General features: G+C 66.8%; 206 protein-coding genes, 1 tRNA gene, 1 pseudogene and 1 riboswitch (2 of these 209 running past the window's edge). Of the genes and pseudogenes, 81 read left to right on the top strand and 127 right to left on the bottom strand.

The window, feature by feature from the left end; translation table 11 throughout:
- The 8 genes from prfB to AC3B6A_RS06545 all read right to left on the bottom strand — a co-directional run.
- A protein-coding gene (gene prfB / locus AC3B6A_RS06580; RefSeq protein ID WP_488401489.1) for a peptide chain release factor 2 occupies positions 1-651 on the bottom strand; the annotation gives its coding sequence in 2 pieces (ribosomal slippage) (positions 1-578 and positions 580-651; 1,095 coding nt in all) (it extends 445 nt beyond the left edge of the window).
- Between the two features lie 118 nt (positions 652-769).
- Complete coding sequence (locus tag AC3B6A_RS06575) at positions 770-1,792, bottom strand: diguanylate cyclase domain-containing protein (RefSeq protein ID WP_488401488.1); 1,023 nt, start codon at positions 1,790-1,792, stop codon at positions 770-772.
- Positions 1,789-2,808 (bottom strand): chemotaxis response regulator protein-glutamate methylesterase, encoded by a 1,020-nt coding sequence (locus AC3B6A_RS06570; protein WP_488401487.1) that lies wholly within the window; start codon positions 2,806-2,808, stop codon positions 1,789-1,791. Before AC3B6A_RS06570 ends, AC3B6A_RS06575 begins: the two co-directional genes overlap by 4 nt.
- Positions 2,805-5,030, bottom strand: a complete 2,226-nt coding sequence (locus AC3B6A_RS06565) for a hybrid sensor histidine kinase/response regulator (RefSeq protein WP_488401486.1) — start codon at positions 5,028-5,030, stop codon at positions 2,805-2,807. Before AC3B6A_RS06565 ends, AC3B6A_RS06570 begins: the two co-directional genes overlap by 4 nt.
- On the bottom strand, positions 5,027-5,713 hold the full coding sequence (locus tag AC3B6A_RS06560; RefSeq protein WP_488401485.1) for a chemotaxis protein CheW: 687 nt from the start codon (positions 5,711-5,713) through the stop codon (positions 5,027-5,029). Before AC3B6A_RS06560 ends, AC3B6A_RS06565 begins: the two co-directional genes overlap by 4 nt.
- Positions 5,706-6,935, bottom strand: a complete 1,230-nt coding sequence (locus AC3B6A_RS06555) for a CheR family methyltransferase (protein ID WP_488401484.1) — start codon at positions 6,933-6,935, stop codon at positions 5,706-5,708. Before AC3B6A_RS06555 ends, AC3B6A_RS06560 begins: the two co-directional genes overlap by 8 nt.
- Positions 6,932-7,441 carry a chemotaxis protein CheW gene (locus tag AC3B6A_RS06550; protein WP_488401483.1) on the bottom strand — a complete coding sequence of 170 codons (510 nt, stop codon included), beginning with the start codon at positions 7,439-7,441 and terminating at the stop codon, positions 6,932-6,934. The genes AC3B6A_RS06555 and AC3B6A_RS06550 overlap by 4 nt, the downstream gene beginning before the upstream one ends.
- Positions 7,416-9,035: a methyl-accepting chemotaxis protein gene (locus AC3B6A_RS06545; RefSeq protein ID WP_488401482.1), complete on the bottom strand. Its 1,620-nt coding sequence runs from the start codon at positions 9,033-9,035 to the stop codon at positions 7,416-7,418. Before AC3B6A_RS06545 ends, AC3B6A_RS06550 begins: the two co-directional genes overlap by 26 nt.
- 192 nt (positions 9,036-9,227) lie before the next feature.
- Here AC3B6A_RS06545 and AC3B6A_RS06540 point away from each other — a divergent pair, with 192 nt between their 5' ends.
- Both AC3B6A_RS06540 and AC3B6A_RS06535 read left to right on the top strand, forming a co-directional pair.
- A complete protein-coding gene (locus AC3B6A_RS06540; protein WP_488401481.1) occupies positions 9,228-9,665 on the top strand; it encodes a YqaA family protein in 438 nt (145 codons plus the stop codon).
- A 92-nt stretch (positions 9,666-9,757) separates the two neighbouring features.
- Positions 9,758-10,144: a hypothetical protein gene (locus AC3B6A_RS06535; RefSeq protein ID WP_488401480.1), complete on the top strand. Its 387-nt coding sequence runs from the start codon at positions 9,758-9,760 to the stop codon at positions 10,142-10,144.
- 587 nt (positions 10,145-10,731) lie between these two features.
- On the opposite strand, the gene AC3B6A_RS06530 is transcribed toward AC3B6A_RS06535, so the two are convergent.
- The 4 genes from AC3B6A_RS06530 to AC3B6A_RS06515 form a co-directional block, all read right to left on the bottom strand.
- On the bottom strand, positions 10,732-11,016 hold the full coding sequence (locus tag AC3B6A_RS06530) for a hypothetical protein (RefSeq protein WP_488401479.1): 285 nt from the start codon (positions 11,014-11,016) through the stop codon (positions 10,732-10,734).
- A 180-nt stretch (positions 11,017-11,196) separates the two neighbouring features.
- A complete protein-coding gene (locus AC3B6A_RS06525; protein ID WP_488401478.1) occupies positions 11,197-12,579 on the bottom strand; it encodes an amino acid permease in 1,383 nt (460 codons plus the stop codon).
- 314 nt (positions 12,580-12,893) lie between these two features.
- The gene (locus AC3B6A_RS06520) at positions 12,894-13,592 is read right to left on the bottom strand and encodes a class I SAM-dependent methyltransferase (RefSeq protein ID WP_488401477.1); all 699 of its coding nucleotides are present in this window, start codon (positions 13,590-13,592) and stop codon (positions 12,894-12,896) included.
- Positions 13,593-13,886: 294 nt separating this feature from the next.
- Complete coding sequence (locus tag AC3B6A_RS06515) at positions 13,887-14,132, bottom strand: hypothetical protein (protein ID WP_488401476.1); 246 nt, start codon at positions 14,130-14,132, stop codon at positions 13,887-13,889.
- A 282-nt stretch (positions 14,133-14,414) separates the two neighbouring features.
- Here AC3B6A_RS06515 and AC3B6A_RS06510 point away from each other — a divergent pair, with 282 nt between their 5' ends.
- Positions 14,415-17,531, top strand: a complete 3,117-nt coding sequence (locus AC3B6A_RS06510) for a transglycosylase domain-containing protein (protein WP_488401475.1) — start codon at positions 14,415-14,417, stop codon at positions 17,529-17,531.
- 279 nt (positions 17,532-17,810) lie between these two features.
- Here AC3B6A_RS06510 and AC3B6A_RS06505 read toward each other — a convergent pair whose 3' ends face one another.
- The 3 genes from AC3B6A_RS06505 to AC3B6A_RS06495 are packed head-to-tail and all read right to left on the bottom strand — an operon-like array spanning position 17,811 to position 19,027.
- Positions 17,811-18,032, bottom strand: a complete 222-nt coding sequence (locus tag AC3B6A_RS06505) for a VF530 family protein (protein ID WP_488401474.1) — start codon at positions 18,030-18,032, stop codon at positions 17,811-17,813.
- Positions 18,033-18,080: 48 nt separating this feature from the next.
- Complete coding sequence (locus AC3B6A_RS06500; protein ID WP_488401473.1) at positions 18,081-18,389, bottom strand: DMT family transporter; 309 nt, start codon at positions 18,387-18,389, stop codon at positions 18,081-18,083.
- Positions 18,389-19,027: an FMN-dependent NADH-azoreductase gene (locus AC3B6A_RS06495; RefSeq protein ID WP_488401472.1), complete on the bottom strand. Its 639-nt coding sequence runs from the start codon at positions 19,025-19,027 to the stop codon at positions 18,389-18,391. The genes AC3B6A_RS06500 and AC3B6A_RS06495 overlap by 1 nt, the downstream gene beginning before the upstream one ends.
- A gap of 139 nt (positions 19,028-19,166) precedes the next feature.
- Here AC3B6A_RS06495 and AC3B6A_RS06490 point away from each other — a divergent pair, with 139 nt between their 5' ends.
- Together AC3B6A_RS06490 and AC3B6A_RS06485 are read left to right on the top strand one after the other, a co-directional pair.
- Positions 19,167-20,087: a LysR substrate-binding domain-containing protein gene (locus tag AC3B6A_RS06490; protein WP_488401471.1), complete on the top strand. Its 921-nt coding sequence runs from the start codon at positions 19,167-19,169 to the stop codon at positions 20,085-20,087.
- Positions 20,088-20,287: 200 nt separating this feature from the next.
- The gene (locus AC3B6A_RS06485) at positions 20,288-21,478 is read left to right on the top strand and encodes a sugar transporter (RefSeq protein ID WP_488401470.1); all 1,191 of its coding nucleotides are present in this window, start codon (positions 20,288-20,290) and stop codon (positions 21,476-21,478) included.
- Between the two features lie 171 nt (positions 21,479-21,649).
- Here AC3B6A_RS06485 and putP read toward each other — a convergent pair whose 3' ends face one another.
- Entirely contained in the window at positions 21,650-23,167 is a 1,518-nt protein-coding gene (putP, locus tag AC3B6A_RS06480; RefSeq protein WP_488401469.1) for a sodium/proline symporter PutP, read from the bottom strand.
- Positions 23,168-23,938: 771 nt separating this feature from the next.
- Entirely contained in the window at positions 23,939-24,688 is a 750-nt protein-coding gene (locus AC3B6A_RS06475; protein ID WP_488401468.1) for a helix-turn-helix domain-containing protein, read from the bottom strand.
- A gap of 282 nt (positions 24,689-24,970) precedes the next feature.
- Here AC3B6A_RS06475 and lon point away from each other — a divergent pair, with 282 nt between their 5' ends.
- The 7 genes from lon to cmoB all read left to right on the top strand — a co-directional run bounded on the left by lon (position 24,971) and on the right by cmoB (position 32,859).
- Complete coding sequence (gene lon, locus AC3B6A_RS06470) at positions 24,971-27,370, top strand: endopeptidase La (protein ID WP_488401467.1); 2,400 nt, start codon at positions 24,971-24,973, stop codon at positions 27,368-27,370.
- Positions 27,371-28,456: 1,086 nt separating this feature from the next.
- Positions 28,457-28,852 carry a protease inhibitor I42 family protein gene (locus AC3B6A_RS06465; protein ID WP_488401466.1) on the top strand — a complete coding sequence of 132 codons (396 nt, stop codon included), beginning with the start codon at positions 28,457-28,459 and terminating at the stop codon, positions 28,850-28,852.
- 104 nt (positions 28,853-28,956) lie between these two features.
- Complete coding sequence (locus AC3B6A_RS06460) at positions 28,957-29,631, top strand: lysoplasmalogenase (RefSeq protein WP_488401465.1); 675 nt, start codon at positions 28,957-28,959, stop codon at positions 29,629-29,631.
- Position 29,632: 1 nt separating this feature from the next.
- Complete coding sequence (locus tag AC3B6A_RS06455; protein WP_488401464.1) at positions 29,633-30,382, top strand: substrate-binding periplasmic protein; 750 nt, start codon at positions 29,633-29,635, stop codon at positions 30,380-30,382.
- A gap of 85 nt (positions 30,383-30,467) precedes the next feature.
- On the top strand, positions 30,468-31,040 hold the full coding sequence (locus AC3B6A_RS06450) for a hypothetical protein (protein ID WP_488401463.1): 573 nt from the start codon (positions 30,468-30,470) through the stop codon (positions 31,038-31,040).
- Between the two features lie 113 nt (positions 31,041-31,153).
- Entirely contained in the window at positions 31,154-31,894 is a 741-nt protein-coding gene (cmoA, locus tag AC3B6A_RS06445) for a carboxy-S-adenosyl-L-methionine synthase CmoA (protein WP_488401462.1), read from the top strand.
- Positions 31,891-32,859: a tRNA 5-methoxyuridine(34)/uridine 5-oxyacetic acid(34) synthase CmoB gene (gene cmoB, locus AC3B6A_RS06440; RefSeq protein ID WP_488401461.1), complete on the top strand. Its 969-nt coding sequence runs from the start codon at positions 31,891-31,893 to the stop codon at positions 32,857-32,859. The genes cmoA and cmoB overlap by 4 nt, the downstream gene beginning before the upstream one ends.
- Positions 32,860-32,957: 98 nt before the next feature.
- On the opposite strand, the gene pdxJ is transcribed toward cmoB, so the two are convergent.
- The 12 genes from pdxJ to rpoE form a co-directional block, all read right to left on the bottom strand.
- Positions 32,958-33,701 (bottom strand): pyridoxine 5'-phosphate synthase, encoded by a 744-nt coding sequence (gene pdxJ / locus AC3B6A_RS06435; protein ID WP_488401460.1) that lies wholly within the window; start codon positions 33,699-33,701, stop codon positions 32,958-32,960.
- Positions 33,694-34,398: a DNA repair protein RecO gene (gene recO / locus AC3B6A_RS06430; protein WP_488401459.1), complete on the bottom strand. Its 705-nt coding sequence runs from the start codon at positions 34,396-34,398 to the stop codon at positions 33,694-33,696. The genes pdxJ and recO overlap by 8 nt, the downstream gene beginning before the upstream one ends.
- An 87-nt stretch (positions 34,399-34,485) precedes the next feature.
- Positions 34,486-35,394 (bottom strand): GTPase Era, encoded by a 909-nt coding sequence (gene era / locus AC3B6A_RS06425; RefSeq protein WP_488401458.1) that lies wholly within the window; start codon positions 35,392-35,394, stop codon positions 34,486-34,488.
- Complete coding sequence (gene rnc, locus AC3B6A_RS06420; RefSeq protein WP_488401457.1) at positions 35,387-36,076, bottom strand: ribonuclease III; 690 nt, start codon at positions 36,074-36,076, stop codon at positions 35,387-35,389. The genes era and rnc overlap by 8 nt, the downstream gene beginning before the upstream one ends.
- Positions 36,073-36,450 carry a DUF4845 domain-containing protein gene (locus AC3B6A_RS06415; protein WP_488401456.1) on the bottom strand — a complete coding sequence of 126 codons (378 nt, stop codon included), beginning with the start codon at positions 36,448-36,450 and terminating at the stop codon, positions 36,073-36,075. The genes rnc and AC3B6A_RS06415 overlap by 4 nt, the downstream gene beginning before the upstream one ends.
- A 144-nt stretch (positions 36,451-36,594) precedes the next feature.
- Positions 36,595-37,449, bottom strand: coding sequence for a signal peptidase I (lepB, locus tag AC3B6A_RS06410; RefSeq protein ID WP_488401455.1), 855 nt, complete (start codon positions 37,447-37,449; stop codon positions 36,595-36,597).
- A gap of 5 nt (positions 37,450-37,454) precedes the next feature.
- Complete coding sequence (gene lepA, locus AC3B6A_RS06405) at positions 37,455-39,254, bottom strand: translation elongation factor 4 (RefSeq protein WP_488401454.1); 1,800 nt, start codon at positions 39,252-39,254, stop codon at positions 37,455-37,457.
- Between the two features lie 149 nt (positions 39,255-39,403).
- Positions 39,404-40,828, bottom strand: a complete 1,425-nt coding sequence (locus tag AC3B6A_RS06400) for a DegQ family serine endoprotease (protein WP_488401453.1) — start codon at positions 40,826-40,828, stop codon at positions 39,404-39,406.
- A gap of 40 nt (positions 40,829-40,868) precedes the next feature.
- Positions 40,869-41,324 carry a SoxR reducing system RseC family protein gene (locus AC3B6A_RS06395; protein WP_488401452.1) on the bottom strand — a complete coding sequence of 152 codons (456 nt, stop codon included), beginning with the start codon at positions 41,322-41,324 and terminating at the stop codon, positions 40,869-40,871.
- Complete coding sequence (locus tag AC3B6A_RS06390) at positions 41,321-42,265, bottom strand: MucB/RseB family sigma factor regulatory protein (protein WP_488401451.1); 945 nt, start codon at positions 42,263-42,265, stop codon at positions 41,321-41,323. The genes AC3B6A_RS06395 and AC3B6A_RS06390 overlap by 4 nt, the downstream gene beginning before the upstream one ends.
- 20 nt (positions 42,266-42,285) lie before the next feature.
- Positions 42,286-42,873: a sigma-E factor negative regulatory protein gene (locus AC3B6A_RS06385; protein WP_488401450.1), complete on the bottom strand. Its 588-nt coding sequence runs from the start codon at positions 42,871-42,873 to the stop codon at positions 42,286-42,288.
- 31 nt (positions 42,874-42,904) lie between these two features.
- Positions 42,905-43,489, bottom strand: coding sequence for an RNA polymerase sigma factor RpoE/AlgU (rpoE, locus tag AC3B6A_RS06380; protein WP_488401449.1), 585 nt, complete (start codon positions 43,487-43,489; stop codon positions 42,905-42,907).
- Positions 43,490-43,948: 459 nt separating this feature from the next.
- On the opposite strand from rpoE, the gene nadB reads away from it, so the two are divergent.
- Complete coding sequence (nadB, locus tag AC3B6A_RS06375) at positions 43,949-45,565, top strand: L-aspartate oxidase (RefSeq protein WP_488401448.1); 1,617 nt, start codon at positions 43,949-43,951, stop codon at positions 45,563-45,565.
- On the opposite strand, the gene AC3B6A_RS06370 is transcribed toward nadB, so the two are convergent.
- A complete protein-coding gene (locus AC3B6A_RS06370) occupies positions 45,534-45,986 on the bottom strand; it encodes a protein YgfX (protein ID WP_488401447.1) in 453 nt (150 codons plus the stop codon). The genes nadB and AC3B6A_RS06370 overlap by 32 nt on opposite strands.
- The gene (locus AC3B6A_RS06365; RefSeq protein ID WP_488401446.1) at positions 45,970-46,224 is read right to left on the bottom strand and encodes an FAD assembly factor SdhE; all 255 of its coding nucleotides are present in this window, start codon (positions 46,222-46,224) and stop codon (positions 45,970-45,972) included. The genes AC3B6A_RS06370 and AC3B6A_RS06365 overlap by 17 nt, the downstream gene beginning before the upstream one ends.
- Before the next feature lie 157 nt (positions 46,225-46,381).
- On the opposite strand from AC3B6A_RS06365, the gene ygfZ reads away from it, so the two are divergent.
- A complete protein-coding gene (gene ygfZ, locus AC3B6A_RS06360) occupies positions 46,382-47,323 on the top strand; it encodes a CAF17-like 4Fe-4S cluster assembly/insertion protein YgfZ (protein ID WP_488401445.1) in 942 nt (313 codons plus the stop codon).
- A gap of 185 nt (positions 47,324-47,508) precedes the next feature.
- Entirely contained in the window at positions 47,509-48,345 is an 837-nt protein-coding gene (locus AC3B6A_RS06355) for an HDOD domain-containing protein (RefSeq protein ID WP_488401444.1), read from the top strand.
- 107 nt (positions 48,346-48,452) lie between these two features.
- Here the strand turns inward: AC3B6A_RS06355 and tctE are convergent, their stop codons facing one another.
- Both tctE and tctD read right to left on the bottom strand, forming a co-directional pair.
- Positions 48,453-49,862: a two-component system sensor histidine kinase TctE gene (gene tctE, locus AC3B6A_RS06350; RefSeq protein WP_488401443.1), complete on the bottom strand. Its 1,410-nt coding sequence runs from the start codon at positions 49,860-49,862 to the stop codon at positions 48,453-48,455.
- Positions 49,855-50,526, bottom strand: a complete 672-nt coding sequence (gene tctD / locus AC3B6A_RS06345; RefSeq protein WP_488401442.1) for a two-component system response regulator TctD — start codon at positions 50,524-50,526, stop codon at positions 49,855-49,857. The genes tctE and tctD overlap by 8 nt, the downstream gene beginning before the upstream one ends.
- 215 nt (positions 50,527-50,741) lie before the next feature.
- Between tctD and AC3B6A_RS06340 the strand changes: the two genes are divergently transcribed.
- Genes AC3B6A_RS06340 through AC3B6A_RS06320 form a run of 5 tightly spaced genes read left to right on the top strand, consistent with a single transcriptional unit; the run spans position 50,742 to position 56,123 of the window.
- On the top strand, positions 50,742-52,031 hold the full coding sequence (locus tag AC3B6A_RS06340; protein ID WP_488401441.1) for an OprD family porin: 1,290 nt from the start codon (positions 50,742-50,744) through the stop codon (positions 52,029-52,031).
- Positions 52,032-52,059: 28 nt separating this feature from the next.
- Positions 52,060-53,037: a Bug family tripartite tricarboxylate transporter substrate binding protein gene (locus tag AC3B6A_RS06335; protein WP_488401440.1), complete on the top strand. Its 978-nt coding sequence runs from the start codon at positions 52,060-52,062 to the stop codon at positions 53,035-53,037.
- A 54-nt stretch (positions 53,038-53,091) separates the two neighbouring features.
- Positions 53,092-53,559, top strand: a complete 468-nt coding sequence (locus AC3B6A_RS06330; protein WP_488401439.1) for a tripartite tricarboxylate transporter TctB family protein — start codon at positions 53,092-53,094, stop codon at positions 53,557-53,559.
- Between the two features lie 10 nt (positions 53,560-53,569).
- Positions 53,570-55,087, top strand: coding sequence for a tripartite tricarboxylate transporter permease (locus AC3B6A_RS06325; protein ID WP_488401438.1), 1,518 nt, complete (start codon positions 53,570-53,572; stop codon positions 55,085-55,087).
- The gene (locus AC3B6A_RS06320) at positions 55,080-56,123 is read left to right on the top strand and encodes an AbrB family protein (RefSeq protein WP_488401437.1); all 1,044 of its coding nucleotides are present in this window, start codon (positions 55,080-55,082) and stop codon (positions 56,121-56,123) included. Before AC3B6A_RS06325 ends, AC3B6A_RS06320 begins: the two co-directional genes overlap by 8 nt.
- Before the next feature lie 76 nt (positions 56,124-56,199).
- Here AC3B6A_RS06320 and ung read toward each other — a convergent pair whose 3' ends face one another.
- A complete protein-coding gene (gene ung / locus AC3B6A_RS06315; RefSeq protein WP_488401436.1) occupies positions 56,200-56,892 on the bottom strand; it encodes a uracil-DNA glycosylase in 693 nt (230 codons plus the stop codon).
- Positions 56,893-57,132: 240 nt separating this feature from the next.
- Between ung and AC3B6A_RS06310 the strand changes: the two genes are divergently transcribed.
- A complete protein-coding gene (locus AC3B6A_RS06310; RefSeq protein ID WP_488401435.1) occupies positions 57,133-58,380 on the top strand; it encodes an ABC transporter substrate-binding protein in 1,248 nt (415 codons plus the stop codon).
- 6 nt (positions 58,381-58,386) lie between these two features.
- On the opposite strand, the gene AC3B6A_RS06305 is transcribed toward AC3B6A_RS06310, so the two are convergent.
- On the bottom strand, positions 58,387-59,265 hold the full coding sequence (locus AC3B6A_RS06305) for an AraC family transcriptional regulator (RefSeq protein ID WP_488401434.1): 879 nt from the start codon (positions 59,263-59,265) through the stop codon (positions 58,387-58,389).
- 148 nt (positions 59,266-59,413) lie between these two features.
- On the opposite strand from AC3B6A_RS06305, the gene AC3B6A_RS06300 reads away from it, so the two are divergent.
- The 6 genes from AC3B6A_RS06300 (at position 59,414) to AC3B6A_RS06275 (ending at position 65,074) form a co-directional block, all read left to right on the top strand.
- Positions 59,414-60,577 carry an isobutyryl-CoA dehydrogenase gene (locus AC3B6A_RS06300; RefSeq protein ID WP_488401433.1) on the top strand — a complete coding sequence of 388 codons (1,164 nt, stop codon included), beginning with the start codon at positions 59,414-59,416 and terminating at the stop codon, positions 60,575-60,577.
- A 224-nt stretch (positions 60,578-60,801) separates the two neighbouring features.
- Complete coding sequence (locus AC3B6A_RS06295; RefSeq protein ID WP_488401432.1) at positions 60,802-61,620, top strand: enoyl-CoA hydratase; 819 nt, start codon at positions 60,802-60,804, stop codon at positions 61,618-61,620.
- A 10-nt stretch (positions 61,621-61,630) separates the two neighbouring features.
- Entirely contained in the window at positions 61,631-62,734 is a 1,104-nt protein-coding gene (dspII, locus tag AC3B6A_RS06290; protein WP_488401431.1) for an enoyl-CoA hydratase/isomerase DspII, read from the top strand.
- A gap of 137 nt (positions 62,735-62,871) precedes the next feature.
- Positions 62,872-63,756, top strand: a complete 885-nt coding sequence (gene mmsB, locus AC3B6A_RS06285; RefSeq protein WP_488401430.1) for a 3-hydroxyisobutyrate dehydrogenase — start codon at positions 62,872-62,874, stop codon at positions 63,754-63,756.
- A 70-nt stretch (positions 63,757-63,826) separates the two neighbouring features.
- On the top strand, positions 63,827-64,459 hold the full coding sequence (locus AC3B6A_RS06280) for a potassium channel family protein (RefSeq protein WP_488401429.1): 633 nt from the start codon (positions 63,827-63,829) through the stop codon (positions 64,457-64,459).
- A 282-nt stretch (positions 64,460-64,741) separates the two neighbouring features.
- Positions 64,742-65,074 (top strand): tryptophan synthase subunit beta, encoded by a 333-nt coding sequence (locus AC3B6A_RS06275; protein ID WP_488401428.1) that lies wholly within the window; start codon positions 64,742-64,744, stop codon positions 65,072-65,074.
- Positions 65,075-65,765: 691 nt separating this feature from the next.
- Here AC3B6A_RS06275 and lapD read toward each other — a convergent pair.
- The 3 genes from lapD to sdsA1 all read right to left on the bottom strand — a co-directional run bounded on the left by lapD (position 65,766) and on the right by sdsA1 (position 70,539).
- Positions 65,766-67,709, bottom strand: coding sequence for a cyclic di-GMP receptor LapD (gene lapD, locus AC3B6A_RS06270; RefSeq protein ID WP_488401427.1), 1,944 nt, complete (start codon positions 67,707-67,709; stop codon positions 65,766-65,768).
- 15 nt (positions 67,710-67,724) lie between these two features.
- Positions 67,725-68,375: a cysteine protease LapG gene (gene lapG, locus AC3B6A_RS06265; RefSeq protein WP_488403531.1), complete on the bottom strand. Its 651-nt coding sequence runs from the start codon at positions 68,373-68,375 to the stop codon at positions 67,725-67,727.
- A gap of 190 nt (positions 68,376-68,565) precedes the next feature.
- Positions 68,566-70,539, bottom strand: a complete 1,974-nt coding sequence (gene sdsA1, locus AC3B6A_RS06260) for a linear primary-alkylsulfatase SdsA1 (RefSeq protein ID WP_488401426.1) — start codon at positions 70,537-70,539, stop codon at positions 68,566-68,568.
- Positions 70,540-70,644: 105 nt separating this feature from the next.
- Between sdsA1 and AC3B6A_RS06255 the strand changes: the two genes are divergently transcribed.
- Positions 70,645-71,556: a LysR family transcriptional regulator gene (locus AC3B6A_RS06255; protein WP_488401425.1), complete on the top strand. Its 912-nt coding sequence runs from the start codon at positions 70,645-70,647 to the stop codon at positions 71,554-71,556.
- A gap of 10 nt (positions 71,557-71,566) precedes the next feature.
- Here the strand turns inward: AC3B6A_RS06255 and AC3B6A_RS06250 are convergent, their stop codons facing one another.
- Complete coding sequence (locus AC3B6A_RS06250; protein ID WP_488401424.1) at positions 71,567-71,749, bottom strand: hypothetical protein; 183 nt, start codon at positions 71,747-71,749, stop codon at positions 71,567-71,569.
- Positions 71,750-71,871: 122 nt separating this feature from the next.
- Entirely contained in the window at positions 71,872-72,126 is a 255-nt protein-coding gene (locus tag AC3B6A_RS06245; protein WP_488401423.1) for a DUF1145 domain-containing protein, read from the bottom strand.
- 1,170 nt (positions 72,127-73,296) lie between these two features.
- Here AC3B6A_RS06245 and AC3B6A_RS06240 point away from each other — a divergent pair.
- The 6 genes from AC3B6A_RS06240 (at position 73,297) to AC3B6A_RS06215 (ending at position 78,495) form a co-directional block, all read left to right on the top strand.
- Positions 73,297-74,373 (top strand): DUF2157 domain-containing protein, encoded by a 1,077-nt coding sequence (locus AC3B6A_RS06240; protein ID WP_488401422.1) that lies wholly within the window; start codon positions 73,297-73,299, stop codon positions 74,371-74,373.
- The gene (locus AC3B6A_RS06235) at positions 74,370-75,215 is read left to right on the top strand and encodes a DUF4824 family protein (RefSeq protein ID WP_488401421.1); all 846 of its coding nucleotides are present in this window, start codon (positions 74,370-74,372) and stop codon (positions 75,213-75,215) included. Before AC3B6A_RS06240 ends, AC3B6A_RS06235 begins: the two co-directional genes overlap by 4 nt.
- Before the next feature lie 91 nt (positions 75,216-75,306).
- Positions 75,307-75,525, top strand: coding sequence for a cysteine-rich CWC family protein (locus AC3B6A_RS06230; RefSeq protein WP_488401420.1), 219 nt, complete (start codon positions 75,307-75,309; stop codon positions 75,523-75,525).
- On the top strand, positions 75,525-76,220 hold the full coding sequence (locus AC3B6A_RS06225; protein WP_488401419.1) for a pseudouridine synthase: 696 nt from the start codon (positions 75,525-75,527) through the stop codon (positions 76,218-76,220). The genes AC3B6A_RS06230 and AC3B6A_RS06225 overlap by 1 nt, the downstream gene beginning before the upstream one ends.
- 192 nt (positions 76,221-76,412) lie before the next feature.
- A complete protein-coding gene (locus AC3B6A_RS06220) occupies positions 76,413-77,465 on the top strand; it encodes a L,D-transpeptidase (protein WP_488401418.1) in 1,053 nt (350 codons plus the stop codon).
- A gap of 283 nt (positions 77,466-77,748) precedes the next feature.
- The gene (locus AC3B6A_RS06215; RefSeq protein WP_488401417.1) at positions 77,749-78,495 is read left to right on the top strand and encodes a murein L,D-transpeptidase catalytic domain family protein; all 747 of its coding nucleotides are present in this window, start codon (positions 77,749-77,751) and stop codon (positions 78,493-78,495) included.
- Between the two features lie 103 nt (positions 78,496-78,598).
- Here the strand turns inward: AC3B6A_RS06215 and AC3B6A_RS06210 are convergent, their stop codons facing one another.
- On the bottom strand, positions 78,599-81,472 hold the full coding sequence (locus AC3B6A_RS06210) for an HD domain-containing phosphohydrolase (RefSeq protein WP_488401416.1): 2,874 nt from the start codon (positions 81,470-81,472) through the stop codon (positions 78,599-78,601).
- A gap of 2 nt (positions 81,473-81,474) precedes the next feature.
- Positions 81,475-82,305 carry a substrate-binding periplasmic protein gene (locus AC3B6A_RS06205; RefSeq protein WP_488401415.1) on the bottom strand — a complete coding sequence of 277 codons (831 nt, stop codon included), beginning with the start codon at positions 82,303-82,305 and terminating at the stop codon, positions 81,475-81,477.
- 500 nt (positions 82,306-82,805) lie between these two features.
- On the opposite strand from AC3B6A_RS06205, the gene AC3B6A_RS06200 reads away from it, so the two are divergent.
- Positions 82,806-83,699 (top strand): alpha/beta fold hydrolase, encoded by an 894-nt coding sequence (locus tag AC3B6A_RS06200; RefSeq protein WP_488401414.1) that lies wholly within the window; start codon positions 82,806-82,808, stop codon positions 83,697-83,699.
- Positions 83,700-83,850: 151 nt separating this feature from the next.
- Positions 83,851-83,924: transfer RNA gene (locus AC3B6A_RS06195), tRNA-Gly, on the top strand.
- A gap of 94 nt (positions 83,925-84,018) precedes the next feature.
- On the opposite strand, the gene AC3B6A_RS06190 is transcribed toward AC3B6A_RS06195, so the two are convergent.
- The 13 genes and pseudogenes from AC3B6A_RS06190 to AC3B6A_RS06130 form a co-directional block, all read right to left on the bottom strand.
- The gene (locus AC3B6A_RS06190) at positions 84,019-84,303 is read right to left on the bottom strand and encodes a DUF3892 domain-containing protein (protein WP_488401413.1); all 285 of its coding nucleotides are present in this window, start codon (positions 84,301-84,303) and stop codon (positions 84,019-84,021) included.
- Between the two features lie 98 nt (positions 84,304-84,401).
- Entirely contained in the window at positions 84,402-85,406 is a 1,005-nt protein-coding gene (locus AC3B6A_RS06185; RefSeq protein WP_488401412.1) for a phage integrase, read from the bottom strand.
- On the bottom strand, positions 85,406-86,701 hold the full coding sequence (locus AC3B6A_RS06180; protein ID WP_488401411.1) for a phage replication initiation factor: 1,296 nt from the start codon (positions 86,699-86,701) through the stop codon (positions 85,406-85,408). The genes AC3B6A_RS06185 and AC3B6A_RS06180 overlap by 1 nt, the downstream gene beginning before the upstream one ends.
- Positions 86,702-86,842: 141 nt before the next feature.
- A complete protein-coding gene (locus tag AC3B6A_RS06175) occupies positions 86,843-88,042 on the bottom strand; it encodes a zonular occludens toxin domain-containing protein (protein WP_488401410.1) in 1,200 nt (399 codons plus the stop codon).
- A 12-nt stretch (positions 88,043-88,054) separates the two neighbouring features.
- Positions 88,055-88,381 carry a DUF2523 domain-containing protein gene (locus AC3B6A_RS06170; RefSeq protein ID WP_488401409.1) on the bottom strand — a complete coding sequence of 109 codons (327 nt, stop codon included), beginning with the start codon at positions 88,379-88,381 and terminating at the stop codon, positions 88,055-88,057.
- A complete protein-coding gene (locus AC3B6A_RS06165; protein WP_488401408.1) occupies positions 88,381-89,841 on the bottom strand; it encodes a virulence factor TspB C-terminal domain-related protein in 1,461 nt (486 codons plus the stop codon). Before AC3B6A_RS06165 ends, AC3B6A_RS06170 begins: the two co-directional genes overlap by 1 nt.
- A 145-nt stretch (positions 89,842-89,986) precedes the next feature.
- Entirely contained in the window at positions 89,987-90,217 is a 231-nt protein-coding gene (locus tag AC3B6A_RS06160) for a major capsid protein (RefSeq protein WP_488401407.1), read from the bottom strand.
- Between the two features lie 14 nt (positions 90,218-90,231).
- Positions 90,232-90,444: a hypothetical protein gene (locus AC3B6A_RS06155; RefSeq protein ID WP_488401406.1), complete on the bottom strand. Its 213-nt coding sequence runs from the start codon at positions 90,442-90,444 to the stop codon at positions 90,232-90,234.
- Between the two features lie 16 nt (positions 90,445-90,460).
- Positions 90,461-90,883 (bottom strand): DNA-binding protein, encoded by a 423-nt coding sequence (locus AC3B6A_RS06150; protein ID WP_488401405.1) that lies wholly within the window; start codon positions 90,881-90,883, stop codon positions 90,461-90,463.
- Between the two features lie 230 nt (positions 90,884-91,113).
- Entirely contained in the window at positions 91,114-91,344 is a 231-nt protein-coding gene (locus tag AC3B6A_RS06145; RefSeq protein WP_488401404.1) for a hypothetical protein, read from the bottom strand.
- 3 nt (positions 91,345-91,347) lie between these two features.
- A complete protein-coding gene (gene pflM / locus AC3B6A_RS06140; protein WP_488403529.1) occupies positions 91,348-91,680 on the bottom strand; it encodes a lysogeny maintenance protein PflM in 333 nt (110 codons plus the stop codon).
- Positions 91,681-91,750: 70 nt separating this feature from the next.
- Positions 91,751-91,795: pseudogene (locus AC3B6A_RS06135) on the bottom strand (hypothetical protein); the annotation flags it as partial.
- A 29-nt stretch (positions 91,796-91,824) separates the two neighbouring features.
- The gene (locus AC3B6A_RS06130; RefSeq protein ID WP_488401403.1) at positions 91,825-92,040 is read right to left on the bottom strand and encodes a DNA-binding protein; all 216 of its coding nucleotides are present in this window, start codon (positions 92,038-92,040) and stop codon (positions 91,825-91,827) included.
- Positions 92,041-92,176: 136 nt separating this feature from the next.
- Between AC3B6A_RS06130 and AC3B6A_RS06125 the strand changes: the two genes are divergently transcribed.
- From AC3B6A_RS06125 to AC3B6A_RS06090, 8 genes are all read left to right on the top strand, one after another.
- A complete protein-coding gene (locus tag AC3B6A_RS06125) occupies positions 92,177-92,443 on the top strand; it encodes a helix-turn-helix domain-containing protein (RefSeq protein WP_488401402.1) in 267 nt (88 codons plus the stop codon).
- Between the two features lie 237 nt (positions 92,444-92,680).
- Positions 92,681-93,121: a hypothetical protein gene (locus tag AC3B6A_RS06120; RefSeq protein WP_488403759.1), complete on the top strand. Its 441-nt coding sequence runs from the start codon at positions 92,681-92,683 to the stop codon at positions 93,119-93,121.
- A complete protein-coding gene (locus tag AC3B6A_RS06115; RefSeq protein ID WP_488401401.1) occupies positions 93,006-93,458 on the top strand; it encodes a YuaM family protein in 453 nt (150 codons plus the stop codon). Before AC3B6A_RS06120 ends, AC3B6A_RS06115 begins: the two co-directional genes overlap by 116 nt.
- An 89-nt stretch (positions 93,459-93,547) precedes the next feature.
- Positions 93,548-93,763 carry a hypothetical protein gene (locus AC3B6A_RS06110; RefSeq protein ID WP_488401400.1) on the top strand — a complete coding sequence of 72 codons (216 nt, stop codon included), beginning with the start codon at positions 93,548-93,550 and terminating at the stop codon, positions 93,761-93,763.
- Between the two features lie 227 nt (positions 93,764-93,990).
- Entirely contained in the window at positions 93,991-94,290 is a 300-nt protein-coding gene (locus AC3B6A_RS06105) for a type II toxin-antitoxin system MqsR family toxin (protein ID WP_488401399.1), read from the top strand.
- 2 nt (positions 94,291-94,292) lie between these two features.
- The gene (locus tag AC3B6A_RS06100) at positions 94,293-94,703 is read left to right on the top strand and encodes a type II TA system antitoxin MqsA family protein (RefSeq protein ID WP_488401398.1); all 411 of its coding nucleotides are present in this window, start codon (positions 94,293-94,295) and stop codon (positions 94,701-94,703) included.
- A gap of 201 nt (positions 94,704-94,904) precedes the next feature.
- Positions 94,905-95,603: a hypothetical protein gene (locus AC3B6A_RS06095; RefSeq protein WP_488401397.1), complete on the top strand. Its 699-nt coding sequence runs from the start codon at positions 94,905-94,907 to the stop codon at positions 95,601-95,603.
- A gap of 12 nt (positions 95,604-95,615) precedes the next feature.
- On the top strand, positions 95,616-96,479 hold the full coding sequence (locus tag AC3B6A_RS06090) for a hypothetical protein (RefSeq protein ID WP_488401396.1): 864 nt from the start codon (positions 95,616-95,618) through the stop codon (positions 96,477-96,479).
- 272 nt (positions 96,480-96,751) lie between these two features.
- Here the strand turns inward: AC3B6A_RS06090 and AC3B6A_RS06085 are convergent, their stop codons facing one another.
- From AC3B6A_RS06085 to AC3B6A_RS06035, 11 genes are all read right to left on the bottom strand, one after another.
- Positions 96,752-97,483 carry a hypothetical protein gene (locus AC3B6A_RS06085; protein ID WP_488401395.1) on the bottom strand — a complete coding sequence of 244 codons (732 nt, stop codon included), beginning with the start codon at positions 97,481-97,483 and terminating at the stop codon, positions 96,752-96,754.
- Between the two features lie 637 nt (positions 97,484-98,120).
- Positions 98,121-100,571 (bottom strand): beta strand repeat-containing protein, encoded by a 2,451-nt coding sequence (locus tag AC3B6A_RS06080; protein WP_488401394.1) that lies wholly within the window; start codon positions 100,569-100,571, stop codon positions 98,121-98,123.
- A gap of 887 nt (positions 100,572-101,458) precedes the next feature.
- Positions 101,459-102,448 carry a zinc-dependent alcohol dehydrogenase family protein gene (locus tag AC3B6A_RS06075; protein ID WP_488401393.1) on the bottom strand — a complete coding sequence of 330 codons (990 nt, stop codon included), beginning with the start codon at positions 102,446-102,448 and terminating at the stop codon, positions 101,459-101,461.
- Positions 102,449-102,749: 301 nt separating this feature from the next.
- On the bottom strand, positions 102,750-103,691 hold the full coding sequence (locus tag AC3B6A_RS06070) for a tetratricopeptide repeat protein (RefSeq protein WP_488401392.1): 942 nt from the start codon (positions 103,689-103,691) through the stop codon (positions 102,750-102,752).
- A gap of 2 nt (positions 103,692-103,693) precedes the next feature.
- Positions 103,694-104,566 (bottom strand): tetratricopeptide repeat protein, encoded by an 873-nt coding sequence (locus AC3B6A_RS06065; protein WP_488401391.1) that lies wholly within the window; start codon positions 104,564-104,566, stop codon positions 103,694-103,696.
- Positions 104,547-106,715: a phospholipase D-like domain-containing protein gene (locus tag AC3B6A_RS06060; RefSeq protein WP_488401390.1), complete on the bottom strand. Its 2,169-nt coding sequence runs from the start codon at positions 106,713-106,715 to the stop codon at positions 104,547-104,549. The genes AC3B6A_RS06065 and AC3B6A_RS06060 overlap by 20 nt, the downstream gene beginning before the upstream one ends.
- Positions 106,716-106,727: 12 nt before the next feature.
- The gene (locus AC3B6A_RS06055) at positions 106,728-109,070 is read right to left on the bottom strand and encodes a type VI secretion system Vgr family protein (protein WP_488401389.1); all 2,343 of its coding nucleotides are present in this window, start codon (positions 109,068-109,070) and stop codon (positions 106,728-106,730) included.
- 131 nt (positions 109,071-109,201) lie between these two features.
- Positions 109,202-109,720, bottom strand: coding sequence for an Hcp family type VI secretion system effector (locus AC3B6A_RS06050; protein WP_015475543.1), 519 nt, complete (start codon positions 109,718-109,720; stop codon positions 109,202-109,204).
- 449 nt (positions 109,721-110,169) lie between these two features.
- Complete coding sequence (locus AC3B6A_RS06045; RefSeq protein ID WP_488401388.1) at positions 110,170-112,452, bottom strand: hybrid sensor histidine kinase/response regulator; 2,283 nt, start codon at positions 112,450-112,452, stop codon at positions 110,170-110,172.
- A gap of 316 nt (positions 112,453-112,768) precedes the next feature.
- Complete coding sequence (locus AC3B6A_RS06040) at positions 112,769-119,653, bottom strand: YDG domain-containing protein (RefSeq protein ID WP_488401387.1); 6,885 nt, start codon at positions 119,651-119,653, stop codon at positions 112,769-112,771.
- A gap of 40 nt (positions 119,654-119,693) precedes the next feature.
- Positions 119,694-121,469 carry a ShlB/FhaC/HecB family hemolysin secretion/activation protein gene (locus AC3B6A_RS06035; RefSeq protein ID WP_488401386.1) on the bottom strand — a complete coding sequence of 592 codons (1,776 nt, stop codon included), beginning with the start codon at positions 121,467-121,469 and terminating at the stop codon, positions 119,694-119,696.
- 71 nt (positions 121,470-121,540) lie between these two features.
- Here AC3B6A_RS06035 and AC3B6A_RS06030 point away from each other — a divergent pair, with 71 nt between their 5' ends.
- Positions 121,541-121,702, top strand: coding sequence for a hypothetical protein (locus AC3B6A_RS06030; protein WP_488401385.1), 162 nt, complete (start codon positions 121,541-121,543; stop codon positions 121,700-121,702).
- 14 nt (positions 121,703-121,716) lie between these two features.
- Here AC3B6A_RS06030 and AC3B6A_RS06025 read toward each other — a convergent pair whose 3' ends face one another.
- Positions 121,717-122,499, bottom strand: coding sequence for a response regulator (locus tag AC3B6A_RS06025; protein WP_488401384.1), 783 nt, complete (start codon positions 122,497-122,499; stop codon positions 121,717-121,719).
- A gap of 363 nt (positions 122,500-122,862) precedes the next feature.
- Complete coding sequence (gene csiR, locus AC3B6A_RS06020) at positions 122,863-123,564, bottom strand: DNA-binding transcriptional regulator CsiR (protein WP_488401383.1); 702 nt, start codon at positions 123,562-123,564, stop codon at positions 122,863-122,865.
- Positions 123,565-123,758: 194 nt separating this feature from the next.
- Between csiR and glaH the strand changes: the two genes are divergently transcribed.
- The 6 genes from glaH to AC3B6A_RS05990 all read left to right on the top strand — a co-directional run bounded on the left by glaH (position 123,759) and on the right by AC3B6A_RS05990 (position 131,175).
- On the top strand, positions 123,759-124,736 hold the full coding sequence (glaH, locus tag AC3B6A_RS06015) for a glutarate dioxygenase GlaH (protein ID WP_488401382.1): 978 nt from the start codon (positions 123,759-123,761) through the stop codon (positions 124,734-124,736).
- Positions 124,737-124,856: 120 nt separating this feature from the next.
- Positions 124,857-126,110, top strand: a complete 1,254-nt coding sequence (gene lhgD, locus AC3B6A_RS06010; RefSeq protein ID WP_488401381.1) for an L-2-hydroxyglutarate dehydrogenase — start codon at positions 124,857-124,859, stop codon at positions 126,108-126,110.
- Positions 126,111-126,141: 31 nt separating this feature from the next.
- Positions 126,142-127,590, top strand: coding sequence for an NADP-dependent succinate-semialdehyde dehydrogenase (gene gabD / locus AC3B6A_RS06005; RefSeq protein ID WP_488401380.1), 1,449 nt, complete (start codon positions 126,142-126,144; stop codon positions 127,588-127,590).
- A gap of 38 nt (positions 127,591-127,628) precedes the next feature.
- Positions 127,629-128,903, top strand: coding sequence for a 4-aminobutyrate--2-oxoglutarate transaminase (gabT, locus tag AC3B6A_RS06000; protein ID WP_488401379.1), 1,275 nt, complete (start codon positions 127,629-127,631; stop codon positions 128,901-128,903).
- Between the two features lie 117 nt (positions 128,904-129,020).
- Entirely contained in the window at positions 129,021-130,409 is a 1,389-nt protein-coding gene (gene gabP / locus AC3B6A_RS05995; RefSeq protein WP_488401378.1) for a GABA permease, read from the top strand.
- A gap of 325 nt (positions 130,410-130,734) precedes the next feature.
- Complete coding sequence (locus tag AC3B6A_RS05990; protein WP_488401377.1) at positions 130,735-131,175, top strand: GNAT family N-acetyltransferase; 441 nt, start codon at positions 130,735-130,737, stop codon at positions 131,173-131,175.
- A 48-nt stretch (positions 131,176-131,223) separates the two neighbouring features.
- Here the strand turns inward: AC3B6A_RS05990 and AC3B6A_RS05985 are convergent, their stop codons facing one another.
- The 7 genes from AC3B6A_RS05985 to AC3B6A_RS05955 all read right to left on the bottom strand — a co-directional run bounded on the left by AC3B6A_RS05985 (position 131,224) and on the right by AC3B6A_RS05955 (position 143,821).
- Positions 131,224-132,411 (bottom strand): beta-barrel domain-containing protein, encoded by a 1,188-nt coding sequence (locus tag AC3B6A_RS05985; RefSeq protein WP_488401376.1) that lies wholly within the window; start codon positions 132,409-132,411, stop codon positions 131,224-131,226.
- On the bottom strand, positions 132,401-134,563 hold the full coding sequence (locus tag AC3B6A_RS05980) for a type I secretion system permease/ATPase (protein WP_488401375.1): 2,163 nt from the start codon (positions 134,561-134,563) through the stop codon (positions 132,401-132,403). Before AC3B6A_RS05980 ends, AC3B6A_RS05985 begins: the two co-directional genes overlap by 11 nt.
- On the bottom strand, positions 134,553-135,830 hold the full coding sequence (locus tag AC3B6A_RS05975) for a TolC family protein (RefSeq protein ID WP_488401374.1): 1,278 nt from the start codon (positions 135,828-135,830) through the stop codon (positions 134,553-134,555). Before AC3B6A_RS05975 ends, AC3B6A_RS05980 begins: the two co-directional genes overlap by 11 nt.
- Positions 135,830-141,994, bottom strand: coding sequence for an Ig-like domain-containing protein (locus AC3B6A_RS05970; protein WP_488401373.1), 6,165 nt, complete (start codon positions 141,992-141,994; stop codon positions 135,830-135,832). The genes AC3B6A_RS05975 and AC3B6A_RS05970 overlap by 1 nt, the downstream gene beginning before the upstream one ends.
- Positions 141,995-142,607: 613 nt before the next feature.
- Positions 142,608-142,955 carry a type II toxin-antitoxin system RelE/ParE family toxin gene (locus tag AC3B6A_RS05965; protein WP_488401372.1) on the bottom strand — a complete coding sequence of 116 codons (348 nt, stop codon included), beginning with the start codon at positions 142,953-142,955 and terminating at the stop codon, positions 142,608-142,610.
- A 9-nt stretch (positions 142,956-142,964) separates the two neighbouring features.
- Positions 142,965-143,216: a type II toxin-antitoxin system Phd/YefM family antitoxin gene (locus tag AC3B6A_RS05960; protein ID WP_488401371.1), complete on the bottom strand. Its 252-nt coding sequence runs from the start codon at positions 143,214-143,216 to the stop codon at positions 142,965-142,967.
- A gap of 101 nt (positions 143,217-143,317) precedes the next feature.
- The gene (locus AC3B6A_RS05955) at positions 143,318-143,821 is read right to left on the bottom strand and encodes a BRO-N domain-containing protein (protein ID WP_488401370.1); all 504 of its coding nucleotides are present in this window, start codon (positions 143,819-143,821) and stop codon (positions 143,318-143,320) included.
- 190 nt (positions 143,822-144,011) lie between these two features.
- Here AC3B6A_RS05955 and AC3B6A_RS05950 point away from each other — a divergent pair, with 190 nt between their 5' ends.
- The gene (locus tag AC3B6A_RS05950; RefSeq protein ID WP_488401369.1) at positions 144,012-144,212 is read left to right on the top strand and encodes a DNA-binding protein; all 201 of its coding nucleotides are present in this window, start codon (positions 144,012-144,014) and stop codon (positions 144,210-144,212) included.
- 12 nt (positions 144,213-144,224) lie between these two features.
- Positions 144,225-144,527 (top strand): addiction module antidote protein, encoded by a 303-nt coding sequence (locus tag AC3B6A_RS05945; protein WP_488401368.1) that lies wholly within the window; start codon positions 144,225-144,227, stop codon positions 144,525-144,527.
- Positions 144,528-144,583: 56 nt separating this feature from the next.
- Here AC3B6A_RS05945 and AC3B6A_RS05940 read toward each other — a convergent pair whose 3' ends face one another.
- Positions 144,584-145,801: a cytochrome c biogenesis protein DipZ gene (locus AC3B6A_RS05940; RefSeq protein ID WP_488401367.1), complete on the bottom strand. Its 1,218-nt coding sequence runs from the start codon at positions 145,799-145,801 to the stop codon at positions 144,584-144,586.
- Positions 145,802-145,879: 78 nt separating this feature from the next.
- The gene (locus tag AC3B6A_RS05935; protein WP_488401366.1) at positions 145,880-146,152 is read right to left on the bottom strand and encodes a DUF2790 domain-containing protein; all 273 of its coding nucleotides are present in this window, start codon (positions 146,150-146,152) and stop codon (positions 145,880-145,882) included.
- 224 nt (positions 146,153-146,376) lie between these two features.
- On the opposite strand from AC3B6A_RS05935, the gene AC3B6A_RS05930 reads away from it, so the two are divergent.
- The 4 genes from AC3B6A_RS05930 to AC3B6A_RS05915 all read left to right on the top strand — a co-directional run bounded on the left by AC3B6A_RS05930 (position 146,377) and on the right by AC3B6A_RS05915 (position 149,779).
- Entirely contained in the window at positions 146,377-147,117 is a 741-nt protein-coding gene (locus AC3B6A_RS05930) for a response regulator (protein ID WP_488401365.1), read from the top strand.
- Complete coding sequence (locus tag AC3B6A_RS05925; RefSeq protein ID WP_488401364.1) at positions 147,114-148,424, top strand: sensor histidine kinase; 1,311 nt, start codon at positions 147,114-147,116, stop codon at positions 148,422-148,424. The genes AC3B6A_RS05930 and AC3B6A_RS05925 overlap by 4 nt, the downstream gene beginning before the upstream one ends.
- A gap of 125 nt (positions 148,425-148,549) precedes the next feature.
- Positions 148,550-149,194, top strand: a complete 645-nt coding sequence (locus tag AC3B6A_RS05920; protein WP_488401363.1) for a hypothetical protein — start codon at positions 148,550-148,552, stop codon at positions 149,192-149,194.
- A 69-nt stretch (positions 149,195-149,263) separates the two neighbouring features.
- Positions 149,264-149,779: an HvfX family Cu-binding RiPP maturation protein gene (locus tag AC3B6A_RS05915; protein ID WP_488401362.1), complete on the top strand. Its 516-nt coding sequence runs from the start codon at positions 149,264-149,266 to the stop codon at positions 149,777-149,779.
- Between the two features lie 868 nt (positions 149,780-150,647).
- Here the strand turns inward: AC3B6A_RS05915 and AC3B6A_RS05910 are convergent.
- The 5 genes from AC3B6A_RS05910 to AC3B6A_RS05890 all read right to left on the bottom strand — a co-directional run bounded on the left by AC3B6A_RS05910 (position 150,648) and on the right by AC3B6A_RS05890 (position 154,092).
- Entirely contained in the window at positions 150,648-151,070 is a 423-nt protein-coding gene (locus tag AC3B6A_RS05910) for an organic hydroperoxide resistance protein (RefSeq protein WP_488401361.1), read from the bottom strand.
- 12 nt (positions 151,071-151,082) lie between these two features.
- Positions 151,083-151,841, bottom strand: coding sequence for an HvfC family RiPP maturation protein (locus AC3B6A_RS05905; RefSeq protein ID WP_488401360.1), 759 nt, complete (start codon positions 151,839-151,841; stop codon positions 151,083-151,085).
- The gene (locus AC3B6A_RS05900) at positions 151,834-152,685 is read right to left on the bottom strand and encodes an HvfB family MNIO-type RiPP peptide maturase (RefSeq protein ID WP_488401359.1); all 852 of its coding nucleotides are present in this window, start codon (positions 152,683-152,685) and stop codon (positions 151,834-151,836) included. Before AC3B6A_RS05900 ends, AC3B6A_RS05905 begins: the two co-directional genes overlap by 8 nt.
- Positions 152,686-152,742: 57 nt before the next feature.
- The gene (locus tag AC3B6A_RS05895; RefSeq protein ID WP_488401358.1) at positions 152,743-153,213 is read right to left on the bottom strand and encodes an HvfA family oxazolone/thioamide-modified RiPP metallophore; all 471 of its coding nucleotides are present in this window, start codon (positions 153,211-153,213) and stop codon (positions 152,743-152,745) included.
- A 501-nt stretch (positions 153,214-153,714) separates the two neighbouring features.
- Positions 153,715-154,092 (bottom strand): RidA family protein, encoded by a 378-nt coding sequence (locus tag AC3B6A_RS05890; protein WP_488401357.1) that lies wholly within the window; start codon positions 154,090-154,092, stop codon positions 153,715-153,717.
- A 433-nt stretch (positions 154,093-154,525) separates the two neighbouring features.
- Here AC3B6A_RS05890 and AC3B6A_RS05885 point away from each other — a divergent pair, with 433 nt between their 5' ends.
- The 5 genes from AC3B6A_RS05885 (at position 154,526) to AC3B6A_RS05865 (ending at position 160,630) form a co-directional block, all read left to right on the top strand.
- Entirely contained in the window at positions 154,526-155,848 is a 1,323-nt protein-coding gene (locus tag AC3B6A_RS05885) for an OprD family porin (protein ID WP_488401356.1), read from the top strand.
- A 369-nt stretch (positions 155,849-156,217) separates the two neighbouring features.
- The gene (locus tag AC3B6A_RS05880) at positions 156,218-156,562 is read left to right on the top strand and encodes a hypothetical protein (RefSeq protein ID WP_488401355.1); all 345 of its coding nucleotides are present in this window, start codon (positions 156,218-156,220) and stop codon (positions 156,560-156,562) included.
- 193 nt (positions 156,563-156,755) lie between these two features.
- Positions 156,756-158,408 carry a sensor domain-containing diguanylate cyclase gene (locus AC3B6A_RS05875; RefSeq protein WP_488401354.1) on the top strand — a complete coding sequence of 551 codons (1,653 nt, stop codon included), beginning with the start codon at positions 156,756-156,758 and terminating at the stop codon, positions 158,406-158,408.
- A 372-nt stretch (positions 158,409-158,780) separates the two neighbouring features.
- Positions 158,781-159,584: a gamma-glutamyl-gamma-aminobutyrate hydrolase family protein gene (locus AC3B6A_RS05870; protein ID WP_488401353.1), complete on the top strand. Its 804-nt coding sequence runs from the start codon at positions 158,781-158,783 to the stop codon at positions 159,582-159,584.
- A gap of 272 nt (positions 159,585-159,856) precedes the next feature.
- Positions 159,857-160,630: an SDR family NAD(P)-dependent oxidoreductase gene (locus tag AC3B6A_RS05865; protein WP_488401352.1), complete on the top strand. Its 774-nt coding sequence runs from the start codon at positions 159,857-159,859 to the stop codon at positions 160,628-160,630.
- An 8-nt stretch (positions 160,631-160,638) separates the two neighbouring features.
- On the opposite strand, the gene chrA is transcribed toward AC3B6A_RS05865, so the two are convergent.
- From chrA to AC3B6A_RS05845, 4 genes are all read right to left on the bottom strand, one after another.
- Entirely contained in the window at positions 160,639-161,847 is a 1,209-nt protein-coding gene (gene chrA / locus AC3B6A_RS05860; RefSeq protein ID WP_488401351.1) for a chromate efflux transporter, read from the bottom strand.
- Between the two features lie 109 nt (positions 161,848-161,956).
- On the bottom strand, positions 161,957-162,916 hold the full coding sequence (locus tag AC3B6A_RS05855) for an HlyD family secretion protein (protein WP_488401350.1): 960 nt from the start codon (positions 162,914-162,916) through the stop codon (positions 161,957-161,959).
- 2 nt (positions 162,917-162,918) lie between these two features.
- On the bottom strand, positions 162,919-163,281 hold the full coding sequence (locus tag AC3B6A_RS05850; protein WP_488401349.1) for a DUF3302 domain-containing protein: 363 nt from the start codon (positions 163,279-163,281) through the stop codon (positions 162,919-162,921).
- A gap of 411 nt (positions 163,282-163,692) precedes the next feature.
- Positions 163,693-164,961, bottom strand: a complete 1,269-nt coding sequence (locus AC3B6A_RS05845; protein WP_488401348.1) for an RNA polymerase sigma factor — start codon at positions 164,959-164,961, stop codon at positions 163,693-163,695.
- Positions 164,962-165,236: 275 nt separating this feature from the next.
- Here AC3B6A_RS05845 and AC3B6A_RS05840 point away from each other — a divergent pair, with 275 nt between their 5' ends.
- Genes AC3B6A_RS05840 through AC3B6A_RS05825 form a run of 4 tightly spaced genes read left to right on the top strand, consistent with a single transcriptional unit; the run spans position 165,237 to position 167,329 of the window.
- Entirely contained in the window at positions 165,237-165,866 is a 630-nt protein-coding gene (locus AC3B6A_RS05840; RefSeq protein WP_488401347.1) for a DUF4388 domain-containing protein, read from the top strand.
- Between the two features lie 8 nt (positions 165,867-165,874).
- The gene (locus AC3B6A_RS05835; RefSeq protein WP_488401346.1) at positions 165,875-166,375 is read left to right on the top strand and encodes a GTP-binding protein; all 501 of its coding nucleotides are present in this window, start codon (positions 165,875-165,877) and stop codon (positions 166,373-166,375) included.
- Positions 166,376-166,411: 36 nt separating this feature from the next.
- Positions 166,412-166,780 carry a roadblock/LC7 domain-containing protein gene (locus AC3B6A_RS05830; RefSeq protein ID WP_488401345.1) on the top strand — a complete coding sequence of 123 codons (369 nt, stop codon included), beginning with the start codon at positions 166,412-166,414 and terminating at the stop codon, positions 166,778-166,780.
- 12 nt (positions 166,781-166,792) lie between these two features.
- Complete coding sequence (locus AC3B6A_RS05825; RefSeq protein WP_488401344.1) at positions 166,793-167,329, top strand: protoglobin domain-containing protein; 537 nt, start codon at positions 166,793-166,795, stop codon at positions 167,327-167,329.
- A 90-nt stretch (positions 167,330-167,419) separates the two neighbouring features.
- Here AC3B6A_RS05825 and AC3B6A_RS05820 read toward each other — a convergent pair whose 3' ends face one another.
- The 13 genes from AC3B6A_RS05820 to recC form a co-directional block, all read right to left on the bottom strand.
- Positions 167,420-167,860 carry a YybH family protein gene (locus AC3B6A_RS05820; RefSeq protein WP_488401343.1) on the bottom strand — a complete coding sequence of 147 codons (441 nt, stop codon included), beginning with the start codon at positions 167,858-167,860 and terminating at the stop codon, positions 167,420-167,422.
- A gap of 17 nt (positions 167,861-167,877) precedes the next feature.
- Positions 167,878-168,660, bottom strand: coding sequence for a DUF899 domain-containing protein (locus tag AC3B6A_RS05815; RefSeq protein ID WP_488401342.1), 783 nt, complete (start codon positions 168,658-168,660; stop codon positions 167,878-167,880).
- Positions 168,657-168,809 carry a hypothetical protein gene (locus tag AC3B6A_RS05810; RefSeq protein WP_488401341.1) on the bottom strand — a complete coding sequence of 51 codons (153 nt, stop codon included), beginning with the start codon at positions 168,807-168,809 and terminating at the stop codon, positions 168,657-168,659. Before AC3B6A_RS05810 ends, AC3B6A_RS05815 begins: the two co-directional genes overlap by 4 nt.
- Before the next feature lie 34 nt (positions 168,810-168,843).
- Positions 168,844-169,374: an SRPBCC family protein gene (locus tag AC3B6A_RS05805; RefSeq protein ID WP_488401340.1), complete on the bottom strand. Its 531-nt coding sequence runs from the start codon at positions 169,372-169,374 to the stop codon at positions 168,844-168,846.
- A 27-nt stretch (positions 169,375-169,401) separates the two neighbouring features.
- On the bottom strand, positions 169,402-169,770 hold the full coding sequence (locus tag AC3B6A_RS05800; RefSeq protein WP_488401339.1) for a YciI family protein: 369 nt from the start codon (positions 169,768-169,770) through the stop codon (positions 169,402-169,404).
- Between the two features lie 187 nt (positions 169,771-169,957).
- Positions 169,958-170,962: a fimbrial protein gene (locus tag AC3B6A_RS05795; RefSeq protein WP_488401338.1), complete on the bottom strand. Its 1,005-nt coding sequence runs from the start codon at positions 170,960-170,962 to the stop codon at positions 169,958-169,960.
- A gap of 17 nt (positions 170,963-170,979) precedes the next feature.
- The gene (locus AC3B6A_RS05790) at positions 170,980-173,559 is read right to left on the bottom strand and encodes a fimbria/pilus outer membrane usher protein (protein WP_488401337.1); all 2,580 of its coding nucleotides are present in this window, start codon (positions 173,557-173,559) and stop codon (positions 170,980-170,982) included.
- 58 nt (positions 173,560-173,617) lie between these two features.
- The gene (locus tag AC3B6A_RS05785; protein WP_488401336.1) at positions 173,618-174,349 is read right to left on the bottom strand and encodes a fimbrial biogenesis chaperone; all 732 of its coding nucleotides are present in this window, start codon (positions 174,347-174,349) and stop codon (positions 173,618-173,620) included.
- A 47-nt stretch (positions 174,350-174,396) separates the two neighbouring features.
- A complete protein-coding gene (locus tag AC3B6A_RS05780) occupies positions 174,397-174,933 on the bottom strand; it encodes a fimbrial protein (RefSeq protein ID WP_488401335.1) in 537 nt (178 codons plus the stop codon).
- A gap of 665 nt (positions 174,934-175,598) precedes the next feature.
- Positions 175,599-176,252, bottom strand: coding sequence for a response regulator (locus AC3B6A_RS05775; RefSeq protein ID WP_488401334.1), 654 nt, complete (start codon positions 176,250-176,252; stop codon positions 175,599-175,601).
- 292 nt (positions 176,253-176,544) lie between these two features.
- Positions 176,545-178,581, bottom strand: coding sequence for an exodeoxyribonuclease V subunit alpha (recD, locus tag AC3B6A_RS05770; protein WP_488401333.1), 2,037 nt, complete (start codon positions 178,579-178,581; stop codon positions 176,545-176,547).
- Positions 178,578-182,300: an exodeoxyribonuclease V subunit beta gene (recB, locus tag AC3B6A_RS05765; protein ID WP_488401332.1), complete on the bottom strand. Its 3,723-nt coding sequence runs from the start codon at positions 182,298-182,300 to the stop codon at positions 178,578-178,580. Before recB ends, recD begins: the two co-directional genes overlap by 4 nt.
- On the bottom strand, positions 182,297-185,764 hold the full coding sequence (recC, locus tag AC3B6A_RS05760; RefSeq protein ID WP_488401331.1) for an exodeoxyribonuclease V subunit gamma: 3,468 nt from the start codon (positions 185,762-185,764) through the stop codon (positions 182,297-182,299). Before recC ends, recB begins: the two co-directional genes overlap by 4 nt.
- A 251-nt stretch (positions 185,765-186,015) precedes the next feature.
- Here recC and ppk2 point away from each other — a divergent pair, with 251 nt between their 5' ends.
- Entirely contained in the window at positions 186,016-186,834 is an 819-nt protein-coding gene (gene ppk2 / locus AC3B6A_RS05755; RefSeq protein ID WP_488401330.1) for a polyphosphate kinase 2, read from the top strand.
- A gap of 48 nt (positions 186,835-186,882) precedes the next feature.
- Here ppk2 and AC3B6A_RS05750 read toward each other — a convergent pair whose 3' ends face one another.
- A complete protein-coding gene (locus AC3B6A_RS05750) occupies positions 186,883-187,764 on the bottom strand; it encodes a LysR substrate-binding domain-containing protein (protein WP_488401329.1) in 882 nt (293 codons plus the stop codon).
- A 127-nt stretch (positions 187,765-187,891) separates the two neighbouring features.
- Here AC3B6A_RS05750 and AC3B6A_RS05745 point away from each other — a divergent pair, with 127 nt between their 5' ends.
- Complete coding sequence (locus tag AC3B6A_RS05745) at positions 187,892-188,494, top strand: glutathione S-transferase family protein (RefSeq protein ID WP_488401328.1); 603 nt, start codon at positions 187,892-187,894, stop codon at positions 188,492-188,494.
- Here the strand turns inward: AC3B6A_RS05745 and AC3B6A_RS05740 are convergent, their stop codons facing one another.
- Entirely contained in the window at positions 188,495-189,697 is a 1,203-nt protein-coding gene (locus AC3B6A_RS05740) for an MFS transporter (RefSeq protein WP_488401327.1), read from the bottom strand.
- A 170-nt stretch (positions 189,698-189,867) separates the two neighbouring features.
- Between AC3B6A_RS05740 and AC3B6A_RS05735 the strand changes: the two genes are divergently transcribed.
- Positions 189,868-190,098 carry a DUF2789 domain-containing protein gene (locus tag AC3B6A_RS05735; protein WP_488401326.1) on the top strand — a complete coding sequence of 77 codons (231 nt, stop codon included), beginning with the start codon at positions 189,868-189,870 and terminating at the stop codon, positions 190,096-190,098.
- Positions 190,099-190,121: 23 nt separating this feature from the next.
- Here AC3B6A_RS05735 and AC3B6A_RS05730 read toward each other — a convergent pair whose 3' ends face one another.
- Positions 190,122-190,397: a metal/formaldehyde-sensitive transcriptional repressor gene (locus AC3B6A_RS05730; RefSeq protein WP_488401325.1), complete on the bottom strand. Its 276-nt coding sequence runs from the start codon at positions 190,395-190,397 to the stop codon at positions 190,122-190,124.
- Positions 190,398-190,457: 60 nt separating this feature from the next.
- Between AC3B6A_RS05730 and dmeF the strand changes: the two genes are divergently transcribed.
- The 3 genes from dmeF (at position 190,458) to AC3B6A_RS05715 (ending at position 192,644) form a co-directional block, all read left to right on the top strand.
- Positions 190,458-191,417 carry a CDF family Co(II)/Ni(II) efflux transporter DmeF gene (gene dmeF / locus AC3B6A_RS05725; RefSeq protein WP_488401324.1) on the top strand — a complete coding sequence of 320 codons (960 nt, stop codon included), beginning with the start codon at positions 190,458-190,460 and terminating at the stop codon, positions 191,415-191,417.
- 84 nt (positions 191,418-191,501) lie between these two features.
- Entirely contained in the window at positions 191,502-192,431 is a 930-nt protein-coding gene (locus AC3B6A_RS05720) for a pseudouridine synthase (protein WP_488401323.1), read from the top strand.
- A gap of 78 nt (positions 192,432-192,509) precedes the next feature.
- Complete coding sequence (locus AC3B6A_RS05715; protein ID WP_015475931.1) at positions 192,510-192,644, top strand: hypothetical protein; 135 nt, start codon at positions 192,510-192,512, stop codon at positions 192,642-192,644.
- Positions 192,645-192,953: 309 nt separating this feature from the next.
- On the opposite strand, the gene AC3B6A_RS05710 is transcribed toward AC3B6A_RS05715, so the two are convergent.
- On the bottom strand, positions 192,954-193,259 hold the full coding sequence (locus AC3B6A_RS05710; protein ID WP_488401322.1) for a PsiF family protein: 306 nt from the start codon (positions 193,257-193,259) through the stop codon (positions 192,954-192,956).
- Between the two features lie 357 nt (positions 193,260-193,616).
- Between AC3B6A_RS05710 and AC3B6A_RS05705 the strand changes: the two genes are divergently transcribed.
- Both AC3B6A_RS05705 and AC3B6A_RS05700 read left to right on the top strand, forming a co-directional pair.
- Positions 193,617-193,838: a hypothetical protein gene (locus AC3B6A_RS05705; protein ID WP_488401321.1), complete on the top strand. Its 222-nt coding sequence runs from the start codon at positions 193,617-193,619 to the stop codon at positions 193,836-193,838.
- A gap of 291 nt (positions 193,839-194,129) precedes the next feature.
- The gene (locus AC3B6A_RS05700) at positions 194,130-195,599 is read left to right on the top strand and encodes an inorganic phosphate transporter (RefSeq protein ID WP_488401320.1); all 1,470 of its coding nucleotides are present in this window, start codon (positions 194,130-194,132) and stop codon (positions 195,597-195,599) included.
- A gap of 63 nt (positions 195,600-195,662) precedes the next feature.
- Here AC3B6A_RS05700 and AC3B6A_RS05695 read toward each other — a convergent pair whose 3' ends face one another.
- Together AC3B6A_RS05695 and AC3B6A_RS05690 are read right to left on the bottom strand one after the other, a co-directional pair.
- Entirely contained in the window at positions 195,663-198,443 is a 2,781-nt protein-coding gene (locus AC3B6A_RS05695) for a PAS domain-containing sensor histidine kinase (protein ID WP_488401319.1), read from the bottom strand.
- A gap of 8 nt (positions 198,444-198,451) precedes the next feature.
- Positions 198,452-198,919 carry a TadE/TadG family type IV pilus assembly protein gene (locus AC3B6A_RS05690; protein ID WP_488401318.1) on the bottom strand — a complete coding sequence of 156 codons (468 nt, stop codon included), beginning with the start codon at positions 198,917-198,919 and terminating at the stop codon, positions 198,452-198,454.
- A 210-nt stretch (positions 198,920-199,129) separates the two neighbouring features.
- On the opposite strand from AC3B6A_RS05690, the gene AC3B6A_RS05685 reads away from it, so the two are divergent.
- Entirely contained in the window at positions 199,130-199,609 is a 480-nt protein-coding gene (locus AC3B6A_RS05685; protein WP_488401317.1) for a prepilin peptidase, read from the top strand.
- A 148-nt stretch (positions 199,610-199,757) separates the two neighbouring features.
- Positions 199,758-200,582 carry a response regulator transcription factor gene (locus AC3B6A_RS05680; protein WP_488401316.1) on the top strand — a complete coding sequence of 275 codons (825 nt, stop codon included), beginning with the start codon at positions 199,758-199,760 and terminating at the stop codon, positions 200,580-200,582.
- Positions 200,583-200,597: 15 nt separating this feature from the next.
- On the opposite strand, the gene AC3B6A_RS05675 is transcribed toward AC3B6A_RS05680, so the two are convergent.
- The 9 genes from AC3B6A_RS05675 to cpaB all read right to left on the bottom strand — a co-directional run bounded on the left by AC3B6A_RS05675 (position 200,598) and on the right by cpaB (position 209,857).
- Positions 200,598-202,310 carry a pilus assembly protein TadG-related protein gene (locus AC3B6A_RS05675; RefSeq protein WP_488401315.1) on the bottom strand — a complete coding sequence of 571 codons (1,713 nt, stop codon included), beginning with the start codon at positions 202,308-202,310 and terminating at the stop codon, positions 200,598-200,600.
- Between the two features lie 18 nt (positions 202,311-202,328).
- Positions 202,329-202,610, bottom strand: a complete 282-nt coding sequence (locus AC3B6A_RS05670) for a DUF3613 domain-containing protein (protein ID WP_488401314.1) — start codon at positions 202,608-202,610, stop codon at positions 202,329-202,331.
- 20 nt (positions 202,611-202,630) lie between these two features.
- The gene (locus tag AC3B6A_RS05665; RefSeq protein ID WP_488401313.1) at positions 202,631-203,401 is read right to left on the bottom strand and encodes a tetratricopeptide repeat protein; all 771 of its coding nucleotides are present in this window, start codon (positions 203,399-203,401) and stop codon (positions 202,631-202,633) included.
- Positions 203,398-204,306 (bottom strand): type II secretion system F family protein, encoded by a 909-nt coding sequence (locus AC3B6A_RS05660; protein ID WP_488401312.1) that lies wholly within the window; start codon positions 204,304-204,306, stop codon positions 203,398-203,400. Before AC3B6A_RS05660 ends, AC3B6A_RS05665 begins: the two co-directional genes overlap by 4 nt.
- 10 nt (positions 204,307-204,316) lie before the next feature.
- Positions 204,317-205,207, bottom strand: coding sequence for a type II secretion system F family protein (locus AC3B6A_RS05655; protein ID WP_488401311.1), 891 nt, complete (start codon positions 205,205-205,207; stop codon positions 204,317-204,319).
- Positions 205,204-206,448: a type 4b pilus Flp biogenesis ATPase TadA gene (tadA, locus tag AC3B6A_RS05650; protein ID WP_488401310.1), complete on the bottom strand. Its 1,245-nt coding sequence runs from the start codon at positions 206,446-206,448 to the stop codon at positions 205,204-205,206. The genes AC3B6A_RS05655 and tadA overlap by 4 nt, the downstream gene beginning before the upstream one ends.
- Positions 206,445-207,629 (bottom strand): type 4b pilus Flp biogenesis protein TadZ, encoded by a 1,185-nt coding sequence (gene tadZ, locus AC3B6A_RS05645; protein ID WP_488401309.1) that lies wholly within the window; start codon positions 207,627-207,629, stop codon positions 206,445-206,447. The genes tadA and tadZ overlap by 4 nt, the downstream gene beginning before the upstream one ends.
- A gap of 65 nt (positions 207,630-207,694) precedes the next feature.
- Positions 207,695-208,927 carry a type II and III secretion system protein family protein gene (locus AC3B6A_RS05640; RefSeq protein WP_488401308.1) on the bottom strand — a complete coding sequence of 411 codons (1,233 nt, stop codon included), beginning with the start codon at positions 208,925-208,927 and terminating at the stop codon, positions 207,695-207,697.
- Positions 208,928-208,942: 15 nt separating this feature from the next.
- A complete protein-coding gene (cpaB, locus tag AC3B6A_RS05635) occupies positions 208,943-209,857 on the bottom strand; it encodes a Flp pilus assembly protein CpaB (protein WP_488401307.1) in 915 nt (304 codons plus the stop codon).
- 373 nt (positions 209,858-210,230) lie between these two features.
- Between cpaB and AC3B6A_RS05630 the strand changes: the two genes are divergently transcribed.
- The 3 genes from AC3B6A_RS05630 (at position 210,231) to AC3B6A_RS05620 (ending at position 214,770) form a co-directional block, all read left to right on the top strand.
- Positions 210,231-210,437: a Flp family type IVb pilin gene (locus AC3B6A_RS05630; protein WP_488403527.1), complete on the top strand. Its 207-nt coding sequence runs from the start codon at positions 210,231-210,233 to the stop codon at positions 210,435-210,437.
- Positions 210,438-210,591: 154 nt separating this feature from the next.
- A complete protein-coding gene (locus AC3B6A_RS05625; protein ID WP_488401306.1) occupies positions 210,592-212,487 on the top strand; it encodes a methyl-accepting chemotaxis protein in 1,896 nt (631 codons plus the stop codon).
- Between the two features lie 393 nt (positions 212,488-212,880).
- Positions 212,881-214,770, top strand: coding sequence for a methyl-accepting chemotaxis protein (locus tag AC3B6A_RS05620; protein WP_488401305.1), 1,890 nt, complete (start codon positions 212,881-212,883; stop codon positions 214,768-214,770).
- A 189-nt stretch (positions 214,771-214,959) separates the two neighbouring features.
- Here the strand turns inward: AC3B6A_RS05620 and AC3B6A_RS05615 are convergent, their stop codons facing one another.
- The 7 genes from AC3B6A_RS05615 to AC3B6A_RS05585 form a co-directional block, all read right to left on the bottom strand.
- On the bottom strand, positions 214,960-216,447 hold the full coding sequence (locus AC3B6A_RS05615) for a helicase HerA-like domain-containing protein (protein ID WP_488401304.1): 1,488 nt from the start codon (positions 216,445-216,447) through the stop codon (positions 214,960-214,962).
- Positions 216,448-216,530: 83 nt separating this feature from the next.
- Positions 216,531-217,724 (bottom strand): nicotinate phosphoribosyltransferase, encoded by a 1,194-nt coding sequence (pncB, locus tag AC3B6A_RS05610; RefSeq protein ID WP_488401303.1) that lies wholly within the window; start codon positions 217,722-217,724, stop codon positions 216,531-216,533.
- A gap of 90 nt (positions 217,725-217,814) precedes the next feature.
- Positions 217,815-218,048: a hypothetical protein gene (locus tag AC3B6A_RS05605; RefSeq protein WP_488401302.1), complete on the bottom strand. Its 234-nt coding sequence runs from the start codon at positions 218,046-218,048 to the stop codon at positions 217,815-217,817.
- Positions 218,045-218,749 carry a lipopolysaccharide kinase InaA family protein gene (locus tag AC3B6A_RS05600; protein WP_488401301.1) on the bottom strand — a complete coding sequence of 235 codons (705 nt, stop codon included), beginning with the start codon at positions 218,747-218,749 and terminating at the stop codon, positions 218,045-218,047. Before AC3B6A_RS05600 ends, AC3B6A_RS05605 begins: the two co-directional genes overlap by 4 nt.
- Before the next feature lie 2 nt (positions 218,750-218,751).
- Positions 218,752-219,423, bottom strand: a complete 672-nt coding sequence (locus tag AC3B6A_RS05595) for a class I SAM-dependent methyltransferase (RefSeq protein ID WP_488403525.1) — start codon at positions 219,421-219,423, stop codon at positions 218,752-218,754.
- Positions 219,424-219,505: 82 nt separating this feature from the next.
- Positions 219,506-220,780 (bottom strand): sensor histidine kinase, encoded by a 1,275-nt coding sequence (locus AC3B6A_RS05590; protein WP_488401300.1) that lies wholly within the window; start codon positions 220,778-220,780, stop codon positions 219,506-219,508.
- On the bottom strand, positions 220,770-221,453 hold the full coding sequence (locus tag AC3B6A_RS05585; RefSeq protein WP_488401299.1) for a response regulator transcription factor: 684 nt from the start codon (positions 221,451-221,453) through the stop codon (positions 220,770-220,772). The genes AC3B6A_RS05590 and AC3B6A_RS05585 overlap by 11 nt, the downstream gene beginning before the upstream one ends.
- Positions 221,454-221,632: 179 nt before the next feature.
- Between AC3B6A_RS05585 and AC3B6A_RS05580 the strand changes: the two genes are divergently transcribed.
- Positions 221,633-222,382, top strand: coding sequence for a phosphatase PAP2 family protein (locus AC3B6A_RS05580; RefSeq protein ID WP_488401298.1), 750 nt, complete (start codon positions 221,633-221,635; stop codon positions 222,380-222,382).
- Between the two features lie 7 nt (positions 222,383-222,389).
- Here the strand turns inward: AC3B6A_RS05580 and AC3B6A_RS05575 are convergent, their stop codons facing one another.
- The 6 genes from AC3B6A_RS05575 to AC3B6A_RS05550 all read right to left on the bottom strand — a co-directional run bounded on the left by AC3B6A_RS05575 (position 222,390) and on the right by AC3B6A_RS05550 (position 226,863).
- Positions 222,390-222,710 (bottom strand): putative PII-like signaling protein, encoded by a 321-nt coding sequence (locus tag AC3B6A_RS05575; protein WP_488401297.1) that lies wholly within the window; start codon positions 222,708-222,710, stop codon positions 222,390-222,392.
- 40 nt (positions 222,711-222,750) lie between these two features.
- Positions 222,751-223,134 carry a fluoride efflux transporter CrcB gene (crcB, locus tag AC3B6A_RS05570; protein ID WP_488401296.1) on the bottom strand — a complete coding sequence of 128 codons (384 nt, stop codon included), beginning with the start codon at positions 223,132-223,134 and terminating at the stop codon, positions 222,751-222,753.
- 66 nt (positions 223,135-223,200) lie between these two features.
- Positions 223,201-223,263: riboswitch (Fluoride riboswitch) on the bottom strand.
- 73 nt (positions 223,264-223,336) lie between these two features.
- Complete coding sequence (gene groL, locus AC3B6A_RS05565) at positions 223,337-224,986, bottom strand: chaperonin GroEL (RefSeq protein ID WP_488401295.1); 1,650 nt, start codon at positions 224,984-224,986, stop codon at positions 223,337-223,339.
- Between the two features lie 49 nt (positions 224,987-225,035).
- Complete coding sequence (locus AC3B6A_RS05560; RefSeq protein WP_009617968.1) at positions 225,036-225,329, bottom strand: co-chaperone GroES; 294 nt, start codon at positions 225,327-225,329, stop codon at positions 225,036-225,038.
- 240 nt (positions 225,330-225,569) lie between these two features.
- A complete protein-coding gene (locus AC3B6A_RS05555) occupies positions 225,570-226,037 on the bottom strand; it encodes an FxsA family protein (protein WP_488401294.1) in 468 nt (155 codons plus the stop codon).
- Positions 226,038-226,125: 88 nt separating this feature from the next.
- Positions 226,126-226,863 carry a HugZ family pyridoxamine 5'-phosphate oxidase gene (locus AC3B6A_RS05550; RefSeq protein WP_488401293.1) on the bottom strand — a complete coding sequence of 246 codons (738 nt, stop codon included), beginning with the start codon at positions 226,861-226,863 and terminating at the stop codon, positions 226,126-226,128.
- A gap of 106 nt (positions 226,864-226,969) precedes the next feature.
- On the opposite strand from AC3B6A_RS05550, the gene AC3B6A_RS05545 reads away from it, so the two are divergent.
- On the top strand, positions 226,970-227,386 hold the 5' portion of the coding sequence (locus AC3B6A_RS05545; RefSeq protein ID WP_488401292.1) for an SDR family oxidoreductase. Its footprint extends 342 nt past the window's final position; 417 of the gene's 759 nt are visible here — the first part of the coding sequence; its start codon is at positions 226,970-226,972; the stop codon falls past the right edge of the window.

Below are 227,386 nucleotides of genomic sequence, written 5' to 3'. Positions count from 1 at the left end.
GTGAACGAGGTGTGGCGACGGTTGCCGGAGTCGAACGGGCTCTTGCGCACCAGGCGGTGCACGCCGATCTCGGTGCGCAGCCAGCCGAAGGCGTATTCGCCCTTGATGTGCACGGTGGCGCCCTTGATGCCGGCGACTTCACCCTCGGACAGTTCGACGATCTCGGCGCTGAAGCCGTGCTTGTCGGCCCAGCGCAGGTACATGCGCAGCAGCATGTTGGCCCAGTCCTGGGCCTCGGTGCCGCCGGAGCCGGCCTGGATGTCCAGGTAGGCGTTGTTCGGGTCCATCTCGCCGCTGAACATGCGGCGGAACTCCAGCTTCTCGAGGATCTCGCGCAGGCGGCCGACTTCGCTGGCGACGTCGTTGACGGCGCTCTCGTCGTTCTCCTCGACCGCCATGTCCAGCAGGTCGCGCGAATCGGCCAGGCCGCCGGTGAGCTCGTCGAGGGTCTCGACGATCTGCGCCAGGGTGGCGCGCTCGCGGCCCAGGTTCTGGGCGTATTCGGGCTTGTTCCAGACCGCCGGGTCTTCCAGCTCGCGGTTTACTTCGATCAGACGATCATGTTTCAGATCGTAGTCAAAGATACCCCCGAATGGACTGGGTACGGTCGGAGAGGTCCTTGATGCTGTTGAGGATCGGTTGGATTTCCATGGCGGGCATCTCTCACGGGTAAAGGGCATCGAAAAGCCGGCAAGTATACCCTGACCGAGCGATTTTTCGTCAGCCGATTTCGCCTGGCGACGAAGCGTCGCCAGGCGCCGGCCGGGCCTCAGGCGCCCGCCGGATCGGCGATCGAGACCTGGTTGCGGCCGCCGTTCTTGGCGTTGTAGAGCGCCTGGTCGGCCAGCTCGATCAACTGCCGGCAAGGCTCGCCGACCTGCGGCGTCAGCGTCGCCACGCCGATGCTGACGGTCAGCGACGAGCCGGGCTGCGGCAGTTCGTGGGCTATCCCCAGGTCCTGCACCGAGCGCCGCAGTTTCTCCGCCAGCAGGCGCGCGCCGCCCGGCGAGGTGCCCGGCAGCACCAGGGCGAACTCCTCGCCGCCGTAGCGCGCCGGCAGGTCGGAGGGACGGCTGCAGCTGGCGCGGATCGCCGCCGCCACCTGGCGCAGCGCCTCGTCGCCCTGCACGTGGCCGAAGGTGTCGTTGTAGGACTTGAAGTGATCCACGTCGATCAACAGGATCGACAGCTGGCTCTGCTCGCGCTGGGCGCGGCGCCACTCCAGCTCCAGGTGCTCGTCGAGGTGGCGGCGATTGGACAGCCCGGTCAGGCCGTCGGAGTTCATCAGCCGCTGCAGCACCAGGTTGGTCTCCAGCAGCTGCTGCTGGCTTTCGCGCAGGGCGCGGTAGGCCTCGTCACGCTGCTGCAGCGCGAGGTAGGAGCGCGAGTGGTAGCGCACCCGCGCCACCAGCTCGATGGCGTCGGGCAGCTTGACCAGGTAGTCGTTGGCGCCGGCGGCGAACGCCGCGCTCTTCACCGTCGCATCCTCGCGGGTGGAGAGGACGATGATCGGGATGTCGCGGGTCGCCACGTGGGTCCGGTAGTCGCGCACCAGCGCCAGGCCGTCGGCGCCGGGCATCACCAGGTCCTGGATGATCACCGTCGGCTTGATCTGGATCGCCAGGGAGATCGCCTGCTGCGGGTCGGAGCAGAAATGGAAGTCGATGCTGGGGTCTTCCGCGAGGGCGCGGCGCACGGCTTCGCCGATCATCGGCTGGTCGTCGACCAACAGCACCATCACGGCGTATTCGCCTGGAATGCTCACGGGGTACTTACTCTGTGTCGGGTTCATGAAAGCTCCTGGCCGCAGACCTCGGCGAGACGCCGGGCGATGTCGCCCAGCGGGCGTATCTCCACGGCGGCGCCGATCGCCGCCGCGGCCTTGGGCATGCCGTAGACGGCACTGCTGCCCTGGTCCTGGGCCAGGGTCAGGAAGCCACGCTCGCGCATGCGCTTGAGTCCTTCGGCGCCGTCGCGGCCCATGCCGGTGAGCAGCACGCCGACGGCGTCGCCGCTCCAGTTCTCCGCCACGCTGTCGAAGAACACGTCGATGGACGGACGGTAGATATGGCTGCTCGGCTCGGCGGTGTAGGCCAGCTCGCCGCTCTTGAGCAGGCGGATATGGTGATTGGTGCCGGCCAGCAGCACGCAGCCGGGCTGCGGCGGCTCGCCCTGGCTGGCCAGGCGCACCGGGATGCGCGCCTGGGTCGAGAGCCACTCGGCCATGCCGGCGGCGAAGACTTCATCGACGTGCTGCACCACCACGATGGCCGCGGGGAAATTCGCCGGCAGCTTGCCGAACAGCTCGGCCAGCGCCGCCGGGCCGCCGGCCGAGGAGCCGATGGCGACCAGCCGGCGCGCGCCGCCGCCCTTGCGCAGCGGCGCCACCTCGGTGGCCGGGCGGCTGTCGCGCGGGGCGTTGAGCCAGGCCAGGTTCTGCAATTTGCGCAACAGCGGACGCGCGGCTTCGACCGGGTCGCCGCTGCCGATGGCCGGGGTGTTCACCGCATCCACCGCGCCATGCCCCATGGCGTCGAACACCCGGCTCAGGTTCTGCTCCAGGTCGGAGGTGACCACGATGATCGCGCAGGGGCTGCGGGCCATGATCCGGCGGGTCGCCTCGACGCCGTCCATCACCGGCATCAGCAGGTCCATCAGCACCACGTCGGGCTTCTGCGCGGCGCACATCTCGATGGCCTCCGCGCCGTTGCCGGCGACCCAGATCACCCGGTGCGCCGGCTCCAGGGCCAGCGCGCGGCGCATCGCCTCCACCGCCAGGGGCATGTCGTTGACTATCCCTATCCTCATCCCTGCGCCTCTCCGATCAAATCGGCCACCGCGTCCAGCAGAGCTTCGTCATGGAAACTGGCCTTGGCCAGATAATAGTCGGCGCCGGCGTCGAGGCCGCGCCGGCGGTCCTCTTCGCGGTCCTTGTAGGACACCACCAGCACCGGCAGCGATTGCAGGCGGTTGTCGCGGCGGATCAGGGTGACCAGCTCGATGCCGTCCATGCGCGGCATGTCGATGTCGGTGACGACCAGGTCGAACGGCTCCGAACGCAGCGCGTTCCAGCCGTCCATGCCGTCCACCGCCACCGCGACGTCGTAGCCCCGGCCCAGCAGCAGCTTGCGCTCCAGCTCGCGCACGGTGAGCGAGTCGTCCACCACCAGCACGCGCTTGCGCTGCGCGCCGCTCGGCCGGCCGCTGGAGTCGATGCGTTCCAGGCGGCCGGTGGCCAGCAGCTTCTCCACCGAGCGCAGCATGTCCTCGACGTCGAGGATCAGCACCGGCGTGCCGTCGTCCAGCAGGGCCCCGGCGGAAACGTCCTGCACCTTGCCCAGGCGCGGATCGAGCGGCAGCACCACCAGGGTCCGCTCGCCGATGAAGCGCTCCACCGCCACGCCATAGGCCGTGTCGCGCTCGCGGATCACCACCACGGCGATCTCCCCGTCGCCGGCGCCGCCCTCGGGGCGTTGCAGCAGCTGGCTGGCGGCGACCAGGCCGACGTGCCGGCCCTCGTGCCAGAACTGCTGGCGGCCTTCGAGCTGGACGATCTCGTCCGGCGCCAGGCGGCGCATGCGCTCGATGTGCGCCAGCGGGAAGGCGTAGGCCTCGCCGCCGATGGTGACCACCAGGCTGCGCACCACCGAGAGGGTCAGCGGCACCTCCAGGTGGAAGCGCGCGCCCTGCCCGCCCGCCTGCTCCATGCGGATGCCGCCGCGCAGCTGGCGCACCATGTGCTGCACGGCGTCCAGGCCGACGCCACGGCCGGAGACCTCGGTGACCTGCTCGCGCAGGCTGAAGCCGGGCAGGAACAGGAAGCTCAGCAGCTCGTCCTCGGTCAGCCGCGCCACCGTCTCCTCGGTGGACAGGCGGCGGCGCACGATGGCGCTGCGCAGGCAATCGAGATCGACCCCGGCGCCGTCGTCGCGCAGCTCCAGCAGCAGCATCCCGGCATGCTGGCGGACCAGCAGCTGGATGCCGCCCTCCTCCGGCTTGCCGGCCTGCCGGCGTGCCTCGGGCGACTCGATGCCGTGGTCGACGGCATTGCGCAGCAGGTGGGTGAGCGGCGCTTCGAGCTTTTCCAGCACCTCGCGGTCGACCTGGGTGGACGCGCCCTGCACTTCCAGGCGCACACTCTTGCCCAGCGCGCGGCCGAGGTCGCGGACCATCCGCGCCTGCCCGCCGAGCACGTCGGAGAAAGGCCGCATGCGGCAGGCCAGCGCGGTGTCGTAGAGCGACTGGGCGCGCTGGCCGGCCTTGAAGCTGAATTCGTCGAGCTCGGCGATCTGCTCGCCGAGCAACTGCTGGCACTCGCCGACCAGCCGCCGCGCGTCGGCCAGGTAGGCCTGGGCCTCGGGGTCGAGACTGGCACCGCCGGCGGCATCGCGGGCGCCGTCGAGCACGCGGCTGGCGCTGGCCTGCACGCGCTTCAGGCGTTGCAGCGCGTCAAGCAGCGGCTTCAGGCGCTGGGACTCCACCAGCGCCTTGCTGGAATAGTCAAGCAGTTGGTTGAGGCGCTCGGCGGTGACCCGCAGGACCCGCTCGCCGCCCTCGTCGGCGTCGCTGGAGCGCGGGCGCGGCGCCGGCTCGACGCTGGTTTCGGGCGGGGCCGGCGGCGCCGGCGGGGCCTGATCGCCGAGCAGCGCCTGCAGGCGCTCCACCAGCGCCGGGACCGCCTGCCGGGCCTGCTCGGCGCGCCCGGCCTGGGCATCGGCGATGTGCAGCAGGACGTCGGTGCCGGCCAGCAGCGCGTCGATGTGCTCCGGCGCCAGCAGCAGCCGGCCTTCCTGGGCGCCGACCAGGCAGTCCTCCATCACGTGGGCGACCTGCACGCCGGCGTCCAGCCCGACGATCCGCGCCGCGCCCTTGAGCGAATGGGCCGCGCGCATGCAGGCTTCCAGCTGGTCGGCCAGCGCCGGGTTGCGCTCCAGCGCCAGCAGGCCCTGGTTGAGCACCTGGGTCTGGGCCTCCGCCTCCAGGCGGAACAGCTCCAGCATCGAGGCGTCCTTCATCTGTTCCGGGGTCATGCGAGGCTCCGGGTGGCGGCGTCCAGCAACGCCTCGGGGTCGAGCAGGCGGACGCTGCGCCCACGCCACGGCAACACGCCGTGGGTGAAACGATCGCCGGCCGCCGGCGCCTGCCCGGAGGCGGCGACCACGGCGGCGCCGTCCAGCACATGGATGCCGTCCACCTCGTCCACCGGCGACAGCACCGGGCCGGCGACGGCTTCGAGGATCAGCATGCGCGGCACCACGCGCCGGCCGTCGCCGGCGCCGCTGCCGCGCGCCAGGCCGAGCAGCTCGCCCAGCGAGACACAGGCCACCAGCGTGCCGCGCACATTGGCCACGCCCAGCAGCGCCGGCGAGCGCTGGTGCGGCAGGGAATGCACCGCGCACTCGGAGGCGACTTCCGCCAGGGCGCGGGTCGGCAGCCCCAGCCACTCGTCGCCGAGGCGGAAGATCAGGTAGGCGCGGCCGTCCTCGGGCGCCTTCTGTTCGGCCACCGGCGCCAGCGCGGGGGATTCGTCGCCCAGCGCATAGCGGTCCAGCAGGCGGATCGCCGCCGCCGCATGGACCGGGCAGTTGCGGCAATGGATGTGCTCGGCGAGGCGCGGGCAGGACTTGTCGCCGCGCACGCCGATGCGGTTCCAGCAGTCGTCCACCGGCTCGGCGCGGGCGTCCAGTTGCAGTGCGTAATCGTGCTCAGGCATCGCGCTTCACTCCTCGCGCGGCGCGCTCCTGCAGGCGCCGGGCTCCCTCCGCATCGCCCCGGGCGGCGAGCAGCGCGGCCAGGTGCAGGAGGCTTTCCTGATGATCGGGTTGCAGGTACAGCGCCTTGCGGTAATAGCCCTGCGCCTGCGCTTCCTGGCCCTGGGCATCGCTGAGCAGCCCCAGCCAGTAGAAGGCCTCGGCGGAAGGGCCCTGCTCGGCGAGCAGCGCTTCGCAACGCTGGCGCGCCTCGGCGGTGCGGCCGGAATCGGCCATGCGGGCGATGTCCTCCAGGCTGGCGCCGGCGGGCGCGGGGCGCGGGGCTTGTGGTTTCAGGTGGAACGGACGGACCGGCGCGACGGCGGGTCTGGGCGGCATCCGCGCCGGCCGGGGCGCTGGCGCGGCGAACGCCGGGCGCGCCGCCGGCGCCTGGCCGCCCAGCGCGAAGGCGAACGACTGCGCCACGTCCAGCGCCCGCAAGCCCTGGCGCGACAGCAGGCTGGCCTCGGCGGGGCCGATGAACAGCACGCCGTCCTCGCGCGCCAGGCGGCGCAGCACGTCGACCACCCGCTCCTGGGTCGCGCGGTCGAAATAGATCAGCAGGTTGCGGCAGAACACATAGTCATAGGGCGCCTCGTCGGCCAGCAGCGCCGGCGCCAGCAGGTTGCCCTCGCGGAAGCGCACCTTCGCCCGCACCGTGCGGCTGATCTGCAGGTCGCCGTCCTCGCCGGTGAAATGCCGGTCGCGGAACCCCAGGTCCTCGCCACGGAAGGAGTTGCGCCCGTAACGGCCCTCCTCCGCGCGTTCCAGCACCGCGCGGCTGACATCCAGCGCGTCGACCTGGAAGGCCGCGGGCGCCAGCCCGGCATCGAGCAGCGCCATGACCATCGAATAGGGCTCCTCGCCCGACGAGCACGGCAGGCTGAGCAGGCGCAGCGGACGCGCCCCGGCCAGTTCCTGGGCGCGGCGGCCGGCCAGCTGGGCCAGCGCGGCGAACGACTGCGGGTAGCGGAAGAACCAGGTTTCCGGAACGATCACCGCCTCGATCAGCGCCTGCACCTCTTCGGCGGACGCCTGCAGGCGCTCCCAGTAGCGCTCGGCGTCGCCCCCGGCGACCTTGGCGCTGCGCTGGCGCACGGCGCGGCCGATCACCGCCTCGCCGACCGACTCGGCATCCAGGCCGATGCGCTGCTTGAGCAACTGGGCGATGCGCGGATCGTTCATGCCGCGCTCCCCGCGCCCTGCAGCAGGCGCTCGCGCACCTCGTCGGTCAGCAGCTGATCGACCCGCACGCGCTGCAGCAGCCCCTGCTCGTCCTCCAGCACCGGGCCGAGGTAGCGGGCGCTGCCGTTGTCCAGCTCATAGTCGCGGAACGCCGCCGGATCGCGGCGCAGGGTGTGGGTGGCCTGTTCGAGGATCAGCCCCAGGTTCTGCCCGGGCGCCTCGGCGCTCGTCCGGTAGCGCACCAGCACCAGGCGCGTGCTGGTGCGCCGCGGCGCGCTGCGGCCGCAGGCGAGCTGGCCGAGGTCGAGCACCGGCAGCAGCTCGCCACGATGGGCGTACAGCCCGGCGACCCAGGCCGGCGCCTCGGGCAGGCGCTTGAGCGCCGGCAGCGGCAGCACTTCGAGGACGTCGTGCACGTCCAGCGCGTAGCGGTCGGCGCCGAGGCGGAACTGCAGGTAGAGCCTGCCCGCCGACGCGGCCTCAGACCTTGAAGCGGGAGACGCCATTGCGCAGTCCGTTGGCCACCAGGTTCAGTTCATCGATGGCGAAGCTGGCCTGGCGCAGCGACTCCACGGTCTGCCCGGTGGCCTCGCCCAGCTGCGCCAGCGCCTGGTTGATCTGCTCGGCGCCGGTGGCCTGGGCCTGCATGCCTTCGTTGACCATCTGCACGCGCGGCGCCAGCGCCTGCACCTGCTGGATGATCTGCGAAAGCTGCTCGCCGACCTGGCCGACCTCGGAGATGCCGCGGCGCACTTCCTCGGAGAACTTGTCCATGCCCATCACCCCGGCGGACACGGCGGACTGGATCTCGCGCACCATCTGCTCGATGTCGTAGGTGGCCACGGCGGTCTGGTCGGCCAGGCGGCGCACCTCGGTGGCCACCACGGCGAAGCCGCGGCCGTACTCGCCGGCCTTCTCCGCCTCGATGGCGGCGTTGAGCGAGAGCAGGTTGGTCTGGTCGGCCACCTTGACGATGGTGGTGACCACCTGGTTGATGTTGCCGGCGCGCTCGTTGAGGATCGCCAGCTTCGCGTTGACCAGCTCGGCGGCGCCCATCACGTGGTGCATGGTCTCTTCCATGCGCGCCAGGCCCAGCTGGCCGGAGCCGGCCAGGGTGGAGGTCTGCTCGGCGGCCGAGGACACCTCGGTCATGGTGCGCACCAGGTCGCGCGACGTCGCGGCGATCTCCCGCGAGGTGGCGCCGATCTCGGTGGTGGTGGCGGCCGTCTCGGTGGCGGTGGCCTGCTGCTGCTTGGAGGTGGCGGCGATCTCGGTGACCGAGGTGGTGACCTGGATCGCCGTGCGCTGCGCCTGCGCCACCAGCGCCTTGAGCTCCTCGGCCATGCCGTTGAAGCCGGTTTCGATCACGCCGAACTCGTCGTTGCGCTCCAGCGCCAGGCGCGTGGTCAGGTCGCCGCCGCCCATCGCGCCCAGCCCGTGCACGACCTGGCGCACCGGCGAGGTGATGGCGCGCATCAGCAGGAGCCCGCAGACCCCCGCCACGACGATGGCCAGCAGCAGCGACGCCAGCATGATGAGCTTGGCCCGCTGCACTTCGGTGACGATGTCGGCGGCCGCCGTATCGGCGATCTGCTTGTTCAGGTCGATCAGCTCGTTGAGCGTCTTGCGTCCGGCGTCCCAGGCCGGGTCCAGGCCCTCCAGCAGCAGCTTACGCGCCGCTTCACGGTCCTTGCCGTACTGCTCCAGCACCTGCGCCAGCTGCGCGTCGTAGGCCTTCGCCTCCTGCTTGAAGCGCTCCAGCAGCTGGCGGTCGCGATCCTCATGGACAGTCGCCTCGTACCTGGCGATGCGTTCCTGCAGCGCCTCATGGCTGGCGTGGAGGCTCTGGCGGTCCGCCACATCGAGCGGCTTGTCGTCGTTCAAGCCGACCAGCATCTGCAGCATCAGGAAGCTGTCGGTCCAGGCCGAGCGCATGGTGGTCAGGGCGTAGGTGCCCGGCATGGCGTCGAGGCTGACCCGCTCCGTGCTGTCTTCCACGTCCAGCAGGCGGATGTAGGAAATCACCACCATCAGCAGCATGATCGCGATGACCACGGCAAAGCTGGCCAGGATGCGTTGGCGTAAAGTCCAGTTCTTCACAGGATTCCCCAGAGATGATCGAGACGTGCCGAGGAACAGGCATTCGGGAAAGCTTAGGCCCGCGAATGAAAATTCCTACAAGGTCATCAGCACAATTGGACATATAGTATCCGGACACACCAAGAACCCGCCTCTTTATTCCAAAATTCCAGCACGCCTCGTTCCTCCCTCGAAGGTCGCCGAACTCCGCCCATGCCCGCCCTCGCCCTGGCCGCCCACGCCGGCCTGTTCCTCTCGGCCTTCGGCGCCGCCACCCTGCTGCCCCTGCAATCGGAAGCCGTGCTGGTGGGCCTGCTGCTGGGCGGGCAGTACCCGCTCTGGTCGCTGCTGCTGGCGGCGAGTGTGGGCAATGTGCTCGGCTCGCTGGTCAACTGGGTGCTGGGACGCGGCATCGAGCGCTGGCACGACCGGCGCTGGTTCCCGCTCAAGGCGCAGACGCTGGAAAAGGCCCAGGCGCGCTACCGGCGCCTTGGCTGCTGGTCGCTGCTGCTGAGCTGGGCGCCCGTGATCGGCGACCCGCTGACGCTGATCGCCGGCGTGATGCGCGAGCCGCTGTGGCGCTTCCTGGTGCTGGTGACGCTGGCCAAGACCGGGCGCTACGCCGTGCTGGCCTGGCTGACGCTGGGCTGAGCGGCGGGCTGGAGCGTTTTGTCGTCCGTGCAGGGAATTTTTCCTACACTGGCGTATCCAAAGGCCATCATGGAACGCCACGGGGTGGATAGATGAACGTGTTGAAACTGTCGGCGGTGCTGGCCGCCACCGCGCTGCTGAGCGCTTGCGGCGGCAACCAGGCCAAGGTCTGCGGGTCGGATGACGTGAAGAACCAGTTGGTGAAGATCTTCCTCAGCGGCCCGCTCTCCAGCCAGGCCGACGCGCTGGCCAAGGCCGAGCTGAAAGACGTGGCGATCATCGAGAAGGACCCGGACAGCGGCGTCATGGAGTGCGTCGGCACGCTGTCGGTGCCGGTGGTCGGCCAGGTGGCGTCCGGCACCCTGCGATACCGCATCGCCCCGGCGGCCAAGTCGGACCACGACTACCTGCTGCTGCTCGCCGACGGCGACATGGCCAATGCCTTCGCCAAGCGCATCGAGGGCATGATCCCGCGCTGATCGTTGCGGCGAACGTGAAAAAACCGGCTATCTAAGGCCGGTTTTTTCGTTTGGGGGGTTCGCCGGGGCGAGCAGACAAAGCCTCAGCCGCGGCTCGTCCCGTCACACCGAGGCGTTGCGGTACACGGAAGAAGAGCATCGCGGAGAAGCTCCGCTCCTACGAGAGCAGGATTGGCGCGGAGGAAGACGCTCTGCTTTTGCTCTTGATGACTTCCAGAGAAACCTCCGCGCGCACCGGAGCGCCCCTTCAGGAGGCCGAGTGGAATCGGAGTTTCAGGGGTTGAGCGGCATGGATGCCGCGAGAGCCGCGATGGGCCAGGGATGGCCCTTCGCGGCGGGCCCCTGAAACTTCGATGGAGCGAGGGAACCCCGGCGAAGCCGGGGCCGGATGCAGGGGCACAGACCTTTGCCTACTTTGGGTCGTTTGCCAAAGTAGGTCGCCCGAGGGGGCGAAACAAGAAGTCCCAGCAAACGCCGAGGCGGCGCAGAAACACCGAACAAGACGGTGGATAACGCTTCGCGTTATCCACCCTACGAAGAGCAAAAGCATCGGGAACAAGGGCTCTGCCAAAGACAAGGCAGTAGTCTCAGAACCCTTCCAGATCGATCAACTCACCCTCGAAACGAATCCAGCCACCCTCCTCGTTCGCCTCACCGCCCTGGATCTCGCCGTAATAGGACAACCCGTTATCCAGCGTCACGCAAACGTGAGTCGGCTCATCCGGCGCATCCAGCTGCCCCTTGAAGCGCAACTCGATCACCCCCTCCTCGGGCGCGCTGAGGCTCAGCGTGACGCGTGCGTTGTCCACCGCTTCGGCCTCGCGGCCCCGGTGCTCGGCGCTGACGGTCACGGTGGCGATTTCCTGTTTCATGCTCGAAGGCTCTCCAGAAGGCTCCGGCGCCACGCGCGCCGGACAATGCGCCAAGGATACCGCGCCACGGCGCCGCAACGCCGGTTTTCGCACCGGGCACCCCTCGTCCACCCACGGCCCGATGGCCGCCTAAAAGAAAAGGGCCTCCGAAGAGGCCCTTTCCATTCACTCAACCGTCACTCAGGCACGGCTGGGAGCAGCGCCCTGCTCGCCTTTCGGCGCCAGGTTCAGCGCGTAGTACAGCACGGTCAGCAGCACCAGGAAGGCCGGGCCGATGTACAGCGCGATGCGGGTGTCCTCGAAGAACGCCATCAGCACCACCACCAGCACCAGGAAGGCCATCGCCAGGTAGGAGCTGACCGGGTACAGCCACATCCGGAACTGCAGCTTGCCGGCTTCGGCGGCGGAGAGGCCGCGGCGGAACTTCATCTGCGCCAGCAGGATCATCGCCCAGGTCCAGATCGCACCGAAGGTGGCGATGGAGGTTACCCAGGTGAATACCTTCTCAGGCACCAGGTAGTTCAGCAGCACGCCCAGCAGCAGCGCGGCGATGGACAGCAGCAGCGCATTGCGCGGCACGCCGCCCTTGGAGGTCTTGGCGAACACGGCCGGGGCCTGGCCATGCTGGGCGAGGCTGTAGAGCATGCGGCCGGTGCTGAAGATGCCGCCGTTGCAGGACGACAGCGCGGCGGTGATCACCACGAAGTTGATGAGGCCGGCGGCGGTCTTGATGCCCATGCGCTCGAAGGTCATCACGAAGGGGCTGCCCTGGGTGCCGATCTCGTTCCACGGGTAGATCGACATGATCACGAACAGCGCGCCGACGTAGAACAGCACGATGCGCCAGAACACCGAGTTGATCGCGCCCGGGATGGTCTTCTGCGGGTTCTTCGCTTCGCCGGCGGTGAGGCCGATCATTTCCACGCCCAGGTAGGCGAACATCACCATCTGCAGCGACATCAGCACGCCGGTGATGCCGTGGGGCATGAAGCCGCCATTGGTCCAGATGTTGGAAATGCCGGTGGCGATGCCGCCGTTGCCCAGGCCGAAGACGATCATGCCGGCGCCGACCAGGATCATGGCGACGATGGTGACGATCTTGATCAGGGCGAACCAGAATTCGAACTCACCGAAGGCGCGTACCGCCACCAGGTTCACGGTGCCCATGCTCGCCAGCGCCGCCAGCGCCCAGATCCAGCGCGGCACGTCGGGGAACCAGATGCCCATGTAGATGGCCACCGCGGTGATCTCTGCAACGCAGGTCACCAGCCAGAGGAACCAGTAGTTCCAGCCGGTCAGGTAGCCGGCCAGTGGGCCGAGGTAGTCCTGCGCGTAGCGGGCGAAGGAGCCGGCCACGGGATTGTGCACGGCCATCTCGCCGAGGGCGCGCATGATCACGAGGATGGCGAGACCGCCGATGATGTAGGAGAGCATGATGGCCGGGCCGGCCATCTGGATGGCCTTGGCGGAGCCGAGGAACAGACCGACGCCGATGCAGGCGCCGAGGGCCATGAGACGGATGTGCCGCTCGTTGAGATCCCGCTGGAGATCATGGGACGACATGGTGATGCAACCTCATTTTGTTCTTGGGGAATATCAGCTGCGGACTCGAAGTGCAGTCGGGATGCGGAAAGGCCGGAAAAAAGCTTCGCCACCGAGCCGGTCGGCACGGAGGGCGGAGGTATCTGGCGATTCCAGGACGGCACACCGGAAGAGGCTGCCCGCTCTTGTGAAGCGGACGTGGGCATTGCGGGAGGACCACGGCTGAGGTCGTCGCCGAATTTACACAAGTCCGCGGGAGACGTCTGCCCCATTCAGGTGCAATTTGACCAAAGGCGTAGGGGCGATTCGTCGTGTCAGCGGCCTTCGCCCCGGGATCAGGCGCAACCCGGTGCTACCCGATCGTCCAGCGGTTGCACGTCCAGCAGCAGCGAGCAGGGCCTGGCGGCCTCGGGGTGGCGTGGCTCGCGCAACCGCCGCACGCTCCAGCCGCTGGCGGCGAGCAGCGCCAACCAGGACTCCAGGGTGCGGAAGAACCAGGGCATCGGCGCACTGAATGCCTCGCCGAACGCGGCGAAGGTCTCCAGCCGCCAGCCATCGGCGTAGGGCCCGTCGCCACAGGCGGACCAGGGGTGCACGGTCTGGATCAGCAGGCGGCCGCCGGGTTCGAGGCGCTCGCGCAGCGCCCGCAGCAGCGGCCCGGGGGCTTCGTCGAGCAGGGCGAAGTTGCACACCAGGGCATCGAAGCGACCCAGGGATTCGCCCGCGGCGACCAGGCCGGCGTAGTCCATCACCTCGAAGCGCCCACCTCCCGCCTGGCGTGCAGCCTCGACCAGCGGTGCGGAAGCGTCGACACCGACGCACTGGCTGCCCCGCTGCGCCAGTGCCCGGCACAGCCAGCCTTCGCCGCAGCCGATGTCCAGCACGCGGCGCGCCGGTCCCTCCGCGACGGCCTGGATGATCGCCGCGTCGGTCACCAGGCGCCGGCTCTCGATGCGCTGCTCGCGCACCGCGCGGGTCCAGGCATCGGCGTTGACCTGCCAGCTGTGGCGGATGCGCTCTGCCCTGTCGCTCATGAAATCCTCCTGCGAAGCCCGCCGTGCGCACGATGGAGCAGGCCGTACACAGCTCCGTGAAACCCGCGGCCCAGCCACTGCGGGGGGCCTGTTCATGAGATTTGCCGGGCAGCCGGGGCGCCAGTCCGTTCGCGAGCAAGCTCGCTCCTACAGGTATGTCCCAGCGCGCTTTTCGTAGGAGCGAGCTTGCTCGCGAACCGCCCAGCCCCGGAAACACGGACGGAGCCCCCCTCGATCCCGCAAAAGCACTTCATGCCGGCCTGAAAGCAACTCCCTACGGCCGCGCAACAACGGTCACTGCGTCTTCCACGCCTTCGGCACCGCCAGCCCCTTGGGCGGCGGGGTCTGCGGCAGCGCCTCGCGGCAGCCGGCGTCGCGGAACGGCCCGCCGATCTTCTGCCAGCCCTCGCCCGGCGAGGTCTGCTGGCAGGTATAGCTGCCGTCCACCTTGCTCTGCCACCTGTAGAACGGCATGGGCGCGGCGAAGGCGCTCAGCGAGGCCAGCAGCAGGGGTACGACGGGCAGAAATAACGAACGCATGGCCGGGAAGTCCTGTCCAATCAGTCAGGGATCTGTCGAGGGTCGGGTGCCGCTGCGCCTGGGCGCCAGCCGGCCCGCCTATTGCACCTGCTGGCCGTCGGCAAATCAATCCGTCAGGCGCGAAACGCTGTTTCGCGGCGCGCAGATTTTCCGCCGCCGACTACGCTGGAAATTAGGAAGGCCCCTGTCACGGGGCTTTCGCGGCGTCGGGAGGGGCGCCGGTCGTCACGAGGGCGGAGTCCGCTTACCTAGGCTGTTGTCTGAGCATGGGCAGGTCGTGAAATGGGTAGTTCGAAGCATTCCGGTACGCATTGCGCAGATCAACCGGGTCGCTCGGAGCCCGGTATTTCCCCGACGAAAGTCCACCATCATCGGTTCCTGCTGCTGTTCCTCTTCCTGCTGCCGCTGCTGGCCGCCATCGGCGCCGCGCTGCTCTACGAGGCGCGCACTTCCAAGCTGCAGGCGCGCGAGCTGGCGCGCTACGCCGGCGAGCTGACCTGGCAACTGGCGCAGGGCCCCAGCAGCGACGTGGTGTACCCGCAGAGCGGCCCGTTCGACCGCCGCCTGGGCTACCTGCAACTGCCGGTCTTCCTCGACCGCCTGCACCAGCGCAACTTCATCACCCTGAGCCAGACGCGCTTCTCCGCACCGCTGATGCAGTACGCCAGCCACGGCCTGTTCCCGCCCTATCCCGAGAAGTCCCAGGCCGGCGTGGACATCGCCGACTGCCGCGGCCTGCCGATCTACGCCTTCCGCTATCCGCAGCGGCTGTACGCCAATTTCGAGAGCATTTCCCCGCTGATCGTGCAGAGCCTGCTGTTCATCGAGAACCGCGACCTGCTGGACAGCCAGCGCCCGTACCTGAACCCGGCCATCGACTGGAGCCGCTTCACCCAGGCCTCGCTGGCGCAGGTGGGCAAGCTGGTCGGCATGGGCAACCACGCCCCCGGCGGCAGCACCCTGGCCACGCAGATCGAGAAGTACCGGCATTCCGAGGACGGCCGCACCAACTCCATCACCGACAAGCTGCGGCAGATGGCCTCGGCCAGCGTGCGCACCTACCAGGGCGGCGCGGAGAACCTGCCGGCGCGGCGCAACGTGGTGCTCACCTACCTCAACTCGGTGCCGCTCTCGGCGCAGCCGGGCTACGGCGAGGTCAGCGGCCTGCCGGACGGCCTGTGGGTCTGGTACGGCGCCGACTACCAGCAGGTCAACCAGCTGCTCAGCGCGCCGCCGGCCAGCGGCGTCTCGCTGCTCGGACAGGCCAAGGCGCTGCGCCAGGTGATCTCGCTGATGATCGCCCACCGCCGGCCGTCCTGGTACCTGGCGCGCGGCCGCGACCAGCTGTCCGCGCTGACCGACAGCTACCTGCGCCTGCTGGGCCAGGCCGGCGTCATCGGCGCCCCGCTGCGCGACGCGGCGCTGAACCAGCGACTGGTGTTCCGCGACCCGCGCAACGAGCCGACCATCACCCCGCTGGAGAACAACAAGGGCGTGACCCTGGCGCGCACCCGCCTGGCCGGGATGCTCGACGTGCCGCTGTACGACCTGGACCGCTTCGACCTGTCCTTCACCACCACCCTGCAGCACGAGCTGCAGGAACAGGTCACCGCCTACCTGCGGCACCTCTCCGAGCCGGAATTCGCCGCGCAGATCGGGCTGTTCGGCGAACACCTGCTGTCCGAGGACAAGACCCGCGACGTGCGCTACAGCTTCACCCTGTTCGAGCGCACCGCCAGCGGCAACCGCGTGCGCGTGCAGACCGACAACACCGAGCAGCCGTTCGACATCAACGAAGGCAGCAAGCTGGAACTGGGCTCCACCGCCAAGCTGCGGGTGCTTTCCACCTACCTGGAGACCATCGCCGAGCTGCACCGGCAATACGCGGCGCTGCCGGCCGCCGAGCTGAAGAAGGTGCCGGTGGAGCCGATCGACTTCATCAGCCGCTGGGCCATCGACTACCTGATCGCCAGCAAGGACCGCAACCTGCCGGACATGCTCGGCGCGGCCATGCAGCGCAAGTATTCCGCCAGCCCCTACGAGGCGTTCTTCACCGGCGGCGGCATCCACACCTTCAGCAACTTCCGCAAGGAGGACAACGGCCGCATCCCCACCGTCCAGGACGCCCTGCGCGAATCGATCAACCTGCCCTTCGTGCGCCTGCTGCGCGACCTGGTGCGGCACGACATGTACGCCAACGAAGGCAGCAAGGTCGCGGTGCTGGCCGACGACAAGGACCCGCGCCGGCGGGACTACCTCGACCGCTTCGTCGACAAGGAAAGCCAGGTCTACCTGCTGCGCTTCTGGCAGAAATACAAGGGCAAGGCCGCCGACGAGCGACTCGACACCTTCCTCGACGGCCTGCGCGCCTGGCCGGTGCGGCTGGCGGCGATCCACCGCTACCTGCAGCCGCAGGCGGACCTGCCGACCTTCGCCGCCTTCCTCCAGGAGCGCCTGAAGAAAGGCAAGTACGTCGGCGAGAAACTGACCGACAAGCGCATCGCCGACCTCTACACGCGCTACGGCCCGGGCGCCTTCGACCTCAACGACCAGGGCTACGTGGCCCGCGTGCACCCGCTGGAACTCTGGCTGCTCGGCTACCTGCAGCGGCAGCCGGCGGCCAGCTTCAACGACGCGGTGGCGGCCAGCGTGGACGAACGCAAGCTGGTCTACGGCTGGCTGTTCAAGTCGCGGCACAAGTACGCGCGCGACAAGCGCATCCGCATCATGCTGGAAGTGGAAGCCTTCCTCGACCTGCACGAGCAGTGGAAGCGCCTGGGCTATCCCTTCGACCACCTGGTGCCGTCGCTGGCCACCGCGCTGGGCAGCTCCGGCGACCGCCCTGCGGCCCTGGCCGAGCTGATGGGGATCATCCTCAACGACGGCGTGCGCCTGCCGACCCTGCGCATCGACAACCTGCGCTTCGCCGCCAACACGCCGTACGAGGCCAGCCTCGGCCCGCAATCGAACACCGGCCGCCAGGTGATGACCTCGGAAGTGGCCCAGGCCCTGCGCACCGCGCTGTCCCAGGTGGTGGACGCCGGCACCGCGCGGCGCCTGTCCGGCAGCTTCAAGCTGGCCGACGGCAGCGCGCTGGTGATGGGCGGCAAGACCGGCACCGGCGACAACCGCATCGAGAGCGTGACCCGCAGCGGCTGGGTGAAGAGCTCCAAGGCGATGAACCGCACCGCGACCTTCGTGTTCTACCTCGGCCCGCGCCACTTCGGCACCCTCACCGCCTACGTGGCCGGCAGCGAGTCGGACAACTTCAAGTTCACCTCGGCGCTGCCGGTGCAGGTGCTCAAGGGCATGGCGCCGATGCTGGCGAGCTACCTGGAACCGGGGATCAGCACGGGGTGCCAGGAGCCGATCGACAATCTGCGGGTGAGCTGGCGATAGTTGTCGCGCCAGGCTGAAGCCTGTAGGAGCGAGCTTGCTCGCGAACCCGCCTGGCACAGCGGCATCAGGCTGTTCGCGAGCAAGCTCGCTCCTACGAAATGCTCGAGTTCGCCGGTAGGCTCCATCCGCGCCGCACCCTCAGCTTGGGGAGAGGGGAAACGCTCCAGCAGCCAACGCCTCCCTGAACCTGTAGGAGCGGATCTTATCCGCGATCCGGCCGGCAGGCCGGCCCCAGCCGGTCATTCGCGGACAAGGTCCGCTCCTACGAAAAGCGCGCCGTTACTTGCCCTGCAGCATCTTCACGTACAGCCCCTCCACCTGCTCCCGCGCCCAGGGCGTGCGGCGCAGGAAGGTGAGGCTGGACTTGATGCTCGGGTCGTTCTTGAAGCAGCGGATGTCGATGCGCTTGGCCAGCCCGTCCCAGCCGTACCGCGCAACCAGCTGGTTGAGGATGGCTTCCAGGGTCACGCCGTGCAGCGGGTTCTTCGGTTTGTCGGTCATGGTCCGGCTTCAACAGGTGGGAATCCGCGGCACCTTAACACCAAGCCGTCAGGCCCGCAGCCCGGCCACGCCGGCGATGATCAGCGCCACCGACAGCAGCTTGGCCAGCGTCAGCGCCTCGCCCAGCAGCAGGAAGCCGAAGAACACCGTGCCCAGGGTGCCGATCGCCGTCCACACCGGGTAGGCGATGCTCACCGGCAACTGGCGCATCGCCAGGGTCAGGAAGAAGATGCCGCAGAACACCGCGACGACCGTCAGCACCGTAGGCAGCGGCCGGGTGAAGCCCTCGGCGTACTTCATCGACACGGCGAACATCACCTCGAACACCGCCGCCACCATCAGCATCGCCCAGGCCATCACGCCCTCACCCACTCGCTTTCGGCGAGATCGGCCAGTTCCCGCTCGGCCTGCTGGCAGGACGCCCTGAAAGCGTCGGGATTGCCCTCCTCGCCTTCGGCGGCGATCACCCGTACGTCCTCGATGCCGAGGAACCCGAGCGCCACGCGCAGCCAAGTGTCGGCGTGGTTCATCGACTCCAGCGGCCCGCCCGGCCCCATGCCGGCGCCGCCACGGCTGGTGACGATCAGCGCCCTGCGCCCCTTGAGCAGCGGTTCGTACTCGGCCTCGCCGCCGTTCAGATGCAGGTCGAAGGTGCGGCCGAGCCGGACGACCTGGTCGACCCAGGCCTTCAGGCCGCTGGGCACGCTGAAGTTGTACATGGGCGTGGAGATCACCAGCAGGTCATGGCCGAGCAGTTCGTCCACCAACTGGTCGCTGAGCGCCAGGTCCGCCTGCATGGTCAGCGGGCGATTGTCCGGTTGCGGGTAGAAGGCCGCCGCGATGAAGGCCTCGTTGACGTGCGGCAGGCTGGCGCGGCCGACCTCGCGGCGGGTGACCTCGGCCTGTGACAGCGCGGCGAGAAAACCCTCCGCCAGGCGCCGGGAATGAGAGCGCTCGGCACGCGGACTGGCATGAATGGCAAGAATCCTGCTCATCTGTGATTCCTCGGTGGGTATACACTTCAGGGGTCTCGAATCGGCCCCTGCCTTGCCGCCAAAGCTATTTTCCGCGCGCCTTGCGGACAACTGAGGGAAACTCCACCGAGATGAATCCAGCTCACCCATGGAGAGCCGCATGTTCGCCAACCTGCCCCTTCCCGCCCTGCGCACCTTCGAATCCGCCGCGCGCCAGCTGAGTTTCAAGGCCGCCGCCCAGGAACTGGCGGTGACGCCCACGGCGGTGTCCCACCAGGTCCGCGCGCTGGAAGACTGGCTCGGCCTGCCGCTGTTCGAGCGCCTGCCGCGCCAGGTACGCCTGACCGAGGCCGGCGAGCGGCTGTTCCGCAGCCTGCACGGCGCGCTGCTGGAGGTGTCGCAATCGGTGGACAGCCTGCGCCCGCAGCGCAGCGCCGGCAGCCTGACGCTCTCCACCACGCCGGCCTTCGCCGCGCTCTGGCTGGTGCCGCGCCTGGGGCGCTTCTACGCGCGCCACCCGCACATCCGCCTGCGCCTGGACAGCCAGTGCGAGCTGCTCGACCTGCAGCAGGACGCCAGCGTCGACCTGGCGATCCGCTACGGCTTCGGCGACTACCCGCGCATGCACAGCCAGTTCCTCCTCGACGAGCGCTTCGCGGTGTACGGCGCGCCCGCGCGGGTGGCCACTGCCGACGTGGAGGTGCCGGAGATGATCAGCGTGCGCTGGTACAACTCCGAGCTCTACGAGCGCGGCTGGAAGGCCTGGTGCGCGGCGGCCGGCGAGGAATGCCTGCTCAGCCGCGCCGTGCAGCGCGAATACGAGGAGGAGTTCTACGCGCTGCAGGCGGCCATCGCCGGCCAGGGGCTGGTGCTGGCCAGCTCGCTGCTGGTCTCCGAAAGCGTGGAGAAGGGCCTGCTGGTGCCCTACCGCCCCGAGATCAACGTCCCCGGCGCCCGCTACACCGCGCTCTGCGTGCCGGGCCGCGAGCGCCATCCGCCGGTGCGTGCGTTCCTCGACTGGCTGGCCGAGGAAGCAGCCCAGGCCAGCGACCCGCTGATCGACAGTGCCGCCCGAGGCTGATCGCCACACTTGCCGCTGCGCCCGCGCACACCGGCATTCACCGTGCGCGACACGGCGGCCGTGGGTAGAATGCCGCCTGCCGCTTCCCCCATACCTATAACGATTCCTCTTCGCCCGCCCGCGCTCCGGCCCATCGGCCCGGGGCCCATCGCGCGTGGCCGGGGGACTCGGCCTGAGCCCCACTCCACCTCAGGATTCCCATGAACACCGCGCAACCCACCCGCAGCGGCAGCTGGCTGAGCGTCATCGCCCTGGCCCTGGCCGCCTTCATCTTCAACACCACCGAGTTCGTCCCGGTGGGCCTGCTCAGCGACATCGGCGCAAGCTTCGACATGCGCCCGGAACAGACCGGGCTGATGCTCACCCTCTACGCCTGGGTGGTCTCGCTCACCTCGCTGCCGCTGATGCTGCTGACCCGCAACATGGAGCGCCGCCGCCTGCTGGTGGTGATCTTCTGCCTGTTCATCGGCAGCCACCTGCTGTCGGGCGTCGCCTGGAGCTTCAGCGTGCTGATGCTCAGCCGCTTCGGCATCGCCTTCGCCCACGCGGTGTTCTGGTCGATCACCGCTTCGCTTGCGGTGCGCGTGGCGCCGCCGGGGCAGCAGGCGAAAGCCCTCGGGCTGCTCGCCACCGGGACTATCCTGGCCATGGTGCTGGGCATTCCGCTGGGCCGCGTGCTGGGCGAGGCGCTGGGCTGGCGCGCGACCTTCCTCGCCATCGCCGGCGTTTCGGTGGTGGTGGTGCTCTGGCTGGCGCGCTCGCTGCCGCTGCTGCCGAGCCAGAACTCCGGCTCCCTGCGCAGCCTGCCGCTGCTGCTGCGCCGCCCGGCGCTGGTGTCGATGTACGTGCTCACCGTGCTGGTGATCACCGCGCAGTTCACCGCCTACAGCTACATCGAGCCGTTCGCGCGGGAAATCGCCGCGCTGGACAGCCGGAAGACCACCCTGCTGCTCCTGCTGTTCGGCGGCGCCGGGCTGTTCGGCTCGATCCTCTTCAGCCGCTACAGCGAACGCTTCCCGCGCGCCTTCCCGTGCGCGGCCATCGCCGTGCTCGGCAGTTGCCTGCTGCTGCTCCTGCCGCTGGCGCATGCGCCCATCGCCCTGCTCGGCCTGAGCCTGTTCTGGGGCGCGGCGATCCTCTGCTTCGGCCTGGCGCTGCAGGCCAAGGTGCTGCAACTGGCGCACGACGCCACGGACGTGGCGATGGCGATGTTCTCCGGCCTGTACAACGTCGGCATCGGCGGCGGCGCCCTGCTCGGCAGCCGCGTGGCGGCGGGCATGGGCCTGGAATGGATCGGCTACGTCGGCGGCGCGCTGGCGGTGGCCGGCCTGCTGCTGTGCCTGTTCGCCTGCTGGCGGTATGCGGCGGCGCTGAGCGGCGGGCACGCCTAGATCAGTCGCCGGAAGGCGGACCGGCTCTTGTAGGATCGGACCTTGTCCGCGATAAACCGCGTCACCGGGCGAATCGCGGACAAGGTCCGATCCTACAAAAAACCATTGCGCCGGACATGAAAAAAGGCCGCGTCCCTTTCGGGAGAGCGGCCTTTTTCATTCAGCGCAGGATCAGCGGCTGGTCGCCGCGGAGCCCGCCGGCTGAGTAGCTTCGGCGTATTCCGCCTCGGCTTCCTCGAAGCGCTGGATCATCGCCTTCGACGGGGCGGCGCCCATCAGGCTGAACACCACGATGGACAGGCTGGAGAGGATGAAGCCCGGGATGATCTCGTACAGGCCGAGCCAGCCGAACTGCTTCCAGACGATCACGGTGACCGCGCCGACGATGATGCCGGCCAGCGCGCCGTTGCGGGTCATGCCCTTCCACAGCACGGAGAACAGCACCAGCGGGCCGAAGGCGGCGCCGAAGCCGGCCCAGGCGTAGGACACCAGGCCCAGTACGCGGTTTTCCGGGTTGGCGGCCAGGGCGATGGCGATCAGTGCCACCAGCAGCACCATGGCGCGGCCGACCCAGACCAGTTCCAGCTGGCTGGCGTTCTTGCGCAGGAAGGCCTTGTAGAAGTCTTCGGTCAGCGCCGAGGAGCACACCAGCAGCTGGCAGCTCAGGGTGCTCATCACCGCGGCGAGGATGGCGGACAGCAGCACGCCGGCGACCCACGGGTTGAACAGGATCTTCGCCAGTTCGATGAACACCCGCTCGGGGTTCTCGGTCACGGCGCCGGCCAGCTCCGGGTGCGCCTGGAAGTAGGCGATGCCGAAGAAGCCCACGGCGACCGCGCCGCCCAGGCAGAGGATCATCCAGGTCATGGAGATGCGGCGCGCGGCCGGGATCGACTTGACCGAATCGGCGGCCATGAAGCGCGCCAGGATGTGCGGCTGGCCGAAGTAGCCCAGGCCCCAGGCCATCAGCGAAATCACGCCGACGAAGGACGCGCCCTTGAGCATGTCGAAGTTGGCCGCGTCCTTCAGCTCGATGGCGGCGAAGGTCGGCTCCACGCCACCGGTGGCGAACAGCACGATGATCGGGGTGAGGATCAGCGCGAAGATCATCAGCGAGGCCTGCACGGTGTCGGTCCAGCTCACCGCCAGGAAGCCACCGACGAAGGTGTAGGCGATGGTGGCGGCGGCGCCGGCCCACAGCGCGGTCTCGTAGGACAGGCCGAAGGTGCTTTCGAACAGGCGGGCGCCGGCGACGATGCCGGAGGCGCAGTAGATGGTGAAGAACACCAGGATCACCAGCGCGGAGATCACCCGCAGGATGCGGCTGTTGTCCTCGAAGCGGGTGCTGAAGTAGTCCGGCAGCGTCAGGGCGTTGCCGTTGTGCTCGGTGTGCACGCGCAGGCGGCCGGCGACGAACAGCCAGTTCAGGTAGGCACCGGCGATCAGGCCGATGGCGATCCAGCTTTCCGAGATGCCCGACAGGTAGATGGCGCCCGGCAGGCCCATCAGCAGCCAGCCGCTCATGTCCGAGGCGCCGGCCGACAGCGCGGTGACGAAGCTGCCGAGGCTGCGGCCACCGAGGATGTAGTCGGAGAAGTTGTTGGTGGAACGGTAGGCGGCGAGTCCGATCAGGACCATGGCCGCGATGTAGATCACGAAGGTGATCAGGGTTGGCGTGTTGACGCTCATGGGGACTCCCCTACAGCTTGTTTTTATCCAGGCTCGCGGGGTATCGCGGGCCCTTGACTGGCAGCCGGCGCGGTTGGCGTCGACCGTTAAGCGCTTGCCCTCCAGCAAGCCGGGTTGCGCGTGGCGCCAGGTGGCACCGAACCGCTACGCATCCCGTCGCAGGCCCGCCGTCGTCCTTGCCGGCGCACTCCTGCGGCCGCCATCTCACCACGGCGACCTTCAGCCCGCCCTCGCCGGTGGGCGAAGTGCGGGCCGTTCTACCGGGCAGGGCCCGGAGATCCGTCAGGCGCCGGGAACGGCGCCCATACTCCAATGACGCCCCGCGACGCAGGGCTTGCGGCGGCGCCCGGCGGAGCCTGTGCTCACGCGCGCATCGAGAAGCGGCAAGGGGTGGCCGGCGCGCGAGGGCGCGGATTGTACAGAAAGTGGGGGAAGCGAACGCGCCACTGGTCCGGGGGCGGACGGCGCGAAACCACGGGCGGGCGCTGCGGGCCGGGCCGTGGAGGGTGTGGCGCGGCCAGGTGCAGGCACGCCAGGGGCGAAGACAGAACCGGTGATGGGCATGCTGCCCCTCCCGCGTATCGAGCTGGATGTTGTTCTTGGTCTGACCGGGTTGCACCTTTTACTACCAGCAACGCGGTGGGCGGACTCTATGGGTTGCACCCAGCGGATTTCTTGCTGAAAGCTCTGGAGTTCTTGCAAAAGACTCCGGCACTGGCGGGTCGACAGCTGACCGTTCGATCAGCAATGCAGGGCCGCAGGCTAACGGAATCAGCGGCGGCGCAGGCTGCCCGGGGTCAATCCCAAGTAGCGGCGCATGGCGGTGGTCAGCGCACTCTGGCTGGAAAAACCGCACTCCCCGGCCACGCCCACCAGCGGCAGGTGGGTTTCCCGCAGCAGGCGCGCCGCGTGGTCCAGGCGCTGGCGCAGCAGGTACTGGTGCGGCGTGAGGCCGACGCGGTCCTTGAACTGCGCGTGGAAGTGGCTGGGACTCAGGCAGGCGACCTGCGCCAGCTCGGCCACGCTGATGCGGCGGGCAAGGTGCTCGGCGATGTAAAGGTCCAGCCGCTCCAGGTCCAGCGGCCCATTGCGCGGCGCCGCCACCTCGCCGAACAGGCGCAGGTGCAGCGCGCGCAGCAGCACGCCGCCCAGGGCACGGGCCAGCAGCGGATCGTTGCCGTAGCGGGCAGTCTCGGCGCCGGCATAGCTGAGCAGGTTCTGGAAGTCCGCATCCAGGGTCGGGTAGCGCGGCGCCTCGAACAGCCGCGCCAGCAGTTCGCGGTCCTGCTCGGCGGCGCCGGCTTCGTCGAGATCGACGATCAGCATGTGGTTGTCGCCCAGGCCGGCGAATTCATGCGCGAAATCCCCCGGCACCAGGCAGGCGCGCATCCGGCAGACCTCGCCGCCCCGGCCGTCGACCTCGAACTCCGCGCGGCCACTGAGCGACATCACCAGTTGGTGATGATCGTGGGCGTGCTGATGGGGCTGGTCTGACAGACGAGCGAGACGGGTTTCGAACATGGCGCAATCTGATCAAATTTTGCACATGTTACGTGAGTTGCACCTGCCTGCCCAGATTCGTCTCGTCGGGTTGCACCTGGCCGGTGCAACACCGCTTCCTCGGCGAAACCGGGACGGCCTTCGGCGCGATGTCCAGCCGCCCGTTCGGGCGGCCGCGCCCGCTGATCCGGCCCCGGGCAATCTCCTGCAACATCCACTCAAGGCATCCACTCGAAATATGGGATTGAAACCCCGCGTCGGTTTCCCCATCTAGACTGTCATGTTCAATCAGTCAGGTGCCTCATGAGCGACCACGACGAGATTCACGATATCCACAGCGCCGAAGAGGTCAGCAACACCGGGCTGGTGTTGCCGGGGCAGAGCCTGCCGACCACGGTCTATGTCATTCCGATCCACAACCGCCCGTTCTTCCCGGCGCAGGTGCTGCCGGTGATCGTCAACGAGGAACCGTGGGCGGAAACCCTCGAGCTGGTGGCCAAGACCGAACACCACAGCCTGGCGCTGTTCTTCATGGACAACCCGCCGGACGACCCGCGCCACTTCGATCCCAACAGCCTGCCCGAGCACGGCACCCTGGTGCGCGTGCACCACGCCAGCCGCGAGGGCGGCAGGCTGCAGTTCGTCGCCCAGGGCCTGTCGCGGGTGCGCATCCGCGGCTGGATCAAGCGCCATCGCCCGCCCTTCCTGGTGGAAGTGGAATACCCGCACACCCCCAGCGACCCGAGCGACGAGGTGAAGGCCTACGGCATGGCCCTGATCAACGCGATCAAGGAACTGCTGCCGCTCAACCCGCTGTACAGCGAAGAGCTGAAGAACTACCTGAACCGCTTCAACCCCAACGACCCGTCGCCGCTCACCGACTTCGCCGCCGCGCTCACCACGGCCCCTGGCACTGAGCTGCAGGAAGTGCTGGACACCGTGCCGATCCTCAAGCGCATGGAGAAGGTGCTGCCGCTGCTGCGCAAGGAAGTGGAGGTCGCGCGCCTGCAGAAAGAGCTGTCCGCCGAGGTGAACCGCAAGATCGGCGAGCGCCAGCGCGAGTTCTTCCTCAAGGAGCAGCTGAAGATCATCCAGCAGGAGCTGGGCATCACCAAGGACGACAAGAGCGCCGATTCCGACGAATTCCGCGCCCGCCTGGACGGCAAGGTCCTCCCCGAGCAGGCCAGGAAGCGCATCGACGAAGAGCTGAACAAGCTGTCGATCCTGGAAACCGGCTCGCCCGAATACGCCGTCACCCGCAACTACCTGGACTGGGCCACCTCGGTGCCCTGGGGCCTGCTGGGCACCGACAAGCTCGACCTGAAGCACGCGCGCAAGGTGCTCGACAAGTACCACGCCGGGCTGGACGACGTGAAGGACCGCATCCTCGAATTCCTCGCGGTGGGCGCCTTCAAGGGCGAGATCGCCGGCTCCATCGTGCTGCTGGTGGGCCCGCCCGGCGTGGGCAAGACCAGCATCGGCAAGTCCATCGCCGAGAGCCTGGGACGGCCGTTCTACCGCTTCAGCGTCGGCGGCATGCGCGACGAGGCGGAGATCAAGGGCCACCGCCGCACCTACATCGGCGCCTTGCCGGGCAAGCTGGTGCAGGCGCTCAAGGACGTGCAGGTGATGAACCCGGTGATCATGCTCGACGAGATCGACAAGCTCGGCAGCAGCTACCAGGGCGACCCGGCCTCGGCGCTGCTGGAGACGCTCGATCCGGAGCAGAACGTCGAGTTCCTCGACCATTACCTGGACCTGCGCCTGGACCTGTCCAAGGTGCTGTTCGTCTGCACCGCCAACACCCTGGACTCGATCCCCGGCCCGCTGCTCGACCGCATGGAGGTGATCCGCCTGTCCGGCTACATCGCCGAGGAGAAGCTGGCCATCGCCAAGCGCCACCTGTGGCCCAAGCAGCTGGAGAAGGCCGGCGTGCCGAAGAGCCGCCTGTCGATCAACGACGCCGCCCTGCGCGCGGTGATCGAGGGCTACGCCCGCGAAGCCGGCGTGCGCCAGCTGGAGAAACAGCTCGGCAAGCTGGTGCGCAAGTCGGTGGTGAAGCTGCTGGAAGACCCGCAGGCGACGGTGAAGATCGGCGCCAAGGACCTGGAGGACTACCTCGGCATGCCGGTGTTCCGCACCGAGCAGCTGCTCTCCGGCATCGGCGTGATCACCGGCCTGGCCTGGACCAGCATGGGCGGCGCCACCCTGCCGATCGAGGCGACGCGCATCCATACGCTCAACCGCGGCTTCAAGCTCACCGGGCAGCTCGGCGATGTGATGAAGGAATCGGCGGAGATCGCCTACAGCTACATCAGCTCGCACCTGAAGCAGTACGGCGGCGATGCCGGCTTCTTCGATCAGGCCTTCGTCCACCTGCACGTGCCCGAGGGCGCCACGCCCAAGGACGGCCCCAGCGCCGGCGTGACCATGGCCAGCGCCCTGCTGTCCCTGGCGCGCAACCAGGCGCCGAAGAAGGGCGTGGCCATGACCGGCGAGCTGACCCTCACCGGCCAGGTCCTGCCGATTGGCGGCGTGCGCGAGAAGGTCATCGCCGCGCGCCGGCAGAAGATCTTCGAGCTGATCCTGCCGGAAGCCAACCGCGGCGACTTCGAGGAGTTGCCGGAGTACCTCAAGGAAGACATCACGGTGCACTTCGCCAGGCGTTATGGCGATGTGGCGAAGGTGCTGTTCCCGGGCTGATCGGCCTGAGTGTTCCCGCGGGAGAAACGGTGATGCATGGCACTTGTCCGCGATGGCCGGCATCCCCGGCCGTCGCGGATGAGATTGCTCAAACTGCGAATCCTCTCCCGTAGGAGCGGACTCCGTCCGCGATGCTTTTGCTTTCCGTAGGTGGATAACGCTAAGCGTTATCCACCGTTCTTTGTGATCGGTGTTTCTGCGCCGCTTCGGCGTGCGTTGAGAGATTTGGTTTCGCCCTCCCGGGCGAGTCCCTTTTGGCGTCCCAAAAGGAACCAAAAGGACTCGTCCCGACATCCGGGTCTTCGCTTCGCTCAGACTGCCCTCCTTCCGGCATTGCTCCGAGGGTCGGCTTGCAAGGGCCGTCCCTGGCCCTTCAAGCCTCTCGCGGCATCCATGCCGCTCGCCCCTCTGCGCAATACCTCCACTCGGCCTCCTGACGGGACCCTGCGCGCGCCTGCGATTTCGGTGTGACAGACAGAGCCAGGGCTGAAGGATCGCTCTTCGTAGGATGGTGTGGAGCGTAGCGATACCCATCGACAATCTGCGCCGAGATGCTTTTCGTAGGAGCGGACCTTGTCCGCGAAGCTCTTGAGCGGAGCTGATCGCGGACAAGGTCCGCTCCTACACGAGCAAATCCGGGGCGCGCTGTGCTTTGGGCTTTGGCTCTTGAAGACTTCCAGAGAAATATCCGCACGCACCGGAGCGCCCCTTCAGGAGGCCGAGTGGAATCGGAGTTTCAGGGGTCGAGCGGCATGGATGCCGCGAGAGCGTTGTCGGGCCAGGGATGGCCCGTCAACGCGGGCCCCTGAAACTCCGATGGAGCGAGGGAACCCCGGCGAAGCCGGGGCCGGATGATGGGGCACAGACCTTTGCCCACTTTGGGTCGTTTGCCAAAGTGGGTCGCCCGAGGGGGCGAAACAAAAAGTCCCAGCACACGCCGAAGCGGCGCAGAAACACCCAATCCCGAAAGACAAAAAGCATCGCGGACAAAGTCCGCTCCTACGGCGGGCAACCACCCCACGGTCTTCCCTCGTCGTCCGATTGCGATATCCTGCGGCCAGTCTGGTCCCCACCCCAGGAGTCGTCATGCCGTCGTACCGCCTGTTGCTCCCCCTCTCCCTCGCCCTGCTCGCCGGCTGCGCCGGGCAGCCCAAACCCGTGGTCACCCTGGAAGACGCCAGCGACTGCAGCCCCCTGAAGCTGCACGAAGGCCAGGAACTGGTGCTGATCCTGCCGAGCAACCCCACCACCGGCTTCCGCTGGGAAATGCGCAACGCCGCCAACGGCCTGCTGCGCGCCCTCGGCCCCGAGGTCTACAGCAACCCGGAAGACGCCGGCCTGGTCGGCAGCGCTGGCGAATCCACCTGGCGCTTCCGCGTCAGCGGCGCTGGCGAAGACAAGCTGGAACTGGCCTACCGCCGCCCCTGGGAAGCGGAAGTGGCACCGGCGCAGACCTTCGTCTGCCCCATTTCCGTGAAGTAAGGCGTCGGCCCGGCGCCATAAGCCGCTCGCCCTGACGCCCTCGGCCTGTGGCGGCGTGGCGCGCTGCGGCACAGTGGCCGCACACTTTCACGGGAGGGAACCCCATGCGCTGGGCACTTGTGGCACTCATCGGCGGCATCGCCTACCTGCTCGCCGTCACCTTCGACCTGCCGCCCTTGCGCATGCTGTGCAAGCCGCTGCCGGTCCTCGCGCTGCTGTTCTGGGTGCTGGGTACGCCGGCCGACGCCTATCGGCGCTGGATCGCGGCGGGCCTGGTGCTGTCGATGCTCGGCGACATCCTGCTGGAATGGCCGGTCAACGCCTTCGTCCCCGGGCTCGCCACCTTCCTGCTGGCGCACCTGGCCTATCTGCTGGCCTACCTCGGCGATACCCGCCGCCTGGCCCCGGCGGGTTTGCTGTTCGCCGCCCTGCTGGGTGGCGGCCTGTTCGCCCTGCTCCACAGCCGCGGCCTGGGGCCGCTGCTGCTGCCGATCGCGCTCTACAGCCTGACCATCAGCTGCATGCTCTGGCGCGCCCTCGCCCGCCTGGGCTGCGCCGACCTGCCGGCCGCCAGTCGCAACCTCGCCGCCGTCGGCGCCCTGCTGTTCGTCGGCTCCGACGCGATGATCGGCATCAACCGGTTCGTCGGCGCCTTCGACGGTGCCTCCTACGCCATCATGCTCACCTACTGGCTCGGACAGTTCGGTATCGCCGCCTCGGTCACAAGCCGTCATCTGGCTCTGCCATACTCAGCGGGACAATCCACTCCGCGAGTCTGACATGCTGCGTTTTGCTGTGCCGGCTCTACTCCTGTGTACCGCGCTGATCGCCACCGCCGAGCCGCTGCGCCTGGCGGGGGACGACTGGTGCCCCTACCTCTGCCCGGACAACCCGGACAAACCCGGCTACCTGCTCGAAGCCCTGGCCCACCTCCTCGGCCAGCCTCCGGCCTTCGAGTCCCTGCCCTGGCCACGCGCCCTGCAAATGGCGCGCGAGGGCCTGGTGGACGGCGTGATCGGCGCCTATCCGGAGGAAACGCAAAGCCTGGCGATCGGCCGCGAACCCATCGGCTGGGTGACGATGCGCTTCTACACCCGCGCCGACAGCCAGTGGCAATTCCAGGGGCCGGCATCGCTGGACGACCAGTCCATCGGCCTCGCCCAGGGCTACTCCTACGGCCCGCAGTTGGATGCCTGGCGCGACAACCACCTGGACGATCACGAACAGGTGCAGGTGCTCAGCGGCGAACGGGTGCTGGAGCGCAACATCCAGAAGCTGCTGCTCGGCCGCATCAGCGTGCTGCTTGAGGACAGCCAGATCGTCGAGCACTATCTGCGTCGCCACCGCCTGTCCGAACAGGTTCGCGCCGCCGGACAGCTTGCCGATAAACGTCCCATGTACGTCGCCCTCAACCCCCGCCTGGAATCGGTGAAGGAGCGCCTGGCCGAGCTCGACGACGGCCTGCGCGAATTCCGCCGGAACGACCAGTGGAGGCCGCTGATGGAGGGATACGGAGTCGCTGTGGAATAGGCTTGCGAGGGCGTGAGAAAAGTCCGGCACAGCGCGTGGTCATCGGCTATAGATCAATTACAAGAGACGTGACAAGGGGAGCTCCATGCGTGCAGTAGTTCGCTCGATGATGTTGCTGGGAGCGTGCCTGATGCTCTCTGCCTGTGGCAGCCTGCTGCCCAGCGAACGTGCGGAAGTGCAATCACCTTTTCTGGATTACCAGGATGCACAGAGCCGCTTCAATCAGGTCGAGACGGGCAAGACCACCCGCTCGCAGCTCTATGCGCTGGGCTTCGACCCGTTGTCCCAGGGCAACGCCAAGATGCTCTCGTTCATCGATGTGCGCCTGCTGTTCGTGCAGCCCAACATTCCCATCGATTACCTGCCTGACGGCCTGATCACCTGCCTGCAGGCCAAGGACCGCTGCGTCGGCTATGCCTTCGACTTCAGCAAGACCGACAGCCAGCGGGTGGGCAGCTTCTGGGCGGACATCTTCAACTTCCGCAAGCGCCGCGAGGTCCAGGGCTGGTCGTTCCGCCCGGTGTTCGTGCTGATCGACGACGTGGTGGTGCACAAGACCAGCAACGGCGAGCCGAACATCCGCCGCCGGGAAGACAAGAAGAACCCGCTCGGCCCGCTGCAGGGCGCCGGCGAATACTTCTCCGACCAGCTCAAGTGACCCTCGTCCGCTAACGGTTGGGCACACCCCGCGCCTCGGCTACAATGCGCGCCCCGGCAAACCGGGCGCGCCGCGCCCGGTTGCCTGTTCAGCGTAACGAGGCCCCATCCAGCGTGAGCGAATCCGACCGCATCTTCGCCCAGCCGCAATCCCAGGTTCCCGACTTCACCTTCAACGAGGACGTGGTGCGCGTCTTCCCGGACATGATCAAGCGATCGGTGCCGGGCTACCCCACCATCGTCGAGAACATCGGCGTGCTCGGCGCGCGCTTCGCCGCCCCGAACAGCGTGCTCTACGACCTCGGCTGCTCCCTCGGCGCGGTGACCCAGGCGCTGCGCCGCCACGTGAAGACCGAAGGCTGCCGCGTGATCGGCGTGGACAATTCCGGGCCGATGATCGAGCGCTGTGGCGAATACCTGCGCGCCCAGGACGCCATGTACCAGGAACTGCTGCCGGTCGAGCTGATCGAGGCGGACATCCTCACCCTGGACCTCAAGCCCTGCTCGCTGATCGCGATGAACTTCACCCTGCAGTTCATCGCCCCCGAACAACGCCTGGAACTGCTTACCCGCCTGCGCCGCAGCCTGCTGCCGGGCGGCGCGCTGATCCTCTCAGAGAAACTGCGCTTCGCCGACGAGCAGGAGCACGAACTGCTCAGCGACCTGCACATCCACTTCAAGCGCGCCAATGGCTACAGCGAGCTGGAAATCGCCCAGAAACGCACCGCCATCGAGAACGTGATGCGCCCCGACACCCTGGAAACCCACCGCGAACGCCTGCTCGCCGCCGGCTTCTCCAAGGTCGTGCCCTGGTTCCAGTGCCTCAACTTCGCCTCCCTGATTGCCCTGCCATGATCGACCGCTTCGACCTCGACCGCCTCAGCCTTGAACTGGCCGGCACGCCCCTGCAGACCTGGGCCGAATCCCTCCCCGCGCAACTGGCCGCCAAGGTCGAGGATGGCCACGGCGACCTGGAGCGCTGGCTGGCGGCGGTGGATCGCCTGCCGGAGCTGACCGCGACGGCAGCGGAGCTGCGTGAGCACTTCACCCTGGAAGGCGCCTGCGACGAAGCTACCCGCGACCAGCTGAAACTGGCCCTGCAAGGGCTGATCCCGTGGCGCAAGGGGCCGTTCCACCTGTTTGGCGTGCACATCGACACCGAATGGCGCTCGGACTGGAAGTGGCAGCGGGTTGCCCCGCACATCGACCTGGCGGGCAAGCGCGTGCTCGATGTCGGCTGCGGCAACGGCTACTACCAGTGGCGCATGCTCGGCGCCGGCGCGCGCAGCGTAGTGGGGGTCGACCCGAACTGGCTGTTCTTCTGCCAGTTCCTCGCCATGAAGCGCTACCTGCCGGACCTGCCGGCCTGGCACCTGCCCTTCGCCCTGGAAGACCTGCCGGAGAAGCTGGAAGGCTTCGACACGGTGTTCTCCATGGGTGTGCTCTACCACCGCCGCTCGCCCATCGACCACCTGCTGGCGCTCAAGGACTGCCTGCGCCGTGGCGGTGAGCTGGTGCTGGAAACCCTGGTGGTGGACGGCGACGTGAACACCGTGCTGGTGCCCGAGGATCGCTATGCGCAGATGCGCAACGTGTGGTTCCTGCCGTCGGTGCCGGCGCTGGAGCTCTGGCTGCGCCGTGCGGGCTTCACCGACGTGCGCAGCGTCGATATCAGCCGCACCTCGGTGGAGGAGCAGCGCTCGACGGAGTGGATGCGCTACCAGTCGCTGCCAGACTTCCTCGATCCGGACAACCACAGCCGCACCATCGAAGGCCTGCCGGCGCCGCTGCGCGCCACGCTGGTGGCGCGCAAGCCTTAGGTTACGCCGGGTTCGCGAGCAAGCTCGCTCCTACGAAGAGCGACACCACGGTGACCGACTGACGTGTAAGAGCGAGCTTGCTCGCGAACCTCGGCGAATCAGCGATTCGCCGCCGCCACGATCAGCGCCTTCATCTCCGCCACGGCCTGCTTGAAGCCGACGAACAGCGCATGGGCGACGATCGCGTGGCCGATGTTCAGCTCGTTGATCCCGGCAATCGCCGCCACCGGCTCGGCGTTGTGATAGTGCAGGCCGTGGCCGGCGTTGACGATCAGCCCGTGGGACAGGCCGAACTCCACGCCATCGCGGATGCGCGCCAGCTCATGGGCGGCCTCAGCGGGGTTGTGGGCGTCGGCGTAGCGGCCGGTATGCAGCTCGACGGCCGGCGCGCCAATACGCGCGGAGGCTTCGATCTGGCGCGGCTCCGGGTCGATGAACAGCGACACCTCGCAGCCGGCGGCGGACAGGCGCTGCACCGCCGCGCGAATGCGCGCTTCCTGGCCGGCGACGTCCAGGCCGCCTTCGGTGGTCAGTTCCTGGCGGGTTTCCGGCACCAGGCAAACATGGGGCGGGCGGATGATCTCGGCGAAGGCCATCATCTCTTCGGTGACGCCCATCTCGAAGTTCATGCGGGTCTGCAGCACTTCGGCGAGCACGCGCACGTCGCGGTCCTGGATGTGCCGGCGGTCTTCGCGCAGGTGCACGGTGATGCCGTCGGCGCCGGCTTCCTCGGCGTCCAGCGCGGCTTTCACCGGATCGGGATAACGGGTGCCGCGGGCCTGGCGCAGCGTGGCGATGTGGTCGATGTTCACACCCAGCAGGATACGGTTGGCTTCAGTCACGGGAGTTGTCCTTGCGATTCATGAATAGCTCGCGGCTGACCAGAGGTCGACCGCCGAGATGGGGTGCCAGGGCCTGGCGCATCAGGCGCTTGGCCGCCGCCAGGGCGCCGGGGGCGCTCCAGTCCGCTTCGGCCATGGCCAGCAGGTCGGCGCCATGGAACAGCCCCGGCTGCAGGCTGCCGACCGGTTCCAGGCCGGAGTCCGGCAGCAGACGGTAGAGGCCGTCGGGCGCCACCGGTTGGCCGACGATATCGCTGTCCAAGGAAAAACCATAGCCCAGCTCGTCCAGCAGTCGCCATTCGAAGGAGCGCAGCAGCGGCTCCAGCGGGCTGCCCGCCGCCAGCAGCGGCAAGGTCGCCTGGTAATGCTCGAACAGCGCGGGATGCGGGTCTTCCGCCGGCAGCAGACGGATCAGCAGTTCGTTCAGGTACAGGCCGCTGAACAGCGCTTCGCCGCTCAGCAGGTTGGGAATGCCGTTGGCCTCCAGGCGCGCCACGTTCTTCAGCTCGCTGCGCCCACGGAACTCGGCCTCCAGCGGCACGAAAGGCCGCGCCAGCGCGCCGGCCTTGCCCCGTGCGCCGCGCAGCACGGCGCGCAGCCGGCCCTGCGGCGTGAGGAAATCCACCAGCGCGCTGGTTTCCTTGTAGGCGCGGCTGTGCAGGACGAAGGCGGCTTGGGCGGGAGAAGCGAGGCTCATGGCGCTGCGCCTGGAATCGGGTTCGGGAAGCGGGCGCATTCGGGCGCCCGGGGTGCGCCCCGCGAATGGCTCGCGGGGCGTCGCGCGTCAGAGGTCGCCGTAGCCCAGCGAACGCAGCGCGCGCTCGTCGTCGGACCAGCCGCCCTTCACTTTCACCCAGAGGTTGAGCATGACCTTGGAGTCGAACAGCACTTCCATGTCCTTGCGGGCGTTCTGGCCGATGCTTTTGATGCGCTCGCCCTTCTCGCCGATGATGATCTTCTTCTGGCCGTCGCGTTCCACCAGGATCAGCGCGTGGATGTGCAGGATCGGGCCGTCCTGCTTGAATTCCTCGATCTCCACGGTGACCTGGTACGGCAGCTCGGCGCCGAGCTGGCGCATGATCTTCTCGCGCACCAGTTCGGCGGCGAGGAAGCGGCTGCTGCGGTCGGTGATCTGGTCTTCGGGGAAGAAGTGCTCGTTCTCGGGCAGGCGCTCGGCGACCAGGCCTTCGAGAATGTCCAGGTTCTGTCCGTGCTGGGCGGAGATCGGCACCACTTCAGCCTGCGGCAGCTGTTCGGCCAGCCATTGCAGGTGCGGCAGCAGCTCGGCCTTGTCTTCCATGCGGTCGACCTTGTTCACCGCCAGGATGATCGGGCAGCTCACGTGCTTCACCTTGTCGAAGACCATCTGGTCCTCTTCGGTCCAGCGGGTGCGGTCGACGACGAAGATCACCACGTCGACGTCCTTCAGCGCGGCGCTGGCCGAACGGTTCATGTAGCGGTTGAGCGCCTTGTCGTTGTCCTTGTGCAGGCCGGGGGTATCGACGTACACCGCCTGCACATAGCCCTCGGTCTTGATGCCCAGCAGGGTGTGGCGGGTGGTCTGCGGCTTGCGCGAGGTAATGGCCAGCTTCTGCCCGAGGACATGGTTGAGCAGGGTCGACTTGCCGACGTTGGGGCGGCCGACGATGGCCACATAGCCGCAACGGCTGGTTTCGTGCTGGTGTTCAGTCATGGCCATTCTCCACGCCCAGGGCCGCCAGCGCGGCGGCGGCGGCCACCTGCTCGGCGATGCGACGACTGCCGCCGTGGCCATGGGTCTTGTCGTTCAGCAGGGCAACCTCGCACTCGACGAAGAAGGTGCGGCAATGCGGCTCGCCCTGGATATCCACCACGTCGTAACGCGGCAACTCGCACCCGCGCGATTGCAGGAACTCCTGCAGGCGGGTCTTGGGGTCCTTGTTGGTATCCACCGGGGTCAGCTCGCGCAGCTGCGGGCCGAGCCAGGCCATGATCCGCTCGCGGGCGGAGTCCATGCCGGTATCCAGGTAGATGGCGCCGATCAGTGCCTCCATGGCGTCGGCCAGGATCGACTCGCGGCGGAAACCGCCGCTCTTCAGCTCGCCGGAGCCCAGACGCAGGTAGTCGCCCAGTTCGAAGCCCCGGGCCAGCAGGGCCAGGGTCTCGCCCTTCACCAGGCGCGCGCGCAGGCGCGACAGCTGTCCCTCGCGGGCCTGGGGAAAGTGGCTGAACAGGGCTTCGCCGATGACGAAGTTGAGGATGGCGTCGCCGAGGAACTCCAAGCGCTCATTGTTGCGCCCAGCGAAACTGCGATGGGTCAGCGCCAGGACCATCAGGTCCTGGTCGCGGAAGGTATAGCCAAGCTTGCGCTCGAGTCGATCCAGACTGTTATTCACGGCATTCGTACACGGAATTCTTTGTCGAAGCGGACCACCAGGTCGATGTTCTGCACCAGCGGCTCGCGTTTTTCGTATTTCAGGTGGGCGCGGAACTCGTTGTTCTCGAGCTTCACGTCCAGCGCGTCTTCCAGCTTGAGGTCGCGGATACTGTTGATCATCAGCGCCTTGTCCACGTAAGAGTAGAACTCCGGAACGCTGCGGACCTCCGCGGCCTTGTCGGTTTCCACCGAGGTAATGGCCTTCTCGATGGAGTAGTAGTCCAGGTAGTGCGGAATGATCTTGAACGCCGCGCTGGCCAGGAACGCCACCACGGCGAGTACCACCAGCCAGCTCAGCAGGGACAGGCCCTTCTGCGAACGCGCGTACTTCATATCGACCTCATGTCGGTATCGTTCTTGTTGTCCGCCAAACGCGGCGGGTCCAAGTGCAAGCGGGGCTGCCCCGCTCCCCGCGTGCAGCCCCGCCCGGGTTTCTAGCATCGTTCGCCGCCCGCGGGCTTCGAACGCCTCACAACTTTAGTGGATCACACCCACCCGTGAGAAATTCGGCAGGTTGCGCTGCTTCGGTTCCGGCCAGCTCATCCACACCGCGAAGGCCTTGCCGACGATGTTGCGGTCCGGAACCATGCCCAGCAGCGCCTTCGGGATCTTCGGGTCGCTCCAGTAGCGGCTGTCGTTGGAGTTGTCGCGGTTGTCGCCCATCATGAAGTAATGCTCGGCCGGCACTGTCCACTGCCTGCCCGGCTCGATGCGGTAACGGGTCATCTCCTCGCGGATCAGGTGTTCCACCGAGCCCAGCTTCTCCTTGTACAGCGTCACGCTGCCCAGGCTGCCCGGCTCCTCGCCCACCAGCGTCTCGGCGACCGGCTCGTCGTTGATGTACAGGTGCTTGTCGCTGGTATAGCGGATGGTGTCGCCGGGAACGCCGATCACCCGCTTGATGTAGTTGATGTTCGGATCGCTGGGATAGCGGAACACCATGACGTCGCCACGCTGCGGATCGCCCACCGGGATCACCTTGGTGTCCAGCACCGGCAGGCGGATGCCGTAGGCGAACTTGTTGACCAGGATGAAGTCGCCCACTTCCAGGGTCGGCTTCATCGAACCGGACGGGATCTGGAACGGCTCGACGAGGAAGGAACGCAGCACCAGCACGATGAACAGTACGGGGAAGAACGACTTGCCATACTCGACCAGCACCGGTTCCTTGTTCAGTTTTTCCAGCACTTCCGGATCAGGCTCGCTGACCGTGCCCTCATAGGCGGAAATGGCTGCCCGGCGGCGCGGTGCGAACAGCACCAGGTCCACCAGGGCGAGAACGCCGCACACAGCGACGGCAATCACCAGCAACAGCGGGAAATTCAGGGTCATAGGGTTCAACTGTCCACTTTGAGCACGGCGAGGAAGGCTTCCTGGGGAATCTCCACGCTACCGACCTGCTTCATCCTTTTCTTACCGGCCTTCTGCTTTTCCAGCAGCTTGCGTTTACGGCTCACGTCACCGCCGTAGCACTTGGCCAGCACGTTCTTCCTGAGCGCCTTGACCGTCGAGCGGGCGATGATCTGCCCACCGATGGCCGCTTGAATCGCGACGTCGAACATCTGCCGCGGAATCAGTTCCTTCATCTTCTCCACCAACTGACGCCCCTTGTAGGGAGCGTTGTCGCGGTGGACGATCAGGGCGAGGGCGTCGACCTTCTCGCCGTTGATCAGCACGTCGAGACGGACCAGGTTGGCCGGCTCGAAGCGATCGAAGCTGTAATCCAGCGAAGCATAGCCGCGGCTGGTGGACTTCAGGCGGTCGAAGAAGTCCAGCACCACTTCGTTCATCGGCAGATCGTAGATCACCTGGACCTGGCCGCTGAGGAAGTGCATGTCGCGCTGTACGCCACGCTTTTCGATACACAGGGTAATGACGTTGCCCAGGTGCTCCTGAGGCACAAGGATGGTGGCACGGCAGATCGGCTCGCGCATCTCGTCGATGGACGAAAGATCGGGCAGCTTGGACGGGTTGTCGACATAGAGGATGTCGCCGTTCTTCTGCACGATCTCGTAGATCACCGTCGGCGCGGTGGTGATCAGGTCCAGGTCGTACTCGCGCTCCAGGCGCTCCTGGATGATCTCCATGTGCAGCATGCCGAGGAAGCCGATGCGGAAGCCGAAGCCCAGGGCCTCGGAGCTTTCCGGCTCGAACTGCAGCGCGGCGTCGTTCAGGGTCAGCTTCTGCAGGGCCTCGCGGAAGTCCTCGAAGTCGTCGGAGCTGACCGGGAACAGGCCGGCGTAGACCTGCGGCTTGATGCGCTGGAAGCCCGGCAGCACGTCCACGTCGGGGGTGTTGGAGAGGGTCAGGGTATCGCCCACCGGCGCGCCGTGGATGTCCTTGATGCCGGCGATGATGAAGCCCACTTCGCCGGCCTTGAGGTCGGCCATTTCGGTGTGTTTCGGGGTGAAGACGCCGACGCTGTCCACCTGGTGGAGCTTGCCGGTGGACTTCACCAGGATCTTGTCGCCCTTCCTGACACGGCCGTGCTTGACGCGCACCAGCGAGACCACGCCCAGGTAGTTGTCGAACCAGGAATCGATGATCAGCGCCTGCAGCGGCGCGTCGATCTCGCCTTCGGGCGCCGGGATGGAGCCGACCAGGCGCTCCAGCACGTCTTCCACGCCCATTCCGCTCTTGGCCGAGCAGGCCACGGCGTCGGTGGCGTCGATGCCGATGATGCTTTCGATCTCGTCCTTCACGCGGTCCGGATCGGCCTGCGGCAGGTCCATCTTGTTCAGCACCGGCATGACTTCCAGGCCCTGCTCGATGGCGGTGTAGCAGTTGGCCACCGATTGCGCCTCAACGCCCTGGCCGGCATCCACCACCAGCAGCGCGCCTTCGCAGGCGGCCAGCGAGCGGCTGACTTCGTAGGTGAAGTCGACGTGGCCGGGGGTGTCGATGAAGTTCAGCTGGTAGGTCTTACCGTCCTTCGCCTTGTAGTGCAGGGTGACGCTGTGCGCCTTGATGGTGATGCCGCGCTCGCGCTCCAGGTCCATGGAGTCGAGGACCTGCGCCTCCATCTCGCGATCGGACAGGCCGCCGCAGATCTGGATGAAGCGGTCAGCCAGCGTCGACTTGCCATGGTCGATGTGGGCGATGATGGAGAAATTGCGGATATGACTCAGGTCACTCACGGCTGAACACACTCGGAAGGCTGAAGGCGGCAATCCGCCGAAAAATAGCCGGGAAGTTTACCTGACTGCAGACCCGTACGCCACGCCGCACCGGACGGTCAGGCATGAAAAAGGGCGGTCGAAACCGCCCTTTTCCTGCTGCCCGAGCCTTACTCGGTCAGTTTGAACGTGATGAAGCTCGCACGTCCCTGACGCAGCACGCGCATGGAGATGGAGCGATCCTTCGGCAATTCCTTGGCGATCTCGCTGAAGGCCTTGGAAGAATCCACCGCGCGGTTGTTCAGGTGCGTGATCACATCGCCCGGACGCAGGCCGACCGACGCAGCCGGACCACCCTGGACTTCCTTGATCACCACGCCGCCCTTGATGTCCAGCGACTTGCGTTGCTCGCTGGTCAGCTCGGCGACGGTCACACCCAGGCGGTTGCTGCTGCGCTCGGCGCCCTTGCCTTCGACGGAGGCGATTTCCTCGTCTTCGTCCGGCAGGTTGCCGATGGGCATGTTCAGCGTCTTGCGGTTGCCGTCACGGATGATTTCCATGGTCGCCTTGTCGCCCGGCTTCATACCGCCCACCAGATGCGGCAGATCGGCCGACTGGATGATGGCCTGGCCGTTCAGGCTGAGGATCACATCGCCCACCTGCAGGCCGCCCTTGGCCGCCGGGCCGTCTTCGACCAGCTGCGCCACCAGGGCGCCGGACGGCTTGTCCAGCCCGAAGGATTCGGCCAGATCCTTGTTCACTTCCTGGATCACCACGCCCAGCCAGCCGCGACTGACCTTGCCGCCCGCCTTCAACTGATCGGCGACGTTCATCGCCACATCGATCGGAATCGCGAAGGAAAGGCCCATGAAACCGCCGGAGCGGGTGAAGATCTGCGAGTTGATCCCGACCACCTCACCCTGCAGGTTCAACAGCGGACCACCGGAGTTGCCCGGGTTGATCGCCACGTCGGTCTGGATGAACGGCACGTAGTTCTCGTTCGGCAGGCTGCGGCCCTTGGCGCTGACGATACCGGCGGTCACCGAGTGGTCGAAGCCGAACGGCGAACCGATGGCCAGCACCCACTCGCCGACCTTCAGCTTGTCGGAAACGCCCATCTTGAGGGTCGGCAGGTTCTTGGCGTCGATCTTCAGCACCGCGACGTCGCTGCGCGGATCGGCACCGATCAGCTTGGCCTTGTGCTCGCTGCGGTCGGACAGACGCACTAGAATCTCGTCGGCATCGGCCACCACGTGGTTGTTGGTCAGGATGTAGCCATCATCGGAAATGATGAAGCCCGAACCCAGGGACTGCGCCTCGCGCTGCTGCCCGCGGGGCGGCTGGCCCTGCTGGCCACGGGGGATGCTGCGCTCGAAGAATTCGCGCAGGCCCGGCGGCAGGCCCTCCAGGTCCGGAATGCCCATCTGGGCGTTCGAGCGGTCCGGGAGTTTCTGGGTGGTACTGATATTGACGACTGCCGGCGACGCCTTTTCGACCAGCGGCGTGAAGTCCGGTAGTTCGGCGCGCGCGGTGACCGACAGGCTCAAGGCCAGCAGGGTCACCAGCGCAGCCATGCTGCGTTTCAGGGTTTGCATTGACTTACAGCTCCCATGATGTTGATTGGGAAAGACATTATTAAACCGGGCCGAGCGGCCCACCGACCAGCGCACGCAGCACAACCGGTTGCATCGCCGGATCATTCGAATGACGTCGCGCCTGGCGACGCACGAACAGCCAGGCCAGCAGGAATCCCGCCAGCCCGGCCGCCATGACCAGAGGCTCCCCGAGACCGATTCGCGCCGCCAGAAGCGCCAGCGCGAACAGCCCAAGCAAAGGGGAAAGATAGAAGAGTAGAACACTCTTCAGGAGAAGGTCCTCGCCCACGCCCAGCACGACTTCGTCGCCAGGCGCCAGCTTCAGCGAAGACAGGGCGCGCACACGGCCACGCCCCTTAACGACGCCCAGCCGCCCCAGGAGACCCTGGGCGCAGCCGGCGTTCATGGAACATCCCGAGCAGGTAGAAAGGTGCAGCGTTTCAACCCAGACCGCTCCAGGCTCGATCGCTACCACCCTCCCCCGCTCTTCGATCACTCTGACCGGGCTCCCGCTGGCCGCATGGACAGCGCCACCCGCTCAGCCGTACCGCTGGGTATCTCGCCCACGACGGTCACCATGGTGCCGCCATCGTCACTGGCGTAACGCCGGGACACGACCGTCGTCGGCCCCAACTGGGTTCGCGCATCATCCACCTTCGCCCCGTGCAGCGGTTCGAGGAACACCGAGAAACGCGCCAGGCCGTCGCCGTAGGCCAGGCAGAGCACCTGGTCATCCGACACCGGGCTGCGCTGCTGCCGGGCACTGTTGAGGGTGAACCCCGGCGGAACCCACTCCGAATGCCAGCCGGGATTGACGCCGGCACCCTTGACTTCCCTGACCGGCTGGCAGGCCGCCGTCGGCTGCAGCGCGGCGGCGTCAGGGGCCGTCAGGTCGATGCGGGTGAACTGCAGCCGCTCGATGATCTGCCCCTTGTCGTTGAGCAGCAGGGACTTGAGCGACAGACCGGTTTCCTTGTCCAGATGGAGCTCGAAACCGTAGCGGTGCTGGTCGCGCGGCACCACCGCCAGCACCACGGCCGGGCGATCGGCGACGCGCGATTCGCCGACCACGCGAATGTCGTACCAGGACGAAAGCTCCCGGGGATTCAGCCGGCGCGCCGGCCAGAGCTCGCCCCTCGCCATCTGCCCGGCCATGCCGCCGCCCACGCACTGGGTGGCGCCATCGACCCGCAGGACCTCCTGGCGCGGCCCGTCGGCCTGCACCAGGCGCTCGCGCACCGAACCATCGGCATCGACCCGGTGCCAGATGTCATGCGTCGAGAAGGTGCCGCTGCGCTCGTAGACGAACGTGCCCTGGAAATTCTGTTGCCGGTCTGCGTCAGAGAGACGTTTGATCCAGTCCAACGCATCGGCGGCCTGCAGTGGCAATGCCAGCAGACCGCCCAGGATGAACAGCAGTGCTGTAGTCGCGCGCATGTCGCCCCTTGAGATCGCAGTCAGCGGCTTTCCAGACTTGCCGCACGAGCGTAAGGCAGGGCGCTGTCGCCGCTCACCTCGGACTGTTGCGCATGTTGACGCAGGTAACCCGGAAGACGCTGCTCGTGCCAGGTGGTCTGCCCGTTCCGGGCATTGGTGATCACCTGCGGCGCCTCGTCCTGGGTGTAGCCCGCCAGTACCGCCGGCCCCTGCACTTGCGGCAGGGCGATCTGCTGCTGGGTGGAGGAGGCCTGTTGGGCCAGGCCGTTGGCGACGCCCTCGTCCTGATGGTACAGGCGAACGCCCGCCAGCACGGCCAGGGTCACCGAGGCGGCCACCGCCAGGCGGCCGATGTTGCGCCACGGATTGCGCTCGCTGGGCGCTGGCACGGCTTCATCGGCCAGGGCCGAGGATACGGCGGCGGCGATATCCAGCTTTGGCATCGCCGGCTCCCGGTGCATCACGGCACGGGCCAGTTGATAACGGGACCAGGTGGCCCGCAATTCGGCGTCCTCGCCGCAGGCTGCAAGCACTCGCCGCAGCTCAAGCTCATCCGCCTCGTTATCCATGACAGCGGACAGCGACTCCTGCAGGGCTTCACGACTCATAGCGGTACCTCTCTTGGCTGTTGCCGCTGTATCAGGCTTCTTCATGCAACAAAGGCTGCAAAGCTTTGTCGATCGCTTCCCGCGCACGGAATATCCGTGAGCGGACCGTTCCCACCGGACACTGCATCACGGTGGCGATATCTTCGTAACTCAGGCCTTCGAACTCACGCAGGGTCAAGGCCGTGCGCAGATCCTCCGGCAGCTGCTGAATGGTGCGATGGACTGTTTCCTCGATTTCATCCCGCAGCATGGCTCTTTCCGGCGACTCGATGTCCTTCAGGGCATGGTCGCCCTCGAAGAATTCCGCGTCTTCCGCCGTGACATCGCTGTCCGGCGGACGCCGACCGCGCGCCACCAGGTGGTTCTTCGCGGTGTTGATGGCGATACGGTACAGCCAAGTATAAAAGGCACTATCGCCTCGGAAGTTGCCCAAGGCGCGATACGCCTTGATGAACGCTTCCTGTGCAACATCCTGGGCTTCCTGGGCGTCGTGCACGAAGCGCACGATCAGCCCGAGAATCTTGTGCTGGTACTTTAGTACCAACAAATCGAAAGCCCGCTTGTCTCCGCGCTGTACCCGTTCAACCAGTTGCTGATCCTGTTCCTGGGTTAGCATGAATGCTCCTCTACGGACCCGGAGGAGCTTCGAGCACCCTGGTGAATCGTCCTGCCAAGATAGACTCGGGACCTCTGCAAAAGTTCTCCCCTCCAAGCATGCGCCGCGCATTTTTTTCACATTTGCGGCAACCGGCCCCGGACATCCGTCCGAAACCCGTCGAATTCAACTGTATCGGGCGAAACACCCGCACTCGCTCCGCGCGGGCCAGGCCTGCGCGAAAGCGACTTAAGGTATTCCGTGTTGGAACCGGAACGACTAAAAAAGTTCCGGCGATTTGCCACGATCCGTCACCCTTGATGCAACGCCAGCGCACCTGGCTTCACGGCATGAGCGGGAATCCGCGGAATCCGCCCTGCGACTGCCGCGCACTCCAGGCGCCTGCGATGTCATCGGTTCGCCAGTATTGTGCCGTGGCACCCTTCTATATACTAGGGCGCCTTTTTGGTGGAGCCGGATATGAGTCAGCACTTCCAGCATGATGTATTGGTGATCGGCAGCGGGGCCGCCGGCCTGACGCTCGCCCTGACTCTGCCCGCGCACCTGCGCATCGCCGTCCTGAGCAAGGGCGAACTGTCCCAGGGTTCCACCTTCTGGGCCCAGGGCGGGGTCGCCGCCGTGCTCGACGACACCGACACCGTCGAGTCCCACGTCGAGGACACCCTGGTCGCCGGCGCCGGCCTGTGCCGCGAAGACGCCGTGAAGTTCACCGTCGAGCATAGCCGCGAAGCCATCCAGTGGCTGATCGAACAGGGCGTGCCCTTCACCCGCGACCACGAGCCGGGGCGCGAGGACGGCGGGTTCGAGTTCCACCTGACCCGCGAAGGCGGCCACAGCCACCGCCGCATCATCCACGCCGCCGACGCCACCGGCGCGGCCATCTTCAATACCCTGCTGGAGCAGGCGCGCCAGCGGCCGAACATCGAACTGCTGCCGCAGCGGGTCGCTGTCGACCTGATCACCGAGCGCAAGCTCGGCATGCAGGGCCAGCGCTGCCTGGGCGCCTACGTGCTGGATCGCGGCACCGGCGAGGTCGACACCTTCGGCGCCCGCTTCACCGTGCTCGCCTCCGGCGGCGCCAGCAAGGTCTACCTCTATACCAGCAACCCGGACGGCAACTCCGGCGACGGCATCGCCATGGCCTGGCGCGCCGGCTGCCGGGTCGGCAACCTGGAATTCAACCAGTTCCACCCGACCTGCCTGTACCACCCGCAGGCCAAGAGTTTCCTGATCACCGAAGCCCTGCGCGGCGAAGGCGCGCTGCTGCGCCTGCCCAGCGGCGAGCGGTTCATGCAGCGCTTCCACCCGCTCGCCGAGCTGGCGCCGCGCGACGTCGTGGCCCGTGCCATCGACCACGAGATGAAGCGCCTGGGCATCGACTTCGTCTACCTGGACATCAGCCACAAACCGGCCGAGTTCGTCCGCGAGCACTTCCCCACGGTCTACGAGCGCTGCCTGGACTTCGGCATCGACATCACCCGCGAGCCGATCCCGGTGGTGCCGGCGGCGCACTACACCTGCGGCGGCGTGCTCGTCGACCAGCACGGCCATACCGACGTGCCGAACCTCTACGCCATCGGCGAGACCACCTTCACCGGCCTGCACGGCGCCAACCGCATGGCGAGCAATTCCCTGCTGGAATGCTTCGTCTACGCCCGCTCGGCCGCCGCCGACATCGTCGGCAAGCTCGCCCGCGCGCCCGCCCCCGCCGGCCTGCCGAGCTGGGACGCGAGCCAGGTGACCGATTCGGACGAAGACGTGATCATCGCGCACAACTGGGACGAGCTGCGGCGCTTCATGTGGGACTACGTCGGCATCGTGCGCACCAACAAGCGCCTGGCCCGCGCGCAGCACCGCGTGCGCCTGCTGCTGGACGAGATCGACGAGTTCTACAGCAACTACAAGGTCAGCCGCGACCTGATCGAACTGCGCAATCTGGCGCAGGTGGCCGAGCTGATCATCAACTCCGCCATGCAGCGCCACGAGAGCCGTGGCCTGCACTACACCCTGGACTACCCGGACCTGCTGCCCGAGGCCCGCGACACTATCCTGGCGCCGCCCACCTATTGCGGCTGAAGCGCAGCCTCACCCGCAGGCGCCGGTGGATTTCCGGCGCCAGGGCGTCGGCCGGCACGCAGGCGCTGCGCGTCAGCCACTGACCGGGACGGCGGAAACGCAGCACGACCAGCGCCGGCAGCGCCAGGCTGTCCGGCGCCAGCTGCACCGGCTGCCAGCCATCGCGCTCGCGCCACAACTGCCAGCCCGCCGCGTCGTGGCGCAGGCCGCGCACGGCGGAGGCGCCGCGCAGCAGTACCTGGCGCGGCAGAACACACCACGCGTGCAGCGCACAGGCCAGCAGGCCGAGCCAGCTCAGGGAAGCGGGAATGGCAGCGAGGAACAGCGCCAGGACGGCGAGCGACTGCGCGCCGAGATAGGCCGCCAGCAGCCGGTTGGACGGTCGCCAGCGGCATTCGAAGGGATCACTTCGGCTGGACACGGTCCAGGATCATGCGAACGATGCGGCGCAGGTCGGCGTCGTCCGGCTCGCCGCGCTGCATGAACCAGCCGAACATGTCCTGATCCTCGCACTCCAGCAGCTTGCGGAAGCGCGCCTGATCGTCCGCCGGCAGGCCCGGGTAGACCTCCTGCACGAAAGGCACCAGCAGGACGTCCAGCTCCAGCATGCCGCGGCGGCTGTGCCAGAAAAGGCGTTTGAGTTCGGTTTCGTCGGTCATCTGCGGGTCCTCGGCAATACATCGGATCGCTCGCGCCACCAGTGGCCGGCGTGAGCCGAGCGGCATTATACGCATGCGGCCCGGCTCCCGGCACCCGCTGACAAGCCTCGGTCCCGGCTCTATCATGAGGTCCCTAACTTTCTTCCGGCGAATCACCATGACCGCCTCCGCTTTCCTCACCGTTCTCGACCACGAAGGGATCCTTGCCGTACGCGGAGTGGATGCCGCGAAATTCCTCCAGGGCCAGTTGACCTGCAACCTCGGCTACCTGAACGACGAAACCTCCAGCCTCGGCGCGCGCTGCACCCCCAAGGGGCGCATGACCTCCAGCTTCCGCATCCTCGCCGAAGCCGACGGCTACCTGCTGGCGATGGCCGGCGACCTGCTCGAAAGCCAGCTCGCCGACCTCAAGAAGTACGCCGTGTTCTCCAAGGCCAGCCTGTCGGACGACAGCGCCCAGTGGGTGCGCTTCGGCCTCAGCGGCGCCGATGCGCTGCTCGCCGGGCTGGGCCTGGCGCTGGACGGCCGGGCCGACCAGGTGGCGCGCCACGACGGCCTGATCGCCATCGCCCTCGGGCACGGCCGCACTGAGCTCTGGGTGCCGGCGCCGCGCGCTGCCGAGCTTGGCGAGCGCCTGGGCGCGCAACTGGCCCGCGGCGAGCTCAACGACTGGCTGCTCGGCCAGGTCCGCGCCGGCGTCGGCCAGGTGTTCGGCGCCACCCGCGAGCTGTTCATCCCGCAGATGATCAACCTGCAGGCCGTCGGCGGCGTGAGCTTCAAGAAGGGCTGCTACACCGGCCAGGAAATCGTCGCGCGCATGCAGTACCTCGGCCGCCTCAAGCGCCACCTGCACCGCCTGGCGCTGGACGGCGCCGAGCTGCCGGAGCCGGGCCGCGAGCTGTTTTCGCCGGTGCACAACAGCAGCGTCGGCGAAGTGGTGCTGGCCGCCCGCGCGGCGGACGGCGTCGAGCTGCTCGCCGTGCTGCAGGACGACGCCGTCGCCGATGGCCAGGTGCGCCTGGGCGAGGCCGACGGCCAGCCGCTGCGCCTGCTGGACCTGCCCTACAGCCTGGACAAGGACCGCGAGATCCAGCGCTGAATCCCCCGCCAAAGACCTGCGCCGGATGATGCCCCGTCCGGCGCAGGGCACCGCGCGAGGAAACGATTTGGTGATCCCCATAACCGACGCATGACGCGGCACCGTGCACAATGCGGCCCGTTCCCACGGGTTGCGCGGCAACACGACTCACCAAGAAGCGACATCAGACCCAAACAGGAAGTGCCATGAGCAAGCTTGCCGACAAAGTACAACAGGAACTGCTTCGAGCCATCGAGAACGATGAACTGGTACTGCCGACGCTGCCGGAAGTCGCCCTGCGCGTGCGCGAGGCGGCGGAAGACCCGGACATCAGCATCCAGGCACTGAGCAAGGTGATCGGCAACGACGCCGCGCTGACCGCGCGCATCATCAAGGTGGTGAACAGCCCGCTGCTGCGCACCAACAAGGAAATCACCGACCTGCAGATGGCGATCAGCCGCCTGGGCATCAACTACACCTGCAACCTGGCCACGGGTCTGGCCATGGAGCAGATGTTCCAGGCCACCTCCGACGTGGTCGACCGCAAGATGCGCGAAGTCTGGAACAAGAGCACCGAGATCGCCGGCATCTGCCACGCCCTGTGCCGCCACTACACCCGCCTGATGCCGGACCAGGCCACCCTCGCCGGCCTGGTGCACCAGATCGGCGTGCTGCCGATCCTCACCTACGCCGAGGAGCACAGCGAGCTGCTGGCCGACTCCATCAGCCTCAACCACGTGATCGAGCGCATCCACCCGGTCATCGGCGACCGCATCCTCAAGGCCTGGGAATTCCCGGCGCCGATCGCCGCGGTGCCGGGCCAGCACCTGGACTTCAGCCGTGATTCCGCCAAGGTCGACTACGTGGACATCGTCCAGGTCGCCACCCTGCAGAGCTACCTGGGCAGCCAGCACCCGTACACCGAACTGGACTGGAGCCGGATCCCGGCCTTCGCCAAGCTCGGCCTGGACCCCAATGCCGATCTCAAGGAAGACGAAGACCTCTCGGCGGCCATGGAAGCAGCGATGAGCATGCTGCAGTAACGAGCCGGCGTTCGCTCCTGCGAGGTCATGATTGGCTTTTCGCAGGCAGTTCCTGGAGTCCACGAGCCCCGAAACCCGCCCTCGCCGGCGGGTTTCGCGTGTCTGGCTCAAAGGCTTTCCACCGGGAAGCTCACCCGCACCAGCAACCCGCCCAGTTCGCCCTGCGCCAGCTCGATCCGGGCACGGTGCGCGCTGCAGATCTCGCCGACGATGGCCAACCCCAGGCCGGTGCCCTGCTGGCGGCGGCGGTAGAAGCGGCGGAACACCTTGTCGCGCTCCTCCAGCGGAATCCCCGGCCCGTCGTCCTCCACCTCGAGGCAGGCCGGCGACAGCACGCGGATGATCACGTTGCCGTCCGCCGGAGCATGGACGATGGCGTTGTCCAGCAGATTGCTGAGCAGCTCACTGAGCAGCATGGGATCGCCCTTCACCCACACCGGATCGTCCGCCTCCAGCGCCAGCGCCACACCGCGCGCATGGGCCAGCGGCGCCAGCGCCAGGCCCAGCTCCCGCGCCAGCTGGCCGAGCTCGACCGCCTCGCCCGCCCCTTCGGCGATGGCGCGCGCGCCGCTTTCGACGCGCGCCAGGGACAGCAGCTGATTCGCCAGCCCGGTCACCCGGTCGGTGTTCTGCACGGCATCCACCAGGGTCGCCCGCCATTGCTGCGGGTCCTGCTCGCGCAGGCCCAGTTCCAGCCGCGCCTTGAGCGCCGCCAACGGCGTGCGCAGTTCGTGCGAGGCCTCGGCGATGAATTGCGACTGCCGGTCGAACAGTCCGCGCAGGCGCACGGTGAAGTGGTTCAACGCCGCCACCAGCGGACGCAGCTCGCGCTGCACCCGGACCTCCGGCAACGGCCGCAGGTCGTCCAGCTGCCGCTCCTCCACCGCCGCGCGCAGGCGATCCAGCGGGCGCAGGCCGGCGCTCACCGCATACCAGACCATCAGCAGCGCGGCGATGGCCGACAGCGCCAGGTTCAGCAACGTATCGCCGAGCAGGTTGCGCGCCAGTCGCTCGCGGGCCCCGAGGGTTTCCGCCACGCGGATTTCCGCCATGCCGTTGACCGTCGGCTGGCTGACCGGCTGCTGCAGGCTGACCACCCGCACGCCCTGCCCCTGGTAGCGGGCGTCGTAGAACTTGGCCAGCGCCGGGTAATCATCCGTGCGCGGCGTGTCCGGAGACGGCGCGGGCAGGTTCTCGTAGCCGGAAATCATCCGCCCCTGCGGGTCGATCACCTGGTAGAAGATGCGCCCGGCGCTGTCGTACTCGAAGCTGTCCAGCGCCACATAGGGCACGTTGGCGCGCAGGGTGCCGTCGCTGGCGTAGAGGCCGTCGGCGATGCTCCGCGCAGACGCCAGCAGGGTGCGGTCGTAGGCAATGTCAGCGGTGTGGCGGGCACGCGAGTAGGTCACCGCGCTGCCGATCAGCAGCAGCACCAGCAGCATGCCGCCCAGCCGCCAGAGCAGCCGGCCACGCAGGCTGCCGGCACCGGGGAAGTGCCAGCGGCGCGGCTCAGCCATCCCGGGCCTCGAGCAGGTAGCCCAGGCCGCGGAAGGTGACGATGCGCACCGAGCTGCCTTCGAGCTTCCTGCGCAGGCGGTGCACGTAGATTTCGATGGCATCGGCACTGGCGTCCTGGTCCAGGCCGAACACCTGGGCGGCCAGCTGCTCCTTGCTCATCACCCGCCCCGGGCGGGCGATCAGCGCTTCCAGCACCGCCTGCTCGCGGGAGGTCAGGTTCATCGCCTGGTCGGCCAGCGTGAAGCGCCGCGCACCGAGGTCATAGACCAGCTCGCCACAGCGCTGCTGTTGTTCGCCGCCGAGCACGCTGCGCCGCAGCAAGGCTTTTACCCGCGCTTCCAGCTCGGTCAGTTCGAAAGGTTTGGCCAGGTAATCGTCGGCGCCCAGGTTCAGCCCGTGCACGCGGTCGCGCACTTCGCCGCGCGCGGTGAGCATCAGCACCGGCAGGGTCTTGCCGCGTTCGCGCAGGCGCGCCAGCACCTGGAAGCCGTCCAGGCGCGGCAGGCCGACGTCGAGGATCGCCAGGGCGTAGTCCTCGCTGGCCAGGGCCAGGTCGGCGGCCACGCCGTCCTGCAGCAGGTCCACGGTCCAGCCGGCGCCCTTGAGCGCCTGGGCGACGCTTTCGCCGAGCTGCGGATGGTCTTCGACCAGAAGGATTCGCACGCGGATTCACCCCTACGACGACAGGTTCGGGCCGGCAGTTTACCCATCCGCGAGTGGCTGTGAACGGGGGAAATTCGCTGAAAACACTGCGAAAGGCGACTGAAAGCCTGGTGAAAGCTTAGCCCGTTAGCATCGCCCCCAAGCGGCGAAGACCGCTCAGAGCGAAAGGCGGCGTGGTGCCCTTTCGTGACAACAACAAGAACCGGAGACCACAGATGCCCACTGCCCAGCCCCAGGCTGCACTGGCTGTCCGCAAGCCCTTTTCCCCTCGTCTGTCCCCTGCCCTGCTGGCCGTCGCCGGCTTCGCCCCGCTGTGCGATGCCGCAGGCTTCATCGAAGACAGCCGCGCCCAGCTCAGCACCCAGAACATCTACTTCAACCGCGACTTCCGCGACGGCAGCGGCCAGTCCAGGCGCGAAGAGTGGGCGCAAGGCTTCATCCTCGATTTCCAGTCCGGCTACACCCCCGGCACCCTCGGCGTTGGCCTCGACGCCATGGGCATGCTCGGCCTCAAGCTCGACTCCTCGCCCGACCGCACCGGCACCGGCCTGCTGCCGACCCATGACGACGGCCGCGCCGCCGACGAGTACAGCAAGCTCGGCCTGACCGCCAAGTTCAAGGTATCCGAGACGGAGCTGAAAGTCGGCAGCCTGATCCCCGACCTGCCGACCCTGCAGCCCAACGACAGCCGCCTGTTCCCGCAGACCTTCGAAGGCGGCCTGCTCAACTCCACCGACCTGCCGGGCCTGGACTTCACCGGCGGGCGCCTGGAGAAGGCCAGGGACCGCGACTCCACCGACTGGCAGGACCTGGCGCTGAACAACAAGAACAAGCGCTTTTCCGGCGGCAGCGCCGAAGGCGACCACTACGACCTGGCCGGCGGCGACTACACATTCACCGACCACCTCACCGGCCGCTACCACTACGCCGCCCTGGACGACGTCTACCGCCAGCACTTCGTCGGCCTGCTCGCCAGCTACCCGCTCGGCCCCGGAAAATTCAGCGCCGACCTGCGCCTTGCGCTCAGCGACGACCAGGGCGAAGCCCGTGGCGGCAAGATCGACAACCAGGCCTTCAACGGCATGCTCGGCTACGCCCTGGGCGCCAACAAGTTCAGCCTCGGCTGGCAGCGGATGAACGGCGACACCGCCTTCCCCTACATCGACGGCAGCAACCCCTACCTGGTGAACTTCGTGCAGATCGGCGACTTCGCCGACGCCGAGGAGCGCTCCTGGCAACTGCGCCACGACTTCGACTTCGCCGGCCTCGGGATTCCCGGCCTGACCCTGATGAACCGCTACATCAGCGGCGACGATGCCAGAATCAATGGCATGGACGGCCATGGCAACGAATGGGAACGCAACACCGACCTGAAGTACGTGATCCAGAGCGGGCCGCTGAAGGACGTCGCGGTGCGCGTGCGCAACGCCACCTACCGCTCCAACTTCGCCCGTGATGCCGATGAAACCCGCGTCTACCTCAGCTACTCCGTGGCGCTCTGGTAAACCGACAACAACAAGAGAGGAACTGCCCATGTCCACCGTCCTGCGCAACCTGACCCTGGCCGGCGCCACCCTGCTGTTCGCCGGCAGCCTGATCGCCGAGCCCAAGCGCCCGGAATGCATCGCCCCGGCCTCCCCCGGCGGCGGCTTCGACCTCACCTGCAAGCTGGCGCAGAGCGCCCTGATGGACGAGAAGCTGCTGTCCAAACCGATGCGCGTCACCTACATGCCCGGCGGCGTCGGCGCCGTGGCCTACAACGCGGTGGTCGCCCAGCGCCCGGCCGACGGCAACACCATCACCGCCTTCTCCAGCGGCTCGCTGCTGAACCTGGCGCAGGGCAAGTTCGGCCGCTTCGACGAGAACGCGGTGAAATGGCTGGCGGCGGTAGGCACCAGCTACGGCGCCATCGCGGTGCCGGCGGACTCGCCGTTCAAGAACCTCGGCGACCTGGTCGCCGCGCTCAAGGCCGACCCAAGCAAGGTGGTGATCGGCTCCGGCGGTACCGTCGGCAGCCAGGACTGGATGCAGACCGCGCTGGTCGCCAAGGCCGCAGGCATCGATCCCAAGCAGCTGCGCTACGTCGCCCTGGAAGGCGGCGGCGAGATCGCCACTGCGCTGCTGGGCAAGCACATCCAGGTCGGCAGTACCGACATCTCCGACTCCATGCCGCACATTCGCGCCGGCAAGATGCGCCTGCTGGCGGTGTTCGCCGAGGAACGCCTGAAGGATGAAGGCATGACCGACATCCCCACCGCCAAGGAGCAGGGTTACGACATCGTCTGGCCGGTGGTGCGCGGCTTCTACGTCGGCCCGAAGGTGAGCGACGAGGACTATGCGTTCTGGAAAGGCGCCTTCGACAAGCTGCTGGCCTCGGAAGACTTCGCCAGGCTGCGCGATCAGCGCGAGCTGTTCCCCTTCGCCATGACCGGGCCGGAGCTGGACGCCTACGTGAAGCAACAGGTCGCCCAGTACAAGCAGCTCGCCCGCGAGTTCGGCCTCATCCAGTAACGCCCCGCGCGGCATCGGCGGCCGATCACGGCCGCCGATGCAAGGAGTTTCCCCATGTCGCAAACCAGCCTCTTCCAGCGGCTGTTCGCCGGCGCCTGGCTGCTCGCCTGCGTCGCCTTCGCCCTGATCGCCTGGAACTACCAGGCGCCCTTCTCCTACGAACCGGTCGGCCCGCGCGCCTACCCGCTGCTCTGCCTGGGCCTGATGGCCGCGGGCCTGGCCTGGCTGATCGTGCGCCCCACGCCGATCAAGCGTGACGAGGACGAGCCCGCGCTGGAAGGCGCGCTGCTGGCCAAGGTGGTGCTCTGCGTCGCGCTGCTGGCGGTCTACGCCGGCCTGTTCGAACCGCTGGGCTTCATCCCGGCCAGCGCCCTGATCGGCACCTTCATCGCCCTGATCTACGGCGGCCGCCCGCTGGCCAGCGTGGCCATGGCCACGCTGCTTGCCATCGGCCTCTACCTGCTGTTCGACCGCGCCCTGGATGTCCCGCTGCCGCTGGGCATCCTCGAACCCCTGCTCTGAGGAAAAGACCATGGAAACCTTGAGCTACCTGGGACAGGGCTTCGGTGTCGCCCTGACGCCCTACAACCTCATCACCGCGCTGATCGGCACCCTGATCGGCACCGTCGTCGGCCTGCTGCCGGGCCTGGGCCCGATCAACGGCGTGGCGCTGCTGATCCCGGTGGCCTTCGCCCTCGGCCTGCCGCCGGAGTCGGCGCTGATCCTGCTGGCCGCCGTGTACCTGGGCTGCGAATACGGCGGGCGGATTTCCTCGATCCTGCTGAACATCCCCGGCGAAGCCTCCACCGTGATGACCACCCTCGACGGCTACCCCATGGCGCGCAACGGCCTGGCCGGCGTGGCCCTGTCGCTGTCGGCCTGGAGCTCGTTCATCGGTGCCTTCATCGCCACCTGCGGCATGGTGCTGTTCGCCCCGCTGCTGGCGAAATGGGCGATCGCCTTCGGCCCGGCGGAATACTTCGTGCTGATGGTCTTCGCCATCGTCGCCCTCGGCGGGCTGGCCGGCGACCGGCCGCTGAAGACGCTGCTGGCGGCGCTGCTCGGCCTGTTCCTGTCCAGCGTCGGGATCGACGCCAACAGCGGCGTGTACCGCTTCACCTTCGACAACATCCATGTCTCCGACGGCATCCAGTTCGTGGTGCTGGTGCTGGGCCTGTTCTCGGTGAGCGAAATCCTCCTGCTGCTGGAGAAGACCCACCACGGCCACCAGATGGTCAAGGCCAGCGGGCGCATGCTGTTCAACGTCAGGGAAGCGGCCGCGGTGTTCGTGGTCAACCTGCGCTGCGGCCTGCTCGGCTTCATCATGGGCGTGCTGCCCGGCGCCGGCGCGACCCTGGCCAGCGCCGTGGCCTACATGACCGAGAAGAAGCTGGCCGGCGAAACCGGCCAGTTCGGCAAGGGCGACATGCGCGGCCTGGCGGCGCCGGAAACCGCCATCGGCGGCGCGGCGTGCGGCGCCCTGGTGCCGATGCTGACCCTCGGCGTGCCCGGCTCGGGCACCACCGCGGTGATGATCGGCGCGCTCAGCCTGTACAACATCACCCCCGGCCCGCTGCTGTTCCAGGAGCAGCCGAACATCGTCTGGGGTCTGATCGCCTCGCTGTTCGTCGCCAACGTCATGCTGATCATCCTCAACGTGCCGATGGTCCGGGTGTTCACCCGCATCCTCTCGGTGCCGAACTGGGCGCTGGTGCCGGGCATCGCGATCATCACCGCGATCGGCGTGTACGCCGTGCATGCCACCACCTTCGACCTGTTCCTGATGGTCGCCATCGGCATCCTCGGCTACCTCCTGCGCAAGCTGGACTTCCCGCTCTCGCCGCTGCTGCTGGGCTTCATCCTCGGCGGACTGATGGAACAGAACCTGCGCCGCGCGCTGTCGATCTCCAATGGCGAGCTGGGCATCCTCTGGTCCAGCCCGATCACCCTCGGCACCTGGGCGCTGGTCGCGCTGATGCTCGGCCTGCCGCTGTACCGCGCCTGGCGCAAGCGCAGCCGTCGCGCCCCGGTCGGGCTGGCCGATGCATAAGCTGGCGGACTGGCGCCGGTTCTGGGCAACGCCCCTGATCGGCGCCCTTGGCGGCTGGCTGGCCGAAGGGGTCGGCTGGCCGCTGCCGTGGATGATCGGCTCGCTGCTGGCGGTGATGCTCAGCCGCTGCCTGCTGGACTGGCCGCTGGCGGAAGTCCCCGGTGCGCGCAAGGCCGGGCAATGGGTGGTGGGCACCGGGATCGGCCTGCACTTCACCCCGGCGGTGGTCGAGCAGGTGCTCGAACACGGCGCCATCGTGGCGCTCGGCGCGCTGGCCACCACGCTGTCGAGCCTGGCCGCCATCGTTCTGCTCAGGCGTGCCGGCGAGGACCGCGCCACCGCGTTCTTCTCCAGCATGCCCGGCGGCGCCAGCGAGATGGTCAACCTCGGCCTGCGCCACGGCGCGCAGGCCAGCCGCGTGGCGGCGGCGCAGAGCCTGCGCCTGCTGCTGGTGGTGCTGCTGGTGCCGGCAGCCTTCACCTGGCTGCTGGGCACCCAACCGCCGAGCGCGCACGCAACCACGCTCAACTGGGAATGGCTGGCCCTGCTGCTGCCGGCCGGCGCGGCGGTCGCGTTGATCCTGCAGGCGCTGCGCCAGCCCAATCCCTGGCTGCTCGGGCCGCTGCTGGCCAGCGCCGTCGCCGCCATCGCCGCCGACCTGCAGATCGGCCTGCCGGCGGGCAGCAGCTCGCTGGGCCAGTGGCTGATCGGCAGCGCGCTGGGCTGTCATTTCAGTCGCGGTTTCTTCCGCAACGCGCCGGCCTTCGTCGGCCGCAGCCTGGTCTGCACCCTGTGGATGATGCTCGCGGCGGCGCTGGTGGCGGAGTTGATCGGCTGGCTCGGGCCGCTGGATCAGCAGTCGCTGATGCTCGGCATGATGCCCGGCGGCATCGCCGAGCTGAGCCTGACCGCCGAGGCGCTGCAACTCTCGGTGCCGCTGGTCACGGCCCTGCAGGTGCTGCGCCTGCTGCTGGTGCTGTTCCTCGCCGAACCCTGCTTCCGCCTCTGGCAGCGTCGCGCCGAGGCGGCGGAGTAAGTGCCACGCTCGCCGGGCCGAGTTCCCCGGCGATTTCTCCAGGCCCGCCTCGCGCGGGCCTCTTTTTTGGGGCGGGTCAGGCCGGCGGCAACGACCAGTCGATCGGCGCCATCCCGTGCTGTTCGAGGAATTTGTTGGTGCGGCTGAAATGCCCGTTGCCGAGGAAGCCCCGGTAGGCCGACAGCGGCGAAGGGTGGGCCGACTTGAGGATCAGGTGCTTCTGCGCGTCGATCAGCTTCTGCTTGCTCTGCGCATGGGAGCCCCAGAGCAGGAACACCAGGTGCTCGCAGCGCTGGCTGACCACCTCGATCACCTTGTCGGTGAACAGTTGCCAGCCGGCCTGGGCATGGGAGCCGGCGCGCGCCTGCTCGACGGTGAGCGAGGTGTTGAGCAGCAGCACGCCCTGCTCGGCCCAGTGCTGCAGGTAGCCGTGGCTGGGGATCGGCAGGTTCAGGTCGCGCTGCAGCTCCTTGTAGATGTTCTGCAGCGACGGCGGCGTCGGCACCCCCGGCTGCACCGAGAAGCACAGGCCGTGGGCCTGGCCGGGGCCGTGGTAGGGGTCCTGGCCGATGATCACCACCTTCACCCGGTCCAGCGGCGTGGTGTTCAGCGCGTTGAAGATCAGCGGGCCGGGCGGGAAGATCACCTTGCCGGCGGCCTTCTCCGCACGGAGGAAATCGCCCAGCTGCTTCATGTAGGGCTTCTCGAACTCCTCGTGGAGGGCTTCCTTCCAGCTGGCTTCCAGCTTGATCCGGTCTTCGCTTGTCATGACTCATCTGCCTGGTGAAACGAACCGGCACGCTAAGCAAGCGCCCCGGTCAAGTCAAGGCGCCCGCCGCCCCGGCCCGGACAGCCGCGGCGCTCGCCCAGGGCGGGTCTGGGAAACCGCGCGCCACCCACGACCATCAGACACCTCCGAATTCGACCAAAGACTAATAGGACCGCTGTACCAGCCTGTGCACAGTCCGTCTCTCGCTTCACCCGCCAATAACAACAACAGGGAACGAACATGCGACTTCTGACCGCCGCACTCACGCTGGTGGCTGCCTTCAGCTGCCTGACGCACGCCGCCGAGCCGATCAACCTCGGCCTCAGCTACCCCCGCACCGGCTCCTACAAGGAAGAAGGCCTCGCGCAGATGCGCGGCGCGTTGCTGGCCATCGACGAGATCAACGCCCACGGCGGCGTGCTCGGCCGGCCCCTGCGCCTGCTGAGCAAGGACGACGCCTCGCGCCCGGAAAAGGCCGTGCGCAATGTCGACGCCATGTCCGCCGACGGCGTGGCGATGTTCTTCGGTGGCGCCTCCAGCGCCGTGGCCATCGCCGCCGGCGAGCGCGCCGCGCAGAAGAAGCTGCTGTACTTCGGCACCCTCACCTACTCCAACGACACCACCGGCAAGGACGGCCAGCGCTACATGTTCCGCGAGTGCAACAGCGCCTGGATGAGCGCGCGGGCGCTCGGCAACTACCTCGGCCGCACGCTGCCCGGCAAGCGCTACTTCTATATCACCGCGAACTACACCTGGGGCCTGACCACCGAGAGCTCGCTGCGCCACTACACCGGCACCGAGGACGTCGCGCAGAACCCCTCGATCAAGGTGCCCTTCCCCGGTGCGCGCCTCTCCGACTATCGCGACGCCCTGACCCAGGCCGCCGCGAGCAAGGCCGACGTGCTGGTCCTGGCGCTGTTCGGCGAGGACCTGGTGCGCGCCATCGGCATCGCCGACGAACTGGGCCTGACACGCAACCACCAGATCATCGCGCCGAACCTCACCCAGAGCGTGGTGGAACTGGCCGGCCCCGGCCTGATGCAGGGCGTGATCGGCACCGAACCCTGGACCTGGCAGGTGCCCGAGCGCGAAGGCTCGGCGCGCGGGCAGGCCTTCGTGCGCGACTTCGTCCAGCGCTACGGCGTCTACCCCGCCAGCTCCGCGGCGTCCGCCTACAGCATCGTCTACCAGTGGGCCGACGCCGCCCAGCGCAGCGGCAGCCTGGACAGCGAGGCGCTGATCAAGGCCCTGGAAGGCCACCGCTACAGCCTGCTCAAGGGCCAGCAGGAATGGCGCGCCTTCGATCACCAGAACGTGCAGCGCGTCTACGTGGTGAAGGTGAAACAGCGCGACGCGGTGCTGCGCGACCCGCTGCACCAGGACTTCTTCGAGATCGTCGAGCACATGGACGGCCCCGAGGCGGCCCCGACCCTCGCCGAATGGCAGGCCGAGCGCAGCGCCGCGGGCAAGCCGCTGACCCTGCAGTAAAGCGCCTCAGCCGGTGTGCAGCGCCCGGTAATGACTGGGCGCCATGCCCACCACGCGCTTGAACAGCCGCGAGAAGTAATAGGCGTCGGCGTAGCCCAGCTGTTCGGCCACCTGGCGCACCTCCAGGTTGCCCTGGTCGAGCAGCCGGCAGGCATGGGTCATCTTCAGGCGGATGAAGTCCTGGATCGGCGCCTGCCCGGTCAGCGCGCGGTAGGTCTTGGCGAAGTGGAAGCGCGACAGGTGGAACTGCGCCGCCAGCTCGTCGAGGTTCAGCGCATCGTGCAGGTGCTCGCGCATCAAGGCCTGCACCGCCTCCACATCCAGCACGCGCCCGGACTTCAGCCGCGCCCGCACCGGGCGCAGGGCCAGCGAGGTCAGCAGGCTCTGCAGCAGGTGCGCGGCATGGATGAAGTGCGGCAGGCTCAGGCCCTGCCGGCGCAGCGCCAGCAGCGCATCGAACTCGCCCAGCAGACGCGGCTGCACGCCCACCCGCAGGCGCGGCGACTTGCCCAGCGGCCGCAGGAACTCCTCCGCCAGCCGGCCATCCAGGTGCACCCAGAAGATCGACCAGGGCCGCTGCGCATCGGCGCCATAGGCATGGGCGCGGCCCCTGGGGAGCACCAGCAGATCGCCGCCGGCGACCTCGAATCGTCCATCCGCCGTTTCCAGCCAACCGAGCCCAGCGCTGCAGTAGATCAGCAGATGGTCCTCCGGCGCGGCACGTTCCATGCGATGTCCGGCCGCCGCCGGATAATAGCCCAGCGCCACTGGATAGCAGGCCTGGCCGAGCGGATGGCGGTCCAGCGCGCGGCGCAGGCGCGGCGGCGTGATGAAACGCACGCCCTGCTGGGGCAGCGGCCAGGACGAGGTGAGTGGACGGGACATGGCGAGATTTCCGCGCGCGTGAATGCCAAGATCGTCCATCCCCTGAGCAAGATCGTCAATCCACAGCCGACGGCGCAACCGCTATAACCGATGGAAATTCGCGCACCGCGCGACGATGTGGCCGACAAGAACAAACAGAGGTAGCTGCATGCATTTCGATCTGTCCGAAGAACAACGCCTGCTGGTGGACAGCGCCCGCGCCTTCGCCAGCCGCGAACTGGCCCCCCACGCCGCCGACTGGGACCGCCAGCACCACTTCCCGGTGGAGGTGATCCGCCGCGCCGCCGAGCAGGGCTACCTGGGCCTCTACATCGCCGAGGACGACGGCGGCCTGGGACTCTCCCGCCTGTCCGCCTCGCTGATCTTCGAGCAGCTGGCCGCCGGCTGCGTCGCCACCACCGCCTACATCACCATCCACAACATGGCCACCTGGATGCTCGCCAGCTTCGGCGACGCCGCGCTCAAGGAGCAGTGGCTGCCGGGGATGATCGGCGGCGAACTGCTCGCCTCCTACTGCCTCACCGAGCCGGACGCCGGCTCCGACGCCGCGCACCTGCGCACCCGCGCGCGCCGCGACGGCGAGGAGTACGTGCTGGACGGCGCCAAGACCTTCATCTCCGGCGCCGGCTCGACCGACGTGCTGATCGTCATGGCACGCACCGGCGTGGACGGCGCCAAGGGCATCTCCTGCTTCCTGGTGCCGGCCAACGCCGAGGGCATCCGCTACGGGCGCAACGAGGACAAGATGGGCTGGAAGGCGCAGCCGACCCGCACCATCACCTTCGAGGGCGTGCGCATCCCCGCCGGCAACCGCATCGGCCCGGAAGGCCAGGGCTTCGTCTACGCCATGAAGGGCCTGGACGGCGGCCGCCTGAACATCGCCAGCTGTTCCCTCGGCGCGGCCCAGGCGGCGCTGGAGCAATCGCTGCGCTACGTCGAGGAGCGCAAGCAGTTCGGCAAGGCGCTGGCCGAGTTCCAGGCCCTGCAGTTCAAGCTCGCCGACATGCTCACCGACCTCACCGCCAGCCGGCAGATGGTGCGCCTGGCCGCCCACAAGCTGGACCACAAGGACGGCGAGGCGACGCTCTACTGCGCGATGGCCAAGCGCTTCGCCACCGACCGCTGCTTCGCCCTGTGCAACGAGGCGCTGCAGCTGCACGGCGGCTACGGCTACCTCAACGACTACCCGCTGGAGCGCTGGGTGCGCGACAGCCGCGTGCACCAGATCCTCGAGGGCACCAACGAGATCATGCGGGTGATCGTCGCCCGCCGCCTGCTGGAACAGGGCGGAATGCTGGATCGCTTGCTCTGATTTTTGCTGTAGGAGCGAGCTTGCTCGCGAACCAACCCCCGCAGCGGGGCGGGTTCGCGAGCAAGCTCGCTCCTACGAAGAACCCAGATCAAAAGCACTGGAAAAACCGCCCGCCTGCGCGGGCACAATCGAAACAGATCGGACATGGACGCGCCACGCCGCGCGCGCCTAGAGTCCAGGCACATGCGTCCGCCCCGCCGGCGGCACCGACAAGGAGATGCCCCATGAGCAATGCCCTCGAGCCCTACAAGCCCGGAGTCTTCGACCTGACCCACAAGCTGACGGTGGAAAAGCACGGCCACACCGCGCTGATCACCATCAACCACCCGCCGGCCAACACCTGGGACCGCGACTCGCTGATCGGCCTGCGCCAGCTCATCGAACACCTCAACCGCGACGACGACATCTACGCCCTGGTGGTGACCGGCCAGGGCCCGAAATTCTTCTCCGCCGGCGCCGACCTGAACATGTTCGCCGACGGCGACAAGGCCCGCGCCCGCGAGATGGCCCGGCGCTTCGGCGAAGCCTTCGAGGCCCTGCGCGACTTCCGCGGCGTGTCCATCGCCGCGATCAACGGCTACGCCATGGGCGGCGGCCTGGAATGCGCCCTGGCCTGCGACATCCGCATCGCCGAGCGCCAGGCGCAGATGGCCCTGCCGGAAGCCGCCGTGGGCCTGCTGCCCTGCGCCGGCGGCACCCAGGCGCTGGCCTGGATGGTGGGCGAAGGCTGGGCCAAGCGCATGATCCTCTGCGGCGAGCGCGTCGACGCCGACACCGCGCTGCGCATCGGCCTGGTCGAGCAGGTGGTGGACACCGGCGAGGCCCGTGGCACCGCCCTGCTGCTGGCCTCCAAGGTCGCCCGCCAGAGCCCGGTGGCGGTACGCACCATCAAGCCGCTGATCCAGGGCGCCCGCGAACGCGGCCCGAGCACCTGGCTGCCGGAAGAGCGCGAGCGCTTCGTCGACCTGTTCGATGCCGACGACACCCGCGAAGGCGTCAACGCCTTCCTGGAAAAGCGCGAACCGCACTGGCGCAACCAGTAAGGGGCCGGCCATGAACGTGATCTTCGAAGAGCGCCCCGGCCTGCACGGTTTCCGTGTCGGCGTCGCCACCCTCGATGCCGAGAAGAGCCTGAACGCCCTGAGCCTGCCGATGATCGAGGCGCTGAGCCATCAGCTGGGCGTCTGGAAGGACGACCCGCAGATCGCCTGCGTGGTGCTGCGCGGCAACGGCGGCAAGGCCTTCTGCGCCGGCGGCGACGTGCGCAAGCTGGTCGACGCCTGCCGCGAGCAGCCCGGCGAGGTTCCCGGCCTCGCCCGCCGCTTCTTCGCCGACGAATACCGCCTCGACTACCTCATCCACAGCTACCCCAAACCGCTGATCTGCTGGGCCCACGGCTACGTGATGGGTGGCGGCATGGGCCTGATGCAGGGCTCCGGGGTGCGCATCGTCACGCCGTCCACCCGCCTGGCCATGCCGGAAATCAGCATCGGCCTGTACCCGGACGTCGGCGCCAGCTGGTTCCTCGCCCGCCTGCCCGGCCGCCTCGGCCTGTTCCTCGGCCTGACCGCCACGCAGATGAACGCCCGCGACGCGCTGGACCTGGACCTGGCCGACCGCTTCCTGCTCGACACCCAGCAGGACGACCTGCTCGAAGGCCTGGTGCAGCTGAACTGGCGCGAACAGGCCGACGTGCAGCTGCACAGCCTGCTGCGCGCGCTGGAGCACGAGGTCCGCGGGGAACTGCCGCAGGCCCAGCTGCTGCCGCGCCGCGAACGCATCGACGCCCTGCTGGACTGCGCCAACGTGGTCGAAGCCTGGCACGCGCTGGCCCCGCTCACCGAGGACAGCGACGCGCTGATCGCCCGGGGCGCGAAGACCCTGGTCTCCGGCAGCCCGCTGACCGCCCGGCTGGTCTGGGAACAGATCCGCCGCGCGCGCCATCTGTCGACCGCCGAAGTGTTCCGCATGGAATACGCGATGAGCCTGAACTGCTGCCGCCACCCGGAATTCCCCGAAGGCGTGCGCGCCCGGCTGATCGACAAGGACAACGCCCCGCACTGGCACTGGCCGGAGATCGCTGCCATACCTGATGCAGTGGTGAATGCGCACTTCGACGCGACCTGGGAGGGCGGGCATCCGCTGGCGGACCTCTGATCCGCCGCCTGCGTCCTCTTTTGTAGGAGCGAGCTTGCTCGCGAACGAACCCCGCTGCGGGGCTGTTCGCGAGCAAGCTCGCTCCTACAGGTACCTGCCAGCGTGGAGTGCCTGCCGTTCGACAGGAGGAAACCAGCATGCAAACCATCGCCTTCATCGGCCTCGGCCACATGGGCGCGCCCATGGCGTCCAACCTGATCAAGGCCGGCTACCTGCTGCGCGTGTTCGACCTGGTGCAGAGCGCCATCGACGGCCTGGTCGCCCAGGGCGCCAGCGCCACGCGCAGCGCCCATGACGCGGTCGACGGCGCCGATGTGGTGATCACCATGCTGCCGGCCAGCCAGCACGTCGAAGGGCTTTACCTGGGCGCCGACGGCCTGCTCGGCCATATCGTGCCCGGCACCCTGGTGCTGGAATGCTCCACCATCGCCCCCGCCTCCGCGCGCAAGGTCCACCAGGCGGCCGCCGAGCGCGGCATCCCGATGCTCGACGCGCCGGTCTCCGGCGGCACCGGCGGGGCCATCGCCGGCACCCTGACCTTCATGGTCGGCGGCGACGCCGAGGTGCTCGAACGCGCCCGCCCGGTGTTCTCCGCCATGGGCCGCAACATCTTCCACGCCGGCGGCGACGGCGCCGGCCAGGTGGCCAAGGTGTGCAACAACCAGTTGCTCGCGGTGCTGATGATCGGCACCGCCGAATCCCTCGCCCTGGGCGCCGCCAACGGGCTCGACCCGGTGGTGCTGTCGGAGATCATGCGCCGCAGCTCAGGCGGCAACTGGGCGCTGGAGGTGTACAACCCCTGGCCCGGCGTGATGGAGAACGCCCCCGCCTCGCGCGGCTACACCGGCGGCTTCATGGCCGCGCTGATGACCAAGGACCTGGGGCTTGCGCAGGAGACCGCGCAGGTCAGCGGCAACAGCACGCCGATGGGCAGCCTGGCCCTGGCGCTGTACCGGCTGCTGGTCAAGCAGGGCCACGGCGAACAGGACTTCTCGGTGGTGCAGAAGCTCTTCGATTCCTGAGGGCCGACGGGCTGGCGCAACGGCAGTCTCGGCTAGACTGGGACACTCCGAGTCCGCCGAGTCGCACCTTTTGAAAAGCCTGCTGCTGGATTGCCGCTTCCGTCTGCTGCTGGGCAGTACCGTGCTGGTCATGGCGGTACTCGCCTTCCCCTCCCCGCCACTGCCACTGGCCCTCGGCAGCCTGCTGCTGATGGTGCTGGCGGCGCTCAACGCGCTGCGCAGCCAGAGCCGCCTGTTTCCGGTGATCAGCCTGGCGGGCATCGTCAGCCTGTGCATGCTGTTCGTTCCGGACGACTGGAACCTGCGCCCGTTCCTCCAGCAGGGCATCGCGCAGATGTGCTTCTACCTGCTGCTGGTGGTGGCGCTGTTCCGCCGCGTCACCCAGGAGCGGCCGGTCACCGGCGAACTGCTGTACGGCCTGTGCTCGCTGTACCTGAATTTCGTCCTGCTCTTCGCCCTGGCCTACAACCTGATCGAGCAGACCTGGCCCGGCAGCTTCACCGGAAACCGCCCGCTGCAGCTGGACAGCTTCGTCTACCTGAGCATGATCACCCTGACCACCATCGGCTACGGCGATATCGCCCCCATACGGCCACTGGCCCGCCTGCTGGCGGGCAGCGAAGCCATCATGGGCGCGCTGTTCATCGCCCTGGCGGTGGCGCGGGGCCTGAACCTGCTGAGTGACCAGCAGGATCGGGCGTGAGGCTAGGCTGAGCGGTGCGTGCCGGGGCGTGGGTTTATCGCCGGCGGCCTGCGCCGGCGATGACGCAGCGTCGAGTTCCGTCAGCGCGCCGACCTGAACGCCTGCGGCGGGATCGTCAACGAACGGGTGGCGGGGGCCGGTCCGGTGGTCAAGACTGAGCATCACTGATCCCTCGCCACCGCCGGGCGGCGAACGGCTCAGGCTCCACCATCACGCCCGTGGCGCCATCCTCCGGGGTTGTTCCACGGACGTACTTCCACTTCCGACAATGGGGACGGTCAGATGCTGTACATCCAGCGCAACGCCGAGGGAAAACTGGCGCGCGTCGAAGACGCCGAATTCGACGGGATGACCGGCGCGCTGCCGGCCGACCACCCGGACATCCTGGCCTGGCAGGCCGCCGAGAGCAGCCTGCTGCATCTCAAGCAGAGCGACCTGGACATGATCCGGGTGCTGGACGACCTGATTTCGGTGCTGATCGCCAAGGGCGTCATCCGCATCACCGACCTGCCGCCGGCGGCGCGCTCCAAGCTGCTCAACCGCACCCAGGCCCGCGAGGCCCTGGGCGGGCTGACCCGGCTGATCAATGACGACGAGGAAGCGGGGCTGCTCTGAGGCTCGGTTTCGATGGTACGGAAGCACGGCCGACGCCACCGCCGGTGCAACGCTGTTTCCGTAGCGAGCTTGCTCGCGAACCCGCCTGACGCCGGCCCTGCCGGCGGATCGCGGACAAGGTCCGCTCCTACGCTTCGGACCGGCCGCTTTCGTAGGAGCGGAGCTTCTCCGCGATGCTTTTGATCGGGCGTTTCCGCGCCGCTTCGGTGTGTGCTGAGCGATTGGGTTTCGCCCTCCCGGGCGAGTCCCTTTTGGGGCCCCAAAAGGAACCAAAAGGGCCCGTCCCGACATCCGGGTCTTCGCTTCGCTCAGACTGCCCTCGCTCCGGCATTGCTCCGAGGGTCGGCTTGCAAGGGCCGTCCCTGGCCCTTCAAGCCTCTCGCGGCATCCATGCCGCTCGCCCCTCTGCGCAATACCTCCACTCGGCCTCCTGACGGGACTCTGCGCGCGCCTGCAATTTCGGTGTGACAGGCAGAGCCAGGGCTGAAGGATCTCTCTTCGTAGGATGGCGTGGAGCGAAGCGATACCCATCAGGGTGGATAACGCTATGAAGAGCATCGCGGACGGAGGCTAGGCGCCCCCGTCTCTCCTACGAAAGCCGATCTCACCGTGGGAGCGGACTTCGTCCGCGATCAGCCGCGGTTCGCGAGCAAGCTCGCTCCTACGAAGAGCGAAGGGCAGAAGCCCGCGATCACCACGGCGCCGGGGCGCCGAGCAGTTGTCCCTGCGCGCCCTGGATCCCCATCTCGCGCAGCACGCGGAATTCGCCTTCGGTCTCCACCCGCTCGGCGATCAGCGGCAGGTCGATGCTGTGCGCGGCGCGTTGCATGGCTTCGATGAACAGGCGCTTGTCGTTCTCCTGGTCGATGGCGCGGATGTGGCTGCCGTCCACCTTCAGGTAGGCCAGGCCCAGTCGGGCCAGGTTGCCGATCATGCTGAAGCGCCCGCCGAAATGCTGCAGGCTCAGGCCGTAGCCCAGCTCGCGCAGGCGGCGGGTCAGGGCTTCGAGCACCGGCTGGGGCGGCAGCTGGTCTTCCTCCAGCTCCAGGGTCAGGCGGCCGGCGAACTGCGGATGCTGCCGCAGCAGGTCGAACACCCGGGTGGTCGCCCACTCGTCGCGCAGCAGCGCCGCCGACAGGTTCAGCGCCAGTGGCCGGTCGTGGCGGGCGAGGTCGGCGAGCACGCTTTCCAGCATCAGCAGGTCGAGCCGCGCGGTCCAGCCGAAGCGGTCCAGCCAGGGCAGGAAGCGCCCGGCGGCGATGTGCCCGCCCTGCCCGTCCGGCAGGCGCGAGAGGACCTTGTAGTGCAGCACCCGCTGCGGATCGGCGCAGGCCACCACCGGCTGGAAATACAGCTGGAAACGCTTGCGCACCAGGGCCTCGTCCAGCAGTTGGTGCCAGGCGTGGCGCTCCTCGGCGACCGGGCTCGCCCCGCCTTGCAGGAACGCCCAGCAGCGCTCGTCCGAGCGCTCGGCCAGCGCCAGCGCTTCATCGGCGCGCACCAGCAGCGCCTGCGCCGATTCGCCGGAAGCGAAGGGCACCAGCCCCAGGCTCGCCACCGGGCTCACGTCGCTGGCGCCGGTGCTGGCCAGGGCGGCGAGCATGCTCTCCAGGCGCATCGCCAGGGCCGGCGCCTCCTCGGGCATCAGCCCCGGCGCCAGCATGACGAACTCGCCGCCGCGGCTGCGCGCCAGGGTCAGGCCGCTGCCCAGGCCCTGCGCGGCCAGGCGCAGCTGGTCGGCCACGGCCTTGAGCAACTGGTCGACATGCTGGCCGCCCAGGCGCTGGTTCAGGCCGGCCAGGTCGCGCACCCGCAGGACCAGCAGCAGGCCGCAGCCGACCTGGTCCTCGGCGCTCAGCCGCGCCTGCAGGCGCAGGTCGAAGAAACGCCGGTTGCCCAGGCCGGTCAGGCTGTCCTGGTAGGCCTCGTCGCGCAGCCGCTCGCTGCGTTCGGCCTGTTCCCGGAACAGCGCCTTGAGCTTCTCCGCCATCTGGTTCATCGCCTGCACCACGCGGCGCAGCTCGGGCGTGCGCGGCAGTTCCGGCACGCTGAGGAATTCGCGGCGGGCGATGGCGTGGGACTGTTCCACCATGTAGTCCAGCGGCTTCAACTGGCGGCGCAGCAGGGCCGCCCCGAGCACGCCGCTGGCGAGGCAGCACAGCGCCAGCCAGAGCAGGCTGCCCAGCGCGCCCTGCCAAAGCCTGGCGATGGCGAACTGCGGGTGGCTCTGCACCTCGACCCGCGCCGCCTGGGTCCAGCCGCGGCTGACGATGGCGTCACCGCCGGCCGGATGCAGGTCGACCAGCGCCACGAACCACTGCGGCACCCGGGCCGCCACCGCGTCCGGCACGCCGGTGCGCTCGGCGATCACCTTGCCGCCGGCCAGGTCGACCACGCGGATGCTCTCGAAGTAGCCGCTGTCGAAGATCGAGCTGACCATCAGCTCGACCATCGCCGGATCGTCGATGGCCGGCGCCAGCGACAGCCCCAGCGCCGTCGCCGCATCCTGGGCGTGGGAGCGCAGCTGGTTGACGTACTGCTCGCGGGAGCTTTCCAGGCTGACCATGAAGCTGCCGCTGAAGGCGATCACCAGGAACAGGCAGATGGCGATGAGCAATTGCTTGAACAGGGACATCGTGTCTCCACGCTCTCATTCGTTCAGGGGAAAGCCTTCGGCTTGCATCTTCTTCAGCAGGTCCTGCCAGCGCGACAGCCGCTTGCTGTCGCCGACCTGCTTGCCGCCGCCGGCGTTGGCCAGCCACAGGCCCTCGCCGTTGAAGGCGTACACCGGCTGCAGGTCGGTGCGCTGGCTGGCCGGCAGGATGCTGCCGATCAGGTTGTCCAGCACCAGCGGCTCCGCATCGGGTCGGGGGTAGTAGGTCAGCACCATGTGCGCCTGGTTCAGGCGCAGCGCCTTGACGTAGGTGATGCGCAGCTTCTGCGCCGGCACGCCGAGATGGCGCAGGCTGATGTACTTGGCGATGGCGAAGTCCTCGCAATCGCCGGCGCCCTTGAGCAGCGCCTCCACGGGCGTGGCCCAGTAGTCCACTTCACCCCACAGGCCGATGTCGTCGGTGAAGCGCAACTGCGCATTGAAGAAGCGGTTGACCGCCTGCAACTGCTCGCGCTCGGGCAGGCCCGCGGCGTCCCTGAGCGACTGCTGCCAGGCCGCGATGCGCGCCCGCCCCTCGCCAGGAGGTCCGTAGAGCGACTCGGCGCGCCGGGCGATCAGGCCGAAGTCCCACGCCTGCGGCTGCGCCCCGGCCAGCGCGGCGAGCGACACCGCCAGCGCCAGGAGCAGGGCTCCGGGCCGAAAACGGCGCAACGCACGGATGGAACGGCTGGACACGATCGCGACTTCTCGGCTGCGATAGCGCACGCCTCGCTTGGCGTACGCCGGGACGGCATGGTGCAAGCTGGTCGCGGAAAAAACAATGGCACGGTGCGATCAGCGCAGCGTGCCAGAGCCGGCGGGCGGGAATGGGGCGGAATCAGCTCTTCCGCGGCGGCGTGACGATGTCGAACCAGAATTCGGGCTCGTCGAGCATGCCGAACAGCTTCGCCAGCAGCAGCGGATTGCCGGAGCTCCTGAGCTTGCCCTCGAACACCAGGCGCACCGGCGAGACTTCCTTGAGCAGCAGGCGGTTGAGGTCGGCGCGGTCGATGGTGACAGTCTGCCCGGCGCTCTCGCTCCGCACGCCCCTGATGTTGTTCAGGTGCGAGTTCTTCAGCTCCAGCAGGTACTGCTCGCCGCGGTCCGGCAACAGCAGGTTGATGCTCAGGTCCTCGCCCTCGGCCTTCTGCGCGTTCAGGCGCACGCCGAGGTAGTCGAACAGCAGGCCGGTATCCATCGCCGCCAGGGCGTCGGCGCTGGTCACCCGCAGCGACGGCTGGTCACGCGGCACGCCGTTGCGCAGCTCCTGCGCCGCCACCAGGTAGCTGTTGCGCCAGCCGGCGTTCTCCGCCTGGTAGCCGAGCTGCTCCAGGGCGTCGGCCTGCAGGGCGCGGGCGGCCTGGTTGGACGGGTCGGCGAAGACCAGCTTGTTGACCACCTCGACCACCCAGCGGTACTCGCCCTTGTCGAACGAAGCCTTGGCCATCTGCAGCAGATGCTCGGCGCCGCCCATGAATGCCACGTACTTCTGCGCCGAATCCTCCGGCGCCAGCGGATCGAGGGTCGCCGGGTTGCCGTCGTAGTAGCCCAGGTACTTGTTCACCACCGCCCGCACGTTGTGGCTGACGCTGCCGTGGTAGCCACGGTTGTACCACTCGTTGGCCAGCTCCGGCGGCACCCGGAAGCGTTCGTGGATCTGGTTGATGGTCACGCCCTGGTTGGCCAGGTAGAGGGTCTGGTCATTGAGGTAGCCGTACATGTCGCGCTGCTTCTCCAGGGTGCGGACGATGTCCTCGTGCCCCCAGCGCGGCCAGTTGTGCACGGCGAACAGCACCTCGGCCTGCTCGCCGAAACGGTGCAGCGCCTCGTTGATGTACTTGCTCCAGCCCAGCGCATCGCGGGTCTCGGCGCCGCGCAGGGTGTAGAGGTTGTGCAGCGTGCCGGTGACGTTCTCGGCCATCAGCAGCGCCTTCTGCTGCGGCAGCCAGATGTTCATCTCCGCCGGCGACTCGGTGCCCGGGGTGTTCTGGAAGGTGACGGGCACGCCGTCGACCTCCAGTTCCTGCAGGTCGCCCTCGATCAACTTCGTCGGCGCGAGGATGCTCAACGGCCCGCGCGCCACGCCCTTGCCGATGGCCATGTCGACCTGGCCCTGCTCGCCCTTGGGCAGCAGGGTGCCGTACTGGTAGGTGGCGCGGCGGATCATGGCGTTGCCGGCGAGCACGTTCTCCTTGATCGCCGCTTCCATGAAGCCCTTGGGCGCGATGATCTGCACCTCGCCCTTGTCGACCTGCTGCTGGCTCACCAGCCCCTTCACCCCGCCGAAATGGTCGACATGGGCGTGGCTGTAGATCACCGCGCGGATCGGTTTCTGCCCCAGTTCCTGGCTCACCAGCGCATAGGCGGCCTTCGCGGTCGCCGGGGTGGTCAGGGTGTCGATGACGATCCAGCCGCTCCTGCCCTCGACGAAGGTGATGTTGGCCAGGTCGAAGCCGCGCACCTGGTAGATGCCGTCGGCGACCTTGTACAGGCCGTACTTCAGGTTCAGCAGGGCCTGGCGCTGCAGGCTCGGGTTGATGCTGTCGATGTCCTTGCCGGCATCGAGGAAGTCGTAGCCGCCCAACTGCCAGGCGATGCTGCCGTCTTCGTTCCGGATCAGCAGGTTCTCCGGGCGCTTGATCAGCCCCTTTTCCACGCGGTCGAAGTCGGCGCGGTCGGCGAACGGCAGCGACTCGCGCACCTTCTGCTGGGCGGCGACAGTGAGCCTGGTGGGCGGCTTGGGCTGCTCGGCGGCGGCGAGCAGGCCCGGGCAGAGGCTGGCCAGCAGCACGGCCAGGGAAAGACGGGTCATGGGGAGCTCCGGTTCTTGTTGTTGGTCTGGAACGGCTCGCACTATGGCCGACAATCTGGCGATAATTCCAATGCATTCCTCACCAATAATTAATGCAGTAAGCGCATGAGCGACCTACGCCAACTCCGTCATTTCATCGCCCTGGCCGAACACGGCCATTTCGCCCGCGCCGCCGACGCGGTGAGCCTCAGCCAGCCGGCGCTGTCGCGCAGCATCCAGGCCCTGGAGGGCCAGCTCGGCTGCCAGTTGGTCGACCGCAACCCGCGCGGGGTGACGCTCACCGCCCACGGCCGGCTGGTGCTGGAACACGCCCGCCGGCTGCTGGCCGGCAGCCGGGCGCTGAAGAACGCGGTGCTGCAGCTGGGAGACCTGGAAACCGGCGAACTGCGCCTGGGCGCCGGCCCCTTCCCCGCCGCGCGGCTGATGCCGCAGGCGCTGGCGCGCTACAGCCGCGCGCACCCGAAGGTGTCGGTGCTGCTGTCCATCGAGAACTGGAGCGAGCTGCACCAGCGCCTGCTGGACGACGAGCTGGAACTCTTCATCGCCGACTACCGCGAACTGGAAGGCGACAGCCGCCTCGACATCCTGCCGCTGCGGGTGCACCACAGCGTGCTGTTCTGCCGGCCGGACCATCCCCTGCTCAATGCCGGCCCGTCGATCGAGCGCCTGCTCGACTACCCGCTGGCCGGCCCGCGCCTGCCGCGCGACGCCCACGAAGGGCTGGCGCGCAGCCTCGGGCGCGAGCAGCCGCTGAGCGTGCAATGCGATGACGTGTTGATGCTCAAGGAACTGGTGAAAGGCAGCGACGTGCTCTGCCTGGCCACCTGGGACGTGGTGGCGGAGGACGTACAGGCCGGGCGCCTGGCGGTTCTACCCTGGCCCAGCGGCAGCGACGCCGCCGAACGCGGCTCCGCCTACGGCCTGGTACGCCACGCCAGCCGCAGCCTGTCGCCCGCGGCCAGCCGGTTCGTCGAGTTGTTGCGGGAAGAGGACGCGGCGTTCCACGCCGCGCCCTGACGGTCCGGGCTCAGCGGCGCCAGCCGTCGTAGCGATCACGGTCGTGGTCGCGGTCGTGGTAGTCCCGGCGGTAATCGCGGTGCGGGCGGTCATTCCAGTCGCGGTCATGCCAGCCGCGATCGTGGTCGTGCTCGTGGATCACGCAACCGGTCAACGGAAGGATGAGCAGTACAGCAGCAAAAATGCGACGCATGGCGCCTCCTGAAACGAGCCGGCCGCCCTGCCGGATTGCGGGGCGATACTTCTTCCGGTCTCGCAGGATCAGACATCCACGTCGGACGTCGGTGCCGCGCCGCAAGGTAAAGCTTTTGTAAATCAGCCGTTTACCGTTTCCAGACGGCGCTGGCGGCGGCTCTGCAGGTGCAGTACGCCGAACAGCAGGACCTGTATCTTCTCCCCCCACGAACGGCGCCGCGCCAGCAGCAGTACCTCGCCGGCGTGCACCAGCAGCACGCCGGATGCCCAGAGCAGCGGGCGATGCAGTTCGCCGAACGGGTAAGCGAGGTTGAGGATGGCGGCGAGCCAGAACATGGCCAGCGCGCCCTTGGCGAAACTCAGCAATTCGGACATGAGGGGGTTCCTTGTTGGAAGGTCGGAGCAGTCTGCCGTCCGGCGCGGGCCGGGCGCTCCTGCCTTTCGACTGGCGGCGCGTCCGGCGTCGACCTTGTTCGTGAGGGCAATGAAATGGACTCATCCCTATCCCTCCTACGGCGTTTATTCGCTGCTTCGGTGTGAGCTGAGAGGTGATGTAAGCCGCTGTCTTGCTCGGTGTTCATGCGCCGCTTCGGCGTGTGCTGGGACTTCTTGTTTCGCCCCCTCGGGCGACCTCCTTTGGCAAACGCCCCAAAGGAGGCAAAGGTCTGTGCCCCATCATCCGGCCCCGGCTTCGCCGGGGTTCCCTCGCTCCATCGGAGTTTCAGGGGCCCGCGTTGACGGGCCATCCCTGGCCCGACAACGCTCTCGCGGCATCCATGCCGCTCGACCCCTGAAACTCCGATTCCACTCGGCCTCCTGAAGGGGCGCTCCGGCGCGTGCGGATATTCCTCTGGAAGTCCTCAAGAGCCAAAGCCTAAGGCACAGCGCGCCCGGGATTTGCTCGTGTAGGAGCGGACCTTGTCCGCGATCAGCCCCGTTCAAGAGCTTCGCGGACAAGGTCCGCTCCTACAAAAGCCGCCCCCACCACGATGGGTATCGCTTCGCTCCACGCCATCCTACGACGCGCAAATCCTTCAGCCGCTGCTCTGCCTGTCACACCGAAACTGCAGGCGCGCGCAGAGTCCCGTCAGGAGGCCGAGTGGAGGTATTGCGCAGAGGGGCGAGCGGCATGGATGCCGCGAGAGGCTTGAAGGGCCATGGATGGCCCTTGCAAGCCGACCCTCGGAGCGATACCGGAAGGAGGGAAACGGAGCGAAGCGTAGTAACAGCCGAAGGCTGGCCCGAAGGGTGAGCGCAGCGAATCAGTCTGAGCGAAGCGAAGACCCGGATGTCGGGACGAGTCCTTTTGGTTCCTTTTGGGACGCCAAAAGGGACTCGCCCGGGAGGGCGAAACAAGAAGTCTCAGCACACGCCGAAGCGGCGCATACACACCCAAACAAGAACAAAAGGTATCGCGGACGAAGTCCGCTCCTACGGTAGCGACCTGCCGTGGAGCGGGCCTCGTTCACCAAACCTGCCACGTCAATGGAACGCCACCCCGGTTACGGCTAGAGTCCGATCAATCCCCAGCCGCAAGGACCGGCCATGCCCGAGCTCAGCCACCAGCAGGCGCAGCGACGCGTCGATGACATCCTCGCCTTCGAACGCGAACTCGCACGCCTGAGCGACGAGGGCGCCCTCGGCCTCGATGCCGCGCAACGCGAACGCCTGCACCAGCACCAGCAACGCCTGCTCGCCGACTACCGCGCACGCTTCGACATCGACCGCGACAGCCAGGACCACCGCCTGTCCCTGGGCATGCGCATCGCCTCCTTCCTCGGTGCGCTGGCCCTGGCGGCCAGCCTGTTCTTCCTCTTCTACCAGTTCTGGGGCCTGTTCGCGGAAACCGCGCAGGTCGCCATCCTCATCGCCGCCTCGCTCGGCAGCCTGCTGCTGACCCTCGCCCTGCAGCGCCGCGACGCCTCCGGCTACTTCGCCAAGCTCGCCGCCATGCTGGCCTTCGCCTGCCTGGTGCTGAACACCGTGATGGTCGGGCAGATCTTCAACATCACGCCCTCGGACAAGGCGCTGCTGCCCTGGGCCGCCTACGCGCTGCTGCTGGCCTACACCTGCAACGCCCGCCTGCTGCTGGCCACCGCGCTGATCTGCGTGATGGGCTACGTCGCCGCGCGGGTCGGCACCTGGAGCGGCGTGTACTGGCTGGACGTGGGCGAGCGCCCGGAGAACTTCTTCCCCGCCGCCCTGCTGATCTTCCTCGCGCCCTCCCTGATCGGCCAGGGACGCTTCGACGGCTTCGCCACGATCTACCGGGTGTTCGGCCTGCTCGGGCTGTTCCTGCCGATGCTGGTGCTGGCCAACTGGGGCGGCGGCAGCTACCTGCCGCTGGGCTACGCCACGGTGGAAAACCTCTACCAGGTGCTCGGCTTCGTCGCCTCGGCGCTGGTCATCTGGCTCGGCGCGCGCCGCGAGTGGCCGGAGGTGGTGAACACCGGGCTGACCTTCTTCGTGGTGTTCCTCTACACCAAGTTCTTCGACTGGTGGTGGGCGGTGATGCCCAAGTACCTGTTCTTCCTCGTGCTCGGCCTGTGCGCGGTGCTGATCCTGCTGGTCCTGCGCCGCCTGCGCAGCGCCCACGGCCTGCTCGGAGGGAACCAGCCATGAACTGGACCCGCACCCATGCGCTGCTCGGCGGCGTCGGGCTGATCCTGCTGGTCAACGCCGTGGCCCTGGGCGGCGTAGCCTGGAACCGTTCCGGCGCGCCGGACAGCCAGCCGCGCCTGAGCCAGCGCGAGCTGGGCCACAACAGCTCCTGGCACAACGAGAACAGCGGCCTGAGCCTGCGCCTGAATTGGCGCTTCCCCAGCGAAGACGAGGGCGCCGGCCCGCACAGCCGCGCCTGGGAACCGCGGATCAGCGCCCGGCAGATGGCCGGGCTGGGCTTCCGCATGCCCGGGCAGGTGGACGATGAGAGCGCCCGCCAGTTCGACCGCCAGCAATCACGCGCCGCCCTGCTGGTGCTGGAACTGGACGGCCCGCTGTACCAGCGCGAACTGCAGCTGGCGCGCAAGCGCCTGGACGCCGCGCAACAGGCCGCCGCCGCGGCGCCGGGCAACCAGAACCTGGCCTATGAACTCAAGGACAGCCGGAACGCCCTGAAAAGCGAGGAAAAGTACGCCACCCGCCTGCTGCTCAAGGACGTCGGCCTCGACCGGCAGGCCCTGCGCCAGCGCTACCCGGACCGCCAGCGCTACCTGATCGTCCAGGGCCGGGTGCGGCCGATCTCGCTGCTGCACGAGCACATCTGGACCCTCGGCGGCACCGCCAGCTCCCTGGGCGTGGACGGCATCAACGTGCCGCACCGCTGGCAGCAGGTGCTGGAGGAGCAAAGCTGGCAGGCGGACGAGGACCGCGAGCGAATGCAGCGCTTCGTCGCCGACGTCGCCTTCGGCCAGCGCCTGGAACCCTGGATCGAACGCATCGACGTCGCCCCGCCGCGGCCCTGACCGGGAGCCGCGCGCCGATCCGAATCCGCTTGCGCCAGAAGCCTGCGCGCTGCACCCTGTGCGCCCGCATCACACCCGCCCTGATCCGGCCATGAACGACGTCACCCCCGATCCCAGCCGCTGCCCGCTCTGCGGCCAGTCCAACCGCTGCACCCAGGCCGACCCGGCTCTGCAAGGCCAGGCCTGCTGGTGCTTCGACACGCCCATCGAGCGCAATGCCCTGGAGCGCATTCCGCCCGAGTCGGTCGACCGCGCCTGCCTCTGCCCGCGCTGCGCGGCAGGCCTGAAGGACAGCGACGGAAACGCCTGATGCGCCTGGACCGCTTCATCGCCAACCTGCCCCGTTTCAATCGCCAGCAGGCCCGCCAGTGGCTTGCCGAAGGCCGCCTGCGCGTGGATGGCCAGGTGGTGCGCGACGGCCGTCACGAAGTGCGCGAATTCAGCCGGGTGGAGCTGGACGACGAACTGCTGCAGGCCGGCAAGCCGGCCCGCTACTTCATGCTGCACAAGCCTGCCGGCTGCGTCAGCGCCACCCGCGATGCCGAGCACCGTACCGTGCTCGACCTGCTGGACGAGCCGGACAAGCACGAACTGCACATCGGCGGCCGCCTGGACTACAACACCACCGGCCTGCTGCTGATCACCAACGACGGCCAGTGGTCGCGGCGCATGACCCTGCCGGGGCGCAAGCTGCCCAAGGTCTACTACGTCGAGACCGAAGAACCGATCGGGGCGCACTACGCGCAGACCTTCGAGCAGGGGCTGTACTTCGCCTTCGAAGACCTCACCACCCTCCCCGCCCAACTGGAAATCCTCGCCCCGCGCGCGGCGCGCCTGACCCTGCACGAAGGCCGCTACCACCAGGTCAAGCGCATGTTCGGCCACTTCCAGAACAAGGTGACCCGCCTGCACCGCGAGCGCATGGGCAGCCTGAGCCTCGACCCCGCCCTGGCGCCAGGGCAGTACCGCGCGCTGACGGCGCGGGAGATCGCCGAGCTGGGCTGAGCACCCACCACCGCGCAGGAGCGGGCTTGCTCGCGCCCCCGTTTACCCAGGTCCTGCGCACACCGCCGGAAGCGCTTCGCGGGCAGGCCCGCTCCTGCAACCCCGGACAGTCCCGAGCCGTTCAGCCCGGCAGTTTGCAGCCGCCGCCGGGGCTTGGCTAAGCTCCAGCCAACCCCGTCCCAAGGAAAGCTGATGAAGAGACTGTCGGTCGCCCTGCTGCTGGCCCTGTGCACCAGCTTCGCCGTCGCCACCCCGAGCAAACCCTCGCCGCTCTCGGACCTGCAGGCGGCGCTGAAGACGCTCAAGCCCGGCCAGTACCTCTGGTACCCGGAAATCTCCCCGGCCGGCCCGGTGACCCTGGTGGTCAGCCTCACCGAACAGCGCGTCTACGTGTACCGCAACGGCATCGCCATCGGCGTGGCCACCGTCAGCACCGGCAAGAAGGGCAAGGAAACCCCCACCGGCGTGTTCACCATCCTGCAGAAGAAGGTCGAGCACCAGTCCGACCTCTACAACAGCGCGCCCATGCCCTACATGCAGCGCCTGACCTGGGACGGCATCGCCCTGCACGCCGGCAACCTGCCCGGCTACCCGGCCTCCCACGGCTGCATCCGCCTGCCCATGTCCTTCGCCAGGAAGCTCTACGACGTCACCGGTTTCAGCTCCACCACCGTGATCATCTCCGACGCCAGGAGCGCGCCCGTGGAGGTCTACCACCCCGGCCTGCTCGCCCCCATCGTCAGCGACGGCCGCGCCACCGGCCCGCACGACGACAGCGGCATGGTGGTGCCGTTCTGGAGCGATCCGGGCGAGGAGAAAGGCCCGCTCTCGGTGCTGATCAGCCGCGCCGACCGCCGCGCCTACGTCTACCGCGGCGGCCTGCAGATCGGCACCGCCCCGGTGGCCTTCGAGCATCCCGAGGAAAGGACCGGCGTCGCCGCCTTCTCGCTGCTGGAGAAGCCGACCCAGACGCAGATCGACAGCCAGCGTCCCAACCTGCGCTGGACCACCGTGCAGGTCAGCGACCCGGAGCGGGGCCTGACGCCCGCCGAGCAGCTGGGCAAGTTCAGCATGGACCGCGACTTCCTGCGCAGCCTGCTGGCCAGCATGGATGTCGGCAGCACCCTGATCATCACCGACCTGCCGTCCACCCGCTCCACGCGCAGCAACCCGGACTTCACGGTGATCACCACCAACGACCGGCAGGCGGAACAGAAGCCGGTCAAGGACCAGCCGCTTCACTGACGCCATGGCGCGGCGCATAGCTTTCGCGTGCGCCGCCCCGATGCCCCGATCGGCGGCGGGCGTCGAAAAACCTCGAAACAGCGCCTGCTCCGGCAATCCCGGCAATCGCTTCGAGGGCCCGGCCTTCCTGCGCCTGACGGGGTTCCAGGGCGTCAGGCCGGCATGTTTGCCGACAGGCGGGATAGACATTGGTTAAAAAACGACCAGACCCTTGGTCAAAAATCGCGCACAATGCGGCGTTTCCCAGAAAAAACCATATCGATTCAACGGGAATCTTGTATTCATGCCGACTTTTTCGACCTTGTGGGGGATCTTCCGGATCACGGTCGCCAGCACCGCGCTCTTCGCGCTCGGTGGCTGGCAGAGTGCGACCGCCGCCCGCCTGCCGACGGCCGAGGAACTGCACCGCCTCGCCCCCGCCACCGATACCGAAACACTGCGCCTGGCGCTCAGCGCCCTGCAGTGCGCCAGCACCCAGCTGGGCGGCGGCGACCAGTTGCTGACCGTCATCGACTACTCCAGGCCCTCGCGCGACAAGCGCCTGTGGGTCTTCGACCTCAGGCAGCGCAAGCTGCTGTTCGAGGAGTGGGTCGCCCACGGCAAGAACAGCGGCGCGGACCTCGCCACCTCGTTCTCCAACCGTCCCAACAGCTACCAGTCCTCCATCGGCCTCTACCAGACCGGCCAGACATACAGCGGCAAGCACGGCCGCTCGCTGCGCCTGCTGGGCCTGGAGCCGGGCTTCAACGACAACAGCGAGGAGCGCGCCATCGTCATGCACGCGGCCGCCTACGCAGACCCCAGGGTCGTCCCCGGACTCGGCCGCCTGGGCCGCAGCCAGGGCTGCCCGGCGGTCCGCCCGCAGGTGGCGCAGAAGCTGATCGATACGCTGAAGAACGGCAGCTACGTGTTCGCCTACTACCCGCAGCAGCAGTACCTGAAGACCTCGCAGTTCCTCGCCGGGCAGAGCTGCAGCGTGGCGAAGAACCCGCAGATCAACCGTTACGCGCAGAATCTCGCCGGGCGCTGAGCGGCGCCCCCGTAGGAGCGGACCTTGTCCGCGAAAGTCCGTGCGGTGATGTTTCGCGGACAGGGTCCGCTCCTGCGAGAGCCGGAACGTGCGGCGTAACGCGTTACGCCTTCACACCCTCCAGAACCGCCAGCAGCGCCGGAACCTCCACCGCGTCCATCTGCTCCGGCCGCAGGAAGCGTTCGCCGTATTCCAGGTACACCCCCTGGGTCAGGAACAGGCGGAACAGCTCCGCGTCGATATGCTGGTCGCGGGCCATGAAGGCCAGGATCTTCAGCGACTCCGACAGCGTCTTCGGCGCCTTGTACGGGCGGTCGGCGGCGGTCAGCGCCTCGAAGATATCGGCGATCGCCATGACCCGCTCCGGAATGCCCATCTGCTCCCGCGACAGCCTGCGCGGGTAGCCGGTGCCATCCATCTTCTCGTGGTGGGTGGCGGCGATGGTCGGCACCCGGCGCAGGTGGCGCGGCAGCGGCAGGGTGGAAAGCATCATCAGGGTCTGGACGATGTGTTCGTTGATCTTGAAGCGCTCCTCCTCGGTGAGCGTGCCGCGCCGTATGCCGAGGTTGTACAGCTCGCCGTGGTTGCTCGCGCAGGGCGGCAGGCGCATGTCGAAGCCCCAGACGTTGCGCGGGTCGTCCTTGTCCACCGGCGGCTTGCGCTCGCCCCAGGGCACGCGGTGCTCGGGCTTGTCGGCGAGGAGGCATTCCTCCGCCGGCAAGGTCGGCGCGGGGTAGCCCTGCAGGCGCTCCAGTTCGTCGCGGGAAAGCCCCAGGCGGTCGTCGAAGTAGCGCAGCCAGCGGCGCTCGCCGATGCGCTTGAGGCGCTCGACGTCCTCGTCCTGCATGAACTCGCCGCCGATGTTGGCCTGGGCGACGAAGGCGTAGTCCTCGCGCAGCGCCTCATGCAGCGCGTCCCGTCGCGCCGCCAGCAGGCCGATGTCGTTGCCCTCGGCCATGCCGCGCCAGTAATCCAGCTCGATGTCGCGCCAGACCACCTCGAAGCGCGTGCGCACCTCGTGCAGGCGGTTGTACAGCGTCTCCAGCTTGGTGGCCTTGTCCACCACGTATTCGGGGCTGGTGATCTTGCCGCAATCGTGCAGCCAGGCGGCGATCTGGAACTCGTAGCGCTCCACGTCGCTCATGGTGAAGCTGGCGTACTCGCCATCGTGGCAGTCGATGACCTTCTGCAGCAACAGGTCGGCCAGCTGCGGCACGCGCTCGCAGTGGCCGCCGGTGTAGGGACTCTTGGCGTCGATGGCGTCGGCCAGCAGCTTGATGATGGCGTCCAGCAGGCGCTGCTGGGCCTCGATCAGCTGGCGCGTCTCGATGGCCACGGCGGCGGCGCCGGAGAGTTCCTCGACGAAGCGCTTGAACGGCTTGCGCGGCTGGCTGCTGTCGGCGCCCTCCGCGGCCAGTTGCAGGACGAGAATGCCCAGCAGCTCGTCGCTGCGATTGCGCAGCGAAACCTCCAGGTACTGCCCGCGGTTGACCAGCGCGTGATCCATCCGCTCGGCCAGCTGCCCCTCGGTGAAGCCCTCGATGAGCATCGACTGCGGGTACTGTTCGCCATTCACCGTGCAGGCCAGGCGCAGGCGGCAGTCCTCGTCCTCCAGCAGGTACACGGCGCCGCCCATGACGCCGGTGGCTTCCACCAGGCGCGAGAGCACGCCCTCGAGCATGCTCTCCAGGTGCGTCTCGCGGCTCAGCGTCAGGGTGATGGCCTGGAAGTTGTGGATGGTGCGCGACATGCTGCCCAGCACGCGGCTCAGGTCGCGCACCTCGGCGATCTTCGACGTCACCCCCACCGGCCGGGCGAAGTCGAAGGCCGCCAGGGCGCCCACCTGGTCGGCCAGCGCGGTCAGCGGACGGGCGATGCGCCGGCCCAGGTACCAGCCGATCAGCAGCAGCACCAGCAGCAGCACCGCGCTCCACAGGGCCTGGTTGAACAGCAGCTGGCGCGCGCCGGCCAGCAGTTCGGCGGCCGGAATGGCGATCAGCACCCGCACCTCGCTGTTGATGAAGTTCGACAGCGGCACCCAGATGCCGTACCAGCTCTCGCCGTCGACGTCGAAGACCTGGGGCACGCCAGCCGGTATGGTGGTGGCGCTCAGCCGGGTCAGACTGGGCACGCCCAGCTCGTCCAGGGTCGCCAGGCGCAGCTCCTTGTCATGGTGGATCATCAGCCTGGCCAGGTCCGGGTAGGCGATCACCGTGCCCCGGCCATCCACCACCGCCAGCTCCGTGTTGGGCGTCTGGCGCAGGTCGCCCATCTCGCCGCCGAGGTCGTTGACCGAGGCGTCCATGCCGATCACCGCCGCGCCGTCGACACTGCGGTGCGCCAGGGTCAGGCCGATCTCGCGGGTGGTGAAGAACACGTAGGGCCGGGTCAGCACCGTGCTGCTGCTATTGCGCGCCTCCATGTACCACGGCCGCTGGCGGGGATCGAAATGGTAGTCCGGCCGCTCCTGCACCCGCAGCAGCTGCAGCTCCTTGTCGTAGAAGCGCCACTCGCCGCGCAGCGCGCCCTGGTCGTCCAGGGTCAGGCTCTGCACCAGGTACTTCGACGCGTCCGGCGCCTGCAGCACACGGCGCACCTCGGACTGGCGCAGCGCGCGGATCAGCATGAACTCGCCGTTCGGGTAGCCGATGTAGACCGCGCTCAGGGTGCGGTTGGCGCGCAGGTTCTCCACCAGCATCGGCAGGCGCTCCAGGCGTGCCGGCAGGTTGTCGATCTGCGAGATGGGGTCGTGGGTCATCAGCCGCAGCGCGCTCTCCGCCGGGTCGATCAGCCGGCGGATGCGCTCGTTGATCGTCGCCCCCAGCTGGCTGGCCGACTCGCCCGCCGCCGCCACCAAGGCGCCTTCCACGCCGCGGTAGCCCTGGATCAGCAACGCGCTCGCCAGTGCCAGCATGCTGAGGATGATCGCCCCGGCCACCAGCAACTGCAGCGGAACGCCCCGTTTGAATACCTTCATCTTCACCAGCCTCTGTCCGTTGAGCCGTAGCGATATCCGCTATCGAGAAGTTCCGCCGCCGTCGCCGGCGACGTGTTGCGTCGAATGATCCCGGCCAGGCTGCCGTCCAGCCACAGCGCCTCGATCAGCCGCAGCCACTCGGCGCTCTGCGCCGGGGTGAAGCGCCTGCGCGAGAGCATCAGATGGTGCGGCGTGGACGGGCCGTTCATCACCTCGACCACCCGGAACCGCGCGCGCTCGCGGCGATCGGAGACGGCGCCCTCCAGGTTCAGCTGGTGGCCGACCCCCCCCTCGACGTCGCCGTTGAGCAGCGCGGTGAAGCGCGTGGTGTCGTCGTGGAACTCGACCACCCGCCCCTCGCCCCGCAGGATGCGCAGCATGGTGTCGATATAGGGGCCGTGGCGGTAGCCGGCGATCACGCCGATGCGCGCGCCGGGCAGGTCGTGGAAGTCGTCCAGCGACTGCATGTTGCCCAGCTCGACCGGCACGATCAGCTTGTTGCGCAGATAAACATACGGCAGCAGGTAAGTGAAGGCGCGCCGCGGCGGCGTGGCCACGCCGCTGGTGCCCATCTCCAGGTCGCCGCTTTCCAGCATCCGCCAGATCTCGTCGCGCGGCCGCACCGAGGCTTCGAAGCGGCAGCCGCTGCGCCGCGCCAGCTCGGCGATCAGGTCGGGATCGATGCCGCCGTCATCGTGGAAGAACACCAGGTTGCAGGTATAGGCGACGCGGACCGGCACCTCGCAGCCATAACGGTCGGTGGCCGTGGCCAGCGTGCACAGCCAGGCAGCCGGCAGGACCTGCAGAGCGCGCAGCAAGGGGTGCAGTGCCATTGACCCGCTCCGTCCGAGGTGTCGGCCTGAAGAGGAGCACGTCGAATTCGCTCATCCGCGGCGGGAAGAAAGGACTAACACAAAGAGTGTAATCGGCCCTGCCCAAAGCGCCGGTCCGGCGCGAAGAGAAATGTCACTTCGTCGGAATCCGCGCCGGCAGCCTGAACAATCGCCCGCCGGCGGTTGCGTGCCACGAACCCTCCTGCTTAACTCTGGCCCAAGCGTGACCAATGAGTCACGCATTACGTCCAAGAGCGCTTCATCGCGGCAGCCGTACTCCACGCCGCACCTTCCCTGCCTGATCAAGAGTCCTCATTCCGCGCCGGAACCGGTGCCGGAACGCTGCCTCGTGATTCCGTAACTGATTGAAAATTAAGAAAATATTAACTTTCGCCGTTTGACACGAAGCTGTCACGTCAAGGCGCTTTCCTCTGCCTGGGTAATTTCTTCGCATCCGATCGTGGATGCGTTCCTATGACCTGCGTCTGGAGGGAAACGACATGAGGCCGGAAACCGCCGTCGTCGAGATTCAGCAACACCGGGTACACACGGAGTTCCACGCCAACAGGGAAGCGCGCCAGACCATCATCCTGGTCAACGGCTCGCTGGCGACCACCGCCTCCTTCGCGCAAACGGTGAAATACCTGCAGCCACACTTCAACGTGGTCTGCTACGACCAGCCTTACGCGGGCCAGTCCAAGCTCCACAACGACTGCCGCGAGCCGATCACCAAGGAGTACGAGGCAGCCCTGCTGCTGGAGCTGATCGAGCACTACGAGGCCGACGTGGTGATGTCCTTCTCCTGGGGCGGCGTCGCCACCCTGCTGGCCCTGGCCGAGCGCCCGGCGCGCATCCAGAAGGCGGTGATCAACTCCTTCTCGCCGCTGCTCAACGCCGCGATGCTCGACTACCTGCACCGCGGCCTGGACTACCTCGCCGCGTGCGATCGTCCCAACGTCGGCAACCTGGTCAACGACACCATCGGCCGTTACCTGCCGCAGCTGTTCAAGCGCTACAACTTCCGCCACGTCAGCGGCCTGGACGAGCACGAATACCAGCAGATGCACTTCCACATCTGCCAGGTGCTCAAGCTCAGCGCGGAAAGCTACATGGAGAACTTCTCGGCCATCGACATCCCGCTGCTGTTCCTCAACGGCGAGCTGGACATCTACACCACCCCGGCCGAGGCGCGCCTGTTCCAGCAACTGATCCGCGATTGCGAATTCCGCACCATCCGCAACGCCGGTCACTTCATCGACGTGGAGCACAAGCAGGCCTGGCAGGAAACCCAGGACCACCTCCTCGCCTTCCTCCAACCCCAGCGCAAGCCCATGCTCTCCCCGGCGTACCTGCCCAACAACCAGGGCGTACCGATCGCCGCCATGGTGGGCTGATGCAGCCAGCGCACGCCACCGGGGGCCGGCCACCACCCACCGCCCCCGGTTTTTCATTGCGCCCGGTGCCTCCCGAAACCCGCACCATCGATCGTCCTCGCCGACCAAGGCTTCACTAAGCCTCCGCCTTCTGGTAAAAAGGCACCCCCAAGCGGGCGTCGTATAATGGCATTACCTGAGCTTCCCAAGCTCATGACGAGGGTTCGATTCCCTTCGCCCGCTCCAGAACACCCTGCCGAACCCCTGAAATGCCTAGCGTTTCGGGGGTTTTGCGTTTTGGGGGCCGGGAAGGTGTCGAAAAAGTGTCGAAGTACCTTGCTTAGGGGCACTCAGGCAGGCTGAGAAGGTTGTTGGGCTGTTCACCGTCATTCTGCGTTTTCAAGTACTTGTTTCCCGCTGCGCTCACCGCAACGATCACCCAGACAGAATGGCCGCCAGCGCTCACATAGAAGCGCCACTTCCCCGACTCGATGCCTGCAATCGCATCCTGCTGCGAAAGCTTCCACCGCTTACCATCCGGATTCACTCCGCCGATAGAGTGGATACGCTCATGAGCGCTGAGTCGATTGGTCTTGTTGATGCAAAGAACTTGATGGTCCGACATTTCTAACCTCCATTGTTGATGTCATGCGATGCACGCACAGGCACTACCGTCCTAATTGCCCGCCCAAGACGCTATCAAAAAGCCATCACGAACGTCACCTACCGGTTGTCGCCCATGCGAATTCCACCCAAGGGGTTGAAGCGGACAGCTTCAGACAGATGATCCTCGGAAAGATGTGCATATCGCATAGTCATCGACAGCGACGCATGTCCCAGGATGTGCTGCAACGTCACGATGTGTCCGCCGTTCATGATGAAGTGACTGGCAAAGGTATGGCGCAGCACGTGGCTGGCCTGCCCTCTCGGAAGCTTGATCGACGTGGACAGCAACACGATGCGGAACACGCCGAGGCAGTTGGTGAACGGCCCGTGGGTCTGCCAGTGCTGGCGAATTTCTTTAGCCAACCCTTCCGAGATCGGCACCGAGCGAACACGCTTCGACTTGGTATTGGCGAAGATGACCGTATTGCCTTTCAACCGCTCGGGTGTCAGGGCCTGGGCTTCTCCCCATCGAGCACCTGTTGCGAGGCAAATGCGAGCAACCATCTTCGGATGCGGCGAGGTGGTACGGGCATCGAGCGCGGCCAGCAGCTCGGCTACCTGATGCTTGGTCAAGTATGACAGCGGCTTTTCCTGAAGCTTCAGCGGGCGCATGCGTCCGACTGGATTCTCGTAGTCGATACTTCCCAATTGTCGGAGTTCGTTGTACATCGACTTGAGGTAGCCGAGCCGGTTGTTGGCGTACTTGCCCGACATGCCTTTAGCGACCTGCAAAGAGCGCACACGAGCCACTTTGGCAGGCTCCAGGGTCGCCGCTACGGGATCGCCCAGGTCCTTGGCTATCAGCCGCAGAATCGCCACACAGCGTTTGCCATTGGCGAGCGTCTGGCCGTGTAGCTCATACCAGAGTTCCACCAGCTCGGAGAGCTTGCGGCGATCCTTGGGCTTGATCGTCCAGTTCGGGTTCTCTGCGCATTTCTGGCGCGCGTTGGCTTCGAACTGCTGCGCTTCCATCTTAGTCTTGAAGCGCTTGCGGAAACGCTTTCCCTTGATCGGCTCGACATCGACAAACCAGCGGCCATCGGGGAGCTTGGTGATGCTCATTAGATCGCGTACCCCCGCTTCAAGTACCGATCATTTATGAGTCCAATTACGTGCCTTTCGAGGTCGCGAGTGCTGTAGCCCTTGGCGGTGTAGTGATCTTCGATCACGTGCCAAAATGGAAGCGTTCTCCCGACCTCCAGGGCCTTTTTTGGGGGCACGCGCTCCCGTGCGATCAGGCTGGCGAACTGGCCCAGGAACATCTCGCAGTTCTTGCCGGAGAAGCCTTGAGCTGTCTTGTAGTAGCGGCGGTATTCGGCGCGCTCGATGAGCGGATCTGCCTCTACCTGCACCTTGGTATCCAAAGTGATCAGAGACCAGAACGGATCGAACCACTTGGGGTTCTCCAGCAACAGGCGGAAGCTGTCGCAAGCGTATTCCCACAGCCCTTGCAGATGCGGGCAAAGACCCGAGTAGGTGCGGCAGCCGATCACCTCGCCAGAGGCCATCCGGGAGCCTTCGGAGAACTGCTGGATGACCGAGTGATGGAAGCGGAACTCGATGCGCCACACGGTTTCCAGTGGGTTATACGCGGGTTCGCCGTCGCCGAAGGGATCGCCATTGAGGGAAGCCCAGACGTTTTCCCAATAGTCGAGCTTGTCGGTGCTCCGGGCCTGTAGCGTCTTGTTGTAGATGCACAGCTGCAGGCCGTTGGCCGAGCCGAACATGAAGGTTTCACCACGCCCATACGTCGAGGCGTTGCCGTCGAACTCGATACGGTCGATCCCGTTGATCTGGCGTACCCGGTGCGAGCGGCAACGCATGCGCTCGATGAGGTCACTGGATGGCGTCCAGCCCTGCACGTCGAGTGCGAGGTGTACGGCGCACTGGTTCACTTCGCAGGCGGCCAGAACACCAGCGGCAAGGTCATCTAGCACACCCTGCAAAATCGACGGATCGGCACCGTCCAGGGCGTGGGGCGAGACTTCAATCTTGAGGTGCGACCCGATGTTCTCCAGCTTCACGTTGTGATTCTTGATCAGCAGGATCAGCCCCATATCGGCGTTCTGTAGCCGATACTGGTAGCCGGAGTCGCGACCGATTCGGCCCTTGGCCCACTGGTAGCCGGCAAACTCGACGATATCTTCCGGCTCATCGAAGATCGCCATGACCTCGGGGCGGATCAGGCCGTTGTACAGCTGCCGAACCGTATCCACGCCGCAACGAAGCAGGCGCACGCCGGACAGATCAGTGAATTTGGCGAGCTTGTCGTCGAAGAACAAACGCCCTTCGGGCGACTCAAAAATTTCGCCACCGGGCTTGAGGGTGACGCGGACTTGATGTTGCGGCTTGGTCATTGGAAAGACTCCAAATAGGAACAAAACGAAACTGGGTTCAGTGGGTTATCCGACGTGTTACAGGGTCGTCGGACCGGCCGCGCCGGGCCGATTGCGGTGGGCCTCGTTCCTCGGCTCCATCCGCAAAACGGGCCCGGCGGGCTACCAGAGGAACTTGCCTTGCTCGTGCGGAATGATGGTCAGCCGCGGGCCGTCGGGCGCCTGAGTGGCCAACTGCTCGGGCGGGGGTGCGGGTGGCGGTGGGGGTTGCTGCGCCATCTGCTGCTCGGCGGGACTTCGGTCGGGGATGGTGGGGTCGAAGTAGCCGTCGTGGCTGACGTTCAGGCAGAACTCGAAGCTGGTGGCGAACTTGCTGCCCTGCTGGGTGTAGCACTGGCAGGACTCGCCCTTTTGGACGGTGTTCTTCGGGCGCTTTGCGACGAGCGCCGGGTCGCTGGTGGACAGGCAGTAGATACGCGGATGGCTGACCGGGACGGTGAGCTGGTCGTAGACCGGGGCCGAGGCTGGCAGGTCGGGCACGCGGGGCGTTCGGCGCTCAAGGTATTGCTCGGTGGTCAGCGGCTTGGCCTCATCGCCGCCGCCCACCGGCTTGATCAGCGCGCCGACGGTGGAGCTGACCTGATCGACCACGCCCTTCTCCGTTGTGGCCGATAGGGCTGGCTGTGCGGGGCCGCCGCCGGGGCTGGCCGATGGTGCGGGGTGGGCGCCCTGGTCGTAGCGTTGGTAGGCACGGTAGACGAGGAACGCCGCGGTGAAGATCACCAGTATGGCGAGCACGAATTTCTTCGGCGGCTTGAAGGCGAAGTGATGTTTGGCCTGGGTGCTGGTGTAGACGCCGAAGTATTTCTTATCGAGCTTGAGGGCGGTCTTGTCGGCGTCCTTGAAGCTGGTCTTTTTCTCCACGGCCTCGATGACCACTTCGGATTCGAAGCGCAGCAGCTGCTGGCTTTTGAAGACCCGCCAGTAGTGGATGTGGCCGTTGCACAGGCGGCGCAGGTGGACGTCGATGTAGCGCGGGTCCTGGGTGACCAGGTGCACTTCGTGGCCCTGGTGGCGCATGGTCTCGAAGCGGCTGATGTGCTCCGGCGGTTTCTGCCGGGGATCGCGGACGCCGAACCAACCCTGGGCCTCGTCGACGACGATGATGGCGTCGTGGGGCAGTTCGTACCATTTGTACGGGTCGTCGAACTCGAACCACGCCGCCTGGAGCTTGTCGGTCTTGAGGTCGGCGACGTTGTGGTAGTAGACCACCCGGCCTTCCTTGTGGGCCTTCTGATCGACTTCGCGGATGGTGTTGAGGGTCTTGCCGTGGCCGGGCTTGCCGGTGCGGATATAGAGCATGGCCGGTCTCCCTTAGGCGTCGATGTAGTCGCGACCCGGCTTATTCCAGATCTGCTTGCGTTTGCGGTCGGTGCGCTTGTCGAGGCCGGAGAGCACGGCGCGGGTGACGATGGCGGCGAGGAGGATGTTGATGGCGATATCGATCTTGGCCAGTCCGAGGATCTGCTGAATCAGGATCGCGGTCTGTCCGGCATGGGAAATGATGTAGCTGCGCACCTGATCCAGGGCGAGGTTGATGCCGAAGTAGGTCGCGAAGCCGAATCCGAGCATGCGCAGGACCATCCTGACGAGGGGGCCGAGGATCATGACCAGCAGTTGCGCGATGAAGAGGAATTGCATCAGTCACCTCCGAAGGCGCGGCCGACGTACAGCGCGGAGAAGACGCTGGCCGCAATGACGATCAGGTAGCCAAGGTCGGTGGCAGCCGCGCACAACGGCTCGTAGCTGAGCGCGAAGGTGTGGCCGCCTGCGGTTTGCAGGGAGAAGGTCTTGGCTGCGGGGCAGCTGGCGGGCAGGAAGCGCGTGCCGCTGTTGATGAAGGACGGGAATTCGATGTCCGTGTCCTTGGCGAGCTCGAACTTCTCGCCCTGGACGGCCTGTCCGATCTCGCCCTTGTGCTTGTCGAAGTCGTTGAGGTCTTCGATCTTGCAGCGCAGGTCTTTCTGCTGGCGGAGCATGGCGCACTGCACGGCGTCGCCGGTGCACTTCAGTTCGGCGTCACAGGCGGTTCCGGAGGCGTTGGATTTTTCGCATTTGTTCGGGTCGGTGGCGGGGTCGCACTGCTGGTCTTTGTCGTCGTCGCCCTGCTCGGCGCATTTGCTGTCGTCCTTGGGGTCACACTTGCCATCGCCTTTGTCGCTGCCGTCCTTATCGGCGCCGGTGCCGTCACCGGGGGCATCGCCGGAACCGTTATCCGAGCCGGTGCCTTTTCCGCCGTCGCCATCCGTGGTGCCGTCGCCGGAGTGCTTCGGGTCTTTGCCGCAGTTCGGGTCGAGGCTGAAGGCACAGCCGTTGGCGGTGCCGTCAGTGGTGCTGTCGTCAGTGCTGTCGCCGGTACCGGGTTTCTTCGGGTCGTCCTTGCCGCAGTGGGGGTCGAGGCTGAACTCGCAGCCATCGCTGGTCGAGGGGTTGTCTGTCGGGGTCTTGGGGACGCAGCCGCCACCGGACGCGACCATGCCCTCGGGGCAGTTTTCGGGGTTGTCGGGGGTGTGCGGGCCGTCCGGGGCGGTCGAGGTGTCGGTGCCTGCCGCCGTGCCGCCCAGGCCCGGTTCGTTGTTGGCGACCTTGCCGGTGAAGCTGCCGAGGCCGAGGCAATAGCCCATGTCGGAGCCGTCGTTGGCCTTGGCACAGGTGAAGGTGCCGAGGTCGACCTGACAGCCGTCGACCTGGCCGTGCTCCATGAGCCCGTGTTTGCCGCCGCCGCTGACGTAGCCTGGGACCTTCAGGCCCCAGGGAACTTGCTGGCCAGTCTTGGCCTCGCAGACCGATGGGGGAACTACGCATGCGCCGGTCGCGGAATCCACCTTGGCACCGGGGCCGCAGGAGTCACCATAGCGGTCTACATAAAACTCCATGCTGGCTTGCCCGACCGAATTCCTGAACAAGCAGCGAAACTTCGTCTCGGACATCTTGGAAACGGTGACGGTGTTTCTCCCGGCTGATGGCTTGATTGCCAACTCGCAAGCTCCCGCCGCTGAGCTTGCTCTGCCATAGGGACCGTTCCAGTAGTATTCCTCCGCACTCGCCGCCAACGGCCAGAGCAGCCAGACGATCAGTGCAAGGAGAAGCCGCAGGCGCATCTTCACACCCGCCCGAAAAACACCACGGCGAACGCCAGGGTGGTGACGATGAGGACGAACCATTGGATGGTCATGGGCGATCTCCGGACAAAAAGAACCCCGCCGGAGCGGGGTTCGGTGCTTCGGCTGTTGAAGCGGTGGGGGATTACAGGGCGCGGCGCATGTACTTGAAGGCCGCAGCGGCGATCAGCAGGCCCATGACGGCCCAGCCGATGGTGCCGATGTCGCCACCCGCACTTTCGAGCGACTTGGTGGCCGACTCCGGTACATCGGCCAGGGCGACACCGACAGCGCCGAGGGACAGCGCACCGACGGCGGCGGCTTTGCGACCGAACGCCGAGGCGTGGCGCTGGAGATTGCGTTTCAGTTGGTTCATGAGGTGGTTCCTCGCTATTTGAGCAGTCGTTTCAGGACCAGAAAGCCGAAAGCGATGGCGAAGAGCGTGAGCACTTCGCCACGCAGCTCGGCGACCTGTTCCCAGGTGAGTGCAGAGCCGAACTGGCTCTGCATTTCCTCGCCGGTGAAGACGTGCAGGGTGCCGGTGCAGATGGCCGTGCCATTGGCGCCCGGCGCCCAGTCGCCGTCACAGGCGAGAAAATTCATGGTCGCCCTGCCCTACTCAGCTTTTGGTCGCGTCGCCGGGTTTGTCGGCGGCGGGCTTGTCGCTGGTCGGTTGCGCGGGACGCTGGGTCTGCTGCTGGGCAGCCGGGCGGGCCGGGGCTTGCGGGTCCTTGCCGATGGCGAGCAGTTCGGTGAGGACCTGGGTGTTGGTGGTGCGGCCGAAACGGTCCTGGGTCGGGCGGACGACGCTGGCGAACTTGCACAGCACCGGGGAGCCGGCGAAGACGATGCCGTCGAGCAAGGTCGGTTCGACGTTGTACTCGCTGATCTCGAAGCCTTTGGCGTTGCCGCGAGCGCCTTCGGGGATCGGGGAGATGGCCTGGACGCTGGCGTAGATTTCGCCGGTCTTGGTGGAGGTGTAGGTGTCGGTCTTGGTGACCCACAGTTCAACTACGCCGCCAGTGGTCGCAAACATGTTCATGTAGTGCTCCTTTGCCTTTTTCGGGCATGAGTTGGCCCGCTGCTGCAATGTGGGCGCGTGGTGGCCGTCATTCAGCGGGGGTGGTGGTGCCTTGGTTTTGGGTGTGGTGGGTGGCGGAGAGAGCGAAGAGCAACGTCGTAAGGGCGCTGCCCTTACCATCCCGCTCTTGCCGCCGAGGGCTCAGGAGCGCGGGGCGGTGGAGCTGCCCCTCACTCCCGAGCTGAGGCTATTCAGGGTGGTGCGCGGTCAAGGGTGCGCTTCGCCCGGCGCTCCGTTTGTCCGAACGGAAAAGCGTGTTCGGACAAGCCGGTGCGGCGGCCCTGGACCGGCTTGGCCTGAGCGCGGTTGTTCCGTTCGGACCAACGAGAAACTTCGTGCATCACAGCGAAGGTCGGAAGCACCCCGAAGATGAAGACGAAGAGCACACCTTCAACGAGGAAGGTCGCGGCATCAGTCGACATGGCTCAGCCCTCCAGCTCGAAGGGTTCGTGCACGGGAACGAAGGGGGTCGGCCTGCCGCTGTCGTAGACAACGTGCCAGTACTTCGGCGGACGGAGCGCGGGCATGTGTTTGTCGCAGGTAAAACCCCGATCCACCCGGTACGTCGAGTGGATCGATCGCCACACTCCAGCGACCAGCGCCATCGTGGTAACGACCGTGAAGACCCGCGTAAGGCGGCACTCGGTGCAGGGTGTGGATCGGGAGGCAGCGGGTTTCGCTAGTTCGCGACGGGACCAGCAGACAGAGCAGTCGCAGTCCGGTACGTGCGGTTGGTACAGGTACTTGCTGAGAAGCATCGGCGGGCACCTCCCCTTCGAAGCTCTGTTGAAGGCGGAAGACCAGCTCAGCATTCAGGGAGCGGAAAGACGCTTCGGCGGCTTGCTCAACCTGGGCACGGAGGGCCGGGGGCATACGGAGCTTGAACTGCGGATCGGTGCGGCTCATGCGGTCCACTCCTGTTCCAGCAGCCATGAACGGAGCAGCGCGCTGTTCACCATGCGCAGCTTTCCGAGCTTCACGGAGGGAAGGACACCTCGGTAAACCCAGGCGCGAGCGGTGCCGAACGTGACGCCGTTGCGTTCGGCCCATTTCTCGATGGGTTCCACATCTTGCTGCGGGCCTACAAGCGACGCGGGTTCCAGCTCTTCCAGTTCCATTCTCGTTCCGTCACTATTCGTGTCATTACTGATGCTATTCATCCATCAATATTTGATGGATGAATAGTTATGATTTTAGGTCGGCACAAATGCGCGACTATCAGCCGGTGCCGATAGAGCGTGGTGAAACGGGGAAATGAGAGAGCGAATAATCGCCATACTCGCGAGGAAAAAACTGACAGCTAAGAAGCTTGAGCAGTTGACGGGGATTGATCGCGAAAAGTGGTATGCACTTAGGAGAGGGGGTAGACGAGTCAACGAAGACGATATCAACGCACTCGTTGCCCTCGCTCCGGAGTACGCCTATTGGATGGTCACGGGAAAAATCGCACCGGAATCCGGGCAGACCAGCCCCGAATATGACGAAGCAAATGAAAAATTGCCCAAACCCAACGTGGGGTAGAGCTGACAGGGAAGGCGGCACTGCGCTGGTTCAACAAAAGGAACCGTCATGGATGAGAGAACAGTTCAAAAAATCATATTCACTTTGGTGATGATATTTGCCATTTATAAATTCATGGGCGGCCTTCAAGACTACGCATCCCTAAGAAGCCAAAACGGGGGAAAGCCCCTCAGCGAGCAGATCACAAAACCATCAGGCGAACAGTAGCAATAACACAGACAACGGATTTGTCACGTCATGGATATTGGAAAGCCAAAAAGCACTGTGGAGAGCGCCATCCCAATAAATGGGGTGATAGAAGCACTGGATCGACTTGGCAACCTGAAAAGAGAAAAAATAAAAAACACAAAAACCTACTACGAGGAAGTTTTCAATAAGGTTTCCAACGGACTAATAGTAATCGCCTTATCAATCTACGCAATCATACTTCTATTAGCTGCCTGGACACAGTATGTCAGTCCAATTTCAAGCACTGCAAAACATGTAGCCATCATAGCAATCATAATCAGCGTCGCAATGGCACTTGCCTCCCTATGCATAGTAATAACTCTCACCACCAGAGATGCATTCAAAAAAGAGAACAGCCTTTTTTTCAATATTCAAACAGCAATCCCAAAACGATCTAAAGAACGCAGAGCTAATCCAAGATATAAACCAACATCACCTCAAAGTCGCTAAGAGTCTTTTCGACACCAAGATAAAGCGGGTTGAAAGAAGACTAGGAATTCTCATAGGAGGAGGCAGCCTCACCATATTAACAACCCTAAAAACCGGCTGGGAAACATTCGAAAAACTTGACGAAAAAGGAATTTCAATCTGGCGCATATTGACCGGAGGCTATGCTGATAACTGGACAAATTTCTTGGTTTACGCCGCAACCGTAATAGTCACCAGTTGCGTCGCTGCTGCTCTTTCCGCATCCCTGGAGCTAAGAAAATTTCGCTACGCTGTCGAGATTGCCGAGCTTAGCCAAATTTTAAGAAACGAAACTAAGTCTGAGCAACCAAATAAATAGCGACCAGACTCAGGCGATGGAATGACTCCGGCCGATAGCGCTGCCAGACGGCACAATGCCTCCGAACATGAAAGCCAAGGAAAGGCACCGTGAAGGCAGACTGGGACGACGCACCGCAGCACCTCAAGCGTAAACGCCAGGACGCAAGCAAATGGGCAGTGGCAATCACCCTCGGAGCTGGCTTCACTGCCCTGGCCATCCACATCGCCGATCAGAAGCTCTCTTTCCCGCCAGAGCCACCAGTCGCTCAATCCAGCCCCTCCGAAAGTTATACCCCCTCCTACGACTTCATCCGCATGCGCTAACCACAAGTACGGCTCAATCGATTACCGCGAGTGCGGGAAAGGAGCGAAGCAGTTCTTCAAGGCGGAATGCCGTTCCTGGGAAGGCAGATAGATGGCAGAGCGACCGAAAGCCCCGCAGTGATCAACTGAAGCAGTGCTATTTCTCAGCAGCCGTATGGAAGCGGCTGCAGGCGGCAAATAAACCTAATAGGTTGACAGAAAGTAACCTTTAAGGTTACTTTTGCGTAATGGAAAAGCGCACCCCACACTTCAAGCTTCAACTGGTCAAGCTGGCTGTCACCGAGCAGCGATTCCGCTTCACTCGCGTGGCTCTGGAAGGTGCGCTGGACCTTGGGCTGGAGTCCGAGGAAGAAGCCCTTGCCGTAATCACTGCCCTCTCTTCCCGCGACTTCTACAAGAGCATGACGACCTACGCGGACCACACCCTCTGGCAGGACGTGTACCGCCCCTTCGTCAACAGCAGGCAGGCCTATATCAAGCTCACCCTGATGGGCGACCTGCTCATCGTTTCATTCAAGGAGAAGTGACCATGAGATGTCCGGTTTGCGGCCAGGCTGACCTGGTCCACGAAACCCGTGACCTCCCCTACACCTACAAGGGGAAGTCCATCACCATTGCGCAGGTCGAGGCCGACTGGTGCGATGCCTGCGGCGAGTCGATCACCGGCCCGGGCGAATCCGGTCGTGTCATGCAGGCAATGGCAGAGCTGCGCAAGCAGGTCAACGAGTCCAGCGGCAATCAGGTGCTGATCCGCGCGGTACGAAAAGACCTGCTACATCTGTCCCAGCGTGAGGCCGGCGAGATCTTCGGCGGCGGGCCGAATGCCTTCAGCCGGTACGAGCGCGGCGAGACCGAGCCACCGGTCGCCCTGGTGAGGCTGTTCGGTATCGTGCGGAACCATCCGGAGCTGGCCGAGGAAGTGAAACAGCGGGTCGGCTGACCCAACGAAAAAGGCGCCCGAGGGCGCCTTTCGTGTCTTTGGATCAGTTCGCTCGTGGCGCCGTTGTCATCGCCAAGGCGGAGACAGACCCCACAGTATTGGCCTAGTCTCTGTCGTCCAACTCTCGATACCACCGAAGGTGGCTCTGCGCTGGTTCAATAGGAAGGGATATCCACTAGCAGTTTCATGGAGTGAAAGCAGATGAAAGCCGATTGGGACGACGCGCCGCAGCACCTTAAGCGTAAACGCCAGGACGCGAGCAAATGGGCGGTGGCAATCACCCTCGGAGCAGGCTTCACTGCCCTGGCCATCTACATCGCTGACAAGCAGCTCGCTTTACCGCCTGAGCCACCAGTCGCTCAATCCAGTCCCTCCGAAAGCTATACCCCCACCTACGACTTCAACGAGCCCACCACCCAACCGGGCAAGACGTCAGAGCAACTGTTCTGGGATGACGTCAACAAGCGCAACAGCCAGCAAAATCAGCCCAAGCAAACCGTCTACAACGACACCAACTACTCCCCCAAGGGAGCAGCGAATGTCGTCGACATGAAAGCCGTGCGGCAGTCAGAGGCCTATCGGAACCCAACTAAGTCATCGAGCACATCGAGCCGCAACAGCATCGAGCACTCCGGCGCATGGGTCGATAAGTGGAGCGGAGGCGCCCACTACTACGCAGAATGGACGGTAATCAACAACTATATCGATGGCGCATCCGTATGCGCCAACCACAAGCACGGCTCAATCGATTACCGTGAGTGTAGGAAAGGAGCGAAGCAGTTTTTCAAGGAAGAATGCCGCTCTTGGGAAAGCAGGTGGCAGAGTGACCGGAAGGCCAATAGTAATTGGTTAAAACAGCGTTACTGCTCGGCTGCCAGCAGTTTTAATCCGATGGGGTAAGGTCTCTTTCCGTTGATCAAACTAATAAATGAGAGCAAATTAACGGACGATACCATTGTGCGTAGGTACATGGATCTTCCACGTCTTCTAAACCTAATTCAAACTCATACCTTATTTCTCCCAAAGATGTCACTGTTTGAAGACAAACTAGAGGGTGGACTATCGGCAAAAGACTATCTAGCGAAGACGAACGACGCACTCTCAGTTGATCTTGCACTCAATTACCATTGGCCCTCAGCCACTCCATGCGAGCAGAAAAATCCTATTCGAGAAAACATACGTTTGAGAACTTTTGAAACCCCCTTTGGCTCATACCCATCAGACGATGCAGCCCAAATATTCCCCGTGAATAGAGAGTGGCTATATGTCAACTGCTGGAATAGGTCAGAATCCGAATGCTCAGCAATGTGGTCCATATACGGCGGGAACGAGTCAATTTGCATAGAAACAACAATAGGAAAATTGCGCACAGAATTAACCCCCCATGCCGACCTAACAGATATAATAATAGCTCCAGTTAACTACCTTAACCACAACGAAGATAAATTCCTAGAAACACCAATAGCGCCCTTCCTTGCGAAGTCTCATCCCTATGAATTTGAGAAAGAAGTTAGAATTATAGGATGGAATAGACACATAGACATCGCCACCCAAATCAAAAACCCCACACCCGGAATATCTTTAAAAATAAAAAACCTTCAAAATCTAATAGAAAAAATAATAATATCCCCCAAAGCACAAGAATGGTTTAAAGAAACCATAGAGAACTTATTGAAAGAGTCCAACATCCTCATATGCGACTCCGAGCTAGCATCAAGACCACCACAAGACATGTATGACGCACTAAGAATGCTCCAAGAAAAAAGGAGCCAATGATATGGCATATACAGTGTCGAACACATCAGCACAAAATAAAACCATTCAAGACGCGCCAGATGACCGAACTTCTAAAAATAAACATACGGAGACGAGTTACAATTTTTCAAGAAGGATCGACTCCTTTGCATGGAAGCTCAACTTTCAACGCGCCGCCCCACCCGGGGGTGAATTAGATTAACCCCCAAATGGGCACTAGCGACCAATATAATGAATTGACAAATACGCCAATTATAAAGCAAAGCTAAGAGCCACCGAGAATATTGCCGTATCTAAACTGCGCCGAAAACTTTTCTTGAATCGCTTAATACAGACAAATGCTGCTCAAGATCTTTCTCATGATGACCTGCATCACCATTACTTAAACTTACTATTGTTGAAGCGCACATTGTAGAAAAACCACCGTGTTCTCCAGCCTTTTCTGCACCACTTTGGACTTGGCGAAACACAGAGTTCCCAACTTGATCAGGAAATTCCTTCTGAAGCGCCCTCAACTTTGGTCTGAGAACCTCCAGCACAGAATTCCCATATTCAATAGCTTCATCCTTAGTTGGAATCCTTCCCTTGTGAATCACTTCATTTCTGAAGGTGACCGCCTTCTGTGGCAGGAGAAATGCAGATTCTTTGAAATGTGTTGCCCAGAGAAATATGAAGGCACCAAGCTGACGTTCGGATTGGCTGGAAACAGCTTTCCATACAATCCTGAATAGTTCATCAGAGCCTGTCGATTTATCAAGAAAAACTCGAACTGCAAACTCGTAAAAACGCTCAAGGCTAGATGTGAATGATGAAACCGCCTCGCGATAGTATCCGTCCAATATTGCGTGAGCACCAATATCGAACAATACTTCAAATTTTTGCTGCTGAAGTATCGTTACGGTCGTATGTCCAAAAGAGCAGGTAATTTCATAGAAATTATCTTCCTTAAACTCTACGCGCTGAAACTCACCAGACGGACGACCAAACTCTTGCAGGCACTGCATACAGGGGATTGCTAGACGCATCGATCCTCTCCTTTAAACATCAAAGTAACTTCTTTGTTCGCACATAGCCTTCTGAGCGAACGACGCCGGGCGCTTGAGATGCAACATGGGCAAAAGAGCAAAATCGGCAAGAACTACTTCGAGAGTACGAAGTCGCCAACAGCGTGTCTATGCTCTAATTGGATTAGACACTTCTACCCAAGAAATTCCTTCTATGGCGATAGCAGATACGTGTCGAAAAGGTGTCGAAACCATTGGGACAGAATGGGCCAAAACGGGAAAGCACCTACCTCCATGATGCCGAATTGAAGCGCACAGAGGCGGACCGACACCCGTCCCAACAGGGTTCGATTCCCTTCGCCCGCTCCAGATTCCACGGGCCCTCCAGAAAAGCCCCATCCGAACCGGTGACAGTTTTGGCGACAGTTGGACGCCGCCACTGCCACCGGTTTTTGCTTTCTGAGGGTCAGTAATGGCCGGCGCGGCGCCCCTGTTGCCCGGGCGGCCCTTGGCGAACGAGTGATTACCGTAGTCGGTGCAGGTCCCCGGCAATCGCCCCGTAGGTCATGAGCATCTGACCGGGACGTCTGTGGCAGCCGGAAAAAACGGGGCCGCATACCGCGGCCCCGTTTGCTTGTATCGGCCGGCCAAAGGCGGCTCAGACGATATCGGTAGTCGCGAACTCTCCCGCCGTATTCACCCCGGTCAGCACGATCAGGTTGTCGCCGGCATCGACGGAGCCGCTGTCGTTCTCGTCGACGACCAGCCAGCCGTTGCCGGAGCCCGCCGCGTTCCAGGCCATGTAGGCATCGTTGGTGCCGGCGCCGCTCGCCAGCACGGCGTCGGCGGCGGTGACGAAGGCGGCAAAATCGGCCAGCCCCGAACCGTTGGCGATGGTGACGCTGCCCGGTGTCAGCGAGGTGGCGATGGTGTCGTCCGCCGAGTTGAAGTCACCGATGGTATCCGCGGTGGCCAGGGTGATGCCGGTGTCGCCGGAGGCGAAGACGAAGGTGTCGTTGTCGTTGTTGCCGCCATACAGCAGGTCGATGCCGGTGCCGCCATGGATCTCGTCGTTGCCGTTCTGCCCGAACACGGTGTCGTTGCCCGAGCCCGCCAGGATGATGTCGGTGCCGTTGCGGCCATAGATGACATCGTCCCCCGTTCCGAAATCGAAGCCGCTGCCCGGCAGGTTTTCCGGGGAGTCGTTGGTGCCGGTGACGATGCTGAAGGTTTCGTCGTAGGTGGCCAGCGAGTCACCCGCCCCCTGGCTTACCTTGACCGTCACTTCGTAGATGCTTCCGGGATTAAGCCCCGCCGTGGCGCTGAGCACGCCCGCGGTGCTGACAGCAAACAGCCCACTCGCATCGGCGGAGATGCTCGCATCGCCCAGGGCTCCTGCCTTGGCGCTGGAAAGGCCATAGGAGTAACTACCACCAGCGTCCGGATCGGCGCCGGCAGGCACGCTGAGGCTTCCGATGGTATCGCCGGCACCGGGAATGCCGTTGCCATTGGTAAAGGCCACCGCCGCCATCGCCAGGTCGCGCGGCGCGTCGTTGGCGCCGGTAATGCCGATGGTGATGGTCTGGCTGTCCGAGGTCGCACCGTCAGCCGTGGCCGTCACGTTGTACACCAGGCTCGGATTGCTGCCGAACTGCAGCGCCTCGATAGCGGCATCGTTGGCGACGAACTTGTACTCGCCGGAGGTGCTGCTCAGGTACAGCGTGCCGTAGGCGCTGCTGGTGTTCTGCAGGTCGTAGCCCTGCATCTGCGACGCGCTGCTGCCGGCCAGGGCGAAGCTGAAGCTGGTGTCGTTGTCGCGGCTGGACACGCTCAGGGCGCCGATCTTGTCGTCGAAGGTGTCGTCGGCAGCCGTGTCGGTGTAGGACGCGACCACCGGCTCCACCACCGGTGCATCCTGGGCGCCGATCAGCTTGATGCTCAGGGTGGCGGTATCGGTCGCACTCGAGCCATCGGTCACCGAGAGCGTGAAGCTTTCGTTGGCGTTCGCCTCCAGCGCCTCGATGGCGGAGTCGAGCGGGACGAACTCATAGGCGCCGATGGCATTCAGATAGAGCGTGCCATGGCCACCAGCCAGCTTCTGCTGGTAGGTGTTGCCGTTTATCTCGAACGTCCCGGTCTCCACATCCGCATCGTTGATCGCATAGGTCGCCGTTTCGCCAGTATCACGGTCCACCGTCGACAGGCTGCCGGTCACGCTATCGAAGGTGTCGTTGCCGATGGTGTCGGTATAGGTGTGCTCCGTCAGGGTGGCCGAGAGCTCGGGCGTATCGTTGACGCCGTTCAGGCTGATGGTGAGGGTCTGGGTCGCGCTGTCGGCCGTGCCGTCGGTGGCGTTGACCAGGAAGTCCAGCGCCACGGTGGTCTTCAGGGCTTCCACCGCCGCGTCGTCGGCGACGAACTTGTAGGCGCCGCTCGCGGTGTTCAGGTAGAAGGTGCCGTAGGCCGTGTCCTTCTGCACGTCGAAGTCCGCGTTATCCTCGGTGGCGGAAGAACCCGCCAGCTCGAAGCTCACCGCATCGCCATCGGGATCGCTGCCGTGCAGGGTGCCGGTCACGTCGGAATAGGTGTCGTCGTTGGCTGTATCGGTCACCGTACCGCCGCTCACGGTATCCAGCATCGGCGCGTGGTTGACGCTCGAAATATTCGTACCGCTGGTATCGACGTACTTGCCGTCGCCGCTGGACGAGCTGTCGCTGGTGGCCCGAACGCCAAGGATCAGGCGCGTCGGATCGGTCTCCAGCAAGGAGCTGATCTCCGATGGCAGGCCGAGTGTATCCAGCGAGAACGACAGCGATTCTCCGGCGGTGAGGAAGTTGGCCTTGTCCTCTCCCGCCGATCCGAGCCCGGTGCTGGAAACCTTGTAGTAGTCGTCCCAGGTAATCCCGGTGCCGTTCAGGTTGAGACTGTTGTCGGACTTGGTCAGCGTGACGGTTCCATCAACGCTCTTGTCGCCATCCGAGAACCACAGGGCATTGAGATCCAGATATCCCGATATACAGGTCACCGTGAAGCCGGTGCCGTCGAAAACAACCTTGAATTGCAAGCCGGACTCGACCGAACCGAAGTCCCACTGATAAGACTCGCTCATGATCCTTCCCTCACATCAAAGCTGAAACGCCTCGGACAACCTCTGTTTTCGCTCACAGCCAATCAATCCCTGAGTCGGGAGCCTGCAGATTCGGGGGACGAGCCTGTCGAGCGGTCCATGGGGCGGCAAGTGTCTGGAGCGATGAGGTCCGTGCAAGCTGATTTTTCGTCGCCAAAGCAACTTCGCACCGAACGATGCCAACGCTCGTTGAAACCTCCCATCCATGCATCCATCAGGTCATTACTTTCTTGATACTCCGCTTGGTCCCAAACCAACTCAGGTGCGTGGATAGTTCGTATCGCTGACAAGCAATCGAAAGAAGCGAGATGCGCCCGACATCACCTGTCCCTGCGCTTCTCTGGCTTCACACCCGAGGCAGATTTGTACCTCCCGTGGAAAGTAGCCCAATGCCATCAGTGCGCCCGAAAAACGGACAGATAATTGACTACTTCAAGGGATGAATCCGACAAACGGAGAAATCGTCAATTATCCGCCACAAAGGCGCGATAACGGATATCGCGATATGCAAGGTCAGGGTTGGCAGGACGCAAGCGCGCGGTTGTCGCAAGCAAGCCGCTCGCCCGGAAGCACACCGGACTAGCGCGCCTCACAACCGAAGCCATTGGCCTGGCGCCAGGCAGCCTTTCTCAGGGGTGCGAACAACAAGGTCGAACCGGAGAAGCCAGGAGACCTTCGATAACAGGCTGGGAAAGCTGCCCAATCAGCATGACCAGCCTGCCGCGCGCTCCCCTCAAACCTGCACCTGTCGTAGCCAGGGAAGCCGATGCATCTCTGGCTACGACAGAGGCTGATGAAGCGCCAAAGTCCTCTCGGCGCAACGTCACGCTCAGCGGCCAGAGCGGATCAAGAAATGGCTCCGGGTCCAGTCAGACCGTCACCACGATCTTGCCCACCTGCTGGTTGGCTTCGAGGAAACGATGTGCCTCCTGGATATCCTCCAGCGGGAAGGTCCGGGCGATGATCGGGCTCAGTTCGCCGGACTCCAGCCCCTTCAGGATGAAGTCCTTGGCGCGCGCCAGTGCGGCGGGGTCGGAGACGATCTCGGCGTAGAGGTAGCCCTTGAGCGTCAGGCTCTTGCCCAGCACGGTGAACAGCGGGAAGGGCGTCGGCTCCGGGCTCAGCGCACCGTACTCCAGCAGAATGCCGCCCCTGGCCATGGCCTGGGTCAACGCCTCGAAGGACGGGCCGCCAACGGGATCGAACACCACACGGGCGCCCTTGCCGTCGGTCAGCGCCATGACCACCTGCACGATGTCTTCCTCATCGCTGACAATGACGTGCGCCGCGCCGGCGTCCAGCAGTGCCTGCTTCTTCGCCCGGGTGCGGGTGATGCCGATGGCCGTCGCGCCGACCAGCCGCGCGATCTGGAAGGCGGCCAGGCCGACGCTGCTGGAAGCGGCGGTCACCAGGACGAAGTCGCCCTTGCCCAGTTTCGCCTGATCGACCAGCGCGCCCCAGGCGGTGACGTACTGCATCCAGGACGCGGCAGCCTGCTCGAAGGACAGCTTCGCCGGATGCTTGACCGTCAGGTAGGCCGGAACGTTGGCCAACTCGCCATAGGTCCCCCAGCAGGCGATATCCAGCGGCGGGATCAGGCTCACCGCATCGCCGACGGCGAGCCCCGTGACGGCGCTGCCGACCGCCGCTACCACGCCCGCCGCCTCGTAGCCCAGGCGACTGGGGAACTGCGCCTCCTGCAGGTAGGCATGGCTGCGGAACATCACCTCCGCGCGGTTCAGGCCGAAGGCCTTGACGCTGATCTGCACCTCGTCCGCGGCCGGGGCGGGAATGTCCACCGACTCCAGCTTCAGGACACTGGCGTCACCGTATTCATGGATTCTGACAATGCGGGCCATGCTTGCCTCCTCTTAATCAGGACCGGAATGGGAATGCCGAAACGCCCCGGAGCGGCTATCCGACCGTCCACGGCGTGGAGAGAAATCTAGGCGTTGGTTCCGGTGAGATAAAGGAATGGGGTGATCCAGCTCTTGAAACCAAGCGTTTGCGATGGAGCGCTTGGCGCAGATGAGCGCCGATACGCAGCTATTGACTCAATCCGCCGGCCTGATCCTAAAGCGAGCTTCCTTTACCGACACCACCGCAAGAGCGATCAACAGACAGGCTCGGAGCTTTGATGGATTACAGATACAGGATGACTCAATAGTCATCGGCACGGCCTGCGGGCTTCCAGTTTATATTCTTATCGGCGTGATAGCCCTGGATTGGATTGGGTGGAAGTGGGTGATCAACTGCCAGATTGGGGAATCGAAGGTCGGGATTATCGAGGAGTTTTCCAAAAATATCATCATATACAGCGGCCAACTTCGCATCCTTGCTATAGCCAAATTGCCCACTCTCGAAGATTTCACTTACCGACAACGCCCCCTTAGAGTTACCGAGAGACGCCGCCACTTGATAATAGTGAAGAGCCACAGGGTAATTCCTATCTATTATTTCGTAGTACTCTGCAAGCTCATAGTTTGCATTAGAGTCATTCTGATGAGCCGCACAACGCAGATAGCTCTCGCCTAGCTTCCTCTTTTTCAAATTATATATGTATATATTTCCCAATCTAACCTGCGCGAGCGGGCTCCCCAAATCCCCCGCACGCAAGAGATAGAGCATAGCCTCTCGATCTGATTGCACAACCCCCACACCCCGCTGAGTCATAACACTCATATCGTAATAACCCAACGGCACATCTAGATCGACCATCTTCATATAGAGATCTATTGCTTTATTAGTATCCTTGGGAACTCCCTTCCCTCGCAGATACAACTCCGCCAGGTTGTGCATAGCCTTCCAGTGTCCGCCATCGACTGCCTGTTGATACAGGCGCGCTACCTCTGACCAGTCAGTAACTCTCTGCTTGCTGGCATTACGGGCGCTCAAAAAAATCCGATCAGCTTGCACATCAAATGCTGGAGCGGTATCTATCTCGGCCATACACTTGAACTCGAACGCCACGGCAGAGTCACTTCCAAAGGCAAGCGCCAGAGTCAACAAAAGACTAATCAACCACTGACAAAAACCGAACGTCAACAGCCAATTTCGAAAATCAACTATCCCACGCATAACGAACATCAGTTTAAACTGCAATCTCAGTAATCATCCGGACGACCTGTAGGCTTCCAATTTTTATCCTTATCAGCGTGATACCCCTGAATAGGATTTGGTGGAAGTGGGTGATCAATTGCCAGATTGGGGAAGCGAAGGTCGGAATTATTCAGAAGCTTCTGCCAAACAGCTTTATAGGCATCGGCAACCTTCTTATCTTTCTTGTAACCAAACATCCCATCCCTGAATGTACGAAAGATATTCGACGCCCCTTTGGGCTCACCTAACGCAGCAGAAACTTGGTAATAATGCATGGCCACAGGATAGTTTCCATCCACTATATCGTAGTACTCCCCAAGCTCGAAGTTTGCTGTGGCGTCATTTTGATGGGCAGCACAGCGCAGATAGCTCTCACCCAGTTTATCTTTCTTCAAATCATATATATAAATATTACCAAGCCTAACTTGGGCAAGCACACTCCCCATATCGCCCGCACGCAACAGATAGAGCATGGACTCTCTATCCGACTGAACAACCCCTACCCCCCGCTGAGCCATAACACTCATATCGTAATATCCCAGCGGAATATCCAACTCGACCATTCTCATATAAATATCTATGGCCTTATTGGTATCCTTAGAAACCCCCTTTCCCCTCAGATATAGCTCAGCCATATTATGCATAGCTTTCCAATGCCCCCTATCAATGGCCTTCTGATAGAGGCTAGCAATATCCTTCCAATTAGGGATGCGTTGCTCTGACAGCTCTCGTGCCTGCTTGAACCACTCATCCGCCTGAGCATCCAGCGGAGGGGCTACGTCAATTTCCCGAATACACTTAAACTCATTCGCCATAGCATGCCCCCCCAAAAAAAATGCTATTACAAGAGCTATCGCATCAATCAATCGCAGCTGCATAAGGTGTCACCACATCCCAAAATCTGACTAATTTCCCCATGAGGGGCCTACACCTTTTTTGGTTCTTCCAATTTCTTTGCACCCAGTTTTCCCAATCACTAAAATCAGACCCTATATCCCCCTTACCTGACTCTCCCAAATGCATTTCCCATAACTTCTCCCGCCACTTTCTCGTTGTCGCCGGACTGGGCATAGCGATATTCAACTCGGAATCCGAATAGAGACTGCGTTGGTTGAGGTTAGCCGACCCCAGTGTGAAGAACGCATCATCAACCAGCAGAAGCTTGCTATGCACATAGATCGACTTGTATTTGGCTATACCCTGCTCAGGCCCCAGAAGCTCACTGATACGCTGGTCCGCCTGGCGCTCCGATTGCTCCTTCGGAGCGGAGATTGATTCGCTGCCATTCTGGCAACTGACCAGGGTGGCGATGATCACCTTGAGCCCTTCGGGAGGAAGCAGCTCCGGCTCCAGTTCACGTGCCGCAGCCTGGTTGTAGTGTGCATTCGGGTCCTGTTGCAGCAACTCGTCCGCGCGCGCTCCGTCGATATCGAACTCCTTCTTCTGCTGGCGAATCCGCGACAACTCCTGATCACGCTCCGGAGTCACAGGACGAGCCTCCAGTTCGCGCTCACGATAGACAAGTTGCCGCTGATCGTAGAGCAAGTCGCGGTGCGCCAACGGCATGAGCTCGCCCTGACCGAGGCTGTCGAGCATTTCGTAGGTACTGCTGGAGAAGTGCTTGCTGTCGGGCGTGTTGGTCACCACGAAGAGGTAGAGGTCATCCAGTGCTCCAGCCTCCTTGCGCGCGGCAGCAACTTTCTTGAGGCGTTCGGTCAGAGGGGCGTAACGGAAGTACTGGTTTTCCACATAGGCATACTGGTGCACATTGCCCAGCGCCTTCTCATAGACCTCCAGAATGGTATTTTCCGGCCCCTCCTGAGCTTGCGTGCGGACGATCTGCGCCGCTTCACCACCATTCTGCATCAGCTTCAAGGGAAGCATTTCAGCGCGCTTGTTGGTCAGCGTGCCGCTGAAGAGCCGTCGAATCCACGGTGTCCCGTTATCCCAGGCATTGCAGAAGTTGTGGTTCAGGTCGAACAACACCGGACCGCGAACATGCAGCGAAAGATCCTGCCAGGGGCCAAAACCGGCATCGCGTCTGCCGGCCGCATCATCGAAGGCATGGGCCGTGGTGTCCCAGTAATTGCGTTGCAAGTTGTGCCCCATGACCATCCCTTCAGCGTGTTCGGCATCCAGGTAATCGACGACCAGAGTCTTTTGATGGTGGCTGGGGAAGAAGCTAAGAGCGGCGTACTGCATCCAGCTGGAGTCGGGAAGCTCGCTAGCCATCAGGTGCGCCAGAATTCGTAGCCGCCCCCAGTGCGCCCGCAAGCCGTTGACGTCGTCATAAGTCAGCTCGACGAAGAAGGGGAAATCGCGGGTTCGGAAGTCGATGTTCTTGGCTTGACTGCTATATACCCAGCGATACCAGTCGCGGGTGCTTGCCTGGTCCTCGGGATGCTGCGCAGTCCCTCCCGAGTCGCTGCCTTTGGTGTAGCCGGAATCAAGGGCATCGATCTGCTGCTGGAGGGAGATGATCTTGTCCCGGCAGCCGCGACGATCCCGTTCATCGCTGGCCGACAGGCTGTTCAACTTGGCTCGCTCCTCATCCTGCTTGAGCTGCAGGGCGCGACGCTTTTCCTCCCGCCCACTCACGTCGGCGGGCTTCCCTGCGCTAATACCGGAGCCCAACGCCGTACCGCCCTGGCCGGACCAGCCTTCACCTATGACCGAGTTTTCCCCTGCCTGGGCCAGGCTGTTGTTCCAGATCAGCACTCGAACCTCAACACCCTCGCCAGCCTTGCGCTTGAGCAGTTCGCCAAGGGTTTCCTGCTTGTCGCCGTCACGCTTGAGACGCAGCCCGGGATCGAAGCCCCAACTGATGATGTCGACGCTCTTGCGAGCCTTATGGATGCACTCATAGAACCTGGCAAAGGCCTCTTCGCCGCACACCAGCGGTTCGGCGACATTGCCTGCCGGCCGGGGCGGGCTCAATGGATTCTTGTCGTGGGCAAACCAGTCCAGGGTCAGAGTGGCGCTGTTTTCCTGGCGAGAAACAGCCAGATTCTGCTCAAGATATTTCATCAACCGGTTCCTTCAATCGTCCTTGATACCCACTCCCGCGAGCAGCCGCCGGAACTCATCCGTACTGGCCAAAGGCTCCAGTGGCGCCGCAGCCGACGGATAGTCCCGGTAGCCGCCACGCGCCAATCGGGCGTCATCAGCACGAGTCTGGTCAGTCGACTCCTCGCTCATCTTCAGTGTGAAGCGGTGGCCATTGACCATTTCAACCGCATAGGTGCATGTCCCGGGAATATGGTCGAAGCGCACAACACCCTGGGCATCACTGAATCCGCTTTTGATCAGAGCGCCATCGGCGAACAGCTTGTAAGGCTCATCCGGGTAACCAGGCATATTGGGGAGAGGAGCCATGCGGACACTCAGCTGGCGTTCCTGCTGCTTGTTCGCTGCTGCTCCGGTCATCTGACCACCGGCCTTGTCGTGATCGGCCTGCCGTAACGGCCCCGGCAACAACGGCACCGCCGGCGTCCCCGCCCCAGGGCTGCCGCCGCTGTTCATCTTCACCGTCGCGCCGCTGAGCGTAATGCCGCCCGCGTCGAGTTTGACGAAGCTGCCCCCCGCCTTGAGGGTCAGTTCGCTCCCCGCTTCCATCACCACTTTCAGGCCGCCGGACAGGTGGATTTCCTGGCCGGCCTCGACGAACTGGCCGGTGCCGATCTTCACGTGCTGGTTGTTGCCGACGGTGAGGTGGTCGTCGCTGCGCAGTTCGACCTTGCGGTCGCCGTGGGTGGTGCGGTGCTCCTCGGCCTTGAATTCGCTGTAGGTGTTCGCCTCGACAGTGTCGTGGTGTTCGTGGCCGATGCGGATGCGCTGGTCATGCTCGATGTTCTCGTCCCAGTCGCGTTGGGCGTGGATGAATATCTGTTCCTGGCCCTTGCGGTCCTCGATGCGCAGTTCGTTGAAGCCGCCACCACCGGGGTAACTGTTGGTCTTGAACAGGCTGCGGGTCTTGTGCTCCGGCAGGGTGTAGGGCACCCGGTTCTCGGCGTGGTAGAGGCAGCCGGAAACCAACGGCTGGTCGGGGTCGCCTTCGAGGAAGCTGACCAGCACTTCCATGCCGACGCGGGGGATGGCGATGGAGCCGAACTGCTTGCCGGCCCAGCTGGAGGCGACGCGCAGCCAGCAGCTGGTCCTGTCGTCCGCCTGACCCTCACGGTCCCAGAAGAACTGCACCTTCACCCGGCCGTACGGGTCGCAGTGGATTTCCTCGCCGGCGGGGCCGGTGACCACGGCGCTCTGGCTCCCGAGGATGCGTGGCTTGGGATGTTCGAGGGGAGGACGGTACGGCACGCTCCAGGGGGTGGCGGTGAAGCGGTTGCGGTAGCCCTGGTGGAAGTCGTCCTTGTCGTCGGTGACATCGCTGGTGATGGATTCCTCCAGCACCTGGGGCTGCCTGCCCTCGTGATGGACTTCGGTGAGCAGCCAGAGGTCGTTCCATTCGGCGCGCGGATGGTCGCTCAGGGTGAGGAAATGGCCACTGCGCAAGCTCGGCTGGTCACTACGGCCCTCGCCGAGCAGGTAGTCGCTGCGATGCCGTTCGAGGGCCCGCTGGCTCAGGTGCCGGCCGCGCTCGCGGTCGGTGAAGCGACCGGGGTAATCGTAGTCTTCCAGGTCCGGCATGAAGTCGCTGCGCGCCGCGCTCTCCAGGTCGAGCCGCGGTTTCTCGAAGTGGTAGTCGCGCCGTGTGGTGCGGCTGGTGCGGGTTTCCAGGCGCTGGCCGAAGCGGCGGACCACAGGTACGTCGGCGACCATGCCGGAATCCTGCTGGTAGGCCACTGGCGCCAGTTTCGGGAAACAGGTCTGGTCGTCGCCGAACACCAGCAGGTGCTGCTGGGAGCTGTGCTCGAAGTGGTAGTGAATCCCCTCCTCCTCGCACAGACGCTGGACGAAGTGCAGATCGGATTCGTCGTACTGGGTGCAGTAGTCGCGTTTGGGGTAGAGGGTCGGGCCGAGCTGGAAGCGGTAGGCGTCGGCGAGGATACCGTGCTCCTCCAGAACCTTGCCGATGATCTGCGGCACCGTGAGCTGCTGGAAGATGCGCTGGTTGACGCGATGGGCCAGGTAGGCCAGGCGCGGCACCAGACTGATCTGGTAGCGGGTCAGGCGCCTGCCGGATTCCCCCTGGGCGACCCGGTAGACCTGCCCGTGGATGCCGGCGCCACCCTGCCCGATCGCCAGGTACGCGGCCTTGTGCAGCAGGCTTTCCAGGTCCAGCGCAGGGTTGTCGCTGACCAGATCGAGTTCGAAGCGGAAAGGTTGGTTCAGCGCCTCACGGCCACTGAACTCGAGCACCTGCAGATCGCCGCTGGCGTCTTCGATGCTCAGGCTGAAATGGGTCTGGTTGGCCGGGGCGAACATCCGATGTTCCTCTGCACAGGTGGCCGGTCATCCGTGCTGCCATCCAGGCGGTGCATGCAGGAAACACGAGCCGGTAAAGGTGCATCGGCCAGGAAGGCCTGGCCGATGCGCGTGGCGTCGATCGCTGCGGATCAGGCAGAGATCGGCGTACGCCAGTCGTCGGAGCCGGAGGTGCCGGAGACTTCGTGGGTCCAGACGATCTTGCGGTAGGTGAAGTAGACGTCTTCCAGGTGAGTGAAGTGCGCCATGTTCGGGTCCTGGCAGTTGGGCATGCGCGACTGCACGTCGACGATCACCGCGTCTTCCAGTTCGATGGTGAAGTAGTGCTCCTGGGTACCGGTGGAGGAAGTGCGGTACCACTCCAGGCGGCACTTGTTCAGGCGCTCGCCGGAGGTCAGGGCGTTGAAGATCAGCGGCGAGGACTTGTCGAAGACCTTGGTGATCATCAGCGGCTTGTGTACGCGCTGGCCGGTCGGCTGGCCGGACTGCGGGTCGCGCGGGATGATCACCTGGTGGTTGAACGCCTGGACCAGGACCTGGTCTTCGTGACCTTCCTGGAAGATGTTGCCGACCGAGTCCTCGGTGAAGGTGCCGGCGGTGATCAGGCCTTGCTTGGTGCCTTCGAGGGACAGATACGCGGGTGTTGGCATGAAAGTGCTCCTTGCACGATAGTTGGGGTTGCCCCAAGGCTCATATCCCTCCGGGCGGAAGACCCTTAACAAGCCGCGTGCCAGAAACCCTCAACCCGTTGCGGGACTAGAGCCCCGCCATCCCCGCGGCGTTCTTCGCTGGTAGTTTCCGAACGAAACCCCCGGAAATTCATGCAAGAACTTGCACACGGCTGTGCAACTACTTGCGCATGCCACCGCGCACCGCATCAGACCTGGCCTCCAGCGCCCTCCCCTTCGATTTTCCCGATTTCGGGCGGCAAGAAATTGCACACGGGCCCACGGCCTTGCACGGCAATACCGGGACGGATTGCAATGCGGGAAACCGTTGCGGGCCAATGGAAAAACACCAAACGAGCCCTTGCCGGCCTGGCACTGGCTTGTCCGGAGTTTCCTCGGCTTCCCCGCTCTTCGGTGGAGTATCGAAAGACTCAGCGAGCCGGGCTGCAATCGACCAGTTCGCTCACCCGTCTGACCACGTCCCCGCTCGTCGCCGGCTTGAGCAAGGCGGCGTCGAACATCAGGTCGGCCCCGGCGCTCTTCGGGCGCAGCGGCGGGGCCGCCGAGTACAGCAGGACCGGCAGGTACGGGTAGGACGCACGCACGCTGGAGAGCAACTGCCAGCCGTCGACGGGGCTCATCATCTGGTCGGTGATCAGCAGATCGATCGACGCGCTGCGCAAGGTCTCGAGCGCCTGCTCACCGTCGCTGGCCGTGAGCACGTCGAAGCCATAGCCAGCCAGCAGATCACACAGGCTATCGCGGTTCTGCTGGATGTCGTCGACGACCAGCACGCAGCGCCCATCGCCGTCGATCGAGGCCATGTCGTTGTCGCTCAGCACGCTCTCGACCTCGCTCTCCGTCGTCGTCGCCATCTTCAGCGCGAAGCCCAGGCCGGCGCCCTGCTCCCGCGCGGCGTCGACGTGCAGTTCGCTGCCCATCTGCTGCAGCAGCTGGGTGACGATCGACAGGCCGAGCCCGGAGCCGTCGTAACCGGCGGCGTTGCTGCCGCGCTGGAAGGGTTGCAGCAGTTGCTCGCGCTCCTCGGCGCGGATGCCGATGCCGCTGTCGCTGATGCGGAAGCGCACGGTCACGCCCTGCTCGTCGCCGGCAATCCGATCGACGCGGAACTGGATGAGCCCGTTGCGGGTGAACTTCGCCGCGTTCGCCAGCAGGTTGATCAGCACCTGGCGCAGGCGCCGGAAATCGGCCTGCACCAGCGGCGGCAGGTCCTCGGCGAATTCGCAGGCGAAGCGGTTGCCCTGGCGCAGGGCGAGGAAGCGGCCCTCGTCCTCGATCTCGCGGAGGAAGCCGTACAGGTAGCCGGGCGCCAGGACCAGCTCCAGCTGCTGCAACTCGTTGCGGGAGAACTCCAGCAGTTCGTCGATCATTTCCAGCTGGCGCCGGGCATTGCGCTCGATGCGCCGGGGAATATCGCTCCGCCCGTCCAGCCCCAGCGCCCGCGAGTAGTCGATGATGCTCGCCAGCGGCGAGCGCAGGTCATGGCTGATGCGCGCCAGCAACAGACTGCGGGCCTTCAGCGATTCGCGCAGCTGCTCGGTGCGCCGGGCGACCGAGCCTTCCAGGCGCTCGTGCTCGGCGCGCCGCTGTTCATCCAGCTCCGCCCTCGCCTGGCGCTCCCGGCGGCGGCCGCGGCTGAACTCCATCACCAGCGTACAGACCAGCAGCAGTACGCCGGGCAGGGCGGAAGTCAGCCCCAGCTGGTCCTCGCCGTATTGCCAGTTGACGTTCTTCACGTCGAGGAAATGCCGCAGCGTGCCCTGGTACACGAAGAACGCGGCCAGGAACCCGGCCAGCCAGCTCGGCCGCCGGCCGTGGTACCAGGTTGCCGCCAGGCTCAGCGGCACCACCACGTAGAGGGTCCAGCGCAGCTCGCTGAACAGCGTGCGGGTTTCGCGGTAGTCGCCGACCGCGCCCCACGCCAGCAGTCCGGCGCCCAGCACGGTGTAGACGGTCAGCGACGCGCGCATCCAGGCCGGCAGGACCCGCACGCCGAACAGAATGCGCATGTAGCCCATGAACAGGGCGAAGGTCATGCCGGCGAATACGCCGAGCAGCTCGTACTTCCAGGGCATCCATTGCGGTACGTAGAACAGGTAGCCGTTGGCCGCGAAGCAGACCATCCCGTAGGCCAGGATCGACAGGACGTTGAGGATCAGCAGTGGGGAACGCCGGATCAGCCCGATGACGAAGCCGAATGGCACGATGAGCAGGACGATGCCCAGCGCCAGGCCATCGAACAGGTTGGAGCGCGCCAGCGCCCGCTGCTGCTGCACGTCGTCCCACAGATAGGGATCGATGATCAGCACGGTGCTGCTCATGACCCGCACCACCACCTGGAGCGGCTGGCCCTTGTCCAGGACCAGCGGAAACAACGGCTGCCGCGACAGGACCGACCATTGCGCCAGCGGATAGCCGCTGCCGGCGCGCATTTCCCGCCAGTCCCCGGTTGCGTTGCGGATGAAGACCTGCAACTGCTCCAGACGCGGCTCGCCGATCTTCAGCCAGCGCATGCAGGAGACGTCGGCGGACTGCGCCGTGAAGCGCAGCCAGACCGAGGCCGGGCTGAAGTCGAGCGGGAAGCGCGGTCCGTCGATGGTCTGGAAACGCTCGTCTGGCAGGTCCGCCACCTCGGCGGCGCCCAGGCTGCTGGTCGGGTCCAGCAGGTACTGGATCTGCGGCAGCAGCCGCAACGAGGATTGCCCGCACGGATCGACGGGCTCGGCGGCCGACGCGCGCTGAGGCGCCCCGATCGCCAGGAACAGCAGTGCCAGGAACAGCCAACCGAAGCGCCGATGATCGACGCAGTTCCCTGCCCGCCCCCAAAGCCAATCACCACGCAGGGCCCACGACTTCCACACGCTGCAAACCTGCCTGAACGAGTCTTTAGGAAATTTCCTACATTATCGCACGCCCCGACGCCGCCCCACTCCCTCCGGGTGCGGCACCCAATCGGGCTCGAAGACACGCGAACCGGCCACCTGTAACGGTGACCGGTTCGCGGCGGTCTCAGCGGGAGACCATCTGCAGCCCCGTGGCCGGCCCGCGACGGACCTGGCCCGCCGCGCGCTCGATGACCACCGCGCGGACCGCCGACACGCTCACCCCCAGACGCTGCTTGGCCAGGGCCAGGCCGTAGCTGGCCAGGTCCTCGTCGTCGGTGTCCTCGCTCATCGCCGGCACGTTCACCTTCAGGATGCCGTCCTTGAGCAGCTCCACCTTGAGCGGCAGCAGCTCGCCGTTGCTCCTGGCGACCGCACCGCTGGCCCAGTTGCCGGCGCCCTGCTCCAGTTCCGGCGCCTCCGGCTGCGCGGCGCTCACCGCTTCGAGGGTGATGCTGTCGCCCAGGTCGGTGGCGCGGAACAGGCCCTTGCCGGCCGGCTCGCTGCCCGCGTCGCTGCGGAACAGCGCCAGGGTGTTGATCTGCGCCTTCTCCGCCGGCGCGTCCTCCAGCATCAGGCTCAGACGCCCGGAGCCCCGAAGTACGGTGTCCTGCAGCACCAGGCTGCCGCCCTGGCCGACCTCGCCCGGTACGAACGCCGGGCTGGCGGCCTCGCCAAACAACTGGCTGCTGGGCACCGGCTGCGCATCGACGGGCGCCGCCGCGACTTGCTGCGCGGCGCGCGGCTCGACGACGGACGCCGTACCGTTCGCCCCCTGGGGCTCGTTGATCAGGCCGACCGGGATGTACAGCGCCGCCGCGACGGTGCCGCTGCCAAGCAGTTGCGCCGGGTCGATCTGGTAGTTGCCGGCATCCCGCCCGGACAACAGCAGGTCGACGGCGCGGACAGGCTTGCCCTGGCCCACGTCCGGCGAGTCATACAGGCCGCCGGCCGTGGCGCTGACGTCGTCGCCCGCGACCACGCCGCTCAGCTCGACGCCGCTGACCGGCGCCTGGTTGCTGCCATCGAAGTTCTTGTCCGCGACCTGCAGCGTGCCGCCCAGGGTCTTCCGGCCGATATCGGCGCGGCCCACTTCGGCGGCGGTGTCGAAGCTGTAGTTGCCCGCCTCGGCGCCGGACAGCGCGATACCGCTGCCGTTGACCGACTTGCCGGTGCCGGCGTTCTTGTCGGCGAAGGTGCCCGTGGAGCCGTTGCCGGTCACCTCGCCTTCGTCGCCAGCGACCACGCCCACCAGGTTGACGTTGCTCAGCCGGGCAACGGTGTTGCCGTCGTAGACCTTGTCCGCCACGTCGGCGATGGCGGTCAGCACCTTGCGGGTGATGTCGGCCGTGCCCACTTTCGCGGAGGTGTCGAAGCTGTAGTTGCCTGCCTCGGCGCCGGACAGCGCGATACCGCTGCCACTGACCGACTTGCCGCTGCCGGCGTTCTTGTCGGCGAAGCTGCCGCCGCCGTTGCCGGCCACCTCGCCTTCGTCGCCCGCCACCACGCCCACCAGCTGGATGTTGCTCAGTTGGGCGTTGGTGTTGCCGTCATAGACCTTGTCCGCCGCATCGGCGGTGGCGGTCAGCACCTTGCGGGTGATATCGGCCGTGCCGACCCGGGCGTTGCCGTCGAAGCTGTAGTTGCCCGCCTCGGCACCGGACAGCGTGATGCCGCTGCCACTGACCGACTTGTCGCTGCCGGCGTTCTTGTCGGAGAAGGCGCCAGTGGTGCCGTTGCCGGCCACCTTGCCTGCATCACCCGCGACCACGCCGACCAGCTGGATGTTGCTCAGCTGGGCGCTGGTGTTGCCGTCGTAGACCTTGTCCGCCGCATCGGCGGTAGCGGTCAGCACCTTGCGGTCGATATCGGCCGTGCCGACCCGGGCAGTGGTGTCGAAGCTGTAGTTGCCCGCCTCGGCGCCAAACAGCGCGATGCCGCTGCCGTCGACCGATTTGCCGGTGCCGGCGTTCTTGTCCGAGAAGGTGCCGGTGGTGCCGTTGCCGGTCACCTCGCCTTCGTCGCCCGCCACCACGCCCACCAACTGGATGTTGCTCAGCTGGGCGCCGGTGTTGCCGTCGTAGACCTTGTCCGCCGCATCGGCGGTGGCGGTCAGCACCTTGCGGGTGATATCGGCCGTGCCGACTTTCGCGGAGGTGTCGAAGCTGTAGTTGCCCGCCTCGGCGCCGGACAGCGTGATGCCGCTGCCGCTGACCGACTTGTCGCTGCCGGCGTTCTTGTCGGCGAAGCTGCCGCCGCCGTTACCGGCCACCTCGCCCTCGTCGCCGGCCACCACGCCCACCAGCTGGATATTGCTCAGCTGGGCGCCGGTGTTGCCGTCGTAGACCTTGTCCGCCGCATCGGCAGTGGCGGTCAGCACCTTGCGGGTGATGTCAGCCGTGCCGACCCGGGCGTTGCCGTCGAAGCTGTAGTTGCCCGCCTCGGCGCCGGAAAGCGTGATGCCGCTGCCACTGACCGACTTGTCGCTGCCGGCGCTCTTGTCCGAGAAGGTGCCGGTGGTGCCGTTGCCGGCCACCTTGCCGGCATCACCGGCGACCACGCCGACCAGCTGGATATTGCTCAGCTGGGCGCTGGTGTTGCCGTCGTAGACCTTGTCCGCCGCATCGGCGGTGGCGGTCAGCACCTTGCGATCGATATCGGCGGTGCCGACCTGGGCAGTGGTGTCGAAGCTGTAGTTGCCCGCCTCGGCGCCGGACAGCGTGATGCCGCTGCCGCTGACCGACTTGCCGCTGCCGGCGTTCTTGTCGGCGAAGCTGCCGCTGCCATTGCCGGCCACCTCGTCTTCGTCGCCAGCCACCACGCCCACCAGGTTGATGTTGCTCAGCTGGGCGCTGGTGTTGCCGTCATAGACCTTGTCCGCCGCATCGGCGGTGGCGGTGATGACCTTCTTGTCGATATCCGCGGTGCCGACCTGGGCGCTGGTGTCGAAGCGGTAGTTGCCCGCCTCGTCGCCGGACAGCGTGATGCCGCTGCCGCTGACCGACTTGCCGCTGCCGGCGTTCTTGTCGGCGAAGCTGCCGCCGCCGTTGCCGGCCACCTTGCCTTCATCGCCGGCCACCACGCCCACCAGGTTGACGTTGCTCAGCTGGGCGCTGGTGTTGCCGTCGTAGACCTTGCCGGCCACGTCGGCGGTGGCGCTGATCACCTTCTGCGTGACGACGCCGATCTCGCCGGAAATCGCCCCGCCGCCGGAACCCACCGCGCCGTCGCCGCCGGACAGGTTGTAGCCGTACACGCGCAGCGTCTTGCCCGACACGTTATCGTCGCTGACATAGCCGTCGCCGCCGTTGCTGGCCGTGCCGATGGTCACGCCCGTGGCGGAAACGGTCTTGCCGCCCACCACGGTGGTGAGGCCATCGACCGTGCTCAGCTTCGGCGAACCATCGGGGTTCAGCGGACCGCCGACGTTCTTGTTGTCGTAAACCGCGCCACTCAGGCCGGCGTTACTCACCGCCACCTGCACGTTGTCGCCGTCGATGCCGTTGCTGGTGACCTTGACGTTGCCGGCGGTGGTCAGGCTGCTGCCCGTGGTGCCGTCCTGGTAGGTCACGGTCGTCCCGGTCAGGCCGGTGGTGCCGTCATAGGTCTTGGTGACCGCGCCGACGAAGCTCGCCTCCACGGTCGGGGCGATCCTGTAGAGCTTGCCGTTGACGCTCGCGTTCTCGCCGATGTTGTTCGCCGTGGCCGAGGTGCCGATGATCTCGGCCAGCGTGTGCACGCCGTCGATCAGGCGCGAGTCGGGCGCGAGGTCGACGAACTTGCCGTCCGCGTCGTGGCCGTAGGCGCCGTTGGCCTGGGCGTAGCCGCCGTCGGCATCCAGGTAGGTCGAGTTGTAGCTCTTGAAGTCGTAGGTCAGCCCGCCCGTCACATCCAGCTCCGGCGACTGGGTGAAGGTCAGCCAGCGCGTTCCCGCCGAGAAGGCGTCCGCGCCGCGGTCGTTGACGAAGTTGCCGTTCTTCGACGAGGCGACGATGGCGCCGCCGGCGCTGACGGTGCCCCGGTCCGTGAGGGTGACGTTGCCGGTGATGACGTCGTTGTCCGCCGTGCCGGCCACCCAGGCCTGGCCGGTCGTGGGCAGCGTGCCGTAGGTGTCGATGCCGCTGCGCGCGTCCACCGCCTGCAGCACCACCGAACCCGCGCCGCTGTTGGCCAGCGCGCCGTCGACGACGATATCGCCGTTGATCAGGCCGAGCTGGCCGGGCGCCTTGAAGGTGAACCCCGGTGCGACCGCGCCGCCCAGGCTGTTGCTGAGCGACTCCACCTTGGTCGTGCCGGTGCCGTCGGCCCGGCCGATGATCAGGCTCCTGACGCCCGCGGTTTCCAGCTCGTCCAGGTCGCTTGCGCTGATGAAGGTGTTGCGCGTGGTGGCGCCGGTGACGGTGCCGTCGCGGGCGACCGTGCCGTCGCCGACCACCACGCCGTCGGTGTCGTTCAGGAACAGGTTGTCGCTGGCGTGCAGCGGCTTGAGCTGCAGGTCGACGGTCCTGATGCTGCTGTCCAGGCCGTTGATGGCAATCTGACTGCCCTGCAGCGACACGTTGGTCAGGGTTTCGCCGTTGCCGTTGGTGTTGGTGCCGGGCTGGAACTTGTCGGTGCTGTCCAGCGAGATCCTGCCGTCGGTCTGGATGTCCGCGCCGCCCTGGAGGACGTAGTTGCTCAGGGACAGGTCGCCGCCGACCAGCAGCGAGCCGCCGAGGATGACGTTGCCGGTCGAGGCGCCCATGTACAGCGCCTTGTTCGAGCCGGAGATCGAGCCGTTGGAGGCGACCGTCCCGCCCGTGGCCTTGGCGATATCCGCGCCGGTGTAGAGCTGGCCGCTCTGTCCGCAGGACGCCGTGTGGCAGGAAAGGTCCACCACGCTGCCCGCCGCCAGGGTCGCCGTGGCGCCGTTGCCGGACGAACCGAACGACATGAAGAAATTGCCGCCGTTGGTCGTGACGTTGTGGTTGATGACCAGGTTGCCCACGCCGCCGCTGTCGGAGTCGCCGGAGATGCGGACGTAGCCGCCGTTGGTCTGCAGGTTGCCGCTGACGGTGAGGCCGTCGGCGCCAGCCAGCGTGATGCTGCCCGCGCCGGGCGCCGTGCCCGCCACGTAATTCGCGCTGCCGGGGAAACTTGCACCGAGCTTGTAGCCGGTACCGACGTGCGCCGGCATCGACGCCGGGGCGCCCGCGACCGAGGCGCTGTCGCCGGCCTCCGTGGGGCCCTTGGCGACCAGGTTGAATACCCCCTGGTTGCCGGTGACGTTCGAGCCGCTGCTGGAGGCCGCTTCGCCGATGGTGCCGGTGTTCGCGCCGCCGGCCTGGAAGAAGATGTACCCCGAACCCGAAACCTCCAGCGTGTTGTCGGTGTTCAGGAACTTGATCTCGTGGCGCGCCGAGCTCGAATCGGGAACGACTTCGGCATAGAAGCTCACGTTGTGCTGCAGGGTGATGGTGCCGTCACCGCCATTGCCGTTCAGGTCATGGAAGGTGATGCCCGTGGTCGTGCCGTCGGCGGTGGAGGTGCTCCCCCCGGTGGCCAGCAGGGCGACGTTGGCGGTCTGCGCTTCCAGGGTCTTTTCGTAGACGTTGGCGCCGCCGCCGGTGCTGCTCCAGTTGTCCGAGGCCGAGGTGCCGTTCGGGTCGGCGCCGCCCCAGACGTCGATCGTCGTCGGGTCGAGCATCAGGTAGCCGGTGCTGCCGTGGGTCGCGCGCGCGTCGGTCTGGCCGACGTAGTGCAGCGCCTGCTTGCCGGACACTTCGGCGAAACCGCCGTCGCCGCTCCTGGCGCCGCCGCGCACCGAGATGTTGCCGGCGAAATCGTTGCGCTCATCGGCCCAGAAGGCCACCGTGCCACCGTTGCCGGTATCGCTGGCATCGGCCCGCGCGGTCACGTCCTTGCCGACCTTGACCGTCTGCGCGTTGGCGATGCTGGCGTCCTGCCCGTGCAGGCCGCCGCCCACCTTGATGGTGCCGCCGCCGGTGCTGCCGCTGGCATCGAGCGTGGCGTTGCCGACCCGGATGTCCGCGCCCTGCACGTCGACGCTACCGCCGGCGCCGACCGCCGAAGAGGCATCGAGGGTGCCCGCCACCTGGGTCAGGCCGCCGTCGGCATCGCCATCGAGGAGGATGCGGCCGTTGCGCGCGACCAGGCCGTGGGCCTCGATCACCCCGGAGTTGTTGACCACGCTGCTGATCGCCGCGTCCGCCGAGCGCGCGCTGAGCACCACCGCGCCGCCGTCGGCGCTGATCCGGCCGTCGTTGCGCACCAGCGCGTCGAGCACGCCGCGGTCGACGTTGACGCTCACCAGGCCGTCGCCGGCGAAGTCCAGGCTGACCTTCTCGCCGGCCGCCAGCACGGTGCTGCCGGAGGGCGTCCGGATGCTGCCGCTGTTGCTCACCTGCGGGCCGATCAGGGCGACCACGCCGCCGTCGGCGCTGCGGATCTGTCCCTGGTTGACCACCGCGCCGGCCGCGCTGCCGCCTTCGAAGGTGCTCTTGCCGGCCATGAAGTCGGCGTCGCCGATGTTCAGCGACGAGGCCACCAGGCCGCCGACGTTGACCTGGGCGCCCTTGCCGATCACCACGCCGTTGGGGTTGATCAGCCAGACCTGGCCGTTGGCGTCGAGCTTGCCGAGCACCTGGCTGGCGCCGGCGCCGCCGGTCACGCGGTTGAGCGCGATGCTGTCGCGGCCGGGCTGCTGGAAGCGCACGCTGGCGTCGGCGCCGACGTCGAAGCTGTTCCAGTTGGTCACCAGGCGGTTGCTGTCCTGGTGGATGGTCATCTGCGAGCCGGACTGGCTGATGCTGCCGGAGCCGGCGACGATGCTCCCGCCGGTGGGCAGGTTGGCCGCCTGGGCGGCACCGCCGAGCAGGCCCAGGGCGGCGAGGACGCCGACCATGCCGCCGCGCTTGCCGCGGGCGGTGGAGGTCTCGGCAACGGCGACGTAGGCCTGGGTGGCATGGCTCCAGACCAGACGGTAAACGTGGTTCAACGAAGCGCTCTTCATGGGGTGCTCCTATCTGTCTCTTCGATACCAGTGGCGTTGCTTAGAAGGCCATCGAGGCCTGGACCCAGCCGCGCCAGTCGCTGGAGCGGCCGTCGGCGTCCTGGCCCGACGGGCTGCGCCCGGGGTTGTCGCCCAGGGTGCGCGCCACGGCGGTGTGCAGGCTCCAGCGGCCCAGCCAGAGGTTGGCGCCCAGGCCGAGCGCGTTGAGGTCGTAGCGGTTGCGTTGGGTGGCGGTGACCACCGAGCCCGGCCAGGTCTGCTCGTGCAGCCAGATCCGCCCGGTGTCGAAGAAGCCCAGGCCCTCCAGCTTGGCGTCGGCCAGCGCCAGGGGAATGTTGCGGCGCAGCTCCAGGGTGCCCAGCCAGCCCTCGTCGCCGGCCGCCTCGCCGACCGGGTAGGCGCGCACGCCGGCCGGGCCGCCGAGGAGGAATTTCTCCGCCGAGTCGAGGTTCTGGTCCGACCATTGCGCCGACATCCCCGCGTACAGCGTCCAGTCGCTGGCCAGGCCCAGGCTCTGCAGGCGCGACAGGCGCAGGTCGAGCTTCTCGAAACGGCCATCGCTCTTCGCGCTGCGGCTGTCGACGAACTCGTCGTCGGGGTTGCCGGACAGGTCCAGCTTGCCCAGGGTGAGCGCCACCCCGGCATCGCTGACGCCGCCGCCGGCGAAGTCGTCGAAGCGGTTGCCGTTCAGGGCGAAGGTGAAGTTGTCCAGGCTGCGGTCGCGCAGGTTGCTGCCCAGGGCGCGGTCCTTGAGGTTCTTGCGCTCGTAGGTGCCGGAGACGTTGAGGTTCACCAGGCGCGAGCGGATCAGCGGATAGCTCAGGCCGACCGAGCCGGTGCTGGCGGTGCCGCGCAGGTCGAGCGCGCGGTACTGCTCCTGGTCGACGTCGTAGCGCAGGTAGGAGGTGGCCAGTTGCAGGCGCAGGCCGGAGTCGTTCAGCGGCAGGCTGTAGGCGGCGCCGAAGATGTCGCTGCCGCTGGTCTTGCTCGCGCCCAGGGTCATCTGGTCGCCGATCGCCAGCGGGTCGTCGAGGTTGAGCTGGGCGTTGGCGCGGGCGGTGCCGGTGCTGCGGTTGCCGTAGTTGTCGGCGGACAGCGCGCCGCTGAACAGCGGCCCCTGCCTGGCGTCGATCAGCAGGCGGCTGGTGCCCGGCGCCTTGCCGCGCTCGAGGCCGGCATGGGCGCTGATGCCCGGCTGGTCGTTGATCAACAGCAGCGCGCGCTCCAGGTCCCGGGCCTGCAGCACCTTGCCTTCGGGCAGCGCCGCGCCGGCCATGTCGGCCAGGCGCCGCGGGCTGGTGCGGGTATTGCCGCCGACCTGGATGCGCGACTCGCCCGACTCCAGGCGGCCCTTGATGATGGCGATCTCCAGGTTGCCGTCGGTCAGGTCCTGGCGCGGCAGGTAGGCCCTGGCCAGCACGTAGCCGCGGCCGCGCAGGTAGCGCGTGAGGTTTTCCACCAGCTGCTGCAGGCCGGCGTGGTCGAGCGTCTTGCCGATCATCGGCTGGACCAGCTGCTGCAGGTTCTCGGCGGCGGCCAGGTCGGTGTCGCCGCTGAAGCGGATCGCGTTCAGGCGCACGCGCAGGCCGCTCTCGCCGGGACGGCTGCTTTCGCCGGGCAGATCGAGCGCCGCCGGCGGCTGGGTGGATTGCGGCCGGGACGGCTGGGTCCGCTGCTGTTCGTTGAGCAACTGGCCAGCATTCGGCAGGCTCGCCGCCTGCGCGGGAGAAACAACCAGGGCCCCCGACAGCGCGATGGCCAGTGGGAGCGAGGCGCGGCAAAAACGGTCCGCTGCCGCGGGCAGGAAATACGTCAAGGGGCTGACTCCAGAGCTGTCAAAGAGGCACCCGGCCGGCGGGTTTATCCGGCGGATATTTGGCTCATGGAGTGTTCACCCATCCGAAGCGACGGGTTTTTGCCGGAAAGGACAGGAATTTTGCCGGACAGGAAAGGAGGAAGGAATTTTTCCGCAAACAGGTTGTCGCCGAGCGAATTGACGGCAATCAGGCGCAAAAAAGCTGGAAAAACGCAGCATCGGGCCGGCCCTGAGGCCGGCGCCTGGGTCAGCTCTCTTCGGCGCTGACGGCCGAAGCCCGCCGGCGGAATTCGCTGGGCGTCACGCCCTGCTGCTCGCGAAAAGCGGTGGTGAAGTTGCAGGCGTTGCCGAAGCCCACCAGGTCGGCGATGTCCTGCACGCTCATGCGGCTGCCCGCCAGCAGGTCCTGCGCCTTGCGCAGGCGCATCTGGCGCACGTGGGCGAACACCGTGCAGCCCAGGTGCTGGCGGAAGATCGCCGACAGGCGCTTCTCATGGGTGCCGACGCTGCGGGCGATCCCCGCCAGGGCCGGCAGGTCCGCCAGGTTCTCGTCGATGTAGCGCAGCGATGCGCGCAGCAGGATCTCGTCGTCCGACACCGGGCTCGCGTCGTCGTCGGACGGCGCGGCGCGCCAGGTGAGCTGCAGGTGCAGGCGGATGCGGGCGATCAGCTCCTGCGGCTCGAACGGCTTGAGCACATAGTCGACGCCGCCCAGGCTGAAGCCTTCCAGGCGCTCGTCGAGGTCGCCGGCGGACGTCAGGAAGATGACCGGAATGTCGCGGGTCGCCGACGACTCGCGCAGCAGGCGGCAGAAGGAAAAGCCGCTCATCTTCGGCATGCGCACGTCGAGCACGATCAGGTCGGGCGGCAGCACCAGGACCTGCTGGTAGGCCTGCACGGGGTCGGTCGCCAGGGCGACCCGCCACGGCTGGGCGCTGAGCTGCTGCATCAGGGGACGCAACTGCTCGGGGGAATCGTCGATCAGGAGAATGTGCGGTTTGCTGCCGAAACTCTGCGTGAATCCAGACATGGTTGCCTAGCGTCCTCGTGACACAGACAGGGACCGATGGTGGGAACCCAGCCCCTGCGGACGGAGCGCCGGCGGTGTGGAGCGACCCGCGCGCGTCGTCAGGGCAAAGGCACCGATAGCCTCGCTGTACAGCACGTCCATTGCGTCGAGGGACGTCGACGCGTCAGTTGCATTCTTGCCGGCGCAGGCAAACCACTTTGCGAACGGGCTCTCGCTTTTCCAGTCGCGCCGGTATGCCGTCCATTTGCCATTGCATATTTGGCAAGCTCCTCCCGCCCCTCGTCAACCGGGGCGAGGCAACGCCGCTTCGCTGGAGAGAAGACGCTGCGCAAGGGATGCCGCCCGGCCGGGCGGCGCCGGAGATCAGCGCGGCCCTTCGCCGAGGCCGCCGGACTGCATGATCTGCGCGATGATCGGCACCGGCGTCATCAGGTGGCTGCGCATCATCTCGCTGGCCTTCGCCGCGTCGCGGGCGAGGATCGCCTCGACCAGCGCGGCGTGTTCCTGGCGCTTGAGCTCCAGGGCTTCTTCGGAAAATACGGTCTGCGTCAGCCACAGGTGGCGGTAGCGCTCGGCCTGGTCGAACAGGTAGGTGCGCGCCTGCAGCAGGTGCTTGGAGCCGCAGCCGGCGGCGATGGCGGTGTGGAAGGCCTTGTGGCGCTCGTCCCAGACGTCCAGGCGCTGCTCGCGGGTCTTCACCTCGACCACCTTGGCCAGGGTGTGCGAATGCGCCAGCACCTGCGCCTCCCAGGCGTCGTCGCCGCGCTGGATGGCCAGGCCGACGATCATCGCCTCGAGGTTGGCGCGGGCGTCGTAGATGTCCTTCATCTCTTCCAGCGACATGGGCGCCACGCGGTAGCCCTTCTGGCTGATGGCGACCACCAGGTGCTCCGCCACCAGTTGCGAGAGCGCCTCGCGCAGCGGGCCGACACCCAGGTCGTAGCGCTCCTTCAGGGTGCTCATCAGCAGCTTTTCGCCCGGCTTGAAGACGCCGCGGATGAGGTCCTTCTTGAGCCACTCATACCCGCTGAAGGCGGAGTTCTGACGGGGGGCGAGTGCTTCCAAATCCAGCTCCAGTCGGTTTTCAGGCGCTGATCATACCCAAATGTCGTATGGACGAAAAACAATAGACAAGGCGAAGATTTATCGCCGGATTCAAAAAATGTAGACATTTTCTGTTTATGGCGATACTTTTCTCCTGCCCGCCTGATCCAGGTCATTGCCGGACGGCGCCAACCCATCATTGCCAGGACACCGCCATGAACGCCTTCACCTCCATCCAGGACCTCGCCATGCCCCTGCCGCTGGAGACCCGCGGCTACTCGGTAGCGCCGTCGGCGCTGTCGCCGCGCCTGCTCGAGCTGACCTTCGCCCGCGAAACCGTGGAGGCCTTCCTCGCGGCCGTCGCGCAATGGCCGGTACAGGCACTGGAGTACAAGTCGTTCCTGCGCTTCCGCGTCGCCGAAATCCTCGACGAGCTGTGCGAAGGCACCCTGCGCCCGGTGCTGCTGAACACCATCCTGGGCCGCGACACCGGCGCCATGCTGATCAAGCCCGTGGGTCTGGATGACGTGAGCCAGGCCGAGGACATGGTGAAGTTCACCACCGCCTGCGCCCACCTGATCGGCCGTTCCAACTACGACGCCATGAGCGGCCAGTACTACGCCCGCTTCGTGGTGGTGAACACCGACAACTCCGACAGCTACCTGCGCCAGCCGCACCGCGTCATGGAGCTGCACAACGACGGCACCTTCGTCAACGAGATCACCGATTACGTGCTGATGCTCAAGATCGACGAGAAGAACATGGAAGGCGGCAACTCCCTGCTGCTGCACCTGGACGACTGGGAGCAGTGCGACGAGTACTTCCGCAATCCGCTGGCCCGCCGCGAGATGCGCTGGACCGCACCGCCGAGCAAGCGCGTCAGCGACGACGTGTTCCACCCGGTATTCGACACCGACGCCGAAGGCCGCCCGACCATGCGCTACATCGACCAGTTCGTGCAGCCGGCCAACTATGAGGAAGGCGTCTGGCTGAACGCCATGTCCGAGTCCCTGGAAAACGCCCCGCAGAAGCTTTCCGTACCGGTGTCGATGGGCAGTTTCCTGCTGATCAACAACCTGTTCTGGCTGCACGGCCGCGACCGCTTCACCCCGCACGAGGGCCTGCGCCGCGAACTGATGCGCCAGCGTGGCTACATCTCCTACCAGAAGCCGCTGTACCAGCGCGGCCAGTAATTTCCACAGCGTCACCCTTCCCGCAGGAGCGAGCTTGCTCGCGAAGGTCCGCGCACGGCCTTCGCGGCGGCTCGCTTCTGCGGGTCTTTTTCAGCTGAGCCAGTGCGCGAGGTAATGGCTGTGTACGATTTCATCATCATCGGCGGCGGCATCGTCGGCATGTCCACCGCGATGCAGCTCACCCAGGTCTACCCGGGTGCGAAGATCCTTCTGCTGGAGAAGGAATCCGGCCCGGCCCGTCACCAGACCGGGCACAACAGCGGCGTGATCCACGCCGGCGTCTACTACACCCCCGGCAGCCTCAAGGCGAAGTTCTGCCTGGCCGGCAACCAGGCCACCAAGGCGTTCTGCAACAAGCACGGCATCCGTTTCGATGAGTGCGGCAAGCTGCTGGTGGCGACCAACGAACTGGAAATGGAGCGCATGAAGGCGCTCTGGGAGCGCACCGCGGCCAACGGCCTGGAGCGCTACTGGCTGTCCGCCGGCGAACTGCGCGAGCGCGAGCCGAACATCGTCGGCATGGGCGGCATCTTCGTGCCCTCCAGCGGCATCGTCAGCTACGCCGAAGTCACCGCCGCCATGGGCCGCGAGTTCCAGGCCGCCGGCGGCGAGATCCGCTACAACGCCGAAGTGACGGGCCTCGACGAGCGCGCCGAGGCAGTGGTGGTGCGCACCCGCGACAACGAGTTCCTCGGCCGCTACCTGGTCAGCTGCTCGGGCCTGATGGCCGACCGCGTCGTGCGCATGCTGGGCCTGCAGCCGCAGTTCATCATCTGCCCGTTCCGCGGCGAGTACTACCTGCTGCCCAAGCAGCACAACCAGATCGTCAACCACCTGATCTACCCGATCCCCGATCCGTCCATGCCGTTCCTCGGCGTGCACCTGACCCGGATGATCGACGGCACCGTCACCGTCGGCCCCAACGCGGTGCTGGCGATGAAGCGCGAGGGCTACCGCAAGCGCGACATCAGCCTCGGCGACATGTTCGAGACCCTGACCACGCCGGGCATCCTCAAGGTGCTGGCGAAGAACCTGCGTCCGGGCCTGATCGAGATGAAGAACTCGCTGTTCAAGGGCGGCTACCTGAAGGAAGTGCAGAAGTACTGCCCGAGCATCGTCAAGGCCGACCTCACCAGCTACCCGGCCGGTGTCCGCGCCCAGGCCGTGTCGCTCGACGGCAAGCTGATCGACGACTTCCTCTTCGTCAACACCCGCCGCAGCGTCAACGTCTGCAACGCCCCGTCGCCGGCGGCCACCTCGGCCATCCCGATCGGCGCACACATCGTCGACAAGGTCCGCGAACAGGTCACCGCACTCGGCGGCGACTTCATCAAGGCCGTCACCCCGGACAACAACCTGCGGGCAGCCGGCTGAGCCGTCCGTCACCGATAACGAGGAAGATTGCGTGCAACTCAAAGACTCCAGCCTGTTCCGCCAGCAGGCCTACATCGACGGTGCCTGGGTCGACGCCGACAACGGCCAGACCATCCAGGTGAACAACCCGGCCAGCAACGAAATCATCGGCAGCGTGCCGAAGATGGGCGCCGCCGAGACCCGTCGCGCCATCGAAGCCGCCGACCGCGCCCTGCCGGCCTGGCGTGCGCTGACCGCCAAGGAGCGCGCCAACAAGCTGCGCCGCTGGTTCGAGCTGATGATGCAGAACCAGGACGACCTGGCCCGCCTGATGACCCTCGAACAGGGCAAGCCGCTGACCGAAGCCAAGGGCGAAATCGCCTACGCCGCCTCGTTCCTCGAGTGGTTCGGCGAGGAAGCCAAGCGCGTCTATGGCGACATGATTCCCGGCCACCAGGCGGACAAGCGCCTGATGGTCATCAAGCAGCCGATCGGTGTCACCGCGGCCATCACCCCGTGGAACTTCCCCTCGGCGATGATCACCCGCAAGGCCGGCCCGGCCCTGGCCGCCGGCTGCACCATGGTGCTCAAGCCCGCTTCGCAGACCCCCTACTCCGCCCTGGCCCTGGCTGAACTGGCCGAGCGCGCCGGCATTCCGAAGGGTGTGTTCAGCGTGGTCACCGGCAGCGCCGGCGAAGTCGGCGGCGAGCTGACCGGCAACCCGATCGTGCGCAAGCTGACCTTCACCGGCTCGACCGAAATCGGCCGCCAGCTGATGGCCGAATGCGCCAAGGACATCAAGAAAGTGTCCCTGGAACTGGGCGGCAACGCGCCGTTCATCGTCTTCGACGACGCCGACCTGGACGCCGCCGTCGACGGCGCGCTGGTCTCCAAGTACCGCAACAACGGCCAGACCTGCGTCTGCGCCAACCGCCTGTACGTGCAGGACGGCGTGTACGACGCCTTCGTCGAGAAGCTCAAGGCCGCCGTGGCCAGGCTGAACATCGGCAATGGCCTGGAACAGGGCATCACCACCGGCCCGCTGATCGACGCCAAGGCCGTGGCCAAGGTCGAGGAGCACATCGCCGACGCCGTGGCCAAGGGCGCGAAAGTCGTCGCCGGCGGCAAGCCGCATGCCCTGGGCGGCACCTTCTTCGAACCGACCATCCTGGTCGACGTGCCGAAGAACGCCCTGGTGTCCAAGGACGAGACCTTCGGCCCGCTGGCGCCGGTGTTCCGCTTCAAGGACGAGGCCGAGGTGATCGCCATGTCCAACGACACCGAATACGGCCTGGCCGCCTACTTCTATGCCCGCGACCTGGCCCGCGTGTTCCGCGTCGGCGAGGCGCTGGAGTACGGCATCGTCGGCATCAACACCGGGATCATCTCCAACGAAGTCGCCCCCTTCGGCGGCATCAAGGCCTCGGGCCTGGGCCGCGAAGGCTCCAAGTACGGCATCGAGGACTACCTGGAAATCAAATACCTGTGCATCGGCGTGTAACCACGGCGGTCATTCATCAAGCCTCAACAGGAGCGAACATGAACACCAACCAGAGCCTGCAACAGCGCCGCATGGCCGCCATCCCGCGCGGCGTCGGGCAGATCCACCAGATCTATGCCGAGCGCGCCGAGAACGCCACCGTATGGGACGTCGAAGGCCGCGAGTACCTGGACTTCGCCGGCGGCATCGCCGTGCTCAACACCGGCCACCTGCATCCCAAGGTGATGGCCGCCGTGCAGGAGCAGATGGCCAAGCTGACCCACACCTGCTTCCACGTGTTCGGCTACGAGTCCTACGTGGCCCTGGCCGAGAAGATCAACGGCCTGGTCCCGGGCGCCTTCGAGAAGAAGACCCTGCTGGTCACCACCGGCGCCGAAGCCGTCGAGAACGCCATCAAGATCGCCCGCGCCGCCACCGGCCGCACCGGTGTGATCGCCTTCACCGGCGCCTACCACGGCCGCACCCACTACACCCTGAGCCTGACCGGCAAGGTCGTCCCGTACGCCGCCGGCATGGGCCTGATGCCGGGCGGCATCTTCCGCGCCGAGTACCCCAACGCGCTGCACGGCGTGTCGGTGGACGCGGCCATGGCCAGCATCGAGCGCATCTTCAAGAACGACGCGCAGCCGCGCGACATCGCCGCGATCATCCTCGAGCCGGTACAGGGCGAAGGTGGCTTCAACCCGGCGCCGAAGGACTTCATGAAGCGCCTGCGCGCCCTGTGCGACGAGCACGGCATCGTCCTGATCGCCGACGAAGTGCAGACCGGCGCCGGCCGTACCGGCACCTTCTTCGCCATGGAGCAGATGGGCGTCGCCGCCGACCTGACCACCTTCGCCAAGTCCATCGCCGGCGGCTTCCCGCTGGCCGGTGTGGCCGGCAAGGCCGAGCTGATGGACGCGGTGGCCCCGGGCGGCCTGGGCGGCACCTACGCCGGCAACCCGATCTCCTGCGCCGCCGCCCTGGCGGTGATCGAGGCGTTCGAGCAGGAAAACCTGCTGCAGCGCGCCATCGCCGTGGGTGAAATGCTCTCCGCCGGCCTCAAGCGGATCGGCGAGAAGCACGCCTGCATCGGCGACGTGCGCGCCCTGGGCGCCATGGTCGCGGTGGAACTGTTCGAGGCCGATGGCAAGACCCCGGCTTCCGAGCTGACCGCCAAGCTGGTCGCCAAGGCCCGCGACAAGGGCCTGGTCCTGCTGTCCTGCGGCACCTACTACAACGTGCTGCGCATCCTGGTGCCGCTGACCGTCAGCGACGCCGATCTGCAGCGTGGCCTTGCCATCATCGCCGAGTGCTTCGACGAACTGGCCTGACGGGCCCGCAACTCCGCCTGGTGCAAGACACAAGAACAAATCCCTCCCTGCCCGTGAGCGATCACGGGTGGGCGAGGGCGTTTCCGCTGCAAGGACGCTGCTTTACAAGGTGAAACCATGCAACAGCTCAACAAGAACAACCTGAGCCATGGGTTGAAATCGCGGCATGTAACCATGCTGTCCATTGCCGGCGTGATCGGCGCCGGCCTGTTCGTCGGCTCCGGCCGCGCCATCGCCGAGGCGGGCCCGGCGGCCATCCTCGCCTACATGCTGGCCGGCGCCCTGGTGGTGATCGTCATGCGCATGCTGGCCGAGATGGCCGTGGCATCGCCGGACACCGGCTCCTTCTCCACCTACGCCGACCAGGCCATCGGCAAGTGGGCCGGCTACACCATCGGCTGGCTGTACTGGTGGTTCTGGGTGCTGGTGATCCCGATCGAGGCGAACATCGCCGCCACCATCATCAACACCTGGGTGCCGCAACTGGACATCTGGGTGCTGTCGCTGGCGATCACCCTGCTGCTCACCGCGACCAACCTGTTCAGCGTGAAGAACTATGGCGAGTTCGAGTTCTGGCTGGCGCTGGTCAAGGTGGTGGCGATCACCTGCTTCATCATCCTCGGCGCCTGCGCCATCCTCGGCCTGCTGCCCAACACCGGGGTGAGCGGCGTGTCGCGCCTGTGGGACAACGGCGGCTTCATGCCCAACGGCTTCGGCGCGGTGCTCAGCGCCATGCTGATCACCATGTTCTCGTTCCTCGGCGCGGAAGTGGTGACCATCGCCGCGGCCGAATCCGACGCGGCCGGCAAGCAGATCTCCCGGGCCACCAACTCGGTGATCTGGCGGATCAGCCTGTTCTACATCCTGTCGATCTTCATCGTCGTCGCCCTGGTGCCCTGGACCGACTCGCGCCTGGCCGCCGACGGCTCCTACGTGACCGTGCTGGAAGTGCTCGGCGTGCCGCACGCCAAGGCGCTGATCGACGTGGTGGTGCTGACCTCGGTGACCAGCTGCCTGAACTCCTCGCTGTACACCGCCTCGCGCATGCTCTACTCGCTGAGCAGCCGCGGCGATGCCCCGGCCGCCGCGCGCATCACCAGCCGCGCCGGCACGCCGGTGGTGGCGGTGCTGCTGTCCACCGCCGCGGCCTTCGCCACGGTGATCGCCAACTACCTGGTCCCGGCCCAGGTGTTCGGCTTCCTGATGGCCAGCTCCGGCGCCATCGCGCTGCTGGTGTACCTGGTGATCGCCGTCTCCCAGCTGCGCATGCGCAAGCGCATGGTCGCCGAGGGCAAGGCCATCGAGTACCGCATGTGGCTGTTCCCGTGGCTGACCTGGGCCGTGATCCTGTTCATCAGCGCCGTGCTGGTGCTGATGCTGCTGCGTCCGGACCACCGCGTGGAAGTGGCCGCCACCGCGCTGCTCAGCGTGCTGATCGTCTGCTCCGGCCTGCTGGTGACCCGTCGCCGCGCGCGCAACGAGCAGCTGGCGGGAAGCCTGGGCTGAGTGGTCGCGGGCATCCGCGTGCCGGGGCGCGAGCCCTGGTCCCCGCCTGCTGCGCCCCGGCGCACGGGTGCCCGCCCTGCTCTTCCCACACGCGTGGCCTGGCGCCGCGCCAATCTGACGGGGTGCCCTTGGGCGCCCCGTTTCCGTTGCCGCCAGTGCAATACCCCGAAGGTTCGATCGCCCGACATGCCGGCTGCGGAACATCATTGGACGCATGTCTGGCCGGTTGAAAGAAAGCTGGAGAATCGCTCCCCCGCGACAGGCCACCGGCTCCGGCGGCGTGAAAGGGGCCCCAAGGATTTTCGTACAAGACCCAGGAGAGGTTATGTCCTTCACAATCAGAACAGTGGGTGAAAACGAGACGGCCAGGGCTGCGGCCGCCTTGTGCGAGTTGTGGCCGAAATACTCCCGGGAACAGGTCGTCGCCCAGGTCGACGGGCTGCTCCGTCCCAACGGCTACCACCTGCTCGGCCTGTGGCCCGAGGGCTCGCCCGATGCGGTCTGCGCCCTGGGCTACCGGATTCAGTATTCGCTCTGGCTGGGCAAGTCGCTCTACGTCGTCGACATCGCGACGCTGCCCGAATGGCGCGGCAAGGGCTTCGCCTCGGAGCTGATGGAGTGGGTCGAGGCCGAGGCCAGGCGCCTGGGCTGCGCGGCCGTGCACCTCGACTCCGGGGTCGGCCCGGACCGCGCCGCGGCGCACCGGATGTACATGCAGCGCCGCTACCAGATCGCCTGCCACCACTTCGTCAAGCGCCTGGGCTGAGTGCGCGGGCGGCCGGGGCGCGAACGCTCCGGCCGGCGCCGCATCCGCTCAGTAGAGCCGGGCCTTGATCAGCGGGCGCAGCAGGTAGTTGAGGACGCTGCGCTTGCCACTGAGGATATCCACCTCGGCGACCATGCCGGGGATGATCGGCAGCACCTCCTCGCCGCGCCTGAGCTGGCTGCCGTCGGTGCGGATCAGCACCTGGTAGTACGACTCCTTGCCGTGGGGCGTGTCCTCCTCGATGGTGTCGGCGCTGATCTGCTCCAGGGTGCCCTTGAGGTCGCCGTAGATGCTGAAGTCATAGGCGGTGATCTTCACCTTGGCCGCCATGCCCGGCACCAGGAAGGCCACGTCGCGCGGCTTGATCTTCGCCTCCACCAGCAGGCGGTCCTCCACCGGAATCACCTCCATGATCGCCTCGCCGGGCTGGATCACCCCGCCGCGGGTGTTGATCAGCACGGTGTTGACCCGCCCGCGCACCGGCGAAAGGATCTCGGTGCGGCGCAGCTGGTCCTGGCGCTGCTGGACGATCGGCTCCAGCGCGCTGAGGTCGGCCTTGCGCTGCGAACGCTCGGTGTAGGCGTCCTGGAAGTAGCTGCTCTTCAGCTCGGTCAGCTTGCCGTTGAGGGTGGCGATGTCCTGGCTCAGGCGCAGCGCCTCCATCTGGCTCACCGCGCGCTTGGCCACCAGCGGGCGGACCAGGTCGAGCTGGCTCTGGGCCAGGCCGATCTGCTTCTTGATCGCCTGGCTGCCTTCGAGCAGCTTGTCCCGCCGCGACTTGAACAGCTCGCGCTCGGAGCGCGCCAGCGGCCCCTGCGGATCGACGTCCGGCGGGAACTCGATGGCCGCCTTGCCCAGCACCTCGGCGTCCAGCCGGGCGATGGCCGCGCGCAGCACGCCGGCCTGGTTGGCCGACTCCTGGAAGTTGGTGAGGAAGCGCGTCTCGTCGAGACGCACCAGCGGCTGGCCGACCTCCACCAGGTCGCCCTCCTGCACCAGCAGACGGTCGAGAATCCCCCCTTCCAGGCTCTGGATCTTCTGGATGCGGCTGAACGGCACCACCCGCCCGTCGCCGCGGGTCACCTCGTCGAGCTCCGCCCAGGCGGCCCAGGCGACGAACAGCGCGACGCTGCCGAGCAGGGTCCAGAGCAGCGGGCGATAGACCGGGTGGGTGGTCGCCAGCAAGGGGTCGGCGAGTTGCCGGCGCAACTGCACGGAGCGGTCATCAGAGGCCATGGCCAGCTCCTTCGGCGACCTGCGGCGCCTGCACCTGGTTGCCCTGCACCACCTGGTTCAGCGGGCCGTCCATGATCACCTGGCCGTTGCGCAGCACCACCGCGCGGTCCACCAGCGCCAGCACGCTTTTCTTGTGGGTGGTGAGGATCAGGGTGCGTTTGCCGAGCCACTGCTGCAGGTAGTCGATGACCTGCTTCTCGCTGTTCTGGTCGAAGGCCGCGGTCGGCTCGTCGAGCAGCAGGATCGGCGGGTCCTGCAGCAGCACCCGGGCCAGCCCGACCGCCTGGCGCTGGCCGCCGGAGAGGCTGGCGTTACCCTGGATCGGCATGTCCAGGCCCAGCGGGTGGGCGCGCACGAAGGTGCCCAGGCCCACGCCGTCGAGGGTTTCCAGCAGTTCCTCATCGCCCAGTGCGGCGTTCGCCAGGTTGAGGTTGTCGCGCAGGCTGCCGTGGAACAGCGCCACGTCCTGCGGCAGGTAGCCGATGCCGCGCTGGCGGTCGGCCGGGTCGATCTGGCTGAGGCTGATGTCGTCCAGCAGCAGCCGGCCGTTCTGCGCGTCGAGCAGGCCGCTGAGCAGCCGCAGCAGGGTCGACTTGCCGGCGCCGTTGCCGCCGAGCAGGGCCACCCGCTCGCCGGCCTGGATGTTCAGCGCCTGCACATCGACCACCGGCGGGCTGTCGCCGTGGGCCAGGCGCAGCGACTCCAGGCGGTAATGCCCGTGGAGGCGTTCGCGGTGGACGAAGCGCTTGCCGGCGGGGCGTTCCTGCTCGGCCGCCATCAGTTGGTCGAGGCCCTCCAGCGCGACCTTGGTGTGCTGCCAGCGGCCGAGGATGGCGGCCGCCTGGGACAGGGGCGCGATGGCCCGCGAGGAAAGGATCGAGCAGGCCACCAGGGCGCCGACGGTCATCGCCCCGTCGCTGATCCGGTAGACGCCGAACACCACCACCCCGACATAGCACAGCTGCTGGACGATGCTCGCCGAGTAGCTGAGGGTCGAGGCCAGGGCGTGGGTCTTCATCGCGGTGCCGGCCAGTTCGCCGGTGAGCGTTTCCCACTGCTGCAGGCAGCGGCCCTCGGCGCGCGAGGCCTTGACCGTCTCCAGGTGCTCGAAGGCTTCCAGCAGCACGCTGTTCTTCATCGCCCCCTCGCGCAGGTTCTGCCGCGACAGGTGGCCCAGCAGGCGCTGGGTCAGCAGCCCCGGCAGCAGCATCAGCACGCAGGCCACCAGCGGAACCCAGACCACGTGGCCGCCGATCACCGCGATGATCAGCAGGAAGATCGCCACGAACGGCAGGTCGCTGATCAGCGCGGCGCTGGACGAGGTGAAGAACTCGCGGACCGACTCGAACTCGCGCACCTGGGTGCTGAAGGCGCCCATCGACGCCGGCTTGGCGGCGATCCGGGTGCTCAGCACGCGGGCGAACAGCAGGCTCGACAGCTGCAGGTCGAGGCGCTTGCCGAGCACGTTGAGCAGGTGCCCGCGCATGATCCGCAACACCCCGTCGACGACGATCGCCAGGGCCACGCCGCTGGCGAGTATCCACAGGGTGTCGAAGGCCGCGTTGGGCACCACGCGGTCGTACACCTGCATGGCGAACAGCGCCGAGGCGACGGCCAGGACGTTGGCCACCAGGGCCGCCGCGGTGACTTCCGCATAGGAGCGCCAGAGCCGCTTGAGCGGCCCGAAGAACCAGTGTTCCGGCAGGCCGCTGGCGTAGTCGCCGACCCGCCCGTCGGAGCGGTAGCGGCACTTGGCGAACACCGCCGTGCCGCTGTAGAGCGCTTCCAGATCGGGCAGCGCCAGGCGCTCGCGGCCGCCGTCGCTCTGCGGCACCAGCACCTCGAACTGCTCGCCCTCGACGCCGACCAGCACCAGGCTGCGGCCATCACCGAGCAGCAGCAGGGCCGGCAGCAGGTAGGCATCCATCTGCCGCAACGGCAGTTCCGCGACCCTCGCGGTGATGTCGGCGCGGCGCAGCGCGCGGGCGACCAGGCGCAGCGGCAGGCGGCCGTGCTCCAGCGGCATGCCGTCGACCAGCTCGGCGTCGCCCAGCGGCCGCCCCAGTTGCCGGCACAGCAGCAGCAGGCCCTGGCGCAGCGGGTCGTCGTGGTTCAGGGTCACGACATTATCCGGGGATTGTTCAGCTTCCATGATTCAACCGGTTCTCCAGTAGCGCCCCCAACAGGCCGACCTGGGCGGCCGCCCGATACTCGATGCGCTTGCGCTCGATGCGCAGATTGATCAGTTGCCGCTCGGCCTCGAAACGCTCGCGCTGGACGTTGAGCAGGTCGATCACGTCGCGCCGGCCGACCTCGAACTGCTCGCGGTACAGCTCGCCGACCTGCTCCGACTCGCTCACCTGCTGGCTCAGCGATTGCTCCCGCCAGCGCAGCGTGTCGCCGTTGTCGAAGAGGGTCTGCAGTTGCCGGCGGATGTCGCGCTGCATCGCGTCGGCGGTCCATTTCGCCGACTCCAGGCGCTGCTGCGCGGCGGTCGGCCGGCGGAAGTTGGAGAGTCCCTGGAAGGTGTCCATGCGAAAGCGCAGCGACATCACCGAATCGCTTTCCGGGCGGCCGCCGATCTCCCGGCGCAACGCGGTGGCCTCCAGGTTCAGCTGCGGCAGCAGCGAGGCCTTGGCCTCGCGGACTTCCGCCTCGGCGACGTTGGCGTCCTCCAGCGCCTTGCGCTGCAACGGCGACTCGCGGATCACCCGGCCCACGTCGCTGGCGGCCAGGTAGCGCTGCAGCGACAGCGGCTCGGGCTCCACCAGCTCGGAAGGCTCCTGGCCGACCAGGATCGCGTACTGGTTGCGCGCGTCCTGCAGGTTGCCCTTTTCCAGCGACAGCTGTTCCTGGGCGCGCGACAGTTCGAGGTTGGCGCGGTCCAGTTCGCTGCGGTCGGCGTAACCGTCGCCGCCGCGCGCCTGGGTCATCTCGCGGATGCCGTCGAGGCGCTGGATGTGCTGGCGCACCGCCTCCACCCGGCGCTCCGAGGCGAGCACGTCGAGATAGGTCTCGACGATGTCCAGCGCCGCGTCGTCGCGCGCCACCAGCACCGCCTCGGACAGCTTGCGCTGGGTCGCGCTGGCGCTGTCGACCTTGCTCGTCACCCGCCCCCAGTCGTACAGCATCTGCGAGGCGGTGACGTCGTAGACGACTTCGCCGACGTCGAACTCCTGCGGCCCCCCGGACATGGCGACGGAGGGGTAGTAGCCGCCCTTGGCGATCTCCACCTCGGTGCCCGCGCGTTCCGCCTCGGCCATCGCGGAACGCACCTCGGGGTGGATCGCCAGCCCCGCCCTCACCGCCTGGTCGAGGGGCATGGCCGGGGCGGACAGCGGCAGGCCCAGGCAAAGGAGCCAGAGGACTCCCTTGCCGCGGCGCCATCCCTTGCGCGCGTACTGCCTGCGGCCCCGCATCAAACCACGACCTGCACCGTGTTGTCCTCGATCAGCAAGGTGCTGCTGCCAAAGGTGTAGACATCGTAGGTAATGCCGTTGATCAGCTGCGTGGTCCCGGTGTTCACGGCACCCACCACGTTGAGGGTGTCGTTGCTCTCGCCGGTGATCTGCAGGGTGTTGTTGGCATCGGTGATGGCGTCGACCTCCGCCGCGGTCAGGGTCAGCACGCTCCCCGGGTCGCCCGTGCCGAGGTCGATACGCTCGATATTGCTGAGCGTGCCGACGCCGGCGGCGTTGTAGTCGAGGTCGATACCGTCGGCCAGGATCAGGGTGTCGAAGCCCGCGCCGCCGTCGATGCTGGTGAAGTTGGTCGCGGTGATCTGGATGGCGTCGTTGCCGTCGCCGGCCAGCACCTGGTCGCCCGTCCCCACGTTGAAGATCAGGTCGCTGCCGTCGCCTCCGTTGATGTGCTCCGAACTGCCGTCCGCCCCGGACATGACGTCGTCCCCGGCGGTGCCGTTGACGTCGATCTCGCCGATGTTCAGCGACAGCCCGTTGGGCGCCAGGGTGATGCCGTAGGCCGCGCTGTCGTTGCCGTTGCTGTCGGTGGACACGACGTTGAACGAGATCTGCGACCCGAGGTTGAGGATGTCGGTGATGTTCAGCCCCAACTGGCTGAGAACGCTCGGCTCGAGCAGGTTCAACGCGAAGTGGCCGGTGGAATCCGCCTGGATCGGCAGCAGCTCGACATTCAGCGCCGGCGTGATGACGCGGATCACCACGCTGGAATCCGGCTCGGTGGTGCCGCTGAAACCGAACCGCGGGTCCAGCGGGTTGAGACTGACGTCGACACCGAAACTACCGATGGTCACCGGCTGCTCGATGCTGGAGCCGACGGCGATGGTCGCCACGTTGCTCTGGTTGCCGGCCGGGTCCTGGCCGACCACCGAAACCTGGGCATTGAGCAACTGGTCCAGGGTGAGGTCGATGTCCAGGTCGGTGAGCAGGTTCAGCGAGGCCAGCCCGCTGTTGTCGGCGGTCACCGTCGCGGTGGCGGTCACCCCGCCGACGTCCACGGTGACCGTCAGCTCGGTGCCCGGATCGGTGGAGATGGTCAGGAGGCTGCCCACCAGCGACAGCACCGGGGTCGCCGGCGGAATGGTGTCGATGGTGAATGGCACCACCGCCGAATCGGTTCCGCCATCGATGTCGGCGGTGATGGTCGAGGCGCCTTCCGGGAACGGCCCCATGCCGTCGCCCGGGGGAACGGTCACGGTGACGCTGCCGGCAAGGATGTCGTCGGCGGTGATGGTATACGCCACCTGCGTCTCGTAGCCGTTCTGCCCGGCAAACATGACGGTGATCACCTGGCCGACCTGCATGGTCGGACGGATCGCCACGTCGACCTGGATGCCATCGCCGATCTCGGCGCCGTTGATCCAGGTATCGGCGGCCTCCGGCACGCTGATGGTCGGCGGCGCCAGGTCCGGCGCATTGATCGTCGCCGGCCCGCTGGTGTTGCCGGCGGCATCCACGGTGACCCCGGAGATCAGCTCGCCGGTGATCAGCGCCGGGGAGAACGGCAGGCTGAAGTTGCCGCTGCCGTCGACGTTCACCGTGATCGGGTTGGCGGTATCGCCGTCGACCACGATGCGCACCTGGCTGTTCGGCTCGGCGGTACCGGTCAGCAGCGCGCCATCGGCGCTGATGCTCAGCAGCGGCGCCGACGGCGCCACCGAATCGACCGTGGTGCTGACCGGGCCGCTGGCGTTGCCGGCGGCGTCCTCGGCCACGGCAGTGATCACCGTGCCGTTGGCCAGCGGTGTGGCCGGGGTGAAGCTCCAGTTGCCGCTGCCGTCGGCGGTGGTCTCGCCAATCGGGTTGCCGCTGCCGTCGGTGAGGATGACGGTGGCGCCAGCCTCGGCGGTGCCGGTGATTTCGCTGCCGTTGCTCGGGTCGATCACCGGCGCGGGCGGCGCCACCGCGTCCACCGTGGTGCTGACCGGGCCGCTGGTGTTGCCGGCCGCGTCCTGCGCCACGGCGTTGATCACCGTGCCGTCACCCAGCGGGGTCGCGGGGGTGAAGCTCCAGTTGCCGCTGCCGTCGGCAATGGCCTCGCCGATCGGGTTGCTGCTGCCGTCGGTGAGGATGACGGTGGCGCCGGCCTCGGCGGTGCCGGTGATTTCGCTGCCGTTGCTCGGGTCGATGGTCGGCGCGGGCGGGGCGATGGCGTCGACCGTGGTGCTGACCGGACCGCTGGTGTTGCCGGCGGCGTCCTCGGCCACGGCATTGATCACCGTGCCGTTGGCCAGCGGGGTGCCCGGTGTGAAGCTCCAGTTGCCGCTCCCGTCGGCGGTGGTCTCGCCGATCGGGTTGCCGCTGCCGTCGGTAAGGATGACGGTGGCGCCGGGCTCGGCGGTGCCGGTGATTTCAGTGCCGTTGCTCGGGTCGATCACCGGCGCGGGCGGGGCGATGGCGTCGACCGTGGTGCTGACCGGGCCGCTGGCGTTGCCGGCGGCGTCCTCGGCCACGGCGTTGATCACCGTGCCGTTGGCCAGCGGGGTGCCCGGGGTAAAGCTCCAGTTGCCGCTGCCGTCGGCGGTGGCCTCGCCGATCGGGTTGCCGCTGCCATCGGTGAGGATGACGGTCGCGCCAGCCTCGGCAGTACCGCTGATGACCACACCGTTGCTCGGGTCGATGGTCGGCGCGGGCGGCGCGATGGCGTCGACCGTGGTGCTGGCTTGCGGGCTGGTGTTACCGGCGGCGTCCTCGGCCACGGCGTTGATTACCGTGCCGTCGGGCAACGGTGTGGCCGGGGTAAAGCTCCAGTTGCCGCTGCCGTCGGCAGTGGTTTCGCCGATGGGATTGCCGCCGCCATCGGTGAGAGTCACGGTGCTGCCCGGCTCGGCGGTGCCGGTGATCTCAGTGCCGTTGCTCGGGTCGAGCACCGGCGCGGAAGGTGCAACCGCATCCACCGTGGTGCTGACCGGGCCGCTGGTGTTGCCGGTGGGATCGGTGGCCGTGGCGTTGACCACGGTGCCGTTGGCCAGCGGGGTGCCGGGAGTGAACGACCAGTTTCCGCTGCCGTCTGCGGTGACCTGGCCGATCGGATTGCCGCCACCATCGGTCAGGGTCACGGTGGCGCCCGGTTCGGCGGTGCCGCTGAGGGTGGTGCCGTTGCTCGGATCGATCACCGGCGCGGCTGGCGCGCTGGAGTCGACGGTGACCGTCGCCGGCGGGCTGACATTGCCAGCCGGATCGCTCGCCGTGGCATTGACCACGGTGCCGTTGGCCAGCGGCGTACCCGGGGTGAACGACCAGTTGCCGCTGCCATCGGCAGTGGTTTCGCCGATGGGATTGCCACTGCCATCGGTGAGAGTCACGGTGCTGCCCGGCTCCGCGGTGCCGCTGAGGCTGCTGCCGTCGCTCAGGTCGACGGTGGGCGTGCCCGGAGCCACACCGTCCACGGTGGTGCTGCCCTGCCCGCTGGTGTTGCCGGCCGGGTCGGTCGCGGTGGCGTTGACCACGGTGCCGTCGGGCAGCGGGGTGGCCGGGGTGAAGGTCCAGTTGCCGCTGCCATCGGCAGTGGTTTCGCCGATGGGATTGCCGCTGCCATCGGTGAGGGTGACGGTGCTGCCCGGTTCGGCGGTGCCACTGATCGTGGTGCCGTTGCTCGGATCGATCACCGGCGCGGCCGGGGCCAGCGAATCCACGGTGGTGCTCGCCGGAGCGCTGGTGTTGCCGGTGGGGTCGGTGGCCGTGGCGTTGACCACGGTGCCATTGGGCAACGGGGTGCCAGGAGTGAACGACCAGTTGCCGCTGCCGTCGGCGGTGACCTGGCCGATGGGATTTCCGCCGGCATCGGTCAGGGTCACGGTGCTACCCGGTTCGGCGGTGCCGCTGAGGGTGGTGCCGTTGCTCGGATCGATCACCGGCGCGGCTGGCGCGCTGGAGTCGACGGTGACCGTCGCCGGCGGGCTGGTGTTACCGGCGGCGTCCTCGGCCACCACGTTGACCACCGTGCCGTCGGGCAGCGGCGAAGACGGCGTGAAGCTCCAGTTGCCGCTGCCGTCGGCGGTGACCTCGCCGATCGGATTGCCGCTGCCGTCGGTGATGACCACGGTGCTGCCCGGCTCCGCGGTGCCGCTGAGGCTGCTGCCATCGCTCAGGTCGACGGTCGGTACGGCCGGAGCCACGCCGTCCACGATGGTGCTGCCCTGCCCGCTGGTGTTGCCGGCCGGGTCGGTCGCCGTGGCGTTGACCACGGTGCCGTCGGGCAGCGGGGTGGCCGGGGTGAAGGTCCAGTTGCCGCTGCCATCGGCAGTGGTTTCGCCGATGGGATTGCCGCTGCCATCGGTGAGGGTGACGGTGCTGCCCGGTTCGGCGGTGCCACTGATCGTGGTGCCGTTGCTCGGATCGATCACCGGCGCGGCCGGGGCCAGCGAATCCACGGTGGTGCTCGCCGGAGCGCTGGTGTTGCCGGTGGGGTCGGTGGCCGTGGCGATGACCACGGTGCCGTTGGGCAACGGGGTGCCGGGGGTGAACGACCAGTTTCCGCTGCCGTCGGCGATGACCTGGCCGATCGGGTTGCCGCCGGCATCGGTCAGGGTCACGGTGGCGCCCGGTTCGGCGGTGCCGCTGAGGGTGGTGCCGTTGCTCGGATCGATCACCGGCGCGGCTGGCGCCTGCGAGTCCACGGTGACGCTGGTGCTTGGGCTGGTGTTGCCGGCGGCATCCTCGGCCACCACGTTGACCACCGTGCCATCGGCGATCGGCGTGGTCGGGGTGTAGGTCCAGTTGCCGCTGCCATCGGCAGTGGTTTCGCCGATCGGGTTGCCGCTGCCGTCGGTGAGGATCACGGTGCTGTTCGGCTCGGCGGTGCCGCTGAGGCTGCTGCCGTCGCTCAGGTCGACGGTCGGTACGGCCGGAGCCACGCCGTCCACGATGGTGCTGCCCTGCCCGCTGGTGTTGCCGGCCGGGTCGGTCGCGGTAGCGTTGACCACCGTGCCGTCGGGCAGCGGCGAAGACGGCGTGAAGCTCCAGTCGCCGTTGCCGTCGGCGGCGACTTCGCCGATGGGATTGCCGCTGCCATCGGTGAGGGTGACGGTGCTACCCGGCTCGGCGGTGCCGCTGAGCTCGCTGCCATTGCTCGGGTCGAGCACCGGCGCCGCCGGCGCCACGCCATCGATGGTGGTGCTGGCGGGCGGGCTGCTGTTGCCGGCGGCATCCTCGACCACCGCGTTGACCACGGTGCCATCGGGCAGCGGCGTGGTCGGGGTGTACGACCAGTTGCCGTTGCCGTCGGCGGTGGTCTGGCCGATGGGGTTGCCGTTGCCGTCGGTGAGGACCACGGTGCTGCCCGGCTCGGCGGTGCCGCTGAGGGTGGAGCCGTTGCTCGGGTTGATCTGCGGCGCGTCGGGGAAGTCGGGGGCCTGCACGGTGGTCGAGGGGCTGCTGTTGCCGGCCGGATCGGTCACCACCACGGAGACCGTTTCGCCGTTGGTCAGCGGCGGGTTCAGCGGAATCTGGAAGTTGCCGTCGGGGCCGACCACCACGGTGGCGTCCGGTTGCCCGTCGCCGTTGCTGTCGATGCTCACGGTGGCGCCCGGCTCGGCCGTGCCGCTGATGCTGCTGCCATCCGCGGCAATCTGCAGGTCGCTGGCCGGCGCCGGGGCCGTGGTGTCCGGCGGCACACTGCCGTCATCGCTGCCACCGCCGCCACCGCCATCGCTGCTGTTGGCGATCGCGATACCGCCACCGATGAGCGCTGCGCCGGCCAACAGTGCGACGCCGGGGCTCATCCCGGCGATGGTGCCGTCGGCGGCGGTGAGCGATTCGAATCCGGCCAGGCTTTCCTGCGGCACGTAGCCCGCCATCAGCGGCCCATCGTCGGCGACCGGCGGCAGGTCGACGGCCACCAGCTTGTCGCGGTCGACCAGGTACAACTGGCTGGCCGGCTGCCCCTCGGCGTAGAAGTTGGCGATGCGCAGGCTTTCGCCGGACTTCATCTGCACGATCAGATCGGCGCCGCTCTTCGAGTAGCCCGCCACACTTTCGGGGGTGATATCCAGAACGACGTTACTGCTCTGGGTGAGAGTCAGGATGCCGTTGCTGGGGATTTCGATGGGAGCGGAAGAAGTAACATTTTGAGCGAGGGGAGATACCTTGGCCTGGATCGACATACCTGACAGTCCTCTTGTCCACGACGCGACCGATCAGTCGCACTAGCCTCTCCAGAAATAGCATCTCCCCCATAAAAAGCCAGTTGGACTTTATATATAACGAATAAGAAAACACCCGCAGCCCGCGTCGTTCGTGAGTTTCGAAATTTCCCTGGCCATGATGGAAATAATCACCTATCTCCTTGATAGCGCTTCATTTATCACAAAGTATTAGTACTTTATATAGTTCCATGAGCGACAACTAAGACGACAACATTCGATATCAAATCAACATCACCCCGAACATCTCCACGACGTAACACCCAATGGAGACGGAAGTTGATAATGCTGTTTATCCAACATATCGACGGAAGTTTGACAAACAGATTCGGGCGCTGCGTTCATCAAGAAAAGAGAAACTGAAAATTGACACTTTCACAGGCTGGGGACAGGTTTATCTTCCCGTGGGCGAGTGGATCATGAGAGACGGCCGCCAAGTGAAAGCGACCTTGAGGTCGCTGGCCGCCCATCGATGAGGCCGAGGGGAAGCGGCCGGTAAGCCAGCCGCCAGCAGGAGCCTGCCGCAGCACCCGCCAGACCAGGAACGGCAAGCGGGAGTTTCGAGAGCCCCGATCTACTCGAACGGACCGACCAGGCAATAGCGGATCAATTGCTGCTGGACGCTCTGCTTCTGCCGCAACACCAGGATGACCGCGATCTCGCCCTGGGGCTCGTGCATCTCGTAGAACACCCGATACGGCCCGCTGTTGAATTCGCGGTAATGCAGCACGCCCAGCAGGCTGGCCTGTTGGCTGACGGGATACCCGTTGGGCGCACCGGGGATCTTTTCCTCGATTTCCGCCACCAGTTCCAGCAGCGAATCCAGCGCGTGCTGCTGGCCGAGGAATGGGACCAGATGATGAATCTGGTCCTGAATGCTCTGCTCTGCCGTATGGGTAAAACGAACGACCAGCTTGGACACGGGCGATCCTCAGTCAGGCTGTGCGAACCTTTTGGCGAGCCGGGCCTTCAGATCGTCGGCGGAACAGTGCTTGCCCTCGGCGTACTGGCGAGACCCCATGGCCAGCAACTTCACCAGTGCAATCGCCTCATCGCGCTGCTGCCTTTCGGCATAGGACTCGACGACATAGGCGGGCACGCCGTTCTGCGTAACGACCATGGGCTCGGACAGATCAAGGTCAGCGGCATGGCGCTTCAGGTAGCTGATGGTCTCGACACGCATGAGACATTCCTCCGGTGGTGATAGGGCGTCACTGAGGACGTCCTCGGCTCGGCCAATATAGCCTGAATTCGGTCCAAATTTGAACCTTCCCTTTCCCGGCGTCAGTCGGCACCCGCCCCCTTTCGCAACCGCCCCAGCCACCCGCCCACCCCCGAGGTAATCCGGCTGAAGGTCGGCAGCTCGTCCCACGGCACCCAGAGGCGTCCCTGCCAGTCGAGGACCACCACCCGCCGCGAGCGCCAGCTCATCGATACGCGGCGTGGACGCTCAGGGTCGACGCGTCCCTGGTCGCGCAACAGGGGAATCACCTCCTCCGCCAGCCACTGCGACAGCACCCGGCTCTCCGGCTGGCCGAAGCGAATCAGCGCCTTGTACAGCGCCGGCTCGTTCAGCACCTCCACCTGTTCCTCGTTGCCGCTGGCATGCAGCAGCCAGATGTTCCGCACCTCGCTGCCCTCCACTCGCCGCGCGAGGCTTTGCGGATGCTGCAGACCAAGCAGGCGCGCAAGGTCGCAGGCGACGAACCAGGGCTGGTCGTCGATCAGCAGAGCGCGCAGGGGGCGTTTGTGACGCATGAAGGTGGTGGCGGTGTAGCGGTCGTCCATGGCAAGCCTCCGAGGCCTATGGCGCGAGGCTTCCCGTTCGAAGGTGGTTGGGTCAGTATTCGAGGTCGCTCACGCAACTGAATGAGCAATATTTGCTCATTTGTAGTATTGCCTAACTCACAAGGATTGAGCAACTATTGCTCAAGAATACTTTCCTATGACGGAAACGACGGCAGATAGAGCTCGGCTATTGGTCAAGCTTCTGGGCCCGAAGAAAACCAGCCTGCACGGCGGCGACTACGACCGCTGGAGAAGCATCAGCAAAGGGGCGATCAGGGTCAGCACGGAGGAAGTCGATGTGCTGGTGAGGCTCTATCCGCAGTACGCGCTGTGGCTGGTCACTGGCGCCGCTACGTTGGAGGTGGAGCAGGCAACCCCGAATGATGATTAGGGACGGTTTTGAATGACCATCGAACTGAGCGATTTCGATACCAGCAACTACCTCGACAACGAGCAAATCATCGCCGAATACCTGTCCCAGGTACTGGCCGACGGTGATCCGGAAGAATTGCTGCTGGCCATCGGCAACATCGCCAAGGCCCGCGGCATGACCCGGATCGCCAACGACTCGGGCCTGGGGCGGGAGAGCCTGTACAAGGTCTTCGCGCCGGGCGCCAAGCCGCGCTTCGAGACGGTGATGAAGGTCATGCGCGCGCTGGGTGTGGAGCTTCAGGCCAGACCGGCCGGCACCGGCAAATCACACTGAGCGCCACCGGAAGGCCGGGGGAAAAAGGGGCAGACAATCCGTCTGCCCCTTCGCTTTCAGGCCCCCGCGGCGGCATCCCGCTCTTTCAATAGCGCCTGAATCACCTCCTCCTGCTCCCCATACCCGCCCTCCCCGATCGCCAGGTGGCGAATCCGCCCCTTGGCATCGATGAAGTAGTGCGCCGGCCAGTACTGGTTAGCGAAGGCGTTCCAGATGCGGTACTGGTTGTCCAGCGCCACGGGGTAGTGGATGTCGTGCGCCTTCACGGCGGCGCGGACGTTCGCCGGGATGCGCTCGTAGGGGTATTCCGGGGTGTGTACGCCGATCACCAGCAGGCCCCGGTCCGCGTACTTCTTCGCCCAGGCGTTCACGTACGGCAGGCTGTGCTGGCAGTTGATGCAGTCGTAGGTCCAGAAGTCGATCAGCACCACCTTGCCGCGCAGGTCCTGCGGCGTCAGCCCGGGGCTGTTGATCCATTCCACGGCGCCCGCCAGCTCCGGCGCGGCGCCGAGGTCCGGCAGGCGTTCGGCGCCCAGGGCGCTGTCGCCGGGCATGAGCCGGGCGAGCAGCGCGGGCACGCCGTCGATGATCTTGCGTTCCAGGCTGTCCACCAGGGCCGACGAGCTGCCGGCGGCGAGCTGCGCGCTGCCGCCGCTGGCGATGCCGACCACGGCCAGCAGGGCGAGCACGCCGGTGGCGCGGCGCAGGCCTTCGAGCACCGCCATGCGCGGGCGCAGGCGCTGCATCAGGCCACGCCCGGCGAAGAGCACGATGCCGAGCACGCTCGCGCTGCCCAGGCCGTAGGCGAACAGCAGCAGGCTGGTCTGCGCGCTGGCCCCCTGGAGCATGGCGCCGGAGAGGATCAGGCCGAGCACCGGGCCGGCGCAGGGCGCCCACAGCAGGCCGGCGGCAAAGCCCAGCAGCCAGGCGGAAAGCGCCGGCGGCAGGCGCCGGGCCTCGCCGTGCAGGCGCTCGCCGAGCCACGCCCAGGGCTTGGCCAGCCAGTCGCTGAAGCGTGGCCAGAGCAGCGCGACGGCGGAAACCGACAACAGCACGAGGGCGAAATAGCGACCCCACTGGCTGGCAGCGATCACCCAGTTGCTGGAGACCGTCGCCAGGCTCGCCAGCACGGCGAAGCCGCTGGCGAGGCCCAGCAGGGTGACCCACGGCGACCAGGCCGGGCCGCCGGCGCGTTGCAGCAGCAGCGGGAGCACGGGAAGGATGCAGGGGCTGAGCAGTGTCAGCGCCCCGCCGAGAAAGGCGATGAGCAACATGGGAACCTCGGTGGGCCGGCGGCCCGTGGGAGTCGCGTCGGATAAACGCCGCGGCCGTCCATGGCCGGGGCCAGGGGATCAGCCGCCTTCGTTGCAGTTGGTGGCGAACTTGCGGTAGGCCAGGCTGTGCGGCTGGCCGTGGGAGTCCAGGTAATCCATGCGGGCCTCGACGACGCCGCAGTCGAAGGGCGAGGCACTGTCTTCGCGGATGGCGATGACCCGCTTCACGTCCAGTTTCTGGCCGTAGTGGTATTGCTCGAGCGGCGGGTTGTCGGCGGCCTGGGCGCCAAGGCTGGCGAAGGCGGCGAGGGTTGCGAGCAGGCAGGCGCTGCCGAGCTGGAGGGTTTTCATGGTGGTCTCCTGTCCTGAGATGGGTTTGCCGGCGGCAGGCGGTGTGCCTGGCCGTTGCTGCCCATTTCAGTGGCCGGAGGTATCGGGCGTGTGTCGCGCCGGGCGCGGGATTGCCGCGGCGGGTATCGGCGGCGGCGCGGGATACAGTGGAATACAAAGCGCGCGCGGCAAGCGCGGAACGGCGCTATACACTGCGCTCACCCCACTGAGAACGAGGCACCGGCATGGACCATGTCGATCACGTACTGATCGTTGATGACGACCGCGAGATCCGCGAGCTGGTCGGCAACTACCTGAAGAAGAACGGCCTGCGCGTGAGCCTGGCGGCCGACGGCCGGCAGATGCGCGCCTTCCTCGACGGCAACACCGTTGACCTGATCGTGCTCGACATCATGATGCCCGGCGACGACGGCCTGAAGCTGTGCCGCGAGCTGCGCGTGGGCAAGCACAAGTCCACCCCGGTGCTGATGCTCACCGCGCGCAACGACGAGACCGACCGCATCATCGGCCTGGAAATGGGCGCCGACGACTACCTCACCAAGCCCTTCTCCGCCCGCGAGCTGCTGGCGCGGATCAACGCCGTGCTGCGCCGCACGCGCATGCTGCCGCCGAACCTGCAGGTCAGCGAGGCCAGCCGGCTGATCGGCTTCGGCCGCTGGAAGCTCGACACCACCGCGCGCCACCTGCTCGACGAGGACGGCACCCTGGTCGCCCTGAGCGGCGCCGAATACCGCCTGCTGCGCGTGTTCGTCGACCACCCGCAGCGCGTGCTCAGCCGCGAGCAGCTGCTGAACCTGACCCAGGGCCGCGAGGCGGACATCTTCGACCGCTCCATCGACCTGCTGGTCAGCCGCCTGCGCCAGCGCCTGCTGGACGACGCCCGCGAACCGGCCTACATCAAGACGGTGCGCAGCGAGGGCTACGTCTTCGCGCTGGCCGTCGAGCTGATCGAGCCGCACCCATGAAATCCGTCCTGCACTGGCCCCGCACCCTGGCCGCGCGCCTGGCGCTGATCTTCCTCGCCGGGCTGCTGCTGGCCTACGGCCTGTCGTTCGCCTCGCAGTTCTACGAGCGCTACCAGAGCGCGCGCAGCATGATGCTGGGCAACCTGGAAACCGACGTCAGCACCGCCGTCGCCCTGCTCGACCGGCTGCCCAGGGATGAGCGCGAAAGCTGGCTGCCCATGGTGCAGCGCCCGAACTACCGCTACCGGCTGGATGGCGGCGAGCCGGGCGAGCCGATGGACATGGCGCAGGCGCCCATGGCCGCTACCTCCATCGCCGAGTCCATCGGTCCGCGCTACGCGCTGCGCTTCGAGGACATTCCCGGCTCCATCGCGCATTTCCAGGCGCACCTCAAGCTCGCCGACGGCAGCCCGCTGACCATCGACGTGACGCCCAAGGGCGTGCCCGTGGCGCAATGGTTGCCCTGGGTGCTGATCGTGCAACTGGCGCTGCTGCTGTTCTGCACCTGGATCGCCGTGCGCCTGGCCATCCGCCCGCTGACCCAACTGGCGCAAGCGGTGGACGATCTCGATCCCGACGCCCCGGCGCCGGAACTGGACGACCGCGGCCCCAGCGAGGTGGCCTACGCCGCCCGCGCCTTCAACGCGCTGCAGGGCCGCATCGGCGCCTATCTGAAGGAGCGCATGCAGCTGCTGGCGGCCATCTCCCACGACCTGCAGACGCCCATCACGCGCATGAAGCTGCGCGTCGAGCAGATGGACGACTCGCCCGAGCGCGAGCGCCTGTGGAGCGACCTGGAAGAGATGCAGCACCTGGTCCGCGAAGGCGTGGCCTACGCGCGCAGCATGGACGGCGCCAGCGAGGCGCCCTGCAAGGTCAACCTGGATGCCTTCCTCGACAGCCTGGTGCTCGACTACCAGGACAGCGGCCAGGCTGTGGAACTGCGGGGCCGCAGCGGCGCGGTGCTGGAAACCCGCCCCCACGCGCTGCGCCGGGTGCTGACCAACCTGGTGGACAACGCGCTGAAGTTCGGCGGCGCGGCCCGGGTGGAAGTCGAGCGCGACGCCCAGGGCATCGTGTGTGTTCGTGTACTGGACGAAGGCCCGGGCATCCCCGAGGAAGAGCTGGCCGAAGTGCTCAAACCCTTCTACCGGGTGGAAAGCTCGCGCAACCGCAGCACCGGCGGCACCGGCCTGGGGCTGGCCATCGCCCAGCAACTGAGCCAGGCGCTGGGCGGCACCCTGAGCCTGTCCAACCGCGCCGGCGGCGGGCTGTGCGCGCAGCTGGAACTGCGTCCTTCCGCCTGACGCCTTCGTACAAAGGGATACATGACGGGCATTGCCGGACACATCCCGGATAAAGCCCGTTGACAGTATGGCTCCACGAGCAGCGGCGGCATCCCGCACGCCGCGCCCGCACTTCGGAGCCTGCCATGAACCGTCCCGCCGAAAACGCCAGCCTGCAGGGCTGGCGGCTGTTTTCCCTGTTGTCGCTGCTGGTGCTGATCGTCACCGCGCTCGCCCTGTGGGCCCAGCCGCAGTGGGTGGAAGCCCTGCGCAGCGCGATCCGCGCCACCGCGCGCACCTCCTTCGCGCTGTTCCTCGCCGCCTTCCTCGCCTCGTCCCTGGCGGCGCTGGTGCCCGGCGCCGTCACCCGCGCCCTGCTGCGCGAGCGGCGCTTCCTGGGACTGGCCTTCGCCTTCTCCCACGCCGTGCACGCGGTGCTGATCCTCCTCTATGTGAAGTTCTTCCCCGAGACCTTCTGGCACGGCCGCAGCGCCGCCGCGAACATCCCCGGCTCGGTGGGCTACCTGTTCATCATCCTGCTGACCCTCACCTCCTTCCCCGCCGCCGTGAAGCTGCTCGGCGCCCGCGTCTGGAAGGGCCTGCACAGCACCGGCAGCTGGGTGATCGCCGGGGTGTTCTTCCTGTCCTTCTACAAGCGCCTGCCGATGGGCTCCTGGTACCCGTTGGGCTTCGGCCTGATCTTCAGCGCCATCGCCTTCAAGCTCGTCGCCAAGCTCGCCGTGCGCCTGCGCCGTAACGCACGCCCCGCCGTATCGAACGCTACCCGCTGACTCCAATCGCTGCCGCGACCGGCCCACGCCGCGCGGAGCCTGCCTTCACTTTTGTCCATGAGGTGCGCCATGACCCTGCTGACCCTGAACCCGCTCAAGACCGTCTTCGACCAACTCGACCGCCTCGCCGCCTGGGGCTGGGACATCCCCCTGCGGCTGTTCCTGGCCTGGGAATTCTTCGAATCGGGCCTGGAGAAATGGCACGGCGAAAACTGGTTCGAGCAGATCCACGCCAGCTTCCCCTTCCCCTTCAACCACTTCTCCGCCGGCTTCGACTGGCAGGTGTCGATGTGGGCCGAACTGATCGCGCCGGTGCTGCTGCTCCTGGGACTGGCCACGCGCCTCGCCTCGGCCTCGCTGATCGTCGTCACCCTCGTCGCCATCGCCGCGGTGCACTGGCCGGCGCAGTGGTCGAGCCTGGCGGAACTGGCCCAGGGCTACTCGATCACCGACCATGGGTTCGGGAATTACAAGCTGCCGCTGATCTACCTGGTGGCGCTGGTGCCGCTGGTGCTGAAAGGCGCGGGGGCGCTCAGTGTGGACGCGCTGGTGCGCAGGCTCCTGGGGACGTCGCGCGCAGCCTGATCTATTTCTGCCCCCGCAGCTTCCCGAGCAACGCCCTCTCCGTTGGAGAGGGCGTTTTACGTTGTCTGCGGGAAAGACCCGCCGCCCTGGCCGGAGCGCCCATTGGGCGCGAATCGCGGACAAGGTCCGCTCCTACGGGTGGGCTGGCGGCTGCGTAGGATGGTGTGGAGCGAAGCGATACCCATCGATCACGGCACCGGCGGCCCGCCAAATGGATGGAGCCTGCGATGTCCATCGGCCCGGCGCGTCGACAGCATGGGTATCGCTTCGCTCCACCCATCCTACCGGGCTGCTTCCCGGGCAACGCCCTCTCCGTTGGAGAGGGCGTTTTACGTTGTCTGCGGGAAAGACCTGCCGCCCTGGCCGGAGCGCCCATGGGCGCGAATCGCGGACAAGGTCCGCTCCTACGGGTGGGCTGGCGGCTGCGTAGGATGGCGTGGAGCGAAGCGATACCCATCGATCACGGCACCGGTGGCCTACAGGATGGATGGAGCCTGCGATGCCCATCGACCCGGCGCGTCGACAGCATGGGTATCGCTTCGCTCCACCCATCCTACGGGGCCCTGATACGAGCCATTCCAATATCGTTCACGGTTACCGAGGCATCAGCCGGATAGCGCATTCCCCCTACGATCGAGGTGCGGTTGTAGGAGCGGATCTTGTCCGCGATTCGCGGGCATGGCCCGCGCCTACAGGGAAACACCGACCGCCACCGACAACACCTGTAGGAGCGAGCTTGCTCGCGAACAGAATCACCGGAAAGCACGGTGCCAGGCGGTTCGCGAGCAAGCTCGCTCCTACGAAAAGCGCAAAGCAAAAAGCCCGCGCACCCATGAAGGTGCGCGGGCTGGCCTGTGGATAACGGCAATCAGGGGATTACGAAGCCCACCTCGATATTCCCGCGGGTCGCCTTGGAATACGGGCAGATCTGGTGCGCCTCGGCCACCAGTTTCTCCTTGTCCTCCGCCGCCAGGCCGGGCAGGTGCACGGTCAACCGGGCGGCCAGGGCGAAGCCGCCGTCGGCGGTGTTGCCCAGGGAGATGTCGGCGTCCACCGCCACGCCCTCGGGGATGCGCACGCTGTGCTTCTGCCCGGCTCGGCGCAGGGCGCCGATGAAGCAGGCGGACCAGCCGATGGCGAGCAGTTGCTCGGGATTGGTGCCGGGGCGGCCGGAGCCGGGCGGGCTCAGCGGCAGGTCGAGTTCACCGTCGGTGGTCTGGCCGCGCCCGTCGCGGCCGCCGGTGGTGTGGGTGTGGGCGGTGTAGAGCGCGGTTGCCAGGGGATGGGTCATGACGCTTCTCCTTCAGGGCCGGGGGCGGTTGGTGCAGTTGGGGCGGGTGCCGGGCACCACGCCTTGTTCCTTGAGGCTGCGCAACAGGGCGATGCCCTGCTCTTCGATGGCAGCCGGCTCGACGCCGGCGATTTCCGCCAGCGCCGCAAGGTGTTGGCGGCCGCTGAGCTGCCACTGCTGCAGCGACACCAGCAGGACATGGGCCAGCGGCGCCAGGCGCGAGAAGTGCACCTTGAGGTCGGCGCCCCGGCGGGCCAGCAGCAGCGTCGGCTCGGCCGGCGCTTCCGGCGGGATGCTGCCGGGGCCGATATGGCTGACCGGCCAGGCATAGGCCAGCGGCATGGCGAGACTGGAGAGCAGCGGCACGCCGTCGAGCAGGTCGCCGTCCGGGTCGTGGGCCGGCTCGGCCTTGTCGCTGAGCAGCAGCGCGGTCTCGATCCACTCGTAGTGGGCCAGTTCGGCCACCCAGCCGGGCTGCTCGGCGCGGCTTTCCAGGTAGTCGACGAACTCGCCGGCGACCTCGGTGAACAGTGGCGTCCGGCAGCGGTAGCCGGCGTAGAAATCCTCGGTCAGCGCCTGCCACCGCTCCTGCGCAAGGCTGGCGCGCAGCACCGGGAAATTGCCGGCCAGCAGCGATTGCAGGTTGCCGAAGAACAGTTGCCGGTACACCGCCAGGCGCCGCGCCTCGATGCCGGGCGGCGGCTCGTTGGCCTGCGGGTCGCGGATGAAGCGGGTCATGCGCAGTTGCTGTGCGCGCAGGGTCTCAGCCATGGCGCACCTCCGCTGCTTGCGCGGCAGATTGCAGGCCGCGGATGTAGTCCACTTCGCCGAGCAGTTCGGCCAGCGGCGGCAGGTTGAAATCGCGCTCCAGCAGGGTCGGCACCGTGCCCAGGTGCCGGTAGGCGCTGGCCAGCAGGCTCCAGACGTCCGCCTTCACGCTGGCGCCGTGGGTGTCGATCTTCAGGTCCGGCGCTTCGTCATAGTGGCCGGCCACGTGCAGGCAGACGACGCGCCCGGCCGGCACGCGGGCGAGGAAGTCGGCGGCGTCGTAGCCGTGGTTGCAGGCGTTGACGAACAGGTTGTTGACGTCCAGCAGCAGGTCGCAGTCGGCCTCGTCCAGCACCGCGCGGAGGAAGTCGATCTCGCTCAGCGCCTGGTAGGGCGCGGCGTAGTAGGAGATGTTTTCCACCGCGATGCGGCGGCCGAGGGCGTCCTGCACGTCGCGGATGCGCCCGGCGATGTGGCGCACGGCTTCGTCGGTGAAAGGCATCGGCAGCAGGTCGTACAGGTGGCCGTCGTCGGAGCAGTAGCTCAGGTGTTCGCTGAACAGCGGCACGTGGTGGCGGTCGAGGAATTCGCGGGTCCGGCGCAGGAACACGTGGTCCAGCGGCTCGGGGCCGCCCAGCGACAGCGACAGGCCGTGGCAGGACAGCGGGAAGCGTTCGGCCAGGCGGGCCAGGCCTTCGCCGTAGGAGCCGCCGACGCCGATCCAGTTGTCCGGCGCGCATTCGAGGAAGTCCACGGCGCCGGCGTCCATGCTCAGCAGTTCGGGCAGCAGCGCACGACGCAGGCCGAGGCCGGCACCTTGCAGGGAAAGGGAGGTGGTCACGGGCATTCTCCTTGGGCGAAAAGCCCTCCCCGGCCAGCGGCGCGGGGAGGCCGTCGGCGCTGATCAGTTCCTGGCCTGGCTCAGCTTGCTGTACAGGTCGGCGGGGAACGGCTTGCCGTTGGCGTCGAACTGGTCCTTGCGGAAGCGGTAGACCTCGCCTTCGGAGAGGAAGCCGTCGTGGTCGGCGTCGATGGCGTCGAATTCGGCGTTGGCCTTGGGCGCCACGGTCAGCAGTTCGGCGCGGGAGACGCGGCCGTCGTGGTCGGCATCGGTGCGGTTGAAGGAGGCGTCGCCGCACTTGCCTTCACCGCACTTGCCTTCGGCCTGGGTCGCCTTGGCCTGGGCGCCGGCGGCACCGCACTTGCCTTCGCCACACTTGCCCTCTCCGGCCTTGTCGGCGGCGGCCAGCTGGTAGCCCTGCGGCAGGGCTTCCACGGCGAAGGCGGAGGACGCCAGGTTCAGGCCGCCGGCCAGGGCGACAGCGAGCAGGCCCAGTTGAGTCTTCGAGCGTTGGGTTTTCGGGGTACGGGTCATGGTGCTTCTCCAGATGCTGGGGCGCATTCGCGCCGGGTCATGCCTGATGGCGGAGTCCCTCGGACGAAGCGCTCTGGAGGTCTTGCCCTGCCGTCGCGTCGTTCGTTCGGGTAGGGCTATTTCGCCTTGGCGATGTATCGCCGGCGTATCGGCGGCTGGAGGCTTTTGTATGTGTGTATCCGCTCAGGGAGCGGTGGATACAGAGGAATACATTCGGGCGGGTCGGTTCGACCGGCAGGCTCTGGGCCGGACCTGCAGGAGCGGGCCATGCCCGCGAACCGGGGGTATGGCGCGGGAAGGGGCGACCAGCAGAAAGGCAGGACCGCGAGCGGTCCATCGCGGACAAGGTCCGCTCCTACGGGAGCGGGTACGTCGCGCCTTCGTAGAAGCGGACCTTGTCCGCGAAATCCTCCAGGCCGCTGGAGGGCATCTGAAAAAAGCAAGGGCCGCAATGCGGCCCCTTCTTCGCGGGCGTGGCCCGCTCCTGCAACGGCAGAAGGATCAGCCCGCGCGCCTGGCGGCGATGGCGGTGACTTCCACCTTCATGCCGTCGAAGGCCAGCTCGGAGACGCCAACGGCGGCGCGCACCGGGTAGGGCTTGGCGAAGAAGCGGCAGTACACCTCGTTGAAGGCGGCGCGGTCGGCCATCCGGGTCAGGTAGATGGTCAGGTGCAGGACGTGGTCCAGGCCGCTGCCGGCCTTTTCCAGCGCGACCTGCAGGCTGCGCAGGGTGGCTTCGCTCTGCGCGGTGATGTCGCCCAGCTCCAGGCTGCCGTCCTCGCGGGTGGGAATCTGCGTGGAGACCAGCAGGCCGCCGAAACCGGCGACGTCGGAGGAGATGGCTTCGGGGTCCGCGTCGGGGATGAAGGTAGGCGTCATGGGAAAATCTCTGCTGTCGGTGAATGAGTCGCGGTGCCGCAGCCAGTGCGCGGCATGGTCGCGCAGCTTAGCCGCTTCCACCGCCCGCACGCCATCTCACCGTGCCCGCAGCGCCTGCAAACCGGGTATTCGCCCCAGTCCAGGGAACTTCCCGAAACACCCCGTCAATAGGCCGAAAGCCTGGATTATTACAATTCAATACATAGACCTTCTCATAATTCGTGATTTAAACCGCGAACTCTTTCGGCATTATTGCGTGGACTTTCCGCGTCTGGAGCAATGCGCGGAAAGTTCATTGCAACAATGTCAACGCAACTTCTTGCGATTTCCGCCGTGGTTATTCCATGAGTGGATTCATTGTGCCTGCCTATAAAAATTCCGGCCCTCACGCCATCTGAAAGGCCGGTTCTCCAAGACTCTAGGGGCAATATCCATGAAGCACCTCAAACGCAGCGCTATTGTGCTCGCTGTTTCCGCCGCCGCCGCCCAGTTCGCCAGCGCCGAACCCTTCGTCGCCGACCAGGCCGATGCAAAAGGCTTCGTCGACGATGCCAAGTTCGACGTGCTGCTGCGCAACTACTACTACGACCACGACGGCAAGAACGGCAACGGCGATAACCGTGACTGGACCCAGGGCTTCCTGGCCAACTTCTCCTCCGGCTTCACCCAGGGCACCGTCGGTTTCGGCGTGGATGCCTTCGGCTATCTGGGCCTCAAGCTCGACGCGGGCAGCGGCCGCGCCGGTACCGGCAACCTGCCGGTGGACAGCGACGGCAATCCCCAGGACGACTACGGCAAGGCCGGTGGCGCGCTGAAGGTGCGCATCTCCAAGACCGAGCTGAAAATCGGCGACATGCAGCCGGTCGCGCCGGTCTTCGCCGCCGGCGGCACCCGCCTGATCCCGCAGACCGCCACCGGCATCAACCTGCTGAGCAGCGAGATCGAGGGCCTGGACCTGGAAGCCGGCCACTTCACCTCCGGCACCAGCCCGATCACCACCGCCCGTGACGGCGGCCTGTTCGCGACCTACGCCGGCACCGAAACCAGCAGCGTCGACTACGTCGGCGGCAAGTACGCGATCGGCGACAACCTGAGCGTGTCGCTGTACGGCTCCGAGTTCGAGGACGTCTGGCGCCAGTACTACGGCAACGTGAACTACCTGCAGCCGCTGGGCGGCGACCAGTCCCTGGGCCTGGACTTCAACATCTACCGCACCACCGACCACGGCCAGGCCGACGCCGGCGAGATCAGCAACACCGCCTGGTCGCTGGCTGCCGCCTACTCCTTCCTGCAGGCGCACACCCTCACCCTGGCCTTCCAGAAGATCAACGGCGACACCCCGTTCGACTATGTCGGCTTCGGCGACAACGGCGCGGGCGCCACCGGCGACTCGATCTTCCTCGCCAACTCGGTGCAGTACTCCGACTTCAACGCGCCGGGCGAAAAATCCTGGCAAGCGCGCTACGACCTGGCGATGGACACTTACGGCGTGCCGGGCCTGAGCTTCATGACCCGCTATATCGCCGGCGACGACATCAACGATGTCGCCACCAACTCCGACTACAGCGGTCTTGGCTACCAACAAGGCGACAGCGAGCGTGAAACCGACGTCGAAGCCAAGTACGTGCTGCAGAGCGGCCCGGCCAAGGACCTGTCCTTCCGCATCCGCCAGGCTTGGCACCGTGGCGACGACAGCACCGGCGGCGACCTGAACGAGTTCCGCCTGATCGTCGATTATCCGCTGTCGATTCTGTAATTCGACACGGATAATCACGGAACAACTTCCGGAGTTTTCCGGAAGTTGTTCCGCTGTTCCCCCCTGCAATTATTGCAGCGAGACAGAAAGTCTCTTTTCCATATCGGGCTTTATCCACTCCCCCGAACTTTCTAGAATTTCCCCCATCTTCCCTGCTTCCGATATCGACTATCGTCGACTATCGGAAGACGACTCCTGACGTTGATATTGTGATTGCTCCTTCAACGTCCTTTCGAGCCGCTCCTTCTGGAGCGGCTTTTTTTATGCCCGGCCGGCGCCGGCGCAATTGGGTGGAATCACGCGGGAACATGGGCGGTCAAACGCTGGGAGACCCTGAATGTCCGCACAGCTGAAGGAGGCCACCTCGCCATGAGTGCAATGACTCTCGAAGGCTGGTGCAAGACCAGCGCCGACCAGAAACCCATCCCGTTGCAGGAAATCCACTTCTTCGTCAGCGACGCCGACCACCTGCGCCTGGAGCAGGCCGAGGAATACCTGCAGAACAGCGGAGCGCGTGACGTCATGGTGGACGCCGAGCTGGACGACCTCGACCTGAAGATGCCCGAAGGCTATGGCCCGTTGTCCGACTGCCAGTACCGCGTCTATCTCAACCAGGGCGACCACCGGGGACATTTCCACCTGGTGGGCCACCGGGCCAGCGATGGCAGCCTGATCTACACCAATGCCGTGCTGATCGACCAACTCCTGAGCTAGCCATCCTCCGCCCACCCGCCGCGAGGACGGCCCGTGATGCGGGCCGTCCGGTTCACTCGTCGCCCTTCCCGCAGGGGGAGATTGTGGCTCGCACCGCCCCGTGATCTCATAGGGCCATCTTCCGGACGCGAGACCCACTCGCCCTCCGCCAGACGGGAAACGCCCCCACTCTCCGGTGAAGAAGCAGCCACTCATGCAAACTTCCAGTGATCCTGAGGTTCAGGAGTACGGGCGATTCGACGGTTTATTGCGCCTGGCCCGTTCCTCGCTCGGCGCGGCCGCCGCATTGCTGGCCGATGCCCACGGCCGCCTGCTGGGCTTCGACGGTCTTGCCCACGAAGCCGCACAAACCTTCGCCACCCGGCTCTGCCTCGCTGCCGCATCGTCGCCGTCGCCCGGCCGCGAAGGCGATCTGCACCCGCTGTGCAGCATCGCCCTGCATGCCGCCGACGGCACCGCCCTGGGCTGGCTGTGCCTGCTGGACAACCCGCCGCGTACTCTGGAAGCCTCCGCGCAGCGCGTGCTGGACGATGCCGCCCGCATCGCGCGGGAACTGCTGGAGCGACCCGACGAAGGACAGCTCGCCCTGGCCATCGCCGGCAGCGGCACGGGCGTCTGGGACCGCCACGTGCCCGGCGGTCGGATTCACTACTCCACCGGCTGGAAAGCCCTGCTGGGCTACGCCGCCGACGAAATCGGCGATCGCATCGAGGACGCCTACCTCCGCGTCCATCCCGACGACCTCGACTACGTTCGGAAGGCCATCGCCGCGCACTTCGAGGGCCGCTCCCCGGTCTACGAAGTGGAACACCGGCTGCGCCACAAGGACGGCCACTACCTCTGGGTCTGCAGCCGCGGCAAGGTGGTCGAGCGCGACGCCGCCGGCCGCCCCCTGCGCATGATCGGCACCACCACCGACATCAGCACGCTGCGGGGCGTCTCCGAACAGCTGCGGCAGAACGTCCAGTTGCTCACCGACCTGACCAACGAAATCCCCGGCATGGTCTTCCAGTTCCGCCACCGGCCCGACGGCACCGGTACCTTCCCCTACGTCAGCGCCGGCGTGCAGGACATCTTCGGCATGCGCACGGAGCAGGTCAGCGAAGATTCGGCAGTCCTGCGCGAAGTGATCCACCCGGACGACCTGCCCGCGCTCTTCGCCGCGCTGGAAACCTCCGCCTCGACGCTGTGCCCGTGGCGCCACGAGTTCCGCGTGCGGCTCGCCGGGCGCGGCACCCTCTGGCGCCTGGGCAGCGCCCAGCCCAAGCGCCTGGACGACGGCAGCGTGATCTGGCACGGCCTGATCACCGACATCACCGAGCGCAAGCGCATCGAAGCCGAACTGCAGGTGCTGGCGACGACCGACTTCCTCACCCAGTTGCCCAACCGCCGGCACTTCATGCAACTGATCGAGGCCGAGCTGGGCCGCGTGCAACGCGCGCTGACGCGCGGCGCGGCGATCCTGATGTGCGACCTGGACCACTTCAAGGAGGTCAACGATCGCTGGGGGCATGGCGTGGGGGACGAGGCGCTGCGCCATTTCGCCGGCGTCCTCGGGCGGTCGATCCGCCGCATCGACTTCGCCGGACGCATGGGCGGCGAAGAGTTCGCGGTCGTGCTCGGCGACGCGGACATCGACAGCGCCGTGACCTTCGCCAGGCGCCTGCAGCAGCAACTGGCCGACCAGCCGCTGCTGCTGGGCTGCGAACGCATCCCGCTGAGCATCAGCATCGGCATCGCCACCCTGCAGGCCGACGACGGCTCGGTCGAGGCCGCCCTCTCGCGCAGCGACAGCGCGCTCTACCGCGCCAAGCACAACGGCCGCAACCGCATCGAGTGCCACTGAGCGGCCGGGCCGCGGGGCGGAGCGCGCCGCCCGGCTGCCTGCTGTCCTTAATGAAAAAACGTTCAGAATTTTTCACCATTATTTACAGGCGTTGTAAATAATGGACTTTTTAGTTCAAATCGATATCTATAAAAATCCTTTAAAATCAAATAGTTGAAACTATTGCCCGACAGGATTTCGGTCATTATTTTTAACGCCTCTCGCCGAAATTGTTTGACATATTTAACGGCTCTGGCAGGCTGGTAGGCAGGTTTCGACCGGGAAACCTCGCCTTCTGTGCGTTCCCGGCAGTGCTCGAAGCCTCAGGTAGCGCGCCCTCCAGCAGCGCGCCTGCACAAAAACGATGGGCTGCAGCCCGTCCAAAGGTGACATATGTCCAACAGCAACATTGGCAACAAGAAACAGCCCCTCCGCAAACCCGTCGTCCTGATGTCCATGGGCAGCCAAGAGCGCAAAGGCCACGACTATCAGGTAATGACCCACAAATACATCGTGCCCCTGGTCGAACAGGCCGACTGCGTGCCGGTCCTGGTGCCGACCTGCTGCGGCATCGACGACCTCGAACAGTACCTGGACATGGCCGACGGCGTGTACCTGACCGGCGCCGGCAGCAACATCGATCCGACCCTGTATGGCCAGGAGAACGAGACGCCCGGCAAAGCCCAGGACAAGGACCGCGACAACTTCGACATGCCCCTGATCAAGGCCGCCATCGCCCGCGGCCTGCCGATCTTCGGCATCTGCCGTGGCCTGCAGGAAATCAACGTCGCGCTCGGCGGCGACATCTACCAGACGGTCTACGCCGAGCCCGGCTTCAATGACCACCGCGAGAATCCCGAAGACCCGGTCGACGTGCAGTACAGCCCGGCCCACAACGTGCGCCTGCAGAAAGGCAGCTGGCTGCAGCAGTTGCTGGGCGACGAGATCCGCGTGAACTCGCTGCACGGCCAGGGCCTGAAGACCCTCGGCAAGGGCATCGAAGCCATCGCCCACGCTGAAGACGGCCTGGTCGAGGCGATCCACGCGCCGAGCCTGTCGTCCTTCCTCTTCGCGGTGCAGTGGCACCCGGAATGGAAAGCCGCGCAGAACCCCGACTCGGTGAAGATCTTCAAGGCCTTCGGCGACGCCTGCCGCCAGCAGGTCAAGAAGAAGCAGGCCCGCGCCCTCGCCGCCTGATTCGCTCCCGCGTCATGAAAAGCCCGGCCCCGTGCCGGGCTTTTTCGTTTGTGCCCATCGGGGAGTTGATGGGTATCGCTTCGCTCCACGCCATCCTACGTCCGGCTCGCAGCAGGCATGGCGGAGCGCATCTGTAGGATGGCGTGGAGCCTAAGCGATACCCATGCCGCAGCCGTCATCAGCCACGCGAATGGCGCGCCCTGCACGCCCTTGAGGACGCCTCGGGCTAATCTTGCCGATCAGCGATTTCCGCTCTCCGACAAAGGTGCCTCATGAGCAACGATCTCTTCTCCCTGGCCGGCAGGACCGTGCTGGTCACCGGCGCCTCCAGCGGCATCGGCGCCCACCTGGCGCGGGTCGCCGCCCGCGCCGGCGCGCGGGTGGTGCTGGCGGCGCGGCGTACCGAGCGGCTGGCGCAGCTGGCCGAGGCCATTCGCCAGGACGGCGGCGAAGCCCTGGCCGTGGCGCTGGACGTGACCGACCGCGCCAGCGTGGAAGCGGCCTTCGACAGCGCCGAGGCGCAGTTCGGCGTGGTCGACGTGGTGCTCAACAATGCCGGCATCGGCAACGGCCAGCGGGCCCTGGAGATCAGCGAGGAAGACTGGCGCGCGATGCTCTCCACCAACCTCGACGGCGTCTGGCGCGTAGCCCAGTGCGCGGCGCAGCGCCTGGCCAGGGCCAAGCGCGGCGGCAGCATCGTCAACATCGCCTCGATCCTCGGCCTGCGGGTGGGCGGCGGCTACAGCCACTACTGCGCGGCCAAGGCCGGCGTGGTGCAGCTGAGCAAGTCCCTGGCGCTGGAACTGGCGCGCCACCAGGTGCGGGTCAACGCCATCGCGCCGGGCTACTTCAAGACGGAAATGAACGACGCCTACTTCGACAGCGAGAAGGGCCAGGCCTACATCCGCGACAACGTGCCCATGCGCCGCCTGGGGCAGCTCCGCGAGCTGGAAGGCCCCTTCCTGCTGCTGGCCAGCGACGCCGGCGCCTTCATGACCGGCGCCGTGCTGGCGGTGGACGGCGGGCATCTGGTGAGCAGCCTGTAAGCCCCCCGTCACGGGGCGCCGAGCACGCCCCCTAGCAGCGCCGCCAGCAGCACCAGCGCCCACACCGGCAGCTTGCCGCTGGCCAGCGCCAGCCAGGCCAGCGCCACCAGAGCGATATCCAGCGGCGCGGCGATGGCTTCGCGGCCGATCGGCTGGTAGAGCGCCGCCAGCAGCAGGCCGACCACCCCCGCATTCACCCCCGCCAACGCCGCGCGCAGCCAGCGGCGCTGACGCACGCCCTCCCAGAACGGCAGCACGCCGAGCACCAGCAGGAACGACGGCAGAAATATCGCCAGCAGGCAGAGCAGCGCGCCGCCCAGGCCGGACGGCGCGACCTGCATCGCCGCACCGAGGAAGGCGGCGAAGGTGAACAGCGGCCCCGGCATCGCCTGCGCGGCGCCATAGCCGGCGAGGAAGGCCTGCCCGTCGACCCAGCCCGGCTCGACCACCGCGGCCTGCAGCAGCGGCAGCACCACATGGCCACCGCCGAACACCAGCGCACCCACCCGGTAGAAGGCGTCGAAGCGCGCCAGCGCGCCGCTGGACGACCCGCCGGCGAGCACCGGCAGCAGCGCCAGCAGGCCGAAGAACAGCAGCAGATAGACAGCGCCGAGGCGGCGCGACGGCAGACCGCTCCACGGCGGGCCCGGCGCCACCGGCGGCGGACGCAGCGCCAGCACGCCGATCAGCCCGGCCGCGGCGATCAGCAGCAACTGCCCGAGCGCCCCCGGCCAGAGCAGCGCCAGCAGCGCCGCCGCCAGCATCAGCGCCCGTCGCGGCCAGTCGGGGCACAGCGAACGCGCCATCCCCCACACCGCCTGCGCCACCACCGCCACCGAGACCAGCATCAGCCCGTGCAGGGCGCCGGCGGGCAGCCAGCCGGCCTGGCCGTCCAGGCCCAGGGCGAACAGCGCCATCAGCAGCGCCGACGGCAGGGTGAAGCCCAGCCAGGCCGCCAGGGCGCCGGCCTGCCCCGCGCGCAGGGCCCCCAGCGCCATGCCGACCTGGCTGCTGGCCGGCCCCGGGAGGAACTGGCAGAGGCCGATCAGCTCGGCGTAGTGCGCCTCGTCCAGCCACTGGCGCCGGCGCACGAACTCCTCGCGGAAATAGCCCAGGTGCGCCACCGGGCCGCCGAACGAGGTCAGCCCCAGGCGCAGGAAGATCAGGAATATCGAGAGGACGGAAACGGACCCTTCGGTCCGGCTTGGCAGGGACATGGCTGGCGGCAACCTTCCGGAAACGGAGGCCGCCCTCCCCGGACGGCCGAAACCGTCCGAGGATAAACCGCCGATGCGACGCGTGCATGGCGGCGAGCGGATCAGACCGTCAGTGGAACGGGAAGATGTAGTTCATCCAGGCCGCCATGCGCAGGAGAATCTTGCGCATCACCGCCACGTGGTGGAAGTGCTCGCTGTAGATCGCCGCCTGCCCGTAGGCGCCACCGGGCAACAGGTTCTTGTACGGCTCGTAGGCCGGATCGGTGATCTCGATCATCACCGGCACCCGCCCCGGCGGCGGCGAGGTGCTGTAGCTGATCAGCGTGCCCGAGGGCTGCACCTGGCCTTCGCCGATCACCGCGATGACCTGCTTGACCTTGCCCTGGAACACCCGCCCCGGAATGCCGTCGAACGCCACCTCGGCCTCGTCGCCGGGGGTCAGGCGCAGCTGGCTGTTCTGCCGCATCCAGGCCACGAAGTACTGGCCTTCGTCCGGAATGAACACCATCGGCGGCCGGACCGGCAGCTTGCTCACCCGCATCCCCGGGCGCAGCGAGACGTGGGTGACATAGCCACGGGACGGCGCGCGCACCGTGGTGTGGTCGAGGTTGTACTGGGCGGTCGACAGCTGCGCCGAAAGATCGCTGACGCGGGCGTTCAGCACATCGACGTCACGCCGGTTGCCGACGTTGCGCTTGTACAGTTCGCTGGCCCGGCTCAGGTCGGCGCGCGCCGAAACCAGTTGCGCCTCCAGCGAACGCACCTTGTCCTGGTACGGCAAGGGGTCGATGCGGAACAGGACATCGCCCTTGTTCAGCATCGCGTTGCCCTTCACCGGCACCTCCAGCACATCGCCCGACACCACCGGCACGATCGGCGTGGAGACGAAGTAACTGCGCGCCACCTCGCTGTACGGGTGGTTGTAGTTCATGGTGAAGATCAGCGCGCCGATCAGCACCACGCCGCCCAGCACGGCGGTGGGCACCGTCCATTTGTTCAGCGGGATGCGGAAGATCTTGAAGATCGCGATGCACAGTGCGGCATAGGTCAGGATGAGCAGCAGATCCATCTTCAGTTCCCCCCTTCCTGCGCGGAGCCCTGCGGCCCCGGAGGCGCCCCGGCCTCCAGCCGGTCCAGGCGCGCCTGCAACTCACTGACCTGGGCTTCCAGTTTCAGCACATGCGCCTTGGGCGTGCCGCCGTCACCGAAGCCCCAGCCACGGTCCTCGCGGTAGAGCATCGCCCAGATCCACAGGAACGGCCACAGCGCGTGCAGGGTGAACAGGCTCACCCAGCCGGCGGCGTGGATTGCGTCCTGGTGCGGGTGCTTGCGGTGCACCGCGATCTCGTAGGGGATGTCGTGCAGCACGATGATGCCGTAGAACAGCACCACCGCCGCGAAGATCAGCACCCCCAGGGCAAAGTAATCAAGCATGGTCTTTCCTCGAAATGGCCATCGGTTCAACGCTCCCTACGCCTTGCGCACAACGATCCGCGCCACGGCGTACTGCCCGCGTCCGACCTGGGCGGCCCGGATGCACGCCGAATGGCCCGACGCATCGAAGCGTCGGGCCGGATCGGCATGCCATCGAGTTTCAGCGCCGCCCCTGTCAGCCGTTCGTCGACCGCCGCCGTGGAATATCCAGTCTGTCGCTGGTTTTCCGGAATTCGCGCGCACTCGTCAACGGCCGGGTTGCCGCAGGCAATCCCCATGCTCCAGCGTAGCCGAGCCGCGGCCTGCGTGGCGCCCCGGCGCGCACAAAAAACGCGATCGGCGGGAGGTACAGGCGTTGGCAAACGGGACCGCCGAGCATGCCATCGACGGCGCTCGCAGTTTTTCGAGCCCTCAACTGCGCGGGCCGGCGCCGTCCAGCTCGCGCAGGCGCTGCTCCAGGAAGCGCCGTTCCGGCCCCTGGCGCACCAGCTCCAGCGCCCGCGCATAGGCCGCGCGCGCCTCGTCGCGGCGCTCCAGGCGCCGGCACAGGTCGGCGCGGGCCGCGTGGGCCAGGTGGTAATCCTGCAGTTCGCCACGGGCGAGGATGGTGTCCACCTGCGCCAGCCCGGCCTGCGGGCCGTCGCGCATGGCCAGCGCCACCGCGCGGTTGAGCTCGATCACCGGCGAGGGCTGGAGGCCCAGCAACGCATCGTAGAGGCCGACGATCCGCGCCCAGTCGGTGCTGGCGAAATCCGCCGCCACCGCGTGCTCGGCGGAAATCGCCGCCTGCAGGGTGTAAGGGCCGGCCCGGCCGGTCGCCAGCGCGGCGACGATCAGCTGCCGGCCCTCGTCGATCTGTGCGCGGTTCCAGCGGCTGCGCTCCTGCTGGTCGAGCAGTACCATCCCGCCATCCTCGCCGGTGCGCGCCTCGCGCCGCGATTCGTGCAGCAGCATCAGCGCCAGCAGCCCCATCACCTCCGCCTCCGGCAGCAGTTCGAGCAACTGGCGGCCCAGCCGTATGGCCTCGGCGGACAGGTCGGTGCGGGTCAGCGAGTCGCCCACCGTGGCCGAATAGCCCTCGTTGAACACCAGGTAGATCACCCGCAGCACGCTGGCCAGGCGCTCCGGCAGCTCGGCGGCTTCCGGCACCTGGTAGGGAATCCGCGCATCGCGGATCTTCGCCTTGGCGCGGACGATGCGCTGGGCGATGGTCGCCGGCGTGGCGAGATAGGCGCGGGCGATCTCCTCGGTCCGCAGGTCGCAGACCTCGCGCAGGGTCAGCGGCACCTGGGCGTCCGCCGCCAGCGCCGGGTGGCAGCAGGTGAAGATCAGCCGCAGGCGGTCGTCCGCGACACTCGCGTCGGCCTGCTCCTCCACCGACTGCGCATCGACCTCCAGTTGCTCGGCGATCTGCAGCATCGAGGCGTCGAAACGCGAACGGCGGCGCAGGCCGTCGATCGCCTTGAAGCGCCCGGCGGACACCAGCCACGCGCGCGGATTGGCCGGCACGCCATCGCGCCGCCACTGCTCCACGGCGGCGGCGAAGGCTTCGTGCAGCGCCTCCTCGGCCAGGTCGAAATCCCCCAGCAGGCGGATCAGCGTGGCCAGCACGCGGCGCGACTCGCGGCGGTAGACGTCGTCCACCACATCGCGCAGGGCCTGGGGGGCGTAGTCGTGCATGGCTATCAGCGGTCCTTGGGGGGAGAGGGGTCTGCCTATCCTGCACGGGTTTTCGCCAAGGCCAGGCAATGTTCGGACAGACAGAACGTTGAGCGGCGTTTTTCCCGGCGTCGTTGGGCGATCTCCGCCACCATCGCCCCGCAGCCCTGAAAAGCAAGGCCCGCCCCCGCACTCCACGTTTCAGAAACGTCTTAAGGCCCCGGCGACGGGTCGCGGCTCTAATGTCGCCCGGCTCCAGCGTGAGAGCCATTCAAGCCCCAGCGAGTACCCGTGCCTTGGCCATCTTCGGAAAACTAGCAGACTTCTCCGTCAGGGAAATCCTGTCCGTCATCGGCGGGCGCACCGGCAATCTCCTGATCGAAAACGACGGCGGCCGCCGGCTGCATGTACACCTTTCCAGCGGACGCATCACCCGCGTCAGCATCGAACGCACCCTCGACACTTCCCACGAAATTTCACTGGCGCTCAAGCGCCTGAGCGAAGGACAAGGCTCCTTCCACTTCGACGCCCATCCCGCTGAATCCGCCCCGCCCGGTCCACTGGCGCTGAACTGGGAAGAGCTGCTGCCCGCCAGCGCCAGCGAGCCCCAGGCCGAAGCGCCGGCCGAAGCCCTGCCCCACCCGCAAACGCGCTTCATGCTGATCAAGGGGCGCACCGTGAACCTGCCCCCGGCGCTCGACGAATTCCTCCTGCGCAGCAGCCATCTGCTGGAGCGCGGAGCCAGCGCCGAGCAGTTGAGCGGGAAGCTCGGCGTCTCCCTGGAAATCGTGCAGCTCCACCTCAAGCACCTGCGCGAGGTGAAGAAGATCTGGCCGGTGCGCGCCTACAGCGAAAACCCGCAAGCCCCGCAAACCCAAACCAACACATCCCTCGCCAAACGCCTGCTGGGACTCTTCCTGAAATGACATCGATCGTGAAAATCCTGATCTCGGGCCCGGTCGGCGCAGGGAAAACCACCCTGATCCGAACGCTCTCGACCATCCCGGTGGTCAACACCGACGAACTCAGCACCGAACAGATCGGCAAAGAGCGAACCACCGTCGCCCTGGACTTCGGCCAGATGGACCTCGGCGAATTCAGCCTGCACCTGTTCGGCACCCCCGGCCAGAGCCGCTTCGACTTCATGTGGGAAGTCCTCGGCGAAGGCGCTTTCGGCATGCTCCTGCTGGTGGCCTGCAACCGCCCCGAGGACTTCCCCAATGCCCGGCGCATCCTCGAATTCGTCACCAGCCGCCACCCCATTCCCTTCCTCGTGGCCCTGACCCACGGCGACGTCGCCAGCGCCGCCTGGCTGCCGGAAGACGTCGGCGCCTACTTCGGCATCCCCGCCGAGCAGGTCGTCTCGATCCACCCGGAAGATCGGGCAAGCGCCGAACTCGCACTCATCCAGCTGGTTCGCCAGCTGTGCATCTAACTACAGACAACGCTTCTCGGGAGCGGAGGTTTCACCATGAGCAAACAAACGCAGTTACTGGAGGCACTGGACCGTCTGAACAAGGCGATCCCCGCGATCAAGGGCAGCCTGCTGAGCACGCTGGACGGCATCGCCATCGTCCAGGTCATCAATGACGTGGCGGTCGACCCCGCGCGCGTCGCCGCCATGTCCGCAACGGCCATCGGCGTCGGCAAGCGCATCAGCGAAACGCTGAAGGTCGGCCAGTCCCGCGAGATCAGCCTGCAGGCCAGCGAAGGGCGCGTGTTCATCTATCTGGTCGGCAGCAAGGCGTGCCTGTCGCTGGTCACGCTGCCCGACAGCAACACCGGCCTGATCCAGATCGAAGTGGCCGACGCCATCGAGCAACTGAACGCCATTCTCTAAGAAGAGCAGACCATGAGCGAAGACCGCAAAAGCTGGGAAACCAAGAACGAATTCATCGTCAGGGAGCTGCTGCAGCTGATCGACATTTCCGCGCAGGAGTGTGCCCTGCTCGCCAGCCTGCAGCCGCAGGCCAAGGTCGCCAGCGAACAGCTGATCGTGGATTTCTACGATCGCCTGCTCAAGCACGAGGCAACCCGTGAATTCATCACCGACACCAAACGCCTGGGCAACACCCTGTCCGACTGGTTCACCGAACTGTTCGGCGGCACCTACGACGACGCCTACGCCCTCAAACGCCTGAACATCGGCATGGTCCACGTGCGGATCGGCCTGCCGGTGCGCTATCCGCTGGCGATGCTCGACGTCATCGCCCAGCACGGCGAAAAGATCGCGGCAACCAAGGGGCCGGAAGCGGTCGCCGCCTTCCGCAAGATCCTCGCGCTGGACGTGGCGACCTTCAACCAGTCCTACGAAAGCAACCAGCTCAGCCACCTCGCCGAGCTGACCGGCAGCGAGCGCCTCGCTCGACGCCTGCTGGCGGGCATGTAACCCACCGGCCGGCGCAGCCAAGCGCCGGCCGGCCCCTCGCGCCACCCGCGCCCGGTATCGTCGCCCCTGCGATACCGGGCGCACCTCCCCTCAAGGCTTGGCATCGAACAGCAACTGCCCCGTCGCCGGATCGAACGGAATCGAGAAATGCTCGTGGGCGATCTTCCACTGCCCCGCCTCGCGGCGCAGGCCAACCGTGACGCGCACCCAGGAAGCATTGTGCTGCCCCTTGTCGTCGGTGCCGCCGCAGTAGGCCAGGTAATGGCCGAAGGCGGTGTCGTCGCCGCCCTCGAAGCTCAGATCGCGCATCTCGAAGGTGCTTTCCTTGCACATCTGCAGGCAGTCGCGCCAATGGCTGGCGTAGGCTTCCACGCCCTTGAACTGCAATTGCTTCACCGCATCGAAGGCGAGGATGTCGCGGGTGTAGTGGCGGGTGATGCCCTCCACGTCGGCGGCGCGCACGGATTTCAGCCAGCTCTCCAGCAGCGCGTGCAGATCGGTGTGGGCGGCGTTCTTTTCAGCGGCAGTCATGGGTGATTTCCTCCAGGTCAGGAGCCGCAGCAGCTGTGCGGCTGCGGGGCTTCGTCGTATTCGTCGTGCAGGCGCGTCCAGTGCATGCCCTTGCCTTCGTAGTCGGGCATCCCGCCCCAGCCCTCGCCGCGCCCGAGCGGCGTGAGGTCGAGCAGGTGATAGGTGAGCATCAGCGCGTCCAGCCCGCGGCTGTAGGTCGAGTAGCTGTGGAAAACCTGCTCGCCGTCGCGCAGGAACACGCTCAGGCCCGGCTGCTCGCCCTGCACGTGGTAACGCTGGCCGAGGCGTTCCAGTTCGGCCTTGTCACGGTAGTTGTACTCCACCGGCGCGACCTGCTCGTCGATGCTGACGTGGAAGTCGTAGTTGAAGTCGCTGCCGAACGACGAATACCAGGGGAACGCCCAGCCCATGCGCGCGCGGAACGGCGCAATCTCCTCCAGCGGCGCGCGGGACACCATGGCGAAGCTGGTGCCGCGTGCGTGCAGGTGCTCCAGCCGGTCGAAGTTGTCGATCAGGAAGGAGCAGCCCTCGCAGCCCCGGGCTTTGTCGCGGTGGAACATGAAATGGTAGACGATCAGCTGCGGCCGCCCCTCGAACAGGTCGAGCAGGCGCACCGTGCCGCGCGGGCCCTCGAAGCGGTAATCCTTGTCGATGCGCACCACCGGCAGTGCCCGGCGCACGGCACTCAGCGCATCGCGGGCGCGGGTGGCGGCCTTCTCCTGTTCCAGCAGTTGCTTGCGCGCTTGCAGCCACTCTTCACGGGAGGCCACGCGGGGAAAGGGTTGATTGGCGAGACTCATGACGCACGCTCCTGGGCACGGCCCGATGGCGGGTTGGGGCGCACGCGGCGTTTGCCGCGCAGCCGGGTGATGGCGAACGCGCTGGCGCCGCCGGCGGAAAGAACGCCGGACACCGCCAGCGTCAGAGTGGAAAGACACAGGGGACACATGGCAGACCTCCTCGTGGTCGCCCGATGGGGAAGCTCAGCCCTGTTCGCCGAGCCGCTTGAGACTGGCCAGGCCCGCCTCGAAGTCCTTGCCGACCATGCTGTCCACATCGATGAACAGGTGCATGATCTTCGCCACGAAGGGCACCGGGCCGAACATCGCCCAGGTCACCTCGGTGCCGCCGTCGCGCGGCACCAGGGTGAATTCGGCGGTATTGCTGGCCTTGAACGGCTTGCGGAACTCCAGGGCGATGGTCACGCGGCTGCCGGGGTCGTTCTCGACGATCTCCATCCGCCCTTCCCCGGCCTTGCCGTTGCCGGCCCAGGCGTACACCGCGCCCCGGCCCTTCTCGGCACCGGAGAAGGTGCGCTGCATCTGCGGGTCGAGCGCCTCGAAGGGCGACCAGCGCTGCCACTGGCGGAAGTCCTCGATGTAGCCCTGGATCTTCTCCGGCGGCGCCTGGATGCGCGCGGTGCGCTCCACGCGGAAGGTGCCCGGGCGATTCGCCGCCAGCACCAGGACCACCACCACGGCCAGTGCCACCACCAACGCAATCCACTTGAGCATCACATTCTCCTGACGCGTGAAGCGGGCTCAGTGCCCGGCGAAATAGCGGTCCCAGTCGCGGACCGGGCGGACTTCCACGGCGCCGAGCCGGCCGCTGGGAATGCCTCCTGCGATCTGCAGCGCCTCGTTGAGGTCGCGGGCGTCGATCAGCACGAAGCCGCCCAGGTATTCGCGGGTCTCGGCGAAGGGCCCGTCGGTGATCGCCAGCCCCGCCGCGCCGTGGCGCAGCGTGGTGGCGGTTTCCACCGTTTCCAGCGCCTCGGAGGCGAGCACCAGCCCGGCCTCGCGCAGGTGCCGGTCGTTGGCGAAACACTCGTCCATCAGGCGGCGGTATTCCCCGGCCGACAGGCTGGAGAGACGCTGGTCGTCCACGTAGATCAGGCAGAGGTACTTCATGGCCGGCTCCCGCACGTTGCCGTTGCAGTTACCGAGTAGTCGAAGGGCGCGGGGAGAAATCGACAGGGGAAGGGAAAAAACTCGCGGAACGCGCGCCACCTCGCCAGATCGCCCTCAAGCGGGCGCTCTGGGAGGCGGCTTTTGCCGTTCGTCGGGGGTGCAGCCCGGGGCGCCGGGCACTGGCGCCTCACTCGTAGAACAACGTGAAAGTCGCCGTGGCGGAAACCGTCCCCGCCACCATGTCCTCGATATCGACGGTGCGGTAGTAGCGGGCGGTCAGGGGAATACTCACCGGGGTCTCGGACGTCGTTGCAACGTAGAACTGCTTCTCCCCCAGCGGCAGCCGCTCGTTGCTGCCCAGGTCGCCTTTGTAGAGGAGGACGCCGACGCCCGCCGCCGTACCGGTGTTCCTCAGCACGCCGTTGCCGGTGTCGTCCTGGGTGCCAGTGACCTGGTAGTTGACCTTCACCCCGCTGTCGCACCGCAAGTTGATGTTGAAGGTGCGCGCCTTGTCGTTGGCCAGAGGGAGCCGCGAGCTGGTGTCGAAATCGGTCTTGGCGATGATCGGCAGGGGCACGTCGATGCTGGGGTTGCTCACGTCGCAGATCCGGTCGGCGATATCAAAGGAAGCGAAAATGGTCCGTCCTGCCACCGCAAGACGGTCATAGAGGACTGAGGCATTAGTGATGATGACGGGCAACGAGGAGCCAGTAACGATCTTCCCGGTCTTGATCAGGACCACCCGCCAGTTGACTTTCAGCTCGTAGTTCGGACGGTCCAGGACCCAGTTCATGCTGCGTAGCGGGGTGATCCTGGTCCAGTCGGAGTCGCAGCTGGAGTTCACCTCATCACACCAGAACAGCGCGATGCCAACTCCATCGATACCGGTCTCGTACACAGAGGGAAAGCCATTACTGGTATACCCCGGCACCAGCGCGCCCGAGCCAATGCGGATGAAGTCGCCACGGACGGTCCCCGAAGGCAAGGGATCGCAAGTGATCGTGATTGTTGCGCTGCTCCTCCAGCCACTGTCCCAGATTACCGTACCGTTGGCGGCGTCGCGCGGGATGCTCAGTTTGCTCGGCGTTGTTATGGAAGGGGGAAAGTCAGCTACGCTGCCGCCCGAGAATTGGCATGCCGCCAACGCCGAACGCGCGCAGAACAGGACAAGAAGCAGGATCAGGATTCGCATGGCTGGGCCTCGCATGGTCAGCGGCCGGCGACCTGCGTCGGCCCGGTGGCGCGGGCGCACAGCGCCTCGGCCTTGATGAAGACGGAAGCGCCCTTCGCTTCCGCCGACGGCAACTGGTAGCGCACCCGGCATTGCCGGTCGCCGCTCTCGCCCCAGCGCACGGTCAGCTCGCCTTCGCGCTCGGCAGCGCGGATGAACACGCGGCTGCCCTGCCCCACCAGCGTCAGGCTGTTGCCCTGGGCGTCGAGCACCTCGGCGCCGACCGGCAGCGCCTCGCCGCGCTCGTCGCGCAGGGTCAGCAGCACCGGCTCGCCGCTGACCGTGGGGTACTTGAGCAGCACCACGGCGCCGTAGCGCGGCGCGACGTTCTGCGAGGTGAGCTGGAGTTCGACGTCGTCGGCGGTGCCCTTCGGGTCCAGCGCCACTTCGTTCTGCCGGTAAGGCATCAGGCTGGAGACCACGCCGTAGCCGCTGCCGTCCACCTTCGCGCCGCTGCTGTTGAGCAGCCGCGCGCCTTCGGCGCCCTTGGCCTCGACGATGGCGCGGGTCTCGCCCTGGGCCTGGCTGAAGGTGATGCCGCCCGGATGCGCCACCACGCTGCCCGACAGCCCCAGGCCGATCTGGCGGAAGCCGTCGCCTTCGCTGTAGCTGCCGGAGAGATTGCTGCTGGCCGCGCGGTACTGCGCGTTGACGCCGCCGGCGGTGCTGGTGTCGCCGGCGGAGCGTGAGCGCGAGCCGTACACGCCGTAGCTGAATTCGTTGAACTCGCCCAGGGAGCCGGAAACGCTCAGCTGGCTGTTCAGGTCGCCCTTGTCCGAGCGGGTGGTGGAGCTGCTCAGGTACGGCGCATGGCTGGAGCTGCCCAGCGGCAGCGACAGGCTGAGCATGTACTGGGTGTCGGTTTCGCCGTAGCCCATGCGCGTGCGGCTGGCCGACAGGCTCAGGCTGCCCCAGCGGTAGCCGTTGGAGTAGCCGGCCTGGTAGCTGGTGTCGCTGGACTTGCCGGGCTGCCAGTAGTTCTGCGACGAGCCGCTCAGGTACAGGCTGCCGTAGCCATCGGCCAGCGGCTGGTTGATGTTCACCTGCACGCGGTTGCGCTGGCGGTAGGGCGCGTAGGCGCTGGCGTCCCGCGCCTGGGCGTAGTCGGCGAAGTTCAGGTAACCCTCGCTGGAGAAGCGGTAGGCCGCCACCACGAAGTTGGTGCGGGTGGATTCCAGCAGCTTGCTGTAACTGAGCCGGTAGCTCTGCCCGCTGGGCGAGCCGTCCAGGCCGTCGCGCGCCGGCAGGCCCGAGGCGCTGGAGTGGGTGGCGTCGAAGGCGAAGGCGCCCAGCGGCGTGCTCAGCGCCAGCCCGCCCTGCAGCGCCTGGTACTGGTCGGCGATGATGCCGCCAGTGTAGCCGGTCCAGGTGTTGGAGATGCCGCGCTGGTAGGTGCCCTGGACGAAATTGGGCGCATCGGCGAGACGGTCGTCGCGGTACCGGCCGGCGGTGAGGCTGTAGCGCGAGGTGCCAGGGCGCAGCAGTTGCGCCACCGAAGCGAAGGGCACGGTGAAGCTGCGGGTACGGCCGTCGGCCTCGGTGATGGTCACTTCCAGGTCGCCCGAGTAGCCGGTGTTGTACAGGTCGTCGATGACGAAGGGCCCCGGCGCCACGCTGGTTTCGTAGATCACGCTGCCGCCCTGGCGCACGGTGACCCGCGCGTTGCTCTCGGCGTTGCCGCGGATGGCCGGGGCGAAGCCGCGCTGGGAGTCGGGCAGCATGCGGTCGTCGGAGGCGAGCTGGACGCCGCTGTAGGGCACGCTGTCGAACAGCTCCGAGGGGGTGTAGTACTCGCCCAGGGTCAGTTGCGACTTGAGCCCGGTCAGGTCGCGCTGGGCGTAGCTGCTCACCGCGTCGTAGTTGCTGGTGGTCGTGCCGTTGCCGGCGCTGCGGCTGTAGCTGCCGTTGTGGCGCAGGCGCCAGTCGCCCAGATTCAGCCCGGCGTTGAGACCGGCGTAATACTGGGTGCTGCCCTGGCCGCCGCCTTCGTTGCGGTAGGCGTTGGCGTTGTAGTCGACGAAGGCGGCGGTGACACCACGGTCCCAGTCGCGCGGGTCGACATAGCCGCGCACCACGCGGCTCAGGTATGCCTGGGGAATGCTCAGGTCCAGGCGCAGGCCGGAGAGGTCGAGCTCGGCGCGGGCGTTGGGAATGCGCTGCGCGACGTCGATGCAGTCGTCGTCTGCATCGCTGCCCGCCGGCGCGGGCGGGAGGCTCTCGCCGTCCAGGCCGAGGCTGGACAGCTGCTGGCGGGCGAAGCAGTAGCGCGGCGGCTGGCCGTCGCGCACGCGCACTTCCTGGCGGCCGATCCAGTTCTGGTTGACGTAGACGTCCAGCCGGTAGCTGCCCGGCGTCACCGGGTTGCCGCGCTCGAAGCGGCTGACGTCGATCTGGCTGCCCGCCGGCCCTTGCAGGAACGCCGGGTTGAAGGAGGCTTGCAGGTCGCTGTCGGCCGTGGCCTTGGTGGCAGCGGCCAGAGCGGCGCCAATCGCGACGGCCAGCAGCAGACGCTGGACGTTCGGCGGCCCACCTGCGGTTGCATGCGGTGTCGGAGGCATGATTGTCCCTACGGGGTTGGACGCGAGGGGCGCAGCGGGGCGGCGCGCCGTTGGCGGGTCAGCGCAGCGCGGCTTGCTGCTCGGGCGAGGCGCTGAAATCGCTCATCCATCGGTAGCGCACGCTGCCACCGCTGCCGCCGCCGTAGCCGGCCAGGGGGAAGTCCTGCTGGCCGAAGGGCGTGATCATGCCGCCGCCGGTGTCGTAGTCCTTGCCGCCCTGTTGCAGCACCAGCCGGCTGAAGGACAGGTGGTAGGGACTCGGGTTCTCGCCGCGCAGCACGTAGCCCGCGCCCTGCTTCTGCACGCTCCAGCGCACCTGTCCGATGGCGCCGGGCAGATCACCCGGCAGGCCGGCGGGGCGGTAGAACAGCTTCAGGCGGGAGCGCACGGCGATCTGCATCATGTTGCCGGCGTCCTTGGGTAGCGGCGGGATTTCCAGGGCGTTGAACCAGAACAGGCTCTCGCGATCCTGCGGCAGCGCCTCGCCGGTGAAGACCAGGCGCACGCTCTGCCCTTTCTGCGGATCGAGGCGGAAGATCGGAGGAGTCGCCAGGAACGGCGCATCGGCCTCCTGCGGCTTGCTCCGGGCATCGCCACGGTCGACCCAAACCTGCATCAGCACCGGCGCGGCGCCCTTGTTGGTGAGCTTGACGGTGACTTCGCGCTCCTTCGCGGGATAGACGATTCGCGTCCCGTCGATCATGACGCCGGCTTGGGCGTCGGTCAGGGCGAACGTGCAGAGCACGATGGCGAACAGGGTGGAGAGCCAGTGGGCGGGAACGGCCAGCATCGCGGATACCTCATGTGGCCCGGGGCTAGCGCCCCGGGCCTGATGGATCATTCGTAGGTCAGCTGGTAGTTCGCCATGGCGATGACGTCACCGGCGCCGGCGGCGCCATCATGCGTGTAGTACTGGGCGTAGTACTGCAGGGTGGCCTTGCCAGTGCCGTCGGGGGTATCGGCACGAGCCATTTGCTTGACGCTATCATCGGTCTGGATGTTGATCGGCTGCTGGTCTTTGTCGAGCAATTGCACCTGGACGTTAGCGGCGCTGCTGGTGTTTTTCAGGTTGCCGTAAGCATCGACGTTGCTGTCTGGGACAAAGGACGCGGAGACCTTCACACCAGTGCCGCAATTGGTCACATCTATGGTGAAACCAGTGCGGCCGGCGGCCCTCAGCGGTGCAGCGAGTAGATCCTTGGCGACAGGCGACAGATGCACGTCGATGGCGGCGGAGCCGGCATCGATCACGCAGCTGGTATCGGTGACCCTGCCGGTGATATTGATCGTGCCGCCGTTGGCGGCGAAGGCCTGGGTGGTGGCAAGGCCGGCACCTGCCAGGCAGATCAGTACGGCGCGTAGTGTGGATTTCATGGTGTTGCTCTCCCGTTGGCGAAAAATTAAATGGGCCTGCCGCCTGGATGGGGGTCGGCAGCAGACCCAACGCACAAACCTGGGGCTGGAATAGCGCCGGAGTTGAAGGTTTGTGCGCCGCGTATTTTTCGGAACAGTCACTCAACGGGGCATCAGACAAATCTCATAAACCGACCGCCACGATCTGAAGCCCGTCGGGTTGAGGGGGAAGTCTTTCGACGCGGGGGAGCAAGGCGGGTTGGCGGCAGAGGCCGCGCAGGACGCGGATTCCAGCGGTAGGGTGGAAGTCGCTTTTCACTTCCACCACCGGCACCCGCGCGGATGTTCGATGGTGGATCGGTGAAGCGTGATCCACCCTACCTGCTGACCTAGTTGGGCCTCGTCCAAGGCCGCGCGGGTATATGTCCGCTAATGGCCGAGGCTGTGTAAAAACGTCCGCTCAATTTCGAAACTCACGCTGCTACGTGAAATCTGTGGAATTTTTCCCAACTGACTCTGCTGAAAATCGCTAGGAAACGCGAAATTTGCGTATTTTCTGAGCAGTGATCGTTAGTGAAAACGTTTTTACACAGCCTGGGCCGGTAGGTGCCCTCCATACCTCTCGACTATCACAGCGTAAGAGGCAGGTCCGCACCGCCGGCTCCGGTTGCACCTGCACGGCACCGTCACTGAAACAGTTTCGCCCTCACGCAAAACGTCAGCAGCGCCTGGTCGGTGTCCACGTCGAGCTTGCGCATGGCGGCGACCTTCTGCGCGCTGACGGTCTTGACGCTGCGATTGAGCAGCAGGGCGATTTCGCTCACGGTCATGCAGGCGACGAAGTGGCGCAGGACTTCGTATTCCTTCACCGAGAGGCGGGCGATGCGGCCGGCCACGTCATCCTTGCTGGGCAGCACGCTGCTCGCCGACTGCATGCCCGGGCTCCGGTAGATGCGCCCGTGGATCATGGCCTGGAGAGCCACGAGGATTTCGTTGAGGTCGCCGTGCTTGAGGATCACCCCCGCCACGCCCAGGTCGTAGAGGCTGGAGAGGATCAGCGGGTTGGAGAGCATGGTGAGGACCAGCAGGCGCGTGTGGGGGAAGTTGCGATACAGGTAGCCGGCGAGCTTGAGGCCATCGCCGTAGGTCAGGTCGCCCGGCATGTTGTAGTCGGTGATCACGATGGCCGGTTGCAGTTCGCGGCACAGCGCCACGAGTTCGCTGGAGTTGCGGGCCTCGCCGATCACCTGGAAACGGTCGTCCTTTCCGATCAACTCACGTACCCCGGCCAGGACTACGGGGTGGTCATCCGCGATTACTACTCTGATGGCGTTTTTCATGGGTTCTTCTCGGGCATCGGCGTTTGCGAAGGGAACCCCGGGACCCGGCCGTCATCCGCCGGCGCCACTGCGATTCCGCGCTGCCGAAGCGCGCGCCGGGGCATGGGCCGGGCGTGGGGAATCAGGCAGGAAGTGACGCCCCCGGCAAGCAGACGCGGGCGTTTACGGGAGGCCTTGGGCGTGGCGGACAAAGGGGCCTGGGGCCCCGGGAAATGCGTCAGTTTCATATCCATCAGGCTGCCCGAAGGCCGACGGACGAAAAATAGGAAAAGTCCCATTCAACCTGGGGAAATTACCCTTCCAGCAACCCGCTCGCCCGCTGCACCCGCCGCTCCGTCGCCTGCTCCAGCACATGCCAGCCGCGCCCGGCGCTGGCCAGGGTGAACCAGCGGCGGGCGCGGGTGATGCCGGTGTAGACCAGTTCGCGGGTGAGGATCGGGTTGAGGCTGTCCGGCAGCAGCAGCGCGGCGTGGGTGAATTCCGAGCCCTGCGACTTGTGCACGGTCATGGCGAACACGGTTTCCACCGCCTGCAGGCGGCTGGGCAGGATCCAGCGGATGGCGTCCGTGCCGTCGCCCGCCGGGAAGGCCACGCGCGGCACCCAGCGCACGCCGCCGTCGTCCGTAGCTTGCGGCAGCGCCAGGGTGATGCCGATGTCGCCGTTCATCAGGCCGAGGCCGTAGTCGTTGCGCGTGACCAGCACCGGGCGGCCGAGGAACCAGGCGTGCGTCGAGGGGATCAGCCCCTCGCTGTGCAGTAGTTCGGTAATCAGCGTGTTGAGCCCCTCGACGCCCCACGGTCCCCGGCGCAAGGCGCAGAGCAACTGGAACTGGCCGTGGGCTTCGAGCACCTGCCGGGCCCAGTCGTCCAGTGCCGCCTGCCCGGCATCGGCGGGCGGCCGTTTTGCCGCCAGCACGCTGAGGTAATGGCGGTAGCCGACCGGCCCGAACAGGTCGCCGCCGCGTCCGCCGTCCACCACCAGGGCGCGCAGGCTGCGGGTGTCCTGGGCGTCCACGGTGATGCGGGCGAGGTCTTCGTGGCGGGCCTTCCACACGTCGCGCAGGGCCGGGATATCGCCGGCGTTCACCGCTTCCGCCAGTTGGCCGATGCCGCTGCCGGCGCTGAAGCGGTGGCTGTGGCGGAGCATGGCCACGGCCTGGTCGAGGTCGCTGCCCTGCGCGTCCAGCAGCGCGGAGTCGATCTGCTCGCCGGTCACCGCCTCCAGCCAGTCGCGGCTGGCCGGGCGGTAATGGCCTTCGCGGGCGCGGCTGCACAGCTCGCCGAGCACCGCGCCGGCTTCCACCGAGGCCAGCTGGTCCTTGTCGCCGAGCAGGATCAGCCGGGCGCGCGGCGGCAGCGCGGCGAGCAGCGAGGCCATCATTTCCAGGTCGACCATCGAGGCTTCGTCCACCACCAGCAGCTCCAGCGCCAGCGGGTTGCCGGCGTGGTGGCGGAACTGGCGGCTGTCCGGGCGGCTGCCGAGCAGGCGGTGCAGGGTGGTGACTTCGGTGGGGATCGCCTCGCGGGCCGCCTCGCCGTTGGGCAGGGCGTCCAGCTTGAGGTTCTTCACCGCGCCGGCGATGGATTCGTTGAGGCGCGCGGCGGCCTTGCCGGTGGGCGCGGCGAGGCGGATGCGCAGCGGCCGGCCGCCCTCCCCCAGCGCCAGGCTTTGCAGCAGGGCGAGCAGCTTGACCACGGTGGTGGTCTTGCCGGTGCCGGGGCCGCCGGTGACGATGCCGAAGGCGTTGCCGGCGACCAGCGCGCAGGCGAGCTTCTGCCAGTCCGCCGGTGCGCCGGGCTTCTTCGGGAACAGCGCATCCAGCGCCTGGCGCAACGGCGCGGCGGGCAGCCCGGCGCGCAGCGCCTCGCCCTGGCGCAGGCGCTGGTCGATGCCCGCGCGCACCGCGCATTCGTATTGCCAGTAGCGGCGCAGGTAGAGGCGCCGGCCGACCCGCACCAGCGGGGTATCGCCGGCGCCCCCGCCGATCAGGCGCGGGTCGTCCAGCGCGGCCTGCCAGGCGTGCAGCACGATGCCGTCGAGCAGCACGTCGGGCAGCTCGGGGGCGTCCTTGGCGGGGTCGCCTTCGGGCGGCAGCGACAGGGCGAAACGGCTGTCGGCCAGGGTCGCTTGCAGGTCCAGGCAGACATGCCCGCGGCCGAGCTGGTGGCTGGCCAGGGCGGCGGCCAGGATCAGCAACGGATGCGCATCCGGCGCGCGTTCCACCAGGAAGGCGGCGAAGGCGCGGTCGAGCTCGCGCAGCCAGCCGCGCTCGGCCCAGCGGCCGATCAGGTCGAGCATTGCAGCGGCGGTTTTCAGCGGCGCGGTCATGCCGGCATCTCCTCGTCGACGGCGCGGAACAGGCGGTCCAGTTCCTCCATCAGGGCCTTCGGCGGGCGCTCCAGGTACAGGCCCTGGGTCGCCGACTGGCTGCCGCGCAGGAACAGGTAGAGCGCCCCACCGACGTGGCGGTCGTAGTCGTAATCGGGCAGGCGCGCCTGCAGCAGGCGGTGCAGGGCGAACAGGTAGAGCGCGTATTGCAGGTCGTAGCGGTGCTCCAGCAGCGCCTCGCGCAGGGCCGGGGCGGTGTAGGCCTCGTCGTCGGCGCCGAGCCAGTTGGACTTGTAGTCGGCGACGTAGTAGCGCCCCTCGTGCTCGAACACCAGGTCGATGAAGCCCTTGAGCATGCCGTTGAGCTGGTTCGCCTGCAGCGCCGGCCGCGCCGCGCCGCCGAGGGTGTGGCGGGTGACGATGCGGTCGAGGCGCTGGCTGTCGACATGGCGGGTGGCGAACCAGAACTCCATTTCCTTCTGGTAGCTGGCCAGCCCGGCAAGGCTGACCGGCGCGGTATCGGGCAGGCGGAAGGCGGTGTGCAGCAGTTGCGTCAGCCAGCCGTGCAGCGGCTCGATCCAGGCCTCCCAGCCGCGTACCTGGCAGCGCCGCGCCAGCTGGTCGCGCAATGGCTCCGGGTCGCAGTTGGCGAAGCCCTGGTCGGCGGCCCACTCCAGCAGACCGTGGAGGAAGCTGCCGGGGTTCGCGCCTCGGGGGAAGGCGTGCAGGCTGAACGGCGCGGGCGCGACGTCGGCTTCGCGGGCTTCCTCCAGGCTGCCTTCGCGCAGCAGGTCTTCGCCGGCGCTGGTGGGTTCGTCCGCCGCCGGCGCGGGTGCGGGCGACTCGCTGTCCTCGCCGCCGGCCAGCGCCGCCAGCGCGGAGTAGCTGGCGATCCACCATTTCTCCGCCACCCGCCGGCGCGGCTCGCGGGCCGCACCCAGCTCGCCGGCCTGCGGGCCGACGAAGGCTTGCAGGTCGGCGACCGGCGCCGCGTCGAGGACGATTTCGCCGTGGCCGTCCTGCAACTCGCCCAGGCGCGTGGACAGGTCCTCCACGCTCAGCGCATCGCCGCCGCCGAGCAGGTAGCCCATGGCGCCCTTGTGCAGCTCGGGGCTCTTGCTGTTGCTCATCACCAGCGGCGCCACGCCCAACCACACGGCATGCCGCGCGCGGGTCAGGGCGACGTAGAGCAGGCGCATGTCCTCGCTCAGGCGCTCGTCGTTGGCCTGTTGATAAGCGGCCCTGGCCTGCTCCTTGTCGCGCGACAGCTCCACCACCCGCGCCTCGCCGGACTGGAAGCTCGGCGGCGTGGCGCTCTTGCCGTCCAGCTCGCGCCAGCTGCAGATGAACGGCAGCAGCACCAGCGGGTATTCCAGGCCCTTGGACTTGTGGATGGTCACTACCTTGATCAGGTCGGCGTCGCTTTCCAGGCGAAGGATTTCCTCGCTGGAGGGGCTTTCCAGCTGCTCGGCGAGCACCCGCAGCAGGGCGTGCTCGCCGTCCAGCTCCACCGCCTCGCGTTGCAGCCATTCGGCGAGGTGCAGCAGGTTGGTCAGGCTGCGTTCGCCGTCGATCTGTTGCAGCAGGCGCGCCGGCAGGGCGAAGTCGGCGAGCAGGCGGCGCAGCATCGGCAGCACGCCCTGCTGTTGCCAGAGCAGCCGATAGTCGCGGAAGCGCAGGACCATGTCTTCCCAGAAGCGCTCGTCCTGGTTGAGCCGTTCCAGGGTCGCCCAATCCAGCGCCAGGCTGCGGGTGGCCAGGGCGACGCGCAGGCTGCCGTCGTTGCCGGGGTCGGCGCAGGCGCGCAGCCAGTGCAGCAGGTCGGCGGCTTCGGGACTGTCGAACACCGAGTCACGGTCGGAGAGGTAGACGCTGGCCAGCCGGCGCCTGGCCAGTTCGCCGCGCACGGCTTCGGCCTCGCTGCGGCCGCGCACGAGGATGGCGATGTCCGCCGGGCGTAGCGCGCGCCAGTTGCCATCGGCGGCGCGGAAGCCGCTCTGCGCGGAGCTCAGCCAGCGCTGGATGGCGCTGGCGCTACGCGCGGCCATCTGCTCGCGGTAGTCGCCGGAGCGGCAGACCTCGCCGGCCTTGTCCAGTTGCCAGAAGGTCATGGCCGGCGCTTCGAGGCCTTCCAGCAGCAGGGTTTCGTCACGCCCCCGCGCGCCGACTTCGAGGAAGGGCACGGGGTTTTCCCGCCCCTCTTCGGCGAAGCGGAAGGCGCCGCGCTTGTGGCTCTCGGCAAACAGGAAGCAGCGGTTGGCGGCCTTCACCATCGCCTGCGTGGAGCGGAAGTTGGTGCCCAGGGTGTAGTGCCGCCCGGCGGTGGCGTCGCGGGCGCGCAGGTAGGTGTGGATGTCGGCGCCACGGAAGGCGTAGATCGCCTGCTTGGGGTCGCCGATCATGAACAGGCCCAATTTCTTTTCCGAAGAGCTTTCGCCCGGGTTGTCGGCGATGCGGTAGACGTGCTCGAAGATGCGGTACTGCAGCGGGTCGGTGTCCTGGAACTCGTCGATCAGCGCCACCGGGAACTGCTCGCGGATGCGTTCGGCCAGCCGCTCGCCGCCGCTGCCGGCCAGCGCCCGGTCGAGGCGCACCAGCAGGTCGTCGAAGCCCAGTTCGGCGCGCTTCTGCTTCTCCGCTTCGAGGCTCTGGCGCACGTCGCCCAGGGCGTGCAGCAGCAGTTGCGGGGCGATTTCCGGGCGCTGCTCGTCGCGTTCGCACCAGGCGTCGATGGCTTGCAGGGCCGGGTGCTCGGGCACCTCCTTGCCCTTGCGGACCTTGATCCGCGTCTGGCCGAACTTGGCCAGATTGTCCGGTGCGTCGGCGCCTTCGCTCCAGGCGTCCAGCGCGTCGATCCAGCCGGCGAAGGTGGCGTCGTCGTCCTTGCCGCGATAGCTGGTGCCGTTGAGGTCGGCGCGCAGGTTGCGCAGCAGCTCGGCGAGGCTCGCGCGGTCGGCGGCCCAGGCCTGGCGGGCGTGGATTTCGGCGGCGGCGAGTTCGTCGTACCACTGGCCGGTGGATTCCAGCAGCGCGCCCAGCGAGGCCGGCGCGCTCAGCGGTTGGTCGGCGTAGCGGAAGCCGGCTTCCTGCGCGGCGAGCAGCGGCTGCACGGCGCGCATCAGCGCCTCCGGGCCGGCGTAGCAGTGGCGCACGGCATTGGCCGCCGCCGCGCCGAGCGGGTAGAAATTGCGCCGCCAGTAGTCGCGCACGGCGTCGGCGAGCAGTTCGCTCTGGTCGGCGGCGAGGTCCTGGGTGAACAGGCTGCCGCTGTCGAAGGCGTGCTCGCGCAGCATGCGGTAGCACCAGCTGTGGATGGTGGAGACGGCGGCCTCGTCCATCCATTCGGCGGCGAGGCGCAGCAGGCGCGCGCAGCCCGGCCAGCGCTCGGCGGGATAGCTGTCGCGCAGCTTGCGCAGCAGGCCGTCGTGCTCGCCCGCCGGCTCGGCGAAGCAGCGCGCGGCTTCGCCCAGGCGCGCGCGGATGCGTTCGCGCAGTTCCTGGGTCGCCGCTTCGGTGAAGGTCACCACGAGGATTTCCGGCGGACTCAGCGGCCGGCCGAACGCCGCCGATTCGCCACCGTGGTCGAGGACCAGGCGCACGTAGAGCAAGGCGATGGTGAAGGTCTTGCCGGTGCCGGCGCTGGCCTCGATCAGCCGGCTGCCGTGCAGCGGGAAGTCGAGGGGGTTGAGCTCCTGTGAACTGGAACCGACGGCGCTCATTGTTCCGCCTCCTTGCGTTGCAGCAACGTGAACAGCGGTCCGTAGAGCGCTTCGGCCCAGGCGGCGAATTCGCCGCTGGCGTCGAGGCTGGCGAAGTCCGGGTAGACCCGCGCCAGCGCCGCCGAGGAAGCCGCCTCGCCGCTCAGGTTGTAGCCGCCGTCGTAGCGCTTGGCGGCCTCGCGGGCGGCGCGCTCGGGATCGTCGCCCGCCGCCAGCCAGGCGAAGGCCGCCTTGCAGGCCACCGGCAACGGCCGGCGCATGCCCTGGAACCAGGCGTCCATCAGGCCGTTCAGCTCGGCGCGCGCCTGCTCCGCCGGCAGCGGCGGCAGTTCCAGGGTGCCGGTGAGGCCGACCAGCACGCTGCTCACCGGCTCGCCGCAGAGTTGCAGCGCCAGGTGGCGCACCCAGGGGCGCACCAGCCCGTGCCATTTGTAGCCGCGGCCTTCGTGGAGCTTGCCGCTGACCAGTTGCAGGCTGGCCAGCTGGCCGCCGGCGTTGCGGCGCAGGCCGCCGAGCCAGTCTTCCAGCTTGATGCCGGCGTGCTCGTGCTTGAGCTCGCGCTGCGCCTCCTCGACCTGCGACCAGTGCTCCAGCTGTTCGCGGTAGCGCGCCAGCAGGTCGTGCAGCGGCGCCACCAGCGTCTGGGCGGTGAACTCGCCGAAGGCCGCCAGCGGCAGCCGGCCTTCGCGGCGCAGGCGCTGCACCTGTTCGCTCACCTGCGACTCCAGTCGCTCGCCCTGCCAGTGCTGCTCGACCCAGGGGCGCAGGCGCTCGCACAGTTCGAATTGCAGCTGCCAGACGTCCAGGCCGTTGAGCTCGAAGGGCTCCTCGTCCTGGCCGATGAGCTGTTCCTCGCCGAAGCGCACCTTGAGGCGCTGGACGAAGAAGGCGCCGACCGGGTTGGCGAGGAAGTCCGCCAGCACGCGCAGGCCGATCGGCGCGTCGAGCGCCAGCGGCGGAAGTGGCGCATCGTCCGCTTCGGCGGCGTGTTCACGGTGTACGTCGCGCCATTCGCGGGCGTAGGTGTAGAGGCCGTCGATGCCCCGGTCCGCCGGCGCAGCGAAATAGGCGCGGCTGAAGGGTTGCAGCGGGTGCTCCAGGGTCAGGCCGGGCAGCAGGTCGCTGCCGTCGGCGCGGCGCCAGCCATCGGCGAGGTGGTCGCGCAGCTGGCCGACCAGCACCGAGGGCGGGCGCTCGCTGTTGTCGCGGATGCTCCGGCCGACCCAGCTGACGTAGAGCTGGCGGCGCGCCGAGAGCAGCGCTTCGAGCAGCAGGTAGCGGTCGTCCTCGCGGCGCGAGCGGTCGCCGGGGCGGTAGTCGTTGCGCATCAGGTCGAAGTCCAGCGGCGATTGCGGGCGCGGGTAGTCGCCGTCGTTCATGCCCAGCAGGCAGACCAGCTGGAAGGGAATCGCGCGCATCGGCATCAGGGTGCAGAAGCTCACCGCGCCGGCGAGGAAGCGCTGGTTCAGGCCGCCCGCATCCAGCCCGCCGAGCCAGGCCTCGCGCACCACCGAGAGCGGCAGCGGGTCGCCGAAGCCGGCGTGGCCGCAGGTTTGCTGCCAGCCTTCGAGCAGTTCCAGCAGTTGCTGGCGGAGCAGTTCGTCGTGGTCGTCGCCGACCTGGAAGAAGTCGTCCAGCAGGCTGCGCAGGCGCTGCACCCAGGTGGCGGGGTCGGCGTCTTCGGCGAGCAGCTCGCAGGCCCCTTCCAGCGCGCCGAGCAGCCCGGCCAGCGGGCCGAGGGCGGCGGCGTCGAGCCCGCCGATTTCCGCGTAGGGCTGGATGCCCTGGAAGGCGTCGCCCTCGCCCACCGCGTAACCGAGCAGCATGCGCCGCAGGCCGAAGCGCCAGCTGTTGGCCTCGGCGGCGGCGGGCAGGCCGAGGCGTTCGCGCTGCTGGCCGTCGAGGCCCCAGCGCACGCCGGCGCCGTCGATCCAGCGGCGCAGCAGCGGCAGGTCGGCGTCGGCCAGGCCGAAGCGCGCGCGCAGGGCGGCGACGTCCAGCAGGTCGAGGATTTCGCTCACCGCGAAGCGGCTGTCGGGCAGCCGCAGCAGGTGTTCCAGCGCCACCAGCAGCGGCTCGCGGCCGCGCTGGCCCTGGTCGGCGAGGGTGTAGGGGATGAAGCGTTTGTCGTCGCGCGGCAACTGGCCGAACACGGCCTCGATGTGCGGCGCGTAGGCGTTGATGTCCGGCACCATGACGATCACGTCGCGCGGGCGCAGCGTCGGGTCGGCGTCGAAGCGGGCGAGCAGCTGGTCATGGAGGATTTCCACTTCGCGCTGGGCGCTGTGGGCGACGTGGAAGCGGATCGACTCGTCGGCCTGCGGGTCGACCGCCGGCCAGTGCTCGCGGCTTTCGGCGAGCGGGCGCAGTTCGAGGATGTCGTCCTGCAGCTGGCCGAGCAGGCTGCTTGGCGGCTCGTCGCTGAACAGGTCGATGCGCCCGTTGCTCACCGCGCCCAGGCGCGCGCGGTAGCTTTCCGGGTCGTCGTACTGGTCGAGCAGGTTGATGTAGTCGCGCCCCTGCTTGCCCCAGGCGGCCAGCAGCAGCTGGGCGTACTGGTGTTGCTGGTCGTCGCTGAGCAGCTCCGGGGTGCCGGCGCGGCGGCGCTGGCGGCGGTATTCGTGGCGCAGCAGGTCCTTGTCGGCGACGATGTCGGCCCAGTGGTGGCGGCAGGGGTTGTGCACGCAGAGCAGCACCTGGGCGTGGCGGGCGAGCACGGCAAGGGCCTCGACGGTCTGCGCGGGCATGGCGGAGATGCCGAACACCACCACGCGGCGCGGCAGGTTCGGCAGCGGGTTCTCAGCGGCCTTCAGGCATTCGATGAAGCGCCCATGCACGCCGGCACGGCTGGTGGCCAGGCCCTCCGCGCCGACGTCGTCGAGCAGCGCGCGCCACAGCGCGGCCTGCCAGCGGTTGTCGTCATCCAGGGCGCGCACGCTGCCGTTGGCCAGGCGCAGCTGGTCGAGGTTGCGGCTCCAGTCTTCCAGCCAGTCGGCGCGGTAGACCTGGTACTGGTCGAACAGGTCGGCCAGGCGCTCGGCCAGTTGGTGGCGCTTGCGCAGGTCGGCGTCGTCGGCGAGGAAGCGCTGCAGGGTGGCGAATTCTTCCCGTTCCAGCAGGGTCGGCAGCAGGCGCATCAGGCGCCAGGTCAGCGGGCCCTTGTCGAGCACCGAGACTTCGGGGATTTCATCGCGGCCCAGCGCGCCCCGGTAGGCGCGCCAGAGGAATTGCGCGGGCAGTTGCACGTCCAGCGCGGCGGTGACGCCGCAGCCGCCCTCCTCGACGTCGCGCCCCAGCGCCAGCTTCAGCCACTGGGCGATGCCGTTGCTCTGCACCAGGATGACTTCGTTCTCCAGCGGCGCCAGCGGGTGCAGGCTCATCCACTGCACCAGCAGGTCGCGCAGCGCTTCCGGATGGTTGCCGTGGATCACCATCAGGCCGGGGGCCAATCGCTGTTCGCTCATCGTCTCTCCTGGTTCGGGCGCCGCGCACAATGCCCCGCATTTCACCAAAAAGCGCGGGTCGGGGGCAGCTTTTTCCCACGGCTTCCGGCGATTTCCGCCGTCGGAGGCCGGCGGTCGAGCGCCGCCTTGCGGCAAGCGCGAGGACCTGCGGCCATCTGGCGCATATTCGAAATCGACCTGTTCAGGCCCCGGAACTGTGGCCAGCGGCTATGCTCACTCGACGGCCGTGCAGGCCAGCCATGGAGAAAAAAATGGGCAAGAAGAGCAAGGTGAAGAACCCGGCCCCCGAACAGACCGGGAAGATGAAGAACAGGGAGTACGAGGAGCACCTGAAGAAGCTGACCGTCGAGCTGGTCAAGCTGCAGCAATGGGTGGTGCACAAGGGCCTGAAGGTGTGCATCGTCTTCGAGGGCCGCGACGGCGCCGGCAAGGGCGGCACCATCAAGGCCATCACCGAGCGCGTCAGCCCGCGGGTGTTCCGCGTGGTGGCGCTGCCCGCGCCGACCGAGCGGGAGAAGTCGCAGCTCTACGCCCAGCGCTACCTGACCCACCTGCCGGCCGCCGGCGAGGTGGTGATCTTCGACCGCAGCTGGTACAACCGCGCCGGCGTCGAGCGGGTGATGGGCTTCTGCACCGAGGAGCAGGCCGACAAGTTCCTCGCCGTCACCCCGCTGTTCGAACGGATGATGACCGAGTCGGGGATCATCCTGCTGAAGTTCTGGCTGGAGGTCAGCCCCGAGGAGCAGTCCCGCCGCCTGGAGGACCGCATCCGCGACGGCCGCAAGATCTGGAAGCTGTCGCCGATGGACCTGAAGTCCTTCAACCTCTGGGACGACTACACCCGCGCCCGCGACCTGATGTTCGCCGCCACCGACTCGCCCTGGGCGCCCTGGTTCGTGGCGCGCTCGGAGGACAAGAAGCGCGTGCGCCTGAACGTCATCAGCCACATCCTCAAGCACATTCCGTACAAGGATGCGCCGCACGAACCGGTGAAGCTGCCCAAGCGTGGCAGGATCGGCAAGTACAAGAGCCCCGACTATCCCGTCCACACCATCGACGAAGCCTTCTGAGCCCCACGGGCTGGCGCCATCGCGGCGCCAGCCTGCGTCCCGCAGCCCTTACGCCAGATAGGCCTCCACCTCGGCCATCAGCCACCCGGCGAAGGCCGCCACCTTGGCCTGGGTCGCCTCGCGCTCGGGCCACACCAGCCAGTAGGGGAAACCGTAGGGCACGCGCAGGTCGCTCAGCGCCACCAGTTCGCCGCGCTCCAGCGAGCCGGCCACCAGGCTGCGGCGCTCAAGGCCGACGCCCTGCCCCATGCGCACCGCTTCGATGCTCAGGTTGGAGTCGTTGACCACGAACGCCGCCGGCTCCTGCGGTACCGCCACGCCGGCGGCCTGGCACCAGCCCAGCCAGGACTCGAAACCGGTGACGCGCGGGCAGCGCAGGATTTCCTCCGGGCTTTGCGGCAGCAGGCCGTGGTTGAAGTCCGGCGCGGCCACCACCACCACGTCGTCCTCGAACAGACGCTGCTGCGCCAGCCCTTCCCAATGGCCTCGGCCGATGCGGATCGCCACGTCGGCGGAACCCTGGCGCAGGTCGATCACCTCCAGGCTGGCCAGCAGGCGCAGGCGGTACTGTGGATAAGCCGCGCGGAATCGCGGCAGGCGCGGCAGCAGCCATTTCTGGCCGAAGGACGGGGTCAGCGCCACCACCAGCTCGTCCTCCCCCGGCCGCGCCCTGGCCAGGCGGGTCGCCTCGGCGATGTCGCGCAGCGCGCCGCGAATCTGCAGGGCGTAGAGGCGCCCCTCTTCGCTCAGGCGCAGGCCGCGCCCCTCGCGCTGCAGCAGGGTGATGCCCAGCAGGTTCTCCAGCTGGCGGACCTGCTGGCTGATCGCCGAGTGCGTGACGTGCAGCTCGCTGGCCGCGAGGGTCACGCTGCCCAGCCGGGCGACGGCCTCGAAACTGCGCAGGGCGGAGAGCGGCGGCAATGCACTCATGTAAGTTTTCCTAACCGGATCGGTCATTAATCGTCGCTGTATCCGAGCGGTCAAAGCCGCTAGATTCATCGGCAGCTCGCGGGCAACCGCAACAGCCCCATGTAATTTCCAATAACAGGATGTGCCCATGCAACTGATCGGAATGCTCGACTCGCCCTACGTCCGCCGCGTCGCCATCACCCTGCGTCTGCTGGACGTCGACTTCCAGCATCGCCCGCTCTCGGTGTTCAGCACCTACGAGGACTTCCGCCGGATCAACCCGGTGGTCAAGGCGCCGACGCTGCTCCTCGATGACGGCCAGACGCTGATGGACTCCACCCTGATCATCGACCTGATCGAACATCAGGCCGGGCGCAGCCTGATGCCCGCCGAGCCCGCCGCGCGGGTGCGTGCCACCCGCCTGCTGGGGCTGGCGCTGGCGGCGATGGAGAAGGCGGTGCAGCGCTACTACGAGCAGCAGCGCCCGCAGGACAAGCAGCACATGCCGTGGCAGGGACGGGTCGAGGAGCAGCTGCACGCGGCCTGCGCGGCGCTGGAGCGCGAGCTCAAGGAGCAGCCGCTGCCGCGCGACGGGCGTCTCGACCAGGCCGGCCTGAGCATCGCCGTGGCCTGGACCTTCATCCAGCTGCTGCACGCCCAGTACATCCCGGCGGATACCTACCCCGCGCTGCGCGACTGGACGGCCCACGCCGAGTCGCAGGAAGCCTTCAAGGCGTTCCCGCCGCTGTGATCAGCCCCGCGGCAGCTCCTCATGGCGCTGCCGCGTCCAGCGCAGCAGGCCGAGGCAGATGAGCAGGCCGCAAGCCGCGAGGCCGGCGGCGGCGAGGAAGATCGCCGCGTAGCCGTGGCGCGCGGCGATCATTCCCATCAGCGGGCCGGCCACGCCCATCGCCAGGTCGAAGAACAGCGCGTAGGCGCCAAGCCCCGCGCTGCGGCTGCTGGCCGGGATGCGCAGCACCGCTTCCACCCCCAGCGACGGATAGACCAGCGACAGGCCGCAGCCGGTGAGCGCCGCGCCCAGCAGGGCGGTGCCCGGCCCGGGCGCCTGCCAGAGCAGCAGCAGGCCGCCGGCTTCCACCGCCAGGCAGGCCACCGCGACGACGAAGCCGCCGAAGCGGTTGACCGTCCCCGAGAACAGCAGCCGCGCGCCGACGAAGCTGACGCCGAAGGCGGTCAGGCTCCAGGCCGGATTGGCCCAGCCCTCGCTGGCGTAATACAGGGTGATGAAGGTGGCCAGGGTGCCGAAGCCGATGGAGCCGAGCATCACGCACATCCCGTAGGGCAGCACGCGGCCGAGCACGGCATGGAAGGCCATGCGGGTACCGGCGATGATCGGCACCGCCGGCCGGCCGCGGGCCGCCAGCCAGCCCAGGGCGGTCAGCGCCAGGATGCTCGCGCCCAGGCTCCACAGGCCCAGCGATGCGGCCATCGACACCCCCAGCGGCGCGCCGATGGCGATGCCGCCGTAGCTGACGATGCCGTTCCAGGAAATCACCCGGGCGGTGTTCTGCGTGCCGACCAGGGCGATGCCCCAGCTGGAGGTGCCGATCCCCATCAGGCCCTGGGCCAGGCCGAACAGCAGGCGGCTGCCCAGCAGCAGGAGCAGGCTCAGCCAGCGCACGCTTTCCAGGCTGGTGGAGAGCAGCACCAGCAGCCCGCCGCAGCCGAGCACGCCCAGCCCGTAGAGCACCGAGCGCTTGGCGCCGCGGGTGTCGGCCAGGTAGCCGGCCACCGGGCGCGAGACCAGGGTGGCGAGGTACTGCAGGCTGATCACCACGCCGGCGACGATGGTGTCGTAGCCCAGGGCCTCGTGGACGAAACCCGGCAGCACCGGCAGCAGCAGGCCGATGCTGAGGTAGAGGATGAGCGTGAAGGAAACGGTGGCGAGTATCTGCCGGGTGACGGCGGCATTTCGCGGCGCGGGGGCACTCATGGACAAGCCTGGCGGTGGGACGGCGCGCCCATCATTGCGCGGCGCCGGGGAAAGTGAAAGCTGGCTATCCATTCTCCGCGCACGCCGCCCGGTCCCGGCCATGCCCCGGCTGGATGCGCCTATAGTTGTGCGAACAACCCTTGCACGCGGCCGCTTCACAGGAGATTCCCATGGATACCAGCCCGCACACGCTCGGCGCACTGTTCAAGCAGCTCGGCCTGCCCAATGGCCGCCAGGACATCGATGCCTTCCTCGGCAGCCACCGGCTGGCCGAGGGCCAGGCGCTGGCCGATGCGCCGTTCTGGAACCCCGCCCAGGCGGCGTTCCTGCGCGAAGCCCTGGAGGAGGACTCGGACTGGGCCGAGGAAGTCGACGAACTGGCGGTGCGCCTGTCCGGCTGAGCCGCCGCGCGACTTCAGACGCGCTACTTCAGATAGGAGCGCAGCACGCTCACCACCTGTTCCAGGTCCTCCTGGCGCTCGGCGGCGGTGCGATCCTCGGCGGCCAGGTGGTCGCGCAGGTGGCCTTCCAGCACCTCGGCCATCAGGCCGTTCACCGCGCCGCGGATGGCGGCAATCTGCTGCAGGATCGCCGCACATTCGCTGCCCGTTTCCAGCGCCCGTTCCAGCGCCTCGCTCTGCCCCTTGATGCGCCGCACCCGGGTCAGCAGCTTCTTCTGGTCCTTGATGGTATGTCCCACGTAGAAACTCCAAAAGTATACTGGGGTATAGTATCCAGACTTCTTTCACGGACCATCATCATGCAGCACGCAGCGCAGCCGCAAGACGGCCGGCACGATCACCAGTTCCACGAAGACAACCCCCTGGCCGAGCGCAACACCCTGCGCGCCGCGCTGCTGACCGTCGCGATGATGGTGGTGGAGATCGCTGGCGGCTGGATCTTCAACTCCATGGCGCTGCTCGCCGACGGCTGGCACATGAGCTCCCACGCCCTGGCGCTGGGCCTGGCGTTCTTCGCCTACGTGGCGGCGCGGCGCTTCAAGGGCGATGCGCGCTTCGCCTTCGGCACCTTCAAGATCGAGGTGCTGGCCAGCTACACCAGCGCCATCCTGCTGCTGGGCGTGGCGGCGCTGATGATGTTCCAGTCGGTGGCGCGGCTGCTCTCCCCTTCGCCGATCCACTACGAGCAGGCCATCGCCATCGCCGTGCTCGGCCTGCTGGTGAACCTGGCCTGCGCCTGGCTGCTGCGCGGCGAACACCACCATCACGACCACGGGCACGGCCATGGCCACCATCACCACCCTGGACACGGCCATCATCACGATCATGGCCACGACCTCAACCTGCGCGCCGCCTACCTGCACGTGATCGCCGACGCCGCCACCTCGGTGGCCGCCATCGTCGCGCTGATCGGCGGACGGCTGTGGGGCGCGGCCTGGCTCGACCCGCTGATGGGCATCGCCGGCGCCGTGCTGGTGGCGGCCTGGTCCATCGGCCTGCTGCGGCACAGCAGCCGGGTGCTGCTGGACGCGGAGATGAACGATCCGGTGGTGGAGGAAATCCGCGAGGTGGTCGCCGAGCTGCCGCAGCCGGCGCGCATCACCGACCTGCACCTGTGGCGAGTCGGCAAGTCGAGCTACGCCTGCATCCTCAGCCTGGCCAGCGCCGGCGGCCTGACGCCCGAGCTGGTGCGCCAGCGCCTGCAGGTGCACGAGGAGCTGGCGCACGTCACGGTGGAGATCAACCCGCTCCCCGCCTGAGCGACCGGAGGTCGTGGCGGCTTTGACGACCGCCACGCCGCTGCGGCCTAATGCGCGCCTGTCGAACCCCGGTCGCGCCCTACGATGTCCAGCCCCCGCTTTTCCGCCGCCCAGCAACGCGCCAGCACCCTGCACCTGCCCGCCGGGCCCTGGGCGACCGTGCTGGACTGCCTGTGCGCGCACTTCCCGGCGATCGGCCGCGAGGTCTGGCTGGACCGCATGGCGCGCGGCAGGGTGCTGGACAGCGCCGGCCAGCCCATCGGCCCCGAGCATCCCTACCGCGAGGCGCTGCGCATCCATTATTTCCGCGAGGTGGCGCAGGAAACGCCGGTGCCCTTCGAGGAAGCCGTCCTGTACGTCGACGAGCATCTGGTGGTGGCGGACAAGCCGCATTTCCTGCCGGTGACGCCGTCCGGCCAGTACGTCGAGCAGACCCTGCTCGCGCGCCTCGCCAAGCGCCTGGACAACCCGCTGCTGGTGCCGCTGCACCGCATCGACCGGCTCACCGCCGGGCTGGTGCTGTTCTCCGCCAACCCCGACAGCCGCGCCGTCTACCAGGCGCTGTTCCGCGAACGGCGCATCGACAAGCTGTACGAAGCCATCGCCCCGGCGCTGCCGCAGCTGAGCTTTCCCCATGTACGCAAATCGCGGATGGTCGACGGCGATCCCTTCATCCTCATGCAGGAGGTGGAGGGCGCGCCCAACAGCGAGACGCGCATCGAGGTGCTGGAGCGGCGCGGCGGGCTGTGGCGCTATGCCCTGCGCCCGGTCACCGGCAAGCGCCACCAGCTGCGGGTGCACATGTCGGCCCTCGGCGCGGCGCTGTGCTTCGATCCGCTCTACCCCACCCTGCTGCCGCGCGATGAGCGCCCGCCGGAAGACTACGGCAAGCCGCTGAAACTGCTGGCCCGCCAGTTGGACTTCAGCGACCCGCTCACGGGCGAGGCGCGCCGCTTCGAAAGCCGCCTGGAGCTGTCCTGGCCTTCCATCAATTTCATCGATGGTCACCAGTAAGGCGATCCATTTCCGTCGATGACGGCCCCGGTGTTTTCATGCCTCCACCCAATGGAGAGAAAGCATCAGGAGCCAAGAATGAGCTACAGCGCCAAGTCCTTTTCCGCCCTCGTCAACGCCCTGCTGGCCGACGGTATCACCCGCCCCGAGCAGATGGCCCGCCAGCCGTTCCGCAACGCCCAGGGCTTCTGGTCCGCGGTGGCCAGGAAATGAACCGGTCCCGGCGGTTTCCGCCCAGCCTGCGGGTCGACGCGGCGATCGTGGCCTATGCGTTGATCAGCGCCTGGCTGGTGTTTTCCGGCCTCTGATCGATACAGCCCGCAGGAACAAACGCGCTCGCGAGACGCCTTGGGCCTGGTCTTCGGCAGGTTCGCGAGCAAGCTCGCTCCTACAGGCTGGCCTCGCTCCGGCGCGCTCTTGGTAGCGAGCCCGGACCCGGGATTTCCCCAACGCCGCGCCATGAAAAAGGGCAGCCCCTGGCTGCCCTTCCTGCGCATCACGCGGCACTGCCGCGCGCCATCCTCACTTCTTCAGACAGGTGCTCATGAACGCCTTGCGCTCATCGCCCTTGAGGGCCTTGGTGGTGGCGTCGGCGTTGCAGCTCTTCATCTTTTCCTGCTGCGGCGTCATCGCCTTGGCATCGCTGCCGGCCGAAAGGCACTTGCTCATGAATGCCTTGCGCTCATCGCCCTTGAGCGCCTTGGTGGTGGCGTCGGCGTTGCAGGTCTTCATCTTTTCCTGCTGCGCGGTCTGCGCGGCGGTGGCAGCGAAACCCTGCACCGAAAACAGAAGAGCCAGTGCAAGCAGCGGAATACGAACGGTGGTCATGGAGAGGTCTCCCGGGATGGATTGCCTTTCTCAGCGTAGCTCGCGCGGCCGTATCGGCGAGCCGGCGCGCCGCCAGCGTGCGGGGCGCCACAGCGAGCCCCCCGCGACAACGTCCGCGCGCGGCCGCAGAAGCCCGGCGAGGCGAACCGCCAGCGCAGCCCCCACCCCGCAGGCCGCGCCGCTCCTGGCCCGGCGCCGTCCGTCGGCGGCGCTCGCCAGGGCCACCCTCGCGAAAGGTTATAATCCGCGCCCTTTCCGGCCATCCCGGCTATTTCACGACCACCGGCTACACTGGCTGGCGGGCGTCCAGGCAGGACGTCCACCGGCAACGAACTCCCCAGACCCTCAGGACACATTGTGACCAAAGACGAACTGCGCGCGGAACTGGAGCGCCAGGAGCAACGCTACAAGGAAGTCTACGGCGGCGAAGTCACGCTCTATGCCGCCCAGCCGGACCCCGAACGAAAGCCCTGGCGCAAGCGCCGCAACCTGCTCGACCAGGCCTTCGACCGGGAACTGGAAAAGATCGAAGAACAACGACTGAAAAAGGAACAGGAAGCCGCTTCTCCCAAACCGTAGGTCCGGATACGAACGCCCATCCGGTCCGCCGACCGGGCAGATTGCCTGCCGTGGGAACGTCGGCGCCAGCGGGCGGGATGGACTCCGTGGGGGAGTCCCGTACCGACCTCAAAACAACCATCCGACAGGCCGGCGGCCTGGCGTGGAAGCACTGCAATCACTTCCACCCTGCCTGGAAGCACCGTGCGACGTGGCGTCGCGCAAAATCGAGAAACCGTTCTCAGGCTGAATACGGTGTCCATCGCTTCTGGCATAATCGCCGCCCTGTCTTTGACTGGTCATAAAAATTTCATGTTCGATCTCTTCAGCGGGCTCAATCTCTGGGTGGGTGTCAGCCTGGTTCTGGCACTCGCGTTCGTACTCGCCTTCGAGTTCATCAACGGCTTCCACGACACCGCCAACGCGGTGGCCACGGTCATCTACACCAAGGCCATGTCGCCCTACCGCGCGGTGATCCTGTCCGGCATCTTCAACTTCCTCGGCGTGCTGCTCGGCGGCGTCGGCGTCGCCTATGCGATCGTCCACCTGCTGCCGGTGGAGCTGCTGATCAACGTCAACTCCGGCCACGGCCTGGTGATGGTGTTCGCGCTGCTCGCTGCCGCCATCACCTGGAACCTCGGCACCTGGTACTTCGGCATTCCCGCCTCCAGCTCGCACACCCTGATCGGCTCGATCCTCGGCGTGGGCCTGGCCAACGCGCTGCTCACCGACGTGCCGCTGGCCGACGGGATCAACTGGGGCAAGGCGATCGACATCGGCCTGTCGCTGATCGTCTCGCCGCTGGTCGGCTTCGCCGTCGCCGCCGCGCTGCTGGTCGGCCTGAAGTGGATGTATCCGCTGTCGAAGATGCACAAGACCCCGGAAACCCGCCGCGACGTCGACGAGAAGAAGCATCCGCCGTTCTGGAACCGCCTGGTGCTGGTGCTCTCGGCCATCACCGTGAGCTTCGTGCACGGCTCCAACGACGGCCAGAAAGGCATCGGCCTGATCATGCTGGTGCTGATCGGCATCGTGCCGGCGCAGTTCGTCCTCGACCTGAACAGCACCACCTACCAGATCGAGCGTACCCGCGACGCCGCCAGCCACCTGCAGCAGTTCTACCAGCGCCACGCCGACACCCTCGGCGAGATGCTGGCCATGGGCAAGGCCAACGGCTCCGACATGCCGGACCTGTACCGCTGCGACCCGAAGCAGACCGAGGCGACCCTCAACGGCCTGCTGGGCGACCTGCGCGGCATTTCCAGCTACACCGAGCTGAGCAGCGAAGCCCGCGTGCAGGTGCGCCGCTACCTGCTGTGCCTGGACGACACCGCGAAGAAGGTCGGCAAGCTCTCCGAGCTGCCGGCCCGCGAGAAGGCCGACCTGGAGAAGCTGCGCAAGGACCTGACCACCACCACCGAATACGCACCGTTCTGGGTGATCCTCGCGGTCGCCCTGGCGCTGGGCGTCGGCACCATGGTCGGCTGGAAGCGCGTGGTGCTCACCGTCGGCGAGAAGATCGGCAAGCAAGGCATGACCTATGCCCAGGGCATCAGCGCCCAGCTCACCGCCACCGCGGCCATCGGCCTGGCCAACGTCTACAGCCTGCCGGTGTCCACCACCCACGTGCTGTCCTCGGGCGTGGCCGGCACCATGGTGGCCAACCGCAGCGGCCTGCAAGTCAGCACGGTGCGCAACATCCTGATGGCCTGGGTGCTCACCCTGCCCGCCGCCATGGCGCTGGCCGCCGGCCTGTTCTGGCTCGCCTCGAAGTTCATCTGAGGCAACCCCGGCCCCAGAAAAAACGCCTGCATCCGCAGGCGTTTTTTCTTTGTGCGCCAGCGCTCAGCCGGCCGCCGGCAGCAGCGGCAGGCGCACCCTGAAGCGCGCCCCGCCCTTGTAGTTGTCCACCGACAGGCTGCCGCCCATGTTGCGGATCAGGTCGTGGCTCACCGACAGCCCGAGGCCGGTGCCCTTGCCGATCGGCTTGGTGGTGAAGAACGGCTCGAAGATCCGCTCCATCAGGGCCTCGTCGATGCCGCCGGCGTTGTCGCGCACATGCAGCTCGACCCAGCCCGGGTCGGCGCAGGGCTCCTGCGACAGGCCGATCCAGCGTGCGCCCTCGCCCTCGCGCCCGAGCAGCGCGTCGCGGGCGTTGGCCAGCAGGTTGATCAGCACCTGCTCCAGTTGGTCGGAGAAGCCACGGACCACCACCCGCTGCGGCGGCGGCCGGCACTCCAGCAGGATGCCCTGCTGCGTCAGGGTGTCCCCCAGCAGTTCCAGCGTGCCTTCGCAGGCCGCGAACGGGTCGAAGGGCGACATCTCCGGTTCGGACGTGCGGCTGAACGCGCCCATGTGGCTGACCACCCGGGACAGGCGGTCGATCTGCGCGTCGGCGCGCTCGATCTTGTCCTTCAGGTACTCGACGTCCAGCAGGCGCTGGCGGGCGTTGTACAGCGCCATGCGCATCACATGCAGCGGCTGCTTCATCTCGTGGGTCATGCCGCTGACCATCTCGCCCAGGCTGGCCATCTTCGCGCCCTGCGCCAGCTGCTGCTGGGCGCGGCGCACGGCGGTGTTGTCGCGGCCGACCGCCTGGATTTCCAGCAGGCGCCCGTCGGCGTCCAGCAGCGGGCGGTCCGCCCACACCAGCCAGAGGTTGCGCTGGCCCGGCAGCGTGAAACGCAGCTCCCAGGAATCGTCGCCAACCACCTGCGCGCCCCCGACCAGGCGGGCGCGCAGGGCGCTGCAATCCTGGGCGGACAGCCATTCGTCGAGGCCGCGCCCGAGCAGCGCCGCCACCGGCTCGCCCAGCACCTGGGCGAAGGTGTGGTTGACGAAGGTCAGCCTCAGTTCCGGGTCATAGCGGCAGATCAGCGCCGGCGAGTCCTCCACCAGCACCCGGTAGCGCTCCTCGCTCTCGGCGATCTGCAGGGCCGCCAGGTGCTGTTCGGTGACGTCCAGCCAGAGGCCGACCGCCTCCTGCGGGATGCCCTGGATATCGCGCAGCAGCTTGGCCTCGTCGTACATCCAGTGCCATTCGCCGGCACTGTCGCGCAGGCGGTACTCGGTGCGCACCCGGCCCTCGCGCAGCAGCTCGCGGCCGCGGGCGAGGAAGACCTCCAGGTCCTCCGGGTGCACCCTTTCGGCCAGCGCCTGCCAGTTCTGCCCCTGCAGGTCGAGCCCGAGCAGGTTGCCGGCGCTCTCGCTGTAGAACTCGGGAATCAGGTGCCCCTCCTCCACCCGCTGCACGTAGATCACCACCGGCGCGCTGTCGATCAGGTTGCGCAGCCGGGCGTGGGCCGCCAGGGCCTGTTCCTCCTGCTGCTTGCCCTCGCTGATGTCCAGCAGCACGCCGTCCATCATGCGGTCGCCGGCGCGGGCCTGCATCCGGCCCTGCAGGCGCAGCCAGCGGCGTGTCTGGGTGGACGCCGGGCCGCGCAGGCGCAGGTCCTGCACCAGGCGCGCGCCGGGCTGCAGGTTGCGCAGGCGCAGGCGCAGTTCATCGGCATCGGCCGGGTGCAGCATCGGCAGCAGATCGGCGAGGGCCAGCTCGGCCTGCCCGGCGCCGAGCCCGAGACAGGCCGCCACGGCCGGTGACAGTTCGAACAGTTCTTCGTCCATGCGCAGCCGCCACCAGCCGCCGCCGACCATGTCCTGCAGCAGGCTCAGGCGCCGGCTGCTGTCGCGCAGGCCATGCAGCTCGGAACGCTCGTGCACCAGGTTGGCGAGGATTTCCGCCAGGTACTGCCAGTCGCCGGGGGTCGGCCCCTGCACGCTGCTGTCCGGCGTCGCGGGCTCGGCCAGCAGCCCGGCCAGGCGCCCGCCACGCAGCGGCGCCGGCACCAGGTAGAGGCTGTCGCAGCAGAGCGTGCGCAACAGCTCCGAGCGGTCGTCGGCGGAGCCCAGCAGGCAGGCGCCGGTGGCCAGGCGCAACTCGCCGTCGGGCAGGCTCAGGCCCGCGCGCAGCAGGCTGTCGAAACCCGGCTGGACGTGGCAGGCGAAGACCTTCAACACGCCATCGGCGGTTTCCAGCAGCAGCGCCATCGAGCGCATCCGGAACGCGCTGCAGAAGGATTCCAGCACCTCGCCCACCGCATCCGCGAGGCGCCGCTGCGAGCTGTGGCGCAGGCGCGCCAGCAACTGCTTGCTGAGGTTCAGGCATTGCAGCTTGTGCTGCTGGCTGTCGGACTGCCAGTTCAGGTCGGAGATATCGGTGCCCAGCAGCAGGCAGTGTTCCTCGGCCTGCAGCACCGCCTGGAACCGGCACACCAGCGGTATGTCGCCGCTGCCGCGCAGCACCAGGTCGACCCGCTCGCCGCCGCGCAGGCCGGTCAGCGGCATGCTGCCGGGCACCCGGCGCTCCAGGTAATCGCCCAGCGCGGGCAGCTCCGCGGTGCCGCCGGCAGGCGTCAGCAGCCGCTGCGCCTGGCGGCCGCCGTGGGCCACCACCCGGTCGCGGCCGTCCAGTTCCAGCCAGATGTCCCAGTGCGCCGCGGCCGTCGGCGGCTCCACCGCCTCGGCCGTCAATGCCGGGCGCCGGCGCGCCGCCAGCGGGCGGCTCGGCGCGGGCTCCTGCGGTTCATCGTCCTGCGTGCCCGCCAGTGAACGGAAGAAATCGAACATCGCGGCCCTCAGAGCAGCAGGCTGGCCTGGCCGGTCAGGACGTCCGGCAGTCGTGGAATCGTGCCGACCACCGGCAGGGTGAGCAGCGGCACGATGGGCGAGTCGGCGTAGGGGTAGTTGACGCACACCTGGATGCGGGTGAAGTCGCGCCCGTCCACGCGCTCGGTGGTCGGCTGGTCCAGGTAGGAGCCGTCGTAACAGCCCTGGTGCCAGGCGGCCGGCATCCATTTCAGGCGCTCGTTCACCGCCGTCTCGACCGCGCTGCGCAGGGCGGCGTCGTAATCGTCGGTCTGCGGATTGACCGAAACGGCGATGCGCGCGCCGGAGGCGGCGGCGTCGTTGAAGGCCTGCAGCATCAGCAGTGGCACGCAATAACCGAGCAGGCCGTAGAGCACCGCGAAGAACAGCACGAAGACCGCGGCGAATTCGATCGCCACCGCGCCGCGCTGCCCCCGGAAACTACCGATTCCTTTCATTCGCGGCACTCCTCGAATAACTTCGATAAGTTGATGGGACGTTCAGGTCCCGAATATTTGACTGGCCGTTCAGTTTATCGGCCGGCGCAATCTTCCCTGAAGAAGCGCATGGCAAAAACCGTTATCTTCCGGTCAATACTAGATGCTGCTGGCGAAGAGACATTCCCGGCACAAGGTATTAGTTCTTCAGTATGAATAGGGATATTCCAGATGCTGGCCAAATTCCTGCTGCTGGGCTGGTTCGCGGTGTGCGCCTACCAGGACCTGACACGCCTGCGCGTGAGCAATCTGCTGACGCTCGGCGGCGCCCTGCTCGCCGCCGTTTTCCTGCTCATCGAAGGCCATACGCTGACCGGCCACCCGCCCCGGGCCGCGCTGGCCGCGACCCTGCTGGCGCTGCTGCTGAGCGTGCCGGGCTACCTGCTGGACAAGCTGGGCGCCGCCGACGTCAAGGCGCTGGTCGCCCTGGCCCTGGCCAGCCATCCGCAGCTGCTGCTCTACGTGCTGGCACTGGCCAGCCTGCTCAGCCTGGCGTTGATGTTTGCCAGCAAACTTTTGGTTGAATCGCAGCAAATTCCAGCTAATTCCAAAACGAAATTAGCGCGGCTGTTACCGTCAAGGCTGAAATCCTTCCCTTTTATATTTTCCCTGTTCGGCGGACTTTTGATCTTTATCACGTTTTTCCGCTGAACGAATTCTTCACATGGCGCGCCACAAACTTACCGACTATATGTATTGTGTTAATACCATCCATCACCTGATGTGGAAGTCGGCTGCGGAGTTTCGCGAGCCGGACGATAAGACCAATGCGACACGTTGTCTCAAGGAGTGTGTAGTCATGGAAAAACCGGCCAATCGTCGCTTCAGCGTGATGGTCATCGACGACGAACCCCAGGTCACCGCCGAGCTTTCTGAATTACTGGAAAACAGCGGTTACCGCTGCGTCGTCAGCGATGGCAAGGACAGCGCGCTGCACAAGTTCCGCGATGACGGGTCGATCGGGCTGGTGATCTGCGATCTGGGACTGGGGCGCGACAACGGCATCCAGGTGGTCGAGGCCCTCAAGGACATCGCCGGCCACGGGCGCTTCTTCGAGACCATCATCCTCACCGGCCAGCAGGGCAGCCAGGAGGTGATCGATGCGATGCGCGTCGGGGTCGCCGACTACTACCAGAAGCCGGTCGCGCCGCTGGACCTGCTCAAGGGCCTGGAGCGCCTGGAGGCGCGCCTGCACGAGCGCATCCGCAACCAGCTCAGCCTGAGCCACGTGAACCAGCGCCTGGAGTACCTCGCCGAGTCGCTCAACTCGATCTCGCGGGATATCCACAAGATCAAGTACGAGGTGCACGGCGGCAGCCAGTCCAGCGTCCTCAAGCAGGACCAGCCGCAAGCGCCGGAGCGGGTGCCGGAGAATGCCGGGCAGATCGCGCCGATGGTGAGCAACCCGCTGTTCAACAAGCTCTCGCCGCGCCAGCAGGCCGTGGCGCGGCTGGTCAGCAAGGGCCTGACCAACTACCAGATCGCCTACGACCTGGGCATCACCGAAAACACCGTGAAACTCTACGTTTCCCAGGTGCTGCGGCTGATGCACATGCACAACCGCACCCAGCTGGCCCTGGCCCTCTCCCCCAGCGCCTCGCCCAGCAGCAGCGCGGTGCACTGAGCGCTTCGCGGGCCTTCAGATCAGCAGCTCCGTGCCGCTGGTCTGGAGGTCGATCAGGCGGACGTCGATGGTTCCCAGGCTGATCCCAAGCAACTGCAGCAAAGGATCGAGAACGATATCGGCGAGCGCACTCAGGGCTGGGCGCAATAGCCCTAGAATCGTGCTGACCAACGAGCTGGGATTGAGCCCGAGCACCGCCAACGCACCGAGAAGCCCGGTGGGCGTCACGTTGATCGACGAAGACAGGGTGCCGATGGCGTTATCCAGCGACTGGGAAATGGAGCTCGAAGCGGTTTGCGGTTCGCTCGGCAGGTCCTCGGGGCTGGATACCCGATAACTCAGAGAAGTGCCGCTGGCGCTACCAACCACGGTAGCGGCCGAGACATCCGCGCCAACCAGACCACCTACGATTTTGACGCTGATCGGATCGACCGTCGCGCTTTGCCCATCGCGGAATGTGCCCAGATGCAGTTGAGCGATGCCGGGTTGGGCATAGACGGTGACATCCACAGGCCGCCCCAGGCCAGCGCAGGCGATGCTGTCCAGCGCCGCCGTTCCCTGTGCCACATCCAGCGCCAGCCCAAGATTGATGCTGAGCACGCCGGGCAACGTCACCTCGCCCGTGACGTTGGTCCGAATCGCGGCGGTGCGGACCTGCGTGCGCCATTGGCCGTTGTCATCCTTGCCGGGATAACCGAAGGCGATCTGCGGTGGCTCGACGATCCAGAGCTTGACCCCAACCGTCCCCAGACCTCCCAGATTGACGCCCGCGTTCAGCTCCACCGCATGCCCCCGATTGGCAACGAACGCCAACGCGGTGATCAGGTCGAGGGCATTCACCGAGCCCTGTAACGCCTGGTCCCGCGCCGAGTCGGGGGCGACCACCGAAAGCACGCTGCCGAGGGTGACGGTCGCGTCCTTCACCCCCGCCCCCAGCAGTTGCTGCCCCAGCACTCCAGTGTCCAGGCCGGCAACCCGGGTCGGATCGACAGCGTTGACCGTCGCCCCCAGCAACTGGGCAAGGCTGGCCTGCGCGCCCAGCAGCGAATCCACCGAACCGGCCGTCACGTCGACGCCCAGCGCGCGCATCTGCTCCGACAGCCCGAGCAGGCTGACATTGGCATTGGCCAGTCCCTGGTACCCCACCGCATTCAGGGCGAGATGGCTGCCCAGCAACGCATTGAGCAGGTTGTTGAGCAGCCCGGCCTGCTGGTCGTCGAGCGAGGCCAGGGTGGTGCCCGCCGACAGCCCGGCCATCGCCGTGCGCCGCGCCACCGCCTCGGCGCTGAGGCGCGTCTGCGCCGAGGCGCCGCTGAACAGGCTGGCGACATTGAGGATCAGGCTGGAGGGAACGGTGCGGCCGACGCTGACCTTCACCGCGTCCCGGTCGGCGCCGCCCGGCGTGAAGACCCGGCGCGACTCGTCGCCGTATGCGTCATCGAAAGCAACGCTACCCAGCGTGGCGACCAGATCGCCGGCGCTGGCGGGGACGAAATCGTTCTTCGCCGCGCTGGCGAGTGCGTAGGTCTGCGGATCGCTTTCCGGCGCGGCGCACATCCCACTCTGCGAAGCCGCCTCCAGCGCCGCCATGTCGGCCACCCGCTGCAACTTGCGCTGCTCGTAGTACAGGCGCCCGGTGTCCACCACCAGCGCCAGGCAGACCAGCGCCAGCAGCAGCGTCCCCGCCGCCATGATGCCGATCGCGCCCCGTTGCCGTTCGCGTCCCATGTTCCGCTCCCGAAAGGATCAGTTCTTCCCGGTGCTGAAATCGTTGTTGTCGTCGAGCAGGTATTCGGGAATCTCGCGGGTGTAGCTCTTCAGGTAGCGCTGGTAGGCGCGGTCGCGTTCGGCCGGGGTGGCGCTCTGCGGATAGGGCGAGGCGGCGCGGCCGCTGCGCTGCAGTTCCAGCCAGGCCTGCACCTCCTGCTGGTCGCGGGCGCTGGTGCCGGGCTGCGCGGGCGGCGCATCGGCCGCTTGCGCCAGCCAGGGCGCGGCCAGCAGCGCGCCGGCGAGAATCCATGCCTTCATCGTCGTCCTCCTTGCCCGCCTCAGCGGGCCTTGACCAGCAGCCCGGCGTCCGCCGCCGCGCCAGATGAGGTGTCCCGGGCCACCGCGCCCGCCGCCGGCGCCTGTTGCCGGCCCAGGCTCTCCGGCGTGGGCGCCGAGCCCGGCGAGCGCAGCGCATCGGCGCGCTCGTGGGCCTCGCGCACGTCGTCGGCGGACAGGCCGGTGCGCAGGATCAGTCCCTCGGCCTGGCTGTTCTCGCCTTCCAGGTACATCAGGCTGAGCAGGTTGGTGGCCGGCAGCTTGCCGCCCTCGCTGAGCTCCAGCGCGGTGATGAACTCGAAGCGCGCCCCGGCGCGGTCGCCGCGCTCCAGCAGCGCCACGCCCAGGTCGTTGCGGAAGGCGCTGTCGGTCGGCTGCAGCCGCGCCGCCTCGCGCAGTTCGAGCATGGCCTCGGTGCGGTTGCCGTTGCGCATGGCGATCAGGCCCAGGCCGTGGTGCGCCTCGCCGGCCTTGCAGGTGCCGAGCAGCGCCTGGTATTCGCCGCGCGCCAGCGGGCTGCCGATGCGGCGCAGGGCCAGCGCCTTGCTCTCGCGCACTTCCAGCGAGTCCTGCGGCAGGGTTTCCAGGTTGGCCAGGGCGGCGTGGGCGCGGCCCTGGTCGAGCATCTCCCGCGCCAGGTTGAGCTGCAGCTCCAGCGATTCCCCCAGGTGCTCGTTGCACGCCTGGCCGACCGGGCTGCCGCCCAGCGTGCCGAGGTTGGCGCAGCCGCCGAGCGCAAGGCTGAGCAGGCCGACCACGATTGCGTTTCTCATCTCATTCCCCCCAGGGCCTTGGTGATCGCGATGAAGCCCGGCCCGGCGAGGATGATCAGCAGCGCCGGGAACAGCAGCAGCATCATCACCAGGCTCATCTTCGCCGACAGCTTGCTGACCTTCTCCTGCATGCGGGTCAGCCGCCGGTCCTCGAACAGTTGCTTGAGCGTCTGCAGCGAACTGCGCGCGCTGCCGCCCTGGCGCACCATCTGGCGCAGCACGTTGCAGCAGTCGCTGAGTTCGCTCACCGCCAGGCGCCTGTGCAGCAGGTCGAGTTCGTCGGCCAGGTCCAGGCCGCTGTCGAGGTGCGCCAGCACGGTCTCCAGCTCCCCGGCCAGCACCGGCACGATGTTCCGTCCTTCCTGGCGCACCACGCGCAGGCTCTGCTCCACCGTCAGGCCGGAGTCGAAGAGGATGCGGATCAGCTGGATGAACACGATCACCTCCTCCGCCAGGCGCTCGCGGCGCTTGCCGGCGAAGTGGGCCAGCACGCGCTTGGGCAGGAGGAAGCCGACCCCGGCGGCGAACACCACCGGCAGCAGCGCCGAGTCGAACAGCGGCCTGGGCATCAGGCTGACGGCCAGGGCCAGCCCCGCCAGCAGCAGCGGGCACAGCAGCAGCGCCAGCAGGTAGATGCGCCGCGGCGCGCTGCCGCTCCAGCCGGCCTGCTCCAGCAGGATGCGCACCTCGTCGTCGCGCAGTTGCAGGCGCTGCGCCAGGGCGCTGCCGCCCACGCGCTCCAGCAGCCCGGCCAGGCGCCGGCCGCCGGCGCGCGGCAACTGGGCGCCGCCCAGGCGTTGTTCGATCAGGCGCTGCTCGCGGCCGGCGGCGCGGCTCTGCGACAGCGCCAGCAGCACCGCGGCGAGCACCAGGATCGCCACCAGCAAACCGTAGGTCATCGGCATCGCGGGCCTCCTAGATGCTCTTGAGCATGCGCCAGAGCGTGTAGCAGCCCAGCGCCTGCAGTCCGAGGGAGGTCAGCAGCAGCCAGCGGCCGCTGCCGTCGAGCCACATGTTCATCAGGTAGCCCGGGTTGGTGAACAGGATGTAGGCCCCCAGGCTCACCGGCAGGACCGCCAGCACCAGGGCGCTGAGGCGGGTCTCGCCGGTCATCGCGCGCAGCTGGCGGCCGAGGTTCTCCCGTTCGTGGATGACCTTGATGATGTTTTCCAGCAGGTCGGTGGTGTTGCCGCCGTAGCGATGGTTCACCGCCACGCCGAGGGAGAACACGTGCAGTTCCTCCACGTCGTACAGCTCCGCCACCTCCTGCAACGCCTCGGGCAGGCTGATGCCGAGCTGCACGTGGTGGGTCGCCAGGGCGAAGACTTCCCGCAGCGGGTCGTCCGCGGCGCTCACCGCCTGGGCGATGGAGTCGCCCAGGGTGCGGCCGGAGTGCAGGCTGCGCACCACCTGGTCGAGGAAGTTGGGCATCTGCCGGATCATCCGTTGCAGGCGGCGCTGGTACAGCACGTTGAGCAGCAGGTGCCCGCCGGCCAGCGCCAGCGCCACGGCGCCCAGGGCGCCGGGCACGCCGCCCAGGCGGGCGCCGAGCAACATCAGCAGCAGCGCCGCCACGCCGAAGCCCAGCAGCCAGCGGCGCATGTCGGCGACGCCCGCCCGCCGCAGGCGCCGGGCCAGCCAGTGGCTGCTGCGGCCGCGCGCCGCTTCCGCCGGCAGCGCGCCGCTGCCGCTCAGGCGCCGCAGCACCTGCTCGTTGTGCCGCGTGCGCCAGGCCATGACGCCGGTCAGCACGCCGAACAGGCCCAGCGCCAGGCTGACCGCGCCGAGCAGCAGGGCGCCGCTCACATCAGCACCTGGCGGAACTTCAGCCCGCCCGGCTGGGCGGTGCGGACGAACTGTCCGCTGCCGCGCCGATCGAGGCTGAACAGGGCGTTGGTGACGTACACTCCGTCGCGCACCTCCAGCACTTCGATGATCTCGCTGATGCAGCGCCGGCCGCTGGCCAGGCGGGTGATCTGCACGACGATGTCCAGCGCCGAGCAGAGCATCTGCCGCAGGGTCTGCTCCGGCACGCGCTGGCCGGTGAGGCCGACCAGCATTTCCAGGCGCAGCAGCGAGTCCATCGCGGAGTTGGCGTGCACGGTGCTCATCGAGCCGTCGTGGCCGGTGTTCATCGCCTGCAGCACGTCGAGCACTTCCACGCCGCGGATCTCGCCGAGGATGATGCGGTCCGGGCGCATCCGCAGGGCGTTGCGGATCAGGTCGCGGGCGGTGACCTCGCCGAAGCCCTCGGCGTTCGGCGGACGGGTTTCCAGGCGCACCACGTGGTTGTGGCCCAGTTGCAGCTCGGCGGTGTCCTCGATGGTGACGATGCGCTCGCGCTCGTCGATGAAGCTGCTCATCACGTTGAGCAGGGTGGTCTTGCCGGTGCCGGTGCCGCCGCTGATGAGGATGTTGCAGCGGCTCTCCACCGCCTGGCGGAGGAACGCCAGCATCGGCTCGTCGACGCTCTGGTAGCCCAGCAGGTCGGCGCTCTTGAGCAGTTCCTTGCTGAACTTGCGGATCGACAGGCACGGGCCGTCCAGCGCCACCGGCGGGATGATCGCGTTGACCCGGCTGCCGTCGGGCAGGCGCGCGTCGACCATCGGGCTGGACTCGTCCAGGCGCCGCCCCAGCGGCGCGAGGATGCGCTGGATCACCCGCTGCACGTGATGGTCGTCGATGAAGCGCAGGTCGCTCTGGTACAGCCGGCCGCCGTGCTCGACGAACACCCGGTCCGGGCCGTTGACCAGGATTTCCGAGATGTTCGGGTCGCGCAGGAGGATTTCCAGCGGGCCGAAGCCGGTCAGCTCGTCCACCACCTCCTCGGCGAGGCGGTCGAGCTCGTAGCGGGAGATCGCCAGCTGGCGCCGCGCGGCATATTCACTGACTTTCTCGGCGACGTACTGGGCCACTGCCGGGCGCGCGCCCTCCAGCAGGTTCATGCCGTCTTCGTCGATCTCGTCGATGATGTAGCGGTGCAGGCGCATCTTCAGCGCCTGCAGGTCCTGGTCGTGCTGGCCGGAGAAGCCGCTGCCGTAGCTCATGGCCGCGCCGCCTTGGGCCAGCCGAGCCAGGCGAAGCGCCGCGGACGTTCGCCGGGGCTCGCCCCGAGGTTGTCCGCCAGGTCGCGCAGCTTGATCGTCAGCGGGTCGCGCGGCGACAGCTCGAACAGGCTCTGGCCGATGTTCTTCGCCCGCAGGCGCGCCTCGGGCGAGGCAGGCAGCACGCCGAACAGTTCCAGACCGAACATCCTCGCCAGAGCCGGGGCATCCGGCGGGACGGAGGGCCAATAGCGCTCGATCAGCAGCTCGATGCGCGGCAGCGCGGGGCTGCGTTCGCGCAGCCGGCGCAGGCGTTCCAGGCCCTTGCGGCAGGACGGCACGCTCTGGTCGACCAGCCACAGCACGCGGTTGGCCTGCGCCAGCAGCTGGCTGGCGAGCTCGCCCTCGGCGACACCGGTGAGGTTGACCAGCACGTGGCTGAAGGCGCCGCGCAGGTTGCCCAGCAGCAGGTAGAGCTCGGCGGTGGTGACCCGCTCCAGTATGCCGGGCTCGTCCGACAGGCTGAGGATGCGCAGCCCGGAGTCGTGGCGGGTGAAGGCGCTGTCGATCAGCGTCTGGTCGAGGCGGCGCAGGTTGCGCATGGCATCGGCGAAACTGAAGGCCGAGTCCATGCCGAGGATCGCCAGCGCCTCGCCGCAAGGCTGGCCGATGTCCACCAGCAGCACGCGGTTGTCGGCCTGGCGTTGCAGCGCCAGGGCCAGGTGCAGCGCGACGAAGGCGCCGTCGGCATCCGGCCGGGCGTTCACCAGGCTCACCAGCTCGCCCTGCCGCGCGGCGCTCACCGGCACGCTGGGCAGGCGCCCGCCGAGGCGCCGGACCAGGCCGCTCAGCTCGCTGGCGCGGGCGCCGTAGGTGACGAAATCGCGGGCGCCGGCGCGCATCGCCGCCAGCACCAGCTGGTTGTCCAGGCCATCGCCCACGGCCACCACCGAGAGCAGCGGCCGGGCCGACACCAGCCCTTCGATCAGCGAGCTCTGCGTCACCAGGTTGGCCTTGTTCAGGCTGGTGAACAGCACGCCGGCGCCGGTGACGTCGAGCAGCGCCAGCAGCTCTTCCAGGGTGCCGCTGCTGGCGACCACCACCTGCCCGCTGCTGGCCAGGCTGCTCTGCAGCCACTCCTGCTCGCCGGGATGCTGAACCAGTGCGACGAATGTCTGACTCATGCTGCCGCTCCCTTCCCGTTCCCCACGGCCCGTTCTCTGGCGGGGTGCCGCGTCATAGGTGTCCATCAGCGCGACATCCCGCTGCTGGCCCGGCGCTGGTCGAAGCGGCCGTCCTCGAGGAAATAGAACTCGCCGAACCCGGGGTCGTACTTGCGCAGGCCCTCGCCGGGCAGCGTCGGCAGCGCCGCGCTCGCCGCCAGCGGCTGGACCAGGTGCGGGGTGACGATCATCAGCAGCTCGCGGTCGTCCTTGTCCAGGTTCGAGGAGCGGAACAGCGCGCCGATCACCGGGAGGCTGCCGAGGAAGGGGAACTTGTCGATGTTGCTGATGGTGCTGCTGCTGATCAGCCCGCTGATCACGAAGCTCTCGCCGTCGGCCAGCATCACGCTGGTGTCGGTGCGCCGCACGGTCAGGGCCGGCACCGCGATGTCGTTGGTGCGGATGCCGCTGGAGAAGTCCAGCTCGCTGACTTCCGGCGCCACTTTCAGGGCGATGCGCCTGTCGTCCATCACCGTGGGGGTCAGGGTCAGGCGGACGCCGAATTCCTTGTACTGGATGGTGATGGTGTCGTTGTTGCCGTTGGGCACCGGGATGGGGAACTCGCCGCCGGCGAGGAACGAGGCGCTCTGCCCGCTGGTGGCCACCAGGCTCGGGCGTGCCAGGGTGTAGGCGAAACCGCTGCCCTCCAGGGCATTGATGAAGCCCAGCCACTTGCTGCTGCCGCCGCCCCAGATGATGTTGAAGCCGCCGTTGGCGGTGCCGAAGGTGCCCCCCAGGTTGCCCGCGCTGTCCAGCTGCAGGCCGCCCAGGCTGCCCGGCGAGCCGAGCACGAAGGTGTTCGAGCCGCGCCGCACCAGCGAGGTGCTGGCCTGCTTGAGCTTGCTGCGGCTGACTTCGACGAAGCGGATGTCGGTCTGCACCTGGTTGGACAGCCCGGCGGCGAGGTTGCCCGGCACGCCGCCGGCATCGGCGATCGCCCGCGAGCCGACGCGCACCACGCTGCTCATCGGCTGGTCGCTGCAGGGGGTCCAGATCAGCAGGCTGGTCAGGCCCTCGGCCTTGCCGGTGATGAGGAAGTCACGCTTGTCGACCACCTGCACGTCGGCGATCTCCGGATCGCCGATGGCCAGGCGCTTGATCGGCACCGGCAGCTGCTGGTCGAGCTGGGCGCCCTGCTGGACGTCGAGGGTCAACTGCCGGCCGGAGAATCCGGCGCAGGCGCTCGGCACCGCCTGCGCGGCCGAGTGGACGGCACAGGCCAGCAGCGCGGCCAGCGACAGGATGAGGCGCTTGGGCATCGATGCGCTCCTTGCTCAATGTGCTTCGCGGGTAACGGTGGTACCGCGGTAGACCACGACGCCCGGGCTCACCGCCGACGCCGGAACCTGCCGCACGGCGGGCGCCGGACGGGCCTTGCCGAGCAGTTGTTCGAGGGTGACCGGCTGGCTGCCGGCGGCATTCAGCGAGGCCTGGATATAGCCGCCCTGCTGCTCCTTCTCGTAGAGGTTCTCGTCCTTGCTGCGCACCGCCAGGCGCAGCGAGCCGGCCTGGCTGGCCAGCATCAGGCGCGCGGCGGCCTCGGCCGGCACGGCCAGCACCGCGGTGCGCGGCGGGCGCGGGGTCTTGTCCTTCGGATCGCCGCCGTTGCGCACCTGGCCGTCGCGGGCGACGGCGATCTGCTCGCCATAGGTGAGGACGCGCACTCCGGGCAGCACCACCTGGGCGCTGAGGACGCGGTCGGTGCTCTGCTGGTCCTGGACGAACAGCATGACGTCGACGTAGTCGCCGGGGAGCACGAAGCCGCCGCCGCCGATCACCTCGTCCACCGCGATGGCCATGGCCCGCTCGTCCGGGCGGATGGTCCGCGCCAGCGGCCCGCCCGGCTCCACCAGCGCGGCGGAAACGATGCTGCCGGCCGGCACCGCGACCCACACGCGCTGCCCGACCAGCGCCTCGGGCCTGGGGTAGCTGCCGGCCGGGGCGGTGTGCAGCAGCTCGATGGCGAGATCGTCCTTGCCGATCACCGTCAGCGCCGCGAGGTCGCGCCGCGCCACCACCACCGGCGTGCGTTGCAGCTTGTCCGCCTCCGCCAGCGCGGCGGGCGCCACCTCCTGCGCCGCGCCGGCGACCGGCGCCGCCGGCTTGCCCAGCGACAGTCCCAGATATCCCACAACCCCTGCGCACAACAGCAACAGCCCGGCGAAAACCATCAGCACCTTGCTATTCATGTCCACATCCTTGGCGTTATCGGGACGCGTGGACCCAAGGTCCACAGCCTGATCGGAAGTCACAACACCGGCAGCACCGGCATACGTCCTTCAGACCCTTGTCGTTATTTCGGCCGCCTGGGGAAATTCAGAAATAACCTTTCCGCATAATGGCCAACTGCTTGTTCCAAAGCAGAATTTAGTTGCTGCGGTAATAGCGTCAAATGCCGGCGATAAATTTCCAATCCTCAGTTAGTTCTACTTCGCCATGACTATAACTTTTGTATTAGTGCCATTTGATCAATTGCATTCCGCCATGCCGGGCCTAGCCTGACGGTGAAGTCGGGGCGCCGCCCCGGTGGTGCTGCAAGGAGCAACCGCGATGAACCTGAATATCAAAGACCTGAGTCTGAAGTTCTACTGCAAGGCAAAAGCGCTACTGACCGAACGGGAAGGTGCAACCGCTATCGAATATGCGGTAATTGCCGGGTTGATCGCGGTGGTCATCATTGCCGGGGCACGTAGCCTCGGACTTGATATCAACAGCATGTTCACCAATATCAGCAACGCGCTGCCAAGCGGGACACCAGCTTCGGAGTAAGCGGAAAATACACTTCCGCAACACAACCAAAGAACTTCCTCCCGGCTGCAATTCGTTGCGGCCGGGCGTATGTCCATATTCAAGTTAAAGTCTTCGAGCAAACGGCCGATACATCCTGCCTATCCCTTCGTTTCACCTGCAGGATGCTTTTCCAATGCTTCGCTCGCTGTCCTTCGCCAGGAAGATTCTTCTGGCGGCCTCCCTCGTGGTCATCTTCGCCTTCGCCTGCTTCATCCTCTTCAACGACTTCCGCCAGCGTCAGGCCATCCAGGCCGACACCGAGACCTCCCTGCACCAGATCGGCAGCCTGACCGCCAGCAATATCCAGAGCTGGCTGGAAGGCCGCATCCACCTGGTGGAAATGCTCGGCGCGCAACTGGGCGAAGCCGACCCCAGCGCCGAACGCATCCTGCACCTGCTGGAGCAACCCGCGCTGCAACGGAACTTCCTCTCGGTCTACCTGGGCGAAGCCGCCACCGGCGTCTTCACCATCCGCCCCTTCTCGCCCATGCCCGACGACTATGACCCGCGCCAGCGCAGCTGGTACAAGGGCGCCGTGGCGGCCGGCGGGCTGGTCGTCACCGAGCCCTTCCTGGATGCCGGCACCAAGGAGCCGATCCTCGCCATGTCCATGCCGGTCATGCGCAACGGCCAACTGCTCGGCGTGGCCACCGGCGACATGAAGCTGGAGACCATCACCGGCATCATCAACTCGCTGAACTTCAACGGCGACGGCTACGCCTTCCTGGTCAGCGACGCCGGCAAGATCCTCATCCACCCGGATGTCGACAAGGACTTCAAGAATCTCGCCGAGGTCTACCCGCGCGGCACCCCGCAAGTCCGCCCCGGGGTCCAGGAAGTCGTCGCCGACGGCCGTACCCAGCTGGTCTCCATGACCCATGTCGAAGGCCTCCCGGGCGCCAACTGGTATGTCGCGCTGGTGCTCGACAAGGACGCCGCCTACGCCATGCTCAGCGACTTCCGGACCTCGGCCATCATCGCCACGGTGGTCGCCATCGTCGCCATCCTGCTCCTGCTGGGCATGCTCATCCGCGTGCTGATGGCGCCGCTGACCGACATGGGCCGCGCCATGCAGGACATCGCCCAGGGCGACGGCGACCTCACCCAGCGCCTGAAGGTCGCCAGCAACGACGAGTTCGGCGTGCTGGCCAACGCCTTCAACCGCTTCGTCGAGCGCATCCACGAATCGATCCGCGAAGTCGCCTCCACCGCGCGCAGCCTGCACGACGTCTCGCAGCTGGTGGTCAACGCCTCCAACTCGTCGATGAGCAACTCCGACGAGCAGGCCAACCGCACCAACAGCGTCGCCGCCGCGATCAACGAACTGGGCGCCGCCGCCCAGGAGATCGCCCGCAACGCCGCCGATGCCTCGCACCACGCCACCGACGCCTCGCACCAGGCCGGCGACGGCCGCCAGGTGGTCGAGCAGAGCATCAGCGCGATGAACCAGTTGTCCGACAAGATCAGCTCGGCCTGCGCCAACATCGAGGCGCTGAACAGCCGCACGGTGAACATCGGGCAGATTCTGGAGGTGATCAAAGGCATCTCCGAGCAGACCAACCTGCTGGCGCTGAACGCCGCCATCGAAGCCGCCCGCGCCGGCGAGGCCGGTCGTGGCTTCGCCGTGGTCGCCGACGAGGTGCGCAACCTGGCGCACCGCGCCCAGGAGTCGGCGCAGGAAATCCAGAAGATGATCGAGGAGCTGCAGGTCGGCGCCCGCGAGGCCGTGGATACCATGACCGAGAGCCAGCGCTACAGCCTGGAAAGCGTGGAGATCGCCAACCGCGCCGGCGAGCGCCTGGCCAGCGTCACCCACCGCATCGGCGAGATCGACGCGATGAACCAGTCGGTGGCCACCGCCACCGAGGAACAGACCGCCGTGGTCGACTCGCTGAACATGGACATCACCGAGATCAACACGCTGAACCAGGAAGGCGTGGAAAACCTCCAGGCCACCCTGCGCGCCTGCGCCGACCTGGAGAACCAGGCCGGCCGCCTGCGGCATCTGGTGGACAGCTTCCGCATCTGATCGGTGCGGCAATGAAAAAGGCGCCTTCGGGCGCCTTTTTCGTTCGCGAGCAAGCTCGCTCCTACAGGTCAGGTCGAGCCTGGCTTGCTCGCTGGCAACCAACCTGTCTCACCGCTGAAACACCCGCGTCAGAGCCACGCCTACCGTTCGTCCGACTCTTTCAAGCTTCCCTGGGCCGCGCCGAAACCAAGGGTGAAGGCCCCTGATACCACCAACAAACCGGGCCTGTCGTCACCGCCGGGACAAGGGAGTTCCGGCCACGCCCGCACGGCTATCCGCCGCGCCGGCGCCGTCCGTTTCACACCACGGGGACGGACGTTCCACGGCGACATCGGACCTGTCGCCCGGACCGCCGCCGTTCAGGCATCCCACTACTTCCGGATTCGACGCAGCATGATCAAGAGCCTGAAATTCAGCCATAAGATCCTCCTGGCCGCCTCGCTTGTTGTTTTCTCCGCTTTCGCCCTCTTCACCCTCTACAACGACTACCTGCAGCGCAACGCGATCCGCGAGGATCTCGAAAACTACCTGCGGGAAATGGGCGACGTGACCGCCAGCAATATCCAGAACTGGCTGAGCGGCCGGCTGCTGCTGATCGAGAACACCGCCCAGACCCTCGCCCGCGACAGCTCGCCGGAACACCTCACCGGCCTGCTGGAGCAGGACACCCTGCACAAGACCTTCATGTTCACCTACCTGGGGCAGGAAGACGGCGCCTTCACCATGCGCCCCAACGACGCCATGCCCGACGGCTACGACCCGCGCACCCGCCCCTGGTACAAGGACGCCCTGGCCGCCGGCGGCACCACGCTCACCGAGCCGTACATCGACGCCGCGACCCAGCAACTGATCATGACCGTGGCCACCCCGGCCCGCGCCGGCGGCAAGACCCTGGGCGTGGTCGGTGGCGACCTCGGCCTGCAGACCCTGGTGCAGATCATCAACTCGCTGGACTTCAGCGGCATGGGCTACGCCTTCCTGGTCAGCGGCGACGGCAAGATCCTCGTGCACCCGGACAGGAACCTGGTCATGAAGTCCCTGGCCGACGTCTACCCGCGGAACACGCCGAAGGTCGGCGCCGGCTTCAGCGAGGCCGAGAGCAACGGCCAGACCCGCATCCTCAGCTTCACCCAGGTGAAGGGGCTGCCCTCGGTGAACTGGTACATCGGCCTGTCCATCGACAAGGACGCCGCCTACGCCATGCTGAACAAGTTCCGCACCTCGGCCATCGTCGCCGCGGTCATCGCCATCGTCGCCATCCTGCTCCTGCTGGGCATGCTGATCCGCGTGCTGATGACCCCGCTGACCAACATGGGCCGCGCCATGCAGGACATCGCCCAGGGCGACGGCGACCTCACCCAGCGCCTGAAGGTCGCCAGCAACGACGAGTTCGGCGTGCTGGCCAACGCCTTCAACCGCTTCGTCGAGCGCATCCACGAATCGATCCGCGAAGTCGCCTCCACCGCGCGCAGCCTGCATGACGTCTCGCAACTGGTGGTCAACGCGTCCAACTCATCGATGAGCAACTCCGACGAGCAGGCCAACCGCACCAACAGCGTCGCCGCCGCGATCAACGAGCTGGGCGCCGCCGCCCAGGAAATCGCCCGCAACGCCGCCGATGCCTCGCACCACGCCACCGACGCCTCGCACCAGGCCGGCGACGGGCGCCAGGTGGTCGAGCAGAGCATCAGCGCGATGAACCAGCTCTCCGACAAGATCAGCTCGGCCTGCGCCAACATCGAGGCGCTGAACAGCCGCACGGTGAACATCGGGCAGATTCTCGAAGTGATCAAAGGCATCTCCGAGCAGACCAACCTGCTGGCGCTGAACGCCGCCATCGAAGCCGCCCGCGCTGGCGAGGCCGGTCGTGGCTTCGCCGTGGTCGCCGACGAGGTGCGCAACCTGGCCCACCGCGCCCAGGAGTCGGCGCAGGAAATCCAGAAGATGATCGAGGAGCTGCAGGTCGGCGCCCGCGAGGCCGTGGACACCATGACCGAAAGCCAGCGCTACAGCCTGGAAAGCGTGGAGATCGCCAACCGCGCCGGCGAGCGCCTGGCCAGCGTCACCCACCGCATCGGCGAGATCGACGCGATGAACCAGTCGGTGGCCACCGCCACCGAGGAGCAGACCGCCGTGGTCGACTCGCTGAACATGGACATCACCGAGATCAACACGCTGAACCAGGAAGGCGTGGAAAACCTCCAGGCCACCCTGCGCGCCTGTGCCGACCTGGAGAACCAGGCCGGCCGCCTGCGGCATCTGGTGGACAGTTTCCGCATCTGATCGGTGCGGCAATGAAAAAGGCGCCTTCGGGCGCCTTTTTCGTTCGCGAGCCAGCTCGCGCCTACAAGACTCGCCCCGACCTGTAGGAGCGAGCTTGCTCGCGAACCGCCCGGCGACAATGCCTCAGGGTGAATCGCTTTCGTAGGAGCGGATCTCATCCGCGAAGGGCGGGCACAGCCCGCCCCCCCCTCAGCGCCGCTTGCTCCCGCCCAGCAACGCCCCCATCAACCCGCGCACCAACTGCCGACCGATCTGGTTGGCCGCCTGCCGCACCACGGTCTTCGCCGTCTGGCTGGCCAGGGTGCCGAGCAGCTCGCCGGCCAGTCCGCCGAGGTCGCTGCCGACACCCTTCTCTTCGGGTTTTTCCTGGGTCGGCGCCATCTTGTCGTCGGCGCGGCCGGTCAGACGCTCGTAGGCGGATTCGCGGTCGATCGGCTGGTCATAGCGGCCGGCCAGCGGCGAACGGCGGATCAGCTCCGCGCGCTCGGCGTCGCTCAGCGGGCCGATACGCGATTGCGGCGGCGCCACGGCGACGCGCTGGACCATGGCCGGCGTGCCCTTCTCCTCCAGCGTGCCCACCAGCGCCTCGCCGATGCCCAGCTCGGTCAGCACCGCAAGGGCGTCGAACGCCGGGTTGGGACGGAAGCCGTCGGCCACCGCGCGCAGCGACTTCTGCTCCTTGGCGGTGAAGGCGCGCAGGCCGTGCTGGATGCGCAGGCCCAGCTGCGCCAGCACGTCGTCTGGCAGGTCGCTCGGCGACTGGGTGACGAAGTACACGCCCACGCCCTTGGAACGGATCAGCCGCACCACCTGCTCCAGGCGGTCCTGCAGCGCCTTGGGCGTGCCGTTGAACAGCAGGTGCGCCTCATCGAAGAACAGCGCGAGGACGGGTTTGTCGGCGTCGCCACGCTCGGGCAGCTGCTCGAACAGTTCCGCCAGCAGCCAGAGCAGGAAGGTGGCGTAGACCTTTGGCGCCTCGTGCACCAGCTTGCTGGCGTCGAGCAGGTGGATGCGCCCGCGACCGTCGGCCTCGGGGCGCAACAGGTCTTCCAGTTGCAGCGCCGGCTCGCCGAAGAACTCCTCGGCGCCCTGCTGCTCCAGCAGCGCCAGGCGCCGCAGCAGGGCCTGGGAGGAGGCGCCGGTGAACAGCGCGCGGTCCTCGCCGAGGATTTCCGGGTGCTCCTTGAAGTGGTTGAGCAGCGCCTTGAGGTCCTTCAGGTCGAGCAGCAGCAGGCCTTCGCGGTCGGCCACCTTGAACGCGGCGAACAGCGCCGCCTGCTGGCTTTCGGTCAGCTCCAGCAGGTTGGCCAGCAGCAGCGGGCCCATTTCCGACAGCGTGGTGCGCAGCGGGTGGCCGGTCTTGCCGGCGACGTCCCAGATGCTCACCGGGTAGGCCTGCGGCTTGTGGTTCAGCCAGGGCATGCTGGCGATGCGCTCGGCCACCTTGCCCTGCGGGTTGCCGGCGGCGGCGATGCCGCACAGGTCACCCTTGATGTCGGCGGCGAAGACCGCGATGCCGGCGTCGCTGAAGGATTCGGCCAGGCGTTGCAGCGTGACCGTCTTGCCGGTGCCGGTGGCGCCGGCGATCAGGCCGTGGCGGTTGGCGAGCTTCCAGGGCTGGCCGACCGGCTGGCCGTCGGGACCTGCGCCAATGATGAGTTCGTTCGTTGCTGGCATCCGTCATTCCCCTGATATGGATGGTCGCGATGGTTCGTCCACCAAGACTGGCGCGTCACGCTGCACTGTGCAAACCGGCGCGCTCAGACCTTGAAGACATGCTTGAGGTAGTGGAGGAAATTCTCGTCCCTGCACTGGGTCTTGCCCGGCGTGTCGGAAATCTTCGCCACCGGCTGGCCGTTGCAAGCGGTCATCTTCAGCACGATGTTCATCGGCACGACGCCGGGCACATCGCAGGTGAAATGGGTGCCGATGCCGAAGCTGACATCGATGCGGCCGCGCACCGCCCGGTAGATTTCCAGGGCGCGCGGCAGGTTCAGGCCGTCGGAGAACACCAGGGTCTTGCCGCGCGGGTCGATGCCCAGGTGCTCGTAGTGACGGATGGCCTTTTCCGCCCACTCCAGCGGGTCGCCCGAGTCGTGGCGCAGGCCGTCGAAGAGCTTGGCGAAATACAGGTCGAAATCGGCCAGGAAGGCATCCATGGTGATGCAGTCGGTCAGGGCGATCCCCAGCAGGCCGCGGTATTCGCGGACCCAGCAGTCCAGCGCGGCGGCCTGGCTGTCGATCAGCCGCGGGCCGAGCTGCTGGTGCGCCATCAGCCATTCGTGGGCCATGGTGCCCAGCGGCTTCACCCCCAGCGTGCGCGCCAGGTGCACGTTGCTGGTGCCGACGAAGTGGCCGGGGAAGCCGTCGCGCAGGTCGCGCACCACGGCTTCGTGTACCGGATAGGAGAAGCGCCGGCGGGTGCCGAAGTCGGCCATCTTGAAGCCGGCCAGCTCCTCGGCGCTGGCTTCGCCGCGCAGCCAGTCGAGCTTCTCCTGCAGGCGATCGCGCACGGCGGCCAGCGAGGCCCCCGGATAACGGTGGCGGTTGCGCACTTCGCTGATGGTCGCCAGCAGCGGCACCTCGAAGAGGATCACGTGCAGCCAGGGGCCCTTGAGGCGGAGGAAGAATTCGCCATTCTCGACACCCAGCTGCACGTAGCAGGGGTTGAAGCGGAACAGGCCGAGGAAGCGGATGAAGTCCGGCGTGAAGAATGGAATGCGTTCGAGGAAGGCCAGCTCCTGGGGCGCGAACGACAGCTCCGACAGGTGCTCGATCTGCTCGCGCACGGGGTCGAGGTAGGCGCGCAGGTCCTCCTCGTTGCGGCAGCGGAACTCCCACTCCACTTCGGCGTTGGGGTAGTTGTGCAGCACCGCCTGCATCATGCTCAGCTTGTAGAAGTCGGTGTCCAGCAGGTTCTGCACGATCCGCCGGGAAAATGCGCTGTCGCTCATGCTCGTCTCGTCGCAGGCTTCGAAGCAGCAGTCTAACCCGCCGCCCACAAAAAACCCCGCCGAAGCGGGGTTCTCGTCAGATACGCGAAGTCAGCGCGATTGCGCGACTCCACCCTGCGACATGCCGAACAGGAACAGCAGCAGGTCCTTGTCGGGACTCGCGACCTGTTGCTTGGCACGCATGTTGGGCGGCATCGGACAGGCGTCCAGATCAGCCCTGGTGGAAACGACCGAGGGGGAGGGTTCATGCCAGGCTGCCGCAGCCAGGGTCGCCACCCCGAGCGCGCCGAGCAGGAGCAAACTTCGCGTAACTTCTAATTTCATGTCTGCAACCCTTTGATGGCGCTGCCAAACGCCGCTTGGTAACCATAGACAAACGCCTGCCACTGCGCTTCTGTCCACGACGAACGGCGTTTCACCTGGCGGAGGTCATGACGCGCGGCGCGCTGGGCGCTGAAGCGTCGGCGGGCCTTCTCCAGGTCGATCAGTGCCACTTCGATCCTGTCGCCGTCCACCCGCACGAAGACGTGCTTGAGGTACAGGCAGCCATGCTGCCAGTGGCCGGCGTTAAGTTTGGCGAGGGTACTACCGTATTGTTGCAGAATTCTTTGGTGCAACGCTTCGCCCCAGCGTTCGCGGTCGCCACGGGCGTAGCAGTCTTCCAGGCTGGAGAAACCGTCGAGGGATTCGGTGACCAGCAGCGCCTGCCATTCGCCGTTGACCTTGCGGCAACCGGCGTAGACCAGGGTCGGCACCTTCACGCCCAGGGCCTCGGCGGCCTTCAGCGCGTCACGCTCGCGGATGGCGGTGGGAAAACCGAAGGGATGCAGCAGATCGCGGTAGATGTGCCCCATCTGCTGCTTGCGGTACAGCAGGCGTCCGTCGGCTGTCAGGACACGCTGCACACCGCTTTCGCCGCCGCGCCGCCGATTCGGTTCCTCTACCCATTTGCCGGGAATCTGCAACCAGCGATCGATGGCGTTTTCACCGGAAATTTGCTGCAGAGATGCCAGATCAGCGGACATCGTTACTCCTTACGCAGAATGTAGACCCGCCACATGTGGATGAACGGGACGAAATCGATGTGATCCTGAACCTTGAAACCCGCTTGGCGGAACTCCGCCTCGATGGTCTGGGCCGGAATCACGAAACGGTTCTGGTAGGCGTGCTTCTTGCGGGAGGCTTCGGCGCGCTTGCGTTTCCAGGACTTGAAGTTGCCATCCACCCACATCGACAGGATCACCGAGTCACGGGTGACGCGGTGGAACTCGCGCAGCATGGTCCGTCGGTCGTCCGCCTCGCCGATGTGGTGCATCAGGCGCATCGAGAAGATGCTGTCGACGGCGTTGTCCGGCAAATCGATGGCAAACGCGGAAGTGTGCAAAGGCCGAACGCGTTTTACAACCTCTTCCGGCTGGCCGGCGCAGGCGACGGCGATCATGTCCGGCGAGTTGTCGGCGCCGATGATCACGCGGTTTTCCTTTTCGGCCAGCATCGGCCAGAAGCGTCCGGCGCCGCACGGCAGGTCGAGCACCAGATTGGGCTGACCGGCGAGCTTGAGCGCCTGGCGGGCTACTTGCACATCCCGCCAGTGGGAAAGTTTCCGCGACAATCCGGCCTGGTGCTTACGCAGATAGCGTTCGGCGTGCTCGCGGTCGTATTTCTGGGAAAACTCCAGGTCGACGGGTTTTTCGCTCATCGGATGCATACCTATCCATATGTCGGGTAGAACGATAAGAATCAGCCTGTCACAGGCCGGTCATGCACTTGTGAATATTTCGTCAAGCGACGGCCAGGCGGACCTCGAAACGGCAGCCATGCGGCTCGACCGGACACAGGCTCACGTCCCAGCCTTCAGAAGCGCAGATCCGCTTGACCAGCGACAATCCCAGCCCAAGCCCCTCGCCACGCGGGTTTGCGCCACGCACGAAAGGTTGGAACACGAGCTCGCGCTGCTCTTCGGGAATGCCCGCGCCGGTATCCTCGACAGAAAATCCGTCCGCGGAAAGTTGTAAGCGGATGCTGCCGGCTTCGGTGTAATGCATGGCATTGCGCAATAAATTGCTCATCACCGAGCGCAGGAACGGTGCGTTGAAATGGCCGGGCATGGCCTCCGCACCCTCGAACTCCAGGCGCAGGCCTTTCGCCTCGATCGGTCCGCGCCATTGCGTGACCAGTTCCTCGGCGATCCGCTGCAACCCCGACTGCGGAACTATGCCCATGTCCTTGCGCTGCGCGCGCGCCAGCAACAGGAAGGTCTGCACCAGGTCGCGCATTTCCTCGCAGGCGCTGGTCATCCGCGCCAGCTGGCTGCGGGCCCTGGCGCTCAGGCCGGGCTCCTCGGCCAGCAGTTCGCAGCTGGTGGCGATCACCATCAGCGGTGTACGCAGTTCGTGGCTGACGTCGCTGGTGAAGAGCTTTTCCCGGGTCAGCACGTCGTGCAGGCGGCCCATGGCGTAATCGAAGGCGGCCGCCAGTTCACCCACTTCGTCGTTGGCATAGTCGGGCGCCATCGGCGGCGCCAGCTCCAGCAGTTGGTCACGGTGGCGGACCTGTCGCGCCAGGCGGGCCACCGGCTCCATGACCTTGCGCGAGAGCAGCCAGCCGAGCAGGCCGGCCAGGGTCAGGCTGAGCACGTAGCCGGTCACCACGGCGGCGTAGAGCACCTGCTCGCGCGCCTCGAAATCGCTCTGGTCCTGCAGCAGCACGAAGCGCCGGCCGCCTTCATCGTGGACCAGCGCGTGGAAGGACAATTCGCCGTCGAAGACTTCGTGGAAACCGTTGTCCAGGCGGCGCAGCGCCGGCGGCATGGCATAGACGCCGACGCCGTCGCTGATGAAGAAGCGCATGCCGGGATCGAGTTTCGGGACCTGCCCGGTGCTCAGGTCCTCCTGCAGGATCCGGTCGAGCTCGCCGCCCAGGTCGTGGGAGATCAGGCGCTCCTCGACGACGTGGACCACTCCGACGATCCCTACCGAAAAGAGTCCGCCGACCGCGGCAGTCATGAGTACGAAGGCAAAGACAATCCGTCGGGAAAGGCTCTGCTTATACTCCATTCGCTTCCTCCGCCAGGCGGTAGCCGACGCCATGCACGGTATGCAGCAGCGACGAATCGAAAGGCTTGTCGATCACCTGGCGAAGCTGGTGGACATGGCTGCGCAGGCTGTCGCTGTCGGGGCAGTCGTCACCCCAGACCGCCTCTTCGAGCACATCGCGGCGCACCACGTGGGGGCTCTTCTGCATCAGCACCGCCAGCAGCTTCAGGCCGATGGGGTTGAGCTTGAGCGGCTTGCCGCTGCGGCTCACCTCCAGCGTGTCGAGGTTGTAGCTCAGTTCGCCGACCTGCAGCTCGCGGCGCCCGCCGCCCTGGCTGCGGCGCAGCACCGCCTCGATGCGGGCGGCCAGCTCCGACAGGGCGAACGGCTTGAGCAGGTAGTCGTCGGCGCCGGAGCGGAAGCCCTGCAGGCGATCGTCCAGCTGGTCACGGGCGGTGAGCATGATCACCGGGGTATCGCGCCGGGCGTCTTCGCGCAGCCGGCGGCACAGCGTGAAGCCGTCGAGCCCCGGCAGCATGACGTCGAGCACGATCAGGTCGTAATGGGAAGTCGCTGCCAGATGCAGCCCGGAAAGCCCGTCCTGCGCGCAATCCACCGTGTACCCCTTGAGTCCGAGGTAGTCGGCCATATTGGCCAGAATGTCCCGATTGTCTTCAACCAACAGAATGCGCATGTGCTCTCCTCCGAAGTGCACCCTAGCCTATATCCCTTAAATGGAACTTAAGCCGGTTTGACGAAAATTTCACAATCGATTGACAACGGAGCAACACCCACGGGAGCAAAATACTGGCCCCCTTGCGGCATCATCCACCGGCAGGAAGCCGTGGTCCGCAGTACCTTCCCGGAGCCTCCATGTCCGACTCGATCACCTCGCCTCGCTCTCGCCCGCTGAATCTCTGGCTGGTCCTGGCCCTGCCCCTGGCGGTGGCCGCCCTGCTGCTGACGTTCGAGCCGGTGACCCTCGACCTGACGCTCGCCCAGTGGATGTATCGCCCCGGCGAAGGCTTCGTCGGACGCCACAGCTGGTTCCTCGAGGACATCCTGCACGACCGCGCCAAGCAGCTGGTCATCCTCCTCAGCGTCGCGGCGCTGGTCGCCTGGCTGGTCGGCTTCGTCTACGCGCCGCTGCGCAAGTACCGCCGGACACTGGGCTACCTGGTGCTGGCGATGGGCATCGCGGCGAGCATCGTCACGCCCCTGAAGGTGCTCACCGCGGTGCAGTGCCCCTGGGACCTGGCGCAGTTCGGCGGCAAGGAAACCTACAGCTCGCTGCTCAGCCCGCGCCCGGCGACCGACCACCCGGGCCGCTGCTGGCCGGGCGGACACGCTTCCTCGGGGTTCGTGCTGTTCGCCCTGTACTTCGCCCTGCGTGACCGCAGGCCGCGCCTGGCGCGCTACGCCTTCTGGTTCGCCCTGGGCCTGGGGAGCGTGTTCTCCGTGTCGCGCATGCTGCAGGGTGCGCATTTCCTCTCGCACAACATCTGGACGGCGGTGTTCGACTGGCTGATCTGCCTGGGCTTCTACGCGCTGTTGCTGTACCGGCCGAACCGGCAGCCGGGCGCGGAAGCGTCCGCCGGGGCGACGGCGGCGGACGGCCGCTGAGCGCGGCTCAGCCTTCCTCGCCGAGGACGCCGAACTCAATCGGCGTCTTCACGTAGAACAGCCTGACACCGGCCTGGCGGATCACCGCGAAGATCCGCTCGGATTCCTCTTCGGTCACCGCCATGGTGACCTCCTGCGGCTGGTCGGCCAGTTCGAAGAAGTGCGCGTAGTGAATCCGTCCGGTCTTGCCGAACCCTTCGCTCGCGCTGATCAGCGTCGCGCCGCGCACGCCCTGGCGCCGCGCTTCCTCCAGCAGCCACTGGGCCAGCGGCAGGCCGGCGTGCTTGCGGTCCTGCTGGGTGAAAAACTTCAACTGGAAACCGTTCATCTCTTCCTCCCGAGGCCTGCGGCCTCTCTATCGCTGGCGCCTAGCGGCCCATCAGCCAATGCACCGACCAGAGTCCGACCAGGGTCATCAGCAACGAACCGACGAGGTGCGTGGCGATGGTTCCCATCGCCCAGGCCAGCCGTCCCTGCTGCAGCAGCACCACGACTTCGGCGGAGAAGGTCGAAAAGGTGGTCAGGCCACCGCAGAAGCCGGTGATGACCAGCAACCGCCATTCTGGCGCCAGGCCGGGCGTGTTGGCGAAGAAGGCGATGGCCGCGCCGATGATGTAGCCGCCGACCAGGTTGGCGACCACCGTGCCCGGCGGCATGGAAGGCAGCAGCGAGTTGAGCTTGAGCCCGAGCACCCAGCGCAGCAAGGCGCCAAGGGCGGCTCCGATGGATACGGCGAGAATGGGTTTCCACATGATCCTGTCCTGGGGAGTGGGGGGGCTGGACAGGCTGCAGGCGAGCGCCTACGCACCTTTCCAGGTCTATGCGTAGGCATCATCAGCCACGAGGGCGGTTGAAGGAGGAATGCCATCTCCTGCCGCGCATACTGGCATAACCCACACGCATGAAAAAGCCCCGCCTAAGCGGGGCTTCTTCTTACAGCCGGTGCCGGGTGGCTTACATCATGCCGCCCATGCCACCCATGCCACCCATGCCGCCCATGTCCGGCATGGCCGGAGCAGCCTTGTCGTCGACCACTTCGGCAACCATGGCCTCGGTGGTGACCATCAGGCCGCCGATGGAGGCAGCGGCTTGCAGAGCCGAACGGGTGACCTTGGCCGGATCGAGGATACCCATCTCGATCATGTCGCCGTACACGCCGGTGGCAGCGTTGTAGCCGAAGTTGCCCGAACCCTGCTTGACCTTGTCGACCACCACGCTCGGCTCGTCGCCGGAGTTGGCAACGATCTGGCGCAGCGGAGACTCGACGGCGCGACGCAGCAGGGCGATACCGACGTTCTGGTCTTCATTGTCGCCCTTCAGGCCTTCGATGGCCTGCAGAGCACGAACCAGGGCAACGCCGCCGCCAGGAACCACGCCTTCTTCCACCGCGGCACGGGTAGCGTGCAGGGCGTCTTCGACGCGGGCCTTCTTCTCTTTCATCTCGACTTCGGTGGCAGCGCCGACCTTGATCACGGCAACACCGCCGGCCAGCTTGGCCAGACGCTCTTGCAGCTTCTCGCGGTCGTAGTCCGAGGAGGTCTCTTCGACCTGCTTGCGGATCTGCAGGACGCGGGCTTCGATGTCAGCCTGGGCGCCGGCGCCGTCGATGATGGTGGTGTTTTCCTTGCTCAGGACCACGCGCTTGGCGTTGCCCAGGTGCTCCAGGGTGGCGCCTTCCAGGCTCAGACCGACTTCTTCGGAGATGACGGTACCGCCGGTCAGGATGGCGATGTCCTGCAGCATGGCCTTGCGGCGGTCGCCGAAGCCCGGAGCCTTGACGGCCGCGACCTTGACGATGCCACGCATGTTGTTGACGACCAGGGTAGCCAGGGCTTCGCCTTCGACGTCTTCAGCCACGATCAGCAGCGGACGGCCGGCTTTGGCGACGGCTTCCAGGACCGGCAGCATTTCGCGGATGTTGGAGATCTTCTTGTCGACCAGCAGCAGCAGCGGGCCGTCGAGCTCGGCCACCATGGTGTCCGGCTTGTTGATGAAGTAGGGGGACAGGTAGCCGCGGTCGAACTGCATGCCTTCGACGACGGACAGTTCGTTTTCCAGGCCCGAGCCTTCTTCAACGGTGATCACGCCTTCCTTGCCGACTTTCTCCATGGCTTCGGCAATGATGTTGCCGATGGATTCGTCGGAGTTGGCGGAGATGGTGCCGACCTGGGCGATGGCCTTGGTGTCGGCGCACGGCTTGGCCAGGTCCTTCAGCTGGGCAACGATGGCCACGGTGGCCTTGTCGATGCCGCGCTTCAGGTCCATCGGGTTCATGCCGGCAGCGACGGCCTTCAGGCCTTCGTTGACGATGGCCTGGGCCAGGACGGTAGCGGTGGTGGTGCCGTCACCGGCAGCGTCGTTGGCCTTGGAGGCAACGTCTTTCACCAGCTGGGCGCCCATGTTCTCGAACTTGTCCTTGAGTTCGATTTCCTTGGCGACGGAAACGCCGTCCTTGGTGATGGTCGGAGCGCCGAAGCTCTTGTCCAGGATGACGTTGCGGCCTTTCGGGCCGAGGGTGGCCTTGACGGCGTCGGCCAGCACGTTCACGCCGACCAGCATTTTCTTGCGAGCGGAATCGCCGAACTTAACTTCTTTGGCAGCCATGTTCTCTTTCCTCTAAATCGAATTCAGTGGGGGGTGGGGGCGGACTGGATCAGTCTTCCAGGACGGCGAGGATTTCGGACTCGCCCATCACCAGCAGCTCTTCGCCGTCGACCTTGATGGCGTTGCTGCCCGAGTACGGGCCGAATACCACCTTGTCACCCACTTTCACTGCCAGAGCGCGAACTTCGCCGTTGTCCAGCACGCGGCCGGCGCCGACGGCGACCACTTCACCGCGGTTCGGCTTCTCGGCTGCGGAACCCGGCAGCACGATGCCGCCTGCGGTCTTGGTCTCTTCCTCGCTGCGACGGATGACGACGCGGTCATGCAGAGGACGAAGCTTCATAGTCGTAACTCTCCCAAACAGTGATTTCCAACGGCCGGATCGATGCCCGGCGGGTTTTGTTGAATCCGGCGGGGCCGGTTTGCGACCCGGTTGGCGAGTCGCGTAAAGAGCAGCCTGTCCGTGTGACAGGGACCTTGCGGTGTCCGAAACATAAGGCCGCCGCAGGGCATTTCAAGTGTGCGAAGAAAAAAATTTTACTCGGCAGGGCGGCGCCCACGGGCAGCCGGGGCCGCCCAAGGCTCAACGCAGACGGTCGCGGTCTTCCTCGCGGCGCTGGTATTCGCCTTCGATCACGTCGGGGCCGCCACGCTGCTGGGCGGCCGGATCGTCGGCGAAGGCACGCCGGCGCATGGCCTGCTCCTGCATGCGCCGGCGCACGCGGCCGAGCATCAGGCAGCGGGTGAAGGGAATCAGGCAGAGGATGCCGATGACGTCGCTGATGAAGCCCGGCAGCATCAGCAGGCCGCCACCGACGGCGATCATCAGGCCTTCGAGCATTTCCTGCTCGGGCAGCTCGCCGCGGGCCATGCGCTCGCGGGCGCGCAGCGCGGTGGCGACGCCGGCCACGCGCAGCAGCGCGGCGCCGATGAAGGCGCTGGCGACGATCAGCAGGAGGGTCCAGCCCACGCCGATCACGCTGCCGACCTTGATCATCACGGCCAGCTCGATCAGCGGGAACAACAGAATCAGAAACAGGGGAACGCGCATCGATGAATCCTTGGCGGGGCACTTGCCCGGATAACAGGCTAGGTGGCGACGCCCCGCCCGGATTTCAAGGGATAGCTCAAGGGATGATTCAGGCCTGGATCACTTCATTGCCCGGCCAGGCGTCCGCCCGCGCCAGTTGCACCAGCGCCTGGCGCACCTCGCCGGGATCGCTGCACGGCGCGGGGAACGGCAGCCAGTGCAGGGCCTGGCCGATGCGCAGGTGGAAACCTTCGGTATCAATTCCCGCCAGCTCCGGCGTGGCGTCGCCCGGCAATCCGGCCAGTTCGACATAGTGCGCCACGGCATTGGCATGGTCGCTGTTCATGTGCCCGACCATGCCCCGCTCCACCTCGCCGACGAAGGGATTGGCCAGCGGCACGCTGTCGGCGCCCAGCCAGTGGATGTCGCCGAAACCGCCGATGAAGCGCCATTGCACCGGTTCCAGGACCCAGAAATCGAAGTCATGGACGATGTGGTAGTCCTGCGCACCGGGGAAATAGCGGTAGTAGCGCTCGGCAGCGGCGGCGATGGCGTCGACGTCCTCGAGCTGCCGCGCCTCGGCCAGCAGGGTCAGGCGGCCGGCGGCCTGGATATCGGAGGCGCCGCGTTCGCCGATCAGCAGCGAGCACTTGGCGTCGAGCTGCAGGTTGTGGGTGTGCTGGGCGATGCGGCTGATCAGGATCAGCGGCCGGCCGGTCTGGTCCAGGCAATACGGCACCACCGAGCCGAAGGGGAATCCCGGCCACTTTTTCGAGTGGGTGGAGAGAACCGCGCGGTATTCCTTGAGCAGCATTTCTCGGGCATGCTTGGCAGCTTTCACGCTCACCTTCTGACTCCTCGCAAAGAATCCGTCGCAAACGGACGGGCAGGATGACTCTGTTCACAGCTGCCGGCGAGGCATTTCACCAGTAACTGCTCGTGGGGTTCTTCAGATGCAATTGAAAGACAAGGTCATCATCATCACCGGCGGCTGTCAGGGCCTGGGCCGAGCCATGGGCGAGTACCTCGCCGGCAAGGGCGCACGCCTCGCGCTGGTCGACCTCAACCGTGAAAAGCTGGACGATGCCGTGGCCGCCTGCAAGGCCGCCGGCGGTGACGCCCGTGCCTATCTGTGCAACGTCGCCGACGAGGAACAGGTTACCCACATGGTGGCCCAGGTCGCCAGCGACTTCGGCGCCATCAACGGCCTGGTCAACAACGCCGGCATCCTGCGCGACGGCCTGACCATCAAGGTCAAGGACGGCGAGATGACCAAGATGAGTCTGGCCCAGTGGCAGGCGGTGATCGACGTGAACCTGACCGGCGTGTTCCTCTGCACCCGCGAGGTCGCCGCGAAGATGATCGAGCTG

Source organism: Pseudomonas sp. B12(2026) (assembly GCF_057767015.1).
Note: the sequence above shows the minus strand (reverse complement) of the source record. Positions and strands in the feature narration are given on the sequence as shown.

Coding starts and splice junctions, on each gene's coding strand:
- pncB (WP_488401303.1), bottom strand. CDS start 217,724: ATGAGCGACAGCGCATTTTCCCGGCGGATCGTGCAGAACCTGCTGGAC.
- AC3B6A_RS05690 (WP_488401318.1), bottom strand. CDS start 198,919: ATGAAAGGAATCGGTAGTTTCCGGGGGCAGCGCGGCGCGGTGGCGATC.
- AC3B6A_RS06455 (WP_488401464.1), top strand. CDS start 29,633: ATGCTGCGTTTTGCTGTGCCGGCTCTACTCCTGTGTACCGCGCTGATC.
- AC3B6A_RS05970 (WP_488401373.1), bottom strand. CDS start 141,994: ATGTCGATCCAGGCCAAGGTATCTCCCCTCGCTCAAAATGTTACTTCT.
- AC3B6A_RS05665 (WP_488401313.1), bottom strand. CDS start 203,401: ATGAGAAACGCAATCGTGGTCGGCCTGCTCAGCCTTGCGCTCGGCGGC.
- AC3B6A_RS05780 (WP_488401335.1), bottom strand. CDS start 174,933: ATGAAATCCACACTACGCGCCGTACTGATCTGCCTGGCAGGTGCCGGC.
- AC3B6A_RS06320 (WP_488401437.1), top strand. CDS start 55,080: ATGCATAAGCTGGCGGACTGGCGCCGGTTCTGGGCAACGCCCCTGATC.
- gabP (WP_488401378.1), top strand. CDS start 129,021: ATGCAACAGCTCAACAAGAACAACCTGAGCCATGGGTTGAAATCGCGG.
- AC3B6A_RS05825 (WP_488401344.1), top strand. CDS start 166,793: ATGAGCGAAGACCGCAAAAGCTGGGAAACCAAGAACGAATTCATCGTC.
- AC3B6A_RS06065 (WP_488401391.1), bottom strand. CDS start 104,566: ATGCAGCTGCGATTGATTGATGCGATAGCTCTTGTAATAGCATTTTTT.
- AC3B6A_RS05940 (WP_488401367.1), bottom strand. CDS start 145,801: ATGTTGCTCATCGCCTTTCTCGGCGGGGCGCTGACACTGCTCAGCCCC.
- AC3B6A_RS05615 (WP_488401304.1), bottom strand. CDS start 216,447: ATGCCAGCAACGAACGAACTCATCATTGGCGCAGGTCCCGACGGCCAG.
- AC3B6A_RS06075 (WP_488401393.1), bottom strand. CDS start 102,448: ATGGCCCGCATTGTCAGAATCCATGAATACGGTGACGCCAGTGTCCTG.
- tctE (WP_488401443.1), bottom strand. CDS start 49,862: ATGGCTGAGCCGCGCCGCTGGCACTTCCCCGGTGCCGGCAGCCTGCGT.
- AC3B6A_RS05830 (WP_488401345.1), top strand. CDS start 166,412: ATGAGCAAACAAACGCAGTTACTGGAGGCACTGGACCGTCTGAACAAG.
- AC3B6A_RS05580 (WP_488401298.1), top strand. CDS start 221,633: ATGTCCGACTCGATCACCTCGCCTCGCTCTCGCCCGCTGAATCTCTGG.
- AC3B6A_RS06025 (WP_488401384.1), bottom strand. CDS start 122,499: ATGTCTGGATTCACGCAGAGTTTCGGCAGCAAACCGCACATTCTCCTG.
- AC3B6A_RS06250 (WP_488401424.1), bottom strand. CDS start 71,749: ATGCGTCGCATTTTTGCTGCTGTACTGCTCATCCTTCCGTTGACCGGT.
- AC3B6A_RS05575 (WP_488401297.1), bottom strand. CDS start 222,710: ATGAACGGTTTCCAGTTGAAGTTTTTCACCCAGCAGGACCGCAAGCAC.
- era (WP_488401458.1), bottom strand. CDS start 35,394: ATGACTGAACACCAGCACGAAACCAGCCGTTGCGGCTATGTGGCCATC.
- AC3B6A_RS06525 (WP_488401478.1), bottom strand. CDS start 12,579: ATGTCGTCCCATGATCTCCAGCGGGATCTCAACGAGCGGCACATCCGT.
- AC3B6A_RS06415 (WP_488401456.1), bottom strand. CDS start 36,450: ATGAAGTACGCGCGTTCGCAGAAGGGCCTGTCCCTGCTGAGCTGGCTG.
- AC3B6A_RS06225 (WP_488401419.1), top strand. CDS start 75,525: ATGCGCCTGGACCGCTTCATCGCCAACCTGCCCCGTTTCAATCGCCAG.
- AC3B6A_RS06185 (WP_488401412.1), bottom strand. CDS start 85,406: ATGAGCATCACCAAGCTCCCCGATGGCCGCTGGTTTGTCGATGTCGAG.
- glaH (WP_488401382.1), top strand. CDS start 123,759: ATGAACGCCTTCACCTCCATCCAGGACCTCGCCATGCCCCTGCCGCTG.
- AC3B6A_RS06295 (WP_488401432.1), top strand. CDS start 60,802: ATGAGCAATGCCCTCGAGCCCTACAAGCCCGGAGTCTTCGACCTGACC.
- AC3B6A_RS05700 (WP_488401320.1), top strand. CDS start 194,130: ATGTTCGATCTCTTCAGCGGGCTCAATCTCTGGGTGGGTGTCAGCCTG.
- AC3B6A_RS05625 (WP_488401306.1), top strand. CDS start 210,592: ATGCTTCGCTCGCTGTCCTTCGCCAGGAAGATTCTTCTGGCGGCCTCC.
- lapD (WP_488401427.1), bottom strand. CDS start 67,709: ATGTCCCTGTTCAAGCAATTGCTCATCGCCATCTGCCTGTTCCTGGTG.
- AC3B6A_RS05865 (WP_488401352.1), top strand. CDS start 159,857: ATGAGCAACGATCTCTTCTCCCTGGCCGGCAGGACCGTGCTGGTCACC.
- ung (WP_488401436.1), bottom strand. CDS start 56,892: ATGACAAGCGAAGACCGGATCAAGCTGGAAGCCAGCTGGAAGGAAGCC.
- AC3B6A_RS05890 (WP_488401357.1), bottom strand. CDS start 154,092: ATGACGCCTACCTTCATCCCCGACGCGGACCCCGAAGCCATCTCCTCC.
- AC3B6A_RS06175 (WP_488401410.1), bottom strand. CDS start 88,042: ATGCTCTATATCCGCACCGGCAAGCCCGGCCACGGCAAGACCCTCAAC.
- sdsA1 (WP_488401426.1), bottom strand. CDS start 70,539: ATGACCCGTCTTTCCCTGGCCGTGCTGCTGGCCAGCCTCTGCCCGGGC.
- AC3B6A_RS06235 (WP_488401421.1), top strand. CDS start 74,370: ATGAACTGGACCCGCACCCATGCGCTGCTCGGCGGCGTCGGGCTGATC.
- AC3B6A_RS05930 (WP_488401365.1), top strand. CDS start 146,377: ATGGACCATGTCGATCACGTACTGATCGTTGATGACGACCGCGAGATC.
- dmeF (WP_488401324.1), top strand. CDS start 190,458: ATGCAGCACGCAGCGCAGCCGCAAGACGGCCGGCACGATCACCAGTTC.
- AC3B6A_RS05640 (WP_488401308.1), bottom strand. CDS start 208,927: ATGCCCAAGCGCCTCATCCTGTCGCTGGCCGCGCTGCTGGCCTGTGCC.
- rpoE (WP_488401449.1), bottom strand. CDS start 43,489: ATGCTAACCCAGGAACAGGATCAGCAACTGGTTGAACGGGTACAGCGC.
- AC3B6A_RS06550 (WP_488401483.1), bottom strand. CDS start 7,441: ATGGCGTCTCCCGCTTCAAGGTCTGAGGCCGCGTCGGCGGGCAGGCTC.
- lon (WP_488401467.1), top strand. CDS start 24,971: ATGAGCGACCACGACGAGATTCACGATATCCACAGCGCCGAAGAGGTC.
- AC3B6A_RS06400 (WP_488401453.1), bottom strand. CDS start 40,828: ATGCAAACCCTGAAACGCAGCATGGCTGCGCTGGTGACCCTGCTGGCC.
- AC3B6A_RS06275 (WP_488401428.1), top strand. CDS start 64,742: ATGCTGTACATCCAGCGCAACGCCGAGGGAAAACTGGCGCGCGTCGAA.
- AC3B6A_RS05820 (WP_488401343.1), bottom strand. CDS start 167,860: ATGACTGCCGCTGAAAAGAACGCCGCCCACACCGATCTGCACGCGCTG.
- AC3B6A_RS05745 (WP_488401328.1), top strand. CDS start 187,892: ATGCAACTGATCGGAATGCTCGACTCGCCCTACGTCCGCCGCGTCGCC.
- AC3B6A_RS05980 (WP_488401375.1), bottom strand. CDS start 134,563: ATGGAAGCTGAACAATCCCCGGATAATGTCGTGACCCTGAACCACGAC.
- lepB (WP_488401455.1), bottom strand. CDS start 37,449: ATGACCCTGAATTTCCCGCTGTTGCTGGTGATTGCCGTCGCTGTGTGC.
- putP (WP_488401469.1), bottom strand. CDS start 23,167: ATGAGCGTCAACACGCCAACCCTGATCACCTTCGTGATCTACATCGCG.
- AC3B6A_RS06080 (WP_488401394.1), bottom strand. CDS start 100,571: ATGAGCGAGTCTTATCAGTGGGACTTCGGTTCGGTCGAGTCCGGCTTG.
- AC3B6A_RS06510 (WP_488401475.1), top strand. CDS start 14,415: ATGGGTAGTTCGAAGCATTCCGGTACGCATTGCGCAGATCAACCGGGT.
- AC3B6A_RS05985 (WP_488401376.1), bottom strand. CDS start 132,411: ATGGCCTCTGATGACCGCTCCGTGCAGTTGCGCCGGCAACTCGCCGAC.
- AC3B6A_RS05900 (WP_488401359.1), bottom strand. CDS start 152,685: ATGCCCGTGACCACCTCCCTTTCCCTGCAAGGTGCCGGCCTCGGCCTG.
- AC3B6A_RS06055 (WP_488401389.1), bottom strand. CDS start 109,070: ATGTTCGCCCCGGCCAACCAGACCCATTTCAGCCTGAGCATCGAAGAC.
- AC3B6A_RS06530 (WP_488401479.1), bottom strand. CDS start 11,016: ATGAAACAGGAAATCGCCACCGTGACCGTCAGCGCCGAGCACCGGGGC.
- AC3B6A_RS06385 (WP_488401450.1), bottom strand. CDS start 42,873: ATGAGTCGTGAAGCCCTGCAGGAGTCGCTGTCCGCTGTCATGGATAAC.
- AC3B6A_RS05685 (WP_488401317.1), top strand. CDS start 199,130: ATGCTGGCCAAATTCCTGCTGCTGGGCTGGTTCGCGGTGTGCGCCTAC.
- tadA (WP_488401310.1), bottom strand. CDS start 206,448: ATGAGCTACGGCAGCGGCTTCTCCGGCCAGCACGACCAGGACCTGCAG.
- AC3B6A_RS05790 (WP_488401337.1), bottom strand. CDS start 173,559: ATGCCTCCGACACCGCATGCAACCGCAGGTGGGCCGCCGAACGTCCAG.
- AC3B6A_RS05925 (WP_488401364.1), top strand. CDS start 147,114: ATGAAATCCGTCCTGCACTGGCCCCGCACCCTGGCCGCGCGCCTGGCG.
- AC3B6A_RS06515 (WP_488401476.1), bottom strand. CDS start 14,132: ATGCGTTCGTTATTTCTGCCCGTCGTACCCCTGCTGCTGGCCTCGCTG.
- AC3B6A_RS06305 (WP_488401434.1), bottom strand. CDS start 59,265: ATGTCCCGTCCACTCACCTCGTCCTGGCCGCTGCCCCAGCAGGGCGTG.
- AC3B6A_RS05870 (WP_488401353.1), top strand. CDS start 158,781: ATGTCCAACAGCAACATTGGCAACAAGAAACAGCCCCTCCGCAAACCC.
- AC3B6A_RS06085 (WP_488401395.1), bottom strand. CDS start 97,483: ATGCGTCTAGCAATCCCCTGTATGCAGTGCCTGCAAGAGTTTGGTCGT.
- AC3B6A_RS06145 (WP_488401404.1), bottom strand. CDS start 91,344: ATGTCGACTGATGCCGCGACCTTCCTCGTTGAAGGTGTGCTCTTCGTC.
- AC3B6A_RS05710 (WP_488401322.1), bottom strand. CDS start 193,259: ATGACCACCGTTCGTATTCCGCTGCTTGCACTGGCTCTTCTGTTTTCG.
- AC3B6A_RS05595 (WP_488403525.1), bottom strand. CDS start 219,423: ATGAGCGAAAAACCCGTCGACCTGGAGTTTTCCCAGAAATACGACCGC.
- AC3B6A_RS05905 (WP_488401360.1), bottom strand. CDS start 151,841: ATGGCTGAGACCCTGCGCGCACAGCAACTGCGCATGACCCGCTTCATC.
- AC3B6A_RS06060 (WP_488401390.1), bottom strand. CDS start 106,715: ATGAAATATCTTGAGCAGAATCTGGCTGTTTCTCGCCAGGAAAACAGC.
- ygfZ (WP_488401445.1), top strand. CDS start 46,382: ATGACCGCCTCCGCTTTCCTCACCGTTCTCGACCACGAAGGGATCCTT.
- AC3B6A_RS06500 (WP_488401473.1), bottom strand. CDS start 18,389: ATGGCCTGGGCGATGCTGATGGTGGCGGCGGTGTTCGAGGTGATGTTC.
- AC3B6A_RS05875 (WP_488401354.1), top strand. CDS start 156,756: ATGCAAACTTCCAGTGATCCTGAGGTTCAGGAGTACGGGCGATTCGAC.
- ppk2 (WP_488401330.1), top strand. CDS start 186,016: ATGGGCAAGAAGAGCAAGGTGAAGAACCCGGCCCCCGAACAGACCGGG.
- AC3B6A_RS06105 (WP_488401399.1), top strand. CDS start 93,991: ATGGAAAAGCGCACCCCACACTTCAAGCTTCAACTGGTCAAGCTGGCT.
- AC3B6A_RS05605 (WP_488401302.1), bottom strand. CDS start 218,048: ATGAAATTAGAAGTTACGCGAAGTTTGCTCCTGCTCGGCGCGCTCGGG.
- dspII (WP_488401431.1), top strand. CDS start 61,631: ATGAACGTGATCTTCGAAGAGCGCCCCGGCCTGCACGGTTTCCGTGTC.
- chrA (WP_488401351.1), bottom strand. CDS start 161,847: ATGTCCCTGCCAAGCCGGACCGAAGGGTCCGTTTCCGTCCTCTCGATA.
- crcB (WP_488401296.1), bottom strand. CDS start 223,134: ATGTGGAAACCCATTCTCGCCGTATCCATCGGAGCCGCCCTTGGCGCC.
- AC3B6A_RS05935 (WP_488401366.1), bottom strand. CDS start 146,152: ATGAAAACCCTCCAGCTCGGCAGCGCCTGCCTGCTCGCAACCCTCGCC.
- AC3B6A_RS05990 (WP_488401377.1), top strand. CDS start 130,735: ATGTCCTTCACAATCAGAACAGTGGGTGAAAACGAGACGGCCAGGGCT.
- AC3B6A_RS05620 (WP_488401305.1), top strand. CDS start 212,881: ATGATCAAGAGCCTGAAATTCAGCCATAAGATCCTCCTGGCCGCCTCG.
- AC3B6A_RS05945 (WP_488401368.1), top strand. CDS start 144,225: ATGACCATCGAACTGAGCGATTTCGATACCAGCAACTACCTCGACAAC.
- AC3B6A_RS05850 (WP_488401349.1), bottom strand. CDS start 163,281: ATGCTTGATTACTTTGCCCTGGGGGTGCTGATCTTCGCGGCGGTGGTG.
- AC3B6A_RS06120 (WP_488403759.1), top strand. CDS start 92,681: ATGGATATTGGAAAGCCAAAAAGCACTGTGGAGAGCGCCATCCCAATA.
- AC3B6A_RS05680 (WP_488401316.1), top strand. CDS start 199,758: ATGGAAAAACCGGCCAATCGTCGCTTCAGCGTGATGGTCATCGACGAC.
- AC3B6A_RS05585 (WP_488401299.1), bottom strand. CDS start 221,453: ATGCGCATTCTGTTGGTTGAAGACAATCGGGACATTCTGGCCAATATG.
- AC3B6A_RS05895 (WP_488401358.1), bottom strand. CDS start 153,213: ATGACCCGTACCCCGAAAACCCAACGCTCGAAGACTCAACTGGGCCTG.
- AC3B6A_RS05805 (WP_488401340.1), bottom strand. CDS start 169,374: ATGCTCAAGTGGATTGCGTTGGTGGTGGCACTGGCCGTGGTGGTGGTC.
- AC3B6A_RS05560 (WP_009617968.1), bottom strand. CDS start 225,329: ATGAAGCTTCGTCCTCTGCATGACCGCGTCGTCATCCGTCGCAGCGAG.
- AC3B6A_RS05855 (WP_488401350.1), bottom strand. CDS start 162,916: ATGGATCTGCTGCTCATCCTGACCTATGCCGCACTGTGCATCGCGATC.
- AC3B6A_RS06255 (WP_488401425.1), top strand. CDS start 70,645: ATGAGCGACCTACGCCAACTCCGTCATTTCATCGCCCTGGCCGAACAC.
- AC3B6A_RS05920 (WP_488401363.1), top strand. CDS start 148,550: ATGAACCGTCCCGCCGAAAACGCCAGCCTGCAGGGCTGGCGGCTGTTT.
- AC3B6A_RS06240 (WP_488401422.1), top strand. CDS start 73,297: ATGCCCGAGCTCAGCCACCAGCAGGCGCAGCGACGCGTCGATGACATC.
- AC3B6A_RS06230 (WP_488401420.1), top strand. CDS start 75,307: ATGAACGACGTCACCCCCGATCCCAGCCGCTGCCCGCTCTGCGGCCAG.
- AC3B6A_RS06330 (WP_488401439.1), top strand. CDS start 53,092: ATGTCGCAAACCAGCCTCTTCCAGCGGCTGTTCGCCGGCGCCTGGCTG.
- AC3B6A_RS06040 (WP_488401387.1), bottom strand. CDS start 119,653: ATGAAGAGCGCTTCGTTGAACCACGTTTACCGTCTGGTCTGGAGCCAT.
- recD (WP_488401333.1), bottom strand. CDS start 178,581: ATGACCGCGCCGCTGAAAACCGCCGCTGCAATGCTCGACCTGATCGGC.
- AC3B6A_RS05810 (WP_488401341.1), bottom strand. CDS start 168,809: ATGTGTCCCCTGTGTCTTTCCACTCTGACGCTGGCGGTGTCCGGCGTT.
- AC3B6A_RS06335 (WP_488401440.1), top strand. CDS start 52,060: ATGTCCACCGTCCTGCGCAACCTGACCCTGGCCGGCGCCACCCTGCTG.
- AC3B6A_RS05600 (WP_488401301.1), bottom strand. CDS start 218,749: ATGTCCGCTGATCTGGCATCTCTGCAGCAAATTTCCGGTGAAAACGCC.
- AC3B6A_RS05660 (WP_488401312.1), bottom strand. CDS start 204,306: ATGCCGATGACCTACGGTTTGCTGGTGGCGATCCTGGTGCTCGCCGCG.
- AC3B6A_RS05775 (WP_488401334.1), bottom strand. CDS start 176,252: ATGAAAAACGCCATCAGAGTAGTAATCGCGGATGACCACCCCGTAGTC.
- AC3B6A_RS05720 (WP_488401323.1), top strand. CDS start 191,502: ATGTCCAGCCCCCGCTTTTCCGCCGCCCAGCAACGCGCCAGCACCCTG.
- AC3B6A_RS06215 (WP_488401417.1), top strand. CDS start 77,749: ATGCCGACTTTTTCGACCTTGTGGGGGATCTTCCGGATCACGGTCGCC.
- AC3B6A_RS05845 (WP_488401348.1), bottom strand. CDS start 164,961: ATGCACGACTACGCCCCCCAGGCCCTGCGCGATGTGGTGGACGACGTC.
- gabT (WP_488401379.1), top strand. CDS start 127,629: ATGAACACCAACCAGAGCCTGCAACAGCGCCGCATGGCCGCCATCCCG.
- AC3B6A_RS05750 (WP_488401329.1), bottom strand. CDS start 187,764: ATGAGTGCATTGCCGCCGCTCTCCGCCCTGCGCAGTTTCGAGGCCGTC.
- AC3B6A_RS06310 (WP_488401435.1), top strand. CDS start 57,133: ATGCGACTTCTGACCGCCGCACTCACGCTGGTGGCTGCCTTCAGCTGC.
- AC3B6A_RS06300 (WP_488401433.1), top strand. CDS start 59,414: ATGCATTTCGATCTGTCCGAAGAACAACGCCTGCTGGTGGACAGCGCC.
- AC3B6A_RS06540 (WP_488401481.1), top strand. CDS start 9,228: ATGCCCGCCCTCGCCCTGGCCGCCCACGCCGGCCTGTTCCTCTCGGCC.
- AC3B6A_RS06535 (WP_488401480.1), top strand. CDS start 9,758: ATGAACGTGTTGAAACTGTCGGCGGTGCTGGCCGCCACCGCGCTGCTG.
- AC3B6A_RS05910 (WP_488401361.1), bottom strand. CDS start 151,070: ATGACCCATCCCCTGGCAACCGCGCTCTACACCGCCCACACCCACACC.
- AC3B6A_RS06505 (WP_488401474.1), bottom strand. CDS start 18,032: ATGACCGACAAACCGAAGAACCCGCTGCACGGCGTGACCCTGGAAGCC.
- AC3B6A_RS06340 (WP_488401441.1), top strand. CDS start 50,742: ATGCCCACTGCCCAGCCCCAGGCTGCACTGGCTGTCCGCAAGCCCTTT.
- AC3B6A_RS05785 (WP_488401336.1), bottom strand. CDS start 174,349: ATGCTGGCCGTTCCCGCCCACTGGCTCTCCACCCTGTTCGCCATCGTG.
- AC3B6A_RS06365 (WP_488401446.1), bottom strand. CDS start 46,224: ATGACCGACGAAACCGAACTCAAACGCCTTTTCTGGCACAGCCGCCGC.
- AC3B6A_RS06205 (WP_488401415.1), bottom strand. CDS start 82,305: ATGGCACTGCACCCCTTGCTGCGCGCTCTGCAGGTCCTGCCGGCTGCC.
- AC3B6A_RS06115 (WP_488401401.1), top strand. CDS start 93,006: ATGCATTCAAAAAAGAGAACAGCCTTTTTTTCAATATTCAAACAGCAA.
- AC3B6A_RS06490 (WP_488401471.1), top strand. CDS start 19,167: ATGTTCGCCAACCTGCCCCTTCCCGCCCTGCGCACCTTCGAATCCGCC.
- AC3B6A_RS06575 (WP_488401488.1), bottom strand. CDS start 1,792: ATGAACCCGACACAGAGTAAGTACCCCGTGAGCATTCCAGGCGAATAC.
- AC3B6A_RS05715 (WP_015475931.1), top strand. CDS start 192,510: ATGAGCTACAGCGCCAAGTCCTTTTCCGCCCTCGTCAACGCCCTGCTG.
- AC3B6A_RS05975 (WP_488401374.1), bottom strand. CDS start 135,830: ATGCGGGGCCGCAGGCAGTACGCGCGCAAGGGATGGCGCCGCGGCAAG.
- AC3B6A_RS05740 (WP_488401327.1), bottom strand. CDS start 189,697: ATGAGTGCCCCCGCGCCGCGAAATGCCGCCGTCACCCGGCAGATACTC.
- AC3B6A_RS06190 (WP_488401413.1), bottom strand. CDS start 84,303: ATGTCGGACCATCAAGTTCTTTGCATCAACAAGACCAATCGACTCAGC.
- AC3B6A_RS05735 (WP_488401326.1), top strand. CDS start 189,868: ATGGATACCAGCCCGCACACGCTCGGCGCACTGTTCAAGCAGCTCGGC.
- AC3B6A_RS05670 (WP_488401314.1), bottom strand. CDS start 202,610: ATGAAGGCATGGATTCTCGCCGGCGCGCTGCTGGCCGCGCCCTGGCTG.
- AC3B6A_RS06560 (WP_488401485.1), bottom strand. CDS start 5,713: ATGCCTGAGCACGATTACGCACTGCAACTGGACGCCCGCGCCGAGCCG.
- AC3B6A_RS06390 (WP_488401451.1), bottom strand. CDS start 42,265: ATGCGCGCGACTACAGCACTGCTGTTCATCCTGGGCGGTCTGCTGGCA.
- AC3B6A_RS06180 (WP_488401411.1), bottom strand. CDS start 86,701: ATGACCAAGCCGCAACATCAAGTCCGCGTCACCCTCAAGCCCGGTGGC.
- tadZ (WP_488401309.1), bottom strand. CDS start 207,629: ATGAGTCAGACATTCGTCGCACTGGTTCAGCATCCCGGCGAGCAGGAG.
- AC3B6A_RS06565 (WP_488401486.1), bottom strand. CDS start 5,030: ATGACCCCGGAACAGATGAAGGACGCCTCGATGCTGGAGCTGTTCCGC.
- AC3B6A_RS06160 (WP_488401407.1), bottom strand. CDS start 90,217: ATGAACCAACTGAAACGCAATCTCCAGCGCCACGCCTCGGCGTTCGGT.
- AC3B6A_RS05885 (WP_488401356.1), top strand. CDS start 154,526: ATGAAGCACCTCAAACGCAGCGCTATTGTGCTCGCTGTTTCCGCCGCC.
- AC3B6A_RS06475 (WP_488401468.1), bottom strand. CDS start 24,688: ATGTTCGAAACCCGTCTCGCTCGTCTGTCAGACCAGCCCCATCAGCAC.
- nadB (WP_488401448.1), top strand. CDS start 43,949: ATGAGTCAGCACTTCCAGCATGATGTATTGGTGATCGGCAGCGGGGCC.
- AC3B6A_RS06570 (WP_488401487.1), bottom strand. CDS start 2,808: ATGAGGATAGGGATAGTCAACGACATGCCCCTGGCGGTGGAGGCGATG.
- AC3B6A_RS06095 (WP_488401397.1), top strand. CDS start 94,905: ATGAAAGCCGATTGGGACGACGCGCCGCAGCACCTTAAGCGTAAACGC.
- AC3B6A_RS06155 (WP_488401406.1), bottom strand. CDS start 90,444: ATGAATTTTCTCGCCTGTGACGGCGACTGGGCGCCGGGCGCCAATGGC.
- cpaB (WP_488401307.1), bottom strand. CDS start 209,857: ATGAATAGCAAGGTGCTGATGGTTTTCGCCGGGCTGTTGCTGTTGTGC.
- AC3B6A_RS06555 (WP_488401484.1), bottom strand. CDS start 6,935: ATGAACGATCCGCGCATCGCCCAGTTGCTCAAGCAGCGCATCGGCCTG.
- AC3B6A_RS06245 (WP_488401423.1), bottom strand. CDS start 72,126: ATGTCCGAATTGCTGAGTTTCGCCAAGGGCGCGCTGGCCATGTTCTGG.
- AC3B6A_RS06465 (WP_488401466.1), top strand. CDS start 28,457: ATGCCGTCGTACCGCCTGTTGCTCCCCCTCTCCCTCGCCCTGCTCGCC.
- AC3B6A_RS06200 (WP_488401414.1), top strand. CDS start 82,806: ATGAGGCCGGAAACCGCCGTCGTCGAGATTCAGCAACACCGGGTACAC.
- AC3B6A_RS05675 (WP_488401315.1), bottom strand. CDS start 202,310: ATGGGACGCGAACGGCAACGGGGCGCGATCGGCATCATGGCGGCGGGG.
- AC3B6A_RS05695 (WP_488401319.1), bottom strand. CDS start 198,443: ATGTTCGATTTCTTCCGTTCACTGGCGGGCACGCAGGACGATGAACCG.
- AC3B6A_RS06100 (WP_488401398.1), top strand. CDS start 94,293: ATGAGATGTCCGGTTTGCGGCCAGGCTGACCTGGTCCACGAAACCCGT.
- AC3B6A_RS05880 (WP_488401355.1), top strand. CDS start 156,218: ATGAGTGCAATGACTCTCGAAGGCTGGTGCAAGACCAGCGCCGACCAG.
- AC3B6A_RS06220 (WP_488401418.1), top strand. CDS start 76,413: ATGAAGAGACTGTCGGTCGCCCTGCTGCTGGCCCTGTGCACCAGCTTC.
- AC3B6A_RS06495 (WP_488401472.1), bottom strand. CDS start 19,027: ATGAGCAGGATTCTTGCCATTCATGCCAGTCCGCGTGCCGAGCGCTCT.
- AC3B6A_RS06460 (WP_488401465.1), top strand. CDS start 28,957: ATGCGCTGGGCACTTGTGGCACTCATCGGCGGCATCGCCTACCTGCTC.
- AC3B6A_RS06150 (WP_488401405.1), bottom strand. CDS start 90,883: ATGAACATGTTTGCGACCACTGGCGGCGTAGTTGAACTGTGGGTCACC.
- AC3B6A_RS05955 (WP_488401370.1), bottom strand. CDS start 143,821: ATGGACGACCGCTACACCGCCACCACCTTCATGCGTCACAAACGCCCC.
- AC3B6A_RS05915 (WP_488401362.1), top strand. CDS start 149,264: ATGACCCTGCTGACCCTGAACCCGCTCAAGACCGTCTTCGACCAACTC.
- recB (WP_488401332.1), bottom strand. CDS start 182,300: ATGAGCGCCGTCGGTTCCAGTTCACAGGAGCTCAACCCCCTCGACTTC.
- AC3B6A_RS05815 (WP_488401342.1), bottom strand. CDS start 168,660: ATGAGTCTCGCCAATCAACCCTTTCCCCGCGTGGCCTCCCGTGAAGAG.
- AC3B6A_RS06485 (WP_488401470.1), top strand. CDS start 20,288: ATGAACACCGCGCAACCCACCCGCAGCGGCAGCTGGCTGAGCGTCATC.
- cmoB (WP_488401461.1), top strand. CDS start 31,891: ATGATCGACCGCTTCGACCTCGACCGCCTCAGCCTTGAACTGGCCGGC.
- AC3B6A_RS05590 (WP_488401300.1), bottom strand. CDS start 220,780: ATGGAGTATAAGCAGAGCCTTTCCCGACGGATTGTCTTTGCCTTCGTA.
- AC3B6A_RS05555 (WP_488401294.1), bottom strand. CDS start 226,037: ATGCGCGTTCCCCTGTTTCTGATTCTGTTGTTCCCGCTGATCGAGCTG.
- pflM (WP_488403529.1), bottom strand. CDS start 91,680: ATGCTTCTCAGCAAGTACCTGTACCAACCGCACGTACCGGACTGCGAC.
- mmsB (WP_488401430.1), top strand. CDS start 62,872: ATGCAAACCATCGCCTTCATCGGCCTCGGCCACATGGGCGCGCCCATG.
- AC3B6A_RS06325 (WP_488401438.1), top strand. CDS start 53,570: ATGGAAACCTTGAGCTACCTGGGACAGGGCTTCGGTGTCGCCCTGACG.
- AC3B6A_RS06050 (WP_015475543.1), bottom strand. CDS start 109,720: ATGCCAACACCCGCGTATCTGTCCCTCGAAGGCACCAAGCAAGGCCTG.
- recO (WP_488401459.1), bottom strand. CDS start 34,398: ATGAGCCTCGCTTCTCCCGCCCAAGCCGCCTTCGTCCTGCACAGCCGC.
- AC3B6A_RS06520 (WP_488401477.1), bottom strand. CDS start 13,592: ATGAGCGACAGGGCAGAGCGCATCCGCCACAGCTGGCAGGTCAACGCC.
- AC3B6A_RS05795 (WP_488401338.1), bottom strand. CDS start 170,962: ATGCGAATCCTGATCCTGCTTCTTGTCCTGTTCTGCGCGCGTTCGGCG.
- groL (WP_488401295.1), bottom strand. CDS start 224,986: ATGGCTGCCAAAGAAGTTAAGTTCGGCGATTCCGCTCGCAAGAAAATG.
- AC3B6A_RS06355 (WP_488401444.1), top strand. CDS start 47,509: ATGAGCAAGCTTGCCGACAAAGTACAACAGGAACTGCTTCGAGCCATC.
- AC3B6A_RS06130 (WP_488401403.1), bottom strand. CDS start 92,040: ATGGAACTGGAAGAGCTGGAACCCGCGTCGCTTGTAGGCCCGCAGCAA.
- AC3B6A_RS06210 (WP_488401416.1), bottom strand. CDS start 81,472: ATGAAGGTATTCAAACGGGGCGTTCCGCTGCAGTTGCTGGTGGCCGGG.
- AC3B6A_RS06165 (WP_488401408.1), bottom strand. CDS start 89,841: ATGCGCCTGCGGCTTCTCCTTGCACTGATCGTCTGGCTGCTCTGGCCG.
- AC3B6A_RS05960 (WP_488401371.1), bottom strand. CDS start 143,216: ATGCGTGTCGAGACCATCAGCTACCTGAAGCGCCATGCCGCTGACCTT.
- AC3B6A_RS06170 (WP_488401409.1), bottom strand. CDS start 88,381: ATGCAATTCCTCTTCATCGCGCAACTGCTGGTCATGATCCTCGGCCCC.
- AC3B6A_RS06450 (WP_488401463.1), top strand. CDS start 30,468: ATGCGTGCAGTAGTTCGCTCGATGATGTTGCTGGGAGCGTGCCTGATG.
- AC3B6A_RS05800 (WP_488401339.1), bottom strand. CDS start 169,770: ATGAAGTACCTCTGCCTGATCTACGTGGACGACCAGCGTCTCTCCAGC.
- AC3B6A_RS06125 (WP_488401402.1), top strand. CDS start 92,177: ATGAGAGAGCGAATAATCGCCATACTCGCGAGGAAAAAACTGACAGCT.
- recC (WP_488401331.1), bottom strand. CDS start 185,764: ATGAGCGAACAGCGATTGGCCCCCGGCCTGATGGTGATCCACGGCAAC.